This window comes from Streptomyces tropicalis (assembly GCF_029269835.1).
Classification (GTDB): domain Bacteria; phylum Actinomycetota; class Actinomycetes; order Streptomycetales; family Streptomycetaceae; genus Streptomyces; species Streptomyces tropicalis.
In genome coordinates this window covers 226,973-455,018 of record NZ_JARJBB010000002.1, presented here as the reverse complement: position 1 = coordinate 455,018, position 228,046 = coordinate 226,973, and the positions used below count along the sequence as shown (strand labels likewise).

The window sequence follows — 228,046 nt, the reverse complement described above, 5'->3', positions numbered from 1 at the left end:
ATCGCCTCCGCCCACCGCTCGGAGCGCACCAGGAAGAAGACCAGCAGGTGCCGCACGTGCGCCAGCATCGGGTCGTCGGGGCCTGCCGCGTGGACCGCGAAGAGCGCGCCGTGCACCGCCCTGGTCACGACCTCGCTCTGGTAGAAGCCGCTGACCAGGTTGACCTCGGGGAGGTGCTCGAAGACCGCGAACAGGGGCAGCGCCGCCAGCAGCGAGCCCTGCGGGGCACGCGCCGCCGCGGCCGCCGCGAAGGACATCGCCAGCTCGCGCGAGCCGTGCCACTTCTCGCACCAGTAGTGCAGGGCCGCCAGGTGCGCCCCCATGTGGTGCGGTGCGGTGTCCAGGATCCGCAGCCAGAGCTTCTCGAACTCCGGCTGCGAGTACGACAGTCCGCGCGCCACCGCCAGCTCGACGATGTGCGGGACCGGATCGCCGGGGGCGAGCAGCGCGGCCTGTCCGCAGGCGTCCCGGGCCTCCTCCATGATGATCCGGAACTCGTCCGTGCCCGGCGTCGACGTCCGCCACGCCTGCTGCACCAGGAACTCCGCGTGCACCGCCGCGCCGCCCGGGTCCTTGGGAGCCTCGGCCCGCCAGACCCGCAGCCACTGCCCCCCAGGGGTCTCGCTGACCCCGCCCGGCCGCTGCTGGAGCTCCAGGGACGCCGCGCCGGCGAACGCCTGCACGCGCTGCCAGCGGCGCTCACCCTCCGTCTCCGTGCCGGCCAGGAGCTGGGCGGCGGCGCGGTGGTCCTGGGTGCGCTGCACGACGTCCAGGACGTCCAGCAGGTCCTGGTCGGGGCCGGGCATCCGGACGTCCAGCTCCTCCTGGCGCACGAAGCCGTAGTGCGCCGGGTCCGCGGCGTCCGGGTGGCCGGGGGGCACCTGCTCGATGCCGCCGCGCCTGCGGCGCAGGACCGGGAGCAGCACGAAGCCCAGCAGCACCAGCGCCGTCAGGACCCAGAGAATCGTCATGCATCAAGCGAACCAGACCGCGCCGCCACATGGCCAACCCGGTCCGGGATCCTGTGGACGACCGGGCGCGGGTCGCGGCGCGCTGTCCACAGCCGGGTGCCCGCCGTGCCCGGACCCGCCTCCCGCCGAGCAGCCGACCCCCGTCCCCGACCCCCGTCCCCGACCCCCGTCCCCCGACCCCCGTGCCCGCGACCCACGTCCCGCGTCCCCCGTCCTCGGGACCGGCGTCCGGCCGTGCCCGGGATCCACGCCTTGCCGTGCCCGGGACCCGCATCCTCGTGCCCGGGATCCACGCCCCGCCGTGCCCGGGACCCACTCCGGCGCGTGGGAGCATTACCCTCGGCCTCATGAGCGACAGGCATATCAGTCAGCACTTCGAGACCCTCGCGATCCACGCGGGCAACACCGCCGACCCTCTGACCGGCGCAGTCGTCCCGCCGATCTACCAGGTCTCGACCTACAAGCAGGACGGCGTGGGCGGTCTGCGCGGCGGCTACGAGTACAGCCGCAGCGCCAACCCGACCAGGACCGCCCTGGAGGAGAACCTCGCCGCCCTGGAGGGCGGTCGCCGGGGCCTCGCGTTCGCGTCCGGACTGGCGGCCGAGGACTGCCTGTTGCGCACGCTGCTCAGCCCCGGTGACCACGTCGTGATCCCCAACGACGCGTACGGCGGCACCTTCCGCCTCTTCGCGAAGGTCGTCTCCCGCTGGGGCGTGGAGTGGTCCGTCGCGGACACCAGCGACCCGGCCGCGGTCCGGGCCGCACTCACGCCGAAGACCAAGGTCGTGTGGGTGGAGACGCCGTCCAACCCGCTGCTCGGCATCACCGACATCGCCGCCGTCGCCCAGATCGCCCGGGACGCCGGTGCCCGGCTCGTCGTCGACAACACCTTCGCCACGCCGTACCTGCAGCAGCCGCTGTCGCTCGGTGCGGACGTCGTCGTGCACTCGCTGACCAAGTACATGGGCGGGCACTCGGACGTCGTCGGCGGCGCGCTGATCGTCAACGACGAGGCCCTGGGCGACGAACTGGCCTACCACCAGAACGCGATGGGCGCGGTCGCCGGCCCCTTCGACTCGTGGCTGGTGCTGCGCGGCACCAAGACGCTGTCGGTGCGCATGGACCGGCACAGCGAGAACGCCGTCAAGGTCGCCGACATGCTCACCCGGCACGCGCGCGTGACGAGCGTGCTCTACCCGGGTCTGCCCGACCACCCCGGGCACGAGGTCGCCGCCAAGCAGATGAAGGCGTTCGGCGGCATGGTGTCCTTCCGCGTCGAGGGCGGCGAGGAGGCGGCCGTGGAGGTCTGCAACCGCGCCCAGGTCTTCACCCTCGGCGAGTCGCTCGGCGGCGTGGAGTCGCTGATCGAGCACCCCGGGCGGATGACGCACGCCTCGGCGGCCGGTTCCGCCCTGGAGGTCCCCGGCGACCTCGTCCGCCTCTCCGTCGGCATCGAGAACGTCGACGACCTGCTGGCCGATCTGCAGCAGGCCCTCGGCTGACGCCGCTCCCGGCGCTCACCAGCCGGTGACGGGTGGAGTCGTCTGCGAGGGCGGCTCCACCCAGGGGCGGGCCGTCGCCGCCCACACCGCGAAGGCGAGCGCCGCGGCGCACAGCAGCAGCCACAGCGCCCGGCGGGCGGCCGCCCTGCGGCGCAGCATGCGGCCCCCGCGCCGCACGACCTCGCCGTACAGGTCCGGCGGCACCTGGGGCGGTGCCTGCTCCATCAGCAGCCGCACCGCCGCCTCACGCTCCGTCCGGTTCACACCCGTCTCCGTCCGCTCGGTCCGTTCGGTCCGCTCCTTCCACGGGACCGGAGGACGGCCGCCCCGCCCGCCGGGCCGTGCGCACCGCCTCCCGGCCGGTTGCGTGCCGCCCTTCCGGCCGTGCCGGTCAGGAGGAGGCGACCTCCGGGCCGCGCACCGCGGGCGCGGGCCCGCGCGGACGGTGGGTGAGGCGGGTGACCGCCCGGTCGCAGATGGCGCGGACCCGGTCCGCGGGCAGGCCGAGCAGGGCCGCGGCCTGCTCCTCGGCCACCCCCTCGTAGAGCCGGAGCACCACGACCAGCCGCTCCTGGGGCGTGAGCCCGGCGAGCGGGCCCGCCGGCTCCGGGCGCGGGCGCCCCGGCAGGCGGTGTGCGCCGCCGCGCCGGTGCCACGCCTCGCGCGCGAAGCGGGTGGCCAGGTACTGGCGGGCGCGGTCGTACGGGTCGTCGCCGCGCAGCCCGTCCCAGCACGCGTACGTGTGCGCGAGGGCGAGGAGCAGCAGGCGCCGCGCGCGCGGGTTGTCGCCCGGGTCCTCCGCGGTCAGGAGGGTGGCGGCGTGCAGGAGCCGCCCGGCCGCGCCCGCGACGAACGCCTCGCACTCCCGGGCCCGGCGAGCGCCGTGGAACGCCTGCCGTTCTCGCACCGCGCCTCCCGCCGAGGGCCCCTTTCCGGACACGGGACCGTGTCCGTGGGCCCGGTCTCATATGAGGCCAGGCCCGGGTCCCGGGTCAAGAGCCGCGCAGGGGGCGGGTCTCAGGACGCCGCGGGGGTCTCCGGGGCGGGGCCGCCGTGAGCCGACTGGCGGGCGGAGAGGGCGACGTTGAAGCGCGTCAGGAGCGCGCAGAAGGTCTCGCGCTCCTCCGGCGCCCAGTCACGGGTCAGCTCGGCCATGAGCCGGCGCCGCGAGGAGCGCACCTCCTCCAGCCGCGACAGCCCGCGCGGGGACAGCTGCAGCACCACCGCACGGCCGTCCTCGGGGTGCGAGGTGCGCTTGACCAGCCCGGTGTCGACGAGCGGGGCGACCTGCCGGGTGACCGTGGAGGAGTCGATGCCCATGCTCGCGGCGAGCGCCTTGACGCCCATGGGGCCCTCCTTGTCCAGGCGGTTCAGCAGCAGGTAGGCGGCGCGGTCCATGGAGTTGCGCACCTGCCCGACGCCGCCGAGCCGGGTCTGCTCGGCACGGCGGGCGAACACCGCCACCTCGTGCTGCAGCGTGTCGAGAAGACCGGTGTCACCGACGGTCGTCATGTCCATCGACATTTCAGGTGTTGTGGGCATGGCCGGGGGCTCACTTCAGATGAGGGCTGCTGGGTTGGGGGACAGGGTACGCGGCCGGGGGGCGGGTCGTACCGGCGCTGCACAAACCGGTCCCGGAGGTTGGTCACACCGGCGCGCGGCCGGGGTGAGCTGCGAGACTTGAGGCATGCGTGACAGCACGGCCGGATCCTTGCGCAGCGTCACCCTCGACGACGTGCGCGGGGCCCGGAAGATGCTCTCGGGTGTGGCGCGGACGACCGCGATGGAGGGCAGCCGGCACCTGTCCCGTCTGGTGGGCGCGCCGGTGCACCTCAAGTGCGAGAACCTCCAGCGGACGGGTTCGTTCAAGCTGCGCGGCGCCTACGTGCGGATCGCCTGCCTGCTGCCGGAGGAGCGCGCCGCGGGCGTGGTCGCGGCCAGCGCCGGGAACCACGCGCAGGGCGTCGCCCTCGCGTCGTCGCTGCTCGGCGTGCACGCCACCGTGTTCATGCCGAAGACGACGCCGCTGCCGAAGATCAGCGCCACCCGGGACTACGGCGCGGAGGTGCGCCTGTACGGCCAGGTGGTCGACGAGACGCTGGCGGCGGCCGAGGAGTACGCGGCCGCGACGGGCGCGGTGTTCATCCACCCCTTCGACCACCCCGACATCATCGCGGGGCAGGGCACGGTCGGGCTGGAGATCCTGGAGCAGTGCCCGGAGGTGCAAACGATCGTCGTGGGGGTCGGAGGGGGCGGCCTGATCGCGGGCATCGCGGTCGCGGTGAAGGCGCTGCGCCCGGACGTGCGGATCGTCGGCGTGCAGGCGGAGGGGTCGGCGGCCTATCCGCCCTCGCTCGCCGAGGGCCACCCGGTGGCGATCGAGCACCCGGTGACGATGGCCGACGGGATCCGGGTCGGCCGGCCCGGCGACGTGCCGTTCGCGCTGGTACGTGAGTTCGTGGACGAGGTCCGCACGGTGACCGAGGACCAGTTGTCCGCGGCGCTGCTGCTGTGCCTGGAGCGGGCCAAGCTCGTGGTGGAGCCCGCCGGGGCGAGCCCGGTGGCGGCGCTGCTGGCCGACCCGCACGCCTTCGGGGGCCCGGTCGTCGCGGTGCTCTCCGGCGGCAACGTCGACCCGGTCCTTCTCCAGCGGGTCCTGCGGCACGGCATGGCCGCCCAGGGCCGCTACCTGGCCGTCCGGCTGCGTCTGACGGACCGGCCGGGTGCTCTGGCCACGCTTCTCGGGACGTTGTCAGTGGCGGACGCTAACGTCCTCGATGTGAGTCACGTACGGACCGACCCCCGGCTCGGACTCACGGAGGCGGAGGTGGAGTTGCACCTGGAGACCAAGGGGCCGGAGCACTGCGCCGAGGTCGGCCGCGCCCTGCGCGAGGCCGGTTACACGGTCATCGGCTGAGGCCGGAGCGCTCCGCACCGCCGGGTCCGGGGACCCGCGCCTCCGGGTCGGGAAAATCCGTTGAGACACGCGATACATCGCGTTACGGTGTGTCGCGGGCCACCTTCCCCGCGGGGCGGCCGCAGGATTTTGTCACACTTCCCTGTCCATCACCCACGACGTGGAGACACACATGCCAGGCGCCATCTATGCCGAAGGTCTCGTGAAGACCTTCGGCGACGTACGGGCTCTGGACGGCGTCGACCTCGATGTCCCGGAGGGCACGGTCCTGGGACTGCTCGGGCCGAACGGCGCGGGCAAGACGACCACGGTCCGCTGTCTGACGACGCTGCTGCGGCCCGACAGCGGCAGGGCCGTCGTCGCCGGCCTCGACGTCCTCAGGCAGCCCAACGAGGTGCGGCGTTCCATCGGCCTGTCCGGCCAGTTCGCCGCGGTCGACGAGTACCTGACCGGCCGGGAGAACCTCCAGATGGTCGGACAGCTCTACCAGATGCGGGCCAGGGCGGCCAAGGTCCGCGCGGTGGAGCTGCTGGAGCAGTTCAACCTCACCGACGCCGCCGACCGGCCCGCGAAGACCTACTCCGGCGGCATGCGCCGCCGGCTCGACCTGGCGGCCGCGCTCGTCGTCTCCCCGCCGGTGATGTTCATGGACGAGCCGACCACGGGCCTGGACCCGCGCAACCGGCAGATGCTGTGGGAGGTCATCAAGGAGCTGGTCTCCGGCGGCACCACCCTGCTGCTGACCACGCAGTACCTGGAGGAGGCCGACCACCTCGCCCACGAGATAGCGGTGGTCGACCAGGGCCGCGTCATCGCCCGGGGCACCTCCGACGAGCTCAAGGCCCGCACCGGCGGCGAGCGCGTCGAGGTCGTCGTGCACGACCGCGAGCACATCCCGACCGCTTCCGAGGTGCTGCGGGGCTTCGGGAAGGGCGACACCACGGTCGAGGAGCACACCCGCCGGCTCACCGTGCCGGTCTCCGGCGGCGCCAAGCTGCTGGCCGAGGTGATCCGCGAACTGGACGCCCGGGGCATCGAGATCGACGACATCGGGCTCCGCCGCCCCACCCTCGACGACGTGTTCCTGTCCCTGACGGGCCACATGGCCGAGAGCACCGACCCTGACGGCGGACCGGGCGCAGACGCGCGGGGCCGCAAGCCGAAGACGAAGGAGGAGGCCCAGTGAGTGCCGTCACCGACCGGACGCCCACGGCGCTGCCCGGCAACGCGCTCAGCCAGTCCGTCCGCGACTCGCTGGTCGTCGCGAAGCGGAACCTGATCCGCATGTCCCGCATCCCGGAGATGGTCATCTTCGGACTGATCCAGCCGATCATGTTCGTGGTGCTGTTCTCGTACGTCTTCGGCGGCTCCATGCGCGTCGGCGGCAGCGCCGACCCCTCCGTCTACCGGAACTTCCTGATGGCCGGCATCTTCGCGCAGACCGTCACGTTCGCCACCGCCAGCTCCGGCGCGGGCATCGCCGACGACATGCACAAGGGCCTCATCGACCGCTTTCGCTCGCTGCCCATGGCGCGCGGCGCGGTGCTGACCGGGCGCACCTTCGCCGACCTGGTGCAGACGGCGCTCACGGTGCTCGTCCTCGCCGTCGTCGCCCTGCTCGTGGGCTGGCGCGTCGGGTCCAACGGCGACACCAACGCCCTGCGGGTGCTCGCCGCGTTCGGCCTGCTGCTCCTGCTCGGATACGCCTTCACCTGGATCGGCGCGCTGATCGGCCTGAGCGTGCGCACCCCGGAGGCGGCCACGTCCGGCGGTCTGATCTGGCTGTTCCCGGTCACTTTCATCTCCAACGCCTTCGTGGACACCAGCAACATGACGCCGTGGCTGCGCCACATCGCGGAGTGGAACCCCTTCAGTGCCACGGCCCAGGCATGCCGCGTCCTGTTCGCCAACCCGGGCGCGTCCACCTCGAGCGCCTGGCCGATGCAGCACCCGGTCTGGGCCTCCCTGCTCTACTCCGCCCTGATCATCGTGATCTTCCGGACCCTGGCGGTCCGCAAGTACCGGTCGGCGACGGCGTGAGCCGGGACCGCCGGCCTGTCTGACGCGGACACGACGAAGCCCCCGGCGCGCGGTCGGCGCCGGGGGCTTCGCTCCGGAAGTGCGGGATGCCTCAGCCGTTGTAGGGGACGGCCTTGAGGATCTTTACGTTGGCCTTCTTGCCGTTCGGCAGTTCGTACTCCGCGTCTTCGCCGACCTTGTGCCCCATCACGCCGGCGCCCAGCGGCGACTGCGGCGAGTAGGTCTCGATGTCGGCGCTGGCGTACTCGCGGGAGGCCAGCAGGAAGGTAAGGGTGTCGTCCTCGTCGCCGTCGAAGGCGATGGTCACGACCATGCCCGGCGCGACCGCGCCGTCGGCCGAGGCCGGGGCCTCGCCGACCTGGGCGTTCTCCAGGAGCTGGGTGAGCTGGCGGACGCGGAGCTCCTGCTTGCCCTGCTCCTCCTTGGCCGCGTGGTACCCGCCGTTCTCGCGCAGGTCGCCCTCCTCGCGCGCGGCCGCGATCTTGGCGGCGATCTCCGTGCGCGCAGGACCAGTAAGGTGCTCAAGCTCATCCTTGAGCTTGTTGTACGCCTCCTGGGTCAGCCAGGTGACGTTCTCGCTGGTCTGGGTCACAGGTGCTCCTCGTCGGTACTGGGAATACAAAGCATCGCCCTACCCAGAAGAATGTTCCCTCTTGGATGGGCGAAACCACGAGCCTAACAATTCAGCGCCGGAAGGGGGAGGACATAAGCCATCAGAATCACGTCAATGCAGGTCAGCGACCGTGCATCCGCCGTGAGCCGCGAGCGTCACCCCGCGTGGCAGCCGAGCAGCTCGGCGGTCGTGCCCCGGGCCGTCGTGCGGAGCGTGACGACCTTGTCGATCCGGGTGGCCTTCTGGTCGAAGCGGAAGTCGGCGCGGCCGACCTCGTCGCCCGTCGCCGACTGTGAACGCAGGGTGCAGTAGCCGTGGACGCCGGCGTCCTTGCGGACCTCGAGGTGGACCTGCACGGCGTTGTCGCCGGACGCCTGGAAGGTGATCACCTGTCCGCTGATCCTGCTCTCGCCGACGTAGTGGTAGGCGAAGTACCCGATCAGGGCCAGCAGGGCGGCGCCGAGGACGATCGCGGCGATCCTGAGCTTGCCGTCGGCGCGCTCGTCCGGGGAGCGGCCGTAGCGGCCCTCGGGCAGCCGGGTGCTCGCCGTGCTCATGATCGTCCTCTCGGCAGGGGCGGGACGCGGATCCCGCGAGGGGCGTCCGAAGCCGGACCCCGGAATTATTCGCCCCCCGATTCGGTCACTATAGAAGCCCCCGCGCGCCGCCCGGACGGCACCCCGGGCCGGTGTCCCGGCGGGAAGGGGACCCGTTGACTGCCCGCTCACGCCGGGCACCGACTCGACTGAGGATTGAGCCTTGACTGACCAGCTGCGACTGATGGCCGTGCACGCGCACCCCGACGACGAGTCGAGCAAGGGCGCGGCCACCATGGCGAAGTACGTGTCCGAGGGGGTGGACGTGCTGGTGGTCACCTGCACGGGCGGAGAGCGCGGCTCCATTCTCAACCCTAAGCTCCAGGGCGACGCGTACATCGAGGAGCACATCCACGAGGTGCGCAAGAAGGAGATGGACGAGGCGCGGGAGATCCTCGGCGTCAAGCAGGAGTGGCTCGGCTTCGTGGACTCCGGTCTGCCCGAGGGCGACCCGCTGCCGCCGCTGCCGGACGGCTGCTTCGCCCTCGAGGACGTCGACAAGGCGGCCGGCGAGCTGGTGCGGAGGATCCGCGCCTTCCGCCCCCAGGTGATCACCACCTACGACGAGAACGGCGGCTACCCGCACCCCGACCACATCATGACCCACAAGATCTCGATGGTGGCGTTCGAGGGTGCGGCGGACACCGAGAAGTACCCGGAGGCGGAGTTCGGCCCCGCGTACCAGCCGCAGAAGCTGTACTACAACCAGGGCTTCAACCGGCCGCGCACCGAGGCGCTGCACAAGGCGCTGCTGGGTCGCGGGCTGGAGTCCCCCTACGGCGAGTGGCTGGAGCGCTGGGACAAGTCCGGCCACCGGGACCGCACGCTCACCACGCACGTCCCCTGCGCCGACTTCTTCGAGATCCGCGACAAGGCCCTGATCGCGCACGCCACGCAGATCGACCCCGACGGCGGCTGGTTCCGGGTGCCGATGGACGTGCAGAAGGAGGTCTGGCCGACGGAGGAGTACGAGCTCGCGAAGGCCCTCGTGGACACCTCGCTCCCGGAGGACGACCTCTTTGCGGGCATCCGGCGGCCCTGAGGGACAATGCCTGACATGAGCGCAAGCGCGAGCCTCGCAATGACGCATCTCGTCCCCCTCGCCGAGATCGACGAGAACAAGGTCACCCCGGGCGTCCTCGGCTTCATCGTCTTCGCGGTGATGGCCCTGGCCGTGTGGGGCCTGATGAAGTCCATGAGCCGCCACATGGGCAAGGTGGACTTCAAGGAGGCCCCGGACCCGAAGGCGGAGTCCGGGTCCGCCCCGTCCGACCGCCGGGCCCACCAGGGCTGACCCGCCCCGGCCGACCCACCGGGCCGGGGCCGACGCATCGGGCCGGCGCGGGCCCCGACCCGGGCCGCGCCGCGCCTCGCCGGCGACCACGGTCGACCGGCCGGCCGCGTCTGCCCGCCCGGCCCTGCCCGCCCTTCGGCCGTACCGCGGCCGGACGGAAGCGGCCGGGCAGGACCGGCCGGGCGATGGCGCCGCCCGGCGGCGCCCGGCCCGGACCGGGCAGCACCCGTGCCGACCACTCCGGGTCACGGACCGAGGGCGCCCCGTGGCGGACCGGCGCCTCACGGCGCTCCCATCACCTCGCGGGCGTGCCGGTCGGGGATCATGCGCAGACGCCAGGCCTGCCAGCCGGCCTCCAGGTTCACGCCGCGCTCCAGGAGGAGCCGGTAGGCCTCCAGGTAGTCGTCGAGCTTGGCGTCGCGGGCCGGATGGTCGTCGCGGGTCAGGCGGGACAGCTCCTCCTGGGCCACGGCGGTCCCGACCTCCACCCCGCCGGGGGCCGCGTACGGCAGCAGGGTGCAGCGCAGGAAGCGTGCCCAGTCCTCGCCCCGCCGGTCGCCGTAGGAGCCGAAGAGGACCGTCGCCTCGTCGCACAGGGTCAGCGCCTGCCGGGTGCGCGTGTTGCCCGCGTCGACCACCGCCAGCTCCAGGCACGTCCAGGCCTCGCCGTGCGCGACACCGATCCGCTGGAAGTCGGCACGGGCGTCCACCAGCAACTGCCGGGCGAAGCCGGAGTTGCGCAGCGAACCCGTTTGCGCCGCACGCTGGTCGCGGGTCACCCGCGCCGAGTGGTGCCGGGCGCAGGCCAGGCCGTACACGTCGCGCATCCGGGAGAACATCGTGCGGGCCCGCTCCAGTTCGCGCACCGCCTGGTCGAGGGTGCCCGTCTCCTCCAGTGCCTGGCCGAGGTAGTACAGCGTCCACGCCTCACCCCGCGCGTCCTCGTTGTCGCGGTGCCGGGCGGCCGCCTGGCGCAGCCCGTCCACCGCCCGGGACGCCTCCCCGCCCACCAGCAGGGCCCGGGCCAGCTGGGTCAGCGCCCACGCCTCGCCGCGGGCGTCGCGGGTGCGTCCGTAGCGGTCCAGGGCCTCGCGCAGGTCGGCGTCCGCGCGCGCCACGTCGCCGCGCCGCAGCGCCAGCTGGCCCAGATGGAAGTGGGCCCACGCCTCGCCGTGCACCGAGCCGCCCTCCCCGTGCAGCACCAGCGAGCGGGCCAGCAGGTCCCCGGCCTCTGCGAGCCGGCCCCGGTCCCGCTCCACCGCGGCCAGCGCGTGCATCGTCCAGGCGCGGTCGGTCGCCAGCTCCGGCGGCGCCTGGAGGTCCAGGGCCTCCCGGAGCCGGGCCGCCGCCTCGGTCAGGTTGCCCTGGTGGTGCAGCGTGATGCCGAGGGAGTTCAGGGCGCGCGCCGCACCCGCGTCGTGGTGCGCCTGCAGATACAGGTCCACCACGGAGGTCAGGGTGCTGCGCGCCTTGTCCAGCTCGCCGAGCTGCCGGGCCGCGATGCCGGTGCGCCACTGCACGGAGCGGACCAGCAGCCCCTGGTCGACGGCCTGGGTCAGCTCGCTGATCTCACCCAGCCGGTACAGGTCGCCGCGCAGCAGGCAGTAGTCGCACAGGGCACCGAGCAGGTTCAGCACGGCGCCCTGGTCCACGCCCTCGGTGTGCCGCAGGGCCGCGGTGATGAAGCTCGACTCGTCGTCCAGCCAGCGCAGCGCCTCGTCGAGGGAGGTGAACCCGTGCGGGCTGAAACGGTCGGAACGGGTCGACATGTTGCCGTCGACCAGGCGCAGCACGGAGTCGGCGAGTTCGGCGTAGTTCACGATCAGACGCTCCTGCGCCGCGGTCCGCTCGGCGGGGTCCTCCTCGTCGAGCAGCCGCGCCTGGGCGAAGGCGCGCACCAGGTCGTGCAGGCGGTAGCGGTTGCCGCGGACGTGGTCGACCAGGCCCGCCCGGGCAAGGGCGACCAGGTGACGCGTCGCCTCGGCCTCGTCGGCCGCCAGCAGGGACGCCGCCGCGGCGGCGCCGAGGGAGGCGCGCCCGGCCAGCGCGAGCCGGCGCAGCAGGCGCCGGGCCTGTTCCGGCTGGTCGGTGTAGCGCAGCCACAGCGCCCGCTCGACCGGCTCCACCGGCCCGTACGCCGCGAGGTCCGTGGCCAGGGCGCGGGGCGAGCGCGCGCCCAGCGAGGAGCCCGCGACACGCAGCGCCAGCGGCAACCCGCCGCACAACTGCCTGATCCGGTCGGCGGATTCTGCGTCGTACGGTCCCGGATCGTCCTGGGCGGCGCCGTTCAGGAGCTCCTCCGCGCCCGCCGCGTCCAGCGCCTCGACCGGCATCCGGTGGACCCACGCCGGCAGGTCCGCGGGCAGGTCGAGCGGGGTGCGCGCGGTGACCAGGACGAGGCTGTCGGAGCGCTCCGGGACCAGGGCGCGCACCTGCTCGGGGTCCGCGGCGTCGTCGAGCACGATCGTCACCGGAAGCTGTGCGAGATGCTGGTGGTACAGCTCGCTCAGCCGTTTGACCTGCTGGTCGGGGGAGGAGCGCTCGCGGAACAGCAGTTGCTCGCGGGGCGCGCCGAGCCGGTTCAGCAGGTGCAGCAGCGCGTCCCGGACGGGCAGCGGCGGCTCGCCGGAGCCGCCGCCGCGCAGGTCGACGACGACCGCCCCGCGGAACTGGTCCCGCAGCTCGTGCGCCGCGCGGACGGCGAGCGCGGTGCGCCCGGAACCGGGCTCTCCGTGCAGCACCACGACCGTCGGCCGGGTCTGCGTGCTCGCACGGGCCGCCTGCACCCACTGCCCGATCTGCGCGGTCTCCGTCCGTCGGCCCGCGAACGCGGCGGCCGCCTCGGGAAGTTGGCCGAACGACTGCTCCAGGACGCTGCGCCTGCGGGCCGCCGCGCTCTTGTCGGTGCCGCGCAGCCGCGGCGCGGCCTTCTTCGGAGTGGTGGAGGCCGTCAGCACGCGCTGCTGGTCGAGGAAGGGGCGGATCCCGCGCACCTCCAGAGCGGTCAGCCACTGCAACCGCAACTGCTCGGGTCCGCCGGGCTGGCCGGCCGCGCCCGCCCGGTGGTGGGCGGCGGGGACATGGGCCGCGGTCACCTTCAGCACGGTGGCCGCCGCGCCGACGACCCCGGCGGTGACGCCCGCGCCGACGGCGGCACCCGCGCCGGTGCCCAGCACCAGGTCGGCGACGGCGGCACCCAGCGCGGCAACGGCCGCCACCAGCAGAGGTGTTCCCGCCCCCTCGCGGGCCCAGCGCTGCCCGAAGGTGAGCTGCCCGGCCTGCGCCTCGTCCAGGGCGCGGGTGTAGGCGGCGTACTCCTCGGCGGCCGGTTCCGCCAGCGTGTCGAGCGTGCCGCGCGCCCGCGACAGCAGGACGGCACCGTCCACCCGGCCGCCGGACCGGCGGACCTCCTCCTCCACGGCCCGCGTCAGCAGCCGCTCCGCCTCCGCCCGATGGCTGTCCCGCATGTCCCGTCCCCCTCCGGCGGCAACTCCCATGCCTGTCAGTGTCCTTCGCGACACGCACGAGCGCGAGAGGGCGACGATCATTGGCCGGGCCGCCCGGACGCGGCCCGCCCCTGCCGTCTCGCGGCCGGCGGTCACGCCCGCGTCACTCCGGCTGTGCCCGGCCTGTGCGGGCCCGGAGCCCGCCCACCTTGTTCACCAACAGGACGTACACGCCCCCCAGGACGAAGGTGACGACGTACGGGGCCCCCTCCGCGCCGCTGAGTGCCTTGTTCGCTCCGATCAGCACGGCGAGCCGGGCGAGCGTGGCAATGGTCCTGGCCGTCATCGTCGTGCTCCCACGGGTCGTGAGCAGGGTGCCCGCAGCCGGGACGGCGAGGACCTCGGCCCCGCCGACGTGCCACGGCCGCCGCGATGGTTCGGACCGGGGGCGGCGCCGCCCGGTCACGAAACGACCCTACGCACGCGGTCCATCCCGCCAGAAGCGACTTGAGGACCATCTGAGCCTGGCCGTCCGGGGCGCCACCCGGTCGGGCCGAGAAGGCGGCGGGTCGCTCCCCGGCATTCCGCCGAATCGTCGGCGCACCCGGCGGTGGGGGAGAAGGCGACCGGACGCGGCGACTCTGCTGTGCGGCGGACTGTCGTCGGCGCTCATGCACCGGATCGCGCAGGCGGCGCGGAGCGCGTGTGGGTCGGCGGCCCCCTCATCCCTCCGACCCGTTCGCGTGCTGCCCCCGTGGCGCATGGGCGGGCGGGAGACGGGTGCGTAAGGATGGGGGTATGCCCAACCGACTCGCGCAGGCCGCGTCCCCTTACCTCCTTCAGCACGCGGACAACCCCGTCGACTGGTGGCCGTGGGGGACCGACGCCTTCGAGGAAGCGCGGCGGCGCGATGTCCCCGTGTTCCTGAGCGTCGGCTACAGCGCCTGTCACTGGTGTCACGTCATGGCGCACGAGTCCTTCGAGGACGACGGCACCGCTGCGTACCTGAACGAGCACTTCGTGTCCGTCAAGGTGGACCGCGAGGAGCGGCCCGACGTCGACGCCGTCTACATGGAGGCGGTGCAGGCGGCGACCGGGCAGGGCGGGTGGCCCATGTCCGTGTTCATGACGCCGGACGGGGAGCCCTTCTACTTCGGCACCTACTTCCCGCCCGAGCCCCGGCACGGCATGCCCTCCTTCCGGCAGGTCCTGGAGGGTGTCCGGCAGGCGTGGTCCACCCGCCGGGACGAGGTGACGGAGGTCGCCGGGAAGATCGTGCGCGACCTCGCCGAGCGGGAGATCACCCTGGGCGGCGCACACGCCCCCGGCGAACCGGAACTCGCGCAGGCCCTCCTCGGTCTCACCCGCGAGTACGACGAGCAGCGCGGCGGCTTCGGCGGGGCGCCCAAGTTCCCGCCGTCGATGGTCCTGGAGTTCCTGCTGCGCCACCACGCCCGCACCGGTTCCGAGGGCGCCCTGCAGATGGCGCGTGACACCTGCGAGCGGATGGCGCGCGGAGGGCTCTACGATCAGCTGGGCGGCGGCTTCGCCCGCTACTCCGTCGACCGCGACTGGGCGATTCCGCACTTCGAGAAGATGCTCTATGACAACGCACTGCTGTGCCGCGTCTACGCCCACCTGTGGCGTTCCACCGGGTCGGAGTTCGCCCGCCGGGTGGCGCTGGAGACCGCCGACTTCATGGTGCGCGAACTGCGTACGGCCGAAGGCGGGTTCGCCTCCGCGTTGGACGCCGACAGCGACGACGGCAGCGGGCGGCACGTCGAGGGTGCCTACTACGTCTGGTCGCCGGGGCAGTTGCGCGAGGTGCTCGGGGAGGAGGACGCCGAGCCGGCCGCGCGGTACTTCGGGGTGACCGAGGAGGGCACCTTCGAGCAGGGTGCCTCCGTGCTGCAACTTCCCCAGCAGGACACCGTGTTCGACGCCGAGTGGGTTGCGTCGGTCCGGCGCCGGCTGCTGTCCGCGCGGGACGGGCGCCCCGCTCCCGGCCGTGACGACAAGGTGGTCGCGGCCTGGAACGGGCTCGCCGTCGCGGCCCTCGCCGAGACCGGCGCCTACTTCGACCGGCCCGACCTGGTGGAGGCCGCGGTCGGCGCCGCCGACCTCCTGGTCCGCGTCCACCTGGACGAGCACGCCCGGCTGTTCCGGACCAGCAGGGACGGCCGCGCCGGCGCCAACGCGGGCGTGCTGGAGGACTACGCCGACGTCGCCGAGGGCTTCCTCACCCTGGCCTCCGTCACCGGCGAGGGCGTCTGGCTCGACTTCGCCGGCCTGCTCCTCGACCACGTCCTCACCCGGTTCACCGACGGCGCCGGAGCCCTCTACGACACCGCCGCCGACGCCGAGCCGTTGATCCGCCGGCCCCAGGACCCCACCGACAACGCCACCCCCTCCGGCTGGACCGCCGCCGCGGGCGCCCTGCTCGGGTACGCGGCGCACACCGGGTCCGAGGCCCACCGCACCGCCGCGGAGCGGGCGTTGGGCGTCGTCACCGGGCTCGGCCCGCGCGTCCCGCGGTTCGTGGGCTGGGGGCTGTCCGTCGCCGAGGCGCTGCTGGACGGGCCGCGGGAGGTCGCGGTCGTCGGCGCCGCCGTGGACGACCCGCAGGCGCGGACCCTGCACCGTACGGCGCTGCTGGGCACCGCACCCGGTGCGGTCGTCGCCTACGGCGCGCCGGACGGAGAGGAGTTCCCCCTGCTGGCCGGCCGCTCCCTCCAGGACGGCGCGCCGACGGCGTACGTGTGCCGGAACTTCACCTGCGACGCCCCGACGACCGACCCGGACCGCCTCCGCACGGCCCTGGACGGCTGACACCGCACCGAGGCCGTCGGCCTGCGAGGCACCGGTCCGCGAGGCATCCGTCCGAGAGCCGTCGGTCCGCGAGGCGGCTGCCCAGCCCGGGCGGGCCGGGCAGCCGCCTGGGGCCGGACCCCGGGCAGCCCGGTCTCCGCCGCCCGCACCGAACGTGACCGCCCGCATCCCGTCGTGACCGCCCGCACCCGCACCCGCATCGGTCGCACCCGCCCGCACCCAACCGTGACCGCCCGCACCCGCCCGCCCGACCGCGTCCGACGGTCGTCCTCGTCCTCGCCCTCGGCGCCGGCCCGACCGGCTTCGCCGGCCGGTCGAGCGGGCCTGTGTCACCCGCGCTCGGCGGACTCCGACAGCGCGCGCGTCACGATCGCCTCCAGGCGGTCGTGGTGGGCGCCCTTCCAGTAGGCGCGGCCGCAGTCCCGGCACTGGGCGAAGACGTCGTAGCTGCGGTGGGTGCCGCCCTCCAGGCGGTCCGCGACCTGGTCCTTGGCGGCCGGGGCGAGCAGGCCGTTGCAGGCGGTGCAGCGGGTCCACGGGCGCAGCTCGGGGCGGAAGCGGTCCAGGACGTCGCGGAGCTGGTCCTCGGGGCTGGTGCTGTAGACGTACGCGCCCGCCCACAGCTCGCGGCGGCGCAGCAGGCCCCGGTCGCGGCTGAGCAGGACCCGCCGCTCCGTCGCGGACCGGGTGGCGAGTGCGGGGTCGCCGATGTCCTCGGACTCGTAGGCCGCGTCGACGCCGAGCAGCCGCAGGCGGCGGGCGAGGGTGCCGAGGTGCACGTCGAGCAGGAAGCGCAGGGGTGCGCCCGGGACCCGCTGGGGCCGTTCGACGTCCCGGACGAGGACCGTCTCGCCCGCGGTCGGGATGTGCGACGCCGGCACCTCGCGGTCGTCCACGACCAGCGCGCCGACCTCCGTCAGCGGGACGCCGAGGGACTCCACGACGTGGCCGAGCGTCGAGGCGCCGTCGGTGGCGACCGGGGTGGCGCCGCCGCGCCGGGAGTGGGCGACGAAGAGTCGCAGGCCGGGGGCGAACCCGACGTGGATCTCGGGACCGTTCACCCGGTCAGGATGGCACGTCCGGAGGCTCCGGCCTCAGGGATTTCCCGGGGGGAGTCCCTGGTCGAGGACGGTGAGTGCGCGGTCGACCAGCTCGGCGAGGTCCTCCCGGTGGCCGGTCTCGGCCCAGTACAGGGAGGTCTCCATCAGGGCGCCGGCCAGTGACATGGCCAGGACCCGCACCTCCAGGCCGTGCGGGTCGCGGCCGGTGCGCTCGGCGATGGCGGTGCAGAGCGTGCGGCCGGTGCCCGACATGCTCTCGGTCATCCGGGAGCGCACGGCCGGTACCTCGACCATCAGCCGGGCGCGCAGCCGCGCCACCTCGGGGTCGTCGCCGGCGCCCAGGGCGATGGCCCTGCGCAGCACGTGCCGGAGGGAGTCGGTCCAGGGTTCGTCCGCGGGCCGGGCGCGCAGCTCCGCCAGGAGGACCGGGTCGTGGTCGTCGGTGAGGACGATGTCCTCCTTGGCCGGGAAGTACCGCAGGACGGTCGACGGCGAGACCTCGGCCCGCTCGGCTATCTGTTCGATCGTCGTGGCGTCGTACCCCTGCTGCCGTACGAGCGCCCAGGTCGCCGCGCGGATCGCGTCCCGGGTCCTGATCTTCTTGCGCTCGCGCAGGCCCAGCGGGGGGCGCCCGGCGGCGGGCGCGGGGGCGCCGTCCTGTCCGGGCGGGGTCGGGGGCCTGGGGGAGCGTGCGGCCTTCATGGGGTCATTCTCCGCCATGGGGCCCGCCGCGGACCCTCGGCCTGAGGCCGTCACGCCTGGTCGCGGGCGCGCGCAGGCCCATGACGGCGGCCACGGCGGGGAGCCGTGGCCGGGGGAGGTGCACAACGGGGAGTGAGCGCGGGGTCACGCGTGCTGGTACGCCACCAGGGAGATGCCGACGTAGTGGACGACGAAGGCGGCCAGGGTGAAGGAGTGGAACACCTCGTGGAAGCCGAACCAGCGCGGTGAGGGGTTGGGCCGCTTGATGCCGTAGACCACGCCGCCCGCGCTGTAGAGCAGCCCGCCGACGATCACCAGGACCAGGACCGCGATGCCCCCGGTGCGCAGGAAGTCCGGCAGGAAGAAGACGGCCGCCCAGCCCATCGCTATGTAGCACGGGGTGTAGAGCCAGCGGGGGGCGCCGACCCAGAAGACCCGGAAGACGATGCCCGCGGCGGCCGCGGCCCAGATGCCCCACAGCAGCCACTGCCCCTTGGCGCCGGGCAGGAGCAGCATGGTCAGGGGGGTGTAGGTGCCGGCGATGATCAGGAAGATGTTCGCGTGGTCCAGGCGGCGGAGCACCCCGTCCATGCGAGGGCCCCAGTCGCCGCGGTGGTAGAGCGCGCTCACGCCGAAGAGCAGGCAGGCGGTGAGGACGTAGATCCCGCAGGCGACACGCCCCCGGGTGGAGTCGGCCAGGGCCGTGAGCACCAGGCCTGCGACGAGTACGGCCGGGAACATGCCGAGGTGCAGCCAGCCGCGGAGCTTCGGCTTGGCCGGGAGCGGCAGGGCGAGCGCGGCCGGACCCCGGCCGGCGGCCGGCGGTTCCAGAGGCGCGTCGGAGGCGGACGCAGTCATGCGCGCATGGTACCTACGGCACCGTAAGTCACGTGTCAGCACGGCACCGTGACCGCCGTAACGCAAAAAGACTTCCAGCCGAACCCAACGTGGACGCAAAGAATCGCGGTAACCGTGGCGTTCCTCACGTTGCTCACCTGTGAGGCCCTCTGGACAGATGCGCGCGAAGGTCGGATGATCAAATGAGTGTGGTCGGTACCGGATGAGCGGCTACGAAGCGTCCGGGCCGCAGCCCCCACGGGGCGACAAGACAAGAACCCCTCATTTAGGAGCAATCGTGGCGCGCGACATCGCGGCTCCCTCCGGCATCCCCACCCAGCACAAGGAACTGATCTCGTGGGTCAACGAGATCGCCGAACTGACCCAGCCGGACAACGTGGTCTGGTGTGACGGATCCGAGGCCGAGTACGAGCGACTGTGCGAGGAGCTCGTCGCCCAGGGCACCTTCCGCAAGCTCGACCCGATCAAGCGCCCGAACTCCTACTACGCGGCCTCCGACCCGACCGACGTCGCGCGCGTCGAGGACCGCACCTTCATCTGTTCCGAGAAGGAGGCCGACGCCGGCCCCACCAACCACTGGAAGGCGCCCGCCGAGATGCGGGAGGTCTTCCAGGGCTCGGGTGGCACGGGCGGGATCTTCCGCGGCTCGATGAAGGGCCGGACGATGTACGTCGTCCCCTTCTGCATGGGCCCCCTGGGCTCCCCGCTGTCCGCGCCCGGCGTGGAGATCACCGACTCCGCCTACGTCGCCGTGTCGATGCGCACGATGACGCGCATGGGGCAGGCCGTGCTGGACGAGCTCGGCGAGGACGGCTTCTTCGTCAAGGCCGTCCACACCGTGGGCGCCCCGCTGGAGGCCGGCCAGGCGGACGTGCCGTGGCCGTGCAACTCCACCAAGTACATCTCGCACTTCCCGGAGAGCCGCGAGATCTGGTCCTACGGGTCCGGCTACGGCGGCAACGCCCTGCTCGGCAAGAAGTGCTACGCGCTGCGCATCGCCTCCGTCATGGCGCGCGACGAGGGCTGGCTCGCCGAGCACATGCTGATCCTCAAGCTGACCCCGCCGCAGGGCGAGTCGAAGTACGTCGCCGCGGCCTTCCCGAGCGCCTGCGGCAAGACGAACCTCGCCATGCTGGAGCCGACGATCTCCGGCTGGACCGTGGAGACCATCGGCGACGACATCGCCTGGATGCGGTTCGGCGAGGACGGCCGTCTGTACGCGATCAACCCCGAGGCGGGCTTCTTCGGCGTCGCGCCCGGCACCGGTGAGCACACCAACGCCAACGCGATGAAGACCCTGTGGGGCAACTCCGTCTTCACCAACGTCGCGCTCACCGACGACAACGACGTCTGGTGGGAGGGCATGACGGAGGAGATCCCGGCCCACCTCACCGACTGGAAGGGCAACTCCTGGACCCCGGAGTCCGGTACGCCCGCCGCGCACCCCAACGCCCGCTTCACCACGCCCGCCTCGCAGTGCCCGATCATCGCGCCCGAGTGGGAGGACCCCCGGGGCGTGCCGATCTCGGCGATCCTCTTCGGCGGCCGCCGCGCCAGCGCCGTGCCGCTGGTGACCGAGTCCTTCGACTGGAACCACGGCGTCTTCCTCGGTGCGAACGTCGCCTCCGAGAAGACCGCCGCCGCCGAGGGCAAGGTCGGCGAGCTGCGCCGCGACCCGTTCGCCATGCTGCCCTTCTGCGGCTACAACATGGGCGACTACATGGGCCACTGGGTCGACGTCGCCAAGGGCAAGGACCAGGCCAAGCTGCCGAAGATCTACTACGTCAACTGGTTCCGCAAGAACGACGAGGGCTCGTTCGTCTGGCCCGGTTTCGGTGAGAACAGCCGCGTCCTGAAGTGGATCGTGGAGCGCCTCGACGGCCGGGCCGAGGGCGTGCGGACCCCGATCGGCGTGCTGCCCACGAAGGCCGCCCTGGACACCGACGGGCTGGACCTGTCCGAGTCCGACCTCGACTTCCTGCTCACCGTCGACAAGGACGTGTGGCGCGAGGAGGCGGCTCTCGTCCCCGAGCACCTCAACACCTTCGGCGACCACACGCCCAAGGAGCTGTGGGACGAGTACCGCGCGCTGGTCGAGCGCCTGGGCTGATCCCCCGGACACCCCGGGACCCCGCGGGTCCCGGGGCGTCCCTCGAACTCCGCGGCCGGCTCGACTTGCCCTGACCTGCGATCGTCACGGCCGGCCGCGGTGACCGCCGCCGAAGAGGCTGGTCGCGTGCCGTTGCGTGCGACCAGCCTCTTCGGCGTGTGTGCCGCCCCGCGAAGGCTGCGCTCCTGGTGTTCCGCGCCGTCCGGGCTCACGTCCGGCGTCCGAGCGGGCCCCGCTGCCGTCCCATCGCCGTCCGCCGTCCGCCGCCCGCCGGTCGTCCGGGCTCACGTCCGGCGGCGCATCAGCACGTAGCCGTCCCGCTCGGCCACCAGGTCGTACCCGTTGCGAAGGTCGTCGGCCAGGTGCTGCTTCTCCGCCTCGACGCTGAGCGGCTGACCCGGCCACCACCGCTGGTCGGCCGGCACCCAGGTGTCGACCATGACCCACTGCGGATCGGGACGGCCGCCGACGGAGCCGTAGAGGCCGGCGCTCGTCCGGTCGGCGAGCTGCGGAACGAGGTGGTCCGATGTCTGGACCGTGACACCGTCGGGGATCATGGCGATCAGGCGTCGTGCGGTCATCACGCGGGAGTCGGTCCGCCAGGTCTCCGGCTGGACCAGCTGGAACAGCGGGAAGCTCGGGAGGATCATGAGGGTGATCGCGGCGGAGCCGGCGAGGTAGCGGCGCAGGCTGCGTCCACTCGTCCCACGTCGCGCGAGGGCGTCGATGAAGGCCGCGAAGACGACCGGCATCAGGACGAGGGAGTAGTGGAAGCTGGTCCCCCAGTGCAGGCCGTTGCTCGACGCGAAGCGCCACACCAGCGTGGGCAGGGCCACCCACAGAAGCGGCGACCGCATCGCCAGGAACAGGGTGGGAGCCAGCAGGAGGAGGAAGGTCGTCACCTTCGTCTGGGGGGTGACGAGGCCGATGGTGCCCTGATGGAGCAGGTCAAGCAGATGCATACCGCCGCCGGTTCCCCCCTGGCCGCCCGCGGCGGGCCCCTGCACCAGGGACCAATAGGCGAACGAACCACCGGGGTTGAAGGCCGGCAGGATCACGAACAGGGCCAGTACCGACCCGGCGAGGCCGGCCACTGCGGTGAACGTTCCGACCTCGCGGTCGCCTCGCCAGGCGATGACGAGACCGATGACGAGAACCGTGAGTCCGAGGTCCTCCTTCACGAGCAGAAGGGGCAGCGCCCAGCATGTCGCGGTGACCATCCGGCCGTTCCCGAGGGCGGTCAGGGAGAGAGCCAGGAGTGGAGCGGCGAAGGCCACTTCGTGGAAGTCGTAGCCGACGGCACTCGCAATTCCCCACGACAGCCCGTAGCAGGCACCGATCATCGCTGCGGCCGGGGAGCCCAGCGCTCGGCGGGCCCAGAGAGCCAGCGGCACGACGCTCACGGCGATGAGTGCGGCCTGGGCGACGAGAAGCGTCTCCGCTCCTCGCCACACCCGGTAAAAGGGAGCCAGGAGCGCCAGGATGGGGGAGAAGTGATCTCCCAGGACGGGAAAGCCCTGGCCCTTCACCTCGGATACCGGTAGATGCCCTTCCGCGTACGAGCGAACGACCTGCTGGAAGATGCCGAGGTCGTAGCTGCTCGTGAGCATGCGATGGTGCAGTCGTACCGACACCGCCGCGTACATCAAGAACAGCGTTCCCGCCATGGCCCAGATCCACCAGGTGCCGTCGAAGCGGCCCTTGCGCGACGCTTCGGTCACCGCCGACTTCTCGCAAGTCTGCTGTTGAGCAGGGACTGTTGTGCCGTTGGCGAGCGGTGCTTGCATCGAAAGCCCCTTCGGGAAAACGCGACTGGCATTCATCAAGATGCCAGCAACGTGCGGTATCCGGACCGGACCGAACTCCCGTGTGCGGAGAATCCACCGAATGGCCGCTCGCTGCTGCCCGTGCTTTCGCCGTGCACGCGTCCTGCGTGTGTGAACACGGCACCTCGAGGAAGTCCACCTATGGTGCTGTCATGCGCGGAATCCTGTTGGCCGGTGGTACCGGCTCGCGACTGTGGCCCTTGACTCACTCGGTGTCGAAGCAACTGCTGCCGGTCTTCGACAAACCGATGATCTATTACCCGCTCTCCACACTGGTGATGGCCGGAATCCGGGAAGTCCTCGTCATCACCACTCCCCAGGACGGCGCCCAGTTCCGCCGGTTGCTCGGGGACGGCAGCCAACTGGGAATGGACATCGTATATATGACTCAGGAGCGCCCGGAGGGTATTGCCCAGGCCTTTCTTCTGGGGGCCGACTTCATCGGCCAGGAATCCGTGGCGCTGATTCTGGGCGACAACATCTTCCACGGAAGCGGCCTCGGTACGCGGCTCGCCCGCAGCGACGGTCTGCAGGGCGGCAGAGTGTTCGCCTACCAGGTCGCCGACCCCTCGGCCTACGGCGTGGTGGAGTTCGACGAGCGGGGTCGCGCGCTGTCCATCGAGGAGAAACCCGTGCGGCCCAGGTCCCGGTACGCCGTGCCCGGACTGTACTTCTACGACAACCGGGTCGTGGACATCGCCCGCCGCCTGCGCCCCAGCAACCGGGGCGAGTTGGAGATCACCGACCTCAACCGGGTGTACCTGGAAGCCGGGGAACTGCACGTCGTCCGACTCGACAGGGGTACGGCGTGGCTCGACACCGGGACCTTCACCTCCATGGTTCAGGCTTCGGAGTTCGTCCGGGTGATCGAGGAGCGTCAGGGGCTCAAGGTCGGTTGCGTCGAGGAGGCGGCATGGCGGGCCGGCCTGATCGACGACGACCGTCTCCGGGGGCTTGCCCAGCCGCTGCTCAAGAGCGGATACGGCCACTATCTCCTGCGGCTGCTGGAGGATTCCCGCCATGTCGTGCTGCCTCAGAGAGGCGGCGGATCGCGCCAGGGAGTATGCACATGAGACCACTCGGTATCGAAGGGGCCTGGGTGGAAACGCCCAGCGCTTTCACGGACGGCAGGGGCCGGTTCCATGAATGGTTCAAGGGTCAAGGATTTCTTGATGCGACTGGCCAGGAGCTCCGGCTGGCGCAGGCCAATTGCTCCCGCTCCGTTCTGGGAACCCTTCGCGGCATTCACTACGCATCGGTCCCCCCGGGCCAGGCCAAGTACGTCACCTGCGTAGGCGGAGCCGTCCTCGACGTGGTGGTCGACATCCGTACCGGATCTCCGACATTCGGGAAGTGGGAGGCGGTCAGGCTCGACGACTCGACACACTGCTGCGTGTACCTCTCGGAGGGGCTGGGCCATGCCTTCATGGCGCTCGAGGAGAACTCCACCGTCGTCTACCTCTGCTCGGAGGGGTACGCGCCGGAACGGGAGCACGGCATCGACCCGCTGGATCCGGCGCTGGGCATCGCCTGGCCCGAAAACCTCACGCCGCGCCTCTCCCCGAAGGACGCGGCCGCGCCCACGCTGGCGGAGGCCGACCGGAAAGGCCTGCTGCCCTCGTTCCGTGACTGCCTCACGTACCGTGGGAATATGCTGAGGCCGCACGGGTGATCCTGGTGCATGACATGGCGTCAAACCCGCGCCGCCGCACTGCCGTGAGTTTATGAATGGTTGTGTCCGCGGCAAAAGCTGCGCGACACGCAGGCGCATTGTGCGCCACGACTGCGCGCGCATGCGGCTGCTCCCTCCCAGTTCCCGAGGAAGATTCTCTTGAATCGCAGAACTACTCGAAAGTCACGCCTGAGCTCCGCCGGGTTGGTGTCGGCGGGCGCTCTCGCGGTGATGCTCAACGTCGTGCCGAGCACGGTGGCCATCGCCGACGCGATCCACAGGTCGGGCGTCGACAGCGCCGCCCCCTACGCGACGTCCGACTCGTACGGCAACCACGGCAAGGGCGGCAACCGGGGTCCCCAGGGCAAGCCGGGCCATAACGGCCGTAACGGCCATGACGGCCATGACGGCCATGACGGCAAGCCCGGCAAGAGGGGTCCGCAGGGTCCGCAGGGTCCGCGGGGTCCGCAGGGTCCGCAGGGCAACCAGGGTGCTCAGGGTGAGCAGGGTCCTCAGGGCAACCAGGGTGCGCAGGGGAGCCAGGGTCCGCAGGGTCCGCGGGGCCGGCGGGGTCCGCAGGGCTACCAGGGTGCGCAGGGGAGCCAGGGTCCGCAGGGTCCGCAGGGTCCGCGGGGTCCGCAGGGCTACCAGGGTGCGCAGGGTGCTCAGGGTGAGCAGGGTCCGCAGGGCAACCAGGGTGCTCAGGGTGCGCAGGGCAGCCAGGGTGCGCAGGGCAGCCAGGGTGCGCAGGGCAGCCAGGGTGCGCAGGGCAGCCAGGGTGCTCAGGGTGCGCAGGGCAGCCAGGGTGCGCAGGGCAGCCAGGGTGCTCAGGGTGCGAGCGGCGTCCACACGTACTACAAGTCCGTCACCGTCGACTCGAACGTGCACCACGCGGAGGTCTACTGCGACACGGGCGACGTGGCCACCGGCGGCGGATACGAGACCGAGCCGGGTGGTATCCAGATCTCGATCAACAGGCCGCTCCCCTCCGGCCCTGATGGAACCATCCCCAACGGATGGCAGGCGGGGAGCCCGGCCACCGTGGCCGCGCCTCCCGGCGCCTCCACGATCACTGCGTTCGTGGTCTGCAACGCCTCGTGAATCCCGCGCGAGCGGCAGTACCGTTCGGGTCGGCCGCTCCACCTGGGAACTAGTGACGGTGCCCCGAGGCTTCGGCCTCGTGGGCACCGTCCGCTTGTCCCGCTGTGCAGCACAGAGAAAGCTCGGAGAGCCATGCGCATCCTCGTAACCGGTGGGGCCGGATTCATCGGCTCGGAATACGTCCGGCGGCGGCTGGAACCGGATCCGGAGACGCGGATCACCGTCCTCGACAAGCTCACCTACTCGGGAGTCGAGGCCAATCTCGCACCCGTGGAGGATCACCCGGGTTACACCTTCGTCAGGGGCGACATCTGTGACCCGGACGTCGTCGACCAGGTCATGGCCGGCCAGGACGCGGTGGTCCATTTCGCGGCCGAGTCGCACGTGGACCGGTCGATCGACGGTGCCGGTCCCTTCGTCCGCACCAATGTGCTGGGTACCCAGGTACTCCTCGACGCGGCCCACCGGCACCGTGTCGGCCGCTTCGTCCACGTCTCCACCGACGAGGTGTACGGCTCGATCAGCGAGGGCTCCTGGAGCGAGGCGTGGCCACTGGCGCCGAACTCCCCGTACTCCGCATCGAAGGCCGGCTCCGACCTGCTGGCCCTCGCCCACCATCGCACCCACGGTCTGGACGTCGTGGTGACCCGGTGCACCAACAACTACGGGCCCCACCAGTTCCCGGAGAAGGTCATCCCGCTCTTCATCACCAACCTGCTCGACGGGAGGAAGATCCCGCTGTACGGCGACGGCGGCAACGTCCGGGACTGGCTGCACGTCGCCGACCACTGCCGCGGCATCGACCTGGTCCTGCGCGGTGGCCGGGCCGGGGAGGTCTACAACATCGGCGGCGGAACCGAGCTGACCAACCACAAGCTCACCGGCCTGCTCCTGGACGCGCTCGGCGCGGACTGGGGCCGGGTCGAGCACGTCGCCGACCGCAAGGGGCACGACCTTCGCTACTCGCTGGACGACGGAAAGATCCGGGAGGAGCTCGGCTATGCCCCGCAGGTGTCCTTCACGGAAGGACTGGCCGCCACGGTCGCCTGGTACCGCGCGCACCGCTCCTGGTGGGAGCCGCTGAAGGAGAGGGCGGCTCTGCGATGACCACCCGCTGGCTGGTGACAGGGGCGCACGGACTCCTCGGTCAGGACGTACTGGCCGAGCTCGCCGCCGATCCTGACGCCGTCGTGACGGGACCGAGCCGGGAGCAGCTGGACATCACCGAGCCGGCCGCCGTGCGCGCGGCCGTCACCGGCCACCGCGTGGTCGTCAACTGCGCCGCCTGGACCGACGTCGACGGAGCCGAGCGCTCCGAGGCGGCGGCCACCGCCGTGAACGGCACCGGCGTCCGCAACCTTGCCCATGCGTGCGCGGTCAGTGGCGCCCTCCTGCTGCACGTCTCCACCGACTACGTGTTCCCCGGCGACGCCCGTCGTCCGTACCCCGAAGACGCGCCGACGGGGCCCGTCAACGCGTACGGGCGGAGCAAACTGGCAGGGGAGCAGGCAGTCGTCGACGTCCTGCCGCACAGCGGCTACGTCGTACGCACCTCCTGGCTCTACGGCGCACACGGCCCGAACTTCGTGGCCACCATGCTCGAACTCGCCGCCCGGCATGAGACCTTGGACGTGGTGTCCGACCAGCATGGCCAGCCGACCTGGTCCCGGTCCCTCGCCCGACAGCTGGCCGCTCTGGGCCGCGTCGCGCTGACCGGGGGTGCACCGGCCGGCATCTACCACGGCACGGCGGCAGGCCGCACCACATGGTGCGGCCTGGCGCGTGAGACGTTCCGGCTCAGCGGCCTCGACCCCGAGCGGATCCGACCCGTCGGCTCGGACAAGTTCCCTCGCCCGGCCACCCGCCCGGCCTTCAGCGTCCTCGGCCACGGGAACTGGATGCGGGCCGGCCTCGCTCCCCCACCGCCGTGGGACGACCAGCTGACTGCGGCTCTGAGGGTGCCGAAGTTCGCAGCCCTGGCGGCCGCGGCACGCGCGAGCAGCTGACCTACGGAGCGGGGCGCCCGGCGGTACCGGACGGTCCGCCGGACGCTTCGTGTCGTGCGGGGCTCTCGCGGCCCATGTCATCCGCTTGTGCGCGTCCCACCGGTCGTCGAACCGGGCCTGACGGAATCGCGGAATTGCTCGGGAACCTGCGAAAGGAGTCGGTGATCGATCGTGACCGCACGACGGAACGCGGCCTCTGCCTCGCCCTTGCGGCCCTTCTCCATCAGGAGACGGCCCAGTTGCAGCTGGATCGCGGCCGCCTTGGGCTCGGCGGCCGAGGCGCGCTCCAGGAGTTGGATGGCCTGGTCGGGGTCACTCGATTTCAGCATGTACGCCTCACTGTAGAGGGCGGACATGAAGTGCGGATCGATGGCGAGGGCCTTCTCGAAGTCCGCACGGGCATCCGCGGTCCTGCCGTACTGCTGATCGATGAGCCCCAGGCCGTACCAGGCACGTTTGTTCTTGGGGTCCATTTCCAGCACGCGCCGGTAGTCCTGGGTGGCCCCCGACGAATCCTGCCGGAACTGGCGCTGAAGGGCGGACTGCAGAAGTGCGTCTGCCGACTTTCCGTTCCGGGTGACTGACGCCGACTTGGATTCCGACGGCCCGTCGGGCGTGGGCTGAAACGCCCACACGGTCACCCCGGTGGCAACCGTCACTGCCGCGGCGAGCCCTGTCCACAATCTCGTTCGTTTCATGTTGTCACTTTTCGTGGATGGTGGCGGACGGATGGATACGGCCTGTCCCGGAACGTCGGCACCGACGTTACGAGGCCGCCCCGATGGCGCCGTCGTCCGGCAGGCGCTCCGGCCGTTCAGACCACTCGAATGCACGAGTCGTGAGAACGGGTTCGGCCCGCCTCTTTGCGTGGCTTTCGGCGGCTGGATTGGATGGGAGTCGTGAAACCAACGGTCTGTCTGAACATGATCGTCAAGGACGAAGCCCCGGTGATCCGGCGCTGTCTCGAATCCGTACGGCCCTTGATCGACACGTGGGTCATCGTGGACACCGGCTCCACCGACGGCACGCAGGACATCATCCGAGACGTCTACGACGATCTGCCGGGCGAACTGCACGAGCGGCCCTGGAAGGGGTTCGACGGCAGCCGTACCGAGGCGGTCCAACTCGCCCGCCCTGCCGCGGACTACCTGCTCTTCCTGGACGCGGACGACGTGATGGAGGTGCCGCCCGGGGCGCACATGCCGGAGCTGACGCTCGACGCCTACCGGGTCGGCATCCGCAGCGGGGCCTACTCGTACCGGCGCCGCGCCCTGGTCTCGACGCGGCTGCCGTGGCGGTACGTCGGCGTCCTGCACGAGTACCTCGACTGCGGTTCGCAGTACACCCTCGGGACGCTGGAGGGCGCCACCATCGTCGTCGTGGGCGGCGGGGGACGCGGCAGGGGCAGGAGTGCGCGGGAGAAGTACCTGGCAGATGCCGAGATCCTGCAGCAGGGCCTGATCAAGGAGCCCGACAACGACCGCTATGCGTTCTACCTGGCCCAGAGCTTCCGCAGCGCCGGCGAGTTCGAGAAGGCGATCGAGGCCTACGACCGACGGGCGGGCATGGGCGGCTGGGACGAGGAGGTCTTCTGCTCCCGGCTGTTCGCCGCGCAGTTCGCCGAAGAGCTGGGCCGGCCGTCGGCCGAGGTGATGGGCCGCTACCTCGCTGCGCACGAGAGCCGGCCCGGGCGCGCCGAAGCGCTCGGCGGGCTCGCGCGCTGGTGCCGTCTCAACGGGCAGCGGTGGCCGCTCGCCCACCTGTTCGCGCGCAAGGCGGCGTACCTCCCGTATCCGAGCGACGACCATCTGTTCGTCGAGTCCTCCTGGTACGAATGGCGGGCACTCGACGAACTCGCGGTGTCCGCCTACTGGGTCGGGGAGTACGAGGAGTCGGAGACCTGTTCCGAACGCCTCCTGATGAGCGGCAAGTTGCCTCCCGAACATCGTGACCGCACGATCCAGAACCTGGAGCTCTCTCGGCGCCACCTGCGCTCGGGGAAGCTGGTCAGGGCCTGACGCGGTGTGAGTCCGGCCGGCAGGACGGCGAAGGCGCCCGGTGGAACCTCACGGTCCACCGGGCGCCCGCTGTCTCGCGCGACCTAGACCAGGAGCTTTCCGCCGCACCGTGCGGTGCCGTCCTTCATCGCGATGAGGTTGGCGACGACGTACGAGATGTCGTTCTTGGAGTGCCAGTCGCTCGGGAAGTAGGTGACCAGCCGCGACGACTGGAACCGTGCCTCGAGGTCCGGCACGAAGGTGCGGTACTGGTCGTCCGTGTAGTACCAGAACGAGTTCTCGTTGTAGTAGGCGACGTGGGTCGGGTCCTGGTAGGCGCCGCGGCCGTCGGAGCTGGGCGTCATGGTGAGGAGCATGCCTCCGGGTGCCAGCAGCCGGTACAGCTCGTTGATCAGCGGCACCTTCGCGGGCACGTACTCGAGGAAGTCCACGGCCCGCACCAGGCCTACGGAGTCGTCGGGCAGGTCCAGCTTCCCGGGCAGGGTCGCGACGATGTCGACGCCCTCTGCCTCCCGCCGGTCCACGCCGACGTAACCCGGGGGCTTGCGATGGGCCGCTCCGAGGTCCAGGGCGAGCAGTCCGCGCCGGTAGCTCCAGGCGAGGGCGTTGGCCTCGATGTACTTGTCGTACAGGGTGACCGTCTCACGCTGGATGTGCGCGTTGATCTCCGGGTCCCGCTGGGTGTTCTCGCGGTGCACCCGCTGGAGGTAGAGGCAGCGGTTGATGTGGTGGAAGTCGCCGATGTGGAAGAGGCGGCACATCAGGTCCTGGTCGTCCAGGACCGTACGTGAGGCGTCGTACCCGCCGGCCTTCTCGTAGCTCTTCTTGCGGAACGCCCGCACGTGGTTGGGCGCGTACCAGATGTAGGCGACGTTGTGCGGCGTGGGCGCCAGGGAGATGACCTGCTGCAGCTTGCGGCCGTCGACCCGCACATCCGTGTACTGCCAGCCGAACGTCTCGTCGAAACGGCTGTCGTCGCGCTTCCCGTCCTCGGTGATCTGCGCGGTGTTGCTGTAGACGAAGACGGCCTCGGGATGCGCGTCGAACGCCTTGCCGAGCTCCGCCAGGCAGGCCTTGGCCAGCAGGTCGTCGTGGTCGAGCTCCACGAGGATCTCGCCGCGTGCCAGTTCACAGGCCCTGCGCTTCGCCGCTCCGACGCCGGTGACGTCGTCCGCGATCTCCACGCGGACCCTGTCGTCGGGTCGCTCCGGACGCCATCGGGCGCCGTTGTTGAGCAGGACGATCCACTCCCAGTCCGGACAGGTCTGCGCCTGCAGGGTCGCCAGGCACTCGTCGAGGAAACGAGGCCGGTGGCTGGGCGTGAAGACGGAGAACCTCGGTGTCGCGGTCGACGTCATCTGTTGCTCCCTGCTTGGCTGGAGGTCGGTGGGGGGCTTGTGTGATCAGGAGTCACCGGAATTCCTCCGGCACTTGGGGACGCAAGGAGGGATCGGCCGCGACCGCGCGACGGAACTCGTCGGCGGCTTTGGCGGCATGCTTCTCGTGCTGCCAGATCCGTCCGAGGTGGAGATGCGCCGTGGCCGCCTGGGGATCGCGGGCGATGACACGCTTCAGAAGTCCGGCGGCCCGGTCGGGTTCTCTCGGCTCCAGCAGCAGCGCCTCGTTGAAGAGAGCCGACGGGAACACCGGGTCGATCTTCAGCGCCTTGTCGTAGTCCGCCCGGGCGTCGGCCACCCTGCCGTACCCGTGGGCGATGACCCCCAGGTTGTACCAGGCGAACTTGTTCTGCGGGTCCAGCTCCAGCACACGCCGGTAGGTACGGTCCGCCCCATCGAGGTCGTGGTATTTCTGCTGCAGAATGCCTGCCTGCAAAAGAGTGTCGGCATCATCCTGCGGCGCCGGGTTCACCGATGACGGGGCCTTGGAATCGAAGGACGCTGCCGAGTGGGAAATGATCGCCCACGACGTCACTCCGGTGGTGACTGCGCCCACACAGAGGAGCCCTGCCAACAATTGCCTACGTGTCACTTTGTCACATCTCGCGGAATCGTGAGGGACGATGGCATGCCGGAGTTCGAACCACCGTCATTTCCGGCGACGTTACGAGGCCACGGTGATGCAGCCGCCGTTTGGCGGGTACTTGGGCTGCGCAGTCCACCCGAATGTACGCAGGAGAGTTGGCGTTCAGCCTTGATTTTCATATCGGGCGCCGGGCGGGCCGCTCGTCGGTCGCCCCGTGGGCAGGGTGAGCCGCTGCGCCCGCGGCCGGCGGCCCTGACGGATCGGGCAGCCGCACCGTGCTGCCGGTGCTGCCGGTGGCCCTGGTGTTCGCAGTCCCGGCCGTGGTCTCCGGCCGACGCCGGGCCGGGCCGGCCGGAGGTCCGGCCGCCTGCTCAGTCGGACGGTGCGTCCGCCAGCGCTCGCTCCAGCAGCACCGTGTCGATCCAGCGGCCGTGCTTGTACCCGACGGCGCTGAGTCGTCCCGCGTCGGTGAAGCCGAAACGGCGGTGCAGCGCGACCGACGCCTCGCCGCCGGCGTCCGCGACGACCGCGATGACGCGCCGGACACCGGCCCGGGCGCAGGCGTCCATCAGCCGACCCAGCAGCGCGCCCCCGATCCCGCGCCCGGTGGCGCCGGGGTCGAGGTAGACCGTGTCCTCCACGGTGTGGCGATAGGCCGGCTTGGGCCGCCAGGGCCCGGCGTACGCGAAACCCACGATCCTTCCCGCCTCCTCGGCGACGAGGAACGGCAGCCCCCGCGAGGTGAGTTCGTCCAGCTTGGCCTCCCACTCCGCCGACGACCTGGGGGTCTCGTCGAACGTGGCGAGGCTGTGCAGCACGTAGTGCCGGTAGATGCCGGCGACGGCGGCGAGATCCGGACGGCGGGCGGCCCGGACGGTCGCGGTGCAGGTGCTCACGGCGCTTCGCCTCCTCTTTCTGCTCTACCCGCGTGGTGCTGCGGCGCCCGGTCCGCGCGTCGTCGCGAGGGTGCGTGGACCGGGGCCGCACCGGGGTCCTCCGTGCGGAGCCGGAGGGTCAGGCCGTGGCGCCGCTGAGCGGCTGGGGCCCACCCGGCGCGGCAGCGGCGGCGTGCGCGTCCATCCGCTGGGCCGTGAGGATCGCCGCAGCGGTGTCGGCGCGCGACGCGGCGACGACGAGCGCGCGGCCCGCGAGGGTGTGCGCCCGCCGGTGCAGGGCCGACGGCTCCCGCGGTTCGGCCACCGGTGTGCACGCCGGAGCGGTGCGTCCCCGGAGCCGGGCCACCTGCCCGGCCAGGCGCTCCGCCGCGGTGTCCAGGTCGGCGGACGGGGCCACCGCGCGCAGTGCCTCCGTGACGGCGAGCAGCGCCGCGAGGTGCCCCGCGAGCTGGATGTCCAGCTCCTCCTCGCGGGAGCGGTGGGGGAAGTCGGCGGCGCCGGCCATCGTGCGGGGGGCGGGCCTGTGGGAGGGCCCGGTGCGGATCGGCTCGTACATGGGATGGCCTCCTGTGCGCTGGCAGAAGCCATCCTAGCTTAGAACTGGTCTAAAGTTGAGCTGGTTCGCGCAACCGGACCGTAGGGCCACCCAGGGTGAGCGTCAGGTCTGGCCGTAGCCGTCCAGGAAGGTGCCGATCCGCTCGACGGCGTCGCGCAGGTCGTCGACCGCGGGCAGGGTCACCACCCGGAAGTGGTCCGGTTCCGGCCAGTTGAAGCCGGTGCCCTGCACGACCATGATCTTCTCCTGGCGCAGCAGGTCCAGGACCATCTGCCGGTCGTCCTTGATCTTGAAGACCTTGGGGTCCAGGCGCGGGAAGAGGTACAGCGCCCCCTTCGGCCGTACGCAGGTCACGCCGGGGATGGCGGTGAGCAGCTCGTAGGCGACGTCCAGCTGCTCCTTGAGGCGGCCGCCCGGCAGGACCAGGTCGCCGATGGTCTGGCGGCCGCTCAGCGCCGCGACCACGCCGTGCTGGCCCGGCATGTTCGCGCACAGGCGCATGTTGGCCAGGATCGTCAGGCCCTCGATGTAGGAGTCGGCGTGGGCGCGCGGACCGGAGATCGACATCCAGCCGACGCGGTAGCCGGCCACCCGGTAGGCCTTCGACATGCCGTTGAAGGTGAGGGTGAGCAGGTCGGGGGCGATCTTCGCGGTCGGCGTGTGCGTGGCGCCGTCGTAGAGGATCTTGTCGTAGATCTCGTCCGAGCAGACCAGCAGGTTGTGCCGGCGGGCGATGTCGGTGATGCCCTTGAGCATCGCCTCGTCGTAGACGGCGCCGGTCGGGTTGTTCGGGTTGATGACGACGATCGCCTTGGTGCGGTCGGTGACCTTGCGCTCGATGTCGGCGAGGTCGGGCATCCAGTCGGACTGCTCGTCGCAGCGGTAGTGGACGGCGGTGCCGCCGGACAGCGACACGGCCGCGGTCCACAGCGGGTAGTCCGGGGCCGGGACGAGGACCTCGTCGCCGTCGTCCAGCAGGCCCTGCATCGCCATCACGATCAGCTCGGAGACGCCGTTGCCGACGAAGACGTGCTCGACGTCGGTCTCGATGCCCAGGGTCTGGTTGTGCATGACCACCGCGCGGCGGGCCGCCAGCAGGCCCTTCGCGTCGCCGTAGCCGTGGGCCGACGACACGTTGCGGAGGATGTCCTCCAGGATCTCGGGCGGGCACTCGAAGCCGAAGGCCGCCGGGTTGCCCGTGTTCAGCTTGAGGATGCGGTGGCCGGCTGCCTCCAGCCGCATCGCCTCCTCGAGCACCGGGCCCCGGATCTCGTAACAGACGTTGGCGAGCTTCGTCGACTGGATCACCTGCATGCCTGGGAGCTTACGACCGGGTAACGCTTCGCGCGTGGTGTTTTCCGCCACGTGAGACGGACCGGTCCGGGCGGAGGCCGCCGCCGGGGTGCGCGCGGCCCGGCGGACCAGGCGATTTCTGCGGTGCGGCCGTCGTGCGGGGTGTCCGCCGTACCCCTGGCGGGCGTGAGCCGATCGGTGCCGCCGGGCGTGTCACGCGTACCGGCGGGTAAGGGGGGCTGGGGCGCTGCCGGCGGCCGGGCCGGACGGTCAAGTGGCCGTGGTGCGGGCGTGGTTGGCGGGCCGGACGGAACCGGCGAACCGGACGCGGCGCCTTGTGGCCGTCCCCTCCGGGCTTCACAATGCGCATGACAAGACCAGCGATCGGAAGATCTCCGGTCGCTCACGTCCGCAGAGGGGACCCCCCACATGAACAAGCCTCTCCTTGCCGCGCTCGCGACCCTGGTCGTCACCGGGGCGGGCATGGCGCCCGCGGCCGCCGCGACGGCGGCACCCGGCGCCGGGGCGAGCGCGGCGAAGGGCGCGGCGCCCGCGCTCCGGGCCGTCGACTTCGCCGGCACGGTGTCGCTGAGCAACTGCTCGGGCTCCGTCATCCGCTTCCCCGGTTCCGCCGACAGCGACCCGGCGCTCGTGCTGAGCAACGGCCACTGCCTGGAGACCGGATTCCCGGCGCCCGGCCAGGTCATCGTCAACCAGTCCTCAAGCCGCTCCTTCGGCCTGCTGAACTCCGCCGGCTCCCGGGTCGGCACGCTGCGCGCCGCCAAGGTCGCGTACTCGACGATGACCGACACCGACGTCACGATCTACCAGCTGACCTCCACGTACGCGCAGATCAAGAGCTCCTACGGCATCAACGCGCTGACCGTGAGCGACACGCACCCGGTCGCCGGCACCGCCATCAAGGTCGTCTCCGGCTACTGGAAGCGGATCTACAGCTGCAACGCCGACGGGTTCGTCTACCGCCTCAAGGAGGGCGACTGGACCTGGAAGGACTCGCTCCGCTACACCTCCGCCTGCAACACCATCGGCGGCACCTCCGGCTCGCCCGTCGTCGACGTCGCCAGCGGCAAGGTCGTCGCCGTGAACAACACCGGCAACGAGGACGGCGAGCGCTGCACCGAGAACAACCCCTGCGAGGTCGACGAGAGCGGCAACGTCACCGTCCGCCAGGGCATCAACTACGCCGAGGAGACGTACCAGATCCCCGCCTGCTTCGGCGCGGGCAACAAGCTGAACCTGAGCGCGAGCGGCTGCGTCCTGCCCAAGCCGTAGGCCGTGCCGGGCGGGCGGTCACACCGGAGTACGGCGGACCGCCCGCCCCGCCAGGACGTCGGTGCGCCGCCCGTCCTCGATCGCGAACCGCCCGTCCACCAGCACGTACGGAAGGCCCGTGGGCAGGGTCCTGGGCCGCTCGGAGGTCGCGCCGGCGGCGACGGTGTCCGGGTCGAACAGGACCAGGTCGGCCCGGTACCCCTCGCGGACGACACCCCGGTCCGGCAGGCGCAGCCGGGCCGCCGGGCGCCCGGTGAGGTGGGCGACGCACTCCTCCAGCGACAGCACGCCCAGCTCCCGCACGTACCGGCCGAGGTAGTGCGGGAAGGTGCCCCAGGCCCGCGGATGGGGCCTGGCGCCGTGCAGGATGCCGTCGGAGCCGCCGGTGTGGGTGCGGTGGCGCATGACGGCCCGGACGTTCTCCTCGTGGCCCACGTGCTGCAGGACCGTCGTGCCGAGCCGGTCCCCGGTCAGCAGCCGGCGGGCCGCGGCCCACGGGGTCTCGCCGCGCAGGCGGGCCGCCCCGGCCACGGTCAGCCCGACGTGGTCCGCGAACGCGGGGTCGCCCACCCCCGAGATCTCGACCGTGTCCCAGTCGACGGGCACCCCGTGGCAGCCGTCCGAGCCGGTGGTCTCCAGGGCGTGCCGGATCCGCTCGGCCGTCCCCGGGTCGGCCAGCCGCGCCAGGAGCGCCTCCGGGCCGCCCTCTCCCGCCCAGCCCGGCAGCAGCGCCGCGAGCGTCGTGCAGCCGGGCGTGTACGGGTAGGAGTCCAGGCTGACGTCGGCGCCGGCGGCCAGGGCCTCGTCCAGCAGCGTCAGCAGCGAGGGCGCCCGGCCGCGGTTGACGTCGAAGTTCAGCGTGGCGTGGGCGAGATGGAGCGCGCAGCCCGCCTCCCGGGCCAGCGCCAGCATCTCCGCGTACGCCTCCAGCGCCCCGGCGCCGTAGGAGCGGTGGTGCGGGCAGTAGTAGCCGCCGTGGCGGGCCACCACCCGGCACAGCTCGGTCAGTTCGGCGTCCGAGGCGTACATGCCGGGCGTGTAGGTGAGCCCGGAGGACATGCCGACCGCGCCCTGCTCCAGGCCCTCCGCCACGAGCTGCCGCATCCGGTCCAGCTCGGCCGGCGTGGCCGGGCGGTCCTCCCAGCCGACGACGAGCGCGCGCACCGTCCCCTGCGGCACCAGGTAGGCGGCGTTGACCGCGACGCCCCGGTCGAGGCGGTCCAGGTACTCGCCCACCGAGCGCCAGTCGAGGTCCAGGTCGTCGCCGGGCCCGTTCCACCCGGAGACCGCCCGGCGCACCTCCCCGCGCGTGCGGTCGTCCACCGGCGCGTACGACAGCCCGTCCTGGCCGAGCACCTCCAGGGTGACCCCCTGGGCGACCTTCGCGCTGTGGTCCGGGTCGCGCAGCAGGGCGAGGTCGCTGTGGGCGTGCATGTCGACGAAGCCGGGGGAGAGGACCAGGCCCTCGGCGTCCAGCTCCCGGCGGGCCCGCGGCCGCTGGCAGCCGGCCGCCGCGGCCTCCTTGACGATCGAGACGATCCGGCCGCGGTCCACGACCACGTCCGCGCGGTACGAGGGCGCCCCGGTGCCGTCGGCGACGTCCGCGTCCCGGATGACCAGCTCCTCCACGCCCGGCCTCCCTAGAAGAACGTGCGGACGTAGTCGACGACGGTGCCGTCCGCCTCCACCAGCGGGATCAGCTGCCACTTGTCGAAGGACGTGCACGGGTGGGACAACCCGAGGCCCACCCAGTCGCCGACCTCCAGATCCGCCTCCGGCGCGGTGCGCAGCCAGGCGTGCTGGTCCGACAGGGCGGTGACGGTGATGCCGGCCGCGGGGCGCTCGGTGCCGTCCCGGCGCACCACCTGGGCCGTGGGCAGGTCGAGGTCGTGGGCCGCGTCCCGCTTGCCCGCGTTCACGAAGGCCTGCTCGGGCGAGGGGCGCGAGACGACCTGGGTCCACAGCCGGAACGCCGGCTCCAGCGCGCCCTCCTCGGGCACCCGGTTGAAGGGGGTCAGCCGGCGGTAGTGGCCGTCGTCGTGCGAGACGTAGGCGCCCGAGCGCAGCAGCTTCAGCACCGGCCGGGAGAGCTCCGGCATCCGCGCGAACTCCTCGGCCACGACGTCGAACCAGGCGCTGCCGCCCGCACTCACGACGATCTCGTCCAGGTCCGCGAAGCGACCCGCCCCGTCGAGGTCCGCGGCCAGCGCCATCAGCCGGCCGAGCCAGGCCCGCACCCGCTCCGGGTCCGCGCCGGGCACCTCGCCCTCGTACCCGGCGACGCCGACCAGCCGCAGCGTCGGCACGGCGGCCACCGCGTCCGCGACCGCCGCGGCGTCCTTCTCCGTGCGCACACCCGTCCGCGCGCCCTCCCCGGCGGCCAGCTCCACCACGACGTCCACCGGGCGGGCGGAGCCGGAGAGGGCCGCGTCCATCAGCTCCACCCCGCGCACCGAGTCCACGTAGGCGACGAGGCGGAAGGACGGGTCGGCGGCCAGCTCGGCGGCGATCCAGCGCAGGGCGGCCGGGTCGACGACCTGGTTCGCCAGGAAGACCCGCTCGGTCCCGAAGGCCCGCGCCACCCGCACCTGGTGCGGCACCGCCAGCGTGATCCCCCAGGCGCCGTGGTCGATCTGGCGCCGGAAGAGCTGCGGGGCCATGGAGGTCTTGCCGTGCGGGGCGAAGGCGAGGCCGTGCCGGGCGGCGTACGTCTCCATCAGGCGCAGGTTGTGCTCCAGGCGCTCCGCGGACAGGGCGAGCACCGGGGTGGGGAAGCCGCCGGTGAAGAGGTTGCGGCGCTGGGCGGCCAGCTCGCCGACGGTCAGCCCGTCGGCGTCCGGGGGGAGGCCCTTGAAGCGGTGGTCGACGCGTTCCTCGGCCAGGCGGGCGAGCGCCTCGGTGCCCATGAAGCCTCCTGATCAGGTCTGTTGCACTGCGTGCAACATCCATTGCATAGGGCGTTTGCTGCTGTCTAACATCTCGGCCGACGCGGGGTCAACGGGCATCCGGCCCGCCCCCACCCCTTCCGAGGAGTACGACCGTCGTGACCGTCAGCGGACCCGGCAAGGCCCCCGGCGCCGTGGACGTCGTCGCGCTCGGCGAGTCCATGGTCACCTTTCTGCCCACCGGCCCGGGCCGCCTCGCCGACGTGCCCTCCTTCGTCCGCGGCATCGGCGGCGCCGAGTCCAACGTGGCCTGCACGCTCGCCGCCGCCGGGCACTCCGCCCGATGGGTCGGACGGGTCGGCGCCGACGGCTTCGGCGACCACCTCCTCGGCGCGATCGCGGCCTACGGCGTCGACGTGTCCGCCGTGCGCCGCGACCCCGCCCGGCCGACCGGCGTCTACTTCCGCACCGCCGGGGACCGGGGCACCCGCGGACACGAAGTCGCCTACTACCGGGCCGGATCCGCGGCCTCCGCGATGACCGCGGACAACGTCGACCGGGACGCCCTGCGCACCGCCCGGATCCTGCACCTGTCGGGCATCACGCCCGCGCTGTCCCGCGGCTGCCTGGACCTGGTGCGGGAGCTGACGGCCCGCCGGCCCGGCCGCCCCCTCGTCTCCTTCGACGTCAACCACCGGCCCGGACTGTGGCGGGACCCCGGCGGGGCGCGGGTCCTGCTGGACCTGGCCCGGGGCGCGGACCTCGTCCTCGTCGGCGAGGACGAGGCGCGCGAGGCGTGGGGCCTGCACGGCCTGCACGCCCTGCGCGCCGCACTGCCCGAACCGGAGCTGCTGGTCGTCAAGCACGGCGCGGCCGGCGCCACGGCCCACCACCGCACCGACGCGGGCACCGGCACCTTCGTGCCCGCGCCCGCCGTCGAGGTCGTGGCCGCGGTCGGCGCCGGGGACGCCTTCGCCGCCGGGTTCCTCTCCGCCACCCTGCGCGGGCTCCCCCTCCGCGACCGGCTCCGGCACGGGCACCTGACGGCAGCCGCCGCGCTCATCTCCCCCGGCGACCTGCCCGCCCCGCCCCCCGCGCCGGACGCGGGCGGAGCGGCGCACCCCGCCCGGACGGGCCACGCCGACCGACTCGCCGCCCTCGACGACGCGGCGTGGGGGAGACTGCGACTCGGGCCCGGCCGGACACGCACCGCGGAGCGGGCCGAGAAGGAGGCACGTACGCCATGAGCCAGACCGTCGACCGCGCGCTGAGCATCCTGCCGCTGCTCGCCGAGGGGCCCGCCGACCTCGGGCAGGTCGCCGACCGGCTCGGTGTGCACAAGTCCACCGCCCTGCGCCTGCTGCGCACCCTCCACGAACACGGTCTCGTCTACCGCCAGTCCGACCAGCGCTACCGCCTCGGCGCGCGCCTCTTCGCCCTCGCCCAGGAGGCGATGGAGCACCTGGACGTCCGCGAGATCGCCCACCCCCACCTGGTCCGCCTCGGCGGGAGCTGCGGGCACACCGTCCACCTCGCGGTGTACGAGGACGGCGAGGTCCTCTACATCGACAAGGTCGACAGCCGCTACCCGGTGCGCATGTACTCCCGGATCGGCAAGCCGGTCGCGATCACCGTGGCCGCCGTCGCCAAGCTGCTCCTCGCCGACCTCCCCGAGGCGCAGCGCCGCGCGGTCGCGGAGGCGCTCGACTACCCCCTGTACACGGCCCGGTCCACGCCGAACGCCGCCGCGTTCCTGCGCGAGCTGGCGACCGTGCGCGACCAGGGCTGGGCCACCGACCTCGGCGGCCACGAGGAGTCCATCAACTGTGTCGCCGCGCCCGTCCGCGGCGCCGACGGCCGGGTGGTCGCCGCGATGTCGGTGTCCGCGCCGAACGTCGTCGTCACCGCCGACGAACTCCTCGCCCTGCTCCCCCTGGTGCGCCGTACCGCGGACGCCATCAGCGGCGAGTACTCCGGCCGGACCCCCGTGACGACCCCAGACAGGGACACCGTATGACCGAGAAGACCGCGCTCACCCCCACGACCCACACCACCCCGCCCGCGAGGTTCTCGCACGGCGTCCGCAGGGGGAACGTCCTCCAGGTGGCCGGCCAGGTCGGATTCCTGCCCGCCGAGGACGGCCGTCCGCCCACGCCCGCCGGCCCCACCCTGCGCGAGCAGATCCTCCAGACGCTCGCCAACGTCGAGGCGATCCTCCGGGAGGGCGGCGCGACCTGGGACGACGCCATGATGATCCGCGTCTACCTGACCGACGTGGACCACTTCGCCGAGATGAACGACCTCTACAACGCCTACTTCGAGGAGCAGGGCCTCACCCAGCCGCCCGCCGCGCGCACCACGGTCTACGTCGGCCTGCCGCCCGGACTCCTCGTCGAGATCGACGCGCTCGCCGTCCTCGGCTGAGCCGCCGGCCGCCCCGGTCACCTTCCCCGCCGCACGTCCGCACGGTGCGGGCGGTGCGGGCGGCGGCGGTGCCGGGCGGGCTCGTGCGGTGCGGACGGTGGCCGGGGCGACGGGTGCGGAAGGAGGGGCGGTTGTGCCCGGCACAGGATCATCGTCCATACTGCCCGCGTGGAGCAGCGCACAGGTTCGAGCAGCCAGCCCCTGGAAGGCGCCGGAGTCGACCCGGCCTTCGTCCCCGGGCTCTCCTCGCCCGCGTCGGCGGAGCCGGAGGACGCCCGGCCGTCCCGCCCCGCGGACGAGAGCGCGGTGGAGGCCCCGAACGCACCGGCGGGGAAGGACGGGGTCGTACCGCCCCGCCGGCCCGCGGACTCCGCCGGGTCCGGCCCCGGGGAGGAGCCCGGGGAAGACCCCGCCGACGCCCCCGCGGAAGCCGACGCGGAGGGGGCCGACGACGGGACCGACGCGGCGGACGAGGACGTCCCCGACGGGCCCGTCTTCGAGGCCGCCGACCGGCGCGCCAGCATCGTCGCCGACGGCCGCGGGGTGAGACTCGCCCTGGACGACCAGGAGTGCGAGTTCCGCTGGGCCGAGATCGGCGCCGTCGAGACGGCGACCTCCCGCTTCGGCAAGCGGTTCACCGTCACCGTGCACACCCCCGACCGCCGCTGGTACCCCATCGAGATCGAGGCGGCGGCCAGGAGCCGCTTCGCCGAGTGGGAGACCCGGCTGGACGCCGTCCTCGACGCCTACTTCGACGACGGCACGGGCGGCACGGGCGGCACGGGCGGTGCGAAGGACGAGGACGGCACGGACCGTTCGGCCGAGGAGGCGGGGCCCGAGGGCGCCGGCTCCTCCTGAGCGCCCCGGCCGCTACGACCGGTGTGCCGGGGCGGGGGCGCAGTACTGCGCCTCCTTGCCGATCGCCCGGTACACGCAGTCCGCGGTCTCCAGCAGCTGGAGCACCGCGTCGCGGTTGCGCGCGGTCTCCCGCTCGATCACCTCGCCGGGCGGGTAGAACCCGCCGCCCGCGGCGGAGCGGGGGTACATCTCGAAGGTGAAGTCGAAGATCCGCTGGGTGCCCCAGAGGTAGTCGTCGATGGACCCGTCGGAGACGTACAGGTCGCTGGTCTGCTCGGGCGTGTAGCCGTTGCTCGCGGCCATCCTCCGGCCCACCGCACGGAAGGCGGCCGCGTCGTCGGCGGTCATGCCGGCCGCGGTGGCGGAGGTCGTGAACCCGAAGGGCCACATGACCAGTTCGCTGTACGAGTGGAAGTCGATGCCGGCGCGGATCTGCTGCCGGCCGCCGACGACACGGCTGCGCGCGAAGTCCGCGACCGCCTTCACCTCGGGCGCCGACTCGGGTGCGGACCCCCGGTAGGTCTCCGCCGACGGCGACCCCGAGGAGCCCTGGCAGCAGCCCCAGTGGAAGCCCCAGTTGCGGTTGAGGTCCGTACCGGGGTACGGGGAGCCGCTGTTGGGCTGCCGGTTCTTGCGCCAGGACCGGTAGGACCCGGTGGCGATGTCGTACGCGCCGCCGTCCGGGTTCAGGTCGGGCAGGATCCAGATCTCCCGGCTGTCGACGATGCGGGTGATCCGGGGGTCGGTCCCGTAGCCGTCGACCAGTTCGCGCAGCAGGTACAGCGCCATCTCCACGGTGAGGTGCTCGCGGGCGTGCTGATGGAAGGTCAGCAGCACCTCCGGCTCGTTCTCGTCGGTGGCGACGTGGTCGCTGACCTTGAGGGCGACGATGTCGCGGCCCTCGGCGGACTTCCCGATGACCCGCCGGCTCAGGATGCCCGGGTGGGCGGCCAGCCGCCGGGCGATCTCCGCGTTCATCTCCGCGTACGTGTGGTATTTCGCGTCGGCGGCCGGGAAGTCGTGGGGGCGGGCCGCGCGGGTCCCCGCACCGCGGTCCGGGAGCGCGCCGAGCGCGGTGACGTCGTAGCCCCGGGCGCGCAGGGAGCGGATCTGGCCGGGGCGGCCGGAGACGACGACCGACTCCCGGTCCGCCTCGTCGACGGTGACGCCGGTGCGCCGCAGTGCCGCGCGGGTCGCGGGCGTCGCGGTCCGGTGGATCTCGTACCGGCCGATCTCGCCGGCGGCGGGTCCGCCCGGGCGGGCGCCGCCCGCGGCGGCGGGTGCGGTGGCCGTGAGGGGCGCCGCGAGCGTGAGCGCGCCGAGGGCGGCGAGCAGGGTGACGCGCCGGGTGCGGGCGCCGGCTCCGCGCGGGCGAGGCCGCATGAGGTCTCCTCGGGACGGGCGGGTGCCGGGCGTCCGGCCGTGGGCGTGGCTCATGCTGCGTACTCGCTCCGGGCCGGTCAAGGCGCCCCGGCGGGGCGTCGGGCGTCCGGCGCCGGGAACCGCCCGGACGGCCTCACGCGGGGGCGGCCCTACGGCAGGGCGTGCACATGGGGGCCGACCGTGTTCGACCAGGTGTTGCCCGAGGAGGCGTCCCAGTTCGTCGACCAGGTCATCGCGCCCCGCAGGTCCGGGTACGTCCGGGACGGCCTGAAGGTGCCGCAGCCGGTGCCCCGGGTCAGGCAGTCCAGGGCGTTGTCCACCACGGCCGGGGAGACGTAGCCGCTGCCCGCCCCGCTCGGGGAGGCGGGGACGCCGAGGCCGACCTGGGAGGGCGCGAGGCCGCCCTCCAGCTGGATGCAGGCCAGCGCGGTGAGGAAGTCGACCGAGCCCTGCGCGTAGACCTTGCCGTCGCAGCCCAGCATGGAACCGCTGTTGTAGTACTGCATGTTGACGACGGTGAGGATGTCCTTGACGTTCAGCGCGGTCCGGAAGTAGCCGTTCGACGTCGACTGCATGTCGATCGTCTGCGGTGCCATCGTGAGCACGAGCGACGGGCCCGCCTTCGCCGCCAGCGCCCGGAGCGCCTGTGTCATGTACGTGGGGTCGAGGCCGTTCTCCAGGTCGATGTCGACGCCGTCGAAGCCGTACGTCTGCATCAGCGCGTAGGTGGAGTTCGCGAAGTTCGCGGCCGAGGCCGCGTCGTTCACCGACACCGTGCCGTTCTGCCCGCCGATCGAGACGACGACCTTCTTCCCGGCCGCCTGCTTCGCCCTGATGTCCGCCTTGAACCGGTCGACGGAGTAGCCGCCGAGGCCGGCCGAGTCCAGGGTGAAGGAGACCGCGCCGGGCGTGGCCGTCGCGTCGGCGAAGGCGACCGCGACGATGTCGTACGCGGAGGGCACGTCCGCGAGGTGCTGCACCGTGGCGCCGTTGTCGAAGTTCTGCCAGTAGCCGGTGACCGCGTGCCGGGGCAGTGCGCCGCCGCCCCCGCCGCCTCCGGACGCCGTGGTGGTGGCGCCGGCCGCCACCGACCTCGCCGACTCGCCCGCCGCGTTCGTGGCCGTGACCTGGAAGGAGTAGGTGGTGGACGCCGCGAGGCCGGTCACGGTCGCCGAGGTGCCTGCCACCGCCGTGGCCTTCGTGCCGTCGCGGTAGACGGTGTAGCCGGTGGCGCCGGAGACCGGGTTCCAGGACAGCGAGGCCGAGGACGAGGTCGTGCCGGTCACCGTCAGGCCGGCCGGTGCGGCCGGGACCGTCGGGCCCGGGTTCCCGCCGCCCCCGTCCGGACCGAACACCGACACGTCGTCGGCGTAGTAGGCGGCCTGGCCGTACCAGCCGTGCAGGTACACCGTCACCGACGTGGTCGAGGCGCCCGTGGTGAACGTCGTGGAGAGCTGCTTCCAGCCCGTGCTGTCCGGCGTCCAGGTGGAGACGTCCGTGGTGCCGGTGCCGGTGGCGCCCAGATAGGCGTAGCCGCCCTGCACCCACGCGCTCAGTGTGTAGGTGGAGTTCGGCCGCACCGCCACCGGTTGCGTGCACGGGGCGTCGTCCTGGCCGGCCGGGGTCGCCTTCAGCGCGGCCGAGCCGCCGTGCACCGGTGAGGAGACGGTCGTGCCGCTGCCGGCCGAGCACGTCCAGCCGGCGAGGCCCGACTCGAAGCCGGCGTCGGTGAGGTTGTTGACGTCCGCGGCCGACGCCGTGCCGGTGCCCGTGAGGCAGAGGGCGAGCGCGGCGGTGACGGCTCCCGACCACATGCGCAGAGCCCGTCTGCGCCGGGGCATGCCTGATACGCGGTCCACTGGGGCCTCCGAGGGGGAGTGGGGGAGGGGAGGGACGCGGGTGGCCACCGCACGGTTCTACAAGTTGGTCCAGACCAATAAGCTTGTCAAGGCCTCGCGAAGCGGACGGGACGTCAACTGCCGGGCGGACGGCATGCTTTCGGGTCCGCACGGGATGGTCGGCCTGCCCCGGTTTGACGTGTCTTGCGCAAAGACAGTTGCCCACCAGCTACAGAATCGCTGTTCTCCGGTCACAGAGGCGTGGATACAGTGCTGAGGTAGTCACGCAGTGAAGTCATTTCGGCGGGCCGCAGGGAACGGCGGCACGCCGACAGGCATCGAACGGGGAGCTGCGCGTGCCCACTGCCATTGCTGTGACCAGTGCCGACATGGCGCTGCCCGCGCAGGACGAGCGGACCGTCCCGGCCGTCGTCCTGCGGGACCTGGACCGGCAGCCGCTGGAGGAGTCGCTGGCTGCGCTGCAGGCGCTGACCGACCAGCACGGATACGTCGTCGTGGTGTGCTCCCGCGCCGCCGCCCCCGGGGTCGAGCAGCGCCTGCGCACCGTGCGCTCCCTGCTGGAGAGCGACCGCATCGCGCTCTTCCACCCGGATCTGCCACCCCTCGGAATCGCCGTGCTCGCCCGGCAGTTGCGGCAGCTCGCCTCCTGCGACCTCAGCCCCGGCGTGCTCGCCTCCGCGGGCCGGCTGCTCACCCACTACGTCCACGCCGGCGCCGTCCTGAACTCCGTCACCCGGCTCGACCACGTCCCCGTCGGCCTGCGCGCCCACGCCAAGTCCTGGGTGCCCGGGAGCCAGTTCGGCGTGATCGCCCACCCCGAGCCGCAGCTCGTCCGCATCGGACCCGAAGCCACGCTGAAGGGACCGGAGTTCGGGACGTGGATGCTGGTCGCCACGGCACAGCTCGCTGCCGACTGGGTCACCGGCACCCTCGCCCCGGCGTGGAACGTCCTCGGACTGCGCGAGGCCGCGCTGCCCGCCGAGTCCGCGCAGTGGTGGGGTACGGGGAAGCTGGTCGAGTTCTGCACCTACCTGCCCGACCTGTCGGTCCTCTACCAACTGGTCACCTCCGTGCGCCAGGGCGTGTGCCACTGGTGCGGCATCGACGTCATCGGCGACCGGTGCGTCTTCTGCTCCGCCACCCCGCCCGTCCCCGACCACCCGGCACCCCCCGGCTAGCTCCCGGGGCGCGCACCACCGCCCCGGCCCCCGAACGGAAGAGAAACCCGCACCCGTCCGACGAAGCCCGCCCAGCCGGACCGGACCACTCGGCTCCGCCCGACCGACATCCCCAACGAGGTGGAACGGTTCATGAACTCCCGTCAGCGCCGCGGCGTGATACTCCTGCTCCTGTCCGTCCTCTGCGCCCTCGGCGCGTTCGCGGGCGTGCTCTCCGTCATCAGCGACGTCCAGTCCAAGGTCGGCCCCGAGGTCACGGCGTACCGGGTCAAGGGCAACGTGAAGCCCTACACGACGCTGAGCACCGGGCAGTTCGAGAAGATCTCGATGCCCAGGCGGTGGCTGTCGGCCAACGCCGTCACCGACCTCGCCCAGATCCGCGGCAAGATCGCGGTCACCACCCTCCAGGCGGGCTCGCTGCTCCAGACCGACATGATCGTGAACCAGCCGGCCCTCCAGCCCGGGCAGCAGGAGGTCGCCATCATGATCGACGCGGCCACCGGCGTCGCCGGCAAGATCACACCGGGCTCGTCGGTCAACGTCTACGCCACCTTCGGCGGGCAGCGCCAGGGAGACCCCGCCCAGTCCAAGATCATCGTCACCAACGCCAGGGTCCTCGACGTCGGGCAGATCACCGCACTGCAGCCCGACGCGAACAACCGCACCCAGCAACCCACCGACGCGGTCCCGATCACCTTCGCGCTGTCCACCCTCGACGCGCAGCGGATCACCTACGCCGAGTCGTTCGCCCAGCGGGTCCGGCTCGCCCTGGTCGCACCCGGCACCGACACCGGCGTGCCGGCCAAGGACCGGACCTACGAACTCGCGAACGACAAGTGAGAGGCCCGCATGCCCACCAGGATCCTCCCGGCAGTCGGTGACGCGGACGCGGTCCGGTCCCTCACGACACTGCTCAGCCAGCTCCCCGACGCGGAGCCGGTGCCCCCCGTCGCCGACTCCACCCAGCTCGTCGACACCCTCGCGCGCCTGGCCGCCGAGTCCATCGAGGAGCTGCCCGAGATCGTGGTGGTGCACGAGCGCATCGGACCGGTCCCGGCGCTGGAGCTCATCCGCGAAGTGGCCCTGCGCTTCCCGGCCGTCGGCGTCATCCTCGTCACCTCCGACGCGAGCCCCGGCCTGTTCTCCGCCGCCATGGACTCCGGCGCGCGGGGCCTGGTGGCGCTGCCGCTCGGCTACGAGGAACTGGTCAACCGCGTCCAGGCGGTGGCGCAGTGGTCGGTGGGCGTGCGCCGCCATCTCGGGCACGGCGGGGACGTGTTCAGCGGGGTCGGCGGCCGCGTCGTCACGGTCAGCGGCGCCAAGGGCGGCGTGGGCGCCACCCTCGCCGCCATCCAGATCGCCCTCGCCGCCCAGGCCTCCGGGCACAGCACCGCCCTCGTCGACATGGACCTCCAGTCCGGCGACGTCGCCTCCTACCTCGACGTCCAGTTCCGCCGCTCGGTCGTCGACCTGGCCGGCATCGCCGACATCTCTCCGCGCGTCCTCGCCGACGCCGTCTTCCGGCACGACACCGGTGTGGCCCTGCTGCTCGCCCCCGGCGAGGGCGAACGCGGCGAGGAGGTCACCGACCGCGCCACCCGGCAGATCGTCAGCGCCCTGCGCTCCCGCTACGAGGTCGTCGTCCTCGACTGCGGCGCGCAGATGAGCGGCGCCGGGGCCGCGGCCGTCGAGATGGCCGACACCGCCCTGCTGCTGACCACCCCGGACGTGGTCGCCGTCCGGGCCGCCAAGCGCACGGTGCGGATGTGGGACCGGCTCCAGGTCCGCAAGGCCGAGGAGACCACGGTGGTCGTCAACCGGCACACCCGCGGCACCGAGATCCAGCCGCCGCTGATCCAGCGGATCACCGGCACCGCGGTGGCCGGCACCGCGATCCCGGCCCACTTCAAGGAACTCCAGAGCGCGGTGGACGCCGGCCGCATCCACGAGCTCGACCACCGCAGCGTGGTGAAGCAGGCCCTGTGGGCCCTCGCGGCCGAACTGGGCCTCGTCAAGGTGACGGAGGCCGCCCAGAAGGGCGGACGGTTCCGCGGCGACCGCGGCGCGGTGAGCCTGCGGCGCCGCCGGGAGACAGGGGGAGGGGGATGAGGATGAACGCGCTCGGGAGCGTACGGCGTCTGCGTGCGGACGACGGGCAGGTCGCCGTGGAGTTCCTCGGGATGCTGCCGACGATCATCGTCACGCTGGTGGTGCTCTGGCAGTGCGTCCTGGTCGGATACACGTACACCCTGGCGGGCAACGCGGCGGACGAGGCGGTGCGGGCGGGGACGGCGGCGCAGGACCGGAACGGGGCGTGCCGGCAGGCCGCCATGAGCGACCTGCCGGGGGCGTGGCGGAGCGGCGCCGGTGTCGACTGCGGGGCAGGGGGCGGCTACGTGACCGCCGACGTCAGCCTCGAGGTGCCCGTCCTGTTCCCCGGCGCCGTCTCCTTCCCCTTCCAGGTCAAGGGCCACGCGGGAGCCGTGGAGGAGGTGAAGGACTGACATGCCGTTCCGGCGCGCACACCGCGACCGGGGGCAGGCCGCCCTCGAGTACCTCGGCTTCCTCCCGGTCCTCCTGATCGTCGCCCTCGCGGCCGTCCAGCTCGGCCTGGTCGCCTACGCCGCCCAGCAGGCCGGCACCGCCGCCCGCGCCGGGGCCCGCGCCGCCTCGCTCCGGCAGGGCGCCCAGCAGGCCTGCACCGAGGCGGTCGCCGGCTGGCTCGCGCACCGCACCCGGTGCACCCCGGCCCCCGGAGGCGACACCGTCACGGTCACCGCCGAGGTGACCATCCCGTCCGTCGTCCCCGGCTGGGACCCGATCGGCACCGCCCGCAAGACCGCCACCATGCCGCTCGACCACTGACCAGGACCCGAGGAGCACCGGAACGATGAGCCTGCGCGCACGCATCAACGCACCCGACGAGCAGGGCCGTCGGGGCGAGGACGGGCACCTGGTCGCCTCCTACCGCGCCAAGCTGCTGGAGGAGATCGACCTCGCGGAGATGAGCTCGCTCGCCGCCGCCGAGCGCCGGGCCCGGCTGGAGCGGGTGCTCGGGCACATCATCAGCCGCGAGGGCCCGGTCCTGTCGACGGCGGAACGGGCGCAGCTGATCCGCCGGGTGGTCGACGAGGCCCTCGGCCTCGGCATCCTCGAACCCCTCCTGGAGGACGCCTCCATCACGGAGATCATGGTCAACGGCCCGGACGCGATCTTCGTGGAGCGCGGCGGCCGGGTCGAGCAGCTCCCGCTCCGCTTCGCCTCCACCGACCAGCTCATGCAGACCATCGAGCGCATCGTCTCCACCGTCAACCGGCGCGTGGACGAGTCCAACCCGATGGTGGACGCCCGCCTGCCGTCCGGGGAGCGCGTCAACGTCATCATCCCGCCGCTCTCCCTCACCGGCCCCACGCTCACCATCCGCCGCTTCCCGCGCTCCTTCACCCTCCCCGAGCTCATCGGCTTCGGCTCCCTCGACGAGCCCATGCTGTACCTGCTCGCCGCGCTGGTGCAGGCCAAGTTCAACGTCATCGTCTCCGGGGCCACCGGCACCGGGAAGACCACCCTGCTCAACGCGCTGTCCGGACTGATCCCGGACGGCGAGCGCATCATCACCATCGAGGACTCCGCCGAACTCCAGCTCCAGCAGTCCCACGTCATCCGGCTGGAGTCCCGTCCGCCGAACGTCGAGGGCCGCGGTCACATCACCATCCGCGACCTGGTCCGCAACTCGCTGCGCATGCGCCCCGACCGCATCGTCGTCGGCGAGGTCCGCGGCGGAGAGTCGCTCGACATGCTCCAGGCCATGTCGACCGGCCACGACGGCTCCCTCGCCACCGTGCACGCCAACAGTGCCGAGGACGCGCTGATGCGGCTGCAGACCCTGGCCTCCATGTCCGACGTGGAGATCCCCTTCGCCGCCCTGCACGACCAGATCAACAGCGCCGTCGACGTCATCGTCCAGCTCACCCGCTTCGCCGACGGCGCCCGCCGGATCACCGAGATCGCCCTCGTCGACAGCCACGGCGGCGAACCGTACCGGCTGGCCAGCGTCGCCCGCTTCGCCGCCCGCCCGATGGCCGCAGACGGGCGCGTCCACGGCGCCTTCGTGTACCACCCGCTGCCGCGGCGCACCGCCGAACGCCTCTACTTGGCCGGCCAGCCCGTCCCCCCGTCCTTCGGCGTCGCCCAGTCCGCGGAACAGCTCGCCACCCGAGAAGCCAGGTAGGAAGCGTCCCCATGGATCTGCACACCCTCGTCCCCCTCACCACCGGCGTGACCCTGCTGGCCTGCGTCCTCGCCGTCGTCGGCCTGCACGCCTACACCCGGGGCAGGGCGCAGCGGGCGGCCCTCGTCGACCGGCTGTCGCAGACCGGGCAGATCCCGGTGGGCCGCCGGCGGCGCTTCCGCGGCCTCGACCGCAGGCTGCGCCGCACCCGGGCCGGCCGCCGGCTGGAGCTGCGGCTCGCCGCGACCGGCCTGGACATCACCCCGGGCGAGTTCTTCGCCTGCATGCTCGCCACGGTGGCCGCCCTGTGGCTCGTCGGCCAGGCGTCCCTCGCGCCCTTCTTCGGCCCGATCGCCGGCCTGCTCGGCATCGGGGCGGCCCTGCAGTTCCTCAACTGGCAGCGCCAGAAACGCATCGAGAAGTTCATCAACCAGCTCCCCGAGCTGGCCCGCATCCTCGCCAACGCCACCCAGGCCGGACTCGCCCTGCGCACCGCGATCGGCATGGCCGCGGAGGAGCTGGAGGCCCCGGCCGGCGAGGAACTCGGCAAGGTCGCCCACCAACTGGCCCTGGGCGCGTCCATGGACGACGCGCTCGGGGAGCTGGCCGACCGGCTGCCCTCCCGCGAACTCGTCGTCCTGGTCACCACCCTGGTCCTGTCCAACCGGGCCGGCGGGCAGGTGGTCGGCGCCCTGCGCAACCTCACCGAGACCCTGGAGGAACGCAAGGAGACCCGCCGCGAGGTCCGCACCCAGCTCTCCCAGGTCAACATGACCTCGTACGCGGTGCCGGTGCTGGGCATCGGCGCGCTGTTCCTGATGAACGGCGTCAAGGCCGGAGCCCTCGACCGGATGACGGGCTCACCGGTCGGCCAGGCGGCCGTGATCGTCGCCTTCGTCCTCTACGCCGTCGGGTTCGTCCTGATCCGCCGGCTCTCCCGCATCGACGTCTGAGCCACCGGTCACGGAAGGAGGGACACGAGGATGGCACTGCTGCTCGCACTGGTCATGGCCCTCGGGGTGGGGGGCGCCTTCGCCGGCGTCCGCATGTACCGCGCGGACGCCCGGCTCCCCGGCGACCTGGCCCTGGCCCTGGAGGTCGGCGCCACCCGCACCGGCGCCGTGGACTCCGTCGTCGACCGCCTCGGCATGCGCTGGGCACCCGCCGTCCTGCGCCTCATGGGCCCCAAGCGGGTGGCCAGGTACCGCCGGAAGATCGACCTGGCGGGCAACCCCGGCGGCCTCACCATCGACCGGTACGCGGCCCGCCGCGCCGTGTACGGCTTCCTCGGCGGCGTCGGCGGCCTGGTGTTCCTGATGCGGGGCAACCCCTTCGTCGCCCTGCTCCTCCTCGCCTTCGGCGCCTTCTGGACGGAGGTCGGCATCTGGTCGGCGATCCGCATCCGCAAGGACGTCATCGAGCGGACCCTGCCCGACTTCCTGGACGTCCTCGCCGTCGTGGTCAGCGCGGGGCTCGGCTTCCGCCAGGCACTGGACCGGGTCTCCTCCCGCTACGAAGGTCCCTGGGCGGACGAACTCCGCATCACCCTGCGGCAGATGGACCTCGGCATGAGCCGCCGCCAGGCCTTCGCCGAACTGCGCCGGCGCAACGACTCCGAGCAGGTCGCCATGTTCGTGTCGGCCCTCCAGCAGGGCGAGGAACTCGGCGCGCCGATCGTCGACACCCTGGTCGCGCTGGCCAAGGACATGCGCCGCACGGACGCGCAGAACGCCCGCCGCAAGGCGGCCCGCGCGGTCCCCAAGGCCACCATGATGATCACCACCTTCATGGTCCCGGCCACGATGATCCTCCTCGCCGCCGGCCTGCTCCTCGGCTCCGGCGTGGACTTCGGCTCCGTCACGGGCAAGTAGGCAGGGGGCGACGACCGGCATGACATCGACGAAGGAACGCACCGGGCTGCTGCGCCGCCGCCCCAGGGCGCCGGAGATCACCACTCCGCCGGCGGGCACGGTCCTGCCCGCCCACGTCCGCACGGGCGCGCCCGACATCCCCGTCACCTCGGTCACCCCCGCCCTCCCACCCGGCTGGGAACCGGCGAACGCGCCGCCGGGGGTGCCGCGGCAGACGGGAGCGGGTGCCCGGTCCGCCGCCCCGGCGGCACCGTCCGCCCCCGCGGCACCGCCCGCGCCGCCGGCCCCCGCGCCGGGACCGTCGCCGGAGACCGCGGGACCGCCCGTGCCCGGCCTGACGACGGCCGCCGCGGAGCCGTCCCCGGGCCCGGCCGCCGCGCCGCCCGCCGAGAGGACGGCCCTCCAGATCAACGCACTGCAGGCGCTGTGCCGTCAGGTCTTCGGCTTCCGCCTGGCCATGATCGCCCTGGCGACGCCCTCCGCCTTGCTGAACGCGGCCCCCGGCCTGGCCACCCGCCTCGTCGGCGCCGCCGTCGTCGTCACCTTCATGGGCTCCTACGTGCTCTTCCGGGACTGGGAGCGCTTCGGCCCCCTCCTGCTGCGCCACCCCACCCTGCTGGTCGTGGACACCCTGTTCGGCTCGCTGCTGCTGGTCGCCGCGGGCCCCGGCACCACCCTCGCCTACGTCAGCGTGTGCACCCCGCTCCTCGCGGGCCTCGTCTACGGCTGGCGCGGCGCCGCCGCCTTCGCGTCCCTCCAGTCCCTGATCCTCGTCCTCGTCCACACCGCCGCGAAGCACCCGCACGCGGCCCTCGCCGACGCCTCCCTGCTGCCCGGCCTGTGCGTGATCACCGGCGCCGTCGGCTCCGCCCTGCGCAGCCTCATGCTCCGCTTCGGCGAGGCCACCCAGGCCCTCACCACCGTCCAGGCCCGGCTCGCGGTCACCGAGGCCGTCGCCGCCGAACGCGCCCGGCTCGCCCGGGAGATGCACGACTCCGTCGCCAAGACCCTGCACGGCGTCGCCCTGGCCGCCGACGGCCTCGCCGGTTCGGCCGGAGCCGCCCACCCGGACCGGGCGCTGGTCGGGCAGCAGGCGGAACTCGTCGCCCGCTCCGCCCGCCGCGCCGCCGCGGAGGCCCGCGAACTCCTCGCCGACCTGCGCCGCGAGTCGGATCCCGGGCACGGCACCGACGTCCTCGTCGAACTCGCCGCCCGCACGCGGGACTTCAGCAGACGCACCGGGCTGCCCGCCGGATACCGTCCCACCGGCGATCACGCCGTGCCCCCGGTCCCGCCCGCCGTGGCACGCCAGCTCCTCACCATCGCCTCGGAGGCCATGGAGAACGCCCACCGCCACGCGCGGCCGACCCGGGTCGACGTCCGCGCGGGCGTCCACGACGGCCTGCTGCGCATCAGCGTCCAGGACGACGGAGCCGGCCTGCCCGCCGGCACCAGCCTCGAACAGCTCCGCCGCTCCGGCCACTTCGGCCTGGTCGGCATGGTCGAGCGCGCCGCCTCCGTGGGCGCCCGCATCCGCATCGGCCGCGGCGGCCGCCCCCGGGGGACCGAGGTCCGCCTGGAACTGCCGCTCGCGGCCCTCACCACCCCGACCGCCTGACCCACGCCCCGCCCGCCGACCGAGAGGAGGCCGCCGATGCCGGACCACCCGCCCCCGTACCCCGGCCCCCCGCAGACCCCGCCCCCCGACCCCTTCGAGGGCTTCCCGGAGCCGGCTCCCTCGGCGCCCCTGCGCGTCGTCGTGGCCGACGACAACCCGGTGGTCCGGGCCGGGCTGACGGCCCTGCTCTCCGGCCGCGAGGACATCAGTGTGGTCGCGGAGGCCGCCGACGGCCGCGCGGCCTGGGAGGCCGCCCGACGGCACCGGCCCGACGTCGTCCTGCTGGACGTCCGCATGCCCGGCGTGGACGGCATCTCCGCCCTGCCGTACCTCGTCCCGATCGCCCCGGTCGTGATGCTGACCTACAGCCGGGAGTCCGAGATCGTCCAGGAGGCCCTGCGCCGCGGGGCGGGCGGCTACCTGGTCCACGGGGAGTTCACCGCGGACGAACTGGTCGGCGCGGTACGGAACATCAAGGAAGGCCGGGCCCACTTCACCGCCACGGCGGCGGACGCCCTGCTCGCCCAGCTCCGCTCGGGCCCGCATCCGGCGGGCCCGGTGCTGCCCGAGGACCTGGGCGGTGCGACTGCACATACCTCGGACGCTGCTCGGGGTGAGCGTGACTCTGGCAAAAATCCCGCCTACTTGAGGGATTTCGACCCGACGACGCATCCTCCGTCCTATGATTCGGTAGAAAACTTTTCGCAAGTGCAACCGGATGCGAGGCGATCCGCGTCCGTATGGACAGGTGCCCGTCCCGCGGCCGTCGACCGGTCACGGTTCCAGCTCAGTTCGAGGGAGGCGGAGATCATGGACCTCATCGCGTCCGGCATGACGAACCAGCAGATCGCCGCCACCTGCTTCATCAGCGAGAAGACCGTCAAGAACCACATCAACCGCATCTTCGCCAAGCTGCACAGCACCAGCCGCGCGGAGGCCGCCGCCAAGTGGCTCGGCACGGCCCCGGGCTCCGGACGAGGGCAGGGGGACGTGCGATGAGGATGCGGGACGCAGGTACCGGGACCGCCGGCCGGCGGTCCCGCCGCGGCGGCCGGGTCCGGCTTTGGGCCCGGGATTGGGCCCTGGGACCCTCCGCCGGGGCGGTCCTCCCGGCGTACGTTTCCGGAGTCGCGAGCGACACCGAGACCGAACCCGGAGGGGAACACCATGAGCGACCTGATGCTGAAGACCGCCGTCGCGACCAAGGTTCGCGTGAACGGCTGGAAGAACACGACGGTCGAGGCGGTGCAGCGCCGCGCCGGCGACCACGGCCAGACCGCGGTGGAGTACCTGGGCATCATCGCGGTGGTCGTGGCGATCGTGCTGGCGATCACGGGTACCAACATCGGGCAGACCATCCTGAACAAGATCACGGCGCAGATCAACAAGGTCGCGAATTGACGCGACCCCGCGAGAGCGGTGACGCAGGGCAGGCCTTCCCCATCTACATCACGGTGGTGGCGGGCCTGCTCTTCCTTGCGTTCGCATACCTTGCGGTCGGCCAGACCGCTGTGAACAGGAACGGCGCCGAGACAGCAGCCGACGCGGCGGCACTCGCGGCAGCACAGGACACCAGGGACAAGCTTGCGGGCGAGTGGGTACGGGACGTCCTGGATCCCACGAAGTGGCAGGACGTCTTCAGCGGAAAGGGCGCTGTCCTGGACGGATGCTGGCGTGCCTACCAGCTTGCTGCGCAGAACGATGCCCATATGGCGGGGTCGGCTTGCGGGCCGCAGTCCTGGCCCTTGGGCTACAGGGTGGAAGTGGAGACGAACCGACCCGTCGGTGACTCCGTCGTTCCTGCGACGTCGCACACGAGGTCCAGAGCGGAAGCCGTCGCGGTGATCGAGCCGCGCTGCATGTTCGATCTTCCCGTCGGACAGGGCGGCAAAGGCACACTGCCGCAGCTCAACTGCAAGGGAAGAACCTGGCACCTGAATCCTGACGATCTCACCGACCTTCCCGGACCCGAGGATCTCTTCGACGTCCACCTGGCCGCCGACTGACGAGCGAACGACGAGTGAAGAAGGAAGCAGAGATGAGCATTCGGTTCACTGCGAGGGCCCGGAAGGGGCTGGTCGCGTTGACCGTGGCTGCCGGCCTGATCGTTGGAGCGGCCGGCTGCGGCGACAGCGGTGACGCCAAGAAGCCGGAATCCTCGGCATCCGGTTCCCGGGATGGTGGATCAAAGCCGAGTGCTCAGGAAGGACAGTCCGGGGCCCCGCTAGCCGAACTCAGAGGCCCGGACGGCCTGCTGCTCCAGATCGTCTCCGCGCAGCGTGACTCGGGGGGGTTCGTCACCGTCAACGGCACTCTCAAGAACGACGGTGCCAAGTCAGCGGTCATTCCCGCGCAGATGAGTGGGGACGAGACGGAGATCATCAAGCACGGACAGTCCCTGGGCGGGGCCACACTCGTGGACTCGAAGGGCAAGAAGCGCTACTACGTGCTCCGGGACACCGACGGCCGACCGCTGACGACGATCGGCCTGACCACGATCGACTCGGGGCAGACGCTCCCGGTCTTCATGCAGTTCCCGTCACCCCCCTCCGACACCACCGACGTCTCTCTGCAACTCCCCACCTTCTCCAGCGCCACCATCAAGATCTCCGGTTGAGGCGGCCGCGATGACCCTCACCCCCTCCCGCAGGGCGACGTACGGGCCGCGTGCCGCCCTCACCGCGACCGCTACCGCCGTCATGGTGGCCGCCAACCTCCACGGCGCGGTCGTCGCGCGGGCCGACGGCGGCCCCAGCGTGCCCCCCGGCACCGAGGCCTCCGCGTCCGCACCGGTGAAGATCGATCCGAAGGATCCGGACCTGAAGCTGCCCGAGGGCGCCACCCTCGCCGCGCCCAAGGTCCTCGACATCAAGTCCGTCGTGGAGGACCAGGGCGGCGAGGAGCGGCGCTCGGACACCAACACGGACGTGACCTTCGCGCTCCAGGCCGAGGTGCTGTTCGGCAAGGACAGTGCCAAGCTCGGCGACGAGGCGAAGTCCCGGATCGCCGCGATCGCCGCGGAGGTCAAGAAGCAGCACGCCACCCACGTGCGCGTCTTCGGCTTCACGGACAACCTCGGTTCCTCCGAGCACGGCGACGTCCTGTCCAAGCAGCGCGCCAACGCCGTGCAGGACGTCCTCGGCCAGGACCTCAACGACCCGAACGTGACCTTCGAGGTCCGCGGCTACGGCGAGCAGTACCCGATCGCCGACAACTCCACCGAGGCCGGCCGCCGTAAGAACCGCCGTGTCGAGGTCTCCTTCCCGCGGACGGGGAACTGACCGCCGCGGCACGGCCCGACCACCCGGGGCCCGCCCGCACCTCACCGGTGCGGGCGGGCCCCGCCGCGTACCGCAGCCGTCCGCAGCGTCCGGACCGCCCGAGTGCATCTGGGCCCAAGTCGAGGACCGGTCAGGCGATTTGGGCGTGCACTTGGGTCTCCGGGCCCATGCCGGGCGGTCGCCCCCCTTCCTACCCTCGGGCGGAGGAGACGGAGGAGGGGGCACCGCATGGCTTGGGACGGGGGAGCGGCAGGGAGCGTCACCGGCATAGGGACGGCCGGCGGCGGGGGCCGCCGGGACATGCCGGCGCCGGTCGCCACCGCGCTGGTGCTGCTGCACGTGCTGTTCGCCGTCACCGTCGTCGGCGGGGTCGGCCTCCTGCTGACGGCCGCGTCCCACGACGCCGTCGACGGCGGCCTGATCGCCCTCGTCGCCTACGCGGCCGCACCCGGCGCCCTCGGCTGGTGGCTGGCCCGCCGCACCTGGGCGGGCGGGACCCGGGTCCGGTACGCGCTGCTCGCCGTCCAGGCGTGGCTGATCCTCGGTGGACTCGCCAACCTCGCCGCCGGTTCGGCCCGGGGCGGTGTCCAACTCTTCCTGCCCGTCCTCGTCGTGTACTTCCTGCTGCGGCCCGAGAGCCGGATGTGGTACCGCCTGCCGGTGCTCGACCGGGCCGAGCGGCGCCCGTTCTCGCTCGCCCGGATGATCCGGTGGCGTCGGGGGGACGAGGGGCAGACCGCGGTCGAGTACCTCGGCCTGGTCGCCGTCGTCGTCGCCCTCGTCACCGCGCTGGTGGTCAGCGGACTCGGCACCCGGATCTACGGCGGCATCGAGGCGCAGGTCTGCAAGGTCTCCGGCATGGGCTGCCCCGCCCCTGCGGGCGGCGGCACCGGCACCACCGCCGGCCGGGACCCGGGCCGCGACGGCACGTCCACCGGCGACGGGAACTCCCCGCAGAGCGACGGCACCACGACCGACGACGGCCGGAGCGGTGGCGACAGCGGCGGAGCCGACGGCGGCGGGGACCCGAAGGACTCCGGCGGCGGCAGGAAGGACGACGGCGGCAAGAAGGACGACGGCTGCTTCTCCGGCGTGGGCGCCTTCTTCGGCTGTGCCGGGCACCAGATCAAGGAGGTCGGCCAGGGCCTGTTCGTCGACGGCGTCTGGGGCGACGTCAAGGGGATCTGGGGCATCGTCAGCCACCCGCTCGACACTCTCAAGGGCATCGGCGACTACGGCAAGCAGCTCGGCGAGGACTGGTGGAACAACTCCAAGGGCGCCCGTGACAAGTGGGCCGACGGCGACTACTTCGGCGCGATCTGGGACTGGGGCGGGGCCTCCCTGAACACCGGCGGGACGGTCCTGTACGACCTCTTCGTCGGGGACGACGTCGCCGACGCCTGGAACAAGGGGGACAAGACCCGCGCCGTCACCCACGTCCTGTGGAACATCGGCTCCCTCCTCATCCCCGGCTACGACGGCGCCAAGATCGTGGAGAAGGTCGGTGACCTGGGCAGGCTCAGCAAACTCGCCAAGCTGGGCAAGCTCGCCGAGGAGGCGGGCAAGGCGGCCGAGGACGCGCGGAAGGCGGCGAAGGCCGGGGACGTCGAGGGCGCGGAGAAGGCGGCCGAGCGGGCCGACGAGGCCGCGGACGCGGCCGAGCGGAAGGCCCGGCAGTCCGGCTGCACCGTCTCCGCCCCGGCCCGCCCCGTCCCGTACGGCGACGGCCCGCGCCCCGGCGCCCCCGCGGGATCCGCCGGCACCGGCACCACCGTCCTCGCCGCGGCGGAGGGTACCCCGTACGTCGTCCTCGCCGACGACGGCTGCGACGGGAAGGCCAAGAAGGAGGCCGCGGAGGCCCGCAAGCAGGCCGACGAGGCCGACAAGGCCGCGGAGGACGCCCGGAAGAAGGGCCGCAAGGAGTGGCCCGACCCGAAGCCCGGCGACAAGAACGACCCGCGCAACTACAACCCGCCGGACTGGGCGAAGGACCTGAAGGACCCCCGGATCGGCGACGCCGACAAGGGCGACGGCAAGTGGGCCTCCCGGGACCGCAACCCCGAGCCGACCTGGCAGAACGAGGCATGGCTGCGGTACCAGGAGCAGGTCACCGGGGTGAACCGCGGCAAGGAGTACGTCGTGCCGCGCGGAGAGGGCAAGCGCCCGGTGGAGTTCGACGGCTGGGACGGCGACCGGCAGACGTTCCTGGAGGCGAAGCTCGGCTACAAGAGCTACCTCGGCAAGGACGGCGAGCTGACCCGCTCGGGCCGGGAGAAGTTCGTCAAGGAGGCCCGCGGTCAGGTGGAGGCCGCAGGCGGCCGCACGATCGAGTGGCACTTCTCCGACGAGAACGTGGCCGACGCGGCCCGTAAGGCCTTCCGCAGGGAGGGGCTCACCAACGTCAAGGTCGTCTACGACCGGGCCAGGCAGCCCATCTCCGGCCCGATGAAGAAGTGAACGGGCGGCGCGGTGCCTACGATCGGAAGGCCACGGACCGGCACACGGAGGGGTCCGGGGGCCGCGGACCGCAGACCGAGGGGACGACATCTGATGGATCGCCTGGTGAGGGGTTTCTGGGGACCCAGGCCCGAGACGGAGACCGAGGTCGCCGCCCGCTGCGCGGCCTTCCTGACGGCGCTGGCGGACGTCTTCCCGGACGCTCCGGCGGTGTGGCACGGCGTGCGCGACTCCGGCCCGGACGTGGACGTGCCGGCGCGGGCCGACGCGATCGAGTCCCTGCTGCGCGACGGCGCCGCGGGCCGCGACGACACCGACGCGGTCGGCCACCGGATCGCCCTGTACGCCCCGGCCGGCGGGGGCACGACCCTCGACGTGAGCGGAAGCGCCGGCGGAGCCCCCCGGTTCGCCCCCCACGCGATGGTCGTCCAGGTGGACGGACCGGCCGGGGACGACCCGCGCACCCTGCTCGCCACCCTGCGGGCCCTCGCGGACGCGTGGGACGTCGACTGGGGCGACGTGACCGACGACGCCCTCATGGACGAACTGGAGGACGCCGGGCTGGACCTGGGTGCGCCCGTCGCGGGCCTGGCCCTCTACCTCTCGCGGGGGCGCGCCGAACGCCTCGGCGGCACCGCGCTCCCGGTCCCCGCCGAGCCCGGCCCGCACGGGGGCGTGCTGCTGGACCTGCCCGCGCCCGGCTCCTCCGGCACCGCCGTCGGCCTGAACCGGGCCCTGGCGGCCACGGGCGCCCTGGACCCCCTGCCTCGCCCCATGACCGCACCGAAGCTGTGACCCGCCGGGGCGGCGTCCGGCTCGTCCGGGAGTGACGAGGAGACGAGGAAGACGAGGAAGACGAGGAAGGAGGAGACGGGGCATGGGCGACTTCTTCGAACGGATCGTCGACGTGGACGTGACCGAGGAGCAGGCCGGGGCGCTCGCCGCGCGGACGATCTCCTGGCTGGTCGCGGAAGGCGTGATCACCCCCGAGCTGTCGTCCGAGGGCGTGTACAGCCCCGGCGCGGACATGGGGCACCCGCCGGGCCGCAACTGGCGTCGCGCCGTGGCCGACACGCCCGGCGCCCCCTGGACTCCCGGGCCGGTGGCCGTGATGACGGGCCGGAACTCCTACACCGCCGGGCAGGGCGGCGACGAGGCCGACCGGGCCACCTGCCCCCGGTGCGCCCGCACCGTCGTCGTCATCGACCCGCCCGGGCGCCCGGAGCCGGACGAGGCGGCGTGGCGGCCGTTCCGGGAGGCCGTCGCGGTGTGGCGCAGGACCGGCGCGGCGAGCGTCGCCTGCCCCTCCTGCGGGACGGCCGTACCGGTGACGGAGTGGGACTTCGGACCGGGCTTCGCCCTGGGAGCCCTGGCCTTCGACTTCTGGGGCTGGCCGCCGCTCGCGGAGGGCTTCCACGCGGAGTTCCGCCGGTACCTCGGCCACCGGACCCACGTCCACACGGGCAAGTTCTGACCCGGCCCCGCTACCCCTCCGCCGTGCGTGCCGTCCCCGCCGCGCCGGTCGTCGCCACCGCGACCCGCGACCCGACCCGCAGCCCCCATCCCGCCATGGCGCCCGCCTCGGCCTCCAGCACGTGCCGGGAGCGGAGGCGGGGCAGGCCCAGGCGGCCCGGCTCCATGGTGACGACGGCGAGGACGCGCAGGCCGCGGTCGAGGTAGGCGACGTCGATGGGGAAGCGCATCCGGAAGGTGTGCACGCTGTTGGCGGGGGACAGCAGGATCGCCCCGTCCACGCCGTCCCGCCCGAGCAGCCCCCGGGTCCGCGCCCGGTACGAGGCCGCCACCTCCAGCGGGACCACGACCGTGCCCGCCGCGCCTGCGCGCACGGTCAACTCCCCGCACCCGTCCCGCCACCGCCGCCCCATGCCCGCCCCCCACTCGTCGCACCGACGTGTTCCCGCGTACGCCCGGCACCGTACCCACGGGAATCCGGGCCCACATGGGCCCGGGGACCCATTCCCCCCACGAGCCGCCGGGCCACCGCGGGCGCACGACGTGCGGAGAGGCACGGTCCACCGTGGGCGAGGGCGCGGTCCGCCTGTGTGCCGTCGCACCGTGCGCTCCTCCGGCTCGGGTCCCTGCCGGTCCTCGCCCCGGCCGAATGGGCGGGCGGCGAGCGGTTCGCGGCCGGGCCGCTCCGCGGTGGACGGTCCCGCGCGCGCCGGCGAAATGGGGAGGCGGGCGGTGGCCGTGTCCTGCGACCCTGGGCCCATGACCCCGGCCTCCCGCCGCTCTTTCGAGGACCTGCTCGCCGAGGGCGCGGCCGTGCCCACGGACGGGTGGGACTTCTCCTGGTTCGCGGGGCGGGCCGAGGAGGCGCGGCCCTCGTGGGGGTACGCGGTGGCGATGGCCGCGAGGCCGGCGGACGCCACCGCCGTGCTGGACGTGCAGACCGGGGGCGGCGAGGTGCTCGACTTCGCCCTCGGCCGGGCGGCGGCACGGCCCCCGCTCGTCGCCGCGACCGAGGCCTGGCCGCCGAACGTGGCACGGGCAGCCGCCCGGCTCCGCCCGCGCGGTGCGGCGGTGGTCGCCGCCGCCGAGGACGCGCCGCTGCCCTTCGCGGACGGCGCCTTCGACCTCGTCGTCAGCCGCCACCCCGTCCGCCCGCAGTGGACGGAGATCGCCCGTGTGCTGCGCCCGGGTGGCACCTACTTCGCCCAGCACGTCGGGCCGGCCAGTGCCTTCGAGCTCGTCGAGTACTTCCTCGGGCCGCAGTCCGAGGCGGTCCGCACCGGTCGCGACCCTCTCCGCGAACGCGCCGACGCCGAAGCCGAGGGCCTGGAGGTGGCCGGCCTCCGGGCCGAGCGCCTGCGCATGGAGTTCCACGACATCGCCGCCGTGGTCCACTTCCTGCGCAAGGTCGTGTGGATGGTCCCCGGCTTCACCGTCGAGGCGTACGAGCCCCGGCTCCGGGAGCTGCACGAACGGATCGTGGCGCGGGGCCCGTTCGTCGCCCACAGCACTCGGCACCTCCTCGACGCGCGCCGCCCGGACCGTCCCGACCGGCCGCGGTGACCGGACGGCCCACGCTCCGCCCCGGTTTCCACATCGTTGTCACCCGTCACTCGTGTCACCCGTTCGCCGCACGTGGATTCGGGGCGGGTAATGCGCGTGAGCAAAGCTGCGCGGGCGGTATCGCGCCGTGGAGGGGGCTGCGCGGCGCCGCGCCCGCGCCGCGCGGAACGCGCCGGTCCCCCGGACGGCCGAAGCGGAAGGGCGGCGACGTCAAGCGGGCGTTCGCCGCCGGGTCGCCCGTCGGGGGGACCCCGGGCGGCGCGTCGCACGATTCCCCGAGACGGCCCAAAGCCTTCGATTCATACGCCGCCATGGTCACTCTTCCTGTGATTCCGCTGTGAATCGGTTCCGATCACCCTCGGGGCGACCCTGGAACGGCACTCTCCGAATATCCGGGGGCGTTGCCGGACGACTTCGGAGAGTAGTTGTTGGCCGCCGGTGCAGCCGGTTGCCCTCACGAAGGGTTATGGTGGAAACCCCCCCTCGGGCCGGTCCGTATCCCCCCCCACGGACCGGCCCGTTTTTCTGCCCGGCGGGCCCGACGGCGCGTCAGGCGCATCAGGGCGCCGCCAACGGCCCGTTGGGGGCCGCCGGGGGGTCGGGGGTAGGCTTCGCCCCCGGGGACCGCCACAGGACGAGGCCGGCGCACGGGCAGGGATCGCCCCCGGGGCCGCGCCCGTCCGATCCAGACGGAGGGGCTGACGAACACGTGAACCTGCGCGACAAGCTGCGCGGCCTGCTGGTGAGGCTGTACGCACGCCGGGTGGAGGGCCACCTGGACCACGCACAGGTGCCCAAGCACATCGGCGTCATCATGGACGGCAACCGCCGCTGGGCGAAGGCGTCGGGCTCCACCACCGAGCACGGCCACCGGGCCGGCGCCGAGAAGATCGAGGAGTTCCTCGGCTGGTGCTCCGAGACGGACGTCGAGGTCGTCACCCTCTGGCTGCTGTCGACGGACAACTTCGACCGCCCGCAGGAGGAGCTCGTCCCGCTCCTCGGCATCATCGAGGGCGTCGTCCGCGCGCTGGCCGCCGACGGCCGCTGGCGCGTGCACCACGTCGGCACCCCGGACCTGCTGCCCTCCCCGATGCAGAACGCGCTGAAGGAGGCCGAGGAGACCACCGCGCACGTCGACGGGATAGTGGTCAACGTCGCCATCGGCTACGGCGGCCGCCAGGAGATCGCCGACGCGGTCCGCTCCATGATGCTCGACGCCCACGACCGCGGCGTCGCCATGAACGACCTCGCCGAGTCCGTCGACGTCGACATGATCGGCCGGCACCTCTACACCCGCGCCCAGCCCGACCCCGACCTCGTGATCCGCACCAGCGGCGAGCAGCGGCTGTCCGGATTCATGCTCTGGCAGACCGCTCACTCCGAGTACTACTTCTGCGAGGTCTTCTGGCCCGCCTTCCGCAAGGTGGACTTCCTGCGGGCGCTGCGCGACTACGCCGCCCGCCACCGCCGCTACGGCGGCTGACCCGGCGTTACGCCCGCTGACCGGCCCTTTCGTGCGGTCGGCGGCCGGGCGGGGGGGTGCCGGAAGGGCGCGCCGCCGACCCGTGGGCGAAAGGCCCCCGTATACCCCAGCAGGCGCGGAAGTAACGCGGAGTTCATCAGTGCGCCGCGCCCGCATTTGCATGACAGCGCATGTTCGAGGGCATAACCCAGACAGGTCGACACCCGAACCACGGGTGTCGGATCTCAGCGGGCGGCACGGGGCCGTCCGCCCGGGAGGCCCTTTGCACCAGCCCGACCGTGCGGTCAGAGCACGGACGCAGCCGCGGAGGGCCGGTTCTCGGCCCGCCGCACGCGGGGGCCGTCGACCGGTCCAGCTCCATCTCGTCGCTCCCCGACCTCATCCGAGGGGGTACGTCCTTCCGTGGTGACCAGCACGAAGCGCCGCAAGCCCGACCGGCGCACCTATGTTCTCGACACCAGCGTCCTGCTGGCCGACCCCAACGCCGTCAGCCGCTTCGAGGAGCACGAGGTCGTGCTCCCCGTCGTCGTGGTGACGGAGCTGGAGGCCAAGCGGCACCATCCCGAACTCGGCTACTTCGCCCGGCAGGCCCTGCGCCTGCTCGACGACTGCCGCGTTCGCCACGGCCGTCTGGACGCACCCATCCCGATCGGGGACCTCGGCGGGACCCTCAGGGTCGAGCTCAACCACTCGGACCCCAGCGTGCTCCCCACCGGCTACCGCCTGGGGGACAACGACTCCCGCATCCTCGCGGTCGCCCGCAACCTGCAGGCCGAGGGGTTCGACGTCACCGTCGTCTCGAAGGACCTGCCGCTGCGGATCAAGGCGTCCTCGGTCGGCCTGCTGGCCGAGGAGTACCGCGCGGAGCTCGCCATCACGGACGCCTCCGGGTGGACCGGAATGTCCGAACTGGCGCTGCCCGCCGAGCAGGTGGACATCCTCTTCGAGGACGGGCACGTCCACGTGCCCGAGGCCGCCGGCCTCCCGGTGCACACCGGCCTGACGATCCAGTCCGAGCGCGGCAAGGCACTGGGCCGGGTCACCCCCGAGGGCAACGTCCGCCTGGTGCGCGGCGACCGCGAGGCCTTCGGCATCAAGGGCCGCAGCGCCGAGCAGCGCATCGCGCTGGACCTGCTGCTCGACCCGGACGTCGGCATCGTCTCCATGGGCGGCCGGGCCGGCACCGGCAAGTCGGCGCTGGCGCTGTGCGCGGGCCTGGAGGCGGTCCTGGAGCGCCGCCAGCACCAGAAGGTGATGGTGTTCCGCCCGCTGTACGCGGTCGGCGGCCAGGAGCTGGGCTACCTCCCGGGCAACGAGGCCGAGAAGATGAGCCCCTGGGCACAGGCGGTCTTCGACACCCTGTCGGCGGTCACCAGCCGCGAGGTCATCGAGGAGGTCACCGCGCGCGGGATGCTGGAGGTCCTGCCGCTCACCCACATCCGCGGCCGCTCGCTGCACGACGCCTTCGTGATCGTGGACGAGGCGCAGTCCCTGGAACGCAACGTCCTGCTGACGGTGCTGTCCCGGATCGGCGCCAACTCCCGGGTGGTGCTGACCCACGACGTGGCCCAGCGGGACAACCTGCGCGTCGGCCGGTACGACGGTGTCGTCGCCGTCGTCGAGAAACTGAAGGGCCATCCGCTCTTCGCGCACGTGACGCTGACCCGGTCCGAGAGGTCCCAGATCGCGGCCCTTGTGACCGAAATGCTGGAGGAGGGGCACATCTGATCGACTCCGCCCGGTCCGCCCCATCCCGGGTGGATGAGGAGGGTGTTGGCGCCGTTCGGCAAAGGCGAAGAGCCTAGCCGGGCGGCGTCTGCGTGTGTGGGGGTTTCCTGACTTCCTGTGGCCCAAACGAGGTGTGAGCTTTCACACGCAACCGGGAATTGCTTCGTGGTGTCCGGTTGCGGCAGAGTCTCACTCCTGTCAGGCCCCGCATACGACACATCTGTGCCCCCAGCGGTGCAGCACCACATGAGCATCACAGCCAACTCCATAGCATCGTCGTATGCCGCCCGAGCACCATGCGGCACTCCCATGACGGGAGTTGTCCACCGGGCCCGCGCCTCCCGTGACCCCGTTGGGAGGCCAGTGCCGGGGGCACGATTGCGTCCGCCAGGGTCACCGAAGCGGACGATGCTGGAAGGAAACCGTGTGAGCCGGATCTCGGTCCGGGGATTCGCAGTGGCCTCGGCCACCGCGGTCACCGCCGTCGGAAGCGTCGTCGGAGTTGCGTCGGGCAGCACTGCCCAGCCCAACGACGCCGCCGAAGCGACGGCGGCCGACGCCACGCTTCTTGCGGACATCCCCGCGGGCCAGCAGGCCCAGGTCCAGACCGCTTCCCTCGCGCAGCAGGCCGACGCACAGGCCATCGCCGCCGACACGAGCGCGAAGAAGGACGCTGAGGAGGCCGCCCGCAAGGCCGCCGCCCAGAGCGCGATCGCCAAGAAGGCGGCCGCGGAGAAGGCCGAGCAGGAGGCCAAGGACCGCGCCAAGGCCAAGGCGGAGGCCGCCAGCCGCAGCGCGAGCCGCGACTCCTCCAGCTTCCCCGTGCAGGGCTCGTACTCCGTCGCGCAGATCCAGGCGATGGCGCGCCAGATGGTGGCGGGCGACCAGTTCCAGTGCTTCAGCAACATCGTCGACCACGAGTCGAGCTGGAACTACCAGGCGGTCAACGCGGGCTCCGGCGCCTTCGGCCTCTTCCAGGCCCTGCCGGCCGGCAAGTACGCCTCCGCCGGCGCCGACTGGCGGACCAACCCGGCCACCCAGATCAAGTGGGGCCTCAACTACATGGACAGCCGCTACGGCAGCCCGTGCCAGGCCTGGTCCTTCTGGGCGGCCAACCACTGGTACTGAGCCGGAGCGGCCCCCGGCGCCCGCAGCGCTCCACCGGCCCGCGCCACGCAGGACCCCGCACAGCCCCTCCCCCTCCCTGGGGGAGGGGCTGTCGCCCTGTACCGTCGGACGCGACGGCTCCAGGGAGGAGTGGTGGGGACGGACGGGGGAAGAGGTCGCAACATGTCACGAGTGCCTGGGTGGCTCGGCCGGGTCGGTGCGGGTCTGAGCGAGATGGGTGAGCGGCTCGACGAGCGCCGCGCCGAGGTGGAGAAGGAGCACGCCGCCCCCGCACCGGGACCGCAGGCGGACACCGTCCCGTCCGCCTCCCCCGTGAGTCACGCGTCCGCGCGGCCCGACCCCGCGCACGCGGTGCCGTGGGGCGTCCGGGTCGCCGCGGAGGCCGGCTGGCGGCTGCTGATCCTCGCCGGCACCGTCTGGGTGCTGATGCGGGTCATCAGCGCCGTGCAACTGGTGGTGCTGGCCTTCGTGGCCGCGCTGCTCATCACCGCGCTCATGCAGCCCACGGTGGCGCGGCTGCGGCGCTGGGGGCTGCCGCGCGGCCCCGCCACCGCGCTCACCGCGATCCTCGGCTTCGTCGTCATGGGCCTGATCGGGTGGTTCGTGAGCTGGCAGGTCATGGAGAACATCGACAACCTCTCCAGCCAGATCCAGGACGGCATCGACGAACTGCGCAAGTGGCTGCTGAACAGCCCCTTCCACGTCACCGACAAGCAGATCAACCAGATAGCGAAGAACCTGCGGGACGCCGTCGGCGCCAACACCGACCAGATAACGTCGGCCGGGCTCGAGGGCGTGACGGTGGTGGTGGAGGCCATGACCGGCATCCTGCTCACCGTCTTCTCGACGCTGTTCCTGCTCTACGACGGCCGGCGGATCTGGGAGTGGTCGCTGAAACTGGTGCCGGCCGCGGCCCGTCCCGGAGTCGCCGGCGCCGGCCCGCGCGCCTGGGCCACGCTGACCGCCTACGTCCGCGGCACGGTGATCGTGGCCCTGATCGACGCGATCTTCATCGGCCTCGGAATCTACTTCCTCAACGTGCCGATGGCCGTGCCGCTGGCCGTGTTCATCTTCCTGTTCGCCTTCGTGCCGCTCGTCGGCGCGGTCGTCTCGGGCGCGCTCGCGGTGGTGGTCGCGCTGGTCACCCAGGGCGTGTTCACCGCGGTGATGGTGCTCGTGGTGGTGCTGGCGGTGCAGCAGATCGAGGGTCATGTGCTCCAGCCCTTCATCCTGGGCCGAGCCGTGCGGGTCCACCCGCTGGCCGTCGTGCTGTCGGTCGCCGCGGGCGGGATGATCGCCGGCATCGGCGGCGCGGTCGTCGCGGTTCCGCTGGTGGCGGTGACCAACACGGTCGTGGGCTATCTGCGCAGCTACTCCCAGGAGCAGCCCCGACTGCCCGCCGCACCGCCCCCGGCGGACGTGCCGGCGCAGGAGCCGCCCGCCGAGCCCGCGGCCCCCGTCGGCGACCCGGCGGTCTGAGAGACACGCGAACGGGCCCCGTCCACTCCGGTGGACGGGGCCCGCGGCGTCTCGCGGCCGGGACGGCTACTCGGCCAGCGCGGCCTCGGCGTCCAGCGTCGTCGCGACGGCCTGGACGACCGCGGCGATCTTGAAGGCCTCCTGGACGACCTCGCGGTCGACGCCGGCCTTGCGCAGGACCTGCTCGTGCGAGTCCAGGCACATGCCGCAGCCGTTGATGGCGGACACGGCGAAGGACCACAGCTCGAAGTCGACCTTGTCGACACCGGGGTTGCCGATGACGTTCATCCGCAGGCCGGCGCGGAGCGAACCGTACTCGTGGTCCGACAGCAGGTGCCGGGTGCGGTAGAAGACGTTGTTCATCGCCATGACGGCGGCCGCGGACTTCGCCGCGGTGTACGCCTCCGGCGACAGGTTCGCCTTCGCCTCCGGCTCCAGCTCGCGCAGGACGATCGGCGAACGCGCCGCCATCGCCGTCGCGAGCACCGTGCCCCACAGCTGCTGCGCGGGCAGGTCGGAGTTGCCGATGACCGAGCCCAGGTTGAGCTTCAGGTCCTTGGCGTAGTCAGGGACGGCTGCCTTGAGGGAGTCGAGCGACATGCTCACTCACCGGCCAGCAGCTTGACCGGGTCCAGGGTCTCGTCGCCCTTGGACCAGTTGCACGGGCAGAGCTCGTCGGTCTGGAGGGCGTCGAGGACCCGCAGGACCTCCTTGGGGTTACGGCCGACGGAGCCCGCGGTCACCATGGTGAACTGGATCTCGCGGTTGGGGTCGACGATGAAGACGGCGCGCTGCGCGAAGCCGTCCTCGCCCTCGATGCCCAGGTCGCGCATCAGCTCGTGCTTGGAGTCCGCGAGCATCGGGAAGGGCAGGTCGGTCAGGTCCGGGTGGTCCTTGCGCCATGCGTGGTGCACGAACTCGGAGTCACCGGAGAAGCCGAGGATCTGCGCGTCGCGGTCGGCGAACTCGTCGTTCAGCTTCCCGAAGGCGGCGATCTCGGTCGGGCAGACGAACGTGAAGTCCTTCGGCCATGCAAAGACCACCAGCCACTTGCCCTCGTAGGACTTGTGGTGGATCTGCTCGAACTCCGCGCCCTTCTCCAGCGAGACGCAGGCGGTCAGTTCGAACTCGGGGAACTTGTCACCGACAGTGAGCACACGCTCTCCTTGCAGCGAGGAAGCGCCGGGATCGCCGGCGATTCCCATGGGTTGGACGAGGGTGATCGTGGCACAGGGTGCATTGATTGCGGAAATAGCTACACTCGGTCGAGTTGATCGAAGGTGGTTATGAGTGACTGTGGGTAACAAGCGCAGGCAGCCGAGCCTGGCCCAGCTCCGCGCGTTCGCGGCGGTGGCGGAACATCTGCACTTCCGGGACGCCGCGGCGGCGACCGGGACGAGCCAGCCGGCCCTCTCCGGGGCCGTCTCGGCGCTGGAGGAGACACTGGGTGTCACCCTCCTGGAGCGTACGACGCGCAAGGTGCTGCTCTCCCCGGCGGGGGAACGGCTCGCGGTCCGGGCCCAGGCCGTGCTCGCCGAGGTCGGGGCGCTGATGGAGGAGGCCGAGGCGGTCCGGGCGCCCTTCACCGGCGCGCTGCGCCTCGGCGTCATCCCGACCGTCGCGCCGTACCTGCTGCCCGCGGTCCTGCGGCTCGCCCACGACCGCTACCCCGACCTCGATCTCCAGGTGCACGAGGAGCAGACGGCCAGCCTGCTGGACGGGCTGGCCGGCGGCCGGCTGGACCTGCTGCTCCTCGCCGTGCCGCTCGGCGTCCCCGGCGTCGTCGAACTCCCCCTCTTCGACGAGGACTTCGTCCTGGCCACCCCGGCGGACCACCCGCTCGGCGGCCGCACGGGCGTCCCGCGCGAGGCGCTGCGGGAGCTGAACCTGCTGCTGCTCGACGAGGGGCACTGCCTGCGGGACCAGGCCCTGGACGTCTGCCGGGAGGCCGGACGCGCCAACGCCCCGGTCAGCACGACCGCCGCCGGGCTGTCCACCCTCGTCCAGCTGGTGGCCGGCGGGCTCGGCTGCACGCTGCTGCCGCGCACCGCGCAGGAGGTGGAGACCTCGCGCGGCAGCCGGCTGCGCACCGCCCGCTTCGCGGAGCCCGCCCCGTCCCGCCGCGTCGCGCTCGTCATGCGGGCCGGCGCGGCCCGCGGCGCCGAGTACCGGGAGCTGGCGGCGGCACTGCGTGAGGAACTCCGTCCGCTGCCCGTACGGGTACTCGACCCCGGCGACTGAAAGCGGTACCCGATCGGTCAAATGAGGGCCGAACAGAACCCTTCGGGTCACTCCCCGATGCGCATTCCGTCAGGTGCAGGCAGGTGGGAAGACCCGGACCGGCCCGTGCCCGGGCGCTGATACACATACCCCCTCGGTGCGACGCGTCAGGCGTATGTGCGACACGGCCAAGGGGAGCGATGGGCGATTTCGGGGAGTCCCTCGGCCGCGTCGGCTACGCCGAACTGGGTCCCGTGCTGAGCGCCTGCGGGCGCGAGGGGTTCACCGGACGGCTGCTGGTCTCGGGGACGCCCGGCGGCGTCTTCCACCTGCGCGACGGCCTCGTCGTCGCCGCCGAGAGCCCCGGGGCGCCCGGTGCCGTCGCCCTGCTGCTGCGCTCCGGACGGCTCACCGGCGAGCAGTGGGCCGAGCTGGTCCGCGAGGCGGGCGGCGCGCCCTGGCCCGCCGCCGCGCTGACGGCCCACGGCCACGCGGGCGCGGCCCAGCTCCGGGTGATCTGCGTGATGGCGCTGCACGACGCGGCCTTCGCCGTCGCCGCGGGCCCGGTGGAGGACTGCGAGCGCGCCCCCGCCGGTGAGCCGCTCGCCCCGGTACCGGTCGGCGAGCCGCCCACCCGGATGCTCCAGGACGCGGCCCGCAAGCTCACCGCCCTGGCGGCCCTGCCCCACCCCGTGCGCCCCGACCGCGAACGCCCGGTGCCCGCCGACGGCCCGCCCGTCCCGGTCACCGGGCTCCAGCGGGAGCTGCTCGGCCGTGCCGACGGCCGCCGCACCGCCCGTGACCTCGCCTTCCTGACCGGCCGTGGCGTCTACGCGGTCACCGTCGAGGTGGCCCGGATGCTCGGCGACGGACTCCTGTGCTGCCCGGGGACGCCCGCGCCGATCCCGGTGCGTGTCCCCGAGCGGGTGCCCGGGGTGAGCCGGCGCCGGTCCGCGGCGCGCCCCGCGCCGCCGCCCGGCCCGATCACCGTGCCGGACTCGCTGCCCCGCCGCACGCCCGGCGCCAGCGGCATCACCGAAGCCCTCACCCCGGAACGCCACGGGGCGAGCTGGAAGGGGTTCTTCCGCCTGCGGAACGGATCCGCCCGATGAAACAGACGCAACCGAGGGGGGACACACCCGTGCGACCTGTCATGAAGGGGAGTTGACCACGTGGACCACGAAGCCCTGGCGCTGGAGATGCGCGGGCTGCGCGAACAGGTACCGGGCATCACCGACACCGCGGTCGCGGCCGCCGACGGACTGCTCATCGCGGCCGACACCGCCGACTCGATCGACCCCGAGTCGCTCGCCGCCCTCGCGGCGGCCGGCCTCGGGCTGGCACGACGCACCGCGGACGCGACCGCCCGGGGTGTGCTGCGGCAGACGGTGACGTACGGCAGCCACGGCTGCGCGGCCTTCTACGCCGTCGGCGACACGGCGCTGATGGTGGTGCTCGGCGACGAGGGGATGGACGTCGACCGGCTGCACCGGGCGACCCAGCCCGCGTTGCGGCGCATCGACTCGATCCTGACCGAGAAGGCCCCCGAGGGAGTGTGAAGGGATGGCGACGAAGCGTATGACTCCCGGTTTCTCCGACCAGGTGATAGGCCTGGTCAAGGCCCTGCGGAACGACGCGCCCGAGTGCGTGGCGTCCGGTGTGGTCGACATGGCCACCGGCATGCTGCTGGCCTACGAGACGGTGGACAACCATCCGCCGGAGGTGCTCGACCTGCTGGCCGGCGCGACGCTGGACCTGTTCCAGGGCCGTACGGTCGTGATGATCGAGGACGTGTTCAAGGAGCGTCGCGGCATCACCGGCGACAACCACTTCTTCCAGGAGATCCTGGTCAACAGCGACAACCTGACGCACCTGTTCGTGCGGATGACCGAGCAGCAGGACGTGGTCGCCGTGGTGGTGTGCCGCAAAGCCGTCAACGTCGGCATGCTCTTCGCCCAGACCCGGCGCGTGGTGAAGGAGTACGGCCTCTGAGCGCCGTCGCCCCGGCACCCGCGTGAGAAGGGCCCCTCCCCTCGGGGGAGGGGCCCTTCACGGCCGCCGGGCCGCGTGCCCCGTCACTCGGTGCGCAGCCCGTCCGGGCGCATCAGCCGCAGCAGCGGCGGCAGGCTGAGCAGCGTGACCACGAGGACGACCGCCCCGCCGATGCCGGTCATCGTCAGCACGCTCGCCCAGTCCACCCGCACCGTGGCGCCCGTCATGCGCAGCAGCACCGCGCCCAGCGCCAGTCCCACCACGGACGCCAGCAGCAGCCCGAGCGCGACCGGGACGGCGGTCTGCCACAGCACCGACAGGCCCAGCGTGCGCCGCCGGGTGCCGACGGCGACCAGCGACGACAGCAGCTTCCTGCGCTCGCGCAACTGCTCCAGCTGCGACACCAGCAGGCTCGCGCCGATCAGTGCCAGCACGCAGGCGGCGCCCACGAACAGGCCGGTGCGGATGGACGTGAACTTCCGGGAGTGCTCGGTGGCCGCCCACTGCATCGGGTTCGCCATGGGCGACAACCCCGCCGCGGTGTTGCGCACCCGCTCCGTCACGTCCGGCACCGACGGGTCCAGCGAGAGGTACACCGCGCCGTGGACCGTCGTCCGGGCCCCGGCCGGCAGGGCACGCGGCGTCATCAGCACGCCGCTGCGCAGCATCCCGGTCGGGTCCTTGACCGGGCGGGCCGGCTGCACGCCCCGCGGCACCGTCCAGACGGCCTCCCGCGCGTGCCGGCCGCCGGGCGACGGATCGACGTACAGCGTCCGGCCGGGCAGGACCGCCCGGGCCGTGCCGTCGTCGGAGGCGTCGCCGCCGGCCAGGGCGAAGACGTCGCCGTCCCGGCAGGACGGCAGCGCCGCCAGCTCCCGCAGGGAGGCGCAGCCGCCGACGGTCAGCTCGACGGCGATGTCCTGGTCCCCGCGCCAGGAGCGGGTGCCGAGGGAGCCCGAGGACAGGGCCGTCACCCTGCGCACGCCCGGGGTGCGGGCGAAGTGGGCGGCGGCGTCCGGGACCGGCACGGTGGGCGGCAGGTTCACCTGCATCTGCGCCCGGGTGAGGTCGTGGTGCGTGGGCCGGGAGTAGTCGCTCTCCACTCCGGCGAAGAGCATCTGCAGGGCGATGGCCCCGGCCACCGCGACCGCGATGCCGTTGACCATGCGGGCCGCCGTGCCGCTGCTCAGCTGGAGCCGCCGGACCGCCAGTTGCCAGGCCACCCCGCCCGGGGCCAGGCGGGCGACGACGGTCTCCACCACCCAGGGCAGCAGCGCGGTCACCCCGACGAGCAGCAGCATGACGCCGCCGGTCACCAGGTACTGGTTGAAGTTCCCCTCGTCGTGGCCCTGGCCGATCATCGGGTAGAGCATCGCGAGGCCGGCGGGCGGCAGCAGGAGCCGCCACCACAGCCGGCGGCGCGCGGGCCTGCCCGTGCGGACCACCCCGAGCGGCTCGATGACCACCCCGCGCAGCGCGAACAGGGTGACCAGCACCGCGGCCGCCGGGACCGCGACGGCCACCAGCAGGACGAGCGGCGGCGCGGGGGTGAGATAGCCGGGGAACACGCTGACGCCCAGGACCTCGGCGGAGCCCGCGGCCTGACGGCCCGCCAGGAAGAAACCGGCGCCGAGGACCAGGCCGAGCACGGCGCCCGCGAGTGCCTCGCCCGCCGCGATCCGCCGTGTCATGCGGCTGTCGGCGCCGACCAGGCGCAGTGCGGCCAGGCGCCGGTCCCGGCGCTCGCCGCCGAACCGCACGGCCGCGGCGATGAACACGGCGACCGGCATGAGCAGCACCACGAAGACGACCAGTACCAGCAGCACGAGCACCGGGTCCGTGTGCTCGGACGTCGGGTGCGGGTCGCCGAACGAACTGATCCGGGCGACCGTGGAGCCGTCGATCAGCGGCTCGAGGTGCCGTGCGCCGGCGTAGTAGGACAGCTCGTGCGAGCCGATCAGGCCGCTCTCGCCGATCGTCCCCACCACGCGGTAGGGCAGCCGCTCCCGGAGCAGCGTCCCCTCGTCCGAGGCGAGCAGCGCCTTCAGCGCCGGGGAGACGAGCATGCCGCCGGCGGCGGGATAGGCCCTCACCCCGGGCGGCAGCGGTGCCCGGGGCCCCTCGGGCTCCACCAGCCGGCCGCGCACGTCCTTGCCCCGGTACTGCGTGTCGACGTCCGCGATCATCAGGGTGTTCGCGGCCTTCGGGGGGACCGTCCGCCCGTAGGTGTAGTCCTGGCGCGCCTGCTCCCGGTCGTGCCGGGCCGCCAGCGCGCTCGGTATCGCGGCGGTCAGCAGCAGCAGGGCCACGCCGAGGCCGACGCCGACGGCGGTCAGCAGCACCCGGATCCAGCCCTCGCGCCCCCCGGTGACCGCGAACCGTGCCCCCATGCCGAGGTCGCGCACCCACCCCGGGGCGCGCGGCTCCGCCCGTGCAGGGAGGTGCCCCCGTCGGGCGCTCATACGAGCCGCTCCATGTCGCGGGAGCGGCCGTCCCGCACGACGACCTCGCGGTCCGAGTACGCCGCCACCCGGGCCTCGTGCGTGACGAGGACGACGGCGGCGCCCGCGGACCGGGCCGCCTCGGTGAGGAGCTCCATCACCCGCTCCCCGTTGAGGGAGTCGAGCGCGCCGGTCGGCTCGTCGGCGAACAGCACGCGCGGCCGGGTGGCCAGCGCCCGCGCGACGGCGATCCGCTGGCCCTGTCCGCCGGACACCTCGCCGGGCCGCTTGCGGCCCAGGTCGGCCACCTCCAGCCGCTCCATCCAGGAGAGCGCGGCCCGCTCGGCCTCCCTGCGGGAGGTGCCGTTCAGCCGCAGCGGCAGGGCGACGTTCTCCACACAGGTGAGTTCGGGCACGAGCCGGCCGAACTGGAAGACGAAGCCGAACTCCGAGCGGCGCAGCGCGCTGCGCCCGGCGTCGGTCATGGCCGACAGCTCCCGCCCGTCGTAGGTGACGGTGCCGGAGTCGGGGGTGACGATCCCGGCGAGGCAGTGCAGCAGGGTGGACTTGCCGGAACCGGAGGGGCCCATGACGGCGACGATCTCGCCGGGGTGGAGGGAGAACGCGGCGCCGTCGAGTGCGGTGGTGGGGCCGTAGACCTTGCGCAGGTCCGCGGCGGCGAGCAGGGAGCCGGGCGGCGGTGCGGTGGCGGTCATGCGGTCACCGCCTCGCGGAGCCGGTCCAGGCGGGCGGCGGTCAGCTCCAGCCAGCGCAGGTCGGCCTCGAGGTGGAACAGCGCGTGGTCGCAGATGAGCTGGTCCGCGAGGTCGCCGCGGCGCTTGCGGTCGGTGAGGATGCGCATGCTGCGCAGGTGCTCGGCGCGCTGGATGTCGAGGATGTCGGCGGCGTCCCGGTGGGTGAGCAGCGCCAGGACGACCTTGGTGTAGAGGGCCGACTGGAGGTACGGCTCGGGCTTCTCCGGGGTGGCCAGCCACTGCGCCACGTCGGTGATCCCGGCCTCGGTGATCGCGTACCGCTTGCGCTCGGGGCCGTCCCCGGCCTCGATGCCGTCGACCTCGACGAGCCCGTGCTTCAGCAGCCGGGACATCGTCGAGTAGACCTGGCCGTAGTGCAGCGGCCGGTCGTGACCGAACTTCTCGTCGAAGGCGCGCTTGAGGTCGTAGCCGTGGCGCGGCCCGGACTCCAGGAGCCCCAGAAGGGTGTGACCGATGGACATGACCTCACTCTACACACGGTGTATACGCTGTGTGTATACGTGGGTGCACAGCTCGCCGCGGGGAGCGCGGCGGCGCAGGTCGCGGACGGTTGTCACGGTTTCGCCACGGCGGCCGGGCCGGTGCCGGCGCTACTGGGGCCGGGGCGGGCTTCCCGGGGGGCGGCCGCGGCGGGGCAGCGGTCCCGCCTCGCCGGGCAGCCGGCCCGCCTCCGCGAGCGCGCGCCGCAGCAGGAACTCGATCTGCGCGTTCGCCGACCGCAGTTCGTCCGACGCCCAGCGAGCCAGGGCGTCGTGGACCGACGGGTCCAGCCGCAGCAGCACCTGCTTGCGCTGCTGCGGCCGGCGCTTGGGCGCGGCACCCTCGCCGGAGTCCGTCACTGGTAGAGCGTCCCGGTGTTCAGGACGGGCTGCGGGGCGCGGTCCCCGCACAGCACGACCATCAGGTTGGACACCATCGCCGCCTTCCGTTCCTCGTCCAGCTCCACGATCTCCCGCTCGGAGATGCGGGCGAGCGCCGCCTCGACCATGCCGACCGCTCCCTCGACGATCTCCCGCCGGGCGGCGACGACCGCGCCGGCCTGCTGGCGCTGGAGCATCGCCGAGGCGATCTCGGGAGCGTACGCGAGATGCGTGAAGCGCGACTCGATGATCCGCACCCCGGCCGCGTCCACGCGCGCGTGCAGTTCGGCGGCGAGCTTCTCGGTGATCTCCTCGGCGTTGCCGCGCAGCGACAGCCCGTCCTCGTCGTGGGCGTCGTAGGGGTACTCGATGGCGATGTGCCGCACGGCGGCCTCGGTCTGGGTGGAGACGAACTCCAGGAAGTCGTCCACCTCGAAGGTGGCCTGCGCGGTGTCCTGCACCTTCCACACCACGACCGCGGCCAGCTCGATGGGGTTGCCGTAGGCGTCGTTGACCTTGAGCACGGCGGTCTCGTGGTTGCGGACGCGGGTGGAGATCCGGTGCCGGGAGGTGAAGGGGTTCACCCAGCGCAGGCCGTCCTCGCGGATCGTGCCGCGGTACCGCCCGAAGAGCTGCACCACGCGGGCCTCGCCCGGCGCCACCATGTTCAGTCCGCACATGGCGAGGAAGGCGGCGATGCCGATCAGGACGCCCAGGACGATCAGCGCGGCCTCGGGTCCGCCCGCGGTGACCGTCGTCGCCCCCGCCACCAGGGCGGCGGCGAGCAGCAGCCCGGCCAGGCCCAGCAGCAGGGCGAGTCCGCCGCCGATGCTGCGGGCCGGTACTTCCCGGACGCGCGGTGCGGGCATCTCGGGCAGGTCCGCGGCGGCCGCGGAGTGATGCGTGGACATGGAGGTCCCCCGTTTCGTCCGTGCGGTGCGATCGTCGGTCCGATGGCACCGTTCTATCTAAGTGATAGCACTTTTTGGGGTCACGGCAACCCTTCGGGCCCCTGGGGCGTCGGTTCCGTTGGCACGGGTGCTGATTGTCACGTCCGTAAAAGAGCGGATCCCGGGCCCTTTGTCCGAGTGGGCGGTGTTAGCTTTCTGAGCTGACCTGACCCACGTACCCCAGAGACACCCGAGACGGAGCGGAGCGGACGGACCCATGGGACGAGCGGAAGAAAGACGAGCGCGGCAGCGCAGCGCCCGCCGCGCGGCGCCCGGACGCCGCACGTCGAGCGCGGCCGTCGGCACCGGGAGCAGCGGCATACGCAGGCTCTTCACCTGGAAGAAGATCCTCGGCACGTTCCTCGGGCTGTGCCTGCTCGGCATCGGCGGCTTCGTCGTGCTGTACCTGGTCGTCGACGTGCCCCAGGGCAACGCGGCGGCGCGGCAGGAGAGCAACGTCTACAAGTACAGCAACGGCTCCGTCATGGCCCGCGTCGGCGAGGTCAACCGCGAGAGCGTCGACCTGTCCAAGGTGCCCAAGCCGGTCCAGCGCACTTTCGTCGCGGCCGAGAACAAGACCTTCTACCACGACTCCGGCATCGACCTGAAGGGCACCCTCCGCGGTGTGGTCAACACCCTCACCGGCAAGGGCACGCAGGGCGGCTCCACGATCACCCAGCAGTACGTCAAGAACTACTACCTGAACCAGGACCAGACGGTCACCCGCAAGCTCAAGGAGATGGTCATCTCCCTGAAGGTGGACCGCCAGATGTCCAAGGACGCCATCCTCGCGGGCTACATCAACACCAGCTACTACGGCCGCAACGCCTACGGCATCCAGGCCGCCGCGCAGGCCTACTACCGCAAGGACGCCGACCGGCTCACGGTCGGGGAGGGCGCCTACCTCGCCGCGCTGCTCCAGGCGCCGAGCCAGTACGACTGGGCCGCGGCCGGTCCGGTCGGCAAGAAGCTGGTCCAGGCCCGCTGGAACTACGTCCTGGACAACATGGTCAAGCAGGGCTGGCTGGGCGCCTCCGAACGCCAGGGCATGAAGTTCCCCGTCCCGAAGGACCCCAAGGGCACGCCCGGCGAGGAGGGCCAGAAGGGCTACCTCGTCCGGCTCGCCAACCAGCAGCTGGAGAAGCGGCTGATGGACGAGCAGGGCATGACCGCCACCCAGGCGGAGAGCGCGGTCGTCGACCGGGGCTGGACCATCACGCTCAACATCGACCCCCGGAAGCAGAAGGTGCTGGAGCGGTCGGTCAAGGCGCAGCTCACCAGCAGGCTCGACCCGAAGCAGCGGTCGGTCGACGCCGACGTCCAGGCGGGCGCCGCCTCCGTGGACCCGAAGACCGGGAAGGTCGTCGCCCTCTACGGCGGGCAGGACTACTTCAAGCACTACGTGAACAACGCCACCCGCCGCGACTACCAGCCCGCGTCGACCTTCAAGCCGCTGATCTTCGCCTCCGCCCTGGAGGGGAGCGCGCAGACCCAGGACGGCCGTCCGATCAACGCCAACACCGTCTACGACGGCACGAGCGGCCGCCAGGTCCTGGACCACGGCGCCCCGGTCGGCTTCCACCCGCCCAACGAGGACCAGCACGACTACGGCCACATCACCGTCCAGCAGGCGATGAACCAGTCCGTGAACTCCGTCTTCGCGCAGATGGGCGTGGACGTGGGCATGGACCGGGTGATGAGCACCGCCGGCAGGCTCGGCATGGACACCAAGGGCATGCAGGCCGTTCCCGCGCAGACCCTGGGGTCCATGGGCGCGAGCCCGCTGGAGATGGCCGGCATCTACGCGACGCTCGACAACCACGGCAGGAAGGTCACGCCCGGCGTGGTCGCCAAGGCCGTGCTGAAGAACCGCGTGGTCACCATGCCCGACCCGATCGGCGGCCAGGTGATCAGCCGCAACACCGCCGACACGGTCACCTCGGTGCTGACCGGCGTGGTCGATGACGGCACCGCCAGGGACTCGGTGGCCCGAAACCCCGCGCGCAACGGCCAGGAGGTCGCGGGCAAGACGGGAACCTCCGACGAGGACCGCTCCGCATGGTTCACCGGCTACACGCCCGACCTGGTCACCTCGGTCGGCCTGTTCGGCGAGGGCGCCAAGCCGCCGCACGCACAGGTGTCGCTGCGCGGGACCGCCGGCGGCGGCCGCGTCAACGGCGGCACCTTCCCGGCGGAGGTCTGGGCGGCCTACACCTTCGGTGTCACGGACCAGGCCGCGTTCGACCTCCAGACCACGCAGGGCGCCGCCGTCCAGCCGACCCCGACGCCGACCCCGACCCCGTCCGCGACGCCGTCCACGTCGCCGTCCCCGTCGCCCAGCGACAGCGGGCCGACGACCTCGCCGTCGCCGAGCGGGACGCCCTCCGGGACACCGAGCGGCACCCCGTCCGAGACACTGTCGCCGACCCCGACCCGGTCACTGCCGACCCGGCGGCCCACCGGCGGCGTCTCCGACAACCCGCTGAACCCGCAGGACCAGGGCCAGCCCTGACCGGACCGCACCCCGGTGCGCCCCGCCCCCGATCAGGGGGTGGGGCGCACCGCCGTCTCCGGGGGCGGGTCAGCCCCGGTCCGTCCTCGCCGCGATCCGGTCGCCCAGGTCCTTGTCGATGGAGCGCCAGTACTGCAGCGCCCGCTCCAGGACGGGCCGGGACACGTCCTGGGCGAGGTGCCCGCTGACGTTGGACACCAGCCGGTCCCGCGCCGCGTCGTCCAGCACCTGGCGCACCAGCGTGCCCGCCTGGCCGAAGTCGTCGTCCTCGCGGTGCGGCCGGTACGCCTCCCGCACCAGCTCCCCGGCGGTGTGCCAGCTCGCCGGCTCGCCGAAGCGGGCGAAGTCCGCCGCCGGGCCGCCGTAGGAGTTCGGCGCGTACGGCATCGCCGTGCGCGCCGGCTCGTAGCGCATCGGCCCGTCCTTGGCGTAGGAGTTCACCGGCGCGTGCGGGCGGTTCGGCGGGAGCTGGGCGTAGTTCGGGCCGATCCGGTACCGGTGGGTGTCCGGGTAGGAGAACAGCCGGCCCAGCAGCATCTTGTCCGGGGACGGGCCGATCCCGGGCACCATGTTCGACGGCTCGAAGGCGGCCTGCTCGATGTGGACGAAGTAGTCCTCGGGGTTGCGGTCGAGGACCATCCGGCCGACGTCGATGAGCGGGTAGTCGCCGTGCGGCCACACCTTCGTCAGGTCGAACGGGTTGAACCGGTAGTCCGCCGCGTCCTCGAACGGCATGATCTGGACCTTCAGGCTCCAGCTCGGCGCGTTCCCCGACTCGATCGCCCGGAACAGGTCGCGTCGGTGCAGGTCGGCGTCGGAACCGGCCAGCTCGTCGGCGTCCGCCTGGGTCAGGAACTCGATGCCCTGGTCCGTCTTGAAGTGGTACTTCACCCAGAACCGCTCGCCGCCGCCGTTGATCCACATGTACGTGTGCGAGGAGTACCCGTTCATGTGGCGGTAGGTCCGCGGGATGCCCCGGTCGCCCATCAGCCAGGCGACCTGGTGCGCCGACTCCGGGGACAGCGTCCAGAAGTCCCACTGCATGTCGTTGCTGCGCAGGCCCGTGACCGGGTGGCGCTTCTGCGAGCGGATGAAGTCCTGGAACTTGATCGTGTCACGGACGAAGAAGACCGGGGTGTTGTTCCCCACCATGTCGTAATTGCCGTGCCCGGTGTAGAACTTCAGCGCGAACCCGCGAGGGTCGCGCCAGGTGTCGGGCGACCCCTGCTCGCCCGCCACGGTCGAGAAGCGCGCCAGCATCGGGGTGCGCCGGCCGGGCTGGAAGAGGTCCGCCCGGGTGAACTGGCTGACGTCGTTGGTCACCTCGAAGAACCCGTACGCGCCGCTGCCCTTGGCGTGCACGACCCGCTCCGGGACCCGCTCCCGGTTGAACTGGGCCATCTTCTCGATGAGGTAGTGGTCCTGCAGCAGAATCGGCCCGTCGGCGCCCACGGTCAGCGAGTGCTCGTCGCTCTCCACCGGGATGCCGACGTTGTCCGTGGTGTACGGGGCCTTCTGGGATTCCTGCGTCACGAGCGTCCTCCCGCGGGGAGTGAGTCGTCGGGTCGCTGCACCCCACCCCGGAGGCCGGCCGGACCGGCTCCGCACCGGCAACGGCGGAACCGGTCCGCGACGCGGCCCGGCCCGGGGCGGTCCCGGCCGGGTACCCGTCAGCCGCGGTTCAACTCGAACCACACCACTTTTCCGGTGCTCAGCCTGGTCGCGCCCCACCGGCGGGCCAGCCGGTTCACCAGGTACAGCCCGCGGCCGCCCTCGTCCGTGGCCCGCGCCTGCCGCAGCCGCGGCAGCTGGGGCACGTCGTCGCCCACCTCGCAGCGCAATACGTCGGTCCGCAGCAGACGCAGCGTGACCGGCCGCGACGCATAGCGCACGGCATTGGTGACGACCTCGCTGACCAGCAGTTCCACCGCGTCGGTGAGGTCCTCCAGACCCCACCGGGCCAGTGCCCTCCGGGCCAGCCGGCGCGCCCGCCCCGGGGCGGCGTCCTCCGGCTCCAGGGACCAGTACGCCACGTCACTGGGCGCGATGCCGTCGAAGCGGGCGGCGAGCAGCGCGATGTCGTCGTCCCGGTCGCCCGGGCCGAGCATGTCGAGCACCTCGTCGCACAGCGCCTCCAGCGGCGGCGGGTGGTCCGGGCCGGTGAGCTGCGCGGTCGCGGCGAGCTTCTCGCGCAGCTGCTCTATGCCGGTCCACACGTCCCGCAGCCGCGACTCCACCAGCCCGTCGGTGTACAGCAGCAGCGTCGCGCCCGCCGGCGCGTCCAACTCCACCGCCTCGAAGTCGACGCCGCCCACACCGATCGGCGCGCCCGGCGGCACCCGCAGGACCTCCGCCCGGCCGCCCAGGTGCAGCAGGACGGGCGGCGGATGGCCGGCGTTGGCGATCGTGATCCGGTGCGAGACCGGGTCGTAGACCGCGTACAGGCAGGTCGCCATGCGGTCCGTGCCCAGGCGCTGCGCCTGCTCGTCGAGGTGGTGCAGCACCTCCTGCGGGGGCAGGTCGAGCCCGGCGAGGGTCTGCGCGGTGGTGCGCAGCTGGCCCATGATCGCCGCCGAGGTCATGGAGTGGCCCATCACGTCGCCGACGACCAGCGCGACCCGGCTGCCGGGCAGCGGGATCGCGTCGTACCAGTCGCCGCCCACGCGTGCGGTCTCCGCGGCGGGCAGGTAGCGGGAGGCCAGCCGGACGCCCGTCGGGCGCGGCAGCGTCTCCGGCAGCATGGTGCGCTGCAGCTCGTCGGCGATGTACGCCTCGCGCCCGTACAGCACCGCCTTGTCGATGCCGAGCGCGCTGTGCGTGGCGAGCTGTGCGGCCACCAGCAGGTCGTCCGCCTCGAAGGCGGGCCGCTCGGGGCGGCGCAGGAAGAGCGCCGCGCCGATGACGCGCCGCCGCCCGCGCAGCGGCGCCAGCACGGCACGCCGCCCGTCGGGCAGCGGCAGCGCGGCGTCCTCGCCGAGCAGCTCGTTCAGCGCGGCACGGGCGGAGGGCGCGTCGGTGAACACCGGGCGCACCCCGCGGAGCACCTCGCCGAGCGCACTGCCGGGCCGCACCTCGCACAGCTCGTTGGTCACCACCGACAGCTCCGACGGCTGCTCCGGCACCGGGGCGGGCATGAAGCCGTTCTCCGTGTCGCGCTCGGCCGGGATCCGGTCGGAGCGGCGCAGCCGCAGCACCAGCGGGCCGACCGGCCGCTCGTCGCCCACCGGGAGCGGCTCGCGCAGATAGACCAGGATCGCGTCGGAGAACGTCGGCACGGTCGCCCGGCACAGCCCCATGACGATCTCGTCCAGGTCCATGCCGCGGGCGATGCGCCGGGTGGCCGCGCCCACGAACCGCAGCCGGTCGCCGTCGCGCCGCATCGGCAGCGGCCCGCCGGCCGGCAGCCGCTGCCCGGTGCGCCGCTCGACCGGCCGCTCCTGGGTGCCCCTGCCCTGCTCCGGCACCGCCGCGGCGGTCTCCGGCGCGGGCCGCGGCCGGTGCGTGTCCGGTTCGGCCGCGGAGGGCTGGGCGTGCTCGGGCCCGCCGCCCGCGGGCAGGGACGCCCCAGCGCCCGCGGGAGCCGCCCCGGAGGGCGCGGTGTCCTGGCCGGGGCCCGGCGGCGGGCCCGGGCGGGGCCCCGACGGCGGTTCGCCGGTCCGGGCCTGTACCGGTAAGGCGGCGGCACCCGGGGAGCGCGGCGGCGTCGAGGCACGCAGGAGCGCCCCGCGGCCGTCCGCGGGGTCGGCGCCCGACTGGGCGCGGTCGAAGGAGGTCGGCTGCTCCGTCACGCGTGTCGCATCCATCCGTCCGGGGCTGCGCGCCGCGCGCGCAGATGGTCCCGCCGAAGACCCGATACCCGCAATACGTGCCCCGGGAACGGATTTCCGGCGTGGTCAGAGGCCGTGCCTGTGCCACCGGCGGACCCTCTGCGGCCCGCACGGGTGTTGCCGTGGTACCCCTCGCTCACGTCCTGCCGCCCCTCGGTGACGTTCGGTCAGACTCGGCACACGCTCCCGGAGTTGCTTCCGTGCGCCCTTGCGGAGGACGATCCTACGTTTCGTGCCCGGGGGCGCATCAAGGGTCTCATGAGGACACGTGCGCGGTCGTACGGTCCCAGTCCTCCGGCAGCGACGGTACCGGCCAGGCCGGATCCGGGCGCCAGTCCTGCCACCCCTCCGAGAACGGCGGCCCCCAGGCGGTGATCACCTCCACCGCCGCTCGGCCGGCCGCGCGCACCCGCTCGGCCTGCGCGGGGGCCATCAGCCCGTCGCGCTGCGCCTGGGCGAACTCGTCCTCGTCGCGCCAGTGCCAACTGCGGTCCGGGTGCACGGAGATGTCCAGAAAGTGGTCCTCGGAGTCGACCCCGCCCGCCCAGCGGGCCAGCGGCTCCTCCAGGTTCACGTACCAGTCCCGGAACTGCCAGCCCGGGTCCCAGAAGAGCCATGTCGACCACGGCTCGCCCGGCCGCGCCAGCTTCAGCACCCCGGTGCCCCACCAGCGGTCGCGCAGCACCGTCCGCGGCTTGGTGTACCGCGAGGCGAGCGGCTCCCGGTGGACGGGCGTGCCGTCGGCGAGGACCGGCTTGACGCACTCGGTGCCCGGCGCCATCCACACCGCCAGCAGCTCCGCGTCGTCCCGGACGACCGTCACGGGGCGGGCGATGTGGAAACCCGTGCCGCCGTTCTCCCGGTAGCGCCACAGGATCCGGCTCCCCGGGGCCCAGCGGGCGCCCGCCCCAACCCCCGCCTCGCGTCTCACCGCTCCGTCGTCTGCCATGAACAGATATTAGGTGCAGGGCACAGCCGGCGCTGCGGTGCACGGCACAGTCGCCGGCGGCGGGCGGGACCCGACCGCCGCCCCGGGCACGGCACGGGGTGCGCGCCCGCGGCGCCGGGCCGGAGCGGGGGTGCGCCGGCCGTGGTGGACCGGATCGGGAGCCGGCCGGCCACGGCGCCCGGCGGGGGCGGGGGCGCGTCGGCCCGGCGCCGGGGCCCGGTCACGGATGCGTCATCCGCAGGACGTCCAGTGCCTCGTCCAGTTGCTCCAGTGTCAGCTCGCCCCGCTCGACGTACCCGCCGTCCAGCACCGCCTGACGGATCGTCGTCCGCTCGGCCAGCGCCCGCTTGGCGACCTTCGCGGCCTCCTCGTAGCCGAGGTAGCGGTTCAGCGGCGTGACCACCGAGGGCGAGGACTCGGCGTACTCCCGGGCCCGGTCCCGGTGCGCGGTGATCCCGTCGACGGTCCGGTCGGCGAGCAGCCGGGCGGCGCGGGCGAGCAGCCGGACCGACTCCAGCACGTTCCGGGCGATGACCGGGAGCATCACGTTGAGCTCGAAGTTGCCCGCGGCGCCGGCGAAGGCCACGGCGGCGTCGTTGCCGATCACCTGGGCGCAGACCATGAGCACCGCCTCGGGCACCACCGGGTTGACCTTGCCGGGCATGATCGAGGAACCGGGCTGCAGGTCGGGCAGGGAGATCTCGGCGAGCCCGGTGCGCGGCCCGGACGCCATCCACCGCAGATCGTTGGCGATCTTCGTGAGGCCCACCGCGACGGTCCGCAGCTGCCCGCTGGTCTCGACGATGCCGTCCCGCGCGCCCTGCGCCTCGAAGTGGTCGCGGGCCTCGGTGAGCGGCAGCCCGGTGGCGGCGGCGACCTCCTCGATCACCGCGGCGGAGAAGCCGGGCGGGGTGTTGATGCCGGTGCCGACCGCGGTGCCGCCCAGCGGCAGCTCGGCCAGCCGGGGCAGGCTGGCGTGCAGCCGCTCGACGCCGTAGCGGACCTGGGCGGCGTACCCGCCGAACTCCTGGCCCAGCGTCACGGGCGTGGCGTCCATCAGATGCGTGCGTCCGGACTTCACCACGTCGGCGAACTCCGCCGCCTTGCGGGACAGGGCCGCGGCGAGGTGCTCCAGCGCCGGCACGAGGTCGCGGGTGACGGCGGCGGTGGCGGCGACGTGCAGCGACGAGGGGAAGACGTCGTTGGACGACTGGGAGGCGTTGACGTGGTCGTTGGGGTGCACGTCCCGGCCGAGGCGCTCGCTCGCGAGGGTGGCGATCACCTCGTTGGCGTTCATGTGGGACGACGTGCCCGAGCCGGTCTGGAAGACGTCGACGGGGAAGTGCGCGTCCCAGCGGCCCTCGGCGACCTCCCGCGCCGCCTCCTCGATGGCCCGGGCGACGTCCTCGTCCAGCACGCCCAGCCGGGCGTTCACCTTCGCCGCGGCGCCCTTGATGCGGGCGAGGGCCTCGATGTGCGCGCGCTCCAGGCGCTGCCCGGAGAGGGGGAAGTTCTCCACGGCGCGCTGGGTCTGGGCCCGCCACTTGGCGTCGGCGGGGACCCGGACCTCGCCCATGGAATCGTGCTCGATGCGGTGGTGCCCGCCCTCGGGGGCGCCCTCAGTGGTCGTCATCGTCGTACCTCCGCAAGGTCGAAGCGCGGTCCGCCGGTGCGGTATTCCCTCCCACCGGCCGCTCCAGCATCGCCCGCCGCGCACCGCGGACCGCCTTGCGGCGGCGCGGCGGACGGGTGGCGCGGACATGCGGCGGGCGGCCCCCCCCGCACCCCGGTGGGAGCCGCCCGTACGACGCCGTGCGGGCCGGCCGCAGCGGCCGGCCCGTGCTGCCCTACGCCAGGCCGGGCCCGCGCACCGGGATGGTGGTGAACGTCGGCTCGGGGGCCGGGTTCTGGAAGAAGTCGTTGCCCTTGTCGTCGACGACGACGAACGCCGGGAAGTCCTCGACCTCGATCTTCCAGACGGCCTCCATGCCGAGCTCCTCGTACTCCAGGACCTCGACCTTCTTGATGCAGTCCTGGGCCAGGCGCGCGGCGGGGCCGCCGATGGAGCCCAGGTAGAAGCCGCCGTGCGCGGCGCACGCGTCCGTGACCTGCTTGCTGCGGTTGCCCTTGGCGAGCATGACCTTCGAGCCGCCCGCGGCCTGGAACTGCTCCACGTAGGAGTCCATCCGGCCGGCCGTCGTCGGGCCGAAGGAGCCCGACGCGTAGCCCTCGGGGGTCTTGGCGGGGCCGGCGTAGTAGACCGGGTGGTCCTTGAGGTACTGCGGCATCTCCTCGCCCGCGTCCAGGCGTTCCTTGATCTTGGCGTGCGCGATGTCGCGGGCCACGACCAGCGGGCCGGTCAGCGACAGCCGGGTCTTCACCGGGTACCGGGTCAGTTCGGCGAGGATCGTGTCCATCGGCTGGTTGAGGTCGATGCGGACCACGTCCGAGGAGTCGTCCAGGTGCTCGTCCGTCGTCTCCGGCAGGAAGCGGGCCGGGTCGGTCTCCAGCTGCTCCAGGAAGACGCCCTCGGCGGTGATCTTCGCGACGGCCTGGCGGTCCGCGGAGCAGGACACCGCGATGGCGACCGGGCAGGACGCGCCGTGCCGCGGCAGGCGGACCACGCGCACGTCGTGGCAGAAGTACTTGCCGCCGAACTGCGCGCCGATGCCGATCTTCTGCGTCAGCTCGAAGACCTTCTCCTCCAGCTCCTTGTCGCGGAAGCCGTGGCCGAGCGCCGAGCCCTCGGCGGGGATCTCGTCCAGGTAGTGCGCGGAGGCGTACTTCGCGGTCTTCAGCGCATACTCGGCGGAGGTGCCGCCGACCACGATGGCCAGGTGGTAGGGCGGGCAGGCGGCCGTGCCGAGCGAACGGATCTTCTCCTCCAGGAACTTCATCATGGAGGACTCGTTCAGGACGGCCTTCGTCTCCTGGTACAGGAAGGACTTGTTGGCGCTGCCGCCGCCCTTCGCCATGAACAGGAACTTGTAGGCGCCGCCGTCCGCCGCGTACAGCTCGATCTGCGCCGGGAGGTTGGAGCCGGTGTTCTTCTCCTCCCACATCGTCAGCGGGGCCATCTGCGAGTAGCGCAGGTTCAGCCGCGTGTAGGCGTCGTAGATGCCGCGGGACAGGGCGGCCTCGTCGCCGCCCTCGGTCAGCACGTTCTGGCCGCGCTTGCCCATGACGATCGCCGTGCCGGTGTCCTGGCACATGGGCAGGACGCCGGCCGCCGCGATGTTCGCGTTCTTCAGCAGGTCGAGCGCGACGAACTTGTCGTTCGCCGACGCCTCGGGGTCGTCGACGATGCGGCGGAGCTGCGCCAGGTGGGCCGGGCGCAGGTAGTGCTGGATGTCGTGGATCGCCTCCTCGGCGAGCCTGCGCAGCGCCTCCGGCTCCACCTGCAGGAACGTCCGCCCGTCCGGCCCCTCGACGGTGGACACGCCCTCCGAGGTCACCAGCCGGTACGGGGTGGTGTCCTCGCCCTGGGGAAGCAGATCGGTGTACGCGAACTCAGGCATCTCAGCCCATTCCTCACTCGGCAGACGGCGCCCGCCTCCCTTGGCGGGCGCTCACCAGCGTAGAACCTGCCGCCGGCGGGGGAGCTGTGAGGTCGGGCTCAGTTCCGGCCGGCGTGCGGACCGCACCGATTCCCACGGACGGCGGACGCGGGGTAGTCGCGATCTATCGCGTTTCGGTACGCTGCTGCCGTGGACCTTCAGAAGCAGACCGCACCGCGGGTCGCCGCCGCCGAACTGCGCGCCTCGGACGCCGACCGCGACCGCATCGCCGACATCCTGCGCGAGGCGCTGGCCGAGGGTCGGCTGACCGCGGACGAGCACGCCGAGCGCGTCGAGGGGGTGCTGAACGCCAGGACGGCCGGCGAGCTCGAGGTCTTCGTCCGGGACCTGCCCGCCGCCCGGCACGTGTCCGCCGCGCCGTACACCTCCGCGCCGTCCCGCCCGACCCCCGGCGCCGTGCCCGACGAGGCCGACGCCGGCATCGTCGCCGTCCTCAGTGCCGCCGTGCGCCGCGGCCGCTGGCGCGCGGGGCGGCGGCTGCACGCGTACTCGGTCTTCGGCAGCGTGGAGATCGACCTCAGCGAGGCGATCTTCGAGTACCAGCAGGTCGTGATCAGGGCGGTGTCGGTCTTCGGCGACATCCAGATCCGCGTCCCGGAGAACGTGTCGCTGCGCGGCACCGGCGGCGGCGTCCTCGGCAACTTCGAGGTGGCCACGCTGGATTCGGCCGAGGCGGACGCCCCCGTGGTGTACGTCGACGGCTGGGCGGTCCTGGGCAACGTGGAGGCCCGGCCCCGGCGGGGCAGGATCGTCGCGGACATCCTGGACCGGGTGCAGCGCAAGGCCGACAAGGGCGTGCGCAAGCACCTGTGACGCCGGTGGCCGCGCATCCGGCGGCCGGCACGGGTGTCCGGCTGCCCGGCGGAGGGCGTCCGGCGTCCGGCGGTGGCCGAGGCGGGGCGTGTGCGAGGGTCCGCGAGCCTGGCGGGTGGGAACTCAGTGCATAGGCGCGCGCACAGCGGGTAGGGCTTGCTGCATCGTCTCTCGCTCGCGAAGCCGTCGTCAGGAGAAGACCGTGCTGCAACCGCCGCATTCGTCCCTGCAGGTAGCCGCCGTTCCGGCCCAGCGGGGGCCGGCGCGGGACCGGGATCAGGAGGCGCCCTGGCACACCGAGGCGGTGTGCCGGCGCGACGAGGCGGGCCTGTTCTTCGCCCCCTCCAAGGAACCCACCGCCGCGCGGCTGTCGCGCGAGGAGGCGGCCAAGCGGGTGTGCGCGCGCTGCCCGGTGATGGTCGAGTGCCGTGAGCACGCCCTGCTCCAGCCCGAGCCCTACGGCGTGTGGGGCGGCCTCACCGCCGCCGAGCGCCGTGTCGTCCTGGCTCGGCGCCGACGCCGCGACCTGGAGCTGAAGAACACGGCCCGGCCGGCCGGCCGCATAGCCGCGGCCGGCTGACCTCGCGTCGGGGACGGGGCGCCCTCCGCACACCCGGGGGCGTCCCGCCGGACGACTGCTCACGGCCGGGCCGCACGACGAACGGCTCGGCCGTGCCCGCTACTTGGCGCGGTCGAAGTCGATCGCGCTGTAGGCGCGCAGCTTGCTCAGCCGGTGCTCGGAGTCGATCCGGCGGACCGTGCCCGACTTGGAGCGCATCACGATCGAGTCGGTCGTCGCGGTCTCCGCGCGGTAGCGCACCCCGCGCATCAGCTCGCCGTCGGTGATGCCGGTGGCGACGAAGAAGACGTTCTCTCCGGCGACCAGGTCGTCCGTGGTCAGCACGCGGTCGAGGTCGTGCCCGGCGTCGATCGCCCGCTGCCGCTCCTCGTCGTCCTTCGGCCACAGCTTGCCCTGGATCGTGCCGCCGAGGCACTTCACGGCACAGGCCGAGATGATGCCCTCGGGCGTACCGCCGACGCCGAGCAGCAGGTCGATGCCGGTGCCGTCGCGCAGCGCCAGGATCGAGCCCGCGACGTCGCCGTCGGAGATCAGCTTGATGCGGGCGCCGGTGTCCCGCACCTCCTTGATGAGCCCCTCGTGCCGCGGCCGGTCCAGGATGACCACCGTGACGTCCTCGGGCGTGGAGTTCTTGGCCCGGGCGACCCGCTTGATGTTCACGGACACCGGGGCGTTGATGTCGACGAAGTCGGCCGCCTCCGGGCCGGTGACCAGCTTGTCCATGTAGAACACCGCGGACGGGTCGAACATCGCGCCGCGCTCGGTGGCCGCGAGGACGGCGATCGCGTTCGGCATGCCCTTCGCGGTGAGGGTGGTGCCGTCGATCGGGTCGACGGCGATGTCGACCTCGGCCCCGGTCCCGTCGCCGACGCGCTCGCCGTTGAAGAGCATCGGCGCCTCGTCCTTCTCGCCCTCGCCGATGACGACCACGCCGTTCATCGACACGGTGGAGACGAGGGTGCGCATGGCGCGCACCGCGGCACCGTCGGCACCGTTCTTGTCGCCGCGGCCGACCCAGCGGCCGGCGGCCATGGCCGCGGCTTCGGTCACCCGGACGAGCTCCAGGGCGAGGTTGCGGTCGGGAGCCTCGGAGGGGACATCGAGCTCGGACGGCAAGTGATGGTGCTCGGTCATCGGAGCGCACCTTTCTGATACGACGACGGCCGGAAGAGGGGCTTGGCCATGACTCTATCGCCGGGCAGACAAAATGAGCAGGGGACCCCACGGATGAGCGCTCCGGACACCTGCGACGATAGAGGGCGTGGCAGGTTCGAACGGCAAGCAGAAGACGGTCCGGGACATGATCCTCTCCCTGGGCCTCATCGGGATCGCGGCGGCGGTCATGTACTTCTTCATCCCGCACAACGACCACGCGCCCGACCTCAAGCGGGTCGACTACGGCGTCGAACTGCTCACGGCCCGGCGTGCGGCGTCCTACCCGGTGGCCGCGCCCAGCGGCCTGCCCGGCACCTGGAAGGCGACCTCCGTCCGCTTCCAGGGCGACCAGCACGACGCCTGGCACCTCGGCTTCCAGGACCCCGACGGCCAGTACGTGGCGATCGAGCAGTCCGCCCAGAAGCGTTCGGAGTTCCTCGACGCGGCAAGCCAGGGCGGCCACGCCACGAAGGCCACCGAGCGGATCGCCGGCCGCACCTGGACGCGGTACGACGGCGGCCGCTACCGCACCCTCGTCCTGGAGGGCACCAGGGGCTCCACGACCGCGGTGACGGGCACGGCGTCCTACGCGCGCCTGGCGGTGATGGCCGAGGCCCTGCGGACGTCCTGACCGCTCCCGCGCGCGCGTCGCGCGTCCGGCGGGCCCCCGCAGCCCGCACGCCACGAGGCCCCCGCGTCCAGGACGCGGGGGCCTCGTGGCGTGGCGAAGGCGCTGCCGTCTGCCAAGGCCGTGCCGTCCGCGCGGGCCCTGCCCTCTGCGCGGGCCCGGCGGTCCTCGGCGGCCGGGCTCAGACGGTGGTGACGACCTCGGTGTAGTCCAGGCGCGGGGAGCGGGGGTGGAAGGCGTCGCCGGCCGGCGCGCCGATGTTCACGATCATCACCGGGGTGTGGTCGTCGTCCAGGAACTCCTTGCGGACGCCCTCCGCGTCGAACCCGGTCATCGGGCCCGCGGCCAGACCCGCGGCACGGATGCCCACCAGGAAGTACGCGGCCTGCAGGGCGGTGTTCAGCGCGGCGGCGTCCTCGCGGGCCGGGCGCTGGGCGAAGAAGACGTCCTTGGCCTGCGGGAAGTGCGGGAAGAGCCGGGGCAGCTCCTCGTGGAACTCGTTGTCCGCGGAGAGCACGGCGACCAGGGGGGCCGCGGCGGTCTTGGCGCGGTTGCCCTCGGCCAGGTGCTGGACCAGGCGCTCCCGGGCCTCGGGGGAGCGGACCAGGGTGATGCGCAGCGGGCTCTGGTTGAAGGCGGTGGGGCCGAACTTGACCAGGTCGTAGATCGCCTGCACCTGCTCGTCGGTCACCGGCTCGTCGGTGAAGGCGTTCGCGGTGTGGGCCTCGCGGAAGAGCAGGTCCTGGGCGGCGGGGTCAAGAACGAGAGACATGCGTCGACTTTCTCGGGCAGGTGTCGGATCCGGGCGGAGCGCGTCCGCGCGGACCGGGCTGACGGGACGACCGTACGCCAGAGAAGTTCAATCTTCAATTAATGAGGGGCGGGGGTGGCTCGGTTCACACCCGTCCGTGTGTCATCCGGCGGACCCGGACCCGGACGCGGACCCGGACCCGTCGTCCGGCTCCTCGGCGAGCGCGGCGTCCAGGCGGGCCCGAGCCCCCTCCAGCCAGCGCCGGCACACCCTGGCCAGCTCCTCGCCCCGCTCCCACAGCGCGAGGGACTCCTCGAGGCTGGTCCCGCCCGCCTCGAGCCGCCGGACGACCTCGATCAGCTCGTCCCGCGCCTGCTCGTAGCCGAGCGCCTCGCCCGCCGGGGCCGTCCCGCTCACGTCGCTGGTCATGCGCACCACCCTATGCGCCGACGGAGTCGCCGGACTCCGTGGAACCGCCCGCCACCGCGGGCCCCTCAACGCCCTCGCCGACCGCCGCGGACCCGTGGGCCTCCCCGGACGCGCCCGCGGGCTCCACCCGTACGGAGAACGCGCCCTCGGCGACCCGGGCCCGCAGCATCTCGTCCGGCGCCACCTCGGCCGGGTCCCGCACCACGTGACCGTCGGACCGCTGCAGCACCGCGTACCCCCGGGCGAGCGTCGCGGCGGGGGACAGGGCCACCACACGCGCGTGCGTGTGCGTCAGCTCCGAGTCGGCGCGGTCCAGCAGGTGCCGCAGGGTGCGCCGGCCGCGGTCCAGCAGCGACGCCACGTGGTCGGCCCGCTCGTCGACCATCCGGTGCGGGTCCTCCATCACCGGCCGGGCCAGCGCATGGGCCAGACCGCGCTCCTCCCGCTCCACGAACGCCCCCACGCAGCGGCGCGCCCGGTCCCGCAGCTGCCGCACCCGCTCGGCCTCCTCGCCGACGTCCGGGACGACCTTCTTGGCGGCGTCCGTCGGCGTCGAGGCGCGCAGGTCGGCGACGTAGTCGAGCAGCGGGGTGTCGGGTTCGTGGCCGATCGCGGACACCACCGGCGTGCGGCACGCGGCGACCGCGCGGACCAGCTGCTCGTCGGAGAACGGCAGCAGGTCCTCCACGCTGCCGCCGCCGCGGGCCACGACGATCACGTCCACGTCGTCCCGGGCGTCCAGTTCCTTCACGGCCTGCACGACCTGCGGGACCGCGTGCACCCCCTGGACCGCGACGTTGCGCACGGCGAAGCGGACGGCGGGCCAGCGGTGCCGGGCGTTCTCCAGGACGTCCCGCTCGGCCGCGGAGGCACGCCCGCACACCAGGCCGATCATCTGGGGCAGGAAGGGCAGCGGGCGCTTGCGCTCCCGCGCGAAGAGGCCCTCCCCGGCCAGCGTCTTCTTCAGCTGCTCCAGCCGGGCCAGCAGCTCGCCCACGCCTACCGGCCGGATCTCGGCGGCCCGCAGCGACAGCTGCCCGCGCGGGGCGTACCACTCCGGCTTCGCGTGCACCACGACGCGGGCACCCTCGCCGACGACGTCGGCGATCGTGTCGAACACCTGGCGGTAGCAGGTCACGCCGACGGAGATGTCGTGCGACGGGTCGCGCAGCGTCAGGAACACCACGCCCGCGCCCGGCCGTCGCGACAGCTGGGTGATCTGGCCCTCGACCCACACCGCGCCGAGCCGGTCGATCCAGCGCCCGATCAGCCGCGACACCTCGCCGACGGGCAGGGGGGTTTCGGGGGTCGTGGAGAGAGCCATGTCCGCGAGGGTAGCCCGCACCGCCGACAACCCCCAGTGTCCCGGCGTCCCCCCGGAACGCGCCCCGCCGATGCGGCCCCCACGCGCCCGGGCCGTCCCACCGGTGGGGCCCCGCCCGGCACGTCTCCGCGTCCCGTGCGCCCGTGCCCTCCGCGCCGTCACGTGTCGGCCGTGTGCCCCGTACGCGAGGGCGGTGCCCCGCCCCGGCACGCCCCGGTGTCCGGGGCCCGGGCCGCGCCGCCGCGCGCCGCGCCCCCCTTCCGCGGTGCGCGCCGTCGTCCGGGTGCGGGCCGTCGCCTCCCTCCAGGTGCCGCCGCGGTGCTCCCACCCGGGCCCCTCGGCCCTCCTCCGCGGGCAGGGGTACGCGATCTTCGGCCCCCCGATCGCGGCCTTACGATGGGTGCCATGACTGCTTCGCCTGGCCGCCGTGTCCTGCTCGCCGCCCCCCGTGGCTACTGCGCGGGTGTGGACCGCGCCGTGATCGCCGTCGAGAAAGCCCTGGAGCAGTACGGCGCTCCGATCTACGTCCGGCACGAGATCGTCCACAACAAGTACGTCGTCCAGACCCTGGAGAAGAAGGGCGCGATCTTCGTCGAGCGGACGGAGGAGGTGCCCCCGGGCAGCATCGTGATGTTCTCCGCGCACGGCGTGGCGCCCGTCGTCCACGAGGAGGCCGAGCGCGGCCGCCTCGCCACCATCGACGCGACGTGCCCCCTGGTGACCAAGGTCCACAAGGAGGCCGTCCGCTTCGCCGGCGACGACTACGACATCCTCCTCATCGGGCACGAGGGCCACGAGGAGGTCATCGGCACCACCGGCGAGGCCCCCGCGCACATCCAGCTCGTGGACGGTCCCGGCGACGTCGCCGGTGTCGAGGTGCGCGACCCGTCCAAGGTCGTCTGGCTGTCCCAGACCACGCTCTCGGTCGACGAGACCATGGAGACCGTGGACGCCCTCAAGGAGAAGTTCCCGCAGCTCATCTCCCCGCCCAGCGACGACATCTGCTACGCCACGCAGAACCGGCAGCTCGCCGTCAAGCAGATGGGCGAGCAGGCGGACCTGGTCGTCGTGGTCGGCTCCCGCAACTCCTCCAACTCCAAGCGCCTGGTCGAGGTCGCCAAGCTGGCCGGTGCGCGGGCGTCGTACCTGGTCGACTTCGCCGACGAGATCGACGAGGCCTGGCTGGAGGGCGTCTCGACGGTGGGCGTCACCTCGGGCGCGTCGGTGCCGGAGGTCCTCGTCGAGCAGGTGCTCGCCTGGCTCGCCGCGCGCGGCTTCGAGGACGTCGAGCTGGTCAGGGCGGCCGAGGAGTCCATCACCTTCTCGCTGCCGAAGGAGCTGCGCCGGGACCTGCGCGAGGAGGCGGCCGCCCTGGTCGCCGAGCGCGGCGGCTCCGGCACCCCGCAGGCCTGACCGCCTCCCGGATCCCGCCCGCCCCCTCCCCGGCGTGACTGTCCGTCGTACGCCGTAACGTGGAGCCATGCAGATCTTCGGCGTGGACATCGGCGGATCCGGGATCAAGGGCGCTCCCGTGGACCTGGACAAGGGCGACCTGGCCCAGGAGCGCTGCAAGGTGCTCACCCCGCACCCGGCGACGCCGGGCGCGGTGGCCGACGGCGTCCGCGAGGTCGTCGAGCACTTCGGCTGGACGGGCCCGGTCGGGCTGACCTTCCCCGGCGTGGTCACCGGCGGTGCCACCATCCGCACGGCGGCCAACGTCGACAAGGGCTGGGTCGACACCGACGCGCGCGCCCTGTTCGCCGACCGCCTCGGCGGCCTCCCGGTCACCGTGGTCAACGACGCGGACGCGGCCGGCGTCGCCGAGATGAGCTTCGGCGCCGGCCGGGGCCGCCGCGGCACGGTCGTGCTGCTCACCTTCGGCACGGGCATCGGCAGCGCCCTGTTCACCGACGGCGCCCTCGTCCCCAACACGGAGCTGGGCCACCTCGAGCTCGGCGGGCACGACGCGGAGAAGCGGGCCTCCAGCAAGGCCAAGGAGGACCACGACCTGACGTGGGAGCACTGGGCGCGCCGCGTCCGGAAGTACCTCGCCCACGTCGAGATGCTGTTCTCGCCGGAGCTGTTCATCATCGGCGGCGGCGTCAGCCGCAAGGCGGAGAAGTTCCTGCCCCTGATCGAGGGCATCAAGGCGGAGATCGTCCCCGCCCAGCTCCAGAACGACGCGGGCATCGTGGGCGCGGCGATGCACGCGGCGAAGTCCTAGCGGGGTCGGGCGGGCCGTACGGGGTGGGTGAACCGGGCGGGCCGGACGCCCGCCCGCCACGGGCCCGGCCCCTTCGGGGCTGCGTGCGAGCGCAGCCCCGAAGGCGCCGGGCCGTGTGCGGAGGACGCCCCGGGCTCACACGTGGAGCCGGCGGCTCCGCACCAGGAGGACCCGGCGTACCAGGGCGATCGTCCCGGCGAGCAGCGTGCCGCCGTACAGCCAGCCCGCCTGGGTGGCGAGGGCGGTGACCAGTGCCATCAGTCGGCCGCCGAGCCCGCTGCCGCCGTCCGCGACCGGGACCAGCCCCACGGCGAAGCCGATCGGCACCACGACGGGCGAGGTCAGCAGGTCGCCCCGGCGCATCCACACCGCCGTCAGCACGCACACCGGCAGGAACAGCACCCCGTACACGATCGGTGATCCGCCCAGGAGCAGCGCGTCCAGGGAACCCAGGGCGAGCATCAGCACCACGCAGAACAGCCCCCCGCCCAGCCCGGTCAGCCGGGGGTCGGGCAGGCGTCCGCTCTGCCGCAGGGCCGGGCCGCCGCCCGCCGGGCCCCGCGCGGGCCGACGTCCCGCCGTGCCGCCGCCGGGCCGTGCCGGGGACCGGGGGCCGGGCCGGGGCATGCTCCGGCCACCGCCCCCGCGCTCCGGGTGCCCCCCGCCGCCACCTCCCCCCTGGGAGGGCAGAGGCGGCCTGCCGCGTCGCGGTCCGTGCTGCTGAGGTCGCGTCCTGTGGTGCTCCATTGGACCAACCTAGGTCTGCTTATGTGCCGATTAGCCCATTGGACACGCCGTCGGGCCCACCTTGGCCCAGGGTTCGCCCGTCGTGGGGGACGTCCCGGCCACGCCGTAGACTGGTGGATCGGCCCGTGCACCGCTGTGGAGGACCCGGGCCCCAGCCCAGCTCCTCACCCCTCATCCTCACGTACGGGAAGTCGCAACGTGTCGCTCACGATCGGAATCGTCGGTCTGCCGAACGTCGGCAAGTCGACCCTGTTCAACGCCCTGACCAAGAACGACGTGCTCGCGGCCAACTACCCGTTCGCCACGATCGAGCCCAACGTCGGTGTCGTGGGCGTTCCGGACGGACGGCTCGCCCAGCTCGCCTCGATCTTCAAGTCGGAGCGGATCCTGCCGGCCACCGTCGACTTCGTCGACATCGCCGGCATCGTGCGCGGCGCCAGCGAGGGCGAGGGACTCGGCAACAAGTTCCTCGCCAACATCCGCGAGTCCGACGCCATCTGCCAGGTCATCCGTGCCTTCAAGGACGAGAACGTCGTCCACGTCGACGGCAAGGTCTCCCCGAAGAACGACATCGAGACCATCAACACCGAGCTGATCCTCGCCGACCTCCAGACCATCGAGAAGGTCCTGCCGCGCCTCCAGAAGGAATCGCGGATCAAGAAGGACATCGCCCCGAAGGTGAAGGCCGTCGAGGAGGCCAAGGAGATCCTGGAGAAGGGCGACACGCTGTTCTCCGCGGGCATCGTCCAGGGCTCCGGCAACGAGGAGCTGCTGCACGACCTGCACCTGCTCACCACCAAGCCGTTCCTCTACGTCTTCAACGTCGACGAGGACGAGCTGACGGACGAGGACTTCAAGAACGAGCAGCGCGCCCTGGTCGCCCCCGCCGAGGCGATCTTCCTCAACGCCAAGCTGGAGGCGGACCTCGCCGAGTTGGACGAGGACGAGGCCCTGGAGCTGCTCCAGTCCGTCGGCCAGGAGGAGCCGGGCCTCGCCACCCTCGCCCGCGTCGGCTTCGACACCCTGGGCCTGCAGACCTACCTGACGGCCGGCCCCAAGGAGTCCCGGGCCTGGACGATCAGGAAGGGCGCCACCGCCCCCGAGGCCGCCGGTGTCATCCACACCGACTTCCAGAAGGGCTTCATCAAGGCCGAGGTCATCTCCTTCACCGACCTGGTCGACACCGGCTCCGTCGCCGAGGCCCGCTCCAAGGGCAAGGCCCGCATGGAGGGCAAGGACTACGTCATGCAGGACGGGGACGTGGTGGAGTTCCGCTTCAACGTGTAGGGCGTGGCACACCATCACGTCGCCGACCTGGTACACCTGCAGGTCGGAAGGGGTCCGGCTCTTCGGGGTCGGGCCCTTGGCCCTTCCTCCGCAGGGAGAGTGCGGGGAGCCCTGCCCCCTCGTCCCCCGTCATCACTCCCTCGTCCCCGCTGCGCCGGGATCGCGCCGGCGCGGGACATCCACTAACGTCAATGTTAGTAACATCGTCGTTAGTGTCATGGGTGGAGGTCGGCAGACGTGGTCGATTTCGTGGGCCGCCGCCAGGAGCTGGCGACGCTGGAGCGAGAGCTGCAGAAGGTGGCGGCAGGGGTCGGCGGGGAGCGGCCCGGCCGGTGCGTGATGTTGCGCGGGCGGCGCCGGGTAGGCAAGTCGCGACTGGTCGAACGGTTCGCGGAGCGCTCCGGAGCCCCGTTCTTGTTCTACGCGGCGACCGGTTCGTCACCGGGGGACGATCTGACCCGGCTGGCCCGGGACGCCCAGGCGTCGACGCTGCCGATGGCGCGGCTGGTGGCCGCCGCGCGGCCGGAGAGCTGGGATGCCGCGTTCGACGTGCTGGCTGCGGCGCTGCCCGCCGACCGGGCGAGCGTGCTGGTCATCGACGAGGTGCCGTACCTGATGGATGCCGAGGGCGCCTTCGAGGGGATGCTGCAACGGGCCTGGGACCGGGTGCTGGAGACCAAGCCGGTGCTGCTGGTCCTCATCGGCTCCGATCTGTCGATGATGGAGGCTCTGAACAGCTACGGACGGCCCTTCCACCAGCGCGGCCGGGAGATGGTGCTGGGACCGCTGAACCCCGCAGAGGTCGGGCGGATGCTCGGGCTGGATCCGGCGGAGGCCTTCGACGCCGCGCTGGTCACCGGCGGGCTGCCGCTGATCTGCGCGGAGTGGCCGCGGGGTGGCGGGCTGTGGGACTTCCTCGGCGAGGCGCTGAGCGACCCGGTCTCGGCCCTGCTGGTGTCGGCCGAGCGCTCGCTGGCTGCCGAATTCCCGCCGCAGGCTCAGGCGCGTACGGTGCTGGCGGCCATCGGCAGTGGCGAGCGGACCTTCACCAACATCGCCCGTGCAGCCGGCGGAATCGGGGCCACGCCGCTGCAGCGAGCGCTGGAGCTGCTCACGGACAAGCGGATCGTCGCCGCGGAGCTGCCCGTGTCGCTGCGTCCGTCGAAGGATCGCCGCTACCGGGTGACCGATCCCTACCTGCGGTTCTGGCTGCACCTGCTCGGCCCGTCCATGGAGGAGATCGAGCGGGGGCGGGGCGATCTGACCCTGGCGCGGATCCGGGAGAGCTGGACCAGCTGGCGCGGCCGGGCGATCGAGCCGCTCGTCCGCGAGGCGCTCGCCCGGACCCTGCCCGACGACCGGCTCCCCGCGGCCCCCGCAGTGGGCGGCTACTGGACCCGCACCAACGACGTCGAGATCGACATCGTCGGGGCGGACCGGGCTCCCGTCGCCAAGGAGCTGCTGTTCGTCGGCTCCGTCAAGTGGCTGGAGCAGTCGCCCTTCGACCGGCACGACCTGGCAGCTCTCCACCGGCACCGCGCCGCCCTCACCGATGAGCCCGTTCCGGTGGTGGCGGTCTCGCGCAGCGGAGTCGACTGCCCGGGGCTCGATGCCGTCTACGGTCCCGGCGATCTGCTGACCGCCTGGCGGCTGTGAGCGGCGCACTGCAGGCGCGGCGACGTGTATGACCCCGTATTTCCACAGGCCGCACGGGCAGCCTTTGGCGCGGCGGACGCGTCCCGTCGGGCGGTGCGGTCATGGTGCGACCGTGGCCACTCGGCGTCGCTCGGGCCGCGAGACCGACAGCGGGCGGCCGCGTTCACCGGCCGTCCGGAGGGCAAGATCCGGTGCCGGTGCCCATTCCGGGCCGACCGGGTCTACGGGGTGGTCGCCCGTCCGTTTTCACCGACGGCCCCCAGCGCGCTCTCGGCCGCTGCCGTGACGATGCCGGTCTGGAGTTGCACCTGGTGGTCCACGGGCACCCGGCGCAACCGGAGGGCCTTCTCGAAGTCCGTGCACCAGGCGGTGAAGAGGGCGTCCAGCTCCTGGTGCAGTGCCGGGGCGGCGGCGTCGTCCGACGCCCTCAGCAGGCGCAGCAGGAGGCCCGCCGCGCGCAGCGGTTGCCGGCGGGCCACGATGTCCAGGGCGGTGACCTGAGCCGTCGTCGGCCGGCGGGGGTCGTCCTCGCCCGAGGCCGCGGCCGCCTGCCGGGCGAGCGGTTCCCAGGAGTCGGCGACCAGGTCGTAGAGGCCGTCGGCCATCCACTCGACCACGCGTCTGAGGGGGTCCTCCTGCGGCGGCGGCAGGAATCCGCGTGCCCTGTCCAGGACGGCGGTCACCTGCCGTCCGCCGTCCCGGACCAGTCCGGCCAGGTCGCGCAGGGTGCGGTGGGCGTCCGGGTGCGGGGACAGGTCGTCGGCCAGGTCGGTCGCCCACATGGGCACTTCGACGATGGCCGTGACGCCGCCGTAGCGCTGAGGTGCGCACCAGGTGGACCGCCCTATGTTCTCCGATCCGGCCGCCAGGCGGGCGGTGCTGTCCGGCGGCGGCAGGACGTGGACCGCGGGGCTGGGGTTCTCCCAGTACAGGGCGTCGTACGTGCCGCGCTGGAGGGGAATGCCGAGTGCGTCGGCGGACGCCCGGAACGGCTCGGCCAGTCCGGGGAGGTCGCTGGTCAACTGGATCCAGCTGCCGCCCACGTCGGTGCTGTGCAGGGAGCACTGGAGCACCGGCCGCAGTTCGTCGATCACGCGGAACAGCATCCGGCTCTCCGGGAGCGCCTGCCCCTCGATCGGTGCCCACTCCGGCTGCTCCGCCGCGACCGGGCGGTACGCGGAGCGGTAGTAGCCCTGCAGGGTGTGGCCGGGCGTGGTCGCCGCCCCGTCGTGTCCGGCCTCGCTCACCGCGGCGCCGTCCGGATCGAGGCACAGGACGATGTCCCAGGTGACGAGGGCGGGGCCGGTCGCCGCGGACGGGCCCGCGCCGCGCGCCACGTGCTCCGCCAGCGCGAGCGCGGTCGCGCCGCCGACCGGCTCGTCGGGGTGCGGCCCGGCGACCACCAGGACGTGGCGCGGGCCGTGCCCCACGGACAGCATCAGAATCGGGCGGCCCCCGCGGGACGTCCCGATGCGGCGCAGCCGGCCGGCTCCGGGGAACCGGTCGACCAGGCGCCGCGCCCCGTCGGTGACGTCCGCGACGGTGGGGTAGCGGTCCATCGCCTCCGTCCGATCAGGAGCCGCCGTTGCCGCCGCTGTCGCCGGTGGTCTCCTTCTTGTCCAGCGGACGAATCTCGATCCTGTTGCCCATGCCCTGTCCTTCCCCGTGCTGACTGCGGTGCAGAGAAATGACGTGCTCTTGCCAGAGTTCGGGCCTGCCGTGACGGTTGTCAATGACTGGTGCTGCCGGAGGAGCCGGTGCTGACGAGATTGGCGTGAAGATGACGCAAGCGATGCGAAGGCCCCGGATCAAGCCGGAACACCGGGCCTACCGGACGGTGGACGGCCACATCAGGATCGGGAGCGTCGTCCACGGCATAGGTTCCGAGGTCGAGGACCCGGACGGCTGGGTCTGGACGCTGGTCGAGGCCATGGACGGCACGAGGAACGCCGCGGACATCGTCGCAGAGGTGTCCCGTCGCCATCCGGGACTGCGGTTACCGGCGGTGGACATCGTCCAGGCGATGGCGGACCTCACCGCGGCCGGGTTCGTGGAGGACGCCGGTGCCGCGCCACCGGCGGAGCTGTCCGTGCGGGAACGTGAGCGGTACGGCAGGGGCATGACGCTGCTGCGCTGGATGGATCTCCGGCCGCGGGAGAGCGCCTGGGAGCCGCAGGTGCGCCTGCGTCGTGCCCGGGTCCTGCTGGTCGGCGTCGGCGGTACCGGTGGAGCCGCCGCGCGGGACCTGGTGGCCTCCGGAGTGGGGTGGTTGCACTGTGTCGACCCCGATGTCGTGGAGCTCTCCAACCTCAACCGGCAGACGCTCTACCGCGAGTCCGACCTCGGTACGCCCAAGGTCGACGCGGCACTGACGGCCCTGCGGGCCCTGAACGCGGGGACGACGGTCACCGGCGAGCGCCGGGAGGTGCGTGCGGCCGCCGACCTCGAAGCGCTGCTGACCGGCGGCGAAGAGGGCTATGACGTACTGCTGCTGGCCGCCGACCGCCCCGCCGTGATCCGCAGATGGGCCAACCAGGTCTGCCTGGCCTCCGGCACGCCGTGGGCCGAAGCCGGCTACCGCGGCCCGCTGGTGAGCGTCGGGGTCTTCGCGCCCCGCCGCGGTGCGTGCTGGGAGTGCCTGCGCATCGCCGAGGCCGAGCGGCGCGACCTGCGGCTCGCCCCCGGTCAGGACGAGGACGTCGCCTCGCCGCGCATGCCGTGGAACCCGGTCAACGCCGTGACCGCGGGCCTGTCCGGCAGTCTGCTGGCCCATGCCGCCATCGCGCTGATCTGCGGCGTCCCGCCGGTCGACCCCGGATACCGGTTCGGCCTCAACCTCATGGTGCCCGGCGACCCGATCATGGAGCGCTCGGGCCCGCGCCCCGACTGCCCCGCCTGCCGGGAGGAACCGGCCATGACGGGTACGGCCGTGACGGGCCCCGGAGACCTCGCGTGACCGGCACCGCGGCGCACGGACTTCCCCGGATCGAGCCGTCGACCCGCGTCCTGCTGCACGACCTGGCCGTGCGGCGCGACCGCGCCGAATGGATCGTGGGCCGGATGGCCACCCGGACCTTCGTCGCCGTGCCGGAGGCCGGGGCGCGGGCGGTGAGACTTCTGGGCCGGGGGACGAGCGTGGTCCGCACGGCGGCGATACTGCACGACGAGACCGGAGAGGACTTCGACATCCCGGAGTTCGTCCGCGACCTGGCCGCCCTGGGGTTCGTGGCGCGCATCGGGGACCGCGCGATCCCGGACGGCGAACCGCCACGGGCATCACTGCCACGGCTCCGTCCGCACCACGTCCGGTTCGCCCTGCACCCGGCGCTTCCCGCGGCCGCCGGAGCGCTGCTGGCGGCCGCCGTCGTCGTCCTGGTACGCCGTCCCGGCCTGCTGCCGGGCTACCGCGCCCTGCTGTGGAGTCCGCACGGCAGCCTGGTCCTGCTCACCGGGGCGGCAGCCGGATGGGTGCTGCTGCTGGCCCACGAGCTGGCGCACCTGATCACCGCTCGCGCCGCAGGCGTGCCGGGGAGGATGCGACTGGGCACCCGGCTGCAGTTCCTCGTCATGCAGACCGACATCAGCGGTATCGAACTCGCGCCGCGTCGGCACCGCCTGACGGCCTATCTGGCCGGTGTCGCCCTCAACCTGTCCGTGGCGTCCTCCCTGGTCCTGATCCTCTCCCTGCCCGGCACCGGGACGACGGCCCACCGGATGCTGTCCGCGGCCCTGCTGCTGACCCTGATGCCGCTGCCCTTCCAGCTGATGGTGTTCACCCGTACCGACCTGTACTTCGTGCTCCAGGACCTCACCGGTTGCCGGGACCTGTACGGCGACGGCCTCGCTCACGCCCGCCACGTATGCCGGCGGGCGGTGTTCCGCCTCCTCCCCGGCCGGAGCGTCGGCGCCGGTGACGACCCGAGCGCCCGGCTGCCCCCGCACGAGCGCCGGGCCGTCCGCCTCTACAGCGTCGTCCTCGTCGTCGGCACCGCGGCCTGTCTGACGTTCATGGCCGCCGTCACGCTTCCCGCCGACGCCACCCTGCTGGTCCGCGCGGTGCGGGGGCTGGGGCCGGGACACGGCCTTCCGCGCCGGGCCGATGCGGCGGCCGTGCTGATCACCCTGGGCGGAGTGAACATCCTGTGGGCGGTCACCCGGTGGCGCAATCGCCGATCACGCAGAACCGCGGGGGCGGCCTGACAGCGGTCCTCCCCGGCACGCGCGGTGCGCGCGGCGCCGCCGGGGCGACTCGATCGAGCGCGGGTCGGATCGTGGCCGACCGACCGCGCCGCCTCCCGGCCGGCACGGGGCCGACGGGCGCGACCGCGGGCTCCCCGCGTCTCCGGGGTCCGGGGTCCGGGGTCCGCCCAGGTACCCCTGCCCCGGTCCGGCCTACGCCCGGGCCAGTCCCGACTTCAGACCCGCGCCGCACAGCGGGACCACCGCCGACTTCGTGCCGAGGGCGCCCTCGCGGACGGCCGCCCAGCTCGCCGCCGCGGTGGACTCCACGTAGAGGCCGCGGGAGGCCAGGTCCAGCTGGGCGTGGCGGATCTGGTCCTCGGTGACGGTGAGGAAGGTGCCGCCCGATCCCCGGACCGCGCGCAGGATCTGACGGGCCCGCGGCGGGCGGGGGACGGCGATGCCCTCCGCGTACGTGGGGGCCACCGGCGTCGACCGGGGCAGCTCCTCCGCCCCGTCCGCCCAGGCCCGGGCCAGCGGGGCGACCGCGGCCGCCTGGACCGCCCACAGCGCCGGACGCCGGTCCAGCAGCCCGGCCCCGTACAGCTCGGCCACCGCCAGCGCGGCGCCGAGCAGCAGCGTGCCGTTGCCGACCGGCAGCACGAGGACCTCGGGCAGGCGCCCGCCGAGGTCCTCCCACAGCTCGTGGACGTACGTCTTGGTGCCGTGCAGGAAGTACGGGTTGTAGACGTGGGAGGCGTAGAAGGTGTCCGGCGCGTCGGCCGCCTCCCGGGCCGCGGCGCCCGCCGCCTCGCGGTCGCCGTCCACCACCACGGCGCGGGCGCCGTGCGCCTCGATCTGCTCCAGCTTCTTCGCGGACGTGCCCTCGGGGACGTAGACCGTGCAGGGCAGCCGTCCGCGGGCGCAGTACGCCGCGACCGAGGTGCCCGCGTTGCCGCTGCTGTCCGCCACCACCCGGCGCGGCTCCGCGCGCAGTGCCAGCTCGGTCAGCAGCACCGCTCCGCGGTCCTTGAACGACAGCGTCGGCATCAGGTAGTCCAGCTTCGCCGAGACGCCCTCGGTGAGCGGGACGAGCGGGGTGCGGCCCTCGCCGAGGGAGACCGAGGGCGCCGACAGCGGCAGCGTCTCCGCGTACCGCCACAGCGAGTTCACCCGCCCCGTCAGCGCCTTCAGGGGCGCGGGGGTCGGGGCGAAGTCCAGGTCGAGGGGGCCGTGGCAGGAGGGGCAGCACCAGGCGAGGGAGGCGCTCGGGATGCGGACGCCGTCGATCGGGCAGTATCGGTCCGGCAGAGGTGTCATGAGCGCAGGTTAGAGCGGCGCCGTGGCGTGGCCCGTGACCCGGCGCGGCCGGGTCACCCGGCCCGGCACGATACGGCTCGTGCCCCCGGGCGGACGGTGCACCCCGCCCGGCGCGGGATGCGGCACCCGGCCGGGCGGACGGGCAGCCCGTCCGGTGTGAAGACGCCCGCGGCGACCGGGTCGGCCGGCTCGCCCGGGCCGCGCGACGCGCCCCGTGCCCCGTGCCCTGTGCCCTGTGCCCTGTGCGGACGGTGCACCCGGGGCCCCTACGGTCAGCCGGCGCCGGCCGCCGGCCAGGCGCCGGCGCCGAAGCCTCCGGGCTGGGTGGCGGCGCCGAAGCCTCCGGGCTGGGTGGCGGCGCCGAAGCCTCCGGGCTGGGTGGCGGCGCCGAAGCCTCCGGGCTGGGTGGCGGCGCCGAAGCCTCCGGGCTCGGTGGCGGGGGCCGGGTCGGCGACCCAGCCGGCCAGCAGCACCAACCGGGTCTGCCGGTGCACCGCCAGGAAGCCGAAGGGCCGGTCGAGGACCGCCCGGACGACGGTGCTCGTGCACCGCGGCACGGGAGGCGCGCTGCCCGCTCGGGCGGCGACCGCCGTCACCGCCCCGGCCCGGAAGCCGAGCGCGCCGAACCGGGCCACCACCGACTGTCCCGCGGCCCCGACGGCCAGCGGCGCCCCGCTGATCCCGGGGAAGTGGCCGCGGCGGGCGTCCCGGGCCGCCGCCAGCCCGAACAGCCGCTCCAGCGCGAGCAGGTCGTGGTCCGCCCGTACCTCGTACGCCACGGTCGTGACATCGAGCGCCGGCGGCTGCGGCGTGGGGCAGGGCACCTCCTCGACGCTCAGTCCGGGGCCGGCGGGGCCGAGTGGCAGCGCCGCGCCGGACGTCAGCAGGTGCGGCCGGCCCAGGAGCGCGACCCCGGCCTCCAGCACCTGTCCCGGGGCCAGGTGCTCCGCGCCGAGCAGCAGGTGCACGTCGATGCCGTTGTCCCCGGGCACCGTGAGCCGGGTGACCGGTCCTGCGGGCGTGTCCGCCACGCCGGCCCGGTCCGTCCGCACGGTCCTGCGGTGCAGCCCCCGCAGGCTCCGCCCGCGCCACGGTCCGGCGTCAGGCCGCAGCCGGATCTCCTCGAAGGGGCGCTGCCACTCCGTGCGCAGCGAGAAGGCGCTCGCCAGGACCAGTTCCGCGTCGCCGGTCAGGGCGACCGGCATCCGCTCGACCAGGCCGCCGGTCCGGTGCGCGGCCCACGCGTCGAGGGTCTCCCGGTCCGCGTCGGGGTTGCCGGTCAGCACGCCGAGCGACGGGGCGGGCACCGCCGCGCGCCACTCCTCGCGCAGTTGGAGGGTGCGCCTCGTCCACAGTCCGAGGGCCGCGTCCAGTCCGTCCGCGGCCTCCGCCGCCGCGAGCAACTCCCGTGCCGCCCCGGCCGCCTGATCCGCCGGCAGGCCCAGCGCGGCGGACAGCTCCGCGCGTGTGGTGCCCGACGCGCCGTCGGCCAGGAACGCCAGAAGGGGCCAGACGCCGAACGCGGAGAACGCGGTGCCGCCGGTCGCTGCGTGCGCCCAGCGGGCCGTCAGGGCGTTCACGGCATGCACGGCCGCGTCGGCCCCACCGGCCCCGGGGGCCGTGACCGCTCCGTGAGCCGCACCGGTCTCGTGGGCCGCAGCGGCCCCGTGAGCCGCGCCGACCCCGTGCGCATCGGGCCCGTGAGTTCCGTGAGCCCCACCGGCCCCATGGGCCGGGGCGCCCGCGTGCGGAACCGCGGCCGGATGCGGGCCGGACGACGGACGCGGGGCGGGATGCCCCGTGCCCGGCCGGACGCCGTGTCCCGCGTGCCCCCCCGGTCCCTGGGGATGTGGGTGTCCCCCCGTTCGTCGGGGGTCGGGGTGTTCCCCAGGTACCCGGGGGTCCGCAGGGGCCGGTCCGCCCGGGTGGCCTCCCGGGCCCGGGCCGTGTGCGGCCCCCGTCGCTCCCCACGCGCCGCCGGCCGTGCCGTCGCCCGTCCTCATCCCGCCCCCAGGTGCTGTCGCTGAAACCCCAGGTGAAGGCTACCGCCGGACGAGGCGCCGACGGCGCGCCCGCCTTCCTGTGCCCCGTTTCGTGATCCGTGCGCCGTGCACGCCCGCCGCCCTCACGCCGTGCGAGGCGCCGACGCGGGCCGGGCACCGGACCCGGCTCGCGAGCCGGGTCCGGTGCCCCCGGGTGAGGTGGCCCCGGCGGTGGAGCGGCCCCGGACGGGGTGGCCCCGGCGGAGAGGTGTGGCGGCGCCCATAACGGGGAGAAACTGCCTGCGTAAAGCCCTCCGGGGGCACAAGTAATCACATCGAGTGATTCTCTGGCCTTCGCTTGCACCGCACAACCCACGGTTGCCACGCTGTAGCTGTCTGTACAACCTGATGGGAGCGGCCAGTGACTTTCGGTGAGCAGCCGGCGTATCTGCGCGTCGCGGGTGATCTCCGCCAGAAGATCGTCGAGGGTCTGCTGCCACCGCACACCCGCCTGCCCTCCCAGGCCAGGATCCGCCAGGAGTACGGCGTCTCGGACACGGTCGCCCTGGAGGCGCGGAAGGTCCTCATGGCCGAGGGTCTGGTCGAGGGCCGCTCCGGTTCGGGCACCTACGTGCGCGAGCGCCCCGTGCCGCGCCGCGTGGCCCGCTCCGGCTTCCGTCCCTCCACGGGCGCCACGCCGTTCCGGCAGGAGCAGACGGATGCCGAGGCCCGCGGCACCTGGGAGTCGAGCAGCGCGCAGGGCGAGGCGAACGCCGTCGTCGCCGATCGGCTCGGCATTCAGTCCGGCGACCGCGTGATGTGCACCAAGTACGTCTTCCGGGACGCGGGGGAGGCGATGATGCTGTCCACCTCCTGGGAGCCGCTCGCCGTCACCGGCCGGACCCCCGTCATGCTCCCCGAGGAGGGCCCGCTCGGCGGCATGGGCGTCGTGGAGCGCATGCGCGCCATCGACGTCATCGTGGACAACGTCGTCGAGGAGGTCGGCGCCCGCCCCGGCCTCGCCGAGGAGTTGCTCGCCCTCGGCGGCGTGCCCGGCCATGTCGTCGTGGTCGTCCAGCGCACCTTCTACGCCTCCGGCCGGCCCGTCGAGACGGCGGACGTCGTCGTCCCCGCCGACCGCTACCGCGTGGCCTACCACCTGCCCGTGAAGTGACCGTCGGAGCCGCCGGGCCGTAGCGCGTCCGGCGGGGTGGTGCGCGCCCCTGCGGCGACTCCCTCCGCGCGCCCGTGCCCGCCGTCCCGCGTCCCGGGCCGCGCCGGCGCCCGGATCCGGCCGTTCCCGCAGGTCGCCCCCGCGCCCCCCGGACCCTCCTGACCGGATGCAGTGATGCCCGCCGACGGCGCGTTCGTCATCGTGCGCCCCCTCCGTACTGGCTGGTTGCGTACCTCTTTGTGAAAAGCCGGATTCGCTCCGTGAAGGTGAGGCGTAGGCTCGGGCATATGCGGAGTGCGGTTTCCTGGGCGGGCGGAGCACGGCGCGGACCGGAAGCGAGAGGCGGAGGGGTGCGATGAGCGACGGCGCGGCCACTCTTCCCTGGCTCGTCATCCGGCAGGACGACAACGGCAATCGCTACCGCGTGGGCCGCTACGCCACCCGGGCCGAGGCCCAGCAGATCGCGGACAGCCTCGACGGCCGCGGCCACAAGCAGCTCTACTGGGTGGAGCGCATCGGGCCTGGTGGCGGGGGAGCCGGCGGCTGACCCCCATCCGCCGGGGCCGCGGTGCTCCCGTAGGCTCCGGCGCATGACCCGACGGATCGTGGTGGTCGGTGCCGCCCTGCTCGACGGCGGCCGCCTGCTCGCCGCCCGCCGCAGCGCGCCCGAGGAGCTGGCCGGGCGCTGGGAGCTGCCCGGCGGCAAGGTGGAGCCGGGCGAGGCGCCCGAGGCCGCCCTCGTGCGCGAACTGCGCGAGGAGCTCGGCGTCGAGACCGAGGCCGTCGCGCGCGTCCCCGGCAGCTGGCCCCTGCGGCCGCCGTACGAACTGCACGTGTGGACCGCCCGTCTGCTCCCCGGCTCCGCGGACCCCGCCCCCCTCCAGGACCACGACGCGCTGCGCTGGCTCGCCCCCGCCGACGTGTGGGAGGTGCCCTGGCTGGACCAGGACGTCCCCGCGGTCCGTGCGGCCCTCTCCCTGCTCGGCGACGGTTTCCGCAGCGCCCCCGGTGGATGAGGTGCCGCGGGCGGACCACCGCATCCGGCCGGACCCCGTACCCCGTTCGTGCCACTGTGCGCCGTCAGGGGCGGTACCGAGCCGTGGTACCGGGTATGTGCCCATTAACCCCATGAAAGCGGACGACAGTGGGCTTGCTGGCCTGGGAAGTGATCGGCGTGATCGACACCGACGGCGACTGCGCCGCGTGGACCTTTCCCGCCGACCCGGGGGCCGTGCGCACCGCACGTGCCGCCGTGCGCGGCCAGTTGCGCACCTGGGACCTCGACCGCGTCGGCGACACGGTCACGCTCCTGGTGAGCGAACTGGTCACCAACTCCCTGCGGCACGCAACCGGTCCCATCGGCGTACGGCTGGTACGCCCCGCCGGCCTGTCGGAGGTCCTCCTGGTCGAGGTCTCCGACACCCTCCCCGCGCCGCCGCGCGAACGCCCCGCCCACCCCGACGACGAGAGCGGTCGCGGTCTGCAGCTGCTGGCCGCCTCCGCCAGCCGCTGGGGCACGCGCCCGGACGACCGGGGCAAGACGGTCTGGTTCGAACTGGCGGTCCCCGGCGCCGCCCGCGTGTACACGTCCCCCGGTGGTGTCGAGCGACCGGATCGGACCGGTCACGGTTGACCGTCGGTGTGATTCGACGGGCCGTCGCCTGGTTAGAAGACTGGTTGTGTTGTCGCAGGCCGGACCGAAAAGCATCGGGATGGTGCTGTGATCGTGAACACCGTGTTGTGCGGCACCGTAGTGCTGGATACTGCGGGCAGCCGCCCCCGGTGACCGGTGCCGGACGCGGTGAGCTGGAGGGGACGGTTCGCGTGAGCGAGATACCAGCGAAGGCCACGGAGTCCGAGGACCCGTCGGACGGCGCGAGGGCGAGGGCCGCGGGCTCGACCGCGGCCGGTGAGGTGCCGCCGTCGGACGCCATGTGGCAGAGCAGCCCGCCCGGCTCCATGTACGACTACATCAAGGTGGCCTCCTTCTCCATCGGCCCGGACGGACTCGTCGACCAGTGGAGCCTGCGCGCCGAGCACCTCTTCGGCATCCCCGCGTCCCGCGCCGTGGGCATGGACCCCATCGAGGCCTTCGTCGATCCCTCGCTGCGCGAGCGCGGGCAGCGCAAGATGGCCGAGATCCTCGACGGGCGGGAGTGGACCGGTGTGGTCCCCTTCCGGATGCCGGACCCCGTGGACGGCGGACGCGGCGGGGAGGCGCTCGCCGAGGTCTACGTGATGCCGACGCGGACCGCCGAGGGCGACAAGGCCGCCGTGTGCATCGTCGTCGACGTCCGCACGCTGCGCCGGATCGAGACCGATCTCGCCGCTTCACAGGCGATATTCGGACAATCTCCCTTCGGGTTTCTGCTCATCGACGCCGACCTGCGGGTCCGCCGGGCCAACCAGCGCTTCGCCTCCGTCTTCGGCGGTACCCCGGACGAACACCGCGGCAAGGGCGTCCACGACTACCTGCCGCGCGGCGAGGCCGAACGCGTCGGCGCCACCCTGCGCCGCGTCCTGGAGTCCGGCGAGTCCATCACGGACATGCACGTCACGGGCTTCGTCCCGGGCTCCGAGGAGCGCCGGCACTGGTCCGTCAACCTCTACCGGGTGCACAGCGGAAGCGGCCGCCCCATCGGGATCGCCTGGGTCGGCACCGACATCACCGCCCGCCGCGCCGCCGCCCGCGAGGCCGCCGCCGCCCGGCGCAACCTCGCCCTGCTCAATGACGCCGGCGCCCGCATCGGCAACTCGCTGGACCTGGAGACCACTGCCCGCGAACTGCTCGACGTCGTCGTCCCGGGCTTCTGCGACCTCGCCACCGTCGACCTCCACCAGGGCCTGCTGGCCGGCGACGAGACACCCCCCGGACTGGCCGACGGAAGCGCCGAACTGCGCCGCGTCGCCTTCGCCAGCGCCGTCTCCGACGCGCCGTTCACCGGCACCGGCCCGCCCGTCGCCCTCGGGGCCGTCCACCACTACCCCTTCAACTCGCCCTGCGCGGACGCCCTGCGCACCGCCCGCCCGCAGTCCGTCCCCGGCGAGGACGGCGGCCTGGTGCAGTCCACGCTGATCGTCCCGATGGTCGCCCACGACACCGTCGTGGGACTCGCTCAGTTCGCCCGCACCAAGGGCAGCGAGCCCTTCGGCGACCGCGACCGCGACCTCGCCGTGGAGCTCGCGGCGCGCGCCGCCGTCTGCATCGACAACGCCCGGCTGTACCGGCGCGAGCACGAACGCGCCCTGATTCTGCAGCGGTCCCTGCTCCCGCCCGGCGACCCCGAGGCGTCCGGCCTCGACATCGCCTGCCGCTACCTGCCCGGAATCGCGGCCACCGGACGGCCCAGCGAGGTCGGCGGCGACTGGTTCGACGTCATCGAGCTGCCCGGCCACCGCACCGCGCTCGTCGTCGGCGACGTGATGGGCCGCGGACTGCGCGCCGCCGTCGCCATGGGCGAACTCCGCACCGCCGTGCGGACCCTGGCCCTGCTGGACCTGGAACCGGCCGAGGTGCTCTCCCAGCTGGACGAGATCGCCCGGGGCCTCGGCGCGCCCGGCGGGGTCCAGCAGGCCACCCGGGCGGCCCGCCGCCCCCGCGAGGCCGACCTGTCCGAGGTGTACCTCGCCACCTGCATCTACGCCGTCTACGACTCCGTCACCCGGCGGTGCACCTTCGCCAACGCCGGGCACCTGCCGCCGGTCCTGGTCGAACCGGGCGAGGACGCCCTGATGCTGGACGTCCCGCCGGGCATGCCGCTCGGCGTCGGCGGGGAGCCCTTCGAGGAGGTGGAGGTCGAACTGCCCGAGGGCGCCCTCCTGGCCCTCTACACGGACGGCCTGGTGGAGTCCCGCGACCACCCGCTGGACGAGGGGCTGCAGGCGTTCGTCGGCGCGCTCACCGATCCGGCGCGGCCGCTGGAGGACGTCTGCGACCACGTCCTCAACACCCTCGACACCCACCACGGCGAGGACGACATCGCGTTGCTCATGGCGCGCGTCCAGGGGCTGCCCGCCGACTCCGTCGGCGACTGGACCCTGCCGCGCGAGCCGCGCAGCGTCGGCCGCGCCCGCGAGTACGCCCGCACCCAGCTGGTCGCCTGGGACCTGGAACCCCTGGTCGACACCACCGAGTTGCTCGTCAGCGAGCTGGTGACCAACGCACTGCGGTACGGCGAGGGGGAGATCAGACTCCGGCTGCTGCTCGACCGCACCCTGGTGTGCGAGGTGTGGGACTCGGGGCTGGTGCAGCCACGGCGCCGGCGCGCCCGCGACACCGACGAGGGCGGCCGCGGACTCCAGCTCGTCGGCCTGCTCAGCGCGGCCTGGGGGTCCCGCAGGACCCCGCGCGGCAAGACCGTGTGGTTCGAACTGCCCCTGCCCGACGGTGAGAACGTCCTGACCGACCCGGCGGAGGCACTGCTGAGCCTCTTCTGAGGCTCCCCGGCGGATGGCGGGAGCCCCGTCTCGGCCCGGCCCGCCCTCCTGCGTACCCAGGAGCCCGGGCGTCCGGTCCTAGCCGGCCGGCCGGGGCAGGACCGGTGGGCCGCCGAACCCCGCGGGCGGGCCGCCGTCCGCGTCCAGGCCCAGCAGCGTCCCGCCGAGCACGGCCACCGGGCTGCCGGGCGGCGTACCGGCCGCCGTCGCGCGGGGGTTGCCGTGCAGCCGCACGTCCTGCTCGGCGCGTTCGCGGGCCCTGCGGGCCTCGGCGTCGGCGGCCACCGGGTCCGCGGGCAGCAGCAGGTGCGCCCGGGCGAGCAGGGCCCGGGCGGGGGCGCCCACGGCTCCCCGGTGCGCGGTCACGAAGCCGTCGGCGCCCAGCACGGCGCTGCGCGCGACCAGTTCCGCCGCCGCCGGCAGCACACCGGCCCGCCCCGCCCCGGCGGGCGCGGTCGCCACCACGATCCGCCGCAGCGCCTCCAGCGGGTCGTACCGGCCGGACGTCAGCTCCGCGCGCACCGCGGCCAGGACGTGGTCGGCGTGCGTGACCCGGGCCCGCACCCCGACGACCGGCGCGCCCTCGGGGCCGAACCCGGCGGAGCCCGCCGCGGCCGGTCTCCCGGCGATCGGCCCGTCCGCCGGTCCGCCCGCCGGGACGGGGCGTCCGCCGTACACTTCGCCCGCCGCGGCCGCGCTGCCTCCGAACGGCTCCCCGGCCGGGAGCGGACGTCCTCCGTACGGTGCGCCCGCCGCGTCCCGCCGGGCCTGTGCGAGATCGCTCTCCGCGCCGGTGAGCGCGGTCGGGACCAGCCGGGCCGCGGCCGCCAGCTCCGCCGCGTACCGGTGGACGCCGTCCGCCAGTCCGCCGGCCTGGGCGAGGGCGACGCCTGCCGTGACCACCAGGGCCGCGGCCGCGGCGTCCCCGCCCGCGTCCGCCTCCCGGCGCGCCTCGTCGAGCCGGGAGGCCGCCAACTCCATGCGCTCCGCGGACAGTTCGAGATGTCCCAGTACCGGTGCCGCGGCCGCGGAGCCGTACCGTCCGGTGATCAGGTCCCGGGCCGCCTCCGCCGCCGCGATCCGCGCCGCCGGCTCCGCGCACCACGCCCGCGTGAACTCCAGCGCGCCGTCCGTGGCTCCGCCCGGGCCACGCAGCCGCGCGACGGCGTCCGCCTGCGCGTCCAGCAGGCGCCCCGCCTCCTCGCACCGCCCGGTGACGGCGGCCAGCGCCTCCCGCCGGGCCGCCGCGTCCCGCGGGACGCCGTTCCCGTCCTGCTGCCACAGCCGGAAGGCGGCCGCCAGCCCGGCACCCGCGTCCCGCACCGCGCGGGCCTGCGGGGCGACGGTCTCGGTGCCGAACCGGGCGGTGAGAAGGGCGAGTTCCTCCCGCGCCGCACGCACACGGTCGTCGGCGAGGACCAGTGCCCCGCGCGCCCACTCCTCCGGGTCCGGCGACGGCTGCCCCGTGGACGACGGCCTGCCTCCGCCCGGGGTGGTGCGCGTCCTCGCCCGCCGGGTGCGCCGGACGTAGGCGTATCCGGCCAGCGCGCCCGCCGTGCCCGCCGCCACCAGCGGCAGCACGAGGTCCGCGGTCGACGTCCCGTCCTGCGGCGCGGCGGCCGGTGCGGCGGACGGGACCCGTGGGGACGCAACCGCGGCCTCGCCGCCGGTCGTCATTGCAGGCAGCGCCAGCCACACGACCCCGGCCGCGCCGCCCAGCACGGCCCGCGCCGCCCGCACGAACCGCCGCGGGGCCGCGCGCCGCGGCCGGGCCGCCCGGAGCGGGGATGACGTCACCTTTCGGAGCGTAGGACCGCCCGGACAGGTGCGCGACCGGGCCGTGCCGGCGGTGCGACGGGCGGGACGGGGCGGCACACGAGGGGGCACGGGGATGGACCACGGCACCGGCACGACACCGGACGGCATACCCGACGGAGGTCCCGGTCGCGGCCCCGGATCCGGCACGGGGTCGGACTCCGGCACGGGCCCCGGCCCCGAGTCCGCCCCGCACACGGAACCCGCCCCCGGCGCGGGATCCGCCTCCGGCACGGAACCCGTCGCCGCGCCCCCCGGCGGACCCGGCACCCGTGACGTCCCCGACACCCCTCCCTCCCCTCGTGCCCGCCGGCTCCGCCTGGTCCGGCGGGTGTGCCTCGTGCTCGTGCTCGTGGTGCTGCTGCCCCTGCTCGCCGCCGGGACCGCGCTGCGGCTGAACTACGCGGGCGACCCCGGCGACGGCACGTACACGCGGGGCCGGGACGCCCTCTGGCTCGGGCACGCCTGGGTGGACGGGCGCAAGAAGGACGCGGACGTGGCGGCGCTGGCGCGGCGGCTGCGCGGGACCGGGATCCGCGACCTGTACGTGCACGCCGGTCCGCTGGAGCACGACGGCACGCTGCCCGCGTCCGCCCATGCGCGGGCCCCCTGGCTGGTCGCAGCGGTGCACCGTGCGCTGCCCGGCGTACGGGTGCAGGCGTGGCTCGGCGACAAGCTGGCCACCGAGAGCCCGGACGGACTGCACCTGGAACGGCCGGCCACCCGCGCGGCCGTGGTGCGCGCGGTCCGGCAGGTCCTCGCCGCCGGTTTCGACGGTGCCCACGTCGACCTGGAGCCGCTCCACTCCGGCGACCGCGACTACCTGGGCCTGCTCGACGCGCTGCACGCCGTGACCCGCGCTCGCGGTGTGCCCCTGTCCGTCGCCGCGCACCAGATCGACCCGCTGCCGGGGTTCCACTCCGTGTGGGGCACGCTGGTCCATCACCCCAAGTGGTGGTCGCAGGCGTACTTCGGCGAGGTCGCCCGCCGCGTCGACCAGATCGCGGTCATGTCGTACGACACCATGCAGCCGCTGGAGAGTCTGTACGGCGGCTACGTCGCCGAGCAGACCTCGCTCGCCCTGGAGGTCACCCCGCCCACCACCCGGCTGCTGATGGGCCTGCCCTTCTACCACGAGAACCGCTTCGGGCACCGCGGGGCGGCCGAGACCGTCCCGGCGGCCGTCCGCGGCGTCCGCCTCGGGCTGAGCCGCACCGACCCGGGCCGCCGTGCCTTCGGCGTCGCCCTCTACGTCGACTTCGCCGCCACCGAGGCGGACTGGGCGGCCTACCGCCGGGGCTGGACCGCCCAGGACTGACGCGCGGCCCCGTGCGGCCGGGCGCCCGGTCCGTACCCCCTGAGCCTCCCGGGTCCTACGACGGCCGGCGGCGGATCTTCGAGCCCAGCCACACCAGCGGGTCGTACGTCCGGTCCACCACCCGCTCCTTCATCGGGATCAGCGCGTTGTCGGTGATGCGGATGCCTTCGGGGCAGACCTCCGTGCAGCACTTGGTGATGTTGCAGTAGCCCAGGCCGTGCTCGTCCTGGGCCGTGCGCCTGCGGTCCAGGCCGGCCTCCTCGGCCGCGTCCAGCGGGTGCATGTCCAGCTCCGCCACCCGCATCAGGAAGCGCGGCCCGGCGAACGCGGTCTTGTTCTCCTCGTGGTCGCGCACGACGTGGCAGGTGTCCTGGCACAGGAAGCACTCGATGCACTTGCGGAACTCCTGCGAGCGGTCCACGTCCTCCTGGAGCATGCGGTACTCGCCGGGCGCCACGCCGGACGGCGGCACGAAGGCCGGGATCTCCCTCGCCTTCGTGTAGTTGAAGCCGACGTCCGTCACCAGGTCGCGGACCACCGGGAAGGCGCGCAGCGGTGTGACGGTGATCGTCTCCGTGCGGTCGAAGACCGACATGCGCGTCATGCACAGCAGCCGCGGCCGCCCGTTGATCTCGGCGGAGCACGAACCGCACTTGCCCGCCTTGCAGTTCCAGCGCACGGCCAGGTCCGGCGCCTGGGTGGCCTGGATGCGGTGGACGATGTCCAGCACCACCTCGCCGTCGTGGACCTCGACGGCGAAGTCCGCCAGGCCGCCGCCCTGCGCGTCACCCCGCCACACCTGGAAGCGGGCCTCGTAGCTGCTCACTCGTACAGCTCCTCTTCGGCGAGGTACTTGACCAGCTCCTCCTTCTCGAAGAGGGCGAGCAGGTCGGGGCGGACGGGGTCGGTGTTCTCCCGGGAGAGCGCGATGCGACCGCGCTCCGGGTCGGTCGCGGCCGGGTCGCCCGCCGGGTCGGCGAGCCAGCACAGCAGGTTGATGCGGCGCCATGCGCGGTCCATGGCCGGATGGTCCTCGCGGGTGTGCCCGCCGCGGGACTCGGTGCGCTCCAGCGCGGCCCGCGCCACGCACTCGCTGACCAGCAGCATGTTCCGCAGGTCCAGGGCGAGGTGCCAGCCGGGGTTGAACTGGCGGTGCCCCTCCACGCCGGCCCGCCGGGCCCGCGCCCGCAGCGCCGCCAGCCGCTCCAGCGCCTGCTCCATCTCCGCCTCCCGGCGGATGATGCCGACCAGGTCGTTCATGGTCTGCTGGAGCTCCTGGTGCAGGGTGTACGGGTTCTCCGGCGGGCCGCCGGCCGGTTCCCCGGCCTCCGCGGAGAACGGCCGCAGCGCCTCCGCGGCCGCCGCGTCGACCTGGACGTCGTCCACGGCCGGCCGGTCCGCGGAGGGCCCCGCCGCGTACGCGGCCGCGTGCCGGCCCGCCCGCCGCCCGAAGACCAGCAGGTCGGACAGCGAGTTGCCGCCGAGCCGGTTGGAGCCGTGCATGCCGCCGGCGACCTCGCCGGCCGCGAAGAGCCCCGGCACCCCGCGCGCCGCCGCCGTGTCCGAGTCGACCGCCACGCCGCCCATCACGTAGTGGCAGGTGGGACCGACCTCCATCGCCTCGGCGGTGATGTCGACGTCGGCCAGCTCCTTGAACTGGTGGTACATCGACGGCAGCCGCCGCCGGACCACCTCGGCCGGCATCCGCGTGGACACGTCGAGGAAGACCCCGCCGTGCGGGGAGCCGCGGCCCGCCTTCACCTCGGCGTTGATGGCGCGGGCCACCTCGTCGCGGGGGAGCAGCTCGGGCGGGCGCCGGTTGCGGTCCGGGTCGTCGTACCAGCGGTCGGCCTCCTCCTCCGTGGGGGCGTACTTCTCCCGGAACACGTCGGGGATGTAGTCGAACATGAAGCGGCGGCCCTCGGAGTTGCGCAGCACCCCGCCGTCGCCGCGCACCGACTCGGTGACGAGGATGCCCTTCACCGACGGCGGCCAGACCATGCCGGTCGGATGGAACTGCACGAACTCCATGTTCAGCAGCGGCGCCCCGGCGAGCAGGGCGAGCGCGTGACCGTCGCCGGTGTACTCCCAGGAGTTGGAGGTCACCTTGAACGACTTGCCGATCCCGCCGGTGGCGAGGACCACCGAGGGCGCCTGCAGGACGAAGAAGCGGCCGGACTCCCGCTCGTAGGCGAAGACCCCGCCGACCCGGCCCGCGCCGCCGGGGAAGGGCGGGTCCTGCAGGATCCGGGTGACCGTGCACTCCTGGAAGACCTTCAGCCGGGACTCGTGGTCGCCGGTCTCGCGGTGGTCCTCCTGCTGGAGCGAGACGATCTTCTGCTGGAGGGTCCGGATCAGCTCCAGGCCGGTGCGGTCGCCGACGTGCGCCAGGCGCGGGTACTCGTGCCCGCCGAAGTTGCGCTGCGCGATCCGGCCGTCGGCGGTGCGGTCGAAGAGGGCGCCCCAGGTCTCCAGCTCCCAGACCCGCTCCGGCGCCTCCTGCGCGTGCAGCTCGGCCATCCGCCACTGGTTGAGGAACTTGCCGCCGCGCAGCGTGTCGCGGAAGTGGACCTGCCAGCCGTCGTGCTCGTTGGCGTTGGCCATCGCCGCCGCGATGCCGCCCTCCGCCATCACCGTGTGCGCCTTGCCGAACAGGGACTTGCAGATCACCGCCGTGCGCGCCCCCCGCTCGCGCGCCTCGATCGCGGCACGCAGCCCGGCGCCGCCCGCGCCCACCACGACGACGTCCCACTCCTGCCGATCCACCACGGACATCAGAAGGCCTCACTCACCGGGAACTCACCAGAACTCGTCAGAAGAAGCGGGGTCAGAAGAAGCGGGGATCGTCGAGGACGCCGGACGCGAGCAGGTACACGTAGAAGTCGGCGAGCGCCACACTCACCAGGGACGCCCAGGCCAGCAGCATGTGGTGGGCGTTCATCCGGCCGATGAACTGCCACATCCGGTAGCGCACCGGATGCCGGGAGAAGTGCCGCAGCCGGCCGCCGACGATGTGCCGGCAGGAGTGGCAGGAGAGGGTGTACGACCAGATCAGCACGATGTTGACCAGGAAGACCACCGTGCCGAGCCCCATGTGGCCCCACGCGTGGTGCTCGTCGCGGAAGGACAGCACGGTGTCGTAGGTGAGCACGCCCGCGACCAGCAGCGCCGCGTAGAAGAAGTAGCGGTGCACGTTCTGCAGGATCAGCGGGAGGCGCGACTCTCCCGTGTACGTGCGGTGCGGCTCGGCGACCGCGCAGGCCGGCGGGGAGGCCCAGAAGCTGCGGTAGTAGGCCTTGCGGTAGTAGTAGCAGGTGAGCCGGAAGCCCAGCGGGAAGATCAGGATGATGATCGCCGGGGAGATCGCCCACCAGCTGCCGAAGAGGTCGGCGTTCGGGCCGCCCTGCATGGTCCGGCAGTTCTCCGCCAGGCAGGGCGAGTAGAACGGCGACACGTAGGGCGCCGCGTAGTAGTCCGCGTTCGCGAAGGCCCGCCAGGTCGAGTACGCGACGAAGGCGAGCAGGCCCGCCGCGGTGACGGCCGGGGCGAGCCACCAGCGGTCGGTGCGCAGGTGCCGGGCGGCGATCGCCGCGCGCCCGGGGGAGCGGACGCCGCCGCCCGGGGGACGGGGGTCGGTGTCGGGGGGTTCCGTACCAGTGGCCAAGGTCAGGACTCCGGTCGGGTCAGGGGGCGTGGCGGTCGCGGGCGCCGAGTCCCTCGTCGTCCGAGTCCGTCCACAGGGAGATGTCGTAGGGGTCGTCGGAGATGGTGACGAGCGCGGGCTGCTGCGTCCCGGCGGGCTTGTCGGACACCTCGCGCAGCAGGGCGACGCTCTCACGCAGATGATCGGCGTCGGTGCGCACCCGGCGCACCTCCAGGCCGCCACCGAGCTGCTGCTCGATCCGGCCCACCGAGCGCAGCAGGTCGTCCAGGCTGTGCTGGACCGATGCCAGGTCGTCGTGCACGGACATGACGTGACCTCACTTCCCACGGGCCACCGGGGCCCACGTGGCAACGTTCATGCGCCAGCGAGTGTTGCGCGTCACACCGGTCGGTGGGAAGGCGTGTGCAGCGATTGGCGGATTGCACACCCCGTGCGCGCGCCCGCATGCGCTCCGTAAGCGCCTCGGGCGCATTGCGCCGCACGGGTGGCCTTGCGCGCCCCCGCCGCCGTGTCGCCCGCGGCAGGCGAACCCTTTCCTCTTCAGTGGATCCGTAGATCTGATCAGCACCAAAATACTGCCAAACGTGATCAGAACCCACCCTTGTCCACCGGCGGGAGCGGCTCCCCGGAGGTAGCAGAGATGTCCCACGACGGTGTCGGACCTCGCGCGGTCAAGCGCTCGGTCGCCTTCCTGACCGCGGGCGCCCTCGCGGTGCCCCTCCTCGCCGGCTGCAGCTCCGACGAGGAGGTCAGCAAACCGCTGGCCGGGCCGGACGTCGCGCCGGCCGCCCGTAACCTGGTCGCGGACGGCGGGACCCTGCGGTGGGCCGTCGACGCGATGCCCGAGACCCTGAACACCTTCCAGGCGGACGCCGACGCCGGCACCACCCGGATCGCGCAGGCGGTGCTCCCGTCCATGTTCCGGCTGGACGCGAACGGCCGCCCGCAGCGCGACGCCGACTACCTCGAGACCGCCCGTGTCGTGCAGACCGAGCCCAAGCAGGTCGTGGTCTACCGCCTCAACCAGCGGGCCGTCTGGAGCGACGGCCGCGAGATCGGCGCCGCCGACTTCGCCGCCCAGTGGCGCGCCCTGTCCGGCAAGGACGCCGCCTACTGGACCGCCCGCAACGCCGGCTACGACCGCATCGAGAAGGTCGAACGGGGGGCGAACGACCTGGAGGTCCGGGTCACGTTCGGCCGCCCGTACGCCGACTGGAGGTCGCTCTTCTCGCCGCTGTACCCGAAGGACGTCACCGGCACCCCGGACACCTTCAACGACGGAGCCCGCAAGAAGCTCGCGGTCACCGCCGGCCCCTTCGCCGTGCAGAAGATCGACACCGCGGCCAAGGACGTCGTCCTCGCCCGCAACCCGCGCTGGTGGGGCCACCGCGCGAAGCTGTCCCAGATCGTGCTGCACACCGTGCCGCGCGACCAGCGCGCCACCGCCCTCGCCGCCGGCACCGTCGACGTCGCCGACGTCGACCCGGCGGAGGCCGACCGCATCACGTCCGCCGCCGCCCGGGGCGGATCCGCCTTCGGCGGCGCGGCCCGCGGCCGCACCGCGGCCAAGGCGCCGCGCTCCTGGGCGCTGGTGCACGGCACCGACGAGAAGGCCGCCCGGCGCGAACGCACCTCGCTCACCACCTACCTCCGCGAGCAGGAGCAGCTGCGCGACGTGCAGCTGCGCAAGTCGCTGGACCCCGCCTACACCCAGCTCGCCCTCAACGGCGCCGACGGCCCCCTCGCCGACGAGCGGGTGCGGCACGCGGTGGCCCGGGCCCTGGACCGCGGCGAGCTCGCCGCGCTGGCCCTCAAGCCCCTCGGCCTGCCCACGACCCCCGTCGGCAGCCACCTGGCGCTGTCCGGCCAGGACGCCTATGCCGACGGCAGCGGCGCGCTCGGCGGCCAGGACACCGAGCAGGCGCGGGCGCTGCTCGCGGACGCCGGCTGGGTGCCCGGCCCCGTCAAGGCGGAGAAGAAGGGCGACAAGGCGGCCGGCCCCACCGGCCACGCCGCCCACGACGCGTCCCCGGGCGGCAACGACGGCACGTACATCGTCGGCCGCGACGACAACGTCGAGGACAACAAGGTCGACGACAACAAGCCGCCGGCGCGTACCACCGGACTGGAGGGCGCGGACCGCGAGGCGAAGCCGGGCCGCCAGGAGGGCGCGGACGGTCACGCCGGGCAGGGCGGGGCGCAGCAGCTCGCCCAGGACGGCCGGCGGTACGCGCGGCAGCACCTCACGCAGGGCGGCGCCCCGGGCGCCTACGCCCCCAAGGGCACCGCCGCCCCGGCCGGGGCCGCCGGCCCGCTCGCCAAGGACGGCAAGCCGCTCACGCTCCGCTTCGTGCTCCCCTCCGGCCCCGGCTCGGAGACGCTGCGCAAGGTCGCCGACCGCATCTCCGCGATGCTGGGCAAGGTCGGCATCAGCACGGACATCACCAAGGTCCCCGACGCCGGCTACTTCAAGGACCACATCGCCGCCGGCCAGTACGACCTGGCGCTGTACTCGTGGCCGGCGTCCGCCTTCCCCGCGACCGACGCCCGGCCCATCTACGCCAAGCCGGTCCCGGCGGCCGACGGCTCGCTGAACGTCCAGCAGAACTACACCCGGGTCGGCACCGACCAGGTCGACCAGCTCTTCGACCAGGCGATCGCCACCCTGGACGAGGGCGAGATGCGCGGCCTGGTCCGCAAGGCCGACTCCCGGATCTGGGCGGAGGCCGGATCCATCCCCCTCTACCAGCGGCCGCAGCTCGTCGCGGTCCGCAAGAACCTCGCCAACGTCGGCGCCTTCGGCTTCCGGACGCCGGTGTACGAGGACATGGGCTTCCTCCGCAAGGGCGCGAAGCCGTCGCCCAGCCCCTCGGCCAGCCCGTCCTCCTGATCCGGACCGGACCGGCCCGGCCCCGCCGCCCCCGCCCGGCGTCCCGCGCGAGCACGTCACCGACGCGCCCCGGACGCCGGGCGGCGTCGTGTGCGCGCGGGACACCGGGCCTCTCCGGAGGGGCCCGACCGGGCCGCGGGGGCCGCCTCCGGCCGGGCCCCGTACCATGGGGTGAGGCCGTGGCACGTTCCGCCCGGCAGGGCCCGCGTATCACCGACGACGCGCCGGTCATCCTCACACTCCGGGAGTACGCCGCAATATGGCCGCGTCCACTACGCGTCACGACATCCGCAACGTCGCCATCGTCGCCCACGTCGACCACGGCAAGACCACCATCGTCGACGGCATGCTGAAGCAGGCCGGCGCCTTCGCCGCCCACCAGCTCGAGCAGGTCGACGACCGGGTCATGGACTCGAACGACCTGGAGCGTGAGAAGGGCATCACGATCCTCGCCAAGAACACGGCGGTGAAGTACCACCCCAAGGACGGCGAGGGCCCCATCACGATCAACATCATCGACACCCCCGGCCACGCCGACTTCGGCGGCGAGGTCGAGCGCGGTCTGTCGATGGTCGACGGAGTCGTGCTGCTCGTGGACGCCTCCGAGGGCCCGCTTCCGCAGACCCGCTTCGTGCTGCGCAAGGCGCTCCAGCAGCGCCTGCCCGTCATCCTGTGCATCAACAAGACGGACCGCCCGGACTCCCGCATCGACGAGGTCGTCAACGAGACGTACGACCTCTTCCTCGACCTGGACGCCGACGAGGAGCAGATCGAGTTCCCGATCGTCTACGCCTGCGGCCGCGACGGCATCGCCTCGCTGACCAAGCCGGACAACGGCACGGTGCCGGGCGACTCCACCAGCCTGGAGCCGTTCTTCTCCACGATCCTGGAGCACATCCCGGCCCCGACCTACGACGCCGAGGCCCCGCTGCAGGCCCACGTCACCAACCTGGACGCCGACAACTTCCTCGGCCGCATCGCGCTGCTCCGCGTGGAGCAGGGCGAGCTGCGCAAGGGCCAGACGGTCGCCTGGATCAAGCGCGACGGCACCATCGCCAACGTCCGCATCTCCGAGCTGATGATGACCGAGGCGCTCACCCGCAAGCCGGCCGAGAAGGCCGGCCCCGGTGACATCTGCGCCGTCGCGGGCATCCCGGACATCATGATCGGCGAGACCCTCGCCGACCCGGAGAACCCGGTCGCGCTGCCCCTGATCACGGTCGACGAGCCCGCGATCTCCATGACCATCGGCACCAACACCTCGCCGCTCGTCGGCCGCGGCGGCACCGGCAAGGGCGCCGACGCGAAGGCCGCGGTCAAGGACCGCAAGGTCACCGCCCGCCAGGTCAAGGACCGCCTCGACCGCGAGCTGATCGGCAACGTCTCGCTCCGCGTCCTGGAGACCGAGCGCCCCGACGCGTGGGAGGTGCAGGGCCGCGGTGAGCTGGCGCTGGCCATCCTCGTCGAGACCATGCGCCGGGAGGGCTACGAGCTCACCGTCGGAAAGCCCCAGGTGGTCACCAAGGAGGTCGACGGCAAGGTCTACGAGCCCGTCGAGCGGATGACCGTCGACGTGCCCGAGGAGCACATGGGCGCCGTCACGCAGCTCATGGGCGTCCGCAAGGGCCGGATGGACAACATGTCCAACCACGGCTCCGGCTGGGTCCGCATGGAGTTCGTCGTGCCCTCCCGCGGTCTCATCGGCTTCCGGACGGAGTTCCTGACCCAGACCCGCGGCACGGGTATCGGCCACTCCATCCACGAGGGCTTCGAGCCCTGGTTCGGCAACCTCCAGACCCGCAACAACGGCTCCCTGGTCGCCGACCGCTCCGGCGCCGTCACCGCCTTCGCGATGACGAACCTCCAGGAGCGCGGCGTCCTCTTCACGGATCCGGGCACCGAGGTGTACGAGGGCATGATCGTCGGTGAGAACTCCCGCTCCGACGACATGGACGTCAACATCACCAAGGAGAAGAAGCTCACCAACATGCGGTCGTCGTCGGCCGACTCGTTCGAGGCGATCGTCCCGCCGCGCAAGCTCTCCCTGGAGCAGTCCCTGGAGTTCTGCCGTGACGACGAGTGCGTCGAGGTGACCCCGGAGGCCGTCCGCATCCGCAAGGTCGTCCTCGACCAGCGTGACCGCGCCCGGACCGCGAGCCGCGCCAAGCACGGCTGACGTCCGGGGGCCGCGCCCCCGCCGCCCGCACGGGCCCGACCCGCAGGAATCCTGCCGGTCGGGCCCGTACGCATTTCGGGCGCATTCTCCGTAGAGGGTTTTCCCTAGAAACCGGTGACAGGTCGGTCTCGCCCGTCTTCAGGGCCGCAAACCGGCACTACAGTGACCGGATCTGCGGCTTTTCCAGCCCTCGCGCCGGTCTGTGTCACCCGTGTTCCCGCGGTATGACCATGCAGGCCCACTCGCGCAACTGGTTTTCCGAACCAGCTGTCCGCTATGCGGACACCCCTGCCCGATAGTTGTGTAACACGTCCGTTTCGCAGGGATCTTTCACCAAACCGTTTGTCCGGATTTTGGAAGAAGTAGGCGTCAGGTGTGATCGAACCGAGACCTTGAAGGTGTGGTTCGGTGCGCGGCCCATGGCAGATAGTTAGGCGCGTAGAGCTCGGAAGAACGGGTCACGCGCTGCAGGCGGCGCCGACTCACGAGCGTGGGGGCACCTGACCATTTCAGGCACCGGTGACGGTGATGTGTCCTGTGCCCCCGCATGTGGTGAACCATTGGACTCATGAGGAGGAGCCCCATGCGTGGTGCCAAGAGCGCCAAGTGGGTTGCGATAGCTGCGGTTGTGGCGCTGGGCGCGACGGCTTGTGGTGGTGGCGGGGACAGCGGCTCGGGCAGCGGCAAGGGCGGCAACGGCATCGTCTCGGTGGAGATCGGCGAGCCGCAGAACGGCCTGGTTCCCACCAACACGTACGAGACCGAGGGCGGCCAGGTCATCAACGCCCTCTTCACGGGTCTGACCAAGCTTGACGCCAACAACAAGGTCGTCAACGCCATGGCCCAGTCGATCGAGACCAAGGACAACAAGGTCTGGACGATCAAGCTGAAGCCGGGCTACACCTTCCACAACGGCGAGAAGGTCACGGCCCAGTCGTTCATCGACGCCTGGAACTACGGCGCGAACCAGACGAACGCCCAGCAGACCAACCCGCTGTTCAGCCACATCGCCGGCTACAGCGACCTGAACCCGGGCGAGGGCAAGAAGCCGAAGACCGACAAGCTCTCGGGTCTGAAGGCCGTCGACGACAACACCCTCCAGGTCACGCTGACCAACCCGTTCGCGGCCTTCCCGTCGCAGCTGTCCTTCACGGCGTTCGTGCCGGTGCCGAAGGTCTTCTTCAAGGACCCGAAGGGCTTCGGCGAGGCCCCCATCGGCAACGGCCCGTTCGAGATGAAGGGCAAGTTCAAGCACAACGAGGAAATCAGCACCACCAAGTACGCCAAGTACCCGGACGCTTCGAAGATCGAGGCCAAGGGCGTCGACTTCAAGATCTACTCGAACGTCGACACGGCGTACAAGGACCTCGTCGCCGGCAACCTGGACGTCCTGCTGACGATCCCGAACTCGGGTCTGCCGACGTACCACAAGGACCTGCCGGGCCACACGATCGACGAGGCCGACTCGGCCGTCGGCTACATCGGCTTCCCGATCAAGTACAACAAGGCCTTCCAGAACGCGGACCTCCGCAAGGCCATCTCCATGTCGATCGACCGGAAGACGATCGCGGAGAAGGTCTTCCTCGGCGCCCGCACGCCGGCCGACGACTACATCAGCCCCATCATCGACGGCTACCGCAAGGGCGCCTGCGGTGATGCCTGCACCCTGAACGTCGCCAAGGCCAAGGACCTCTACAAGAAGAGCGGCGGCCTGCCCGGCAACAAGCTGGAGATCGGCTACAACGCGGACGGCGGCCACAAGGAGTGGGTCGAGGCGGTCGCGAACCAGATCCAGCAGAACCTGGGTGTCAAGGTCACGGCCAAGCCGTTCGAGCAGTTCCAGACCATCCTGAACGACCTGGACGCCAAGAAGTACCAGGGCTCGTTCCGTATGGCCTGGAGCATGGACTACCCGGACATGGAGGACTACCTCCGCCCGGTGTTCTCGAAGGACGCCATCACCAACGGCTCGAACTACTCGGGCTACGTGAACGAGAACTTCGAGAAGCTGCTCGCGCAGGGCGACAAGGCCCCGACGCACGAGGCGGCCGTCAAGACCTACCAGCAGGCCGACGACGTCCTCCTCAAGGACCTGCCGTACATCCCGGTGTACTTCTACACGCTGAACGCCGGGTTCAGTGACAAGGTGAAGTCGATGAAGGTCGCCGGTCACCAGATCCTGTGGGACACGGTCAAGGTCAGCTGACCCCGGTCTGAGCAGTCCCGGCACAGCAGACAGGGTGAGTAGGGGGAGGAGCTCGCAGCCTTCCCCTGCTCACCCCTTCTGCCGTCCTCCGTCCGACAGTGCTGCCGCCCCGGTTGCGGGCGTGTCGAGCACCCCCCTCTGGAGTACCCATGGGCCGATACGTCGTGCGCCGCCTCCTGCAGGTGATCCCTGTCATGATTGGCGTCACGTTCATCATCTTCTGCCTGGTCTTCGCGCTGCCCGGCGACCCGATCCAGGCACTGGCCGGCGACAAGCGCGCCGACCCCAACATCGCGGCGATCCTCCGCGCGCACTACCACCTCAACGAACCGCTGTACATGCAGTACTGGCACTACATCAGCGGCGTCTTCCGCGGCGACCTCGGGGAGACGTACAACGGGCGTGCCATCTCCGACATCGTCTCGCAGCGGTTCCCGGTCACGCTGAAGCTCGGCCTGACCTCCTTCGCGATGGAGGCCGTCATCGGCATCCTCGCGGGCATGCTCTCCGCCCTGAAGCGGGGCAAGTTCCTCGACAACGTCGTGCTGGTCGCCACCCTCCTGCTGATCTCGATCCCGGTGTTCGTGCTCGGCAGCGTGCTCCAGCTCGAGTTCGGCATGAACCTCAAGATCACCCCGATCTCCGGCATCGACAAGGGCTGGCCGCAGAGCTACATCCTCCCGGCCATCGTGCTCGCCTCGACCTCCATGGCGTACATCGCGCGACTGGTGCGGTCGAGCATGACCGAGTCCATCCGCGCGGACTACGTGCGCACCGCGATCGCCAAGGGCCTTCCGCGGCGCCGGGTCATCGGCCTGCACGCCCTGCGCAACTCGCTCATCCCGGTCGTCACCTTCCTGGGCTTCGACCTCGGTGCCCTCATGGGCGGCGCCATCATCACCGAGCGCGTGTTCAACATGCCCGGTCTCGGCGGCCAGCTGGCCCAGTCCGTCTACCTGCGCGAAAGTCCGGTCGTGGTCGGCCTGGTGACCCTCCTGGTGCTCATCTACCTGGCGGCCAACCTGCTCGTGGACCTGATGTACGCCGTGCTCGACCCGAGGATCCGCTATGAGTGAGAAGACGATCGAGAAGCCCCCGACCGACGCGCTGACCGCGGAGCGGGAGGCCGAGGCGGAGGAGAAGGCGGCGGCGCGGCAGGCCAGCCTCCTCAAGGACGGCTGGGCGGACCTGCGCAAGCGGCCCATGTTCCTCATCACCGCCTTCGTGATCCTGTGCCTGCTGGTACTGGCGATCGTGCCCGGACTGTTCACCGCGCGCTCTCCGTTCTCGGACGGCTTCTGCCAGCTGCAGAACTCCATGAACGGGCCGTCCTCCGGCCACCTGTTCGGCTTCGACGTGCAGGGCTGCGACATCTACACGCGGACCGTCTACGGCACCCGCAACTCGATCGTCGTCGGCGTGGTGACCACCATCGCCACCACCCTGATCGGCGGCCTGCTGGGCATGCTGGCGGGTCTGGTCGGCGGCTGGGTCGACGCGCTGCTGTCCCGCATCACCGAGGTCTTCTCGGCGCTGCCGCTCATCGTCGGCGGTCTGCTGATCATGTCGATCTGGCGCTCCGGCGACGTGTGGTCGGTGTCCTTCATCATGGCGATCCTCGGCTGGCCGCAGGTCTTCCGGATCATGCGCGGCGAGGTCATCTCCAACAAGTACAACGACTACGTGATGGCCGCCCGGGCGCTGGGTGCGGGCTCCTCGCGGATCGCGTTCCGGCACATCCTGCCGAACACGCTCGCCCCGGTCATCGTCATCACCACGATGAACCTCGGCGTCTACATCGCCGCCGAGGCCGCCCTGTCCTACCTGGGCATCGGCATCCAGTACCCGAACATCTCCTGGGGCCTGATGATCAGTGACGCCCAGGACCGGTTCCTGACCTCGCCGCACGCGCTGCTCTTCCCGGCAGGCGCCCTGAGCATCACCGTGCTGGCGTTCATCATGCTCGGCGACGTGGTCCGCGACGCCTTCGACCCCAAGATGCGCTGAGGGAGGCGTACGTGACCATCATCGACCCGACGGACGCCGTCCCGGCTCCGAGGTCCGGCGACGACCAGAAGACCGGCCCGCTGCTCGAAGTGCGCGACCTGCACGTCGAGTTCCAGACCCGTGAGGGTGTGGTCCGGGCTGTCAACGGCGTGAACTACTCGGTGAACTCCGGCGAGACCCTCGCCGTGCTCGGCGAGTCCGGCTCCGGCAAGTCCGTGACCGCGCAGGCGATCATGGGAATCCTCGACATGCCGCCGGCCCGCATCCCCCAGGGGGAGATCCGCTTCTACGGACAGGACATGCTCACCATGTCCGCCGATGAGCGGCGCAAGCTGCGCGGCGCGCGGATCGCGATGATCTTCCAGGACGCGCTGTCCGCCCTGAACCCCGTGCTCAGCGTGGGCTTCCAGCTGGGCGAGATGTTCCGCGTCCACCAGGGCCTGTCCCGCAAGGAGGCCAAGGCCAAGGCCATCGAGCTGATGGACCGGGTGAAGATCCCCGCGGCGGCGGCCCGGGTGAACGACTACCCGCACCAGTTCTCCGGCGGTATGCGCCAGCGCATCATGATCGCCATGGCGCTGGCCCTGGAGCCGGACCTGATCATCGCCGACGAGCCGACCACGGCCCTCGACGTGACCGTCCAGGCGCAGGTCATGGACCTGCTCGCGGAACTCCAGCGCGAGTACCGCATGGGCCTGATCCTCATCACCCACGACCTCGGTGTGGTGGCGGACGTCGCCGACAAGATCGCGGTGATGTACGCGGGCCGCATCGTGGAGACGGCGCCGGTGCACGAGCTGTACAAGCGCCCGGCCCACCCCTACACGCGCGGTCTGCTCGACTCGATCCCGCGTCTGGACCAGAAGGGCCAGGACCTCTACGCGATCAAGGGCCTGCCGCCCAACCTGCTGAAGGTGCCGAGCGGTTGCGCCTTCAACCCGCGCTGCGAGAAGGCGCAGGACATCTGCCGTACCGAGCTTCCGCCGCTGGTCCCGGTGACCGAGCGGGACGGAGCCGAACTGCCCGGCCGCGCCAGCGCGTGCCACTTCTGGAAGGAGACGATCCATGGCTGACCCGACCGGGGCCGCCGAGCCGACCGACGCGACGCCGAACGTCTCCCAGGTGGAGGTCGCCGACGTGCACTCCGAGGCGGAGGCGGTCGCGGCCCTCGACGCCAAGGTCGACCGGGGCGAGCCCATCCTCCAGGTGCGCGACCTCACCAAGCACTTCCCGCTGACGCAGGGCGTCCTCTTCAAGCGTCAGGTCGGTGCGGTGAAGGCCGTCGACGGCATCTCCTTCGACCTGTACCAGGGCGAGACCCTGGGCATCGTGGGCGAGTCCGGCTGCGGCAAGTCGACGGTGGCCAAGCTCCTGATGAACCTGGAGCGGGCCACGGCCGGCGAGATCTTCTACAAGGGCCAGGACATCTCCAAGCTGTCCGGCAAGGCCCTGAAGGCGGTCCGCCGCAACATCCAGATGATCTTCCAGGACCCGTACACGTCGCTCAACCCCCGTATGACGGTGGGCGACATCATCGGCGAGCCCTTCGACATCCACCCCGAGGTGGCGCCGAAGGGCGACCGCCGGCGCCGGGTGAAGGAACTGCTGGACGTCGTCGGCCTGAACCCGGAGTACATCAACCGGTACCCGCACCAGTTCTCCGGCGGTCAGCGCCAGCGCATCGGCATCGCCCGCGGCCTCGCGCTCAACCCCGAGGTCATCATCTGCGACGAGCCGGTGTCCGCGCTGGACGTGTCCGTGCAGGCCCAGGTCATCAACCTGATGGAGGGGCTGCAGAACGAGTTCAACCTGTCGTACCTCTTCATCGCGCACGACCTGTCCATCGTCCGGCACATCTCGGACCGCGTGGGCGTGATGTACCTCGGCAAGATGGCCGAGATCGGCTCCGACGAGCAGATCTACGAGCACCCGACGCACCCCTACACCCAGGCGCTGCTGTCGGCGGTCCCGGTGCCGGACCCGGAGGCCCGCGAGCACCGCGAGCGGATCATCCTCACCGGTGACGTGCCCTCCCCGGCCAACCCGCCCTCGGGCTGCCGCTTCCGCACCCGGTGCTGGAAGGCCCAGGACAAGTGCGCCGAGGAACTGCCGCTGCTGGCGATCCCCGAGCGTTTCAAGGACTCGGACACCCCGGCGGCGCACGAGTCGGCGTGCCACTTCGCCGAGGAGAAGGACGTCGTCAACGCGGCCTGACCCGTACAGCGGTACCCCGCCCGGTTCCCGGCACCTGCTCCAGGTGCCGGGAACCGGCGTTCTTGGGGCCGTCCGCCGGGCGCGCGGGGTGCGTCCGTCCGCCGGACCGTGCGGGGGAGGGGCGGCGCCGCCACCCGGGTGCCTCCGTTCGGCTGGTGCGGCCGCCGGGCCGGTGGGGCGCCGAGGCGGGATGTCGTTCATGTGCTGATGTGAGTGCCACGCATCCGTGGCGCGGCGCCGGCGGCACCGCGCACTCCGAGGAGGCACCCCATGCGTCGAGCCGGACGGGCCCGGTGGGCCGTGTGCGCGGCGGCGGTGCTCACGGCCACGGCGTGCGGCAGCGGGGCCGGCGCCCCGGGCGGGGCCGGGGTGCTCACCGCCTCCTGGGGCGACCCGCAGAACCCGCTGGAGCCGGCCAACACCAACGAGGTCCAGGGCGGCAAGGTCCTCGACATGATCTTCCGCGGGCTCAAGCGGTACGACCCGAGGACCGGCAAGGCCGAGAACATGCTCGCCGAGCGGATCGACACCGCGGACTCGCAGAACTTCACCGTCACCGTCAAGGACGGCTGGAGGTTCAGCAACGGCGAGAAGATCACCGCCAAGTCCTTCGTGGACGCCTGGAACTACGGCGCGAGCCTGCGCAACAACCAGAAGAACGCTTACTTCTTCGGCTACATCGACGGGTACGACAAGGTCCACCCGGACACCGGCACCCAGAGCGCCGACACCCTCTCCGGCCTCAAGGCCACCGGCCCGCGCACCTTCACCGTCCGGCTCAGCCAGAAGTTCTCCACCTTCCCCGACACCCTCGGCTACCCGGCCTTCGCGCCGCTGCCCACCGCGTTCTTCACCCACCACGCGGCCTGGCTGAGCAAGCCGGTCGGCAACGGCCCCTACGCCATCCAGTCGTACACCAAGGGCTCCGCGATGGACCTGCGCAGGTGGAACGCCTACCCCGGCCCCGACAAGGCGCGCAACGACGGGGTGACGCTGCTGGTCTACACGGACAGCAACACCGCCTACACCGACGTGCTGGCCGGGAACCTCGACCTCGTCGACGACGTGCCCGCCACCCAGCTCAAGAACGTCAGGACCGACCTCGACGGCCGCTACATCAACACACCGGCCGGCATCATCCAGACGCTGGCCTTCCCGTACTACGACGCGAAGTGGAACACCGCCGGCGCCCGCAAGGTCCGCACCGGCCTGTCCATGGCCATCAACCGCGCGCAGATCACCGAGACCATCTTCCGCCGCACCCGCACCCCGGCCACCGACTGGACGTCCCCGGTCCTCGGCACCGCCGGCGGCTTCCAGGCGGGCCTGTGCGGCGCCGCCTGCACCTACGACCCGGCCACGGCCAGGAAGCTGGTCCAGGAGGGCGGTGGCATCCCCGGCGGCCAGGTGAAGATCACGTACAACGCGGACACCGGCTCGCACAAGCAGTGGGTGGACGCCGTGTGCAACTCCATCAACAACGCCCTGGGCAACGACACCGCGTGCGTCGGCAACCCGATCGGCACCTTCGCCGACTTCCGCAACCAGATCTCCCAGCACCGGATGCAGGGGCCCTTCCGGGCCGGCTGGCAGATGGACTACCCGCTCATCCAGAACTTCCTGCAACCGCTCTACTACACGAACGCCTCGTCCAACGACGGCACGTGGTCGAACCCGCAGTTCGACCGGCTCGTCGACCGGGCCAACGCCGAGACCGACCAGCCCGCGGCCGTCCGGCTCTTCCAGCAGGCCGAGGGCGTGGTGAGGGACAACATGGCCGCCATTCCGTTGTGGTATCAGAACGGCAGCGCGGGCTACTCCGCGCGGCTCTCGCACGTGACGCTGAACCCCTTCAGCGTCCCCGTCTACGACGAGATCAAGGTCGGCTGAGCCGCCGTGGGACGCTATGTGCTCCGGCGCCTGCTCCAGATGATCCCGGTGTTCGTCGGGGCGACGCTGCTGATCTTCCTGATGGTCAACGTGATGGGCGACCCGATCGCGGGACTGTGCGGGGAGCGGCAGTGCGACCCCGCGACGGCGGCGCAGCTGCGCCGGGACTTCGGGCTCGACCAGCCGGTCTGGCAGCAGTACCTGACCTACATGGGGAACGTCTTCACCGGCGACTTCGGCACCGCCTTCAACGGCCAGCCGGTCACCGAGCTGATGGCGACCGCGTTCCCCGTCACCATCCGTCTCACCGTCGTGGCGATCCTCTTCGAGATCGTCATCGGCATCACCCTGGGCGTCCTCACCGGGCTGCGGCGCGGCCGGCCCGTCGACACCACGGTCCTGATCCTCACCCTCGTCGTCATCTCCGTCCCCACCTTCGTCACCGGCCTGCTGCTGCAACTGCTGCTCGGCGTCGAATGGGGGTGGATCAAACCGTCGGTCTCCCCGGCGGCGGACTTCGGGGAGCTGATCGTGCCGGGCCTGGTCCTCGCCTCCGTCTCCCTCGCCTACGTCACCCGCCTGACCCGCACCACCCTCGCGGAGAACCGCCGGTCCGACTACGTGCGCACCGCGATCGCGAAGGGGCTGCCCCGGCGCCGGGTGGTGGGCCGGCACCTGCTGCGCAACTCCCTCATCCCGGTGGTCACCTTCATCGGCGCCGACATCGGGGCGCTCATGGGCGGCGCCATCGTGACCGAGCGCATCTTCAACATCCACGGTGTCGGCTACCAGCTCTACCAGGGCATCCTGCGCCAGAACACCCAGACCGTGGTCGGCTTCGTCACCGTCCTCGTGCTGGTCTTCCTGGTCGCCAACCTCCTGGTGGACCTGCTGTACGCCGTCCTCGACCCGAGGATCCGCTATGCCTGAGCAGCCGCAGCAGCCCGAGGGTGCCATCGCGGGGACCGGGGCGGGCGGCGCCATGGACCTCGCGGCGAGCGAGGCCACGGCCCTGGAGCGCGGCCCGGGAGGGTACGGAGGCCGGGGAGGGCAGGACAAGCCGCGCAGCCTGTGGTCCGACGCCTGGCGCGACCTGCGCCGCAGCCCCGTCTTCCTCGCCTCCTCCGTGGTGATCCTCTTCCTGGTGGTCATCTCCGTCTGGCCGTCCCTGATCACCTCCGGGAACCCGCTCCAGTGCGACCTCGCCAAGGCCCAGGACGGCTCGCAGCCCGGACACCCCTTCGGCTTCGACGGCCAGGGCTGCGACGTGTACACCCGCACCGTCTACGGCGCCCGCGCCTCCGTCACGGTGGGCGTCTGCGCCACGCTCGGCGTCGCGCTGCTGGGGTCGGTCCTCGGCGGCCTCGCCGGCTTCTTCGGCGGCGCCTGGGACGGCTTCCTGTCCCGGATGACCGACATCTTCTTCGCGATCCCGGTCGTCCTCGGCGGTCTGGTGCTGCTGTCGGTGGTCACCAGCAACACGGTCTGGCCCGTCATCGGCTTCATGGTGCTGCTGGGCTGGCCGCAGATCGCCCGGATCGCGCGCGGCTCGGTCATCACCGCCCGGCAGAACGACTACGTCCAGGCCGCCCGGTCCCTCGGCGCCTCGCCCGCCCGCATCCTGCTGCGGCACATCGCGCCCAACGCGGTGGCCCCGGTGATCGTGGTGGCGACCATCGCGCTCGGCACGTACATCGCGCTGGAGGCGACCCTGTCCTACCTGGGCGTCGGCCTGAAGCCGCCCAGCGTGTCCTGGGGCATCGACATCTCCGCCGCCTCGCCCTACGTCCGCAACGCCCCGCACGCGCTGCTGTGGCCCTCCGGCGCGCTGGCGATCACCGTGCTCGCGTTCATCATGCTCGGCGACGCGGTGCGCGACGCCCTCGACCCGAAGCTGAGGTGAGCCGCCGTGCTGCTCGAAGTGCACGACCTGCACGTGGAGTTCGGCACCCGGGACGGCGTCGCCCATGCCGTCAACGGCGTCTCCTACCGGGTGGACGCGGGAGAGACGCTCGCCGTGCTCGGGGAGTCCGGCTCGGGCAAGTCGGTGACCGCGCAGGCCGTCATGGGCATCCTGGACACGCCGCCCGGCCGGATCACCGGCGGCCGGGTCCTGTTCCAGGGCCGCGACCTGCTCCGCCTCAAGGAGGAGGAGCGGCGCCGGGTCCGGGGCGCGGAGATGGCGATGATCTTCCAGGACTCGCTGTCCGCCCTCAACCCGGTGCTGACCGTGGGCGACCAGCTCGGCGAGATGTTCACCGTGCACCGCGGCATGTCCCGCCGGGACGCACGGCTGCGGGCGGTGGAGCTGATGGACCGGGTGCGCATCCCCGCCGCCGCCCAGCGGGTGGGCGACTACCCGCACCAGTTCTCCGGGGGCATGCGCCAGCGCATCATGATCGCCATGGCGCTGGCCCTGGAGCCGGCGCTCGTCATCGCCGACGAGCCGACCACCGCCCTCGACGTGACCGTGCAGGCCCAGGTGATGGACCTGCTGGCCGAGCTGCAGCGCGAGTACCGCATGGGCCTGGTCCTCATCACCCACGACCTGGGCGTGGTCGCCGACGTCGCCGACCGGATCGCGGTGATGTACGCGGGCCGGATCGTGGAGACGGCGCCCGTGCACGACCTGTACAAGGCGCCCGCGCACCCCTACACCCGCGGCCTGCTGGACTCCATCCCGCGCCTGGACCTCAAGGGCCGCGAGCTGTACGCCATCCAGGGCATGCCGCCCAGCCTCACCCGGGTGCCGCCCGGCTGCGCGTTCCACCCGCGCTGCCCGTTGGCCCGGGACGTGTGCCGCACCGACGTGCCGCCGCTGCAGGCCGTCCAGGGGCCGGGAGCCGAGGAGGGGGAGCGGGCGAGCGCCTGCCACTTCTGGAGGGAGTGCCTCCATGGCTGAGCCGATTCTCGAGGTCAGCGGGCTCGTCAAGCACTATCCGCTCACCCGGGGCGTGCTGTTCAAGAAGCAGGTCGGATCGGTCCGTGCGGTGGACGGCGTGGACTTCGTGCTGGCCGCGGGGGAGACCCTCGGCATCGTCGGCGAGTCCGGGTGCGGCAAGTCCACCGTCGCGCGGATGCTGTGCCACCTGGAGCGGCCGACCGCCGGAGCGATCCGCTTCAAGGGCCAGGACATCACCCAGCTGTCCGGCAAGGCCCTGAAGGCGGTCCGCCGCAACATCCAGATGGTGTTCCAGGACCCCTACACCTCGCTCAACCCCCGGATGACGGTGGGCGACATCGTCCAGGAGCCCTTCGAGATCCATCCCGAGGCCGCGCCGAAGAGCGACCGGCGGCGCCGGGTGCAGGAGCTCCTGGAGGTCGTCGGCCTCAACCCCGAGCACGTCAACCGGTACCCGCACCAGTTCTCGGGCGGCCAGCGCCAGCGCATCGGCATCGCCCGCGGCCTGGCGCTGCGCCCCGAGGTCATCGTCGCCGACGAGCCGGTGTCCGCGCTGGACGTGTCGGTGCAGGCGCAGGTCGTCAACCTGATGGAACGGCTGCAGGACGAGTTCGGCCTCTCCTACGTCTTCATCGCGCACGACCTGTCCATCGTCCGGCACATCTCGGACCGGGTGGCCGTGATGTACCTGGGCCGGATCGTGGAGACCGGGAGCGACGCGGGGATCTACGACCATCCCACGCACCCCTACACCCAGGCCCTGCTGTCCGCCGTGCCCGTGCCCGACCCGGCGGCCCGGGAGCACCGGGAGCGGATCATCCTGACCGGCGACGTGCCCTCCCCGGCCGACATCCCCTCCGGCTGCCGCTTCCGCACCCGCTGCTGGAAGGCGCAGGAGCGGTGCACGCGGGAGGTGCCGCTGCTCGCGGTGCCCGAGCGGTTCCGGGACGCCGCCGGGCCCGTGGCGCACGACTCGGCCTGCCACTTCGCCGAGGAGCGGCGGGTGCTGCCGCCGGACGAACCGCCGGGCCCGCACGGCCTGGTGACCGCGTGAGCGGCAGCGGCCCGGGCCAACCTCATTAACACGCAGGCAACTTGACCGACGCGGTCCCGATATGTGGACACGCCACGCTGGTGGACGTACGGCCGTGCGGGTGCCGTGGACGGGCCGGGGCGCACCACGCGGCCCCGGCCCGTCGCCGTCCCGGAGGGGGTCCGCGGGCGCTGCCCGTCACACCCCGGGCGCCGACCGCCGGTGCCGGTACAGCAGCACGGCCACCGACCCCGCGCCGGGGGCGGCCACGACGGGCACCACCCACCACGGCAGGCCCGGCCACAGCGCGAGGAACCCCGTGCCGAAGCAGACCGCGACGGCGGTGAGGCCCGACGGCCTGCCGAGCAGCGCCCAGGGGATGGGCTCGCTGCGGCGCGGCCGCACCAGGCGCACGGCACCGAAGACGGCGGTGAGGGCCGCGAGGAGCCCGGACGCCGTGCCGACCGCGGCGGTCATCTGCGCTTCGTCGCGCGGCTCCTCGGAGGTGGCCTGCCGGACGCCGCCGCGCGCGATGCGGACGACGCCGCCCCGCCAGAGGGTGCCGGTCACCCGGTCCCCGGGGCTCAGTTCCTCCCGCAGGGGACCCGGCTCGCCGAACCCGCGCGCCGGCAACGGCGGCGACGGGCAACGGGAGCGGACCCGTCCCTGCCGGACCCCGGCAGGGACGGGCGGACACGACCTAGACCAGCCCCAGCGACCGCTTCAGGAAGTCCACCTGGAGCAGCAGCAGGTTCTCCGCGACCTGCTCCTGGGGCGTCATGTGGGTGACCCCGGAGAGGGGGAGGACCTCGTGCGGGCGGCCCGCGGCGAGCAGGGCGGAGGACAGCCGCAGGGCGTGCGCGACCACCACGTTGTCGTCGGCCAGGCCGTGCACGACCATCAGCGGCCGGTGCGGCTCGGCCGGGGCGGACAGGCCGTCGTCGGTGACCAGGGAGCTGTGCGCGTACGCCTCCGGGGAGCGGGCCGGGTCGCCGAGGTAGCGCTCCGTGTAGTGGGTGTCGTACAGCCGCCAGTCGGTGACCGGTGCGCCGGCGATGCCCGCGTGGAAGACGTCGGGGCGGCGCAGGACGGCCAGGCCCGCCAGGTAGCCGCCGTAGGACCAGCCGCGGATCGCCACCCGGGACAGGTCCAGCGGGTGGCGCGTGGCGAGGTCCTGCAGGGCCTCGATCTGGTCGTCGAGGCTGACCGTGAAGTCGTGGTGGACCGCCTTCTCCCAGGCGGGGGAGCGGCCCGGGGTGCCGCGGCCGTCGGCGACGACCACCGCGAAGCCCTGGTCGGCGAACCACTGGGAGGTCAGGTGGGCGTTGTGCGCGGCGACCACCCGGGGGCCGTGCGGGCCGCCGTAGGGGTCCATGAGGACCGGCAGGGGAGTGTCACCGGGGTAGTCCGTAGGCATAAGCACGGCGCACGGGATTCGACGTGCGCCCCCCTGTGTGAGCGTCACGCGCGGGGACAAAACGGGATCTTCCGCATGGGAGGCGATGGTGGCGACCTCCTTGCCGCCCTGCAGCACCCGCACCCGGGCACCCGGCCGGTCGAGGTCTGCGGACACCAGTACGGTCACGCTTCCGGCGCGCACCGCCGAGTGCACGCCGGGCTCCTGCGATACGCGCTCCAGGCCGAGCTCGCTGACCCGGTAGACGTGCACCTCGCCGATTTCCGGCACGGCCGCCTCCTCGCCCGCCGAGGCGGCGACCAGCACGTCGTCGTCCGACACGTCCAGCACCGCGCGGACGTGCAACTGCGCTCCGGTCAAAGGGCGTTCGCCGACCGCCAGCACGCGCGCGCCCCCCTCGTCGGCGATGCGCACGAGCCGCCCGGACGGGGTCCAGCAGGGCACCCCAGGGAAAAGATCAAGCCATGTTGGATCTTCGTCCGCGTGCACCATCCGCGTCGCGCCCGACGCCGGGTCCACCGCCAGGTAGAGCTGGCTGAGCTGGTCCCGCGCCTGTACGAGCAGCAGCGGAGCACCCGCCTCCGACCAGTGCACATGCGCCAGATACGGGTACCGCTCCCGGTCCCAGGCCACCTCCGTGCGGGTCCCGTCCAGGCCGACCACGAACAGCCGCACGTCCGCGTTGGGGGTGCCCGCCGCCGGATAGGCGACCCGCTGCGGCTCGCGCCCGGGATGCGCCGGATCGGAGATCCACCACCGCTGCACCGGCGCGCCGTCCACCCGCGCCACCAGCAGCCGGTCCGACTCCGGGGCCCACCAGAAGCCCCGCGACCGGCCCATCTCCTCGGCCGCGATGAACTCGGCCAGCCCGTAGGAGACTTCGTCCGACTCCGGCTCGGCGAGCGCGCGGTCGCCGTCGCCCTCGGCGCCCACCACCCGCAGGGCGCCGCCGCAGACGTAGGCCACGTGCCTCCCGTCCGGCGCCGGACGCGGGTCGATCACCGGCCCGGGGACGGGCAGTTCACGCGCCGTGCCGGCCCGCAGCTCGGCCGTGAACAGCCGCCCGGACAGGGCGAACGCGGCCAGTTCCACGGCCGCGTCGGTGGCGTACCCGACGATGCCGGCGCCCCCCTCACGGCTGCGCTCGCGACGCGCCCGCTCCTCGGCGGGCAGGTCCTCCGCGGCGCCGCCGAGGAGGGCGCGCGGGTCGGCGGCCACGCGCTCCCCACCGCCCGCCGGATCCAGGACCCACAGGGAATTGGCCCGGTCCGTGCCGGAGTTCGAGCGCAGGAACGCGACCCGGGACGCGTCCGGGGACACGGTGAACGCACGCGGGGCACCGAGCGTGAACCGCTGGGTCCGCGCGTGGCGCCGGGGGAAGGAGACAGGCTCGGTCGTCATGCCCCGACCATATTGGCCATGCGCCCCCTTGTGCGGCCGTGCGCCGACCGATGCGCACGTACGGATAGTTATGATCGTTAGCGCATAGTGGGTATGAACCTGCTGCGCGCTGAATGGATTTATCTGCCCCCATCGTCCGACCCCCCGTGTCCTGGGATCTTTGGAGGTGAGCCGCCGTGGCACTCTCGATTTCGGCGGTGGTGCTGCTGGCGATCATCGTCTTCCTGCTGATCAAGAAGTCGGGATTGAAGGCCGGCCACGCCATCGTGTGCATGCTCCTCGGGTTCTATCTCGCGTCCTCCACGGTCGCGCCCACGATCCACGAGCTGACCACCAACATCGCGGGGATGATCGGCAGCCTCAAGTTCTGACCCTGCGCGTCCGGGGCGCCGCCGCCTCGTAGGGTGGGGACCATGACGGAACTGCCCGCCCGGCGTCTGCTCCTGGTGCACGCGCACCCGGACGACGAGTCGATCAACAACGGCGCGACCATGGCCCGCTACGCGGCCGAGGGGGCCCGGGTGACCCTGGTCACGTGCACCCTCGGCGAGCGCGGCGAGGTCATCCCGCCCGAGCTCGGGCACCTGGCCGGCGCGGCGCTCGGCGCCCACCGCCACCGGGAGCTCGCCGACGCCGCCCGCGAGCTGGGCGTCGACGACGTCCGCCTGCTCGGCGGCGCCGGCCGCTACCAGGACTCCGGGATGACGGGCCTCGCCGACAACGACGACCCGGGCTGCCTCTGGCAGGCCGACGTCGACGCGGCGGCCGCCCACCTGGTCGAGGTCGTCCGCGAGGTGCGCCCCCAGGTCCTCGTCACCTACGACGACCACGGCGGCTACGGCCACCCCGACCACATCCAGGCCCACCGCATCGCGATGCGCGCCGCCGACCTGGCCGCCGACCCGGCGTTCGGGCCCGGCCTGGGCGCTCCCTGGCGGATCGCCCGGGTCTACTGGAACCGCGTGCCGCGCGACGTCGCCGAGGCCGCCTTCGCCCTGCTGGAGGGCGAGCTGCCCGGCCTGCCCTTCGACAAGGCGGCCTCCGTCGGCGACGTGCCCGGCGTGGTGCCGGCCGAGCGCATCACCACCGCCGTCGACGGCACCGCGTACGCCGCCGCCAAGGCCGCCGCGATGCGTGCACACGCCACCCAGATCGAGGTCGCCGCCCCGTACTTCGCGCTCTCCAACCGGCTGGCGCAGCCGCTGTTCACCACCGAGTACTACGAGCTGGTGCGCGGGGAGGGCGCGGACGGGCACGGGAGCGACCTGTTCGCCGGCCTCGGGGAGGCGTCGTGAGCGGAGCGGACCGCGGACCCCTGGTGGCCCAGCCGCTGCGGCCGCCGTCACCCGGCCGCGCCGCCGCCTACCTGGGGCTCTTCGTGCTCGGCGCGGCGGTCGGACTGGCCGGCGCGCTGGTGCAGGCCGCCTGGTTCCCCGGCGGGCTGCTGCTCGCCCTCGCCGGTGCCGCCGGTCTCTTCCTCGGCGGAGCCCGGGCCGCCGGCGGCCGCGCCGGAGCCGCGGCGTCCGCCGTCGGCTGGATGGTCGCCGTCGTCCTGCTCACCGCCAGCCGCCCCGAGGGCGACTTCCTCTTCGCCGCGGGCGGCGGCTCGTACCTGTTCCTGCTGGGCGGCATGGCACTTGCTGTGATCTGCGCCACTCTGGGCCGGGGGCGCCCGACGGACGGCGGCGGCGCCCGACTTGGCAAGTGACGTACCACTTCTCACCACGGTGCCCGTGCGGGTCCGGTGTGGGTTTCCCCGGTGGTCGCGGGATACGGGCCAGAAGTGGCCAGTATGGTGGTGCGCGCCGCCGAGCCGCCCGCAGCTGAGGTCGCGCGGGGCGGTGGAGCCAACCGGGAGAACCTGCCTTGAGCCGTGAAACTGACACTCCGTCCTCCGGGCCCAACGGGCGCGGTGGCGCCGCGTACCCCTCGGGGACCCCGCCGTACGGCACGCCCGCCGTCTCCGACGGCGGCGCGGACGCGGGCCGTTCGGCCGCGCAGCCGGAGGAACGCAAGACCGAGACCACGCTGACCACCCGGATCCGGATCAACATCCCCGGGTCGCGGCCCATCCCGCCGGTCGTCGTGCGCAAGACCGTCGCGGAGCCGGAGGACGGGACGGGCGGCGCGCGCGAAACCGGCGCCGCCACCCCGTCCGGTCTCACCGTCCCGGCCGCCGCCCCGGTGGACGAGCCGCCCGCCGAACCGGACGCCCCGGCCGAGGACAAGCCGACCAGCGACTGGTTCGCGCCCCGCAAGTCCGGGCCCGCCAAGGCCGCTCCGGGCGGCGGCTCCACCAACGGCGCCGGTCTGCCCGGCGCTTCGGGCGCTCCCGCGTCCGGATCCTCGCCGGCCGGCTCCGGCTCCGGCATCCCCGGACCGAGCGCTCCGGGCGGCCGCCCGGGCGGTGTGGTCGGTTCGATGAACGCGCCGGGCGGTGCCCGGCCCGGCGGTGCGAACGGCGCCCGCCCCGGGTCCACCACCGGCGCCGGTCTGCCCGGTGCCACCGGCGGCCCCGTCGCCCCGGGCCACGGCGGCGGCACGGGCTCCTTCGACATGACCGAGGCGCTGTCCTCCGGCCCGCTGGGCGGCGGCTCCCGGTCCGGCGGCGAAGCGCGCCGCGACGACCTGCCGTACTTCGCGGAGAACGAACGCGGCGACGGCACGGCCGGCCGGGCCCGCCCGAACGGCCCGTCCCGCCCCGGTGGCGCGTCCCCCTTCGGCAGCCAGGACGGCCCCGCCGGCTTCGGCGGGCAGGGCCCGTCCGGACCGACCGGCGGTCCGGTCACCGGCACCGGCCCGATGGCCCCGCCCCCCGGCGGCGGCCGCACGGCCGGCACCGGCGGCACTCCCGGGCACCCGGGCGCCGGGATGAGCGACGACACCGCGATCCTCACCCCGCAGAAGCCCGCCCCCGAGGGCACCCCGGGCTACGGCCCCCGCCCGGACAACGTCTCCGGGCACACCGTGACCAGCGGGATCCCCGTGGTGCCGGGTGGCGCCGGCACGCCGTTCGCCCCCGGCACCGAGGGCGCCGCCGGGCAGAAGCCCCCGAAGCGGTCCGGGCCGAGCGCCTCGGCGCCCAGGAAGAAGGGCCGCGGCAAGCTGCCCCTGATCGGCGGCGCCGTGGTCGTCCTCGCCGGCCTCGCCTACGGCGCCGGGCTGCTGATGAACCACTCCGACGTGCCCAAGGGCACCACCGTGCTCGGCGTGGACATCGGCGGCGGCACCCGCGACGACGCCGTGAAGAAGCTCGACGACGCCTTCGGCAAGCGGGTGAACGACCCGCTGAAGCTGTCCGTCGAGGGCCGGACCGTCACCCTGCGGCCGGACCGGGCCGGTCTCCAGTTCGACACCCAGGCCACGGCCAGCGCGGCCGCGCAGAGCGACTACAACCCCGTCTCCGTGATCGGGTCGCTGTTCGGCAACCAGCGCGCGGTCGAGCCGGTCATGCCGGTCGACGAGGAGAAGCTCCAGGCCGCCCTGCAGAGCGTGTCCGGCGGCGCCGGGTCCTCCGTCGAGGGCACCGTCAAGTTCGAGCCCGGCCGGGCCGTCCCGGTCTACGGCAAGGCGGGCAAGGGCATCGACGCCGCCGCCTCCGTCCGCGCGGTCGAGCAGGCGTACCGGACCGAGGTGGAGACGGGCGCCCCCGGTGCCGTGTCGCTGCCCACCACGACCCGGCAGCCGACGGTCCCGAACGCCGAGGTCGACCGGATGATGAAGGTCTTCGCGCAGCCCGCGATGTCCGGGAAGGTCATGGTGAAGTCCGCCGACGGCCTGCACACGGTCGCCTTCAGCCCGCAGAAGTCGCTGTGGAAGTTCCTCGGCGTCAAGGCGGTCGACGGCAAGCTCGTCGAGTACTACGACACGAACGCGCTGAAGCAGCTGTACGGCAGCACCTTCGACGGCGTGCTGATCACCCGGGGCACCGGCGCGAAGACCGCCGTCACCCCCCAGGACGTCATCGGCGCCCTGCGCCCGGCCCTGCTGAGCTCGACCAACCGGGTCGGCGTCATCGGCGCCAACCCGAACTAGGGCCTGCCGGGGCGCCGGCCCCCACCGCCTGCGAGGGCACCCCGGTCCGCCGAGGACCGGGGTGCCCTCGCGTCGTACCCGCCCCGTGCGCATGACATTTGTCATCCGGCGGTCAGGACCGCCGACACTGCCGCCCGTCCGCCCGCCGCGGCCACCATGGACGGCATGACGACGACAGCTCAGACCGCCGCCGCGACCACGGTGGTGGGGTTCGACCAGGTGACCAAGACCTACGGGGCCGTACGGGCCGTGGACGGGCTGACGCTCACCCTGCACCCCGGGGAGACCGTGGCGCTGCTCGGCCCGAACGGCGCCGGCAAGTCCACCGCCCTCGACCTGCTGCTCGGCCTCAAGCAGGCCGACAGCGGCACCGTCAGCGTCTTCGGCACCGGTCCCCGCGAGGCGATCGTCACCGGGCGGGTGGGGGCCATGCTGCAGAGCGGGGGCCTGATGGAGGACGTCACCGTCGCCGAGCTGGTGCGGCTCGCCTGCGCCCTGCACCCCAGGCGCTACCCGGCCGGCGACGTGATGGCCCGCGCCGGCATCTCCGAGATCGCCGACCGCAAGGTCAACAAGCTCTCCGGCGGCCAGGCCCAGCGCGTCCGCTTCGCCCTGGCCACCGCCGGCGACAGCGACCTGATCGTCCTGGACGAGCCGACCACCGGCATGGACGTGTCCGCCCGCCAGGCCTTCTGGGCCACCATGCGCGAACAGGCCGACCAGGGCCGCACGGTGCTCTTCGCCACGCACTACCTGGAGGAGGCCGACGCCATCGCCGACCGCGTCCTGGTGCTGCACCGGGGGCGGCTGCTGGCCGACGGCACCGCCGCCGAGATCAAGGCGAAGGCCGGCGCCCGCCGTGTCTCCTTCGACCTCCAGGGCCCGATCGACGAGCCGGCACTGCGCGCGCTGCCCTTCCTGACCTCGATCGACGTGTCCGGCCAGACCGTCCGCATCCAGTCCGCCGACGCCGACGCGACCGTCCACGCCCTGTACGGACTCGGCGTCCGCCCCCACAACCTCGAAGTCGCCGGGCTCGGTCTCGAGCAGGCTTTCGTCGCCATCACCGAGGCCGAGGAGGCCAAGCAGTCGTGAACAGCCTGATCAAGCTGGAACTCGCCCGCGCCCTGCGCAACCGCAAGTTCCTCTTCTTCTCGGTGCTCTATCCCGCGATCCTGTTCCTGATCATCGCGGGCAAGGCCGACAGCGTCACCAAGGTCGACGGCAGCGGCCTGACCGTCCCGACGTACATGATGGTCTCCATGGCCTCCTTCGGCGCCCTGACCGCCGTGCTCATGGGCAACAGCGAGCGCATCGCCAAGGAGCGGGAGAGCGGCTGGGTGCGCCAGCTCCGGCTGACCTCGCTGCCCGGCCGCGGATACGTGCTCGCCAAGACCGCCAGCGCGGCCGTGGTCAGCCTGCCGTCCATCGTGGTCGTCTTCGCCGTCGCCGCGGTCGTCAAGGACGTCCGCCTGGACCCCTGGCAGTGGCTCGCGCTGACCGGCGCCATCTGGGCCGGCAGCCTCGTCTTCGCCGCGCTCGGGGTCGCCCTCGGCTACCTCGCCACCGGCGACGCGGTCCGCCCGATCACCATGATCGTCTACTTCGGCCTGTCGATCCTCGGCGGCCTGTGGATGCCGTCCACGACCTTCCCGCAGTGGCTCCAGGACGTCGCCAGGTGGCTGCCCACCCACGCGTACGCTGCACTGGGGCAGGCCATCGAGCAGAGCCAGGCCCCGCACACCAAGGACATCGCCCTGCTCGTCGCCTTCTTCGTCCTGTTCGCGGGCGGCGCGGCGTGGCTGTACCGGAAGGACACGCTGAAGGCGTGAGCACCGTGACCGAGGACCGCCAGGACGACGTCAAGCGCCTGCTCGGCATGGGCCGGCCGCCCGGCGACCGCCGGGAGCTGATGCGCAAGCTCGTCTGGATCGGCGTGTGGCTGGTGTTCCTGAGCTCCCCGATCGAGGACCTGGTCGCCGGCCGCCACACCCCCCGGGGCACCGCGGCCGGCTGGCTGGGCCTGGTGGCCTTCGTCGGCGTCTACCTGTCGCTGCTCTTCAGGAACATGGGCCGGCCCTACCCGCGGCGGCTGGTGGCCGGGCTGATCGCCGCGATGGCCGCGCTGGCCTCCGTGCTGTGCCTCACGCTCGGCGCGGCCTGGCTCGGCCTCTTCTGCTACGTCTCCGTCGCCTGCGGGGCGGCCCTCCCGGTCCGGGCCGCGTACTGGGGGGTGCCGGCGACGGGCGTCCTGATGCTGCTCGTCGGCCTGCGCACCGACATGGAGGAGGCGCGGAACCTGATCCTGCTGGTGCTGCTGATCGGCTTCGCCATGATCGGCGTGGGCCAGCTGATCCGCACCACCATCGAGCTGCGCCAGGCCCGCGCCACCGTCGCGCAGCTCGCCGCCAACGAGGAGCGCCTCCGCCTCGCCCGCGACCTGCACGACCTGCTCGGCCACTCCCTCTCCCTGATCACGCTGAAGAGCGAGCTGGCCGGCCGGATGCTGCCCGACCACCCCGACAAGGCCGGCCGGCAGGTCGCCGACATCGAGCAGGTCAGCCGCCAGGCCCTGATCGACGTCCGGGAGGCCGTCACCGGCTACCGGCGCCCCCGGCTGTCCGCCGAACTGGCCGGGGCACGGGTGGCGCTGACCGCCGCCGGGGTCGACGCCGTCCTGCCGGAGGGGCCGGACCTCGCGGGCGTCCCCGAGGAGAAGGAGTCCGCGCTCGCCTGGGCGCTGCGGGAGGCGGTCACCAACGTCGTCCGGCACAGCGGCGCCCGTCGGTGCGTGGTGGAGGTGGTGCGCCGCCAGACGCTGGACGGCCCGCGCCTCGAACTGTCCGTGACGGACGACGGGTCGGGCGGTTCGGGCAACGGCCCCGGCAACGGCCTGGCCGGCCTGGGCGAACGCCTGCAGAAGGCCGGCGGGACGCTGGAGGCGGGCCGGGTCCGGCACGGCTTCCGGCTCGTCGCCCGCGTACCCGCGGCGGAGGCCGCGGACGTAGGATCCCCCGCATGAGCAGCACGATCAAGGTCCTCCTCGCCGAGGACCAGTCGATGGTCCGCGAGGCCCTGGCCGCCCTGCTCGGCCTGGAGGACGACATCGAGGTCGTGGCCCAGGTGGCGCGCGGCGACGAGGTCCTCGCGGCGGTCCGCGCGCACGACGTCGACGTGGCCCTGCTGGACATCGAGATGCCCGGCTGCACGGGCATCGAGGCGGCCGCCCGGGTCCACCGGGAGCTGCCCTCCGTCAAGCTGGTCGTGCTCACCACCTTCGGCCGCCCCGGCTATCTGCGCAGCGCCATGGAGGCCGGGGCGGACGCCTTCCTGGTGAAGGACGCCCCGGCCGCCCAACTGGCCGAAGCGGTGCGGAAGGTGCTGGCCGGCGAGCGGGTGATCGACCCCACCCTCGCCGCCGCGGCGCTGGCCGAGGGCGCCAACCCGCTCACCGACCGGGAGCGCGAGGTGCTGCGCGCGGCCGCCGACGGCTCCACCAACGCCGAACTGGCCGCCGCCCTGCACCTGTCCCAGGGCACGGTCCGCAACTACCTCTCCACCGCCATCCAGAAGCTCGCCGTCCGCAACCGCGCGGAGGCGGTGCGCATCGCACGGGAGAAGGGCTGGCTGTAGCGGCCCGAACCGCTTCCGGGGATAGGTCAGTTGAGGCGGGAGCGCGCCGCCTGCGCCTGCCCCCGCATCCGCTCCGCCGCCTCCGGGTCCACCGCGGCCACCACCTCGGCGTACGCCTCCAGCTCCGTGGCCCCGCCCGTGAAGTTGCCCCGCTGCACCAGCACCTGCGCCCGCTCGTAGCGCAGCCGAGCCGGGTGCGAGGGCAGCAGCAGCGACAGCTCCACCGCCCACAGCGCCACCTCCGAGTGCTCCGGCCGTGCGGCGGCCCAGGCCCGGATGTTGTTCAGGATCCGCAGCACCAGGTCCAGCGGGGCCGCGGGCACCAGCATCGCCCGGTCCAGCGGCGCCCCCGTCGCCCCGGTCACCAGGAGTTCCGCGTCCGCCCCGGTGAGCACCCGCCCGCCGTCGAAGGGATCGGCGAGCACCTGCTCAGGCTCCGGACCGAAGCCGACCACGAAGTGCCCGGGCAGGGCGACTCCGTACACCGGGGCCCCCGCCCGGCGGGCGACCTCCATCCACACCACCGACAGCAGGATGGGCAGCCCGCGCCGCCGCCGCAGCACCGCGTGCAGCAGCGACGACTCCAGCCGCTGGTAGTCGGCGACGGAGCCGTGGAAGCCGTGGCGGCCGCCGAGCAGCTCGCACAGGGCCAGCGCCCAGGCCCGCGGCCCGCCGGGCCGGTACGGCAGCAGCCCCGCGAGCCGGTCCAGCTCCATCTGGGCCGCGTCCAGGCCCGCCTCGTCCAGCGCCCCGTCCGCCGCCGCGCCCACCAGCAGGCAGAGCAGCGACAGGTCGGGCCGCTCGGACCGCGCCTCCTCGGCGAACCTGCGCCGCACCTCGGCGGAGCGCTCGGGAGAGGGAGGGCTGGGGGGACTGGGGGGACGCATGGCCGGCTCGCGCCCCCTCACGACGGTTCCGCGGCCGCCGCCCCGGCCGGGGCCGGCGCGCGGTAGTGGTGGTAGGCGTGGTGGGCGGTGAAGCCCATCCCGGTGTACAGCGCCTGCGCGGCGGCGTTGCCGGACTCGACCTGGAGCAGGGCGGCCGACGCCCCCTCGTCCAGGGCCTGCCGGGCCAGTGCGGCCATCACCGCGGAGGCCAGCCCCTGCCGGCGGCGCGCCGGGTCCACCTCGACGGCGGCGAAGGACGCCCACCGGCCGTCGACCACGCACCGCCCGATCGCGGCGGGCGCCTCGCCGGGCGCGCCGGGCACGCTCGCGAACCACACCGAGGGTCCGCGGCCCAGCACCTTCAGGGCCACCTCGCTCACCCCCTTGCGCCGGTGGTAGCGCGCAAGCCACGTCGCGTCGGCCGTGCGGGACAGCACGACCCCGGAGTCCCCGGCCCGGTCGGCGACCGGTGCCAGTGCCCCGATCCACAGTTCGGCGGTCACCTCGCGCACCCACCCGCGCCGCTCCAGCTCGGCGCACAGCAGCTCGTGCGTGCCGTCGGCGCCGGTCGCGGTCTGGAGGTACGCGGGAAGCCCGCGTACGTCATACCAGCGTCGTACGGCGGCGAGTGCCGCGTCGAGCGGAACGCCCGGGTCGCCGAGCGGCAGCACCGCATTGGCGCGCCGGGTGAAGCCCGTCCCGTCCTCCGCCGCCGCCCGCAGCTCCCAGCCCCCGAGCCGCTCGGTCTCCAGCGGCGGCCAGGCCCGGGCGGCGGCCCGCGCCAGCTCCTCGAAGGACGCCGCCGGGCCCCGGCGCCGGGCCGGGGCGGGCGGCACCACCTTCCCGGCCACCAGGGACGTGTCCGGTATCCGGACGGCCTCGCCGTCCCTGCGTGTGATCACGAGCACACCGTCGTCCCATGATGTGAGAACACCGATCGTGTCGGTGAACCGCGCACCCGGCGCACCAGGTTCGCCCGAGCGACGTACGGAGACCCGTCTTCCCACGTCAGTAGGGGTGATACGGACCTCGAGTCGTCCGGTCGCCGAGATTTCCACGGGTCGGTTCACCCCTCCTGTTCGGATCATGCCCAAGAACGGAGATACTAGGGGCGGGCATCGACGACGCCGCGCTCCCGCGCGCCAGGCGGCGGAGCCTGTGGAGGCCCGCCAGCGCCCTATCGAGGAGGAACGACAGCGTGACCTACGTCATCGCGCAGCCTTGTGTCGACGTCAAGGACAAGGCGTGCATCGAGGAGTGCCCGGTCGACTGCATCTACGAGGGCCAGCGGTCCTTGTACATCCACCCGGACGAATGCGTCGACTGCGGAGCCTGTGAGCCGGTCTGCCCGGTCGAGGCGATCTTCTACGAGGACGACACTCCGGAGGAGTGGAAGGACTACTACAAGGCCAACGTCGAGTTCTTCGACGAGCTCGGCTCTCCCGGCGGCGCCAGCAAGCTGGGGCTGATCGAGCGCGACCACCCCGTCGTCGCCGCGCTGCCGCCGCAGGGCGAGTAGCCCTCAGCGGCCCGCACACCGCGCCGCCTCGGTCCCGTGCGGCCCGATCCGCCCCGCGCGGTCGGACCGCCGCACGGGACCGAGGCGTTTGCCGTCACCGAAAGTGAGCCAGATTCCGTGTCCGCAGCCCCCGACCCCGCTCCCGCCGCCCGCCGGCCCCTCGCCGACCGGCTGCCGACGTTTCCCTGGGACAAGCTGGAGCCGTACAAGAAGACGGCCGCGGCCCATCCGGACGGCATCGTCGACCTCTCGGTCGGCACGCCGGTGGACCCGGTCCCCGAGCTGATCCAGAAGGCGCTGGTCGCCGCGGCCGACTCGCCGGGCTACCCGACGGTCTGGGGCACCCCCGAGCTGCGCGACGCGATCACCGGATGGGTGGAGCGCCGTCTCGGCGCCCGGGGGGTCACCCACCGCCATGTGCTGCCGATCGTCGGCTCCAAGGAACTGGTGGCCTGGCTCCCCACCCAGCTGGGCCTCGGTCCCGGCGACCGGGTGGCCCTGCCGCGGCTGGCCTACCCCACCTACGAGGTCGGCGCCCGCCTGGCCGGCGCGGACCACGAGGTCTACGACGACCCGACCCGGCTCGACCCCGCGGGCCTGCGGCTGCTGTGGCTGAACTCCCCGTCCAACCCGACCGGCAAGGTGCTGTCCAAGGAGGAGCTCACCCGGATCGTGGCGTGGGCCCGTGAGCACGGCGTGCTGCTCTTCTCCGACGAGTGCTACCTGGAGCTGGGCTGGGAGGCGGACCCGGTCTCGGTCCTGCACCCCGACGTGAACGGCGGCTCCTACGAGGGCATCGTCGCCGTCCACTCCCTCTCCAAGCGCTCCAACCTGGCCGGCTACCGTGCCGCCTTCCTGGCCGGTGACCCGGACGTCCTGCGCCCGCTGCTGGAGATCCGCAAGCACGGCGGCATGATGACCTCCGCGCCCACCCAGGCGGCGGTCGTGGCGGCCCTCGGCGACGACACCCACGTCCGCGAGCAGCGCGAGCGGTACGCGGCCCGGCGCACGGTGCTGCGCGAGGCGCTGCTGGCCCACGGGTTCCGCATCGAGCACAGCGAGGCGAGCCTGTACCTGTGGGCGACCCGGGACGAGCCGTGCTGGGACACCGTGGCCCACCTCGCCGGACGCGGCATCCTGGTCGCCCCCGGCGACTTCTACGGCCCGGACGGCGACCGGTTCGTCCGGGTGGCCCTGACGGCCACGGACGAGCGGGTCCGGGCGGCGGTCCGGCGTCTGGCCGAGTAGCCTCCCGCCGCCACGGCCGGCACCATGCCGGAGGGGCCCAGGACGTGACACACGTCCTGGGCCCCTCCGGCATGGTGCGGCGGGCTCAGCCGCCCAGCGGCAGGCCCTGCGTCGGCAGCCCCTGGGTGGGCAGGCCCTGCGTCGGCAGGCCGTGCGTGGGCAGGCCGCCCTTGGCCACCGAGCCGGTCGGCAGTCCGCCCTTCGTCGCGGTCCTCGCCGTGTCGCCGAGGAGGCCGCCGGCCGCCCCGGCCGCGCCGCCGGCGGCCTTCTGCGCCACCGGGGCGGCCTGCTTCACGGCCTTGCCGCCGGTCCGCCCGGCCGCCGGAACCGCCTGCTCGACCGCCTTGCCGCCGGTCTCGCCCACCATCCCGGTGACGTGCTGCGCGGCGCCGTCGGCGGTGCTGCCGGCGTTCGCCCCGTCCAGGGCGGTCAGCCCGCCGAGGTCCGGCGTGGCCGGCAGGCCGGCGGGGGCCGCACTCGCGGAGCCGGCCGCACCGACTCCGGCGGCCGCTCCCGCAGCGACGAGCAGCGCGGCACGGGCGATCCGGCGGGTCAGGGGGAGGGACATGATGCTCCTTCGACGAGAGAACGGTGAACTGTCCTGGTGGGCCCGGAAGTTCCCCGGACTCGCCTCGGACGCAGTGACTACCGCTCGAAGTCCGCGAAGGTTGCGGCGCGCCGATGCAAAGAGTTGGCAATGCGTCGCATTATCGGCTGCGGATAAAAACGGGCAAAGGGTGTCCGGTGCGAAAGTCTGCGGAATCCTTACGGCCCTGTGTTTCCAAGGGGATCGCACCCCGAGCGGGTGAGCGCGCGAAAACCTGCCCGCGCCACCGCCGCGGGGCACCCGGCGTAACCCCGGAGAGTGAAGATCCGCACTACTGCGCAGTGAGGATCCGGACCGCGCCCGCGTCCTGCTCGGCGCCGGCGGCTCCCTGCGCGGGCAGCGGACGCCACTGCCCGTCGGTGGTCCCGGCGGTCCACACCCGCCCGGCGAACGCGATCCGCTGGATGTGCAGCGCGGAGGCGTTGGCCACCGCCCAGTGCGCCAGCTGCCAGCCGCGCTCCCGCGCGCTGTGCCCCCGGGCCGAGCCGCCGTCGGTGGCGGACACGGGCAGCGTCACCGCCCGGTCGCCGACGTCCGGCGTGCCGCTCGGTCGGGGCGCCGGCGACGCGTCGCCGCCCACCTCCGCGCCGGCCTCCTGCACCACGTCCCGCCCGAAGTCGCGCATCAGCGCGGCCCGGACCGCGTCCGGTCCCGCAGCCCGGGTGGCACCCGGCCGCCCGGTGCAGGTCAGCGTGGCCGCGGCCCGTCCGGTCAGCGCCGCGGCGAGCAGGGTGGCGTCCGGCTCGTGCTTGGCGTACGCCTGCGGGAAGCCGCTGCGCTGCACCCGCTGCGCGGCCACGGTCAGCGGCAGCCGGGTGTAGCCGGGCACCTTGGACAGGTGCTCGTAGAAGACCCCGGCCGCGTACGTCGGGTCCATGATCTCCCGCGACGAGCCCCAGCCCTGCGACGGACGCTGCTGGAACAGGCCGAGCGAGTCCCGGTCGCCGTGCTGGATGTTGCGCAGCCCCGACTCCTGCAGCGCGGTCGCCAGCGCGATGGTCACGGCCCGCTCCGGCATCCCGCGCCCGGTGCCGACGGCGGAGATCGTCGCCGCGTTCACCGCCTGCTCCGGGGAGAGCTCGTACGCCGCGCCGTCGCCCTTGCCGGAGACGACCTTGCAGCCCGGGGCGCCGGTGCCGCCCGTGAGGTACTGCACCGAGAGGTAGCCCGCGAGCGCGAGCAGGACCACGACGGCCGCCCCGATCCGGACGAGGCGGCCGCGGCGCTGGGAGGTGGGGGACGGCTCTGGCACGCCTACAAGGTACTGGAGGCCGCCGGGGCGGCTGATTCCGGTGGGGCCGCAATGCGCGGCGGTGTCCCCGGCGTTCGGCGGGTTAGGGTCGAAGCCATGGCCGACACCACGCTTGACCTCACGCTGGACGCCGCGCGGCTGACCGCGCAACTCGTCGACTTCCCCTCGGAGAGCGGCACGGAGAAGCCGCTGGCCGACGCGGTCGAGGCCGCGCTGCGCGCCCTGCCGCACCTCACGGTCGACCGCCTCGGCAACAACGTCGTCGCCCGCACGGACCTCGGCCGTCCCGAGCGGGTGATCCTCGCGGGCCACATCGACACCGTGCCCATCGCGGACAACGTGCCCTCGCGGCTGGACGAGGACGGCGTGCTCTGGGGCTGCGGCACCTGCGACATGAAGTCCGGCGTGGCGGTGCAGCTGCGCATCGCGGCCACCGTCCCGGCCCCCAACCGCGACCTGACCTTCGTCTTCTACGACAACGAGGAGGTCGCCGCCGAGCTGAACGGCCTGAGGCACGTCGCGGCGGCCCACCCCGCATGGCTCCGGGGCGACTTCGCCGTCCTGCTGGAGCCCTCCGACGGCCAGGTCGAGGGCGGCTGCCAGGGCACCCTGCGGGTCCTGCTGAGGACCCGGGGCGAGCGGGCCCACTCGGCGCGCGGCTGGATGGGGTCCAACGCGATCCACGCCGCCGCGCCGATCCTGCGGCGGCTGGCGGAGTACACGCCGCGGTACCCCGTGATCGACGGCCTGGAGTACCGCGAGGGCCTCAACGCGGTCGGCGTGTCCGGGGGGGTCGCCGGCAACGTGATCCCCGACGAGTGCGTGGTCACCGTCAACTTCCGCTACGCCCCCGACCGCACGGAGGAGGAGGCCGTCGCGCACGTCCGCGAGGTGTTCGCCGACTGCGGGGTGGCGGAGTTCGTGGTGGACGACCACAGCCCCGGCGCGCTCCCCGGACTCGGCCACCCGGCCGCCGCGGCGTTCATCGAGGCGGTCGGCGGCACCCCGCAGCCCAAGTACGGCTGGACGGACGTCTCCCGGTTCTCCGCGCTGGGCGTCCCCGCGGTGAACTACGGCCCCGGCAACCCGCACTTGGCGCACAAGCGGGACGAGCGGGTGGAGACGGCGAAGATCCTGGCCGGCGAGGAGCGCCTGCGGGCCTGGCTGACCGCCTGATCCTGCCGCCTGCCACCTGCGGCCAGTCACCGTGCGCCCGGCACGTCGTCCCGCCTGCCTCCCGCCTTCCGTCCGGCGGACACGCCGAGATCCCCCGCGTGTAACCCGGGTGGATCTACGCTGAGGTGGAAACACCGTCCCGGGCTCCCGGCGCCCCGTGACCCGGCGCTCCGCCGGGCCGGGGAGCCGGGAGCGGGAGGGCCACGATCGTGGAGGGAGCGCACATGGCTACCGGCAACCCCGAGGGCAAGAAGCGGCCACCGGAGGAGCAGCGGCTGGGACCGGTGCTGAGGCGGCGGGGACAGGTCCAGGCCAGCACCACCGACCAGCGGCTGCTGGACGAGCGCGCCCCCACCGACTGGGTGCACACCGACCCCTGGCGTGTCCTGCGCATCCAGTCCGAGTTCATCGAGGGTTTCGGCACGCTCGCCGAACTCCCGCCCGCGATCAGCGTGTTCGGCTCGGCGCGCACCCCGGTCGACTCACGGGAGTACGAGGCGGGGGTGCGCCTGGGCCGCGGCCTGGTCCAGGCGGGCTTCGCCGTCATCACCGGCGGCGGCCCGGGTGCCATGGAGGCGGCGAACAAGGGCGCCTGCGAGGCCGGCGGCACCTCGGTGGGCCTCGGCATCGAGCTCCCCTTCGAGCAGGGGCTGAACCCCTACGTCGACATCGGGCTGAACTTCCGCTACTTCTTCGTCCGCAAGATGATGTTCGTGAAGTACGCGCAGGGGTTCGTCGTGCTGCCGGGCGGGCTCGGCACCCTGGACGAGCTGTTCGAGGCCCTCACGCTCGTCCAGACGCAGAAGGTCACGCGCTTCCCCATCGTCCTCTTCGGCAGCGCCTACTGGGGCGGCCTCGTCGACTGGCTCGAGAACACCCTGATCGCCGAGGGCAAGGCCGCCCAGGCCGACCTCACCCTCTTCCACGTCACGGACGACGTGGACGAGGCGGTGGCCCTGGTCTCCAAGGAGGCGGGCCGCTGACGGCGGACCGCCCCCGGCCCGCCGGGGGCCGGCGCACCCGCCGGCCCCACCGGGCCCCGCACACCCCGCACACCCCGCGCGCCCGCCGGGCCGCGGCGGTGTGCGCCTACGCCAGTCCGCGCCGGGCCACGGCCGGCGGCCGGTGCCCCGCGATGGACGCGACCATGTCCAGCACCTGCCGGGTCTCGGCCACCTCGTGCACCCGGTACACCTGCGCCCCCAGCCACGCCGACACCGCGGTCGTCGCCAGCGTCCCGAGCACCCGCTCCTTCACCGGCCGGTCCAGCGTCTCCCCGACGAAGTCCTTGTTCGACAGGGACACCAGCACCGGCCACCCGGTCTCCACCATCTCCCCGAGCCGGCGCGTCGCCTCCAGGCTGTGCCGGGTGTTCTTCCCGAAGTCGTGCCCCGGGTCGATCAGCACCGACTCGCGGGGCACGCCCAGGGCCACCGCCCGCTCCGCCAGCCCCACGGTCACCTCCAGGATGTCGGCCATGACGTCGTCGTACGTCACCCGGTGCGGCCGGGTCCGCGGCTGCGCGCCGCCCGCGTGCGTGCACACCAGCCCCGCCCCGTACCGCGCGGCGACCTCGGCGAGTGCCGGATCCACCCCGCCCCAGGCGTCGTTGAGCACGTCCGCGCCCACCGCGCACACCGCCTCCCCGACCTCGGCCCGCCAGGTGTCGACGCTGATGACCACGTCGGGGAAGCGCCGGCGCACCTCCGCGACGAACCCGACCGTGCGCCGCGCCTCCTCCTGCGCGGTCACCTCCTCGCCCGGGCCGGCCTTGACCCCGCCGATGTCGACGATCGCGGCGCCCTCGGCCACCGCCTGCTCCACGCGCGCGAGGGCCGGCTCGTCGCGGAACGTCGCCCCCTGGTCGTAGAAGGAGTCGGGGGTCCGGTTCACGATCGCCATGACCACCGGCTCGTGCGGGTCGAATTCCCGCCTGCCCAGCCTGAGCATCCCCTGTGACCTCTCTCCGTACGTCCTGGTCCCGACCGTCCGCGACCCTAACCGTCAGCCTCGCATGGCACGATCGGACCCTGACACATTCGGCTTCGACATCCGCGCCGGCGCCCGTCGCGCCGGCACCGACCCTGGGGACCCGCGATGGTTATGTTCTTCTTCCTGGTCGTCGCCCTCGCCGTCGTGGTCGCCGCGGTGACCCTCGCGGTGCTGGGCGGCGGCGAGGGCACCGGCCCGCTGCCGGAGGCGGCGCCCGAGCGGCTCCAGGACCCGCTGCCCCCGGACCGGCCGGTGCGGCGGGCCGACGTGGAGGAGATCCGCTTCCCGCTCGCCGCCCGCGGCTACCGCATGGCCGAGGTGGACGACGCCCTCAACCGCCTCGGCGCCGAGCTGGCCGAACGCGACGCGCGCATCGCCGACCTGGAGTCGGCCCTGGCCGGCGCGCAGGCCGCGGCCGCCCACGTCCACCTCGACAAGCCCGCGCGGGAGGAGCAGCAGTGACCGCCGGTGCCGCCGTCGCCGGCCCGGACGGAGCCCTGCGCTGCCCCTGGGCCCTGTCCGCCCCCGAGTACGTGGCGTACCACGACGAGGAGTGGGGCCGCCCGGTCCGCGGCGACGACGCCCTCTACGAGCGCCTCAGCCTGGAGGCCTTCCAGTCCGGCCTGTCCTGGATCACGATCCTGCGCCGCCGCCCCGGATTCCGGTCCGCCTTCGCCGGCTTCAGCATCGACGCGGTCGCGGCCTTCACGGACGCCGACCGCGAGCGGCTCCTCGCCGACACCGGCATCATCCGCAACCGGGCCAAGGTCGACGCGACCCTCTCCAACGCGCGCGTGCTCGCCGCGTGGGCGCCCGGCGACCTCGACGCCCTGATCTGGTCCCATGCCCCCGACCCGGCCGGCCGGGCCGTGCCGGGCACGCTCGCCGACGTCCCGGCGGTCACCCCGGAGTCCACCGCGCTGTCGAAGGCCCTGAAGAAGCGGGGCCTGCGCTTCGTCGGCCCCACGACGGCGTACGCCCTGATGCAGGCGTGCGGGCTGGTCGACGACCACCTGCGGGAGTGCGTGGCCCGGGCCGGCGGGCCGGGCGGCGCCTGACCGGGGTCCGCCGGACGGCGACCGGACCGGGGCCGCCCCGGCGCCGCAGCGGCCCCCGTCCACTCAGCGGCCGAGGTACTTCGGCCGCTCCTTGTTCACGAACGCCTGCACCGCGATGGCGTGGTCCTCGGACGACCCCGCCCGGGTCTGCAGCTCGTCCTCCTTCTCCAGGGTCTCCTCCAGGGAGTGGGTGAGGCCGTAGGCGACGGCCTCCTTGAGCGCCGCGTACGCCACCGTCGGGCCCTCCGCCAGCGCCCGCGCCACCTTCTCCGCCTCGGCCCGCAGGTCCGCGGCCGGGACGACCCGGTTGGCGATGCCCAGGTCGTGGGCGTCCTGCGCGGTGATGGTGCGGGGGAAGAGCAGCAGGTCGGTGGCCCGGCCGGGACCGACGACCCGGGGCAGGGTCCAGGAGATGCCGGAGTCCGCGGTCAGCGCGACCCCCGCGAAGGACGTGTTGAAGGCCGCCGTGTCGGCGACGATCCGGTAGTCCGCGGCCAGCGCGAAACCGAGGCCCGCCCCCGCGGCCACGCCGTTCACCGCGGCCACCACGGGCTTGGGCGCGTCCGCCAGCGCCCGCACGATCGGGTTGTAGTGCTCGCGCACGGTGCTCATCGTCTGCCCCGACCCGGACTCCCGGTCGGCGGCCAGCAGCCCGATGTGCTCCTTCAGGTCCTGGCCCACGCAGAAGGCGCGGTCCCCGGCGGCGGTCAGCAGCACCGCCCGCACCGCCCCGTCGCCGGCGGCGGAGCGCACCGCGTCCCGGAGGGCGACCTTGGTCGCGACGTTCAGCGCGTTCATCGCCTCGGGCCGGTTCAGCGTGATCGTCGCAAGCCCGTCGCTCACCTCGTAGAGCACGGTGTCGGCCATGGAACATCCCCTCCGGTGTCGCGGGTGGGACGTACCGCGCGGTACGTCCCGGGTCTGAAGGACAGCATGGCGGAGATCACCCGCACCGGACCGCACCGGAGGTGTGACCTGCGTCAAAGAATGTCGGCCGGTTTCCGGTCGGCGGAAGTCCGCGGGGGCGCGCAGTATCGCAGTCACATCCCCGAATTGAGTGGTTTTGCTCGCGCGCGTTGCCCAAGCGATGCCTACTGATGTTGGTCATCGGGTCCTGCAATGCGGGATAATGGCCAGGAAGCAATGTGTTCGATGCCGGTGTCGCGTGTCCCTCAGGACCGCCCTGCCCTCGATGGGCCGTCGGCTGACGGTGAGCGGGTTTCAGGAAGGGGAACGAGCATGGCGGCCATGAAGCCGCGGACGGGCGATGGCCCGCTCGAGGTGACCAAGGAGGGGCGGGGCATTGTCATGCGCGTTCCGCTCGAAGGCGGCGGGCGGCTCGTCGTCGAGCTGACCCCTGACGAGGCCGACGCGCTGGGCGACGCCCTCAAGAAGGTCGTCGGCTGACGCAAGCGCGACCATACCCCTTCGTCTGCCCCGGTGCCGCACGCGGTGCCGGGGCAGTGTCGTGCCGGTGCCCGGGCCCCGCTCGTGGCGCCGCGGGACGCGTCAGTGCTTGACCGCGCAGAGCAGCCCGTCGCCCACCGGCAGCAGCGACGGCACCAGGTCCGGGCTCTCGCGCACCGTGCGCAGCAGCTCCCGCAGCCGGAGCACCTCTGTGGGCTGCGGCCCCGAGTCCACGGTCCGCCCGTGCGCGAAGACGCCCTCGAAGACCACGAGCCCTCCAGGGCGCAGCAGGCGCAACGATTCAGCGAGATAGTCGGGGAACTCCAGCCGGTCGCCGTCGCAGAAGACCAGGTCGTAGCCTGCGTCGGCCAGGCGGGGCAGCACGTCCAGGGCGCGGCCCGGGATGAAGCGGGCGCGGTTGCTGGCGAAGCCGGCCGTCCGGAACGCCTGCCGGGCGAACTGCTGGTGCTCGGGCTCCGGGTCCACCGTGGTGAGGACGCCGTCCGGCCGCATGCCGTGCAGCAGGTGGATCCCGGAGACACCGGTCCCGGTGCCGATCTCGGCCACCGCCTTGGCGTCCACGGTGGCGGCGAGCAATCCCAGCGCGGCGCCCGTGCCGGGCGACACCGGGCGCAGCCCTGCCTCCCGGGCCCGCTCGCGGGCCCAGTGCAGCGCGTCGTCCTCGGCGACATAGGCGTCGGCGAACGCCCAGCTCGTCTGCCGGTTGCCGGTAATGGCCCTCTCCTGTCCCCATGGTTGCCTGGGCGTGACTGTATCCGTTGGCGTCGGGAACCCGCAGATGGGACCGGTCGTTTGAAGGGGGGAGTGAGAGGTGCGCGACCGACGGGGGGCAGGGCATGGATCGGAGCGGCGGAAAACCGCCGACGCGGACGTACGTGCCGCGCCCGCGCGCATCAAATTCTCGCAAAACCGCTTATCCGGAGCTAACGGGCGAGGTGGCTATGGTAGGGGCTCCACTGGACACCACCAGAGCCGACAGGGGAGGTGCGGCCGCGCCCGTGGACCGGGGAGGAGCGCTGAGGCGCCTTCTCGGGTCGGCGAGCAGGCCGAAATCCGTGAACGACACCGCTGCCGACCCCGGCCACGCCGCCGGCCACGACCGGACCGCGACCTTCTCCACCGACGCGGACGGGCAGGCGTGGACTCCGCCCACCTGGGAGGAGATCGTCAGCACCCACAGTGGCCGCGTCTACCGCCTGGCCTACCGCCTCACGGGCAACCAGCACGACGCCGAGGACCTCACGCAGGAGGTCTTCGTCCGGGTCTTCCGCTCCCTGTCGACCTACACCCCGGGCACCTTCGAGGGCTGGCTGCACCGCATCACCACGAACCTCTTCCTGGACATGGTCCGCCGCAAGCAGCGCATCCGGTTCGACGCGCTCGGCGAGGACGCGGCGGAGCGGCTGGCCAGCAAGGAGCCCACCCCGCAGCAGCTCTTCAACGACGCGCACTTCGACGCGGACGTGCAGCAGGCCCTGGACACCCTGGCTCCGGAGTTCCGCGCCGCGGTCGTCCTGTGCGACATCGAGGGACTGTCGTACGAGGAGATCGCCGCCACCCTGGGCGTCAAGCTCGGCACGGTCCGCTCCCGGATCCACCGGGGGCGGTCCCAGTTGCGCAAGGCCCTCGCCCACCGCTCTCCGGAGGCCCGTGCCACGCGCCGCAGCTTCGTGCCGCGCGTGCCCGCTCTGGGAGGAGGGGGCGCGACCGCGTGAGTGGATCACGAGTGAACGCCGCCGCGAGGCAGCTCGCGGAACAGCATCTGGGAGACCGGCTCTCCGCCCTGGTCGACGGGGAGCTCGGCCACGACACGCGTGAGCGCGTCCTCGCCCATGTCGCCACCTGCGCGAAGTGCAGGTCCGAGGTCGACGCGCAGCGCCGCCTGAAGAACGTGTTCGCCGAGGCCGCACCGCCGCCCCCCTCCGCAAGCCTCCTGGCCCGGCTCCAGGGACTCCCCGGGGGAGGCGACGGGCTGCCGGGCGGCTCCCCGCTGGACGCGGGCGCGCTGTCCGGCCGGGACGGCGTCTTCGGCGTGCAGCGGGACGAGCCGTTCGCCCTCCGCTACGTCCCCGCCGTACCGCACACCCCCCGGACCGGCCACGACCGCGGCTTCCGCATCCACCCCGTCGGCCGGCCCGACGCCGAGCGGGGCTCCTCGCGCGGGCTGCGCTTCGCGTTCGCCGCCGCCGGCGCGGTCTCGCTCGCGGCCGTCGCCCTGGGCGGTGTGACCACCGGCCTGCCCGGCGACGTGGCCGCGGAGGCCCGCAGCGGCTCCGGAGCGGGCAGCAATGCGACCCCGGCCCGCACCGCGGGCGGCCCGGCCGCCTCGGCGCCCGGGAGCCAGCGCCGCCGCTCCTCGGGCAGCCCCGTCGCGCCGCGGGGACAGCGGACCCCGGGCACCCCGGTGGTGCCGACCACGCTGTCCGCGCCGCTGCTGCCGGGGGTGCCGCCGGACACGGGGCGCACGCTGGACGCGCTGCCCGCGCTGACGGCCCCCGTGGTCGCCGGCGCCGCCGTGATGTCCCCGCTGATACGCCCGCTCACAGCGAACCCGCCGATCACCCTGACCGGATGGACGAGGGATCCGGAGTTCCGGACCCCGGGTCTGCTGGCCGCCCCCCTCTCCGGCCAGGTGTCCGCGCCGTCCTCCTCGGCCTCTCCCCACCGGGTCCCCTGACAGGCTCTGCGCACCGGCCCGCGAACCTGGTTGAATCCAGGTGGTCGCGCCCACGACCCCGGTCGGGGCGCGCAGTCGACGATGCGCGGCCACCGCCCACGAGCCGCGCCGCGGCCAGTTGCGGGGAGAGCATGAACGACGGGAAGCCCACGAAGTCCGCCCGTGCCAAGTGGTGGAAGCGGCCCGGGCCCCACGCCGCGGAGGAGGCGCGGGGGACCGCACCGCAGCCGGGCGGCGAGACCCCCGACGGCGACTTCGAACTGGCCCGCCCGGCCCCGGCCCACCCGAGCGAGGACGCCCCGGCGACCACCGGACCGACGGCGCCCACGGGGCCGGTGAGTGCCGTGAGTCCCGTGGGCGACCCGGCCGCCGGTCCGGCTCCCGACGCCGGACCCACCGACGGCGGTCACGACGGTGATTTCGAGCTGGCCCGTCCCTCGACGACACCGGCGCGGCCCTCCGCGGAGCCCCCGGCCCAGGCCGGCACGGCTCCGGCGCCCGAGCCCGCGGGATCGGGCGGCCCCTCCGCCCCGTCCGGCCCCTCCGCCCCGTCCGGGCCCTCCGCCCCGTCCGGGCCCTCCGCCCCGTCCAGGCCCTCCGCCCCGTGCGGCTCTTCGGCCGGGGTGGGCGCGCCTCCGGCCGAGGGTCCGGGCGGGAGGCCCGCGGAACCCTTGGGCGGCGAGCAGCGCAGTCCGCTGCACGAGCCCGACCCCTACCCCACGCCTCCGTACGGCGAACCCGGTCCATGGGCGCCCGCTCCGCCGGTGCAGCACCCGTCGATGCGTCAGGCGCCGCCCGCCCCACCGCCGGTGGACCGGCCGTCGCCGGACCGGCCGCCGACGGATCGGCCGCCGACGGATCGGCCGTCGCCGGACCGGCCGCCCGTGGACGCGCCGCCCCTCGACCGGCCGCCCCTGGCGTCCGGCCACGACGCGCTGCCCGCGGCACCCCCGGCCTCCTCCGGCCCCGTGCCTCCGCCGCGCGCCACCCCGGACGCCGGGGCCCCCGCCGGGCCGCTCCCCGGCCCGCCGGATGAGGCCGTGGGTGCGATCGGCGACCCGCGCCGCAACAGCGCCCCGGCGGCGGCCGACGCCCCTGACGCCGCTCCGCAGCCGCGTGCCGAGGCCGCCTCCCACGGCGGGGCCGCCGGGTCGGGTCCGGGCCTGCAGGACCCTTCCGCGGGGCTGCAGGACACCACGCCGCCCGACGCCCCCGACGCCGTACCGCAGTCGCGTGCCGGGGCCGACCCGCACGGTGCGGCCGCCCCGGCGGACGCGGGCCCGCAGGACGCGCCCGAAGGGCCGCCGCCCGCCGCACCGCCGGGCCCGGCCGCCGATGCCGCCTCGGTACCGCCGCCGGCCGACGCCTGGCGCCGCTACGACCCCTGGGCCGCCCCGGCGGCAGGGCCGCTGCAGGCCGACGGTGCCGGGCTGGACGGCCCCGCGCTGCGGCGCAGGCGGGTGCGGCGCGCGCTGGTCGGCGGGGCCGTGGCGCTGGCCCTGGCGTCCGGGGCGCTCGGCGGGCTCGCCGGGGCCTACATCGAACGCAACGGCGGCGTGGGGGCCGTACAGCTGCCGCAGGCGGGCAGGGAGCCCGCCGGGCGCGCCCCCGACAGCGTCGCGGGGATCGCCGCCCGCGCGCTGCCCAGCGTGGTCACGCTCCACGTCACCGGCTCCGACGAGCAGGGCACCGGCACCGGCTTCGTCCTCGACTCGCTCGGCCACATCCTCACCAACAACCACGTCGTGGAGTCCGCGGCCTCCGGCGGCGCCATATCGGTGACGTTCAGCGGCGGCCAGACCGCGAAGGCCGAGATCGTCGGCCGCGACTCCGGCTACGACCTCGCCGTCGTGCAGGTCCACGGGGTGCGCGGCCTGACCCCGATCCCGCTGGGCAACTCGGACAACGTGCAGGTGGGCGATCCGGTCGTCGCCATCGGCGCCCCCTTCGACCTCGCCAACACCGTCACCTCCGGCATCATCAGCGCCAAGGAGCGGCCCATCACGGCCGGCGGGGAGAAGGGCGACGGCAGTGACCTGTCCTACGTGGACGCCCTCCAGACGGACGCGCCGATCAACCCCGGCAACTCCGGCGGACCGCTCCTGGACTCCCGGGCCCGGGTCGTCGGCATCAACTCCGCGATCCGCTCCGCCGACAGCGGGTCCGACCTCCGGACCGGCCAGTCCGGCTCCATCGGCCTCGGCTTCGCCATCCCGGTCAACCAGGCCAGGCGGGTCGCCGAGGAGCTCATCAACACCGGTCACGCCACCCACCCGGTGATCGGCGTGACCCTGGACATGAACTACACGGGCGACGGCGCCCGGGTCGGCGCCAAGGGCCGCGACGGCGGGCCGGCCATCACCGCCGGGGGCCCGGGCGCCCGGGCCGGCCTGAAGGCCGGGGACGTGATCAGCGAGGTCGAAGGGGCGCGGGTGCACTCCGGCGACGAGCTGATCGTCAGGATCCGCGCCCACCGCCCCGGCGACCACCTCCGGCTGACCGTCGTCCGGGACGGGCGCAGGCGCGCGGTCACCCTCGTCCTCGGCTCCGCCCACGGCACCTGACCTCCCGGGGCGGCCGCGCGGACCGGGACGGACCGCCGTCCCGGCGGTGCGCCCGCGGGCCTCGGTGGCCGGAATCCGACCTGCGTCGCGCGGCTCGGAACGCCGTGTGCCGCCCCGTAAGGCAAACAACCCGAAAAACCCGTCGTGTACATGCGGCCGCAGCCCCTGGGACGGTACCGGTCGGACATCCCGGCCGGGTACCGTGGACGCGGCCCGGACCACGGACGACCGCACCATCGGCCCCGAGGGCCGAGGACCGCGGACACGCGCAAGGAGCTTCAGGTGTTCAATGACGTAGGACCGCTCGAGCTGGTGACGCTCGCCGTCCTGGCCGTCCTCGTGTTCGGTCCGGACAAGCTCCCCAAGGCCATCCAGGACGTCATGCGGACGATCCGCAAGATCCGCGAGTTCTCCGAGAGCGCCAAGCACGACATTCGCAGCGAACTGGGACCGGAGTTCAAGGACTTCGAGTTCGAGGACCTCAACCCGAAGACGTTCCTCCGCAAGCAGCTCGACAACGAGGACCTCGGGCTGAAGGAGATCCGCAACGGCTTCGACCTCAAGAAGGAGATGGCCGAGGTCACGGACGCGGTGCACAGCCGCGACACCGACTCCCGGTCCCGGAACGGCGGCGGCCGCGTCGACATGACCAAGCGGCCCGAGGACATCGGCCGTGACGAGCGCCCGCCCTTCGACGCCGACGCCACCTGACACCCGACCGGCCCCCGTCGGCGTGACGCGTTTCATACCGCGCACGCGCCCCGTACAGCCCGATCACGCCGTCGGCGCGACCCACGCGCCGGTCGCCTTCCCGACGCTCACGGGCGGGGTGGTTATGCTGCCGAGTTGTTGTGCGGACCGGACGAGTACGCCCGTAGGGGGGCGGGCCGCCCCGGTCCGACGAGAGCGAGGAGGCGTCACATGGAGACGACGAGCAGGACGGTCGCGCACGCACCGGCCGGGGACGGCGGACCGCAGTCCGCCTCCGTCCGGCGCCCGGTCGACGGCTACCTGCTGGCGCCCTTCCCCTGGTACGGCCTCGACGAGGCGTTCACGGGCCCGCGCTGGCTGATGCAGGTGGGGACCTCGGCCGACGGCGCCGTGGAGCACGGCTCGATCGGCCACGGCGACGAGCCCTCGGTGCGCAACGAGTTCGTGTCCGGCTCGGTGGACGAGACCAAGGAGAAGTTCGCGGTCGTGGTCACCGTCGCCGCCAGCCCGGTGCGCCGCAGCGCGGACGGCACGGGCCTGCTGGAGGCCACCTCGGTGTCGTCCGCGGCCTGGCTCGCCGGAGTGGGGCTGCTGTCCTTCACCTGGCCCGGCCAGATGGACCACAGTCTGCGCGACGACTGGCTGGAGCAGCAGACGGAGACGGCCTGGGTGCTGGCCGACGACCTGTCCGGCCCGGACTGGTCGACGCTCTCCCTGCCCGTGGACGGCGTCCCGGCCTCCTTCCACTACCGGGAGTCCGAGTTCGGCTGGGTGCTCGCCGGATCCACCCGGCAGGGCGTCCACGTGGGCGCGTACGGCCGCGGCATGAGCGCCTACGGCCTCGGCTTCGCCACGGTCGAGGACATCGCGGCCTACGCCTAGTCCCCCCGGTCGGCGCCCGGGCGCCGCGACGCACGACGAGGGGCGCCGTCCGGTCGGGACGGCGCCCCTCGTCGTGTGCGTCGGGGACGCTCAGAACGTGTTCCTCAGGTGAAGCAGGCTGTGACGGTCGGTTCCACGGCTCGAGGCAGCCGCTTCGGGGCGAGCCTCTGAAGTGATGGCCGCAGCGTCGTGCTCTACCGGGCATATCCACGGACTGCGCCGCACTGCGGCGGCTCGGGGCGCGGGAGCGCTCCGCGGCGCGTGGCTGCGGGGCGCCCTGTCGGGTTCAGTCGACCCGCTGCCCGTCGTGCATGCCGCCCTTGCAGTAGTTGCCCGCCTCATTGATCGCGGGCGTTCCGCCGCCCTGCCTGCACTCGGAAGGGGTGACGTAGGAGGGGGCGCCCTGTGCGGTGGCGGTGGCGGCGCCTGTGAGGCCGAGTCCGGCGAGGGCTGCCGTGGCGATCACGGCGGCGAGGATTCGTCGAGTGCCCATGTGGTTCCCCTTTCACGGATTGCCTCGGTGGGGCACTAGTCAGTTTGATCTTCACCCATGTGGGTGGCACGTCATGTTGCGCCATTCGGGTGACAGTGCCGTCGGGTGCGGGGCCGGTGACGCGACCCGTCGGGCAGGCCGAGGACGAGACGGCCACGAGTGGAGCCCCTGTGCCGTCCGTGGGCCGTCGAAGCGTGCTCAACGACGACCGGTGCTGACGAACGTCGACGGCTCCGCCGCTGGTCAGAAGGTTGACCCATGACGGAGCCGCAGATCGCCGGCGTGCGGTCTCAGAACTTGTTCCTCGGGGTGATGCCCAGGGACAGGCCGGACAGGCCGCGCTGCCGGCCACCGAGCTTCTCGGCGATCGAGCGCAGCGCCGAGCCGGCCGGGGAGTCCGGATCGGTCAGCACCACCGGCTTGCCCTCGTCGCCGCCCTCGCGCAGGCGCACGTCGATCGGGATGGAGCCGAGGACCGGCACCGTGGTGCCCGTGGTGCGGGTGAGGCCGTCCGCCACGAGCGCGCCGCCGCCGGTGCCGAACACGTCGACCATCTCGCCGCAGTGCGGGCAGGGCAGCCCGGACATGTTCTCGACCACGCCGACGATCTTCTGGTGGGTCTGGACCGCGATGGCGCCCGCCCGCTCGGCCACCTCGGCCGCCGCCTGCTGGGGCGTGGTGACGACCAGGATCTCCGCGTTCGGCACGAGCTGCGCCACCGAGATCGCGATGTCGCCGGTGCCCGGCGGCAGGTCGAGGAGCAGCACGTCCAGGTCGCCCCAGTACACGTCCGCGAGGAACTGCTGGAGGGCGCGGTGCAGCATCGGGCCGCGCCAGACGACCGGCGCGTTGCCCGGGGTGAACATGCCGATGGAGATGACCTTCACGCCGTTCGCCGACGGCGGCATGATCATGTTCTCGACCTGGGTGGGACGGCCCTCGGCACCCAGCATGCGGGGCACGCTGTGGCCGTAGATGTCGGCGTCCACGACGCCGACCTTCAGGCCGTCGGCCGCCATCGCCGCCGCGAGGTTGACCGTCACGGACGACTTGCCGACACCGCCCTTGCCGGAGGCGACGGCGTAGACCCGGGTCAGGCTGCCCGGCTTGGCGAAGGGGACCTCGCGCTCGGTCTGGCCGCCGCGCAGGGCGGACGCCAGCTCGCGGCGCTGCTCGTCGCTCATGACGTCGAGCGTGACGTCGACGCGGGTGACGCCCTCGACCCGCGCGACCGCGTCGGTCACGCGCTGGGTGATCGTGTCGCGCATCGGGCATCCGGAGACCGTCAGGTACACGGTGACCGCGACCGCCCCGTCCGCGCCGATCTCCACCGATTTGACCATGCCGAGTTCGGTGATGGGTCGGTTGATCTCGGGGTCGTTCACCGTCGCCAGTGCTTCGCGCACCGCGTCTTCCGTAGCCATAAGGACGATGGTACGGCGCTCCGCGGCGGCCCAGGGACCCCCGTCAGCGGTCGTCCATGTCACGTCCGCCCGGGTGTTCCGCCGGGAATACACCGGCCTCGCGGTGGCCGTCGACCTGCAGCTCCTCCAGGTCCTTGACCATGTCCTGCAGTTCCGAGCGGATCCAGTCGCGGGTGGCGACCTCGCCGAGGCCCATGCGCAGCGCGGCGATCTCGCGGGTCAGGTACTCGGTGTCGGCGATCGACCGCTCGTTCTGCTTGCGGTCCTGCTCCAGGTTGACCCGGTCCCGGTCGTCCTGGCGGTTCTGCGCCAGGAGGATCAGCGGGGCGGCGTAGGAGGCCTGCAGCGACAGCACCAGCGTCAGGAAGATGAACGGGTACGGGTCGAAGCGCAGATGACCGGGCGCGGCCACGTTCCAGGCCACCCAGGCGATGATCACCACCGTCATCCAGACGATGAACCGCCCGGTGCCGAGGAAGCGCGCGATGCGCTCGGACAGCCGCCCGAAAGCCTCCGGGTCGTACTCGGGCAGCAGCCTGCGCCGGGGCGGACCCGGCTGGTCCAGCCGCGTCGTCCGCGGCCGGGTGGCGGCGGTGGCCCCGATCGGGACCCGCTCGCGGCCGGTGTCGCGCTCAGGAGCCATGGGCGGGCGTCCCCTCGTCCAGGTGGAACTCCGTCTCGCGCCAGTCCTCCGGCAGCATGTGGTCCAGGACGTCGTCCACCGTCACCGCGCCCAGCAGCGACCCCGACTCGTCGACGACGGGTGCCGCCACCATGTCGTACGTCGCGAAGAACCCGGCGACGACCGGCAGCGCGGCGTCCGGGGACAGCGGCTGGAGGTCCTGGTCGGCCAGCGACGACACCAGCGTGTAGGGAGGGTCGCGCAGCAGCCGCTGGAAGTGCACGGTGCCCAGGTACTTCCCGGTCGGGGTCTCGTCGGGCGGGCGGCAGACGTAGACCTGGGCGGCGAGCGCGGGGGAGAGGTCGGGGTTGCGCACCCGGGCCAGGGCGTCGGCGACGGTGGCGTCCGGGCGCAGCACGATCGGCTCCGTCGTCATCAGGCCGCCGGCCGTGTGCTCCTCGTACGACATCAGCCGGCGCATGTCGGCCGCGTCGGAGGGCTCCATCAGGTTCAGCAGCCGCTCCTTGTCCTCCTCCGGCAGCTCGCCGAGCAGGTCCGCCGCGTCGTCGGGGTCCATCGCCTCCAGGACGTCGGCGGCGCGCTCCTCCTGGAGCTTGCCGAGGATCTCGATCTGGTCGTCCTCCGGCAGCTCCTCCAGGACGTCGGCGAGGCGGTCGTCGTCGAGGGCGGCGGCCACCTCGGCCCGCCGTTTGGCGGAGAGGTGGTGCAGCACGTTGGCGAGGTCGGCGGGGCGCAGCTGCTCGAAGGTGGCGAGCAGGTTCTCCGCGCCCTGGCCGTGCTCCTCCAGCGAGAAACCGGTGACCGCGGACCACTCGACCGTCAGCGTCTCGCCCCGGGCGCGGCGGAAGGCGCCGGTGCGGCGGCCCTTGCGTACGAAGACGCGGTCGATCTCCCAGTCGCGGCGGGCCGGCAGCTGCTGCACCGACACGTCCAGGACCGTGACCTCCTCGTCCGTACCGGCGAGGCGCACCCGTCGGTCGAAGAGCTCCCCGAACACGAGCCGCTCGGTGGGCCGCTGCTCGAAGCGCCGCACGTTGAGCACGCCGGTGGTGATGACCTGGCCGGACTCCACGCTCGTCACGCGGGTCATGGGCAGGAAGATGCGGCGCCGGGTGGCCAGTTCGACGACCAGTCCGAGCAGGCGGGGCGGCTTGCGGCCGACGCGCAGCATGACGACCAGGTCGCGGACCCGTCCCACCTGGTCGCCCGCCGGGTCGAAGACGGCGACGTCGGAGAGGTGCGAGACGAAGATCCGGGGGGCGCCCGCTGCCATGGCGCGCCTCCTTTGCGTGGTGCGTGGTGCCTGGTGCGACTACTGGTGAGGGGTGGGTCCCTTTTCCCCGATTGCCCGCTCGGGTGGGCTTCAGGCTAGCCCGTCCCGTTCGGATACGCCCTGGTGAGGGGTCCGGACGGACTGGCTCCGACGGTGCCCCGCGACCCCGGTACGCTGCGTGTGCCGCTCCGGACATCCGCCAGAAAGGCAGCCCCGCCTGTGACTGCGATCCCCCAGGGCCGACCCGGCCGGGCCGTCCTGCCGAGCGCGCTGTGCGCACTGGCCGTCCTGGCAGCGGCCGCCACGGGCTGCGCCGCGGACGACCCGGACGCGGGCACCAACGGCGTGGGGAAGCTGCCTCCGCAGCAGATCCAGTCCCGCACCCGTGCGGCCGCGGACTCCGCGGACACCGTGCACCTGTCCGGAAACGTCGTCAGCAACGGGCGGGCCTACCGCCTCGACATGCGGCTGAAGTCCGACGGCGGCACCGGTTCGGTCACCTCGCAGGGCGTCACCTTCGGTCTGCTGCGCATCGGCAGCCAGCTGTACCTGAAGGCGAACGCGGCCTTCTGGAACCACGCCGACGGCGACGGCAAGGACTCCGCGACCGCGGACAAGCTGGACGGCAAGTACGTGAAGGTGCCGCAGGGCGACCCCGCGTACAAGCGGTTCAGCGGCTTCACGGACAAGAGGCTCCTCCTCGACGGCCTGCTGACCCTGCACGGCACGCTCGCCACGGACGGCCACCACGAGCAGTCCGGGGTACGCACCGTCCGCGTCACCGGCGACAAGGGCTCCGGCGGCACCCTGGACGTCTCCCTGACCGGACGGCCCTACCCGGTCCGCCTGGTGCGCGCGGGCGGCGCCGGCACCCTCGGGTTCACCGACTGGGGCAAGGGGTTCGCCCTGTCCGAGCCGGACCAGGGCGAGACGGTCGACTACGGCCACCAGCTCCCGGGGGCCTGACACCCGGCCGCGCCGGGACGCCCGGACCGCCGGCCGCGCCGATGCCGGAGCCTCGTGCCGGGGACCCTGCGGACCTGCGAACGCGGCGCACCGTGCGGCCGCGGGGACACCATGCCCTGGTGCTGTGGCCGAGAAGGTTCACCGGCTCGCGACGCCCGGCACGGCACCTCACCGCGTCGTCGCCTCACTCGAGTACCTCCCCGTACGCGGGCGAGGCTCCGCCGTGCGACGCTCCCCCCAGCACAGGACGCGCGGGAGGTGCCCCCAGCACCGGACGCCGCGGGCTTCCCGGCACACCTTTCCGGCCACAGCACTAGCCGCGCCGGCGCCTGCGGAACAGCAGCCGGGGGAGTCCCGCGGGGACCGGCCTGCGGGTCGTCGCCGGCGTCGGCAGCGGGGCCTCGGACAGCGGGCCGTCCGGCAGCGGGGCGGTCGTCCCCGTCGGCTCGAGCCGCAGCACCCGGCACTCGCGCGCCCACCGCTCGGGCACGGCCTCCGCGTCGGACGCGTTGAGCCGCTTGCCCTTCAGCTCGGCCACGGTCTCCTCCCACGCCGGGGTGCCGGGCGCCAGCTCCTCGACCCGCGCCGTCCAGGCGACCAGCCGGCCGCCCTTGTCCTTGCTGCGCACGGTCACCTCGGCCGTGGCCCCGTCGGCGAGCCCCGGCAGCGGCTGCTCGCCGGGTCCGTCGCCGACCAGGCAGGCCGCGCCCCCGTGCCAGACGTGCCACAGGGCACGGGCGGGGGATCCGGGGCCCTGCACCCAGATGAGGCCGGACTTCCTGGTGGCCTCCTCGACGAGGGCCTGGTCGAGCAGCTCGCTGGTCATGCGGGTAAGCCTAGCGAGGCCGCCCTACAGCCAGCCGTTCCGCTTCAGCGTGCGGTGGATGCCGAGGCAGATGACGACCGTGATGCCCATGATCACCGGGTAGCCGTACTTCCAGTGCAGTTCGGGCATGTGGCGGAAGTTCATGCCGTAGACCCCGCAGACCATCGTCGGCACGGCGATGATGGCGGCCCAGGACGTGATCTTGCGCATGTCCTCGTTCTGCGCGACCGACGCCTGCGCCAGGTTGGCCTGGAGGATCGAGTTCAGCAGCTCGTCGAAGCCGACGACCTGCTCCTGCACCCGTGCCAGGTGGTCGGCGACGTCGCGGAAGTACTTCTGGATGTCGGGGTCGACCAGCCGCATCGGACGCTCGCTCAGCAGCTGCATGGGGCGCAGCAGCGGCGCCACCGCACGCTTGAACTCCAGGATCTCGCGCTTGAGTTGGTAGATGCTTCCGGCGTCGGTGCCGCGCGGGGAACCCTTGCGGCCCGGCGAGAACACCTCCGTCTCCACCTCGTCGATGTCGTCCTGGAGGGCGTCGGCGACCGCGATGTAGCCGTCCACGACGTGGTCGGCGATGGCGTGCAGCACCGCCGACGGGCCCTTGGCCAGCAGTTCCGGCTCGTCCTGGAGGCGGTGCCGCAGCGCTCGCAGCGAGCCCTGGCCGCCGTGCCGCACGGTGATGAAGAAGTCCCGTCCGGTGAAGCACATCACCTCGCCGGTCTCGACGACCTCGCTGTTCGCGGTGAGCTGGTCGTGGTCGACGTAGTGGATCGTCTTGAAGACGGTGAACAGGGAGTCGTCGTAGCGCTCCAGCTTGGGCCGCTGGTGGGCCTGGACCGCGTCCTCCACGGCCAGCGGGTGCAGGCCGAACTCGGCCGCGATGCCCGCGAATTCGCTCTCCGTCGGCTCGTGCAGCCCGATCCAGACGAAGCCGCCGTCGCGCCGCACCAGGCGCATCGCCTCCTGCGGGCCGAGCGGCCTGCCGGTCTCGACGCGCGCGCCGTCGCGGTAGACGGCGCAGTCGACGACGGCGGAGGGCGTGGCCGGGTCGCGCGTGGTGTCGTAGGTGCCGGTGTCCTTGCCGCGCGGCGCGGGGCGGGACGGTCGGACCGCGGCGCGCAGGTCACGGATCATCGACATGGCAGGGCTCCTTCGCAACGGGCAGCAGGCGACGAAAGGGCCGCTACGACGGGTGGAACTGCCCGGAATGGGGACGTCCTGAGCACGGATGGGTGTCCGGCACGTCCGCAAAGCGGGGAGCACCGCACCGTCGCGGTGGCGCGTTCCGTCGCCGGATCGGCTGCCGAAAGGGATCGGACAGATCAGGCACAACGAAACGAAGCGCTCTTCCGCGATGACACGGGATGCGGGAGACGACCGCCGGCGGGAAACCGGGTCGGATGCATCAGCGGCCGGAAGAGCGGGTGGTACTGCACGGTCGACTTCGATCCATGACAGCCCCACCTCCTCCGGCCGGTCCCTCGTGAGGGACGATCCACGCCCTTGTTGAAAAGGGTGCCCCCGAAGGGGAAATCCAACGGTGCCGGGACTGGATGGGCGACGCTTCTGCGTGCTGCCCCGACCACCGGCCCAGAGTATCAGTCGGCCGACGTGTCAAGGCGCCGCTTTGCCCGGCACTGACGAGTTCTATGCTCGCCGCATGGCTGATGTACTTCCTCTGGTCGAGGCCCGGTTGCGGTCCGCGCTGGGCGGGCCGGACGCGCGGGCCGCGGTCACCTTCCTCGGCACGGACCGCATCGAGGTGCTGCGCTTCCGGGACGACGGCCGGGAGGGCGCCCTCGTCCGGTACGCCACGCTCGGCATGTCCGCCCACCCCATGACGGACCCGACGGCGCCGGTCGCCGACCCCGTCAAGGGCCCGCGCGCCGAGCTGGTCCTCACGGTCCGGGCCGGCCTTGCCGACACGGACAAGGTGCTCCGCGCGCTCGCGGTGCTCGCCGCCTCCCCGCAGGTCGAGGGTGTCGTCGTGGCGCCGGGCGCCTCGCTCGACGTCGGCGGCCCGCTGTGGCCGGGCGCCCCCTTCACCTCGGTCCTGGTGGCCGAACCGGGCGGCCTGGTGGAGGACCTGGAGCTGGACGCCCCGCTGGACCCGGTGCACTTCCTGCCGCTACTGCCGATGACGCCGAACGAGGCCGCGTGGAAGCGGGTGCACGGCGCGCAGGCCCTCCAGGAGCGCTGGCTGACGCACGGCACGGACCTGCGGGACCCGGCCCGCGCCGAGGTCCCGCTGTCCTGAACCGAGCCCGCCGTGCGCCGGGTCGGCCGGCGGGCACGGAGACGCCGTCCTCGGCGGCGCGCTGCGGCCGGAGCTCCTCCGCCTCGTGGGCGAGCCGCCGCCCGTCCCGGCGCCGAGGGGGTTCCGCAGGTGCTCCGGTGCGCACGGGAGGGGGTGGCGTATGCACACAGTAAGTGAGCGTTGCTCATCAGTGTGGTGCTCATCTGCAGGGGGCCCGTGGAGCGGACGACCGGTTCGGTCCGGACGGGTGATCGTCCTTGACGTGGAGCGGTCCGGGTAGGACCGTGGAGCCCTATGAGGGGCGAACCCAGTTGCCCGAAGTGCGGTGGCCGGGTCAGGGCTCCCGGACTCTTCAGTGATTCCTGGCAGTGCGATGTCCACGGGACGGTGCATCCGCTGCAGCCCGTGATCCCGCCCAGCGTCGAGGCCCTCAGTGTCGTGGTGCATCGCACGCAGGTCCCCGTGTGGATGCCGTGGCCGCTCCCGGTCGGCTGGCTGTTCACCGGCATCGCCTGCGCCGGGGACGACCGCAGCGGCGGCCGCGCCACCGCCGTGGCCTGTACCGGCCCGGGGCCGCTCGGCGGCATGGGGGAGCTGATCCTGGTCGCCGAGGAGCTCGGCGTCGGCCTCGGCGCACGCTACGCGGGTGTCGAGGGACCGGACCCCGGCCCCTATCTCAATGTCGAGAAGCCCCCCGACGCCAAGGTCCTCGCCGGCGGCCGCCCGACCCCGCTGTGGCACCTGTCCGGCACCCCGACCGACCGCGCGGTCTTCGCGGGCGAGGCGCGGGGTCTCTGGCTGTGGGCGGTGGTGTGGCCCGAGCAGTCCGGGCTCCTCATGTACGACGAGCTGGTGCTGGCCGACCTGCGGGACGCGGGGGCCGAGCTCGAACTGCTCCCGTGCGGCGCGCTGTCGCCGCGGCTGCTCCAGGTGTAGCGGCCGCGGGACGCGCCGGATCCGCGGCGGCCACGCGTGCCGCTCGGGGCGGCGGTGGTCTGTAGGGGGCGCATCCCGGGCGCGGGTGTGACAGGGCATGCCCCTTCCCCCGCTATCCTTGGGTGTCCCCTTCCGTCCCGTCACCGCCTGGAGTCCGCGTCGTGCGCATCGACCTGCACACCCACTCCACGGCCTCCGACGGCACGGACACCCCGGCCGAGCTGGTGCGTCACGCCGCCGCGGCCGGTCTGGACGTCGTGGCGCTGACCGACCACGACACCACCCGCGGGCACGCCGAGGCGGTCGCCGCGCTGCCCGAGGGGCTCACCCTCGTCACCGGTGCCGAGCTCTCCTGCCGGGTCGGCGGGGTCAGCATGCACCTGCTGGCCTACCTCTTCGACCCCGAGGAGCCGGCCCTGCTCGCCGAACGCGAGCTGGTCCGGGACGACCGCGTCCCGCGCGCCCGCGGCATGGTCGCCCGGCTCAACGATCTGGGCGTGCCGGTCACCTGGGAGCAGGTCGCACGGATCGCCGGCGACGGCTCGGTCGGCCGGCCGCACGTGGCCTCCGCGCTCGTGGAGCTGGGCGTCGTCCCGACCGTGGACGACGCCTTCACCCCGCAGTGGCTCGCCGACGGCGGCCGGGCGTGGGTGGCCAAGCACGAGACCGACCCCTTCGAGGCGATCCGCCTGGTCAAGGGGGCCGGAGGGGTGTGCGTGTTCGCGCATCCGGCGGCCGCCAGGCGGGGCCGTACGGTGCCCGAGCCGGTGATCGAGGAGATGGCCGCCGCCGGGCTCGACGGCCTCGAGGTCGACCACATGGACCACGACCCCGACACCCGGGCGCGTCTGCGCGGGCTGGCGAAGGAGCTGGGGCTCCTCGCGACCGGGTCCAGCGACTACCACGGCAGCCGGAAGACCGTGGAACTCGGGGCGTTCACCACCGACCCCGAGGTGTACGGGGAGATCACCCGGCGGGCCACCGGGGCGTTCCCGGTGCCCGGGGCCGGCGGAGCCTGACGCCCTCCCCGCTCCACCCTCACGTACCTCTTCCTGCGCAAGGCCGTTCCACACTCATGTTCGATGTCGCCGTCTTCGGCTCCCTCTTCCTGACCCTCTTCGTCATCATGGATCCCCCCGGGATCACCCCGATCTTCCTGGCCCTGACCGCGGGCCGCCCCGCCAAGGTGCAGAAGCGCATGGCGTTCCAGGCCGTCTGCGTGGCCGGCGGTGTCATCACCGTGTTCGGCCTGCTGGGCCACCAGATCCTCGACTACCTGCACGTGTCCGTGCCGGCACTGATGATCGCCGGTGGGCTGCTGCTCCTGCTCATCGCGCTCGACCTGCTCACCGGCAAGACGGACGAGCCGCAGCAGACCAAGGACGTCAACGTCGCGCTCGTCCCGCTGGGCATGCCGCTCCTGGCCGGGCCCGGCGCGATCGTCTCCGTCATCCTGGCGGTGCAGAAGGCCGGCAGCGTGGCCACGCAGGTCTCCGTGTGGTCGGCGATCCTCGCCATCCACGTCGTGCTCTGGCTGGTCATGCGCTACTCGCTGCTGATCATCCGGGTCATCAAGGACGGCGGCGTCGTCCTCGTCACGCGACTGGCGGGCATGATGCTCTCCGCCATCGCCGTGCAGCAGATCATCAACGGCGTGCTCCAGGTCGTCCACGGTTCCTGACCTCCCCGCACACGCACGGGCCCCGTACGGCGTCGTACCGTACGGGGCCCGTGAAGTGTGAAGGTGCGGGCGCCGCTTTCCGTGCGCGGGGTCCGCGTCCTACGAGGCCGAGGCCTCGGCCGGGCGGATCCACAGGCGCTGGCCGATCGCGGCGGCCTGTTGCACGATCCGGTTGACGGAGGCGGCTTCCACGACGGTGCTGTCCACGGTGGAGCCGTCGACCTCGTCGAGGCGCATGATCTCGAAGCGCATGGCTTCTCCCTTCGTCTGGTCATCCTCCAGCGGAGAATTGCTGAGTGCTGGGCGCACGGGGCGGCAGTGCCCCCTGTTCCCTCCGTATTCAACGGGCTGCGTGTTACAAACATTCCCTACGCTAAAGAAAATTTTCGAACGCCTAACTACTGCCCGGTAGTGGCCGGGTCCCGTTCCGGCGGGACCGGCCGGGACCGGTTGTGTTCGCAGCGTGACCGCCGGGACAATGGACCTGATGAACGACGACCCCACGGCCCTGGCCGGCCGCATCGCGCGCACCAACGAGTTGCTGGAGCGCATGCTCGCCGAGGTGGCGAAGACGCCCTCCACCCACGCGATCTTCGTCGACGCCGGGTACCTGTACGCGGCCGCGGGCCGCCTGGTGGCCGGTACCGAGGACCGCCGTGCCTTCGACCTGGACGCCGAGGGCCTGATCGACGCGCTGATCGACCGGGCCCGCACGGTCTTCGCCGACAGCCGCCTGCTCCGCGTCTACTGGTACGACGGCGCCCGGCGCCGCATCCACACCGCCGAGCAGCAGACCATCGCCGAGCTGCCGGACGTGAAGGTCCGCCTCGGCAACCTGAACGCCAACAACCAGCAGAAGGGCGTCGACTCCCTCATCCGTTCGGACCTGGAGTCACTCGCCCGGCACCGCGCCATCAGCGACGCGGCCCTGCTCGGCGGCGACGAGGACCTGGTGTCCGCGGTCGAGGCGGCCCAGGGCTACGGCGCCCGGGTACACCTGTGGGGCATCGAGGCCCCCGAGGGCCGCAACCAGGCCGAACCCCTGCTGTGGGAGGTCGACAGCCAGCGCACCCTCGACCTCGACTTCTTCAAGCCCTACGTCTCCCGGCGCACCGCCGCCACCTTCGAGCCCTCGGGAGCGGAGCGCCCCACCCGTGAGAACGTCCGCTTCGTGGGCGCCCAGATCGCGGCCAAGTGGCTGGCCTCCCGCGGCCGCGAGGCGCTCGCCGAGCTGCTGCCCGGCCATCCGTATCTGCCCGGCTCCGTCGACCAGGACCTGCTGGTGGAGGCCGAGGGCATCCTCCAGTACTCCCTGCGCGGCCAGGCGGACCTGCGCCGCGCCCTGCGGGACGGCTTCTGGGAGCACCTCCAGGCGCAGTACTGATGGCTTCCGGGAGCACCTCCAGGCGCAGCGCCGGCAGTGCCGGGTGTACTCGACTCGGCCCGGGGCCGCGGCCGGTGCGCGGGAGTGTGCCCAGTGCTGTGGCCGGAAAGGTTTGCCGGGCGTCGCGAGCCGGTGAACCTCTCCGGCCACAGCACTAGGCGGGCAGCCGGACCCGGTCCGCGTCCGGCGGGACGTCGTCCCAGAAGCCGGCGAGCGCGTGGGCGGTCGGCAGGGGCTGCTCGCAGTTGGGCGAGTGCTCGGCGCCCTCGACCACCGTGCGCCGGGCGCGCAGCCGCTCCGCCATCCGGTCCATCAGGGTCACCGGCCAGGCGTCGTCCCGGGCCCCGGACAGTACGTGGAACGGGAGCGGGACGGCCGCGAGTTCCGTGACACGGTCCGGCTCGACGCACAACTGCCGACCGGTGGAGATGAGTTGGGCGGGCTTGTTCGACAGCCAGCGGCGCCGCAGGTCCTCGCGGTCCTCGGTGCCCGCGTCGAGCTCGGCCCCGCTGTCGGTGTCCTCCGGCTCCATCTGCTCCATCGCCCGGATGGCCTCCCACACCTCGGCCATCGGCATCACGCCGAGCGCGTCCCGCAGGAGCTTCAGGCGCTGCTGCTGGGGAGCGGAGACCTGAGCCGGGCCCGAGGCCATCAGGGTGAGCGAGACGAAGGGTGAGTGGTCCAGGAGCACGGCCGCGCGGGCGATCAGACCGCCGAGCGAGTGCCCGACCAGGTGCAGGGGCGTGCCCAGCGTCCCGGCCTGGGCGAGCGCGTCCCGGGCCAGTTCCTCCAGCGCGTAGGCCGCCTCGTCCGCGGGGCCGTCCGACTCGAACTGGCCCCGCCCGTCCACGGCCACGGTCCGGTAGCCGCGCGCCGCGAGCGGTACGTGCAGCGGGTTGAAGTCCTCCTTGCTGCCGGTGAACCCCGGCAGCAGCAGGGCGGTGCCCCGCGGCTCCGTCCCTGGGGCGGCGGGCGCGTCGACCACCGCGAAGTCACCCCGTTCGGTGTGCAGTCGGTAGGAGCGTGCACCGGGCGGGGGGACGAAGGTGGGAGGCCGGCTCATGTGCCGAGATTATCGGGCCCCGGGGCGAGCGGCCTTCCCGGGTGGGTCCTGAGCAGGCGGGAGTTGGGGGGCGCAGCGCCGCCGGTGGGCGGACGGCCGAGCGGCCCGGCCCCAGGGTGGGGGTCGGGCCGCTCGGGTCGTACGGGTGCCGCGTGGGGCGTCGGTCAGGCCTCGGTCTCCACCGCGGCCGCCGCTTTCCGGGACCGGCGCGCCGGGGCCTTCGCCTCAGCCGGCTCCCCGGCCGCGGCCTCGGCCGCCTTGCGGGTCCGGCGGCGCGGTGCGGCCTCGGGCTCGGCGCTGGACTGCGCCGGGATGTCGGCCGTGGCCGCCTCGGCGGTCGCCGCGGTCTTGCGGGTGCGGCGGCGCGGTGCGGCCTCGGTGGTCGGGCCGGCCTCGGCGTCCGGCGCCTCGGCGGCGACGGCCTTCTTGCGGGTGCGGCGCGGCGTGGCCTCGGCGGCCTCGGCCGTGTCCAGCGCGGCCTCGGCGGTCGCCGTGGCCTTGCGGGTGCGGCGGCGCGGTGCGGCCTCGGTGGTCGGGCCGGCCTCGGCGTCCGGCGCCTCGGCGGCGACGGCCTTCTTGCGGGTGCGGCGCGGCTTGGCCTCGGCGGCCTCGGCCGTGTCCAGCGCGGCCTCGGCGGTCGCCGCGGTCTTGCGGGAGCGGCGGCGCGGTGCGGCCTCGGCCTGCTCGGCGGTTTCCGGTGCCTCCGCGGCGGGCGCGGCGACGGCCTTCTTGCGGGTGCGGCGCGGCGTGGACTCCGCCGTGGCCTCGGCGCCCTCGGCGGTGGCCACCGCGGCCTCGGCCGCCGGGGCGTCGCCGGCGGGCTCCGCAGCCGTGCGGGTGCGGCGGCGGGCCCGCGGAGCGGTCGGTTCCGCGGCCTCCGCCGACAGGGTGTCGGCGGTCTCCACCGGCTCCGCGGCCTTCCGGCTGCGGCGGCGCGGCCTCGCCGCGGGCTCCGGGGTGTCGAGCGCCGGGCCCTCCGCCGTGGCGACGGCCGCCTGTGCGGTGGGCGCGGGCTCCACGGCCGCGGCGACCGCGACCGTCTCGCCGGCGGCCGCCCCGGTCTCCGGGGAGGTCACCTGCGCGGCCGCTCCGCCGCGGGTGCGCCGGCGGCGGCGCGGGGTGCGCGGCGCGGAGGACTCGTCCGCCGCGTCGGGGCCGCCGGGCGTCTGCGGGGCGACGTCCACCGGCGCCGTCGCGGACACCGGAGCGCCGTTGCGGGTGCGGCGACGGCGACGCGGGGTGCGCTCGGACCGCTCGGAGCGCTCACCCTCGCGCTCGGCCGGCCGGGAGTCGCCCCGGCCGCCCCGGCCGCCGCGACCGCGCTCACCGCGGCCGCCGGTCTCGCCGAGGTCCTCGACCTCCTCCGCGTCCAGTCCGGCACGGGTGCGCTCCGAACGCGGCAGGACGCCCTTGGTGCCCTCGGGGATGCCGAGGTCGGTGAAGAGGTGCGGCGAGGTGGAGTACGTCTCCGGCGGGTCGCTGAACTCCAGCTCCAGCGCCTTGTTGATGAGCTGCCAGCGCGGGATGTCGTCCCAGTCGACGAGGGTGATCGCCGTGCCCTTGGCGCCCGCGCGGCCGGTCCGGCCGATGCGGTGCAGGTACGTCTTCTCGTCCTCGGGCGACTGGTAGTTGACGACGTGGGTGACACCCTCGACGTCGATGCCGCGGGCGGCGACGTCGGTGCAGACGAGGACGTCGACCTTGCCGTTGCGGAAGGCGCGCAGCGCCTGCTCGCGGGCGCCCTGGCCGAGGTCGCCGTGGACCGCACCCGAGGCGAAGCCGCGCCGCTGGAGCTGCTCGGCGATGTCGGCCGCCGTGCGCTTGGTGCGGCAGAAGATCATCGCCAGGCCCCGGCCGTCGGCCTGGAGCATGCGGGCGACCATCTCCGGCTTGTCCATGGAGTGCGCGCGGTAGACGAACTGCTTGATGTTGGCCACGGTCGCGCCCTGGTCGTCCGGCGCGGTGGCGCGGATGTGCGTGGGCTGCGACATGTAGCGGCGGGCGAGGCCGATGACCGCACCCGGCATGGTGGCCGAGAACAGCATGGTCTGCCGCCTCGCCGGAAGCATGGCGACGATCTTCTCGACGTCGGGCAGGAAGCCCAGGTCGAGCATCTCGTCGGCCTCGTCGAGGACCAGGCACTTGACGTGCTTCAGGTTCAGCTTCTTCTGGCCGGCGAGGTCCAGCAGGCGGCCCGGGGTGCCGACGACCACGTCGACGCCCTTCTTCAGGGTCTCGACCTGGGGCTCGTAGGCCCGGCCGCCGTAGATGGCGGTGACCCGGACGTTGCGCACCTTGCCGGCGGTCAGCAGGTCGTTGGTGACCTGGACGCACAGCTCGCGGGTGGGGACGACGACGAGCGCCTGCGGCGCGTCGGTGAGGTCCTCGGGACGGGCACGGCCGGACTCGACGTCGGCGGGGACGGTCACGCGCTCCAGGAGCGGGAGGCCGAATCCGAGGGTCTTGCCGGTGCCGGTCTTGGCCTGGCCGATGACGTCCGAGCCCGAGAGGGCGACGGGGAGGGTCATCTCCTGGATGGGGAAGGGAGTGGTGATGCCGACGGCGTCGAGGGCCTCGGCGGTCTCGGGGAGGATCCCGAGCTCTCGGAACGTAGTCAGGGTGCTGCCTCTTCTGTGTGCGCGGAGCGAGGCGAGCGCGGGGGTCGTGTCCTGACCGTGCCGGGGACGCCGGCCGCCTTGCGGGCGGGCCGAACGGCACGGGACCACAGCCGACGCTCTAGCGCTCGAACCGCTTGGAGGTCCCTCCGGTCGTCGCACGCGCGGGGCGCACGGCCAGGGAGGGCTGTCGGGTCGGAGCCGATCGGGCCACCGACCGGGCATCCTCATGCGTCGGCCTGTCGAAGTGCATCGAGCTACGTCGACGTACTCGGCAGGCGCCTTACCACCATACCCCGGAATCCCGCACACGCGATGGCCGAATTGGTCACGTAGTCGTCGTCACACTGCATGACCAGGTCCTTCGACGGCGCGGTGAGCGGGCTATTGTGCGCTTCATGACGAGCTCTGACAAGCCTGACCACGTCTCCGACGCACCCGCCGGCCCCAAGGGGATCGCCGCCCAGGACTGGGCGACGGCCGCCGCCGACCCGCAGTACCGTGCCGCCGTCGTGGACCTGCTCGGCGCGCTCGCGTACGGCGAGCTGGCGGCGTTCGAGCGGCTCGCGGAGGACGCCAAGCTGGCGCCCACCCTGGCGGACAAGGCCGAGCTGGCGAAGATGGCGTCGGCCGAGTTCCACCACTTCGAGCGGCTGCGGGACCGGCTCGCCGGGATCGGCGCCGAGCCGACCCTCGCCATGGAGCCCTTCGTCGCCGCGCTCGACGGCTTCCACAAGCAGACCGCGCCCTCGGACTGGCTGGAGGGACTGGTCAAGGCCTACGTGGGCGACTCGATCGCCAGCGACTTCTACCGCGAGGTCGCCGCCCGCCTCGACTCCGACACGCGCGAGCTGGTCCTGGCCGTCCTCGACGACACCGGGCACGCGGGCTTCGCCGTCGAGAAGGTGCGCGCGGCGATCGACGCGGACCCGCGGGTGGGCGGCCGGCTCGCGCTGTGGGCGCGCCGTCTGATGGGCGAGGCCCTGTCGCAGTCCCAGCGGGTCGTGGCGGACCGCGACGCGCTGTCCACGATGCTGGTCGGCGGTGTCGCCGACGGCTTCGACCTCGCCGAGGTGGGCCGGATGTTCACCCGGATCACGGAGGCGCACACCAAGCGGATGTCGGCCCTGGGCCTGGCCGCGTAGGAGGCGGGCGAAGGCCCGGACACCGCCGGACACCGGCCGGCCCTCCCGGGGACCCCGCTGCGCGGGTCCCGGGGGCCTACCGGTCGGCGGGCGGCCGGGGCGGGGAAGCCGCCCCGCGGCGGCGCCGGCGGCGGCGACGGATCAGGCCGGCGCCGATCGCCGGCGCAGTCTTCCCGCGGGGCGCAGCAGCAGCGAGAGGGACGCCGCAGAGACGACCGCCGCGCCGAGGACGCCCGGCAGGGCGCTGTCGCCGCCGAGCGCGCTGTGCGTGACGAAGTCCCCGAAGAGCGCGCCCGCGACGCCGGTCGAGAGCACCAGGAGGCGGGACGGCAGGCGGTGCGACAGCCGCTGGAGCGCTGCCCAGCCGAGCAGCAGGCCGAGCACGGCCGAGCCGAGCGCTTCCAAGATCATGACGGGTCCCTCCCAAGCAAGTCGGCCGGTGCCTCACGGTCGTAGCCCGTCATACCCCTGGCCTGCGGAGGGCAACCCTCGTCCGAGGGCCGATCGGGTGGTTTCCGCGGCGGCCCGCGGAAACGGGGAGGGGGCCCGCCGGGACGCGCCCGCCGGACCCCCTCCTCCGCTCCTCGAGCGGCCTGCCGCCCGCGCCTACAGCGCGCCGAAGCCCACCTTGCGCGGGGCCGGCTCGCCGAGCTCCACGTATGCGAGGCGCTCTGCGGGGACCAGCACCTTGCGGCCGTGCTCGTCCACGAGGGTCAGCAGCTGCGACTTCCCGGCGAGCGCGTCGGCCACCGCCCGCTCGACCTCCTCGGCGCTCTGACCGCTCTCCAGAACGATCTCGCGGGGCGCGTGCTGCACGCCGATCTTGACCTCCACGGCTATGTCCCTCCGACGGTCGGTGAAGTGCGCGACCTTCCGCGCCGTACCCCGACACATTAGCCCGGTGAGGGGATGTACATGCGGCGCCGGACCACGCCAGGAGCGAACACCCGGCGCGGCGGTGCCTGCGGGCACCGTCCCGCAGGGCCGGCTCAGTGCTGCTGGTCGGAGCCGTGCAGCGGGAAGCCCGCGATGCCCCGCCAGGCCAGCGAGGTCAGCAGCTGGACCGCCTGGTCGCGCGGCACGCTGCGGTCGCTGTGCAGCCAGGAGCGCGCCACCACCTGCGCGAGCCCGCCGAGACCGGAGGCGAGCAGCATCGACTCCGCCCGCGAGAGGCCGGTGTCCTCGGCGATGACCTCGCAGATCGCCTCCGCGCACTCGGTCGTGACCTTGTCGACCCGGGCGCGCACGGCGGGCTCGTTCGTCAGGTCCGACTCGAAGACCAGGCGGAAGGCCCCGCCGTCGTCCTCGACGTAGGCGAAGTAGGCGTCCATCGTGGCCCGCACGCGCTGCTTGTTGTCGCTCGTCGACGCCAGCGCGCCGCGTACGGCCTGGATGAGCGACTCGCAGTGCTGGTCCAGCAGCGCGAGGTAGAGGTCGAGCTTGCCCGGGAAGTGCTGGTAGAGCACCGGCTTGCTGACGCCCGCGCGCTCGGCGATGTCGTCCATGGCCGCGGCGTGGTAGCCCTGGGCCACGAAGACCTCCTGGGCGGCGCCCAGCAGCTGGTTGCGCCGGGCACGGCGGGGCAGGCGCGTACCCCGCGGGCGTGCCGCCTCTGTCTGCTCGATGGCTGTCACGCCGCCTCCCAAAGTCGTCCACATGCGGTGTGACCCGCGCCGCCATCGTACTTTTCGGTAACCCCGCTGTGCGCGGTACGGACGGAGAATTTCACGTACCGGATGGTGAGGAAAGCGCCACAGAAGCTCCGCATCGGGTGCGGAACGGGCGAAGACGCCCTGCGCTCCAGCTCAGCGGCGGTGTGGGTGACACGCCGGCCGGGAACCCACCCCCCGGGCCGCCGCCCGGCTCCTCACCGGTAGTCGTCCTCGTCGAGGGAGACGACGCGGGCCTGCTCCACGAGGTCGGCCTCGTTCGCCTGGTCCCGGTCCTCCTCCTTGAGGGGCTCGTCGCGCTCCGGCGCGACGTCCGCCTGCTGCTCCGCGGTGTCGCCCTCCGGTGCCTCCACGTCGATCTCCGCGGCGCCCTCGCCCTCGAACGTCTCGGGATCGGTGGGGTCGATTGCCATGCTGGGCTCCCTTCCTACGAGCGTCCCCGAAGGTACGGGGGTCACATACGGGTGCCCTCTGTACGAGCGTAGGAGACACCCGATCCGGACGCCATGCGATCTGCGCCGCCGGGCCCGTGCGGCGGCCGCCGATCGCACGGTGCGCGGGTGGAGCGTGCGGAGTGCGCGGCGGGCGGGAGCGTGCGCCAGGCGCGCGCGGCCCGCGCCTGTGACGGCGAACACATGAGCCCATGCGTGATCGTCTCGTAACATTGCCGCATGTCCTCGACGGAGCTGCCCCCCGTGCCGGCCGCCAACGTGCTTCCCCGGGTGGCTCCCGTCAGGGCCGGGGAAGGGGAGCGGCTCCGCTCGGTCGCGCTGCCCGGGGTCACGCTGACCGTGCGGTCCCGGCCGCCCGCGCGCAGCGGTCTGCCGCCCGCCCTGTACGTCCACGGGCTCGGCGGCTCCTCGCAGAACTGGTCCGCGCTGATGGCGCGGCTCGACGGGGTCGTGGACGGCGAGGCGCTCGACCTGCCCGGCTTCGGCGACTCCCCGCCGCCGGACGACGGCGACTACTCCGTCACGGGGCACGCGCGTGCGGTCATCCGCCACCTGGACGCCTCCGGGCGCGGGCCCGTCCATCTGTTCGGCAATTCGCTCGGCGGAGCGGTGTCCACGCGCGTAGCGGCCCTGCGGCCCGACCTGGTCCGCACCCTCACGCTCGTCTCGCCCGCCCTGCCCGAGCTGCGCGTCCAGCGCACCGCCGTGCCGACCGCCCTCCTCGGGGTGCCCGGGGTGGCCGCCCTGTTCACCCGCCTGACCAGCCAGTGGACGGCGGAGCAGCGGGTGCACGGCGTCATGGCGCTCTGCTACGGCGACCCCGGACAGGTCTCGCCGGAAGGTTTCCGTGACGCGGTGGAGGAGATGGAGCGCAGACTTCGGCTTCCCTACGTCTGGGACGCGATGACGCGTTCCGCGCGTGGGATCGTGAACGCGTACACACTCGGCGGTCAGCACGGGCTGTGGCGCCAGGCCGAACGCGTCCTCGCGCCGACCCTGCTGATCTACGGCGGCCGGGACCGGCTCGTCGGGTTCCGCATGGCCCAGAAGGCGGCGCGTTCCTTCCGCGACTCCCGTCTGCTCACCCTGCCGGACGCGGGGCACGTGGCCATGATGGAGTACCCGGATACGGTCGCGGTCGCGTTCAGGGAACTGCTGGTGGAGATGCGTGAGTTGAACAGCGGGACAGCACAGGGCGGGGAGTCCGGCAGCCGGGCCGCCGAGGCGGCGGCCGGACCCGGCGCCGACGGCGGAGCCACCGGCACGGGTACGGGGGGCTGAGGGGCCAGGTGGGACGCCACAGCCGCCGCGGACCCGTCGCCAAGGGCGACTCCGCGGAGACAGCAGCAGCACAGGCCGCCCAGGAGGGCCGGCAGCAGCCGGATCCGGCTCCGGAAGCCCGGCAGGCGCAGGGCGCCGTCCCGCCGGGGCAGCGCCGCTCCCCGGCCGGAGCCGGACCGGCGCCGACGCTCCGGCGGGCGGAGGGCGCACCGCCGCGCGGGGCGTCCCGCCCGGCGGACGCCACGCCCGCACACGGCGTGCCGCGCCTTCCCGACGGCACCCCCGCGCGGGGTGTCCCGCGGGCCCGCGGCGGCCACCCCGAGCAGCGTGAGCCCGGAGGCGGCTGGGGCGAGCTGGGGGCGCGGCCGGACGGACCCCGCGTGGCCGGTCCCGGGGTGACGCTGCCCCGCCAGCGGCAGGCGTCCCCCGCGGGCCCCCGGCAGGACTACGTCGAGGCCTTCGACGAGGACGACGTCTTCACCCCCCGCACCCGCGGACCCGAGCGCTCCGCCCCCGAGCGGCCCGCCGGCCCGGGCACCGGCGGGGACGGCCCCGGGGGCGGGAGCGGTGCCGCCGCGCCCGCCGACCTCCCGGAGCAGGCCAGGGGCGCCAAGGGGCGTACGTTCACGGGTATAGCGGCGGCGGCCGTCACCACGGTGCTCGCCGTGGTCGTCGCCGGGCAGGTCGCCGACGGCCGCAGCGGTGCGGGCACGCAGGCGCAGGCCGCCACCGACCAGCCCGCCTCCGCGGGTCCCGGCGTCCCGGCGAGAGCCTCCGGGGCGCCCGGCGTGGCGGTGATGACGTACGACCAGAAGATGGCCGTGACGTACCCCCTGAGCGCCACCCTCAAGGGGTCCGGGCGGTTCGAGACGGTGCCCGGATCCGCCGCGGCGCCCGGGCGGGGCCACCGGTTCACCTACCGGGTGGACGTGGAGCAGGGGCTCGGCCTGGACGGGCAGCTCTTCGCTCAGGCCGTGCAGAAGACCCTCAACGACGACCGCAGCTGGGCCCACGGCGGAGCGCGCACCTTCGCGCGTGTCTCGACCGGCAGGCCGGACTTCGTCATCACCCTCGCCAGCCCCGGGACCACCGCCGCCTGGTGCGCCAAGTCCGGCCTCGACACCACGGAGGACAACGTCTCGTGCGACTCGGCCGCGACCGAGCGCGTGATGATCAACGCCTACCGGTGGGCGCAGGGCTCGAAGACCTACGGCGACGCCATCCATGCGTACCGGCAGATGCTGATCAATCACGAGGTGGGGCACCGGCTCGGTCACGGCCACGTCACCTGCGAGAAGAACGGCGAGCTCGCACCGGTCATGCAGCAGCAGACGAAGTTCCTCGACCACGACGGAATCCACTGCCTGCCCAACCCCTGGCCCTACCCCCGGAGCTGACGGACGGGACCGCGGGCGAGGTCGTGCTGGCCGCCACCGGGCTGCGGCGCGACTTCGGGCGCGGCAGGCGGGCGTTCACGGCCGTGGACGACGTGTCGGTGACCGTCCGCCGCGGCGAGACCCTCGGCATCGTGGGCGAGAGCGGCAGCGGCGAGACCACCCTCGGCCGGATGCTGGTCGGGCTGCTGGAGCCGACCGGCGGCGAGGTCCGCTTCGACGGGCACGTCACCACCGGCCCCGCTCCGGCCGTGCAGATGGTCTTCCAGGACCCCGTCTCGTCCCTCAACCCCCGCCGGACCGTGGGGGAGTCCGTCGCCGGCCCGCTGCGGGCCCGCGGGACGGGGGTCCCCCCGCTCGAGCGAAGCCGAGAGCGGGGGAGGGACGAGGAGCGCATCCGCAGCCGGGTGCGGGAACTGCTGGAACGGGTGGGACTCGAGCCGGCGCACCACGACCGCTACCCGCACGAGTTCAGCCACGGGCAGCGCCAACGCATCGGCATCGCACGGGCGCTCGCGGCCGACCCGCGTCATCGTCTGCGACGAGCCGGTCTCCGCCCTCGACGCCACCACCCAGGCGCAGGTCGTCGCCCTGCTCGGGGAACTCCAGCGCGAACCGGGGCTCGCCCTGGTCTTCGTGGCGCACGACCTCGCCGTGGTGCGCCAGGTCAGCGACCGGGTCGCGGTCATGCGGCACGGCCGGATCGTCGAGGAGGGGCCGGCCGAGGCGGTGTTCGCGTCCCCGCGCGAGCCCTACCCCCGGCAGCTGCCGGCCGCCGTCCCCGCGCTGGACCCCGCGGTCGCGGCCCGACGCCGGTCCGAGCGGCGGGAGTTGGCCGTGACGTGACCTCACGTCGCCGGGTGGACCCGCGGCGCTCCGTCCGGTCACGGCACTAGCGCGGCGGAACGTCAACCGTACGGGAAAGTTACGACCGTTCACCCCTTTTGGTGGCGCGATGGACAACCGTCCGTCGCGCCACCGGCATGTCCGCATACGTTCTTCCCGCTGCGGGCCGCCGACAGGACGGCGGCTCACCCACACGGAGGGATCGGGGGTGGACGCGTGCGCATCGCACTGGTGACGGAGAGTGGTTATCCGTACGTGGGCGGTGACGCCGGACCCTGGTGCGAGCGGCTCGTCCGCGGGCTCGGTCAGCACGAGTTCGACGTCCACGCGCTCAGCCGCGGCCGCGAACAGGAGGCCGGGGGGCTCCTGCCGCTGCCGCCCCAGGTCGTCCGGGTCCGCACGGCGCCCCTGTGGACGGCCCTGGACGACGGGGTGGTGCACGGGCGGCGGGCCCGCCGGCGCTTCGCCGACTGCTACGCCGAACTGGCGGCGGTCCTGGCCGCCACGGGCACCGCCGATCCCGGCGGTGCCGCGGGGCACGGAGGCTCCGATCATCTGGCGGACCGTTTCGGCAGTGCCGTCCTCGGCCTCGCCGAACTCGCCCGCGACGAGGGCGGCGCCGCGGCCGCCCTCCGCTCCGAGACCGCCCTGCGCGCGCTGGAGGGCGCCTGCCGCGCGCCCGGCGCCCAGCATGCGGCGCGTGCGGCGCGCGTACCCGATCTGCTCGCGGTCGCCGCGCACCTGGAGTGCGCCCTGCGCCCCCTCTCGCTCGACTGGTACGCCGGGGACGGCCTCGCCGGGGCCGACGTCTGCCACGCCGCGGCGGGCGGCCCGGCGGCCCTGGCCGGACTGCTCGCCCACCACTTCTCCGGCGTCCCGCTGCTGGTCACCGAGTACGGCGTCCCGCTGCGCGCGCACCACCTGGCCCGGCACGCCGACGGCACCGCACCCGCCGTCCGGGCGCTGCTCGCCGCCTTCCACGGCCGGCTCGCCGCCGAGGTCTACCGCCGGGCCGCGCTCGTCACCCACGGCAACGTGCACGCCCGCCGCTGGCAGGAGCGCTGCGGCGCCGAACGGGACCGCCTGCGCACGGTCCACCCCGGCATGGACGCCGCCCCCTTCGCCGAGGTCGGCGAGGCGCCGGAGGGCGCCGACCCGCGGACCCTGGTGTGGGCCGCCGGCGACATCGACCCCGCCAAGGACCTGGTCTCCCTGCTGCACGCCTTCGCCGAGGTCCGCGCGGCTGAGCCCGGGGCGCGGCTGCGGATCGTGGGCGCGGCCGCCGGCCCCGGGGGCGAGGCGTACCTCGGTCACTGCCGGGCCCTCGCCGCCCAGCTCTTCCCCGACGAGGCCGACGGTCCGCACGCCGTCGGTGACAACCCGGTCTCCTTCGAGGAGTTCGGCGGTCCGCAGACCCCCTCCCCGGCGCAGGTGTACGCCTCGGGCGCGGTGGCCGTGCTGTCCAGCGTGGTCGAGGGCTTCCCGGTCGGGCTGGTCGAGGCCATGTTCTGCGGCCGGGCGACGGTCTCCACGGACGTCGGCGCGGTCGTCGAGGCCGTCGGCGGCACGGGACTCGTGGTGCCCCCGCGCAATCCGCGGGCGCTCGCCGACGCGTGCGTCACGCTGCTGCGCGACCCCGAGCGCCGGGCCCGTCTCGGCGCCGCGGCCCGCGCCCGTGCGCTCGAACTCTTCACCGTCGAGCAGAACATCGAGGCATTTCACGGCATTTACCTGGAGATCGTGTCGCACAGCCCGGCCCGGCACGTCGCCCTCGACGACACCGGTGCGCCCCGGCCCTTCGCCGCGCCGGCCGAGTCCCGGGTGCCCGGGCCGTGGACCGGGACCGCGGTCCCGGCGGCCCGGCGGGCGCCGGAGTGGGCGGCCGCGGCGGCCGCACCGGGCGCGGGTGCGCGGTCCGGCCCCGTGCCCGGCGCGGGCCCTGTGCCGGCCCCGGCGCGGGCCCGATGAGCGCCGCCGCCGACCGCGACCGGCCCGGCGCGCCCACCAGCCCCGGGGCGTGGGACCGCCGGTCACAGGAGTGGCTCGCCGCACCGGAGGCGGGCTCCGGCCCGGACGCGACTGCCGGGTCGTCCGCCGCCTCCCGCCGGGGCGCCGACTCCGCCCGGTCCGCCGCCTCCGCCCCGTCCGCCGCCTCCGGCTCGGCCGGTGCTTCCGCTCGGTCCGCCCCTTCCGGCTCGGGGGCTCCTTACGGCCTGGGTGCCGCTTTCGGTTCGGCGGCCGCCTCCGGCTCGGCCGCCGGCTCCGGCTCGGCCGGTGCTTCCGCCCCGTCCGCTGCCTCCGGTTCGGCCGGTGCTTCCGCTCGGTCCGTCCCTTCCGGCTCGGCCGCCGCTTCCGGCTCGGCCGCTTCCTTCGACGCGACCGTCCCCTTCGACTCGGCGGTCACTTCCCATGCGGCTGCCGCCTCCGGCTCGGGCGCCCCTTCCGACCGATCCACCCCCTCCGGGACGACCTCCGCCCCGTCCACCGGCTCCGGCCGGGGCCGCATCCCCGGGCCGGCCGTGCCGTCCGGCACCCCCGCGGGCGCCGGAGCGGTCCCGCGAACCGCCCCCGAGCGGGACGCGGCACCCGCGCGGCGCGCCGCCGGAGATCCCGTCAAGACGCTGATGCACCGTCACCACGACCTGTGCGAGCGGGCCGTGGACCCCCTGGAGATCGCGGCCGGCCTGGAGGCGCACGGCGTCACCGACCGCACCGCCGCCCGCTTCCGCCACCGCGACGTCTTCTCCCTCGCCGAGGAGATGTACGCGCGCGTGCCTCGCGACGGAGCGGGGCCCGAGGACCCCGGACCCGCCGCGCCGCCCCCGACGGACCCGCGCCGGGCGCTGCTCGCGCTGCTCCCCGGCCTGCTGTGCGCGGCTGCCGTGGCGGGGCTGCACCTGACGGAGGGCCGGCTCCGGCTCGCGGTCGCCGCGGCCGGCGTCCTCGCCGTCGCACTCGCCCTGCGCGCGGTGCTCGCCCGCGGCCCGCTGAGCACCGCGCGCCGCCCCGCCGGAGCGCCGGCCCCGGGCCTGCGCACCGCGACCTGCTGGCTCCTGGGCTACGCCCTCCTCGGGGACGGTCTGCTCGGGGCCGTCGTGACCGGCGGCCCCGACGGGCTGCCCGACGGCACCACCACAGGCCCCTGGCCCCTGACGGCCGCCCCCGTGACCGCCCTCGCGTTCGCCGTCGCGCCCGCCGCCTGGACCGCCGGCCTCTTCGCCGCGGGCGCGCGGCGACGGCTCGCGTCCGGCCGGGGCCTCGCGGAATTCAGCGCCTCCGTACGGCCGCTGCTCCTCGGCACGACCGGCCTGTTCCTCGGTGTCCTCGCGGCCCTGCTCGCCGCGAGCGGCGCGGTCCTGGGCGAGCCGTCCGGCGCCGCGCAGGCCCTCGCCCTGGGGCTCCTGCTGCTGCTCGCCCGCCTGCTGGCCGTGCACGGCGTCCCGCGCGCCGCGGCCACCGCGCTCACCGCCGCGGCCGTCGCCGAGGCCCTGGCCACGGCCACCGTCCTCGCCGGTCGCCTCCCCGGCTGCCACGCCCTCGCCGTCCCCGTCGACGTGCTCGTGGCGGCACGTGGGCCCGGCGGCGTCCCCGCGCTCGTGTGCGGCCTGGCGGCCCTCGCCCTCCTCGTCCACGCGACCCGCTCGCTGACCCGGGCCTCGGCCCACGCGGGAGCGGAGGACCGGCCATGACGGGCACATGTCCGGCCCACCGCACCCGCCGCCCCACCCCCGAGCGGGCCCCGGGCGGCACCCGTCGGCCCCGGTCCGTGCCGCGGGCGGCAGCCGGTCCCGTACCGGCGACGGGCACCGGCCCCACCGCCGGAGCGCACCGCATCACCCCCCTGAAGGAGAAGACGAGATGACCACCTCCCGATCCGGAGCATCCGGAGCCACCGGAGCGCACGCCCCGGGAGCCGCCCGATGAGGGTTCTGCTGATCGGAGCCAACGGATACCTCGGCCGCTTCGTCGCCGACCGCCTGCTCGCCGACCCCGCGGTCCAGCTCACCGCGCTCGGCCGCGGCGACGACGCCGACGTCCGCTTCGACCTCGCGACCGGCAGCCCCGGCGCGCTCACCCGCTTCCTCGACGCGGTTCACCCCGGGGTCGTCGTCAACTGCGCGGGCGCCACCCGGGGCGGAGCCCGCGAGCTGACCCGGCACAACACCGTCGCCGTCGCCACCGTCTGCGAGGCCCTGCGCCGCAGCGGCTGCGGCGCCCGCCTGGTCCAGATCGGCTGCAGCGCCGAGTACGGCCCGAGCCAGCCCGGCTCCTCCACGGCCGAGGACGCCGTGCCCCGCCCCGGCGGCCCGTACGGGGTCAGCAAGCTCGCCGCCACCGAACTGGTCCTCGGCTCCGGCCTGGACGCCGTCGTGCTGCGCGTCTTCTCGCCGGCCGGACCGGGCACCCCTGCCGGTTCGCCGCTCGGCCGCCTCGCCGAGGCCATGCGCCGGGCCATGCAGTCCGGCGACGGGGAGCTCAAGCTCGGCGGGCTGGGCGTCCAGCGCGACTTCGTCGACGTGCGCGACGTGGCCCGGGCCGTCCACGCCGCGTCGCTCTCCGCCGCCCAGGGCGTCATCAACATCGGCTCCGGCCGCGCCGTCCGCCTTCGCGACGCCGCCGCCGTCCTCGCCCGGGTCGCCGGGTACGGCGGCGCCCTGCACGAGCTGGACGGACCGCCCGGAGCCCACCTCAGGCCCACCATCGGTCACCCGCGTTCGGATCCCGACCACCCGGCCCCGCTCGCGCACCCCTACCCCGACGGCTGCGGCAGCTGGCAGCAGGCCGACGTGCGCACCGCGCGCGACCGCCTCGGCTGGCGGCCCCGCATCAACCTCGAGGAGTCCCTCGCCGACATCTGGATGGAGGCGGCATGCCGCATCTGACCAGCGTGCCGACCGGGGCCGCGAGCACCGGCGTGCGCACCGGCCTCGGCGTCCCCGGCTGCGCGCACCCCCTGCTCGCCCCTGCCGAGTGGCAGGCCCTCACCCGCCCCGGCGCACCGCTGCACTGGGTCGTCCTCGACGTCGCCGACGGCCCGGGCGCCCGCCCCGACCCGCACTGCCTGGAGGCAGCCGGGCGTCTGCGCAACGGCGGCGTCCGCGTGCTCGGGCACCTCGACACCGCGCGCGGCACCCGCTCCTGCTCCGAGCTGATCGCCGAGGCCCACCGCTACCGGGAGTGGTACCGGGTCGACGGCTTCCTGCTCGACCGCGCCCCGACCGACCGCGGGTGCCTGCCGGAGACGCGGCGCACGGTGGCCGCGCTCCGCACCCTCGGGGAGGCCCCGCACATCGTGCTCGGCCACGGCACCCACCCCCACCCCGGTTACGCGGAGAACGCCGACCAGTTGGTCACCTTCTCCGGCCCGTGGAGCGACTACCGCTGGTCCCAGGTCGCCGAGTGGACCGCGGACTATCCCCCCGAGCGCTTCTGCCACCTGGTGCACGGAGTCCCGCACGGGCACCTCGAGGAGGCGCTGCGCATCGCCCGCTGGCAGGGCGCGTCGACGATCTGGTTCACCGACAGCACGGACCGCGGGGGCCGCGCCGACCCCTGGGAGGCCATGCCCGGCTACTGGGACGACATCGTCTCGCGTGTCGGGACGGGTGTCTCGGAATGAAAAAGGCCGTGGCAGTGTTACGGGGAGAACAACCGTAGTGATCGACCGACCAACGGAGTCCCCGTGTCGCTGCCACCCCTGGTCGAGCCGGCCCCCGAGCTCACCGTAGACGAGGTCCGCCGGTACTCCCGCCACCTGATCATCCCCGACGTGGGGATGGACGGGCAGAAGCGGCTGAAGAACGCGAAGGTGCTCTGCGTGGGCGCCGGCGGCCTGGGCTCGCCGGCGCTGATGTACCTGGCCGCCGCAGGTGTCGGCACCCTCGGCATCGTGGAGTTCGACGAGGTCGACGAGTCGAACCTGCAGCGCCAGATCATCCACAGCCAGTCCGACATCGGCCGCTCCAAGGCCGAGTCCGCCCGTGACTCGGTCAAGGGCATCAACCCGTACGTCAACGTGGTCCTTCACGAGGAGCGGCTCGAGGCCGACAACGTGATGGACATCTTCGGCCAGTACGACCTGATCGTCGACGGCACGGACAACTTCGCGACCCGCTACCTGGTCAACGACGCCTGCGTGCTGCTGAACAAGCCGTACGTGTGGGGTTCGATCTACCGCTTCGACGGCCAGGCGTCCGTCTTCTGGTCCGAGCACGGCCCCTGCTACCGCTGCCTCTACCCGGAGCCCCCGCCCCCGGGCATGGTCCCGTCGTGCGCCGAGGGCGGTGTCCTCGGCGTGCTGTGCGCGTCCATCGGCTCCATCCAGGTGAACGAGGCGATCAAGCTCCTCGCGGGCATCGGCGAACCCCTGGTGGGCCGCCTGATGATCTACGACGCCCTGGAGATGCAGTACCGCCAGGTCAAGGTCCGCAAGGACCCCGACTGCGCGGTCTGCGGCGAGAACGCCACCGTCACCGAGCTCATCGACTACGAGGCCTTCTGCGGCGTCGTCTCCGAGGAGGCCCAGGCGGCGGCCGCCGACTCGACGATCACTCCCAAGCAGCTCAAGGAGTGGATCGACGACGGCGAGAACATCGAGATCATCGACGTCCGCGAGCCGAACGAGTACGAGATCGTCTCCATCCCGGGCGCCACGCTGATCCCGAAGAACGAGTTCCTCATGGGCACCGCCCTGCAGAGCCTCCCGCAGGACAAGAAGATCGTCCTGCACTGCAAGACGGGTGTCCGCAGTGCGGAGGTCCTGGCGGTCCTGAAGTCCGCCGGCTTCTCCGACGCCGTCCACGTCGGCGGCGGCGTGATCGGCTGGGTCAACCAGATCGAGCCGGACAAGCCCGTCTACTAGGCACCGTTCACCGCGTGCGTACGCGACGGGCCCGCGGCCGTCCGAACCGATCGGAGCCGCGGGCCCGTCGCATGCCGTCCGCCGCCGGCGCGGAGCGGGCGGTGGGGAGCGGGGTCAGGAGCAGACCGTGCCGGACGCGGGCACCTTCCCCTCGAGGAGGTAGCCGTTCACCGCGGCCTGCACGCACTTGTTCTTGCTGTCGTAGGCTCCGTGCCCCTGGCCCTTGTAGGTCAGCTCGACGGCGACGCCCCGGCCCAGGGCGTCCGCCATCTTCTTCGCGCCCTCGTACGGGGTGGCCGGGTCGCCGGTGTTGCCCACGACGAGGATGGGTGCGGAGCCGGGTGCGCTCACGTCGGGATGGTCGGCCGCACCCGGCACCGCCCAGTCGGTGCAGCTGAGCATGCCCCAGGCGAGGAACCTCCCGAACAGCGGCGAGGCGGCCTGGAACTCGGGCAGCTTCTGCTGGACGTACTCCGGGGTGTACCGCGGTTTCTGGTCGGCGCAGTTGATGGCGACGTTCGCGGGGATGATGTTGCTGTACTCGCCGTTCTCGCTGCGGCCGTTCATCGCGTCGGACAGCAGCATGATGATCCGGCCGTCGCCCGCGTAGGCCTGCTGCAGCCCCTCCGTGAGCGGCGCCCACAGCTCCTTGGAGTACAGGGCCTGGGCGATGCCGTTGGTCGCGGCGGTCTGGGTCAGCCGGCGCGGCGGGATGCCCGGGATCGGCTTGGCGTCGAGCTGTGCGAGCAGCCGGGCGATGCGCTTCTCCACGTCCTGCGCGCTGGTGCCGATCGGGCAGGGGGTGCTCTTCGAGACGCAGTCGCGGGCGAAGTTGTCCATGGCGAGCTGGAAGCCCTTGGCCTGGCCGAGCGAACCCTGCTCCGGGGTCTGCGTGGGGTCGACGACTCCGTCGAGCACCGCGCGTCCCACGTGCTGCGGGAACAAGTGGGCGTAGACCCCGCCGAGTTCGGTGCCGTAGGAGATGCCGAAGTAGTGGAGCTTGTCGTCGCCGAGGACCTGGCGCATCAGGTCCATGTCGCGGGCCGCGTCGGTGGTGCGCAGGTGCGGCAGGATCCGCGCGGAGTTCTTCTCGCAGGCCGCGTTGAACTGCCGGGTGTTCTTCTCGTACGTGCGCCGCTCGGCGGCGTTGTCGGGCATCGCGTCCTGCTGGAAGAACCGGTCCAGCTGGGCGTCGCTCTCGCACCGCACGCCCGTGCTGCGGCCGACCCCGCGCGGGTCGAAGCTCACCAGGTCGTAGCGGGTGCGCAGGGTGGCGTAGTCCGGGCCGAACGAGGGGAGCGTGCCGACACCGGAGCCGCCCGGCCCGCCGAAGTTGAAGATCAGCGAACCCAGCCGCGGGCCGGGTCCGTCGGCCCGGGCGCGGATCAGCGCGATGCCGATCGTGTCGCCGTGCGGCCTGTTCCAGTCCAGGGGCGCCTGCATGGTGGCGCACTCCCAGGTGCCGCCGTTCGGCAGCGGCGAGGGCGTGGAGCCGCCGCCCTCCGACTCGGACGGGGCGGGGCAGTCCTTCCAGTCCAGTTCCTGGGTGGTCAGGTCCCCGCCGCCCCCGCCGCCCCCGATGCCCACGATGCCGCCGCAGCCCGCCAGGACGCAGGACGAGAGCAGGACGGCGGTAGCGGTCGATGCAGCGGCGCGCAGCCCGCGGAGGTTCGGCATGCCCCCATCCTCACGCCGCGCGCGCCCGGCCGCGCGGGGCGCGGGCCGTCCGGGGTACACGGCGGCCGGCACCCCGCCGGGCGCGGCGACCGGGCCCGGCCCGCACGCCCGCGCGGGACGCCGGCGACAGGGCCTACAGGGCGCCCTTGCGGGAGAGGTGGTTGAAGGCCAGCCAGCCGGGAAGCACCGGCAGCCACAGGGTCAGCAGCCGGAACAGCAGCACGGCGGGGGCGGCGACCTCCTTGGGCAGGCCCACCGCGATCAGGCCGACCGTCAGGGTCGCCTCCACGGCGCCCACACCGCCCGGGGTGGGAGCGGCGGAACCGAGCGCGTTGCCCGCGAGGAAGACCACGGCGACGCTGGCGATGCTGACCGAGGTGGAGGTGTCGCCGAACGCCCGGATCGACGCGTCCAGGCACATCACGAAGCAGAACGTCAGCAGCAGCATGCCGCCGATGCCGGTGACCAGCTTCTGCGGTCGCTGCAGCACGTCCAGCATGCGCGGCACGACCCCGGCGAACAGGGACCGCACCCGGGTCACGACGAACTTCCGCAGGAACGGCACCGACGTCACCACCAGCACCAGGACCGCGACCGTCAGCAGGCCCGCGATGACCGTGCGGGACGGCGACAGCGACGGCGTCTTCTCGGTGCCGGTCAGGTAGCCGAAGGACAGCAGCATCAGGATGTGGCAGCCGAGTCCGAACAGCTGCGACGCGCCGACGCTCGCCACGGCCAGTCCCGGCCGCACGCCCGCCCGCTGGAGGAAGCGCGTGTTGAGCGCGACGCCGCCGACCGCGGCCGGCGCCACGATCTTCACGAACGACCCCGCGACCTGGGCCCCCGCGGTGCGCACGAACGGCACCCGTTCCGGCACGAACCCCAGCAGGGCCATGGCCGCTGCCACGTAGCTGAGCGCCGAGAACAGCACCGCGGCCACCACCCAGCCCCACTGTGCGTGGCTGAACAGCGTGCCGAACTGGATGTGCGTGAGCTGCGTCAGCAGGTAGTACGCGCCGATGGCGCCGGCGATGAAACTGATCAGCGTGCGCGGCCGCACCCGCTCCAGCCGGGCCGGCTCGACCGGCGCCTGCGGCCGGATCCGCAGCACCTGGTGGCGGATCTGGGTGAGCAGGTCCTCCTCGCGGGCCTCGTCGAGCGCCTCGTCGATGGCCCGCTTCTCCGCCCGCGCCTCGGCCCGGACGGTCTTCTTGTCCGGCTTCTCCGGGACCGCCGTCCCGGCTGCCTCGGACGCCTGCTCCAGCCTGGCCTGCGTCGCCTGCCGGGACCCCTCCAGGACCGCCTGGCGTTCCCGGTGCGCCCGCTCCCGGGCCAGCCGGCGCAGGGTCGCGCGGGTGGCCCGGGTCAGCGCGATGGGCTGCAGCATGGGCAGGCAGTCGGCGATCGCGTCGGGGCCCATCACCTCGACCGCGCAGGCCACGGCCCGCTCCGCGCCCACCCGCAGGCCCAGCGTCGTCAGCAGTTGGGCGATGTCCATGCGCAGCAGCAGGTCGCCGGCCGCGATCTCGCCGCCCCGCAGGTCGGTCAGGATCACCCGGCCGGAACGATCCACCACGATCGCGTCGCCCGCGAGCCTGCGGTGCGCGATGCGCCGCGACTGCAGGGCGTGCACCTGGTTCCAGGCGTTGCGCAGCAGCCCGTCGGTGATCTCCTCGTCCTCCAGCGCGTCCAGGGTGCGCCCGTCGGTGTGCTCGTAGACGAGCATCACGGCGTCGGGCCCCAGCTCGGAGGTGGCGATCAGCTTGGGTGCGTTGGCGCCGGCCGCGATGGCCGCGTAGGCGAGCAGGGCCTCCTGCTCCAGGGCCTGGCGCAGTGACTGCAGGCTGCTGCGGGTGGCGAAGCCGCGCAGCGTGAGGTTGCGCCAGACGCGGTAGAAGAAGCCCTGGGCCTGCTGCTCGCGGTCGACCACCGTGACGTCCAGCGGCGGCCCGTCCTCCAGGGTGACGAAGTAGCGGCGGCCGCGGTCGCCGTTCTCCGCGGTCTCCGCCGCCTCCTCGCGGGCGGCGGACACCGGGTGGAAGCCGACGGTGCGCAGCCCCGCGACCAGGGTGCGGCCCGTGGGGCGGACGTTCGGCGATCCCACGGCGTACAGCGTGCCGTAGGCGACGGTCCAGCCGATGAGCACCGTCAGGATGATCGAGAAGGGCGTCGTGTAGCCGGTGACGAGCATCGAGAACGCGTCGAGCAGCAGCACGATCCACAGCACCGCGCGCCACCGCGGTCTGCGGGACATGCCCACCGCCGTCATGTACGCGATGACCGGGGCGAGATAGCCGTGCACCGGGTCGGTCAGTGCGTGGATGTCGCCGGGATAGGGCTGGGTGAGGGCGTCCTGGATCGAGCCCGGGGCGCCCTTGGCCACCCAGAGGTCGGTGGCGAGGGTGACCCCGTGTGCGAGGACGGCCGCGAGGACGCCGTCGGCGATCCGCAGTCCGTCCCGTTTGATCAGCCGCTCGATCGCGAAGGCGACCGGCACCAGCAGGATCGCGATGCTGGACGCCAGGCCGGCGAACTTGATCAGCAGGTCGGGGGCCTGCCCGGTGCCCTTGTTGATGTCCTGTTCCAGGCCCGAGGTGGTGCCGTGCGCGAACGCGGCGACCGCCAGCAGGACGACGATGCCGAGCAGGCCCACCAGGAGCCGCATCAGGTCCGAGGGGCGGTGCACGCGCGCGGGGAGCAGCGGTTCGTCGCCCTCCAGCTCGTCGACGTGCGTCACGTCGGGGTCCCTGCGGGTCCGGCGCGAGGAGCGCGCACCGGTCGCCCCGGCGGGCGGCCGGACGGGCTCCTCCCCGCCGTCGGCCGGTCCGCCCGCTCCGGGCTTCGGGGCCGCGCCGCGCGGCTGCGCGCCGGGCCGTGGAGCCGTGGTGCCGTCCCCGGACTCCGGGAGCTCATCCGGTGCGCCGCCGGGACGGCCGCCCGCCCCGGCCTGCTGCGGGCGCCGTCCGGACCGGTCCGGGTCCGCCGTCTCCGGCCTCGGGTCGTCGGACCCGCGGTCCGCCGTCCCGCCCGCCGCGATGCCGGTGTCCGGGCGCGACGAGACCCCAGAGGCGCCCTCCGCGTCCTCGGCGTGCACACCCTGCTGCTTCATGGTCTCTTCTTGGTCTCGTATCACCGGTCACCGCCCGCACGATGGTGGCATGCTCCACCGACACACAGGGGCATCAGGGTGCAAATGCGGGAGCGGACAGTCTGCCCGAAGCGCCGCCCGGGGGCGAGGGCCACGCACGGTCGGCGGCCCGTCACGGTGTCGGCGGCGTACGGCAGGATGGGGCGGATGAGCGAAGAGAGCCATGCCGGTGACGGCCCCCCGGAGCCGGCCGACGCGCTGCCCGACTACGCCGAGCGGGTCCTCGAGGTCGCCGACGTCATCCCGCCGGGCCGCGTCATGACCTACGGGGACGTGGCCGAGTGGCTCCAGGAGGGCGGACCGCGCCAGGTCGGGCGGGTGATGGCCCTCTACGGCGGGCCCGTCCCCTGGTGGCGCGTGGTCCGTGCCGACGGGGTCCTCCTGCCCGGCCACGAACTGCAGGCGCTGGACCACTACCGCGCGGAGGGCACGCCGCTGCGCGAGGCGGGCCGGGCGGCCGAGGGCCGTCTGCCGCGCCTCGACATGCGGCGCGCCCGCTGGGACGGCGGCGTCGAACGTGCGCAGGGTCACACCTGACAGCTTCCGGCATCCGCCCCGGCCGCGGGGAGCCCGCGGCCGGGGCGGAGGAATCGGGGCACGTCCGCGGCATGCCGTACGTTCGTGCGGAGAGGGACGCACGTGACGGGTGCGCCGGAAGGGAAGAAGGGGAAGCCCTGCTTCCGGGCCGGGGTGCCGCGTAGCGTCGGCCGCACGCAACGCCCTCATGCCGCGGCCACCTCCCGCGGCCCGCGGCGTCCCGCCCCCTCGGCGGCGCCCCGCACCGGCCGTGACAGACCCCCGCACACCTACCAGGACCGGCGAACCACGTGAGCTCCTCCTCCACCACCAGGCACCAGCCGCACCCCCAGGTGCGGCAGGGGACCCGTGGCGCCTACCGGCTGGTGCGGACCCCGCCCGCGCGCCCGGCCCCCCCTCGTCCGGACGCCGCCCAGCGCGCCGTGGTTGAGCACACCTCGGGCTCCCTGCTCGTCCTCGCCGGCCCCGGCACCGGAAAGACCACCACCCTGGTGGAGTCCGTCGCCGCGCGCGTGGCCCGCGGAGGCGATCCCGCGCGGATCCTCGTCCTGACCTTCAGTCGCAAGGCCGCCGTGGAACTGCGCGACCGCATGGCCCTGCGCGTCGGCGCGGCCCGCGCTCCCCGGGCGACCACCTTCCACTCGTTCTGCTACGCCCTCGTCCGCGCCCACCAGGACACCGACCTGTTCGCGGAGCCCCTGCGGCTGCTGTCCGGCCCCGAGCAGGACGTCACCGTGCGCGGCCTGCTCGCCGGGCAGATCGACCTGGAGCGGCTGGGCCTCGCCCATGTGCGCTGGCCCGACGAGCTGCGCGCCTGCCTGACCACCCGCGGCTTCGCCGACGAGGTCCGCGCCGTGCTGGCCCGCAGCCGCGAACTGGGCCTCGGACCCGGCGCCCTGGCCGCCTTCGCCCGGCGCATCGGCCGCCCCGACTGGGGGGCCGCCGCGACCTTCCTCGCCGAGTACCTCGACGTCCTCGACCTGCAGGGCGTCCTCGACTACGCCGAGCTCGTGCATCGCGCGGTGCTCCTCGCCCGCCGCCCCGAGGCCGCCGCCCGGCTCGCCGCGCAGTACGACGCCGTCTACGTCGACGAGTACCAGGACACCGACCCGGCCCAGGTGCGGCTGCTGCACGCGCTGGCCGGCGGAGGGCGCACCCTGGTCGCCTTCGGCGACCCCGACCAGTCGATCTACACGTTCCGCGGCGCCGACGTGAACGGCATCCTGGACTTCCCCGAGGCGTTCCCCCGCGCGGACGGCCGCCCCGCGCCCGTCGAGGTGCTGCGCACCGCCCGTCGCTCCGGCGCCGAGCTGCTCGCCGCGACCCGTGAGCTGACCCGCCGCATGCCGCTCACCCGGCTTCCGGCCGACCGGGTGCGGGCGCACCGGGAACCGGCCGCCGAGCACGGCGGCGGACGCGTCGAGGTCCACACGTACCCGACGCCGGGCACGGAGCTGGACAACGTCGCCGACATCCTGCGCCGGGCCCACCTGGAGGACGGCGTGCCGTGGGGCGAGATGGCCGTGCTGGTGCGCGCCGGCGGCCGCAGCATCCCGGCGGTCCGGCGCGCGCTCACGGCCGCGGGCGTCCCCCTGGACGTCGACGGCGACGACCTGCCCCTGCGTCACGAACCGGCCGTGGCACCGCTGCTGACCGCCCTGCGCGCGGTGGCCACGGCGGCCTCGGCCGCGCGACCGGAGCGGGAGGCGCCCTCCGGCGAGCCGGACGGCCCGGACCCCGGGGACCGGACCGCGGTCCCGGAGGACGGGGGCACGCCCGCGGACGGCGGCGGCATGTCCGCGGAGGACGGCGGCGGCACGCCGGCGCAGGAGGGGGGCGCCGCCCTCGGCGAGCAGGGCCGGGCCGTCGGCGAGTGGCTCGGAACCGAGACCGCACTCGACCTCCTGGCGTCCCCGCTGGCCGGCATGGACGCCGCCGACCTGCGCCGCCTCGGCCGCGCGCTGCGCGAGGAGGAGCGGGCCGGGGGCAACCCGGTACCGCCTCCCTCCGACGAACTGCTCGCCCGCGCACTCGCGGAACCCGAGCGCCTGGTCGCGCACGACCCCACCTATGCGCGGGGCGCCCAGCGCCTCGGCGCGCTGCTCGCGCGGGCCGTGCGGCGGCTCGTGGACGGCGGCACGGCCGAGGAGGCGCTGTGGGACCTGTGGGACGGCACCCCGTGGCCCGCCCGCCTGGAGCGCGCCGCCCGGCGCGGCGGCGCCGCGGGGCGGAACGCGGACCGGGACCTGGACGCCGTGTGCGCCCTGTTCGCCACGGCCGCGCGCGCCGAGGAGCGCACCGGCGGCCGCGGCGCGCTGAACTTCCTGGAGGAGATCGAGGCCCAGGACATCGCCGCCGACACGCTCACCCGGCGCGCCGTCCGCCCCGACGCCGTCCACCTGATGACCGCGCACCGCTCGAAGGGGCTCCAGTGGCGGCTGGTCGTCGTCGCCGGGGTCCAGGAGGGCCTGTGGCCGGACCTGAGGCGCCGCGGCTCCCTGCTGGAGGCCGACCGCATCGGCCGCGACGGACTCGCCGAACCGCTCACCCCGGGAGCCCTCCTCGCCGAGGAGCGCCGCCTGTTCTACGTCGCCGCCACGCGCGCGCGAGAACGCCTCGTGGTCACCGCGGTCAAGGCCCCCGCCGACGACGGCGACCAGCCCTCCCGCTTCCTCACCGAACTCGGTGTCGAGCCCCGGGACGTCACCGGCCGCCCGCGCCGCCCGCTCTCCGTGGCCGCCCTGGTCGCCGAGCTGCGGGCCACCACGGTCGACCCACGGGCGTCCGACGACCTCCGGGAGGCCGCCGCACACCGCCTGGCCCGCCTCGCGGCCCTGTCCGACGAGGACGGGCGGCCGCTCGTGCCCGCCGCCCACCCCGACCGCTGGTGGGGCGTGGACGAGCCGACCGAGAGCAGGGTCCCGCTGCGCGACCGCGACCAGCCCGTGGTGCTCTCCGGCAGCTCCCTGGACCAGCTCGCCCGCACCTGCTCCCTGCAGTGGTTCCTCGGCCGCGAGGTGAAGGCGGACGCCCCGGCCACCGCCGCCCAGGGCTTCGGCAACGTCGTCCACGTCCTCGCCGACGAGGTCGCCTCCGGGCGCACCCCCGCGGACCTCGCCGTGCTCATGGAGCGCCTGGACTCGGTGTGGAACGCCCTCGCCTTCGACGCGCCGTGGAAGTCCGCGCAGGAGAAGGAGCACGCGCGCGTGGCGCTCGAACGCTTCCTGCAGTGGCACGTCCTGGAGCGCGCCGCCGGCCGGACGCCGGTGGCCAGCGAGCACGACTTCGACGTCACCCTGGAGTCGGGGGGGCACCGGGTGCGCATCCGCGGCTCCATGGACCGCGTGGAGGCGGACGGCGCCGGGCGCGCCTACGTCGTCGACTTCAAGACCGGCAAGCAGGCGCCCACCGCCGCGGAGGTGGCCCGCCACCCGCAGCTGGCGGTCTACCAGCTCGCCGTGCGCGAGGGCGCCGTCGACGAGGTCTTCGGGGGGACGCGGCCCGAGCCGGGCGGCGCCGAACTGGTCCAGCTGCGCCAGGGCGCCGCGAAGCGGGACGGCGGCGACGCCCTGCCCAAGGTGCAGGCCCAGCAGCCGCTGGAGGGGGAGTGGATCGGCGAGCTGCTGGCCACCGCCGCGGGCAAGGTCCTCGACGAGCGCTTCACACCGACGGCCGGACAGCACTGCACGCACTGCGCCTTCCGCGCCTCGTGCAGCGCGCGGCCGGAGGGGCGCCACGTGGTGGAGTGAGCCGCGCGCTCGTGCCGTGGGCCCGCACCCGCCCCGAGCCCTCGTCCGCCCCTGGACCCGCACCCGGCCGGCAGCCGCACGCGCCCGCGCACCCGCCCCTGTGACCGACCCCACCACCCTCGCCGACCTGCGCCTCCCCGGCCCCGGAGCGGCGGCCGGTCACCCGCTGTCGGTGGGCGCCGATAGCCTCTGTGACGTGCCAGCCCGTATCACCGATCCCGAGCAGCTCAAGGAGCTCCTCGGGATCCCGTTCACCCCGGAGCAGACGGCCTGCATCACCGCGCCGACCGCCCCGCAGGTGATCGTGGCCGGCGCCGGCTCCGGCAAGACCACCGTCATGGCGGCCCGCGTCGTGTGGCTCGTCGGCACCGGACAGGTCGCCCCCGAGCAGGTCCTCGGCCTGACCTTCACCAACAAGGCCGCCGGGGAGCTCGCCGAGCGCGTCCGCAGGGCGCTGGTCAAGGCGGGCGTCACCGACCCCGACGCCGCCGGTCCGGACGTCCCCGGGGGCGAGCCGGTGATCTCCACCTACCATGCCTTCGCCGGCCGGCTGCTGACCGACCACGGCCTGCGCATCGGCCTGGAACCCACCACCCGGCTGCTCGCCGACGCCACCCGCTACCAGCTCGCCGCGCGCGTCCTCCGCGAGGCCCCGGGCCCCTACCCGGAGCTCACCCGTTCCTTCCCCGACCTGGTCGGCGACCTCCTCGCCCTCGACGGCGAACTCGCCGAGCACCTCGTCACCCCCCAGGACCTGCGCGCCTGGGACGCCGAACTGCTCGACACCCTCACCGGCGCCCGGCTGACCAACGCCGACCTGCGCAAGGTCCCCGAGACCGCCGCCGCCCGGCGCGCCCTCGCCGTCCTCGTGGTGCGCTACCGCGCCGCCAAACGGGAGCGCGACCTGCTCGACTTCGGCGACCAGATCGCCCTGGCCGCGCGGCTCGCCCGGCTCCCCGAGGTCGGCCGGCTGCTGCGTGAGGAGTTCCGCGTGGTCCTGCTCGACGAGTACCAGGACACCTCCGTCGCCCAGCGCATCCTGCTCGCGGGCCTCTTCGGCGGCGGCACCGGCCATCCCGTGACCGCCGTCGGCGACCCCTGCCAGGCGATCTACGGCTGGCGCGGCGCCTCCGTCGCCAACCTCGACGACTTCCCCGAGCACTTCACCCACGCCGACGGGCGGCCCGCCGTCCGCCGCGCACTCAGCGAGAACCGCCGCAGCGGCGGCCGCCTCCTCGACCTCGCCAACGGCCTGGCCGAGCCGCTGCGCGCGATGCACGCGGGCGTCGAGGCACTGCGTCCCGCCCCCGGCGCCGAGCGCGACGGGGTGGTGCGCTGCGCCCTGCTGCGCACCCACGCCGAGGAGATCGACTGGATCGCCGACTCCGTCGCCCACCTCGTGCGTACCGGCACGGCGCCCGGCGAGATCGCGGTGCTGTGCCGGACCGCCGGCGACTTCGCCGAGATCCAGGGCGCCCTCGTCGCCCGCGACGTGCCGGTCGAGGTGGTCGGCCTGTCCGGGCTGCTGCACCTGCCGGAGGTCGCCGACCTCGTCGCCGTCTGCGAGGTGCTCCAGGACCCGGGGGCCAACGCCTCCCTCGTCCGGCTGCTGACCGGCCCGCGCTGGCGCATCGGACCCCGCGACCTGGCCCTCCTGGGGCGCCGGGCGCGGCGGCTGGTCGCCCACGCGCGCGCGGACGCCGGTGACGACCCGGACCGCCGGCTCGCCGAGGCGGTGGAGGGCACCGACCCGGCCGAGGTGGTCTCGCTCGCCGACGCCCTCGACACCTTCCTGGAGACCCCGCTGCAGGGCGGCGGGGACGACGACGGGCTGCCGTTCTCGCCCCAGGCGCGGGTGCGCTTCGCCCGGCTCGCCGCCGAGCTGCGCGACCTGCGCCGCTCCCTGTCCGATCCGCTGATGGACGTCCTGCACCGCGTTCTCGCCGTCACCGGCCTGGAGGTGGAGCTGTCGGCGTCCCCGCACGCCCTGGCCGCCCGCCGCCGCGAGACGCTGTCCAACTTCCTCGACGTCGCCGCGTCCTTCGCCGCCCACGAGAGCGCGGCGTCCCTGCTGGCCTTCCTCGCCTTCCTGCGCACCGCCGCCCGGTACGAGAAGGGCCTCGACAACGCGCTGCCCGGCGGCGAGAACACCGTCAAGGTGCTGACCGCGCACAAGTCCAAGGGCCTGGAGTGGGACGTCGTCGCCGTGCCGGGCCTCGTCGGCGGGGTCTTCCCCAGCGGGCAGGGCCGCGAGAAGTGGACCGCGCAGGGCAGGGTCCTGCCGCACGCGCTGCGCGGCGACGCCGACACCCTGCCCGACGTGGACGGCTGGGACTCCCGCGGCCTGAAGGCCTTCCAGGAGGCCATGAAGGAGCACCAGCACACCGAGGAGCTCCGCCTCGGCTACGTCACCTTCACGCGTCCCCGTTCCCTGCTCCTCGGCTCCGGGCACTGGTGGGGGCCCAGCCAGAAGCGGCCGCGCGGCCCGTCCCCGTTCCTCCTGTCCCTGCACGACCACTGCGCCGCCGGGCACGGCGAGATCGAGGTCTGGGCGGACGAGCCCGCGGAGGACGAGGAGAACCCGGCCCTGCTCCGGGAGGCGGCCGACCAGGTCTGGCCCCTGCCCCTGGACGCGGCCGCGCTCGCCCGCCGCCGCAGGGCCGCCGAGACCGTCCTCGCCCACCTGGAGGACCTCGCCTCCGCCGGCGGCGGCCGTCCGCCCGCGTACCCGCCGGGCCACGCCGACCCGGACTGGCCGCCCCCGCCGGAGGACGAGGAGCCGCCCCCGGACGGCTCTCCCTACGACGCGCCCCCCTACGACGCGCCTCCCTACGACGAGGAGGACCCCTTCGCGGGCGGCGACCCGTTCACCGGCGGCGCCCCCTTCCCGGACGACGACCCGCTCGCCGGGGAGAAGGCGTCCGTCGGCGACGCCCCACCGGCCGGCTCCGGCGACGAGCACCCCTTCACCGGTGAGCACCCCTTCGCCGCCGAGGATCCGCTCCCGGGCGGGGAATCCCGCGCGGGGGAGGTCCCGTACGCCCGCGGCGGCCGTCCCACGGTCCCGCACCAGGCCGCGCCTCCGGAGCAGCACCGCACACCGGAGGCGCACCCCGCACCGCCCGCGTCCGACGGCCCCCGGCCGCCGGCGCCCGCCGGGCCGCTCACGCCCGAGGACGCCCGCACGCTCGCCTCCTGGGACCGCGACCTCGACGCCCTCACCGAGGAGCTCCGGCGCACCCGCGGCGGCGTCCTGGACGTCCCGCTGCCCGCCACGCTGACCACCTCGCAGATGCTGCACCTGGCCGCCGACCCGGACGGGTTCGCACGGGAGCTCGCGCGCCCCATGCCGCGCCCCCCGCAACCCGCCGCACGCCGAGGCACCCGGTTCCACGCGTGGGTGGAGACCCGCTTCGAGGAACTGGCGCTGCCCCTGCTGGAGCCGGACGAGCTGCCCGGCGGCGACGCAGAGATCGCCGACGAGCACGACCTCGACGTCCTCAAGGAGGCCTTCGGGCGCACCCCCTACGCCCACCGCACCCCCCACCGCGTCGAGGCCCCCTTCCAGCTGGCGCTCGCCGGCCGCGTCGTCCGGGGCCGGATCGACGCCGTCTACCGCGAGGGGGAGGGCGCCACGGCGACGTACGAGATCGTCGACTGGAAGACCGGGCACGGCACCACCGCCGACCCGCTCCAGCTCGCGGTGTACCGCCTGGCCTGGGCCGAGCAGCAGGGCGTCCCCCTGGACCGGGTGACCGCCGCCTTCGTGCACGTGCGCGACGGACGGGTCGTCCGCCCCCGCCACCTGCCGGACCGGGCCGCCCTGGAACGCCTGCTCGGGGCGGAGCCGCAGTGTGACGAACCGCCCGATCGGGAAGCCACCCGGGGCCGATAGGCTCGGGAGCATGAGCCAGACCCCGGACAGCGCCGTCCGCACGTACATCGAGCAGCACCGCGCCGCCTTCCTCGACGACCTCACCGCATGGCTGCGCATCCCCTCCGTGTCGGCGCAGCCCGACCATGCGCCCGACGTGCGGCGCAGCGCCGACTGGCTCGTCACCAAGCTCCGGGAGACCGGCTTCCCGACCGCCGAGGTCTGGCCCACGGCGGGCGCCCCCGCCGTCTTCGCCGAGTGGCCCTCCGACGACCCCGACGCCCCCACGGTCCTGGTCTACGGGCACCACGACGTCCAGCCCGCCGCCCGCGAGGACGGCTGGGACAGCGACCCCTTCGAGCCCGTCGTCCGCGGGGACCGCCTCTACGCGCGCGGGGCGGCCGACGACAAGGGCCAGGTCTTCTTCCACACCCTCGGAGTCCGTGCCCACCTCGCCGCCACCGGGCGCACCACCCCGGCGGTGCACCTGAAGCTGCTGGTCGAGGGCGAGGAGGAGTCCGGGTCGCCGCACTTCAGGGCGCTCGTCGAGGAGCGCGCGGACCGGCTCACCGCGGACGCCGTGATCGTCTCCGACACCGGCATGTGGTCGGAGGACACCCCCACGGTGTGCACCGGCATGCGCGGCCTGGCCGAGTGCGAGATCCGCCTGCACGGCCCCGACCAGGACATCCACTCCGGATCCTTCGGCGGCGCCGTGCCCAACCCGGCGACCGCAGCCGCCCGTCTGGTCGCCGCGCTCCACGACGAGCACGCGCGCGTGGCGATCCCCGGCTTCTACGACGGTGTCGTCGAGCTCACGGACCGGGAGCGCGAGCTCTTCGGCGAGCTGCCCTTCGACGAGGCGCAGTGGCTGCGCACCGCCAAGTCGCGCGCCGCCCACGGCGAGGCCGGGCACACCACCCTGGAGCGCATCTGGGCCCGCCCCACCGCCGAGGTCAACGGCATCGGCGGCGGCTACCAGGGGCCCGGCAGCAAGACGATCATCCCGTCCTCGGCCATGGTCAAGCTGTCGTTCCGGCTGGTCGCCGGGCAGGAGCCCGCACAGCTCGAGAAGGCCGTCCGCGCCTGGGCCGCCGAGCAGGTGCCCGACGGCATCCGCCACGAGATCGCGTTCGGCTCGGCCACCCGCCCCTGCCTGACGCCCCTGGACCACCCGGCGCTCCAGTCCGTGGCACGCGCCATGGGCCGGGCCTTCGAGGGGCCGGTCCGCTTCACCCGCGAGGGCGGCTCGGGCCCCGCCGCGGACCTCCAGGAGGTCCTCGGCGCCCCGGTGCTCTTCCTCGGCATCTCCGTCCCGTCCGACGGCTGGCACGCGCCGAACGAGAAGGTGGAGCTGGGCCTGCTGCTCAAGGGCGTCGAGACCAGCGCGTACCTCTGGGGCGACCTCGCGGAGCACTGGCGCGGGACGCCCTGACCGGCGGCGGCCGACCGGGCCCGCGTCCCGCGCGGGGCACACTGGAGGGGCCGACCGGAGCCTCCGGAGCCCGCCGGCCGCGGCCGCCTCCCACGTCCGTCCCGCCGAACAGCCGACCAATCAACCGTTCCACCGGGGGAGTTGGAAGCACACGTGACCACCTGGACCGACCGACACGCCGACCGACCCATCTCGCTCACCGCGCCCAGCGGCATCGACCGGGCCGCCCACCACCGCCTCGACGAGGCGTGGCTGGCCGCGGCGTGGAGCCACCCCACGACCCGCAGCTTCGTGGTCTCCGGCGGTCAGGTCCTCGTCGACGAGACGCCCGACGGGCGCACCGAACTCGTCATGACGCCCTCCTTCGAGGCCCCGCTCACCGAGGCCCACCGCTACTTCCTCGGCACCGACCCGGACGGCGTCAGCTACTTCGCGCTGCAGAAGGACTCCCTCCCGGGCCGCATCGACCAGTCGGCCCGCCCGGCCGGGCTGCGCGAGGCCGGGCTGCTGCTGTCGCCCCGCGACGCCGGACTCATGGTGCACGCCGTCGCCCTGGAGAACTGGCAGCGCCTGCACCGCTTCTGCTCCCGCTGCGGCGAGCGCACCGTGATCGCGGCGGCCGGCCACATCCGGCGCTGCCCCGCCTGCGGCGCCGAGCACTACCCCCGCACCGACCCCGCCGTGATCATGGCGGTCACCGACGACGAGGACCGCGTCCTCCTCGGCCGCCAGGTGCACTGGCCCGAGGGCCGCTTCTCCACCCTCGCCGGCTTCGTGGAGCCCGGAGAGTCCATCGAGCAGGCGGTGCGCCGCGAGGTGCACGAGGAGGTCGGCATCGCCGTCGGCGAGGTGGAGTACGTCGCCAGCCAGCCGTGGCCCTTCCCGTCCAGCCTCATGCTCGGCTTCCTGGCCCGCGCCACGTCCACCGACATCGAGGTCGACGGCGACGAGATCCACGAGGCCCGCTGGTTCTCCCGGGACGAGCTGGACGCGGCCTTCGAGTCCGGCGAGGTCCTGCCGCCGTACGGCATCTCCATCGCGGCCCGCCTGATCGAGATGTGGTACGGCAAGCCCCTGCCCACCCGGAGCGTCTGACCGGCCGCGCGGAGCGGGGCCGCCCCCTCCGCCGGCGGACCCCGGACACACGCGACCCCCGGCGGCCACGGAGGCCGCCGGGGGTCGTGCGGAAGCGGTGGATCAGGCGGCGAGGGCCTGCTTCACCTGCGCGAGGCTCGGGTTCGTCATGACGACCTCGCCGCCCCCGGCGGCGGGCGCCACCCGCACCGTGGGAACCGTCTGGTTCCCGCCGTTGGCCTGCTCCACGAAGGCCGCGGACTCCGGGTCGTGCTCGATGTTGATCTCGGTGTACGCGATGCCCTCGCGGTCGAGCTGGCTCTTGAGCCGGCGGCAGTAGCCGCACCACGTGGTGCTGTACATCGTCACAGTGCCCGGCATGTGTTCGCGCTCCTTCGGCGGTCGGTGATGCGATGGTCGCAGGGAGGGAACGTACGCGACCGCGCCCGTCATTCCCACCGGCGGTATCGGCGGCACGTGACACTTGCCGCACCGGACCACTACGTGCGGTATGCCGATACGACCGCGAGCGCCCGCCTGTGGACAACCGGCGCACCCGTCTCCGCCGACCTGGCAGCATGGCCGTGTGACAGCAGCACCGCACTCCTCCCTCTTCCCGCAGGCACCGGACTCGGCCGACGCGGTGCTCGAAGGGCTCGACCCCGAGCAGCGCGAGGTCGCCACGGCCCTGCGCGGCCCGGTGTGCGTGCTGGCGGGAGCCGGCACAGGCAAGACCCGCGCCATCACCCACCGCATCGCCTACGGCGTGCGCGCCGGGATCCTCCCGCCCTCCAGCGTGCTCGCCGTCACCTTCACCAACCGCGCCGCCGGCGAGATGCGCGGCCGGCTGCGGCAGCTCGGCGCGCAGGGCGTGCAGGCCCGCACCTTCCACTCGGCCGCCCTGCGCCAGCTGCAGTACTTCTGGCCGAAAGCCGTCGGCGGCAGCATGCCCCGGCTCGTCGACCGTAAGATCCAGCTCGTCGCGGACGCGGCCGCCGCCTGCCGCATCCGCCTGGACCGGGGCGAGCTGCGGGACGCGACGGCGGAGATCGAGTGGTCCAAGGTCACCCAGACCGTCCCCGCCGACTATGCGCTCGCAGCCGCGAAGGCCGGCCGCGAGACCCCCCGCGACCCGGCCGAGATCGCCCAGCTCTACGCCGCCTACGAGGACCTCAAGCGCCACCGCTCCGTCATCGACTTCGAGGACGTCCTGCTCCTCACCGTCGCCGTCCTCCAGGACCGTCACGACATCGCCGACCAGGTCCGGTCCCAGTACCAGCACTTCGTGGTCGACGAGTACCAGGACGTCAGCCCCCTCCAGCAGCGCCTGCTGGAGCTGTGGCTGGGCGACCGGGAGGACCTGTGCGTCGTCGGCGACGCCAGCCAGACGATCTACTCGTTCACGGGCGCAACGCCGGACCACCTCCTCGACTTCCGCGCCCGCCACCCCGGTGCCACCGTCGTCAAACTGGTCCGGGACTACCGCTCCACCCCGCAGGTCGTCCGCCTGGCCAACGGACTGCTCGCCCAGGCCCGCGGCCGCGCCGCCGACCACCGGCTGGAACTGGTCTCCCAGCGCCCGCCGGGTCCCGAGCCCGAATTCACCGACCACCCCGACGAGCCGGCCGAGGCGGAGAGCACGGCCCGCCGCATCCACGACCTCATCGCCGCCGGCGTCCCCGCCGCCGGGATCGCGGTCCTCTTCCGCACGAACTCCCAGTCCGAGACCTACGAGCAGGCCCTCGCCGACGTCGGCGTCCCCTACCAGCTGCGCGGCGCCGAGCGCTTCTTCGACCGGCCCGAGGTGCGCAAGGCGGGCGTCGCCCTGCGCGGCGCCGCTCGCTTCGGGGTCAACGACTCCCTCCTCGACGACGCCGTCGACCTGCCCTCGCAGGTGCGTGCGGTGCTGTCCGGCGAGGGCTGGACGCCGCAGCCGCCGGCCGGCTCCGGAGCCGTCAGGGAGCGCTGGGAGTCCCTCGCCGCGCTGGTGAACCTCGCACAGGACTTCGCCGCCGCCCGGCCCGGCGCCACCCTCGGCGACCTCGTCGCCGAGCTCGACGAGCGGGCCGGCGCCCAGCACGCCCCGACCGTCCAGGGCGTCACCCTCGCCTCCCTGCACTCCGCCAAGGGCCTGGAGTGGGACGTCGTCTTCCTGGTCGGCGTGGCCGAGGGCATGATCCCGATCACCTACGCCCGGACCGACGAGCAGATCGAGGAGGAGCGCCGCCTCCTCTACGTCGGCGTCACCCGCGCGCGCGAGCGGCTGCACATCTCCTGGGCGCTGTCCCGCTCACCCGGGGGCCGGGCGAGCCGCCGTCCCAGCCGGTTCCTCGACGGGCTGCGCCCCGGCTCGGGGGCCGGCGGCGCCGGCCGGGCCACCGCGGGCGGCGCGGGCGGCGTCGAGCGCGGCCTCACCGCCCGGCGCAGCGGCCCGGAGCCCCTCCCGCGGCGCGCCCAGCGCACCCCGGCCCGTTGCCGGGTCTGCGGCCGCACGCTCACCGAGGCGGGCGAGATGAAGCTGATGCGCTGCGAGGACTGCCCCTCCGACATGGACGAGGGGCTCTACGAGCGGCTGCGGGAGTGGCGCGCGGACCAGGCGCAGCGCAGCGGGCAGCCGGCCTTCTGCGTCTTCACCGACAAGACGCTGATGGCGATCGCCGAGTCCGTCCCCGACGACGACCGGGAGCTGGCCCGCATCCCCGGCGTCGGCCTGCGCAAGCTGCGCCGCTACGGGGCCGACGTCCTCGCTCTGTGCGCAGGTCGTGAGCCCGCCGGAGGGGCGGACGACGACTGAGGGGAACTCGTCGAAAAAATAGTTTGCGCATGCCCCGGGAATCCCCATAGGTTCTTGGTCACGGAGACAGCGGCCTTCCTGAGGCCCTGGTTCCGTGCTGTACTTGCATATCCATACGGGCCGGTTCTGCCGGCCCTTGAGACGCCGAGAGGAGGCGAGCCCAGTGATCAGCATCAAGAGCAGCTCCATCTGCACCGCCAAAATGACCGATCCCTCGGTCGCCTCCCTGTGCATGCTCGGCTCCTCTCACCAGGGCACCGGTCTGTCCGGCATTCGTGCCGCGCGTCCGGCGTCCCTCTCCCTCTCGGGTCTTCCCACCCGTGAGCGCAATGAGCGACCGACCAAGGCACTGGAAGCAGTAGCGGCACAGGCACAGGCCTATGCCTTTACGGCGGCTGGTGCCGGCAACCGGGAGCAGACGCAGCACCACCTGATGTGGGCCTTCCGTGGGCCAGAACCCTGGAGTGATCCAGCCTGATCGCCGATCAGGCCGGCGCCTTCAGGGCCGCGGAACCCCACCCGGGATCCGCGGCCCTTCTGTTTTCCCCGAACGGGGACGACGAGGTGAAGGGGCCTCGGGACAAGAGAAAACCCGGTACCAGCCGACACCCGGCACCACCGCCGGACCCGAACAGACGAGGAAGACGACCGTGCAACTCGAAGCGCACGCACCGTCCGTACCGCCTTCCGACACGATCTCCCCGCCCGGCCCCACGGAGGACCAAGCCTTGATCCCGCTCACCGCGCTCACCGCGCTCGACGACGCCATCGAGAACCTCGGCGTACCCGTCCCCTGCCGTTCCTACGACCCCGAGGTCTTCTTCGCCGAGTCGCCGGCCGACGTCGAGTACGCCAAGTCCCTCTGCCGCACCTGCCCGCTGATGGAGGCCTGCCTCGCCGGCGCCAAGGAGCGGCGTGAGCCCTGGGGTGTCTGGGGTGGCGAGCTGTTCGTCCAGGGCGTCGTCGTCGCCAGGAAGCGGCCGCGTGGCCGCCCGCGCAAGAACCCGGTCACGGCATGAACACCGCAGGAACGATCGACCGCCCCCTCACGCACGACCCCCAGAAGCAGGCCCCGATGAAGCCGTCCGTCAGCGAGCCCGCAGGCTCCGCACTCGAAGACGTCACCACCACCGGCGCGACCGACTCGCGTCAGAACAGGACCCGAGAGATGCAACTCATCCCCGAAGCCCTGGCCCGTGCGCATATGCACGAGCGACTGCACGAGGCGGAGCGTGAACGCCAGGCCGTGCGCCTGGCGGCCGCCCGCCGCATGCAGCGCCGTGCCGAGCGCGCCTCGCGGCGCGCCCGGCGGGCGCTGGCCATGGCGGTCATGCAGTAACCGATCACACCCGTCGAGCGGTGGTCTCCCCCGAAGGGAGGCGAAGCTCTCCCCGCGGGGGCCGGACCGGCCGAACGGTCCGGCCCCCGCGGTGCGTTGCGCCCGCCGTCACGCTGCCCGGCGGTATCGTCGGCCCGTGACGAGTCCATCCGGAGACAGGGACCGCGGCGCCGTCACCGCGGACGACCCCGCGCTCGCGTGCGCGCGCTGCGGCGCGCCGTCCGACGGTCCGTTCTCCACGTGGACCTGCTCCGTGGAAGGCGGCGTGCGCCGCTACTTCTGCGAGACCTGCGCCCGCGCGCACCTCAGAGCCATCGAGGGGCGCATCGACTCGGCGTGGTGGTGAGGGAGGCTCACGCCTCGGCGGCCTCCTCCTCGTCCGCCGTGTCCTCCTCGTCCGTGGCGTCCTCGTCACCGCCGTCCGCCGCCACGGCGACGAAGCCCGGCAGCCACTCCTCCAGCTCGTCGCGCAGCCGCACCGTCGCGCCCAGCTGGCACAGCACGCCGATGGTGCTGAGCGTCACCCGGTGGATCAGCAGGTACGCCGGAGGCAGGTTGAGCCGCTTGCCCAGCTGGTAGGCGGGGGAGCGGGGGTCGGCGATGCGGGCCGCCTGGCTGCGCATCCAGCCCCGGGTGAAGGTGAAGGCGTCCACCCGCGCCGGCTCGATGATCGGCAGCAGGTAGTCCAGGACCGCCTCGGGTTCCAGCTCCATCGACTCCTTGACGAAGCCCTCCGCGCACAGCAGCTCGTAGACCGCGTCCGCCTCATCGTCGAGCGTCATGCGCAGCGACGTGCCGATCGGTGCCGGCAGGCCGCCGGGGAGCCGGTCGACCGTGCCGAAGTCCAGCACGCCGAGCCGCCAGTCCTCCTCGCCGTCCGGACCGCCCGGCAGCAGTCGGAAATTGCCCGGGTGCGGGTCGGCGTGGAGCAGCCCGGTGCGGGCCGGACCCGAGAACAGGAAGTGGGCCAGGAGCTGGCCGGCGCGGTCGCGCTGCTCCCGGGTGCCGTCCGCGATCACCTCGGACAGCGGGACGCCGTCGATCCACTCGGTGATCAGGACCTGCTCGCGCTGGTGCACCACGGCCGGCACCACGATGTCCGGATCCCCGGTGAACTCCTCCGCGTGGGCGTCCTGCGCCTCGGCCTCCAGCCCGTAGTCCAGCTCCTCGGAGACCCGGTCCTTCAGCTCGGCGATCAGCGGCTTGATGTCCATGCCGGGGATCAGCGGGCCCAGCAGCCGGGCGAAGCGGCTCAGCTGGCCCAGGTCGGACAGCAGGGCCTCGCCCGCGCCCGGATACTGCACCTTGACGGCCACCTCGCGCCCGTCGTGCCACACCGCGCGGTGCACCTGGCCGATCGAGGCCGCCGCGGCCGGCTTGTCCTCGAACTCCTCGAAGTACTCGCGCCAGTCGGCGCCCATCCGCTGCTCGAGCACCGCGTGCACGGTACGGGTCGGCATCGGCGGCGCCGCCTCCTGGAGCTTGGTCAGCGCGACCCGGTAGGGGCCCGCGACCTCCTCCGGCAGCGCCGACTCGAAGACGGACAGGGCCTGCCCGAACTTCATCGCCCCGCCCTTGAGCTCGCCGAGCACCTTGAACAGCTGCTCGGCGGTGCGCTGCTGCAGCTCGCGGCCGACGAGCTCCGCGGACTCGCCCACGATTCTCTTGCCGAGTCCCCAGGTCGCCCGCCCGGCGAAGCCGAGCGGAAGCGCGGCGAGCTTGGCGGTCCGGGTGACCGCCTTCCGGGGAAGATCAGACATGCGCCCTCCAAGTCCGAGCAGGCCGCGCCGTGCCCCCCTGACGACAAGGCTTCGACGACGGCCCTTGCTCCGCCATTGTCGCGCGTCGGCCCGCGTCCTTTGAGGCCCGTTCCCCACCGATGTCGACCGCGGCCGCGCACGGGCAGCCAGGATGCGGTCGCACCGCCCGGACACGCCAGGTCAGGTGGGGTGCGGACACCTCCCAGCGGGAATCCGCGGCGCAGGGGACCGCGCCGTCGAGAAAGGCGAGGGCGTGCGCGGCGGCCAGTCCCGCGACCGTGGTGGCGAGCGCCAGGTCGCACGCGGGCGCCGTCCGGCGCGCTCTGCCGGAACGCCACTGCGCCACCAGGCGCGGCCACGCCGCGTCCCGGTCCGTGCGCTCCCGGTGCAGGCACTCGGCACAGGCGCTCTCCCCCGGCAGCACGAGCGGACCGACCACGCCCGTGCCCTCCACGACACCCGCGTACAGATGAGGCGTCCCCGACGCCATCAGGGCCCCCGCGGACGACGGATCGGGCGCGTGCACCGCGACGTCGTCCCGTGGGGCGAGGATCACCAGGGAGTGCCCCGGATCGTCCGGGGCGGACGCAGCCCCGGCCGTCCGCCGCACCGCACGGTCCGGGGCGGCGCCGCGCACGGCCCGGCGCGCGGCGCTCTCCCGGCGTTCGCCGACGGCGTCCGCGGGCAGACCGCCCGGCGCGACGTCCCACGGTTCGACGCAGCCGCCGTCGCGCACGTCGACCTCGCCGACGCCCGCCCCGGACAGCACCGCGGCGAGCAGCGCGCCCACCCGGCCGGCACCCCGCACCTGCACGCGCAGCCCCCGCCGGGCGGCAAGGCGCCGCACCGCCCCGCCCGGCGCACGGGCCGTCAGCGACAGCGCGGCCAGGTCCGGACGCAGCCGGTCCATGACCTCCTTCCTCCCGCGCAGTGCGTCGGCCGCCTCCCCGCCGCCCCGTCCGTCGTCGAGGAGCCCGGACCGCTCCAACCGGTCCACGACCCCGTCCACGTGGTCCTCGGGGAGGTCCATGCGCCGCCCCTCCTGCCGCAGCAGGGGCAGGCCCCGCGTGCCGTCGAGCAGGTCGAGGAAGCTGCCGGTGGCGGTGTCCACCGGGCCCAGGGTCACCGCGTGCGCCGGGGTCATCCCGAACTGCACCGTGTTCAGATCGCGCCAGCCGCGCCGGAGCGCGGGCTTCACCACCGGATGCATGCGGACCCCCGTAGATCGCAGACCACCCGGAGCGTCCCCGTCCCTCTCCGGGCCGGGTGATCGCTCCGCCGACGAGTGCCAGCATGCCCGCTCCCGCCGGCCGGCACCGGCGGCCGTCCACAGGCACCGGGTATTCGTCGTACGAATCGGACGCCGGGTGCGGATCGCCGCGGACCCGACCCGCACCGGCGACGCGCCCCGGCCGCACCGGGTAACGTCGGGGCGTGTCCGCCGACCCACTGCACCGCGCCGGAACGCCGCAGCGCGGCAGCGAGACGAGCCCGCCCCCGAACGGCGCCCGGACGAGCGCGATCGAGGTCCGCAGGAGCACCCGCCGTCGCCGGACGGTCTCCGCGTACCGCGAGGGCGACCGCACCGTCGTGCTCATCCCCGCCCGGATGTCCGAGGCGGAGGAGCGGCGCTGGGTGACCGTCATGCTCGACAAACTGGCCGCCCAGGAGAGCCGGCGGTCGCTCGGCGACACCGAGTTGGCCGCGCGCGCCGAGCGGCTGTCCGGCCAGTACTTCGGCGGCCGGGCCCGGCCGCGGTCGGTGCGCTGGGTCACCAACCAGAACACCCGGTGGGGCTCGTGCACCCCGGCCGAGGGCAGCATCCGCCTGTCCCACCGGCTGCAGGGGATGCCGGAGTACGTCGTCGACTACGTCCTGCTGCACGAGCTTGCGCACCTGCTCGTCCCCGGGCACGGCCCCGACTTCTGGCGGCTGTTGGAGGCGTATCCGCGCACCGAGCGGGCCCGCGGCTATCTGGAGGGCGTGGCCGCGGCCCACCGGTTGCCGCATCCGCCGGAGGCCCGCGGGGCGTGACGTCCGTCCCCGTGGGACCACCCGTCACCGCCGGTCGGGGATTCTGTACCGGGGCCGTACCGACTTCGTCCGATGTCCGGGTTTGCCGTTAGCCTGGCGCGACGCACTCGCTTCGGGATGGGGGACGGTCGTTACGCATGCCCAGGGAATTCCAACGCGGCCACAAGGCCAGGATCAGTGACCTCACCGCGGGCACGGATCTGTACGTAGGCGTGCAGATCTCGGCCCCCGGGCTGACCTTCGACATCAGCTGCTTCGGCCTGGACGCCGACGAACGCCTCTCGGACGACCGGTACTTCATCTTCTTCAACCAGCCGAAGTCCCCCGAGGAGTCCGTCCAGCTGCTGGGCGCGCAGGCGGGTGACACCGAGTCCTTCCGCGTCACGCTGGACCGGATCCCCGCGCAGATCCGGAAGCTGTCCTTCACCGCCACGGTCGACGGCGCCGGGCAGATGTCGCAGATCGGCTCCGGCTACCTGCGCGTCGTCGCGGGCGGCGAGGAGGTGGCCCGGTACGCCTTCGACGGCTCGGAGTTCACCACCGAGCGGGCCGTGATGCTCGGCGACTTCTACCTCAAGGACGTGTGGCGGTTCGCCGCCGTCGGCCAGGGCTTCGACGGCGGCCTCGACGCGCTGCTGAAGAACTTCGGCGGCGAGGTCCTGGAGGAGGAGGCGCCCGCCCCGCAGCAGCCGCAGGCACCGCAGACCGGCGGAGCCCCCGGCTTCGCGCCGCCCGTGTTCGGCGCACCGTCCGGACCGGCCGCCCCGGCCCCGGCGCCCACTCAGGCCCCGCCCCAGCCGGCCCCGGGCCACACCCCGCCCCCGGCGCCGTCCCCGTCGGTGCACGCCGCGCCGACGATCGTGGCGCCGCTGACCCCGCCCGGGGGCACCGTCCCGCCGCCGGCCCCGGCGCCCGCGCCCTACGGCCAGCAGCCCCCCTACGGGCAGGCCCCCGGCCACGCCCCGGCGCCGCCGCCCGGGTACGGGCAGCCGCCGCACGCCCCGGCGCCGCCGCCCGGCTACGGGCAGCCCCCGGCCCCGCCCGGATACGGGCAGGTGCCGGGCCAGGCGGCCTCGTACGGGGCGGTCCCGCAGGGTGCCCCGCAGGCCGCGGGGGTGACCGCGGCGCTCAGCGCGTTCAAGGAGACGCCGACCGGCCAGCGCTGGACCCTGCAGAACAGCAAGCTCATCCGCGCCGACCTCGGCACGGACGGCCGGCCGGTGCTCGCCCGCCAGGGCAGCATGGTGCTTTACCAGGGCAAGGTCGACTTCGGCTACAAGGGCGCCGGTTTCGCCGGCCGGATCGTCGGCAACGCCACCGGCCAGGAGATGCAGCTGATGCGCTGCACCGGCCACGGCCAGGTCTTCTTCGCCGAGAGCGCCACCCACCTGCACCCCGTCGAGCTCCAGGGCGACGCGATCTGCGTCTCCGCGGAGAACGTGCTCGCCTTCGACGAGAGCCTCCAGTACGAGGTCCGCCGCATCGAGGGGCACGGCATCCCGGGCGGGGCGCTGTTCACGATGCAGTTCCAGGGCACCGGCACGATCGTCGTCAAGACGCACGGCACCCCGGTGGTGCTGCCCGTGACGCCCACGACCTTCGTCGACTCCAACGCCGTCGTCGCCTGGTCCGCGGCCGCCCAGGTGATCGTCTCCAGCCAGGTGCGCATGCGGCGCAACGCCTACCCGGGCCACACCGGCGAGGGCGTCAACCTGCAGTTCCGGGCCGCGCCCGGCAATTTCGTCGTCGTCCAGCCCTACGAGGTCTGAGGGAGCCCGTCATGAACCAGCCGCTCGCGGGCTACGCCCCCGCACCCGTCACCGCCCGCATGGAGAAGCACGGCAGCCACATGCTGAAGGTCGCCATGCAGACCGGCAGCGACCTCCTCGCGCGCGTGGGCTCGATGGTGGCCTACGAGGGTTTCGTGCAGTACGAGCCCAACCCGCCCGCCGTCCGCCAGATCGCCCGCGACTGGATCACCGGCGAGGGCGCCCCCCTGATGAAGTGCTCCGGCGACGGCCTGCTCTACCTCGCCGACTACGGCGCCAACGTCGTCGTCATCAACCTCAACGGCGACGCGATCTCCGTCAACGCCACCAACCTGCTGGCCTTCGACGCCCATCTGACGTGGGGCGTGGAGCGGGTCAAGGGGCTGGCGAAGTTCGCCGGACAGGGCCTGTGGAACACCAGGATCTCCGGCCAGGGATGGATCGCGCTGACCTCCCGGGGCGAGCCGATCGTCGTCGACTGCGGCGGCGGCGAGGACGAGACGTACGTCGACCCCGACGCGCTCGTCGCCTGGTCCCCGAACCTGAAGGTCAAGGGCAAACGCAGCTTCAAGGCGCAGTCGCTGATCGGCCGGGGCAGCGGCGAGGCGTACCAGATGGCCTTCTCCGGCCAGGGCATCGTCGTCGTCCAGCCCAGCGAGGACAGCACCGACCGCCTCCGGGTCCGGGGCTGAGGGGGAGTCACCACCATGCAGAGCCCGCTTTTCGCCTTCAACGACGCCCAGACCCAGGACCGCTGGAGCCTGCAGAACAAGCAGATGCTGCGCGTCACCCTGGAGGGCCACGACGACATCCTCGCCCGCAAGGGCACCATGGTCGCCTACCAGGGCCTCGTCGAGTTCGACGCCGAGTACCGCAGCCGGCAGCAGGCGCACGCGCGTGCGTACACCGGTGAGGGCCTGGACCTGATGCGCTGCCACGGACAGGGCACCGTCTACCTCGCCAACCTCGCCCAGTACGTGCACGTCATGGACGTCGAGCAGGACGGCCTGACGGTCGACAGCAGCTACGTGCTGGCGATGGACTCCTCGCTGCACCACGAGGTCGTCGCCGTCGACAGCATGTACGGCATCTCCGGCTCCGGGAAGTACCAGCTCAACATCACCGGACGCGGCAAGGTCGCCCTGATGACCTCCGGCGCCCCGCTGATGATGCCGGTCACCCCGGACAAGTACGTCAACTGCGACGCCGACGCGATCGTCGCCTGGTCCACCGGGCTGCGGGTCCAGATGCAGGCCCAGACGCACTCCTCCGGAGTGTGGCGGCGCCGCGGCAGCACCGGCGAGGGCTGGGAGCTGAGCTTCATGGGCAGCGGCTTCGCCCTCGTCCAGCCCAGCGAGCTGCTGCCGCCGCAGAACGCGGTGATCGGGCAGGGCCTCGCCGCGCAGTTCGGCATGGGCCAGCACGGCGCGCGCGGACAGAACCAGGGCAACGTCTGGAGCTGACCGCACGGGCGCGTCCGTGCGCGGGGCAGAGCGTGAGGGGCGGCCGCACCGCGGCCGCCCCTCACGCGTGGGCCGCGGTCACAGCCGGGCCCGGGTCGCCTCCAGCAGCCGCACGACGGACTCGTCCGCCACCCCGGCCACCTCGTCGTAGGGGAACCAGCGCAGGTCCAGCGACTCGTCGCTGATCGTCTCGACGGCCCCGGCGGGCGCCGTCGCCGCGTACTGCACGTCGAGGTGCCAGGCGCACGGCGTGTGGTGGCGGTCCAGGCGCACCGGCCCGCCGGGGAGCAGGGTCAGCCCCGCGATGCCGGACTCCTCGGTCGCCTCCCGCAGCGCGGCCGCCGCGAGCGTGGGGTCGCCCGGCTCGCAGTGCCCGCCCATCTGCAGCCACATGCGCAGCTTCCCGTGCAGGGTCAGCAGGACCCGCTCCCGCACCGGGTCGATCACCAGCGCGCTGGCCGTGACGTGGCCGTCCGTGCAGGACTTCCACATGCCGTCCGGGTGGGTCTCCAGATGCGTCAGGTAGGCCTGGCGCAGCTCCTCCTGGCTCTCGTACCCCTTCAGGACGAGGGCCGCGTCGTCGTGGAGGCTCACTCGGCGTCGTCGTCCTTCGCCTCGGGGTCCCCGTCCTTCGGCGCGCTGCCGCCGGTCCCGCCGTCGCCCTTCGTGAGGTCGGGGCCGCCGGTGCGGTGCCCGCCGGAGGTGCCGGCGGCCTCGCCGAGGATCCGGTCCAGTTCCGAGAAGTCCATCTGCTCGCGGTGCACGAAGCCGTCCGGGTCGTCCAGGTCGCCGGCCGTCGGCAGCATGTCCGGGTGGGACCACAGGGCGTCCCGGCCGTCCACCCCGCGCGCGTCGGTGAGCGAGGCCCACAGCCGGGAGGCGTCCCGCAGCCGGCGCGGTCGCAGCTCCAGGCCGATCAGCGTGGCGAAGGTCTGCTCGGCGGGACCGCCCGAGGCGCGGCGGCGGCGCAGGGTCTCGCGCAGCGCGTCGGCGGACGACAGACGGGGCTTCGCGGCGGCGTGCACCACCGCGTCGACCCAGCCCTCGACGAGCGCCAGAGCGGTCTCCAGGCGGGCCAGGGCGGACTTCTGCTCCGGGGTGTCCTCCGGCTGGAACATGCCCTGCTGGAGGGCGTCCTGCAGCTGCTCCGGATTCTGCGGGTCGAACTGGCCGACCACGTCCTCCAGCTTCTCGGTGTCGACCTTGATCCCGCGCGCATAGCCGTCGACGGCGCCGTACAGGTGGGCGCGCAGCCACGGCACGTGGGCGAAGAGGCGCTGGTGGGCGGCCTCGCGCAGGGCGAGGTACAGCCGCACCTCCTCCTGCGGCACGCCGAGGTCCTTGCCGAACGCCTCGATGTTCGCCGGGAGCAGGGCGGCCTTCCCGGCCGGGCCCAGCGGGAGGCCGATGTCGGTGGAGCCGACGACCTCACCGGCGAGCACGCCGACGGCCTGCCCGATCTGGGTGCCGAACATCGCGCCGCCCATGGAGCGCATCATGCCGATCAGCGGGCCCGCCATGGCCTGCATCTCCTCGGGCAGGACGTCGCCCATGGCGGTGCCGACCCGCTCGGCGACCGGGTCGACGAGCTCCTTCCACGCGGGCAGGGTCGCCTCGACCCACTCCGCGCGGCTCCAGGCGACCGCGGAGGCGGCGCCGGACGGCAGCGAGGTCGCGTCGTCCAGCCACAGGTCGGCCAGGCGGACGGCCTCCTGGACCGCGGAGTGCTCGGCGGGGCCGACGCTCGCGTCCTTGGTGCCGTCCGGGGTGCCCTGGGAGACCGTCTGGCGGGCGATCTGCTTGGCCATGTCCCAGTTCACCGGGCCGCCCTCGTAGGAGAGCATCTGGCCGAGCTGCTGGAACGCGGCGCCCAGGTCGGTGGGGTTCAGCGACCCGAACATGGCTGCGAGCGGATTGTCGGCGCCGGGCCCGCCAGGGCCTCCGGCTCCGGGTGTCCCGAAGCCGAACGGGTTGGCCGGTCCCTGCCCACCACCGCTCTGCTGGTCCTTCTTCTTGCCCTCGTCGCCGTTCTCCGGCTCCTCCGGCGGAAGGCCGAATCCGAATGGGGTGTCACTCACGGGGTTCCTCGGCTGGTAAGGCCACCGGTTCTTTCCGGCGGCGCGGCTGCCCGACAACACCACCCAGCCTAGACACCGCGGGCGGATCGGGCCTCGGTGCTCCGCCGACACGGCGCCTGGGGCAGGATGGGTGCCACCTGGTACGTACGCGTCATTCGCGCCCGTATGGAAGACAACCGCTGGAGACGCCCGGTGAGTTCCCCAGATCCACAGGTTCGCGCAGCGCGAAACCTCGAAAGCAGCCCCGCCGTGCGCGGCCCCGTCGTCGCGGTCACCGGCGCGGCGGGCGGTGTCGGCGCCCTGCTCACCGAGCGGCTGGCCGCCAACGAGGAGATCAAGCAGGTCATCGCCATCGACGAGCGGCGCGGGGAGTGCGCAGCGGCGCAGTGGCACATCCTCGACGTCCGCGATCCGGTCATCGCGGACAAATTGCGCGGGGCGGACGTCGTGGTGCATCTCGCGCTCGACCTGGACCTGGAGACCGACGCGGCGGCCCGCACGGCCTACAACGTCCGCGGCACGCAGACCGTGCTGACCGCCGCCGCGGCGGCGGGGGTGCACCGCGTGGTGCTGTGCACGTCCGCGATGGTCTACGGCGCGCTGCCGGACAACGAGCTGCCGCTGTCCGAGGACGCCGAGCTGCGGGCCACGGCCGAGGCGACCGGGGTCGGCGACCTGCTGGAGATCGAGCGCCTCGCGCGGCGCGCTCCCCGGGCGCATCCCGGGCTCAATGTCACCGTCGTCCGGCCCGCCGTCCTGGTCGGCGGCACGGACACGGCGCTGACCAGGTACTTCGAGTCGCCGCGCCTGCTCGTCGTGGCCGGCTCCCGGCCCGCGTGGCAGTTCTGCCACGTCGAGGACTTGTGCGGGGCGCTCGAGTACGCCGTGCTGGAGAAGGTCGACGGGGAGCTCGCCGTCGGCTGCGACGGCTGGCTGGAGCAGGAGGAGGTCGAGGAGCTCAGCGGGATCCGCCGCATGGAGCTGCCGTCGGCGGTGGCGCTGGGGGCGGCGGCGCGGCTGCACCGGATCGGCCTCACCCCCTCCCCGGCCGGCGACCTCGCCTACACCATGTACCCGTGGGTGGTCAGCGGCAGCCGGCTGCACGACGCCGGCTGGCGGCCCGGATGGACCAACGAGGAGGTCCTCGCGGAGCTGCTGGACGAGGTCTCCGGACGGCACACGGTCGCCGGCCGCCGGCTGGGGCGCAAGGACGCGACGGCCGCGGGCGCGGCGGGCGCGACGGTGGCGCTGCTGGGCGCGGCCGCGGTGGTGCGCCGGGCCCGGAAGGCCCGCCGCCGGATCTGACCCGCCGGTCTCGTGCCCGGATCTGACCCGCCGGTCTCGTGCAGCGGGGCGGCCGGGCGCACCTGCAGGAGGCTCCAGGACCGCACGCGCGCGTGCCGGGTGAAAACGGGTGTTCCCCGCGGTCGCGCGCGTGCGGCACGATGGGGGGCATGGCATCCACCAACGACCACCCCGGGGAGCGGGCCGCCGAGGACCCGATCAGGCTGATCGCGGTCCGGGAGACCCCCCTGTCCCTGGACGAGGTCTTCCGGGCGGTCGGGGACGACGCCGCCGGCGGGATCGCCCTCTTCGTGGGCACCGTGCGCAACCACGACGGAGGCGCCGACGTCGCCGCCCTCGGCTACTCCTGCCACCCGAGTGCCGGGGACGAGATGCGGCGGGTCGCCGAGAAGGTCGCCGCGGAGTACCCGGTGCGGGCGCTGGCGGCCGTACACCGGGTGGGGGACCTCGGGGTCGGGGACCTCGCCGTCGTGGTGGCGGTGTCCTGCCCGCACCGGGCCGAGGCGTTCGAGGCCTGCCGGAAGCTGATCGACGACCTCAAGCACGAGGTGCCGATCTGGAAGCACCAGTCGTTCTCCGACGGCACCGAGGAGTGGGTGGGCGCCTGCTGATCGCGCCCCCCGCGTGCCGTTCCGCGCCGCCCCACTCCTCCGCTCCGCCCCGGCTTGCGTAACCGCACCCCTGCCGTGAGCGTTGTCAGTGCAGATGGTTAATCTGCTGATCAGTCAGTCGCGGTCGCTCATGGGGTTGGGAGGTCGGCATGGCGGCGCTCATCTGGTTGCTGATTCCGCTGATGGCGGCGATAGGCGCCGGTCTGTGGGGCAGTTGGGCGAACCGGACCCGCAAGGTCCGCGGCGACGGCCCCGAACTCGACGGGTATGCCCGCTTCCGTGAAGCCATGGAGCGCTCCCGCCCCAGTACGTGACCGAGGTGGCGGCCCTGACGGTGCGCTGACAGGTCCGTCCCGTACTGTCGAGGCATGCCACGCCGCACCGCGACGATGCTCGCCTCCACCCTCATGCTGATCGCGCTCCTGTGCGCGGGCGTCTTCCTGCCCGTGCCGTACGCGGAGATGAGCCCGGGACCGACGGTCAACACCCTCGGGGAGCACGAGGGCGAGCCGGTGCTGCAGATCGCGGGCCGCAAGACGTACCCGACGGACGGCCACCTGAACATGACCACCGTCCGGGTCACCAGCGCCGACTACCGGATGAACCTGGTGGAGGCCGTCTACGGCTGGCTGTCCCACGACAACAAGGTCGTCCCGCACGACACGCTCTACCCGGACGGCAAGACCGAGGAGCAGTCCACCCAGGAGAACGCCGAGGAGTTCAGCCAGTCCCAGGAGAGCGCCAAGGTCGCCGCCCTGAAGGAGCTGGGCGTCCCGGTGACGTCCTGGGTGATCGTCTCCACCGTCGTCAAGGACACCCCCGCGCAGGGCAGGCTGCACGCCGGCGACGTGATCAAGGCCGTGGACGGCACCCCGGTCAAGCAGCCGTCGGACGTCGCCAAGCTGGTCACCCGGCACAAGGCCGGCCAGGACGTGGTCTTCACGATCGTGCCGGCCGCCGAGCAGGCCGCCGCCGAGAAGGCGCACACGAAGACCACCACGACCAAGAAGGTCACGATCACCACGGAGCAGTCCGCCGACGCCGGCGCCAAGCGCGCCATCGTCGGCATCTCCGCGGGCACCGACCACACGTTCCCGTTCACGATCGACATCAAGCTCGCCGACGTCGGCGGTCCCAGCGCCGGCCTGATGTTCTCCCTCGGCATCTACGACAAGCTCACGCCCGGAAGCCTGACCGGCGGGAAGTTCGTCGCCGGCACCGGCACGATCGACGACGACGGCAAGGTCGGGCCGATCGGCGGCATCGACATGAAGACGGTCGGCGCGCGCGACAAGGGCGCCCAGTACTTCCTGACGCCCGCGGACAACTGCGCCGCCGCCGCCAAGGACACCCCCGCCGGCCTCACCCTGGTCAAGGTGGGCACCATCGGCGACGCGCTCGGCGCCCTGAAGGACATCCGCACCGGAAGGACGGCCGACCTGCCGAAGTGCACGGCCAAGGGCTGAGCGGAACAGGCCGAGGGCGTCCCCGCCGCGGCGGGGACGCCCTCGGTGCGTGCAGGGACGGTCCGGCTCAGTCCTCGAAGGTCGCCCGGAGGGCGTCCGCCAGCCCCGGCACCAGGTCGGGGCCCGTCAGCACCTCGGTGGGGGAGTCCTTCTCCCTCAGCCGCACGGCGGACTCCCGCGCTCCGTCGCGCAGCACCGCGACGGTCATCCGGACCTCCTGGCGCTCGGGGTGCTCGGCCACCCAACGGGCCAGCTTCGGGCCGTCCAGGCCCTGCGGGACCTGTGCCTCGGCGGACGGAGGCAGCATCAGGCGCTCCACGGTCAGGGCGCACCCGGCCACCGCGTCGGGCCAGGCGATCGTGCCGAGGAACTCGTCGAGCGGCCGGCCCGCCGGGATCTCGTCCTGCTCGACGGGGGTGAGACCGGAGGTCTCCTGCTCGTCCCCGAGGCCGAGCTGCTTGGCGAGGGCGGGTTCCTGGACCCGCAGCCGGGCGGTGTCTACGAGGGCGAAGAGGCGGGCGGGCTGGTCCCAGCCGAGGCCGGAGGCGTACTCGTCGATCTCGAGCACGGCCCGGGTGAGGGGGCTCGCTGCCATGGGAGTGTTGGACATGGTCACAATCCTGCCTCGTTACCGGCCGGAATCGGGAACCGAGTAAACCGTGAGTAAGTTGCATAGGTGTGGGCCCGCGATCACGGGGGCCCACCGGACGGTCCACGGCGACGGGGGCCCGACGCAACGACAGTGATTCGAGACCGACTTTCGAGGTGCGCACCTTGGCTTTCCAGATGCCCGACCGCGGCGGGGGCCCGACGGGACCGCGGATCAGAGTGGGCCGCCCGTCCCGGC

The 228,046-nt window shown here is 73.4% G+C and carries 204 protein-coding genes and 1 pseudogene (2 of these 205 cut by a window edge); 127 read left to right on the top strand and 78 right to left on the bottom strand.

Annotation, left to right across the window (positions count from 1 at the left end; genetic code table 11):
* On the bottom strand, window positions 1–971 hold the 5' portion of the coding sequence (locus P3H78_RS06005) for a hypothetical protein (RefSeq protein ID WP_276107723.1). Its footprint begins 148 nt before the window's first position; the window shows 971 of its 1,119 coding nt (coding positions 1–971); the start codon lies at window positions 969–971; its stop codon lies off the left edge, out of view.
* A gap of 347 nt (window positions 972–1,318) precedes the next feature.
* Here P3H78_RS06005 and P3H78_RS06000 point away from each other — a divergent pair, with 347 nt between their 5' ends.
* Window positions 1,319–2,473 carry a cystathionine gamma-synthase gene (locus P3H78_RS06000; protein WP_276107722.1) on the top strand — a complete coding sequence of 385 codons (1,155 nt, stop codon included), beginning with the start codon at window positions 1,319–1,321 and terminating at the stop codon, window positions 2,471–2,473.
* 15 nt (window positions 2,474–2,488) lie between these two features.
* Here P3H78_RS06000 and P3H78_RS05995 read toward each other — a convergent pair whose 3' ends face one another.
* From P3H78_RS05995 to P3H78_RS05985, 3 genes are all read right to left on the bottom strand, one after another.
* On the bottom strand, window positions 2,489–2,737 hold the full coding sequence (locus P3H78_RS05995) for a hypothetical protein (protein ID WP_276107721.1): 249 nt from the start codon (window positions 2,735–2,737) through the stop codon (window positions 2,489–2,491).
* Window positions 2,738–2,864: 127 nt separating this feature from the next.
* Window positions 2,865–3,380 (bottom strand): sigma factor-like helix-turn-helix DNA-binding protein, encoded by a 516-nt coding sequence (locus P3H78_RS05990; protein ID WP_276107720.1) that lies wholly within the window; start codon window positions 3,378–3,380, stop codon window positions 2,865–2,867.
* A gap of 110 nt (window positions 3,381–3,490) precedes the next feature.
* Entirely contained in the window at window positions 3,491–3,997 is a 507-nt protein-coding gene (locus P3H78_RS05985; RefSeq protein WP_276107857.1) for a MarR family winged helix-turn-helix transcriptional regulator, read from the bottom strand.
* A 163-nt stretch (window positions 3,998–4,160) separates the two neighbouring features.
* Between P3H78_RS05985 and ilvA the strand changes: the two genes are divergently transcribed.
* From ilvA to P3H78_RS05970, 3 genes are all read left to right on the top strand, one after another.
* Window positions 4,161–5,390 (top strand): threonine ammonia-lyase, encoded by a 1,230-nt coding sequence (gene ilvA, locus P3H78_RS05980; RefSeq protein ID WP_276107719.1) that lies wholly within the window; start codon window positions 4,161–4,163, stop codon window positions 5,388–5,390.
* Between the two features lie 172 nt (window positions 5,391–5,562).
* On the top strand, window positions 5,563–6,576 hold the full coding sequence (locus tag P3H78_RS05975; RefSeq protein WP_276107718.1) for an ATP-binding cassette domain-containing protein: 1,014 nt from the start codon (window positions 5,563–5,565) through the stop codon (window positions 6,574–6,576).
* Window positions 6,573–7,430, top strand: a complete 858-nt coding sequence (locus P3H78_RS05970; protein ID WP_276107717.1) for an ABC transporter permease — start codon at window positions 6,573–6,575, stop codon at window positions 7,428–7,430. The genes P3H78_RS05975 and P3H78_RS05970 overlap by 4 nt, the downstream gene beginning before the upstream one ends.
* A gap of 91 nt (window positions 7,431–7,521) precedes the next feature.
* Here P3H78_RS05970 and greA read toward each other — a convergent pair whose 3' ends face one another.
* Both greA and P3H78_RS05960 read right to left on the bottom strand, forming a co-directional pair.
* A complete protein-coding gene (gene greA / locus P3H78_RS05965; RefSeq protein ID WP_276107716.1) occupies window positions 7,522–8,022 on the bottom strand; it encodes a transcription elongation factor GreA in 501 nt (166 codons plus the stop codon).
* Window positions 8,023–8,198: 176 nt separating this feature from the next.
* Entirely contained in the window at window positions 8,199–8,600 is a 402-nt protein-coding gene (locus tag P3H78_RS05960; protein WP_276107715.1) for a DUF4307 domain-containing protein, read from the bottom strand.
* Window positions 8,601–8,802: 202 nt separating this feature from the next.
* Between P3H78_RS05960 and mca the strand changes: the two genes are divergently transcribed.
* Window positions 8,803–9,681, top strand: coding sequence for a mycothiol conjugate amidase Mca (mca, locus tag P3H78_RS05955; RefSeq protein ID WP_276107714.1), 879 nt, complete (start codon window positions 8,803–8,805; stop codon window positions 9,679–9,681).
* Between the two features lie 6 nt (window positions 9,682–9,687).
* The gene (locus tag P3H78_RS05950; protein WP_276107713.1) at window positions 9,688–9,933 is read left to right on the top strand and encodes a hypothetical protein; all 246 of its coding nucleotides are present in this window, start codon (window positions 9,688–9,690) and stop codon (window positions 9,931–9,933) included.
* Window positions 9,934–10,214: 281 nt separating this feature from the next.
* Here the strand turns inward: P3H78_RS05950 and P3H78_RS05945 are convergent, their stop codons facing one another.
* A complete protein-coding gene (locus P3H78_RS05945; protein ID WP_276107712.1) occupies window positions 10,215–13,400 on the bottom strand; it encodes a tetratricopeptide repeat protein in 3,186 nt (1,061 codons plus the stop codon).
* Between the two features lie 142 nt (window positions 13,401–13,542).
* Entirely contained in the window at window positions 13,543–13,725 is a 183-nt protein-coding gene (locus P3H78_RS05940; RefSeq protein ID WP_276107711.1) for a hypothetical protein, read from the bottom strand.
* 452 nt (window positions 13,726–14,177) lie between these two features.
* Here P3H78_RS05940 and P3H78_RS05935 point away from each other — a divergent pair, with 452 nt between their 5' ends.
* Window positions 14,178–16,208: a thioredoxin domain-containing protein gene (locus P3H78_RS05935; protein ID WP_276107710.1), complete on the top strand. Its 2,031-nt coding sequence runs from the start codon at window positions 14,178–14,180 to the stop codon at window positions 16,206–16,208.
* A gap of 329 nt (window positions 16,209–16,537) precedes the next feature.
* Here P3H78_RS05935 and P3H78_RS05930 read toward each other — a convergent pair whose 3' ends face one another.
* The 3 genes from P3H78_RS05930 to trhA all read right to left on the bottom strand — a co-directional run bounded on the left by P3H78_RS05930 (window position 16,538) and on the right by trhA (window position 18,829).
* Complete coding sequence (locus P3H78_RS05930; protein ID WP_276107709.1) at window positions 16,538–17,269, bottom strand: Mut7-C RNAse domain-containing protein; 732 nt, start codon at window positions 17,267–17,269, stop codon at window positions 16,538–16,540.
* A 33-nt stretch (window positions 17,270–17,302) separates the two neighbouring features.
* On the bottom strand, window positions 17,303–17,971 hold the full coding sequence (locus P3H78_RS05925; protein ID WP_276107708.1) for a TetR/AcrR family transcriptional regulator: 669 nt from the start codon (window positions 17,969–17,971) through the stop codon (window positions 17,303–17,305).
* A 144-nt stretch (window positions 17,972–18,115) separates the two neighbouring features.
* The gene (gene trhA, locus P3H78_RS05920) at window positions 18,116–18,829 is read right to left on the bottom strand and encodes a PAQR family membrane homeostasis protein TrhA (RefSeq protein WP_276107707.1); all 714 of its coding nucleotides are present in this window, start codon (window positions 18,827–18,829) and stop codon (window positions 18,116–18,118) included.
* 277 nt (window positions 18,830–19,106) lie between these two features.
* Between trhA and P3H78_RS05915 the strand changes: the two genes are divergently transcribed.
* Window positions 19,107–20,939, top strand: coding sequence for a phosphoenolpyruvate carboxykinase (GTP) (locus P3H78_RS05915; protein ID WP_276107706.1), 1,833 nt, complete (start codon window positions 19,107–19,109; stop codon window positions 20,937–20,939).
* Window positions 20,940–21,223: 284 nt separating this feature from the next.
* Here P3H78_RS05915 and P3H78_RS05910 read toward each other — a convergent pair whose 3' ends face one another.
* The gene (locus tag P3H78_RS05910; protein WP_276107705.1) at window positions 21,224–22,660 is read right to left on the bottom strand and encodes a DUF2079 domain-containing protein; all 1,437 of its coding nucleotides are present in this window, start codon (window positions 22,658–22,660) and stop codon (window positions 21,224–21,226) included.
* A 257-nt stretch (window positions 22,661–22,917) separates the two neighbouring features.
* Here P3H78_RS05910 and rfbA point away from each other — a divergent pair, with 257 nt between their 5' ends.
* The 5 genes from rfbA to rfbD all read left to right on the top strand — a co-directional run bounded on the left by rfbA (window position 22,918) and on the right by rfbD (window position 27,544).
* Window positions 22,918–23,838, top strand: coding sequence for a glucose-1-phosphate thymidylyltransferase RfbA (gene rfbA, locus P3H78_RS05905; RefSeq protein ID WP_276107704.1), 921 nt, complete (start codon window positions 22,918–22,920; stop codon window positions 23,836–23,838).
* A complete protein-coding gene (locus tag P3H78_RS05900; protein WP_276107703.1) occupies window positions 23,835–24,437 on the top strand; it encodes a dTDP-4-dehydrorhamnose 3,5-epimerase family protein in 603 nt (200 codons plus the stop codon). Before rfbA ends, P3H78_RS05900 begins: the two co-directional genes overlap by 4 nt.
* Window positions 24,438–24,680: 243 nt before the next feature.
* Window positions 24,681–25,538 carry a collagen-like domain-containing protein gene (locus P3H78_RS05895; RefSeq protein ID WP_276107702.1) on the top strand — a complete coding sequence of 286 codons (858 nt, stop codon included), beginning with the start codon at window positions 24,681–24,683 and terminating at the stop codon, window positions 25,536–25,538.
* A gap of 132 nt (window positions 25,539–25,670) precedes the next feature.
* Window positions 25,671–26,645 carry a dTDP-glucose 4,6-dehydratase gene (gene rfbB / locus P3H78_RS05890; protein WP_276107701.1) on the top strand — a complete coding sequence of 325 codons (975 nt, stop codon included), beginning with the start codon at window positions 25,671–25,673 and terminating at the stop codon, window positions 26,643–26,645.
* The gene (gene rfbD / locus P3H78_RS05885; protein WP_276107700.1) at window positions 26,642–27,544 is read left to right on the top strand and encodes a dTDP-4-dehydrorhamnose reductase; all 903 of its coding nucleotides are present in this window, start codon (window positions 26,642–26,644) and stop codon (window positions 27,542–27,544) included. Before rfbB ends, rfbD begins: the two co-directional genes overlap by 4 nt.
* A gap of 77 nt (window positions 27,545–27,621) precedes the next feature.
* Here the strand turns inward: rfbD and P3H78_RS05880 are convergent, their stop codons facing one another.
* Window positions 27,622–28,242 carry a tetratricopeptide repeat protein gene (locus P3H78_RS05880; RefSeq protein WP_276107699.1) on the bottom strand — a complete coding sequence of 207 codons (621 nt, stop codon included), beginning with the start codon at window positions 28,240–28,242 and terminating at the stop codon, window positions 27,622–27,624.
* A 201-nt stretch (window positions 28,243–28,443) separates the two neighbouring features.
* Here P3H78_RS05880 and P3H78_RS05875 point away from each other — a divergent pair, with 201 nt between their 5' ends.
* Window positions 28,444–29,562 (top strand): glycosyltransferase, encoded by a 1,119-nt coding sequence (locus P3H78_RS05875; RefSeq protein WP_276107698.1) that lies wholly within the window; start codon window positions 28,444–28,446, stop codon window positions 29,560–29,562.
* A gap of 83 nt (window positions 29,563–29,645) precedes the next feature.
* Here P3H78_RS05875 and P3H78_RS05870 read toward each other — a convergent pair whose 3' ends face one another.
* From P3H78_RS05870 to P3H78_RS05850, 5 genes are all read right to left on the bottom strand, one after another.
* Entirely contained in the window at window positions 29,646–30,920 is a 1,275-nt protein-coding gene (locus P3H78_RS05870) for a glycosyltransferase (protein ID WP_276107697.1), read from the bottom strand.
* Between the two features lie 52 nt (window positions 30,921–30,972).
* The gene (locus P3H78_RS05865; RefSeq protein ID WP_276107696.1) at window positions 30,973–31,515 is read right to left on the bottom strand and encodes a tetratricopeptide repeat protein; all 543 of its coding nucleotides are present in this window, start codon (window positions 31,513–31,515) and stop codon (window positions 30,973–30,975) included.
* A gap of 401 nt (window positions 31,516–31,916) precedes the next feature.
* The gene (locus P3H78_RS05860) at window positions 31,917–32,441 is read right to left on the bottom strand and encodes a GNAT family N-acetyltransferase (RefSeq protein ID WP_276107695.1); all 525 of its coding nucleotides are present in this window, start codon (window positions 32,439–32,441) and stop codon (window positions 31,917–31,919) included.
* A gap of 118 nt (window positions 32,442–32,559) precedes the next feature.
* Complete coding sequence (locus P3H78_RS05855; protein ID WP_276107694.1) at window positions 32,560–32,997, bottom strand: SCO4983 family protein; 438 nt, start codon at window positions 32,995–32,997, stop codon at window positions 32,560–32,562.
* Window positions 32,998–33,099: 102 nt separating this feature from the next.
* Window positions 33,100–34,311: a pyridoxal phosphate-dependent aminotransferase gene (locus tag P3H78_RS05850; protein WP_276107693.1), complete on the bottom strand. Its 1,212-nt coding sequence runs from the start codon at window positions 34,309–34,311 to the stop codon at window positions 33,100–33,102.
* Between the two features lie 408 nt (window positions 34,312–34,719).
* Between P3H78_RS05850 and P3H78_RS05845 the strand changes: the two genes are divergently transcribed.
* Window positions 34,720–35,583, top strand: a complete 864-nt coding sequence (locus P3H78_RS05845) for a S1 family peptidase (protein WP_276107692.1) — start codon at window positions 34,720–34,722, stop codon at window positions 35,581–35,583.
* An 18-nt stretch (window positions 35,584–35,601) separates the two neighbouring features.
* Here the strand turns inward: P3H78_RS05845 and P3H78_RS05840 are convergent, their stop codons facing one another.
* Together P3H78_RS05840 and P3H78_RS05835 are read right to left on the bottom strand one after the other, a co-directional pair.
* Complete coding sequence (locus tag P3H78_RS05840) at window positions 35,602–37,212, bottom strand: N-acyl-D-amino-acid deacylase family protein (protein WP_276107691.1); 1,611 nt, start codon at window positions 37,210–37,212, stop codon at window positions 35,602–35,604.
* Between the two features lie 11 nt (window positions 37,213–37,223).
* Window positions 37,224–38,489: an amino acid deaminase gene (locus P3H78_RS05835; protein ID WP_276107690.1), complete on the bottom strand. Its 1,266-nt coding sequence runs from the start codon at window positions 38,487–38,489 to the stop codon at window positions 37,224–37,226.
* Between the two features lie 137 nt (window positions 38,490–38,626).
* Between P3H78_RS05835 and P3H78_RS05830 the strand changes: the two genes are divergently transcribed.
* The 4 genes from P3H78_RS05830 to P3H78_RS05815 all read left to right on the top strand — a co-directional run bounded on the left by P3H78_RS05830 (window position 38,627) and on the right by P3H78_RS05815 (window position 41,750).
* Window positions 38,627–39,715 carry a sugar kinase gene (locus P3H78_RS05830; RefSeq protein WP_276107689.1) on the top strand — a complete coding sequence of 363 codons (1,089 nt, stop codon included), beginning with the start codon at window positions 38,627–38,629 and terminating at the stop codon, window positions 39,713–39,715.
* Complete coding sequence (locus P3H78_RS05825; RefSeq protein WP_276107688.1) at window positions 39,712–40,485, top strand: IclR family transcriptional regulator; 774 nt, start codon at window positions 39,712–39,714, stop codon at window positions 40,483–40,485. Before P3H78_RS05830 ends, P3H78_RS05825 begins: the two co-directional genes overlap by 4 nt.
* Window positions 40,482–40,892: a RidA family protein gene (locus P3H78_RS05820; RefSeq protein ID WP_276107687.1), complete on the top strand. Its 411-nt coding sequence runs from the start codon at window positions 40,482–40,484 to the stop codon at window positions 40,890–40,892. The genes P3H78_RS05825 and P3H78_RS05820 overlap by 4 nt, the downstream gene beginning before the upstream one ends.
* 168 nt (window positions 40,893–41,060) lie before the next feature.
* Window positions 41,061–41,750 carry a hypothetical protein gene (locus P3H78_RS05815; RefSeq protein WP_276107686.1) on the top strand — a complete coding sequence of 230 codons (690 nt, stop codon included), beginning with the start codon at window positions 41,061–41,063 and terminating at the stop codon, window positions 41,748–41,750.
* A gap of 12 nt (window positions 41,751–41,762) precedes the next feature.
* On the opposite strand, the gene P3H78_RS05810 is transcribed toward P3H78_RS05815, so the two are convergent.
* Both P3H78_RS05810 and P3H78_RS05805 read right to left on the bottom strand, forming a co-directional pair.
* On the bottom strand, window positions 41,763–43,133 hold the full coding sequence (locus P3H78_RS05810) for a M14 family metallopeptidase (RefSeq protein WP_276107685.1): 1,371 nt from the start codon (window positions 43,131–43,133) through the stop codon (window positions 41,763–41,765).
* 149 nt (window positions 43,134–43,282) lie between these two features.
* Window positions 43,283–44,974, bottom strand: coding sequence for a chitinase (locus tag P3H78_RS05805; protein ID WP_276107684.1), 1,692 nt, complete (start codon window positions 44,972–44,974; stop codon window positions 43,283–43,285).
* A gap of 353 nt (window positions 44,975–45,327) precedes the next feature.
* Here P3H78_RS05805 and P3H78_RS05800 point away from each other — a divergent pair, with 353 nt between their 5' ends.
* The 17 genes from P3H78_RS05800 to P3H78_RS05720 all read left to right on the top strand — a co-directional run bounded on the left by P3H78_RS05800 (window position 45,328) and on the right by P3H78_RS05720 (window position 61,099).
* On the top strand, window positions 45,328–46,170 hold the full coding sequence (locus tag P3H78_RS05800; protein ID WP_276107683.1) for a hypothetical protein: 843 nt from the start codon (window positions 45,328–45,330) through the stop codon (window positions 46,168–46,170).
* Between the two features lie 132 nt (window positions 46,171–46,302).
* Entirely contained in the window at window positions 46,303–47,010 is a 708-nt protein-coding gene (cpaB, locus tag P3H78_RS05795; RefSeq protein WP_276107682.1) for a Flp pilus assembly protein CpaB, read from the top strand.
* A gap of 9 nt (window positions 47,011–47,019) precedes the next feature.
* A complete protein-coding gene (locus P3H78_RS05790) occupies window positions 47,020–48,279 on the top strand; it encodes a CpaE/TadZ family protein (RefSeq protein WP_276107681.1) in 1,260 nt (419 codons plus the stop codon).
* Window positions 48,280–48,281: 2 nt separating this feature from the next.
* Window positions 48,282–48,674 carry a TadE/TadG family type IV pilus assembly protein gene (locus P3H78_RS05785; protein ID WP_276107680.1) on the top strand — a complete coding sequence of 131 codons (393 nt, stop codon included), beginning with the start codon at window positions 48,282–48,284 and terminating at the stop codon, window positions 48,672–48,674.
* A 1-nt stretch (window position 48,675) separates the two neighbouring features.
* Window positions 48,676–49,035, top strand: a complete 360-nt coding sequence (locus P3H78_RS05780) for a TadE/TadG family type IV pilus assembly protein (protein ID WP_276107679.1) — start codon at window positions 48,676–48,678, stop codon at window positions 49,033–49,035.
* 25 nt (window positions 49,036–49,060) lie between these two features.
* On the top strand, window positions 49,061–50,398 hold the full coding sequence (locus P3H78_RS05775; protein WP_276107678.1) for a TadA family conjugal transfer-associated ATPase: 1,338 nt from the start codon (window positions 49,061–49,063) through the stop codon (window positions 50,396–50,398).
* An 11-nt stretch (window positions 50,399–50,409) separates the two neighbouring features.
* Window positions 50,410–51,351, top strand: coding sequence for a type II secretion system F family protein (locus P3H78_RS05770; RefSeq protein WP_276107677.1), 942 nt, complete (start codon window positions 50,410–50,412; stop codon window positions 51,349–51,351).
* A gap of 30 nt (window positions 51,352–51,381) precedes the next feature.
* On the top strand, window positions 51,382–52,269 hold the full coding sequence (locus P3H78_RS05765; protein WP_276107676.1) for a DUF5936 domain-containing protein: 888 nt from the start codon (window positions 51,382–51,384) through the stop codon (window positions 52,267–52,269).
* Between the two features lie 19 nt (window positions 52,270–52,288).
* Window positions 52,289–53,887 carry a sensor histidine kinase gene (locus P3H78_RS05760; RefSeq protein ID WP_276107675.1) on the top strand — a complete coding sequence of 533 codons (1,599 nt, stop codon included), beginning with the start codon at window positions 52,289–52,291 and terminating at the stop codon, window positions 53,885–53,887.
* A 36-nt stretch (window positions 53,888–53,923) separates the two neighbouring features.
* A complete protein-coding gene (locus tag P3H78_RS05755; protein ID WP_276107674.1) occupies window positions 53,924–54,886 on the top strand; it encodes a response regulator transcription factor in 963 nt (320 codons plus the stop codon).
* A gap of 168 nt (window positions 54,887–55,054) precedes the next feature.
* The gene (locus P3H78_RS05750) at window positions 55,055–55,288 is read left to right on the top strand and encodes a Flp family type IVb pilin (RefSeq protein ID WP_276107673.1); all 234 of its coding nucleotides are present in this window, start codon (window positions 55,055–55,057) and stop codon (window positions 55,286–55,288) included.
* On the top strand, window positions 55,285–55,893 hold the full coding sequence (locus P3H78_RS05745) for a pilus assembly protein TadG-related protein (protein WP_276107672.1): 609 nt from the start codon (window positions 55,285–55,287) through the stop codon (window positions 55,891–55,893). Before P3H78_RS05750 ends, P3H78_RS05745 begins: the two co-directional genes overlap by 4 nt.
* A 32-nt stretch (window positions 55,894–55,925) precedes the next feature.
* Window positions 55,926–56,504, top strand: coding sequence for a hypothetical protein (locus P3H78_RS05740; RefSeq protein ID WP_276107671.1), 579 nt, complete (start codon window positions 55,926–55,928; stop codon window positions 56,502–56,504).
* Window positions 56,505–56,514: 10 nt separating this feature from the next.
* Window positions 56,515–57,168, top strand: coding sequence for an OmpA family protein (locus tag P3H78_RS05735; RefSeq protein WP_276107670.1), 654 nt, complete (start codon window positions 56,515–56,517; stop codon window positions 57,166–57,168).
* Window positions 57,169–57,396: 228 nt separating this feature from the next.
* Window positions 57,397–59,625 (top strand): Tox-REase-5 domain-containing protein, encoded by a 2,229-nt coding sequence (locus P3H78_RS05730; protein WP_276107669.1) that lies wholly within the window; start codon window positions 57,397–57,399, stop codon window positions 59,623–59,625.
* A gap of 93 nt (window positions 59,626–59,718) precedes the next feature.
* On the top strand, window positions 59,719–60,420 hold the full coding sequence (locus P3H78_RS05725) for an Imm52 family immunity protein (protein WP_276107668.1): 702 nt from the start codon (window positions 59,719–59,721) through the stop codon (window positions 60,418–60,420).
* 82 nt (window positions 60,421–60,502) lie between these two features.
* Entirely contained in the window at window positions 60,503–61,099 is a 597-nt protein-coding gene (locus P3H78_RS05720; protein ID WP_276107667.1) for a hypothetical protein, read from the top strand.
* A gap of 10 nt (window positions 61,100–61,109) precedes the next feature.
* Here P3H78_RS05720 and P3H78_RS05715 read toward each other — a convergent pair whose 3' ends face one another.
* Complete coding sequence (locus P3H78_RS05715; protein WP_276107666.1) at window positions 61,110–61,511, bottom strand: DUF192 domain-containing protein; 402 nt, start codon at window positions 61,509–61,511, stop codon at window positions 61,110–61,112.
* A gap of 346 nt (window positions 61,512–61,857) precedes the next feature.
* Here P3H78_RS05715 and P3H78_RS05710 point away from each other — a divergent pair, with 346 nt between their 5' ends.
* From P3H78_RS05710 to P3H78_RS05690, 5 genes are all read left to right on the top strand, one after another.
* Window positions 61,858–62,661, top strand: a complete 804-nt coding sequence (locus P3H78_RS05710; protein WP_276107665.1) for a methyltransferase domain-containing protein — start codon at window positions 61,858–61,860, stop codon at window positions 62,659–62,661.
* 709 nt (window positions 62,662–63,370) lie between these two features.
* On the top strand, window positions 63,371–64,144 hold the full coding sequence (locus tag P3H78_RS05705; protein ID WP_276107664.1) for an isoprenyl transferase: 774 nt from the start codon (window positions 63,371–63,373) through the stop codon (window positions 64,142–64,144).
* Between the two features lie 402 nt (window positions 64,145–64,546).
* Window positions 64,547–65,872: an RNA 5'-3' helicase PhoH2 gene (gene phoH2, locus P3H78_RS05700; protein WP_276107663.1), complete on the top strand. Its 1,326-nt coding sequence runs from the start codon at window positions 64,547–64,549 to the stop codon at window positions 65,870–65,872.
* 426 nt (window positions 65,873–66,298) lie between these two features.
* Window positions 66,299–67,000, top strand: a complete 702-nt coding sequence (locus P3H78_RS05695; RefSeq protein WP_498073042.1) for an aggregation-promoting factor C-terminal-like domain-containing protein — start codon at window positions 66,299–66,301, stop codon at window positions 66,998–67,000.
* Window positions 67,001–67,162: 162 nt separating this feature from the next.
* Window positions 67,163–68,479 (top strand): AI-2E family transporter, encoded by a 1,317-nt coding sequence (locus P3H78_RS05690; protein WP_276107661.1) that lies wholly within the window; start codon window positions 67,163–67,165, stop codon window positions 68,477–68,479.
* 66 nt (window positions 68,480–68,545) lie between these two features.
* Here P3H78_RS05690 and P3H78_RS05685 read toward each other — a convergent pair whose 3' ends face one another.
* Both P3H78_RS05685 and P3H78_RS05680 read right to left on the bottom strand, forming a co-directional pair.
* Window positions 68,546–69,079, bottom strand: a complete 534-nt coding sequence (locus tag P3H78_RS05685) for an alkyl hydroperoxide reductase (protein ID WP_276107660.1) — start codon at window positions 69,077–69,079, stop codon at window positions 68,546–68,548.
* Window positions 69,080–69,081: 2 nt separating this feature from the next.
* On the bottom strand, window positions 69,082–69,636 hold the full coding sequence (locus P3H78_RS05680) for a peroxiredoxin (RefSeq protein WP_276107659.1): 555 nt from the start codon (window positions 69,634–69,636) through the stop codon (window positions 69,082–69,084).
* A 133-nt stretch (window positions 69,637–69,769) separates the two neighbouring features.
* Here P3H78_RS05680 and P3H78_RS05675 point away from each other — a divergent pair, with 133 nt between their 5' ends.
* The 4 genes from P3H78_RS05675 to P3H78_RS05660 all read left to right on the top strand — a co-directional run bounded on the left by P3H78_RS05675 (window position 69,770) and on the right by P3H78_RS05660 (window position 72,691).
* Window positions 69,770–70,720: a LysR substrate-binding domain-containing protein gene (locus P3H78_RS05675; protein WP_276107658.1), complete on the top strand. Its 951-nt coding sequence runs from the start codon at window positions 69,770–69,772 to the stop codon at window positions 70,718–70,720.
* 179 nt (window positions 70,721–70,899) lie between these two features.
* The gene (locus P3H78_RS05670) at window positions 70,900–71,811 is read left to right on the top strand and encodes a MarR family transcriptional regulator (RefSeq protein WP_276107657.1); all 912 of its coding nucleotides are present in this window, start codon (window positions 70,900–70,902) and stop codon (window positions 71,809–71,811) included.
* An 87-nt stretch (window positions 71,812–71,898) separates the two neighbouring features.
* Entirely contained in the window at window positions 71,899–72,258 is a 360-nt protein-coding gene (locus tag P3H78_RS05665; RefSeq protein ID WP_276107856.1) for a roadblock/LC7 domain-containing protein, read from the top strand.
* Window positions 72,259–72,262: 4 nt separating this feature from the next.
* Complete coding sequence (locus P3H78_RS05660; RefSeq protein ID WP_276107656.1) at window positions 72,263–72,691, top strand: hypothetical protein; 429 nt, start codon at window positions 72,263–72,265, stop codon at window positions 72,689–72,691.
* Window positions 72,692–72,774: 83 nt separating this feature from the next.
* Here P3H78_RS05660 and P3H78_RS05655 read toward each other — a convergent pair whose 3' ends face one another.
* From P3H78_RS05655 to P3H78_RS05635, 5 genes are all read right to left on the bottom strand, one after another.
* A complete protein-coding gene (locus P3H78_RS05655; protein ID WP_438827908.1) occupies window positions 72,775–75,153 on the bottom strand; it encodes an FtsX-like permease family protein in 2,379 nt (792 codons plus the stop codon).
* Window positions 75,150–75,848: an ABC transporter ATP-binding protein gene (locus P3H78_RS05650; RefSeq protein ID WP_276107655.1), complete on the bottom strand. Its 699-nt coding sequence runs from the start codon at window positions 75,846–75,848 to the stop codon at window positions 75,150–75,152. The genes P3H78_RS05655 and P3H78_RS05650 overlap by 4 nt, the downstream gene beginning before the upstream one ends.
* Entirely contained in the window at window positions 75,845–76,369 is a 525-nt protein-coding gene (locus P3H78_RS05645; protein WP_276107654.1) for a PadR family transcriptional regulator, read from the bottom strand. Before P3H78_RS05645 ends, P3H78_RS05650 begins: the two co-directional genes overlap by 4 nt.
* Before the next feature lie 129 nt (window positions 76,370–76,498).
* Window positions 76,499–76,747, bottom strand: coding sequence for a type II toxin-antitoxin system antitoxin (locus P3H78_RS05640; RefSeq protein WP_276107653.1), 249 nt, complete (start codon window positions 76,745–76,747; stop codon window positions 76,499–76,501).
* Window positions 76,744–77,679, bottom strand: coding sequence for an SPFH domain-containing protein (locus tag P3H78_RS05635; RefSeq protein ID WP_276107652.1), 936 nt, complete (start codon window positions 77,677–77,679; stop codon window positions 76,744–76,746). Before P3H78_RS05635 ends, P3H78_RS05640 begins: the two co-directional genes overlap by 4 nt.
* A 256-nt stretch (window positions 77,680–77,935) precedes the next feature.
* Between P3H78_RS05635 and P3H78_RS05630 the strand changes: the two genes are divergently transcribed.
* Complete coding sequence (locus tag P3H78_RS05630) at window positions 77,936–80,230, top strand: transglycosylase domain-containing protein (RefSeq protein WP_276107651.1); 2,295 nt, start codon at window positions 77,936–77,938, stop codon at window positions 80,228–80,230.
* A gap of 69 nt (window positions 80,231–80,299) precedes the next feature.
* Here the strand turns inward: P3H78_RS05630 and P3H78_RS05625 are convergent, their stop codons facing one another.
* From P3H78_RS05625 to P3H78_RS05605, 5 genes are all read right to left on the bottom strand, one after another.
* Window positions 80,300–81,763, bottom strand: a complete 1,464-nt coding sequence (locus tag P3H78_RS05625) for a catalase (protein ID WP_276107650.1) — start codon at window positions 81,761–81,763, stop codon at window positions 80,300–80,302.
* A gap of 137 nt (window positions 81,764–81,900) precedes the next feature.
* On the bottom strand, window positions 81,901–84,033 hold the full coding sequence (locus P3H78_RS05620; protein WP_276107649.1) for a SpoIIE family protein phosphatase: 2,133 nt from the start codon (window positions 84,031–84,033) through the stop codon (window positions 81,901–81,903).
* Between the two features lie 280 nt (window positions 84,034–84,313).
* Entirely contained in the window at window positions 84,314–85,006 is a 693-nt protein-coding gene (gene fomD / locus P3H78_RS05615) for a cytidylyl-2-hydroxypropylphosphonate hydrolase (protein WP_276107648.1), read from the bottom strand.
* A gap of 220 nt (window positions 85,007–85,226) precedes the next feature.
* Complete coding sequence (locus P3H78_RS05610; RefSeq protein ID WP_276107647.1) at window positions 85,227–86,639, bottom strand: class II fumarate hydratase; 1,413 nt, start codon at window positions 86,637–86,639, stop codon at window positions 85,227–85,229.
* Window positions 86,640–86,853: 214 nt separating this feature from the next.
* Window positions 86,854–88,524, bottom strand: coding sequence for a fumarate hydratase (locus tag P3H78_RS05605; protein WP_276107646.1), 1,671 nt, complete (start codon window positions 88,522–88,524; stop codon window positions 86,854–86,856).
* Between the two features lie 189 nt (window positions 88,525–88,713).
* Between P3H78_RS05605 and P3H78_RS05600 the strand changes: the two genes are divergently transcribed.
* Together P3H78_RS05600 and P3H78_RS05595 are read left to right on the top strand one after the other, a co-directional pair.
* Complete coding sequence (locus P3H78_RS05600) at window positions 88,714–89,397, top strand: DUF1707 SHOCT-like domain-containing protein (protein ID WP_276107645.1); 684 nt, start codon at window positions 88,714–88,716, stop codon at window positions 89,395–89,397.
* 202 nt (window positions 89,398–89,599) lie between these two features.
* Window positions 89,600–89,977: a WhiB family transcriptional regulator gene (locus P3H78_RS05595; protein WP_276107644.1), complete on the top strand. Its 378-nt coding sequence runs from the start codon at window positions 89,600–89,602 to the stop codon at window positions 89,975–89,977.
* A gap of 99 nt (window positions 89,978–90,076) precedes the next feature.
* Here the strand turns inward: P3H78_RS05595 and glpX are convergent, their stop codons facing one another.
* A complete protein-coding gene (gene glpX, locus P3H78_RS05590) occupies window positions 90,077–91,111 on the bottom strand; it encodes a class II fructose-bisphosphatase (RefSeq protein WP_276107643.1) in 1,035 nt (344 codons plus the stop codon).
* Between the two features lie 127 nt (window positions 91,112–91,238).
* On the opposite strand from glpX, the gene P3H78_RS05585 reads away from it, so the two are divergent.
* Complete coding sequence (locus P3H78_RS05585) at window positions 91,239–91,763, top strand: DUF4245 domain-containing protein (RefSeq protein ID WP_276107642.1); 525 nt, start codon at window positions 91,239–91,241, stop codon at window positions 91,761–91,763.
* 178 nt (window positions 91,764–91,941) lie between these two features.
* On the opposite strand, the gene P3H78_RS05580 is transcribed toward P3H78_RS05585, so the two are convergent.
* From P3H78_RS05580 to xseA, 3 genes are all read right to left on the bottom strand, one after another.
* Window positions 91,942–92,532 (bottom strand): malonic semialdehyde reductase, encoded by a 591-nt coding sequence (locus P3H78_RS05580; RefSeq protein WP_276107641.1) that lies wholly within the window; start codon window positions 92,530–92,532, stop codon window positions 91,942–91,944.
* Between the two features lie 141 nt (window positions 92,533–92,673).
* Window positions 92,674–92,940, bottom strand: coding sequence for an exodeoxyribonuclease VII small subunit (locus P3H78_RS05575; RefSeq protein ID WP_276107640.1), 267 nt, complete (start codon window positions 92,938–92,940; stop codon window positions 92,674–92,676).
* Window positions 92,941–92,950: 10 nt separating this feature from the next.
* Window positions 92,951–94,264 (bottom strand): exodeoxyribonuclease VII large subunit, encoded by a 1,314-nt coding sequence (gene xseA / locus P3H78_RS05570; RefSeq protein WP_276107639.1) that lies wholly within the window; start codon window positions 94,262–94,264, stop codon window positions 92,951–92,953.
* A 396-nt stretch (window positions 94,265–94,660) separates the two neighbouring features.
* Between xseA and P3H78_RS05565 the strand changes: the two genes are divergently transcribed.
* Both P3H78_RS05565 and ppgK read left to right on the top strand, forming a co-directional pair.
* The gene (locus P3H78_RS05565; protein ID WP_276107638.1) at window positions 94,661–95,677 is read left to right on the top strand and encodes a 4-hydroxy-3-methylbut-2-enyl diphosphate reductase; all 1,017 of its coding nucleotides are present in this window, start codon (window positions 94,661–94,663) and stop codon (window positions 95,675–95,677) included.
* A gap of 67 nt (window positions 95,678–95,744) precedes the next feature.
* On the top strand, window positions 95,745–96,488 hold the full coding sequence (gene ppgK / locus P3H78_RS05560) for a polyphosphate--glucose phosphotransferase (RefSeq protein WP_276107637.1): 744 nt from the start codon (window positions 95,745–95,747) through the stop codon (window positions 96,486–96,488).
* 135 nt (window positions 96,489–96,623) lie between these two features.
* On the opposite strand, the gene P3H78_RS05555 is transcribed toward ppgK, so the two are convergent.
* Window positions 96,624–97,115 carry a DUF6542 domain-containing protein gene (locus tag P3H78_RS05555; RefSeq protein WP_438827907.1) on the bottom strand — a complete coding sequence of 164 codons (492 nt, stop codon included), beginning with the start codon at window positions 97,113–97,115 and terminating at the stop codon, window positions 96,624–96,626.
* 318 nt (window positions 97,116–97,433) lie between these two features.
* Between P3H78_RS05555 and ychF the strand changes: the two genes are divergently transcribed.
* Together ychF and P3H78_RS05545 are read left to right on the top strand one after the other, a co-directional pair.
* Entirely contained in the window at window positions 97,434–98,522 is a 1,089-nt protein-coding gene (gene ychF / locus P3H78_RS05550; protein WP_276107635.1) for a redox-regulated ATPase YchF, read from the top strand.
* A gap of 237 nt (window positions 98,523–98,759) precedes the next feature.
* Entirely contained in the window at window positions 98,760–100,178 is a 1,419-nt protein-coding gene (locus tag P3H78_RS05545; protein WP_276107634.1) for an ATP-binding protein, read from the top strand.
* A 221-nt stretch (window positions 100,179–100,399) separates the two neighbouring features.
* Here P3H78_RS05545 and P3H78_RS05540 read toward each other — a convergent pair whose 3' ends face one another.
* On the bottom strand, window positions 100,400–101,737 hold the full coding sequence (locus P3H78_RS05540) for a M14 family zinc carboxypeptidase (RefSeq protein ID WP_276107633.1): 1,338 nt from the start codon (window positions 101,735–101,737) through the stop codon (window positions 100,400–100,402).
* 221 nt (window positions 101,738–101,958) lie between these two features.
* On the opposite strand from P3H78_RS05540, the gene P3H78_RS05535 reads away from it, so the two are divergent.
* Both P3H78_RS05535 and P3H78_RS05530 read left to right on the top strand, forming a co-directional pair.
* Window positions 101,959–103,134 carry a ThiF family adenylyltransferase gene (locus P3H78_RS05535; RefSeq protein ID WP_276107854.1) on the top strand — a complete coding sequence of 392 codons (1,176 nt, stop codon included), beginning with the start codon at window positions 101,959–101,961 and terminating at the stop codon, window positions 103,132–103,134.
* The gene (locus P3H78_RS05530; protein ID WP_276107632.1) at window positions 103,131–104,378 is read left to right on the top strand and encodes a hypothetical protein; all 1,248 of its coding nucleotides are present in this window, start codon (window positions 103,131–103,133) and stop codon (window positions 104,376–104,378) included. The genes P3H78_RS05535 and P3H78_RS05530 overlap by 4 nt, the downstream gene beginning before the upstream one ends.
* 192 nt (window positions 104,379–104,570) lie before the next feature.
* On the opposite strand, the gene P3H78_RS05525 is transcribed toward P3H78_RS05530, so the two are convergent.
* Window positions 104,571–105,677, bottom strand: a complete 1,107-nt coding sequence (locus P3H78_RS05525) for a pyridoxal-phosphate dependent enzyme (RefSeq protein ID WP_276107631.1) — start codon at window positions 105,675–105,677, stop codon at window positions 104,571–104,573.
* Between the two features lie 272 nt (window positions 105,678–105,949).
* Window positions 105,950–107,257: a serpin family protein gene (locus P3H78_RS05520; protein ID WP_276107630.1), complete on the bottom strand. Its 1,308-nt coding sequence runs from the start codon at window positions 107,255–107,257 to the stop codon at window positions 105,950–105,952.
* An 823-nt stretch (window positions 107,258–108,080) separates the two neighbouring features.
* Here P3H78_RS05520 and P3H78_RS05515 point away from each other — a divergent pair.
* From P3H78_RS05515 to P3H78_RS05495, 5 genes are all read left to right on the top strand, one after another.
* Window positions 108,081–108,833, top strand: coding sequence for a GntR family transcriptional regulator (locus P3H78_RS05515; protein WP_276107629.1), 753 nt, complete (start codon window positions 108,081–108,083; stop codon window positions 108,831–108,833).
* A gap of 355 nt (window positions 108,834–109,188) precedes the next feature.
* Complete coding sequence (locus tag P3H78_RS05510) at window positions 109,189–109,380, top strand: SPOR domain-containing protein (protein WP_276107628.1); 192 nt, start codon at window positions 109,189–109,191, stop codon at window positions 109,378–109,380.
* Window positions 109,381–109,423: 43 nt separating this feature from the next.
* The gene (locus P3H78_RS05505) at window positions 109,424–109,849 is read left to right on the top strand and encodes a (deoxy)nucleoside triphosphate pyrophosphohydrolase (RefSeq protein WP_276107627.1); all 426 of its coding nucleotides are present in this window, start codon (window positions 109,424–109,426) and stop codon (window positions 109,847–109,849) included.
* Between the two features lie 128 nt (window positions 109,850–109,977).
* Window positions 109,978–110,466, top strand: a complete 489-nt coding sequence (locus tag P3H78_RS05500) for an ATP-binding protein (protein ID WP_276107626.1) — start codon at window positions 109,978–109,980, stop codon at window positions 110,464–110,466.
* Between the two features lie 191 nt (window positions 110,467–110,657).
* A complete protein-coding gene (locus P3H78_RS05495) occupies window positions 110,658–113,270 on the top strand; it encodes a SpoIIE family protein phosphatase (protein ID WP_276107625.1) in 2,613 nt (870 codons plus the stop codon).
* A 78-nt stretch (window positions 113,271–113,348) separates the two neighbouring features.
* On the opposite strand, the gene P3H78_RS05490 is transcribed toward P3H78_RS05495, so the two are convergent.
* A complete protein-coding gene (locus tag P3H78_RS05490; RefSeq protein ID WP_276107624.1) occupies window positions 113,349–115,067 on the bottom strand; it encodes a hypothetical protein in 1,719 nt (572 codons plus the stop codon).
* Window positions 115,068–115,161: 94 nt separating this feature from the next.
* On the opposite strand from P3H78_RS05490, the gene P3H78_RS05485 reads away from it, so the two are divergent.
* Window positions 115,162–116,403 carry a glycoside hydrolase family 18 protein gene (locus P3H78_RS05485; RefSeq protein ID WP_276107623.1) on the top strand — a complete coding sequence of 414 codons (1,242 nt, stop codon included), beginning with the start codon at window positions 115,162–115,164 and terminating at the stop codon, window positions 116,401–116,403.
* A gap of 55 nt (window positions 116,404–116,458) precedes the next feature.
* Here the strand turns inward: P3H78_RS05485 and P3H78_RS05480 are convergent, their stop codons facing one another.
* From P3H78_RS05480 to P3H78_RS05465, 4 genes are read right to left on the bottom strand one after another with little or no spacing between them, the layout of a single operon-like run.
* Entirely contained in the window at window positions 116,459–117,229 is a 771-nt protein-coding gene (locus P3H78_RS05480; RefSeq protein ID WP_276107622.1) for a succinate dehydrogenase/fumarate reductase iron-sulfur subunit, read from the bottom strand.
* Entirely contained in the window at window positions 117,226–119,178 is a 1,953-nt protein-coding gene (locus P3H78_RS05475) for a fumarate reductase/succinate dehydrogenase flavoprotein subunit (protein WP_276107621.1), read from the bottom strand. The genes P3H78_RS05480 and P3H78_RS05475 overlap by 4 nt, the downstream gene beginning before the upstream one ends.
* Window positions 119,179–119,230: 52 nt before the next feature.
* Complete coding sequence (gene sdhC / locus P3H78_RS05470; protein ID WP_276107620.1) at window positions 119,231–120,067, bottom strand: succinate dehydrogenase subunit SdhC; 837 nt, start codon at window positions 120,065–120,067, stop codon at window positions 119,231–119,233.
* Window positions 120,068–120,086: 19 nt separating this feature from the next.
* The gene (locus P3H78_RS05465; protein ID WP_276107619.1) at window positions 120,087–120,374 is read right to left on the bottom strand and encodes an Rv0250c family protein; all 288 of its coding nucleotides are present in this window, start codon (window positions 120,372–120,374) and stop codon (window positions 120,087–120,089) included.
* Between the two features lie 333 nt (window positions 120,375–120,707).
* Here P3H78_RS05465 and P3H78_RS05460 point away from each other — a divergent pair, with 333 nt between their 5' ends.
* The 12 genes from P3H78_RS05460 to P3H78_RS05405 all read left to right on the top strand — a co-directional run bounded on the left by P3H78_RS05460 (window position 120,708) and on the right by P3H78_RS05405 (window position 137,406).
* A complete protein-coding gene (locus P3H78_RS05460) occupies window positions 120,708–122,957 on the top strand; it encodes an ABC transporter family substrate-binding protein (protein WP_276107618.1) in 2,250 nt (749 codons plus the stop codon).
* A gap of 259 nt (window positions 122,958–123,216) precedes the next feature.
* A complete protein-coding gene (typA, locus tag P3H78_RS05455; RefSeq protein ID WP_276107617.1) occupies window positions 123,217–125,133 on the top strand; it encodes a translational GTPase TypA in 1,917 nt (638 codons plus the stop codon).
* 583 nt (window positions 125,134–125,716) lie between these two features.
* Complete coding sequence (locus P3H78_RS05450; RefSeq protein WP_276107616.1) at window positions 125,717–127,339, top strand: peptide ABC transporter substrate-binding protein; 1,623 nt, start codon at window positions 125,717–125,719, stop codon at window positions 127,337–127,339.
* 149 nt (window positions 127,340–127,488) lie between these two features.
* The gene (locus P3H78_RS05445; RefSeq protein ID WP_276107615.1) at window positions 127,489–128,415 is read left to right on the top strand and encodes an ABC transporter permease; all 927 of its coding nucleotides are present in this window, start codon (window positions 127,489–127,491) and stop codon (window positions 128,413–128,415) included.
* The gene (locus tag P3H78_RS05440; RefSeq protein ID WP_276107614.1) at window positions 128,408–129,346 is read left to right on the top strand and encodes an ABC transporter permease; all 939 of its coding nucleotides are present in this window, start codon (window positions 128,408–128,410) and stop codon (window positions 129,344–129,346) included. Before P3H78_RS05445 ends, P3H78_RS05440 begins: the two co-directional genes overlap by 8 nt.
* 11 nt (window positions 129,347–129,357) lie before the next feature.
* Complete coding sequence (locus P3H78_RS05435) at window positions 129,358–130,419, top strand: ABC transporter ATP-binding protein (RefSeq protein WP_276107613.1); 1,062 nt, start codon at window positions 129,358–129,360, stop codon at window positions 130,417–130,419.
* Window positions 130,412–131,560 carry an ABC transporter ATP-binding protein gene (locus P3H78_RS05430; protein ID WP_276107612.1) on the top strand — a complete coding sequence of 383 codons (1,149 nt, stop codon included), beginning with the start codon at window positions 130,412–130,414 and terminating at the stop codon, window positions 131,558–131,560. The genes P3H78_RS05435 and P3H78_RS05430 overlap by 8 nt, the downstream gene beginning before the upstream one ends.
* A 270-nt stretch (window positions 131,561–131,830) precedes the next feature.
* A complete protein-coding gene (locus P3H78_RS05425; protein WP_276107611.1) occupies window positions 131,831–133,450 on the top strand; it encodes a peptide ABC transporter substrate-binding protein in 1,620 nt (539 codons plus the stop codon).
* Window positions 133,451–133,456: 6 nt separating this feature from the next.
* Window positions 133,457–134,380 (top strand): ABC transporter permease, encoded by a 924-nt coding sequence (locus P3H78_RS05420; protein WP_276107610.1) that lies wholly within the window; start codon window positions 133,457–133,459, stop codon window positions 134,378–134,380.
* A complete protein-coding gene (locus P3H78_RS05415; protein ID WP_276107609.1) occupies window positions 134,373–135,353 on the top strand; it encodes an ABC transporter permease in 981 nt (326 codons plus the stop codon). Before P3H78_RS05420 ends, P3H78_RS05415 begins: the two co-directional genes overlap by 8 nt.
* A 6-nt stretch (window positions 135,354–135,359) precedes the next feature.
* Complete coding sequence (locus P3H78_RS05410; RefSeq protein WP_276107608.1) at window positions 135,360–136,352, top strand: ABC transporter ATP-binding protein; 993 nt, start codon at window positions 135,360–135,362, stop codon at window positions 136,350–136,352.
* Entirely contained in the window at window positions 136,345–137,406 is a 1,062-nt protein-coding gene (locus tag P3H78_RS05405) for an ABC transporter ATP-binding protein (RefSeq protein WP_276107607.1), read from the top strand. The genes P3H78_RS05410 and P3H78_RS05405 overlap by 8 nt, the downstream gene beginning before the upstream one ends.
* A 177-nt stretch (window positions 137,407–137,583) precedes the next feature.
* Here P3H78_RS05405 and P3H78_RS05400 read toward each other — a convergent pair whose 3' ends face one another.
* The gene (locus tag P3H78_RS05400; protein WP_276107606.1) at window positions 137,584–137,955 is read right to left on the bottom strand and encodes a hypothetical protein; all 372 of its coding nucleotides are present in this window, start codon (window positions 137,953–137,955) and stop codon (window positions 137,584–137,586) included.
* Window positions 137,956–138,085: 130 nt separating this feature from the next.
* On the bottom strand, window positions 138,086–140,203 hold the full coding sequence (locus P3H78_RS05395; RefSeq protein ID WP_276107605.1) for a S9 family peptidase: 2,118 nt from the start codon (window positions 140,201–140,203) through the stop codon (window positions 138,086–138,088).
* A gap of 176 nt (window positions 140,204–140,379) precedes the next feature.
* Here P3H78_RS05395 and P3H78_RS05390 point away from each other — a divergent pair, with 176 nt between their 5' ends.
* From P3H78_RS05390 to P3H78_RS05355, 8 genes are all read left to right on the top strand, one after another.
* Window positions 140,380–140,574 carry a hypothetical protein gene (locus P3H78_RS05390; protein WP_276107604.1) on the top strand — a complete coding sequence of 65 codons (195 nt, stop codon included), beginning with the start codon at window positions 140,380–140,382 and terminating at the stop codon, window positions 140,572–140,574.
* A gap of 42 nt (window positions 140,575–140,616) precedes the next feature.
* On the top strand, window positions 140,617–141,498 hold the full coding sequence (mshB, locus tag P3H78_RS05385) for an N-acetyl-1-D-myo-inositol-2-amino-2-deoxy-alpha-D-glucopyranoside deacetylase (protein WP_276107603.1): 882 nt from the start codon (window positions 140,617–140,619) through the stop codon (window positions 141,496–141,498).
* Window positions 141,495–141,911 (top strand): DUF6113 family protein, encoded by a 417-nt coding sequence (locus P3H78_RS05380; RefSeq protein WP_276107602.1) that lies wholly within the window; start codon window positions 141,495–141,497, stop codon window positions 141,909–141,911. Before mshB ends, P3H78_RS05380 begins: the two co-directional genes overlap by 4 nt.
* Before the next feature lie 158 nt (window positions 141,912–142,069).
* Complete coding sequence (locus P3H78_RS05375; protein ID WP_276107601.1) at window positions 142,070–144,238, top strand: hypothetical protein; 2,169 nt, start codon at window positions 142,070–142,072, stop codon at window positions 144,236–144,238.
* Between the two features lie 165 nt (window positions 144,239–144,403).
* Window positions 144,404–145,333: an ABC transporter ATP-binding protein gene (locus P3H78_RS05370; RefSeq protein ID WP_276107600.1), complete on the top strand. Its 930-nt coding sequence runs from the start codon at window positions 144,404–144,406 to the stop codon at window positions 145,331–145,333.
* Entirely contained in the window at window positions 145,330–146,070 is a 741-nt protein-coding gene (locus tag P3H78_RS05365) for an ABC transporter permease (protein WP_276107599.1), read from the top strand. The genes P3H78_RS05370 and P3H78_RS05365 overlap by 4 nt, the downstream gene beginning before the upstream one ends.
* Entirely contained in the window at window positions 146,067–147,260 is a 1,194-nt protein-coding gene (locus tag P3H78_RS05360) for a sensor histidine kinase (RefSeq protein ID WP_438827906.1), read from the top strand. The genes P3H78_RS05365 and P3H78_RS05360 overlap by 4 nt, the downstream gene beginning before the upstream one ends.
* Complete coding sequence (locus tag P3H78_RS05355) at window positions 147,257–147,871, top strand: response regulator transcription factor (protein WP_276107598.1); 615 nt, start codon at window positions 147,257–147,259, stop codon at window positions 147,869–147,871. The genes P3H78_RS05360 and P3H78_RS05355 overlap by 4 nt, the downstream gene beginning before the upstream one ends.
* Window positions 147,872–147,897: 26 nt before the next feature.
* On the opposite strand, the gene P3H78_RS05350 is transcribed toward P3H78_RS05355, so the two are convergent.
* Both P3H78_RS05350 and P3H78_RS05345 read right to left on the bottom strand, forming a co-directional pair.
* Window positions 147,898–148,758, bottom strand: coding sequence for a transglutaminase family protein (locus P3H78_RS05350; RefSeq protein WP_276107597.1), 861 nt, complete (start codon window positions 148,756–148,758; stop codon window positions 147,898–147,900).
* 17 nt (window positions 148,759–148,775) lie between these two features.
* Entirely contained in the window at window positions 148,776–149,816 is a 1,041-nt protein-coding gene (locus P3H78_RS05345) for a GNAT family N-acetyltransferase (protein ID WP_276107852.1), read from the bottom strand.
* Between the two features lie 140 nt (window positions 149,817–149,956).
* On the opposite strand from P3H78_RS05345, the gene fdxA reads away from it, so the two are divergent.
* Entirely contained in the window at window positions 149,957–150,277 is a 321-nt protein-coding gene (fdxA, locus tag P3H78_RS05340) for a ferredoxin (RefSeq protein WP_276107596.1), read from the top strand.
* A 117-nt stretch (window positions 150,278–150,394) separates the two neighbouring features.
* Window positions 150,395–151,525: a bifunctional succinyldiaminopimelate transaminase/glutamate-prephenate aminotransferase gene (locus tag P3H78_RS05335; RefSeq protein WP_276107595.1), complete on the top strand. Its 1,131-nt coding sequence runs from the start codon at window positions 150,395–150,397 to the stop codon at window positions 151,523–151,525.
* A gap of 85 nt (window positions 151,526–151,610) precedes the next feature.
* Here P3H78_RS05335 and P3H78_RS05330 read toward each other — a convergent pair whose 3' ends face one another.
* Both P3H78_RS05330 and P3H78_RS05325 read right to left on the bottom strand, forming a co-directional pair.
* Complete coding sequence (locus P3H78_RS05330; RefSeq protein WP_276107594.1) at window positions 151,611–152,093, bottom strand: ATP-binding protein; 483 nt, start codon at window positions 152,091–152,093, stop codon at window positions 151,611–151,613.
* A gap of 310 nt (window positions 152,094–152,403) precedes the next feature.
* Window positions 152,404–153,384 (bottom strand): VldE C-terminal domain-containing protein, encoded by a 981-nt coding sequence (locus tag P3H78_RS05325; protein WP_276107593.1) that lies wholly within the window; start codon window positions 153,382–153,384, stop codon window positions 152,404–152,406.
* Window positions 153,385–153,480: 96 nt separating this feature from the next.
* On the opposite strand from P3H78_RS05325, the gene dapE reads away from it, so the two are divergent.
* Both dapE and P3H78_RS05315 read left to right on the top strand, forming a co-directional pair.
* Window positions 153,481–154,560: a succinyl-diaminopimelate desuccinylase gene (gene dapE / locus P3H78_RS05320; RefSeq protein WP_276107592.1), complete on the top strand. Its 1,080-nt coding sequence runs from the start codon at window positions 153,481–153,483 to the stop codon at window positions 154,558–154,560.
* A gap of 224 nt (window positions 154,561–154,784) precedes the next feature.
* Window positions 154,785–155,543, top strand: coding sequence for an LOG family protein (locus tag P3H78_RS05315; RefSeq protein ID WP_276107591.1), 759 nt, complete (start codon window positions 154,785–154,787; stop codon window positions 155,541–155,543).
* A gap of 106 nt (window positions 155,544–155,649) precedes the next feature.
* Here the strand turns inward: P3H78_RS05315 and folP are convergent, their stop codons facing one another.
* Window positions 155,650–156,510, bottom strand: a complete 861-nt coding sequence (folP, locus tag P3H78_RS05310; protein WP_276107590.1) for a dihydropteroate synthase — start codon at window positions 156,508–156,510, stop codon at window positions 155,650–155,652.
* 147 nt (window positions 156,511–156,657) lie between these two features.
* Here folP and P3H78_RS05305 point away from each other — a divergent pair, with 147 nt between their 5' ends.
* A complete protein-coding gene (locus P3H78_RS05305; RefSeq protein WP_276107589.1) occupies window positions 156,658–157,014 on the top strand; it encodes a DivIVA domain-containing protein in 357 nt (118 codons plus the stop codon).
* A complete protein-coding gene (locus P3H78_RS05300) occupies window positions 157,011–157,610 on the top strand; it encodes a DNA-3-methyladenine glycosylase I (RefSeq protein WP_276107588.1) in 600 nt (199 codons plus the stop codon). The genes P3H78_RS05305 and P3H78_RS05300 overlap by 4 nt, the downstream gene beginning before the upstream one ends.
* Before the next feature lie 63 nt (window positions 157,611–157,673).
* Here the strand turns inward: P3H78_RS05300 and chcB are convergent, their stop codons facing one another.
* On the bottom strand, window positions 157,674–158,477 hold the full coding sequence (gene chcB, locus P3H78_RS05295) for a 2-cyclohexenylcarbonyl CoA isomerase (protein WP_276107587.1): 804 nt from the start codon (window positions 158,475–158,477) through the stop codon (window positions 157,674–157,676).
* A gap of 372 nt (window positions 158,478–158,849) precedes the next feature.
* Between chcB and P3H78_RS05290 the strand changes: the two genes are divergently transcribed.
* Window positions 158,850–159,017: a DUF3117 domain-containing protein gene (locus P3H78_RS05290; protein ID WP_003966491.1), complete on the top strand. Its 168-nt coding sequence runs from the start codon at window positions 158,850–158,852 to the stop codon at window positions 159,015–159,017.
* Window positions 159,018–159,119: 102 nt separating this feature from the next.
* On the opposite strand, the gene P3H78_RS05285 is transcribed toward P3H78_RS05290, so the two are convergent.
* Entirely contained in the window at window positions 159,120–159,818 is a 699-nt protein-coding gene (locus P3H78_RS05285) for an O-methyltransferase (protein WP_276107851.1), read from the bottom strand.
* Window positions 159,819–159,979: 161 nt separating this feature from the next.
* Here P3H78_RS05285 and sigE point away from each other — a divergent pair, with 161 nt between their 5' ends.
* From sigE to P3H78_RS05260, 5 genes are all read left to right on the top strand, one after another.
* Entirely contained in the window at window positions 159,980–160,753 is a 774-nt protein-coding gene (gene sigE, locus P3H78_RS05280) for an RNA polymerase sigma factor SigE (RefSeq protein ID WP_276107586.1), read from the top strand.
* Window positions 160,750–161,715, top strand: a complete 966-nt coding sequence (locus P3H78_RS05275) for a zf-HC2 domain-containing protein (RefSeq protein ID WP_276107585.1) — start codon at window positions 160,750–160,752, stop codon at window positions 161,713–161,715. Before sigE ends, P3H78_RS05275 begins: the two co-directional genes overlap by 4 nt.
* Before the next feature lie 779 nt (window positions 161,716–162,494).
* Window positions 162,495–164,279, top strand: coding sequence for a S1C family serine protease (locus P3H78_RS05270; RefSeq protein WP_438827912.1), 1,785 nt, complete (start codon window positions 162,495–162,497; stop codon window positions 164,277–164,279).
* A 282-nt stretch (window positions 164,280–164,561) separates the two neighbouring features.
* A complete protein-coding gene (locus P3H78_RS05265) occupies window positions 164,562–164,990 on the top strand; it encodes a sec-independent translocase (protein ID WP_276107584.1) in 429 nt (142 codons plus the stop codon).
* Window positions 164,991–165,200: 210 nt separating this feature from the next.
* On the top strand, window positions 165,201–165,872 hold the full coding sequence (locus tag P3H78_RS05260; protein ID WP_276107583.1) for a hypothetical protein: 672 nt from the start codon (window positions 165,201–165,203) through the stop codon (window positions 165,870–165,872).
* A 286-nt stretch (window positions 165,873–166,158) separates the two neighbouring features.
* On the opposite strand, the gene P3H78_RS05255 is transcribed toward P3H78_RS05260, so the two are convergent.
* From P3H78_RS05255 to P3H78_RS05240, 4 genes are all read right to left on the bottom strand, one after another.
* The gene (locus P3H78_RS05255) at window positions 166,159–166,365 is read right to left on the bottom strand and encodes a hypothetical protein (protein WP_276107582.1); all 207 of its coding nucleotides are present in this window, start codon (window positions 166,363–166,365) and stop codon (window positions 166,159–166,161) included.
* Between the two features lie 290 nt (window positions 166,366–166,655).
* A complete protein-coding gene (locus tag P3H78_RS05250) occupies window positions 166,656–167,789 on the bottom strand; it encodes an Mrp/NBP35 family ATP-binding protein (RefSeq protein ID WP_276107581.1) in 1,134 nt (377 codons plus the stop codon).
* 43 nt (window positions 167,790–167,832) lie between these two features.
* Window positions 167,833–168,432: a DUF1003 domain-containing protein gene (locus tag P3H78_RS05245; RefSeq protein WP_276107580.1), complete on the bottom strand. Its 600-nt coding sequence runs from the start codon at window positions 168,430–168,432 to the stop codon at window positions 167,833–167,835.
* Window positions 168,422–169,705, bottom strand: a complete 1,284-nt coding sequence (locus P3H78_RS05240; protein WP_276107579.1) for a magnesium transporter MgtE N-terminal domain-containing protein — start codon at window positions 169,703–169,705, stop codon at window positions 168,422–168,424. The genes P3H78_RS05245 and P3H78_RS05240 overlap by 11 nt, the downstream gene beginning before the upstream one ends.
* A 219-nt stretch (window positions 169,706–169,924) precedes the next feature.
* On the opposite strand from P3H78_RS05240, the gene P3H78_RS05235 reads away from it, so the two are divergent.
* Window positions 169,925–170,671: a hypothetical protein gene (locus tag P3H78_RS05235; RefSeq protein WP_276107578.1), complete on the top strand. Its 747-nt coding sequence runs from the start codon at window positions 169,925–169,927 to the stop codon at window positions 170,669–170,671.
* Window positions 170,672–170,984: 313 nt separating this feature from the next.
* Here the strand turns inward: P3H78_RS05235 and P3H78_RS05230 are convergent, their stop codons facing one another.
* Window positions 170,985–171,497 carry a hypothetical protein gene (locus P3H78_RS05230; protein ID WP_276107577.1) on the bottom strand — a complete coding sequence of 171 codons (513 nt, stop codon included), beginning with the start codon at window positions 171,495–171,497 and terminating at the stop codon, window positions 170,985–170,987.
* Window positions 171,498–171,521: 24 nt separating this feature from the next.
* Entirely contained in the window at window positions 171,522–172,640 is a 1,119-nt protein-coding gene (locus P3H78_RS05225; protein ID WP_276107576.1) for a magnesium and cobalt transport protein CorA, read from the bottom strand.
* Window positions 172,641–173,160: 520 nt separating this feature from the next.
* Between P3H78_RS05225 and P3H78_RS05220 the strand changes: the two genes are divergently transcribed.
* The 4 genes from P3H78_RS05220 to P3H78_RS05205 all read left to right on the top strand — a co-directional run bounded on the left by P3H78_RS05220 (window position 173,161) and on the right by P3H78_RS05205 (window position 176,374).
* Window positions 173,161–173,757, top strand: a complete 597-nt coding sequence (locus tag P3H78_RS05220; RefSeq protein ID WP_276107575.1) for a suppressor of fused domain protein — start codon at window positions 173,161–173,163, stop codon at window positions 173,755–173,757.
* Between the two features lie 294 nt (window positions 173,758–174,051).
* A complete protein-coding gene (locus P3H78_RS05215; RefSeq protein ID WP_276107574.1) occupies window positions 174,052–174,693 on the top strand; it encodes a DUF6758 family protein in 642 nt (213 codons plus the stop codon).
* A 161-nt stretch (window positions 174,694–174,854) separates the two neighbouring features.
* Window positions 174,855–175,712, top strand: a complete 858-nt coding sequence (locus tag P3H78_RS05210; protein WP_276107573.1) for a PHP domain-containing protein — start codon at window positions 174,855–174,857, stop codon at window positions 175,710–175,712.
* Window positions 175,713–175,768: 56 nt separating this feature from the next.
* Window positions 175,769–176,374, top strand: a complete 606-nt coding sequence (locus P3H78_RS05205) for a MarC family protein (RefSeq protein WP_276107572.1) — start codon at window positions 175,769–175,771, stop codon at window positions 176,372–176,374.
* Window positions 176,375–176,473: 99 nt separating this feature from the next.
* On the opposite strand, the gene P3H78_RS05200 is transcribed toward P3H78_RS05205, so the two are convergent.
* The gene (locus P3H78_RS05200; protein WP_276107571.1) at window positions 176,474–176,626 is read right to left on the bottom strand and encodes a DUF8834 family protein; all 153 of its coding nucleotides are present in this window, start codon (window positions 176,624–176,626) and stop codon (window positions 176,474–176,476) included.
* Window positions 176,627–176,861: 235 nt separating this feature from the next.
* On the opposite strand from P3H78_RS05200, the gene P3H78_RS05195 reads away from it, so the two are divergent.
* Window positions 176,862–177,758 carry an NYN domain-containing protein gene (locus P3H78_RS05195; protein WP_276107570.1) on the top strand — a complete coding sequence of 299 codons (897 nt, stop codon included), beginning with the start codon at window positions 176,862–176,864 and terminating at the stop codon, window positions 177,756–177,758.
* A gap of 154 nt (window positions 177,759–177,912) precedes the next feature.
* Here P3H78_RS05195 and P3H78_RS05190 read toward each other — a convergent pair whose 3' ends face one another.
* Together P3H78_RS05190 and P3H78_RS05185 are read right to left on the bottom strand one after the other, a co-directional pair.
* On the bottom strand, window positions 177,913–178,821 hold the full coding sequence (locus P3H78_RS05190; RefSeq protein WP_276107569.1) for an alpha/beta fold hydrolase: 909 nt from the start codon (window positions 178,819–178,821) through the stop codon (window positions 177,913–177,915).
* Between the two features lie 164 nt (window positions 178,822–178,985).
* Window positions 178,986–181,349, bottom strand: coding sequence for a DEAD/DEAH box helicase (locus P3H78_RS05185; protein ID WP_276107568.1), 2,364 nt, complete (start codon window positions 181,347–181,349; stop codon window positions 178,986–178,988).
* Between the two features lie 485 nt (window positions 181,350–181,834).
* On the opposite strand from P3H78_RS05185, the gene P3H78_RS05180 reads away from it, so the two are divergent.
* Window positions 181,835–182,581 (top strand): ferritin-like domain-containing protein, encoded by a 747-nt coding sequence (locus P3H78_RS05180; protein ID WP_276107567.1) that lies wholly within the window; start codon window positions 181,835–181,837, stop codon window positions 182,579–182,581.
* A gap of 141 nt (window positions 182,582–182,722) precedes the next feature.
* On the opposite strand, the gene P3H78_RS05175 is transcribed toward P3H78_RS05180, so the two are convergent.
* The 4 genes from P3H78_RS05175 to P3H78_RS05160 form a co-directional block, all read right to left on the bottom strand.
* A complete protein-coding gene (locus tag P3H78_RS05175; protein WP_276107566.1) occupies window positions 182,723–182,992 on the bottom strand; it encodes a hypothetical protein in 270 nt (89 codons plus the stop codon).
* Between the two features lie 195 nt (window positions 182,993–183,187).
* The gene (locus tag P3H78_RS05170) at window positions 183,188–183,415 is read right to left on the bottom strand and encodes a DUF3107 domain-containing protein (RefSeq protein ID WP_276107565.1); all 228 of its coding nucleotides are present in this window, start codon (window positions 183,413–183,415) and stop codon (window positions 183,188–183,190) included.
* A 155-nt stretch (window positions 183,416–183,570) separates the two neighbouring features.
* Window positions 183,571–184,215: a TetR/AcrR family transcriptional regulator gene (locus P3H78_RS05165; protein ID WP_276107564.1), complete on the bottom strand. Its 645-nt coding sequence runs from the start codon at window positions 184,213–184,215 to the stop codon at window positions 183,571–183,573.
* A 233-nt stretch (window positions 184,216–184,448) separates the two neighbouring features.
* Entirely contained in the window at window positions 184,449–184,664 is a 216-nt protein-coding gene (locus P3H78_RS05160) for an Rv3202a family protein (RefSeq protein WP_276107563.1), read from the bottom strand.
* A gap of 258 nt (window positions 184,665–184,922) precedes the next feature.
* Here P3H78_RS05160 and P3H78_RS05155 point away from each other — a divergent pair, with 258 nt between their 5' ends.
* The 8 genes and pseudogenes from P3H78_RS05155 to moeZ all read left to right on the top strand — a co-directional run bounded on the left by P3H78_RS05155 (window position 184,923) and on the right by moeZ (window position 195,086).
* Window positions 184,923–185,984: an alpha/beta fold hydrolase gene (locus tag P3H78_RS05155; protein ID WP_276107562.1), complete on the top strand. Its 1,062-nt coding sequence runs from the start codon at window positions 184,923–184,925 to the stop codon at window positions 185,982–185,984.
* An 8-nt stretch (window positions 185,985–185,992) separates the two neighbouring features.
* A complete protein-coding gene (locus P3H78_RS05150; protein ID WP_276107561.1) occupies window positions 185,993–187,381 on the top strand; it encodes a DUF3152 domain-containing protein in 1,389 nt (462 codons plus the stop codon).
* Window positions 187,381–188,224 (top strand): annotated as a pseudogene (locus P3H78_RS05145) (ATP-binding cassette domain-containing protein); the annotation flags it as partial. The gene P3H78_RS05150 and the pseudogene P3H78_RS05145, both read left to right, overlap by 1 nt.
* A gap of 216 nt (window positions 188,225–188,440) precedes the next feature.
* Window positions 188,441–190,192: a DUF3492 domain-containing protein gene (locus P3H78_RS05140; RefSeq protein ID WP_276107560.1), complete on the top strand. Its 1,752-nt coding sequence runs from the start codon at window positions 188,441–188,443 to the stop codon at window positions 190,190–190,192.
* Between the two features lie 656 nt (window positions 190,193–190,848).
* The gene (locus tag P3H78_RS05135; RefSeq protein ID WP_313884383.1) at window positions 190,849–191,913 is read left to right on the top strand and encodes a hypothetical protein; all 1,065 of its coding nucleotides are present in this window, start codon (window positions 190,849–190,851) and stop codon (window positions 191,911–191,913) included.
* A gap of 231 nt (window positions 191,914–192,144) precedes the next feature.
* Complete coding sequence (locus P3H78_RS05130; RefSeq protein ID WP_276107559.1) at window positions 192,145–193,107, top strand: NAD-dependent epimerase/dehydratase family protein; 963 nt, start codon at window positions 192,145–192,147, stop codon at window positions 193,105–193,107.
* Window positions 193,095–193,844, top strand: a complete 750-nt coding sequence (locus P3H78_RS05125) for a spherulation-specific family 4 protein (RefSeq protein ID WP_276107558.1) — start codon at window positions 193,095–193,097, stop codon at window positions 193,842–193,844. The genes P3H78_RS05130 and P3H78_RS05125 overlap by 13 nt, the downstream gene beginning before the upstream one ends.
* A gap of 63 nt (window positions 193,845–193,907) precedes the next feature.
* Entirely contained in the window at window positions 193,908–195,086 is a 1,179-nt protein-coding gene (gene moeZ / locus P3H78_RS05120; protein WP_276107557.1) for an adenylyltransferase/sulfurtransferase MoeZ, read from the top strand.
* A 114-nt stretch (window positions 195,087–195,200) separates the two neighbouring features.
* Here the strand turns inward: moeZ and P3H78_RS05115 are convergent, their stop codons facing one another.
* Together P3H78_RS05115 and P3H78_RS05110 are read right to left on the bottom strand one after the other, a co-directional pair.
* Window positions 195,201–196,763, bottom strand: a complete 1,563-nt coding sequence (locus tag P3H78_RS05115; protein WP_276107556.1) for an alpha/beta hydrolase — start codon at window positions 196,761–196,763, stop codon at window positions 195,201–195,203.
* A gap of 133 nt (window positions 196,764–196,896) precedes the next feature.
* Window positions 196,897–199,872, bottom strand: coding sequence for a lysylphosphatidylglycerol synthase domain-containing protein (locus P3H78_RS05110; RefSeq protein WP_276107555.1), 2,976 nt, complete (start codon window positions 199,870–199,872; stop codon window positions 196,897–196,899).
* Between the two features lie 186 nt (window positions 199,873–200,058).
* On the opposite strand from P3H78_RS05110, the gene P3H78_RS05105 reads away from it, so the two are divergent.
* The 5 genes from P3H78_RS05105 (at window position 200,059) to nudC (ending at window position 210,601) form a co-directional block, all read left to right on the top strand.
* Window positions 200,059–200,448 carry an MGMT family protein gene (locus P3H78_RS05105; protein WP_276107554.1) on the top strand — a complete coding sequence of 130 codons (390 nt, stop codon included), beginning with the start codon at window positions 200,059–200,061 and terminating at the stop codon, window positions 200,446–200,448.
* Between the two features lie 290 nt (window positions 200,449–200,738).
* Window positions 200,739–204,197, top strand: a complete 3,459-nt coding sequence (locus P3H78_RS05100) for an ATP-dependent helicase (RefSeq protein WP_276107553.1) — start codon at window positions 200,739–200,741, stop codon at window positions 204,195–204,197.
* 196 nt (window positions 204,198–204,393) lie between these two features.
* Window positions 204,394–208,092 carry a UvrD-helicase domain-containing protein gene (locus P3H78_RS05095; protein ID WP_276107552.1) on the top strand — a complete coding sequence of 1,233 codons (3,699 nt, stop codon included), beginning with the start codon at window positions 204,394–204,396 and terminating at the stop codon, window positions 208,090–208,092.
* Window positions 208,093–208,102: 10 nt separating this feature from the next.
* A complete protein-coding gene (locus P3H78_RS05090) occupies window positions 208,103–209,506 on the top strand; it encodes a dipeptidase (RefSeq protein ID WP_276107551.1) in 1,404 nt (467 codons plus the stop codon).
* A 153-nt stretch (window positions 209,507–209,659) separates the two neighbouring features.
* On the top strand, window positions 209,660–210,601 hold the full coding sequence (nudC, locus tag P3H78_RS05085) for an NAD(+) diphosphatase (RefSeq protein WP_276107550.1): 942 nt from the start codon (window positions 209,660–209,662) through the stop codon (window positions 210,599–210,601).
* A gap of 102 nt (window positions 210,602–210,703) precedes the next feature.
* Here the strand turns inward: nudC and P3H78_RS05080 are convergent, their stop codons facing one another.
* Window positions 210,704–210,961, bottom strand: coding sequence for a mycoredoxin (locus P3H78_RS05080; RefSeq protein WP_276107549.1), 258 nt, complete (start codon window positions 210,959–210,961; stop codon window positions 210,704–210,706).
* Between the two features lie 205 nt (window positions 210,962–211,166).
* Between P3H78_RS05080 and P3H78_RS05075 the strand changes: the two genes are divergently transcribed.
* The 5 genes from P3H78_RS05075 to P3H78_RS05055 all read left to right on the top strand — a co-directional run bounded on the left by P3H78_RS05075 (window position 211,167) and on the right by P3H78_RS05055 (window position 215,059).
* Window positions 211,167–213,374, top strand: a complete 2,208-nt coding sequence (locus tag P3H78_RS05075) for an ATP-dependent DNA helicase UvrD2 (RefSeq protein WP_438827905.1) — start codon at window positions 211,167–211,169, stop codon at window positions 213,372–213,374.
* Window positions 213,375–213,537: 163 nt separating this feature from the next.
* Window positions 213,538–213,852, top strand: coding sequence for a hypothetical protein (locus P3H78_RS05070; protein ID WP_276107547.1), 315 nt, complete (start codon window positions 213,538–213,540; stop codon window positions 213,850–213,852).
* A 172-nt stretch (window positions 213,853–214,024) separates the two neighbouring features.
* The gene (locus tag P3H78_RS05065) at window positions 214,025–214,393 is read left to right on the top strand and encodes a WhiB family transcriptional regulator (RefSeq protein ID WP_276107546.1); all 369 of its coding nucleotides are present in this window, start codon (window positions 214,025–214,027) and stop codon (window positions 214,391–214,393) included.
* A complete protein-coding gene (locus tag P3H78_RS05060) occupies window positions 214,390–214,713 on the top strand; it encodes a putative WhiB-interacting protein (protein WP_276107545.1) in 324 nt (107 codons plus the stop codon). Before P3H78_RS05065 ends, P3H78_RS05060 begins: the two co-directional genes overlap by 4 nt.
* A gap of 136 nt (window positions 214,714–214,849) precedes the next feature.
* On the top strand, window positions 214,850–215,059 hold the full coding sequence (locus P3H78_RS05055) for a hypothetical protein (protein WP_276107544.1): 210 nt from the start codon (window positions 214,850–214,852) through the stop codon (window positions 215,057–215,059).
* A gap of 7 nt (window positions 215,060–215,066) precedes the next feature.
* Here P3H78_RS05055 and P3H78_RS05050 read toward each other — a convergent pair whose 3' ends face one another.
* Both P3H78_RS05050 and P3H78_RS05045 read right to left on the bottom strand, forming a co-directional pair.
* Window positions 215,067–216,473: an ABC1 kinase family protein gene (locus tag P3H78_RS05050; protein WP_276107543.1), complete on the bottom strand. Its 1,407-nt coding sequence runs from the start codon at window positions 216,471–216,473 to the stop codon at window positions 215,067–215,069.
* Window positions 216,466–217,683: a TOMM precursor leader peptide-binding protein gene (locus P3H78_RS05045; RefSeq protein WP_276107542.1), complete on the bottom strand. Its 1,218-nt coding sequence runs from the start codon at window positions 217,681–217,683 to the stop codon at window positions 216,466–216,468. The genes P3H78_RS05050 and P3H78_RS05045 overlap by 8 nt, the downstream gene beginning before the upstream one ends.
* Before the next feature lie 224 nt (window positions 217,684–217,907).
* Here P3H78_RS05045 and P3H78_RS05040 point away from each other — a divergent pair, with 224 nt between their 5' ends.
* From P3H78_RS05040 to P3H78_RS05025, 4 genes are all read left to right on the top strand, one after another.
* Complete coding sequence (locus P3H78_RS05040; protein ID WP_276107541.1) at window positions 217,908–218,507, top strand: M48 metallopeptidase family protein; 600 nt, start codon at window positions 217,908–217,910, stop codon at window positions 218,505–218,507.
* Window positions 218,508–218,644: 137 nt separating this feature from the next.
* A complete protein-coding gene (locus tag P3H78_RS05035; RefSeq protein WP_276107540.1) occupies window positions 218,645–220,276 on the top strand; it encodes a TerD family protein in 1,632 nt (543 codons plus the stop codon).
* 11 nt (window positions 220,277–220,287) lie between these two features.
* Window positions 220,288–220,968, top strand: a complete 681-nt coding sequence (locus tag P3H78_RS05030; RefSeq protein WP_276107539.1) for an AIM24 family protein — start codon at window positions 220,288–220,290, stop codon at window positions 220,966–220,968.
* Between the two features lie 15 nt (window positions 220,969–220,983).
* Window positions 220,984–221,739 (top strand): AIM24 family protein, encoded by a 756-nt coding sequence (locus P3H78_RS05025; RefSeq protein ID WP_276107538.1) that lies wholly within the window; start codon window positions 220,984–220,986, stop codon window positions 221,737–221,739.
* 78 nt (window positions 221,740–221,817) lie between these two features.
* Here the strand turns inward: P3H78_RS05025 and P3H78_RS05020 are convergent, their stop codons facing one another.
* Together P3H78_RS05020 and P3H78_RS05015 are read right to left on the bottom strand one after the other, a co-directional pair.
* On the bottom strand, window positions 221,818–222,333 hold the full coding sequence (locus P3H78_RS05020; RefSeq protein ID WP_276107537.1) for an NUDIX hydrolase: 516 nt from the start codon (window positions 222,331–222,333) through the stop codon (window positions 221,818–221,820).
* Window positions 222,330–223,817, bottom strand: coding sequence for a zinc-dependent metalloprotease (locus P3H78_RS05015; RefSeq protein ID WP_276107536.1), 1,488 nt, complete (start codon window positions 223,815–223,817; stop codon window positions 222,330–222,332). Before P3H78_RS05015 ends, P3H78_RS05020 begins: the two co-directional genes overlap by 4 nt.
* Window positions 223,818–224,009: 192 nt before the next feature.
* On the opposite strand from P3H78_RS05015, the gene P3H78_RS05010 reads away from it, so the two are divergent.
* The 4 genes from P3H78_RS05010 to P3H78_RS04995 all read left to right on the top strand — a co-directional run bounded on the left by P3H78_RS05010 (window position 224,010) and on the right by P3H78_RS04995 (window position 227,199).
* Window positions 224,010–225,122, top strand: coding sequence for an SDR family oxidoreductase (locus P3H78_RS05010; RefSeq protein WP_276107535.1), 1,113 nt, complete (start codon window positions 224,010–224,012; stop codon window positions 225,120–225,122).
* A 149-nt stretch (window positions 225,123–225,271) separates the two neighbouring features.
* Window positions 225,272–225,733: a molybdenum cofactor biosynthesis protein MoaE gene (locus P3H78_RS05005; RefSeq protein WP_276107534.1), complete on the top strand. Its 462-nt coding sequence runs from the start codon at window positions 225,272–225,274 to the stop codon at window positions 225,731–225,733.
* A gap of 149 nt (window positions 225,734–225,882) precedes the next feature.
* Window positions 225,883–226,047, top strand: a complete 165-nt coding sequence (locus tag P3H78_RS05000; RefSeq protein WP_276107533.1) for a hypothetical protein — start codon at window positions 225,883–225,885, stop codon at window positions 226,045–226,047.
* Between the two features lie 54 nt (window positions 226,048–226,101).
* Window positions 226,102–227,199: a YlbL family protein gene (locus P3H78_RS04995; RefSeq protein ID WP_276107532.1), complete on the top strand. Its 1,098-nt coding sequence runs from the start codon at window positions 226,102–226,104 to the stop codon at window positions 227,197–227,199.
* A 67-nt stretch (window positions 227,200–227,266) separates the two neighbouring features.
* On the opposite strand, the gene P3H78_RS04990 is transcribed toward P3H78_RS04995, so the two are convergent.
* Window positions 227,267–227,809 (bottom strand): PPA1309 family protein, encoded by a 543-nt coding sequence (locus P3H78_RS04990; protein ID WP_276107531.1) that lies wholly within the window; start codon window positions 227,807–227,809, stop codon window positions 227,267–227,269.
* A gap of 155 nt (window positions 227,810–227,964) precedes the next feature.
* Between P3H78_RS04990 and P3H78_RS04985 the strand changes: the two genes are divergently transcribed.
* Window positions 227,965–228,046 carry the 5' portion of a UPF0182 family membrane protein gene (locus P3H78_RS04985; RefSeq protein ID WP_276107530.1) on the top strand. 2,894 nt of this gene lie beyond the right edge of the window, so 82 of the gene's 2,976 nt are visible here — the first part of the coding sequence; the start codon lies at window positions 227,965–227,967; its stop codon lies beyond the right edge, outside the window.

Bases quoted from the DNA above. Each gene is read 5' to 3' on its own strand.
- P3H78_RS06000 (WP_276107722.1), top strand. From the start codon at position 1,319: ATGAGCGACAGGCATATCAGTCAGCACTTCGAGACCCTCGCGATCCAC.
- P3H78_RS05985 (WP_276107857.1), bottom strand. From the start codon at position 3,997: ATGTCGATGGACATGACGACCGTCGGTGACACCGGTCTTCTCGACACG.
- ilvA (WP_276107719.1), top strand. From the start codon at position 4,161: ATGCGTGACAGCACGGCCGGATCCTTGCGCAGCGTCACCCTCGACGAC.
- P3H78_RS05975 (WP_276107718.1), top strand. From the start codon at position 5,563: ATGCCAGGCGCCATCTATGCCGAAGGTCTCGTGAAGACCTTCGGCGAC.
- P3H78_RS05960 (WP_276107715.1), bottom strand. From the start codon at position 8,600: ATGAGCACGGCGAGCACCCGGCTGCCCGAGGGCCGCTACGGCCGCTCC.
- P3H78_RS05950 (WP_276107713.1), top strand. From the start codon at position 9,688: ATGCCTGACATGAGCGCAAGCGCGAGCCTCGCAATGACGCATCTCGTC.
- P3H78_RS05945 (WP_276107712.1), bottom strand. From the start codon at position 13,400: ATGCGGGACAGCCATCGGGCGGAGGCGGAGCGGCTGCTGACGCGGGCC.
- P3H78_RS05940 (WP_276107711.1), bottom strand. From the start codon at position 13,725: ATGACGGCCAGGACCATTGCCACGCTCGCCCGGCTCGCCGTGCTGATC.
- P3H78_RS05935 (WP_276107710.1), top strand. From the start codon at position 14,178: ATGCCCAACCGACTCGCGCAGGCCGCGTCCCCTTACCTCCTTCAGCAC.
- P3H78_RS05925 (WP_276107708.1), bottom strand. From the start codon at position 17,971: ATGAAGGCCGCACGCTCCCCCAGGCCCCCGACCCCGCCCGGACAGGAC.
- trhA (WP_276107707.1), bottom strand. From the start codon at position 18,829: ATGACTGCGTCCGCCTCCGACGCGCCTCTGGAACCGCCGGCCGCCGGC.
- rfbA (WP_276107704.1), top strand. From the start codon at position 22,918: ATGCGCGGAATCCTGTTGGCCGGTGGTACCGGCTCGCGACTGTGGCCC.
- P3H78_RS05900 (WP_276107703.1), top strand. From the start codon at position 23,835: ATGAGACCACTCGGTATCGAAGGGGCCTGGGTGGAAACGCCCAGCGCT.
- rfbB (WP_276107701.1), top strand. From the start codon at position 25,671: ATGCGCATCCTCGTAACCGGTGGGGCCGGATTCATCGGCTCGGAATAC.
- rfbD (WP_276107700.1), top strand. From the start codon at position 26,642: ATGACCACCCGCTGGCTGGTGACAGGGGCGCACGGACTCCTCGGTCAG.
- P3H78_RS05880 (WP_276107699.1), bottom strand. From the start codon at position 28,242: ATGAAACGAACGAGATTGTGGACAGGGCTCGCCGCGGCAGTGACGGTT.
- P3H78_RS05870 (WP_276107697.1), bottom strand. From the start codon at position 30,920: ATGACGTCGACCGCGACACCGAGGTTCTCCGTCTTCACGCCCAGCCAC.
- P3H78_RS05855 (WP_276107694.1), bottom strand. From the start codon at position 32,997: ATGTACGAGCCGATCCGCACCGGGCCCTCCCACAGGCCCGCCCCCCGC.
- P3H78_RS05850 (WP_276107693.1), bottom strand. From the start codon at position 34,311: ATGCAGGTGATCCAGTCGACGAAGCTCGCCAACGTCTGTTACGAGATC.
- P3H78_RS05845 (WP_276107692.1), top strand. From the start codon at position 34,720: ATGAACAAGCCTCTCCTTGCCGCGCTCGCGACCCTGGTCGTCACCGGG.
- P3H78_RS05835 (WP_276107690.1), bottom strand. From the start codon at position 38,489: ATGGGCACCGAGGCGCTCGCCCGCCTGGCCGAGGAACGCGTCGACCAC.
- P3H78_RS05825 (WP_276107688.1), top strand. From the start codon at position 39,712: ATGAGCCAGACCGTCGACCGCGCGCTGAGCATCCTGCCGCTGCTCGCC.
- P3H78_RS05820 (WP_276107687.1), top strand. From the start codon at position 40,482: ATGACCGAGAAGACCGCGCTCACCCCCACGACCCACACCACCCCGCCC.
- P3H78_RS05810 (WP_276107685.1), bottom strand. From the start codon at position 43,133: ATGCGGCCTCGCCCGCGCGGAGCCGGCGCCCGCACCCGGCGCGTCACC.
- P3H78_RS05805 (WP_276107684.1), bottom strand. From the start codon at position 44,974: ATGCCCCGGCGCAGACGGGCTCTGCGCATGTGGTCGGGAGCCGTCACC.
- cpaB (WP_276107682.1), top strand. From the start codon at position 46,303: ATGAACTCCCGTCAGCGCCGCGGCGTGATACTCCTGCTCCTGTCCGTC.
- P3H78_RS05790 (WP_276107681.1), top strand. From the start codon at position 47,020: ATGCCCACCAGGATCCTCCCGGCAGTCGGTGACGCGGACGCGGTCCGG.
- P3H78_RS05785 (WP_276107680.1), top strand. From the start codon at position 48,282: ATGAACGCGCTCGGGAGCGTACGGCGTCTGCGTGCGGACGACGGGCAG.
- P3H78_RS05780 (WP_276107679.1), top strand. From the start codon at position 48,676: ATGCCGTTCCGGCGCGCACACCGCGACCGGGGGCAGGCCGCCCTCGAG.
- P3H78_RS05775 (WP_276107678.1), top strand. From the start codon at position 49,061: ATGAGCCTGCGCGCACGCATCAACGCACCCGACGAGCAGGGCCGTCGG.
- P3H78_RS05770 (WP_276107677.1), top strand. From the start codon at position 50,410: ATGGATCTGCACACCCTCGTCCCCCTCACCACCGGCGTGACCCTGCTG.
- P3H78_RS05765 (WP_276107676.1), top strand. From the start codon at position 51,382: ATGGCACTGCTGCTCGCACTGGTCATGGCCCTCGGGGTGGGGGGCGCC.
- P3H78_RS05760 (WP_276107675.1), top strand. From the start codon at position 52,289: ATGACATCGACGAAGGAACGCACCGGGCTGCTGCGCCGCCGCCCCAGG.
- P3H78_RS05755 (WP_276107674.1), top strand. From the start codon at position 53,924: ATGCCGGACCACCCGCCCCCGTACCCCGGCCCCCCGCAGACCCCGCCC.
- P3H78_RS05750 (WP_276107673.1), top strand. From the start codon at position 55,055: ATGAGCGACCTGATGCTGAAGACCGCCGTCGCGACCAAGGTTCGCGTG.
- P3H78_RS05740 (WP_276107671.1), top strand. From the start codon at position 55,926: ATGAGCATTCGGTTCACTGCGAGGGCCCGGAAGGGGCTGGTCGCGTTG.
- P3H78_RS05735 (WP_276107670.1), top strand. From the start codon at position 56,515: ATGACCCTCACCCCCTCCCGCAGGGCGACGTACGGGCCGCGTGCCGCC.
- P3H78_RS05730 (WP_276107669.1), top strand. From the start codon at position 57,397: ATGGCTTGGGACGGGGGAGCGGCAGGGAGCGTCACCGGCATAGGGACG.
- P3H78_RS05725 (WP_276107668.1), top strand. From the start codon at position 59,719: ATGGATCGCCTGGTGAGGGGTTTCTGGGGACCCAGGCCCGAGACGGAG.
- P3H78_RS05720 (WP_276107667.1), top strand. From the start codon at position 60,503: ATGGGCGACTTCTTCGAACGGATCGTCGACGTGGACGTGACCGAGGAG.
- P3H78_RS05715 (WP_276107666.1), bottom strand. From the start codon at position 61,511: ATGGGGCGGCGGTGGCGGGACGGGTGCGGGGAGTTGACCGTGCGCGCA.
- P3H78_RS05710 (WP_276107665.1), top strand. From the start codon at position 61,858: ATGACCCCGGCCTCCCGCCGCTCTTTCGAGGACCTGCTCGCCGAGGGC.
- P3H78_RS05690 (WP_276107661.1), top strand. From the start codon at position 67,163: ATGTCACGAGTGCCTGGGTGGCTCGGCCGGGTCGGTGCGGGTCTGAGC.
- P3H78_RS05685 (WP_276107660.1), bottom strand. From the start codon at position 69,079: ATGTCGCTCGACTCCCTCAAGGCAGCCGTCCCTGACTACGCCAAGGAC.
- P3H78_RS05670 (WP_276107657.1), top strand. From the start codon at position 70,900: ATGGGCGATTTCGGGGAGTCCCTCGGCCGCGTCGGCTACGCCGAACTG.
- P3H78_RS05665 (WP_276107856.1), top strand. From the start codon at position 71,899: ATGCGCGGGCTGCGCGAACAGGTACCGGGCATCACCGACACCGCGGTC.
- P3H78_RS05660 (WP_276107656.1), top strand. From the start codon at position 72,263: ATGGCGACGAAGCGTATGACTCCCGGTTTCTCCGACCAGGTGATAGGC.
- P3H78_RS05655 (WP_438827908.1), bottom strand. From the start codon at position 75,153: ATGAGCGCCCGACGGGGGCACCTCCCTGCACGGGCGGAGCCGCGCGCC.
- P3H78_RS05650 (WP_276107655.1), bottom strand. From the start codon at position 75,848: ATGACCGCCACCGCACCGCCGCCCGGCTCCCTGCTCGCCGCCGCGGAC.
- P3H78_RS05645 (WP_276107654.1), bottom strand. From the start codon at position 76,369: ATGTCCATCGGTCACACCCTTCTGGGGCTCCTGGAGTCCGGGCCGCGC.
- P3H78_RS05635 (WP_276107652.1), bottom strand. From the start codon at position 77,679: ATGTCCACGCATCACTCCGCGGCCGCCGCGGACCTGCCCGAGATGCCC.
- P3H78_RS05630 (WP_276107651.1), top strand. From the start codon at position 77,936: ATGGGACGAGCGGAAGAAAGACGAGCGCGGCAGCGCAGCGCCCGCCGC.
- P3H78_RS05620 (WP_276107649.1), bottom strand. From the start codon at position 84,033: ATGGATGCGACACGCGTGACGGAGCAGCCGACCTCCTTCGACCGCGCC.
- fomD (WP_276107648.1), bottom strand. From the start codon at position 85,006: ATGGCAGACGACGGAGCGGTGAGACGCGAGGCGGGGGTTGGGGCGGGC.
- P3H78_RS05610 (WP_276107647.1), bottom strand. From the start codon at position 86,639: ATGACGACCACTGAGGGCGCCCCCGAGGGCGGGCACCACCGCATCGAG.
- P3H78_RS05605 (WP_276107646.1), bottom strand. From the start codon at position 88,524: ATGCCTGAGTTCGCGTACACCGATCTGCTTCCCCAGGGCGAGGACACC.
- glpX (WP_276107643.1), bottom strand. From the start codon at position 91,111: ATGACCGAGCACCATCACTTGCCGTCCGAGCTCGATGTCCCCTCCGAG.
- P3H78_RS05580 (WP_276107641.1), bottom strand. From the start codon at position 92,532: ATGTCTCTCGTTCTTGACCCCGCCGCCCAGGACCTGCTCTTCCGCGAG.
- P3H78_RS05575 (WP_276107640.1), bottom strand. From the start codon at position 92,940: ATGACCAGCGACGTGAGCGGGACGGCCCCGGCGGGCGAGGCGCTCGGC.
- xseA (WP_276107639.1), bottom strand. From the start codon at position 94,264: ATGGCTCTCTCCACGACCCCCGAAACCCCCCTGCCCGTCGGCGAGGTG.
- P3H78_RS05565 (WP_276107638.1), top strand. From the start codon at position 94,661: ATGGGTGCCATGACTGCTTCGCCTGGCCGCCGTGTCCTGCTCGCCGCC.
- ppgK (WP_276107637.1), top strand. From the start codon at position 95,745: ATGCAGATCTTCGGCGTGGACATCGGCGGATCCGGGATCAAGGGCGCT.
- P3H78_RS05555 (WP_438827907.1), bottom strand. From the start codon at position 97,115: ATGCCCCGGCCCGGCCCCCGGTCCCCGGCACGGCCCGGCGGCGGCACG.
- P3H78_RS05540 (WP_276107633.1), bottom strand. From the start codon at position 101,737: ATGGACCGCTACCCCACCGTCGCGGACGTCACCGACGGGGCGCGGCGC.
- P3H78_RS05535 (WP_276107854.1), top strand. From the start codon at position 101,959: ATGACGCAAGCGATGCGAAGGCCCCGGATCAAGCCGGAACACCGGGCC.
- P3H78_RS05525 (WP_276107631.1), bottom strand. From the start codon at position 105,677: ATGACACCTCTGCCGGACCGATACTGCCCGATCGACGGCGTCCGCATC.
- P3H78_RS05510 (WP_276107628.1), top strand. From the start codon at position 109,189: ATGAGCGACGGCGCGGCCACTCTTCCCTGGCTCGTCATCCGGCAGGAC.
- P3H78_RS05505 (WP_276107627.1), top strand. From the start codon at position 109,424: ATGACCCGACGGATCGTGGTGGTCGGTGCCGCCCTGCTCGACGGCGGC.
- P3H78_RS05485 (WP_276107623.1), top strand. From the start codon at position 115,162: ATGGACCACGGCACCGGCACGACACCGGACGGCATACCCGACGGAGGT.
- P3H78_RS05475 (WP_276107621.1), bottom strand. From the start codon at position 119,178: ATGTCCGTGGTGGATCGGCAGGAGTGGGACGTCGTCGTGGTGGGCGCG.
- P3H78_RS05465 (WP_276107619.1), bottom strand. From the start codon at position 120,374: ATGTCCGTGCACGACGACCTGGCATCGGTCCAGCACAGCCTGGACGAC.
- P3H78_RS05460 (WP_276107618.1), top strand. From the start codon at position 120,708: ATGTCCCACGACGGTGTCGGACCTCGCGCGGTCAAGCGCTCGGTCGCC.
- typA (WP_276107617.1), top strand. From the start codon at position 123,217: ATGGCCGCGTCCACTACGCGTCACGACATCCGCAACGTCGCCATCGTC.
- P3H78_RS05450 (WP_276107616.1), top strand. From the start codon at position 125,717: ATGCGTGGTGCCAAGAGCGCCAAGTGGGTTGCGATAGCTGCGGTTGTG.
- P3H78_RS05445 (WP_276107615.1), top strand. From the start codon at position 127,489: ATGGGCCGATACGTCGTGCGCCGCCTCCTGCAGGTGATCCCTGTCATG.
- P3H78_RS05440 (WP_276107614.1), top strand. From the start codon at position 128,408: ATGAGTGAGAAGACGATCGAGAAGCCCCCGACCGACGCGCTGACCGCG.
- P3H78_RS05430 (WP_276107612.1), top strand. From the start codon at position 130,412: ATGGCTGACCCGACCGGGGCCGCCGAGCCGACCGACGCGACGCCGAAC.
- P3H78_RS05425 (WP_276107611.1), top strand. From the start codon at position 131,831: ATGCGTCGAGCCGGACGGGCCCGGTGGGCCGTGTGCGCGGCGGCGGTG.
- P3H78_RS05415 (WP_276107609.1), top strand. From the start codon at position 134,373: ATGCCTGAGCAGCCGCAGCAGCCCGAGGGTGCCATCGCGGGGACCGGG.
- P3H78_RS05405 (WP_276107607.1), top strand. From the start codon at position 136,345: ATGGCTGAGCCGATTCTCGAGGTCAGCGGGCTCGTCAAGCACTATCCG.
- P3H78_RS05395 (WP_276107605.1), bottom strand. From the start codon at position 140,203: ATGACGACCGAGCCTGTCTCCTTCCCCCGGCGCCACGCGCGGACCCAG.
- mshB (WP_276107603.1), top strand. From the start codon at position 140,617: ATGACGGAACTGCCCGCCCGGCGTCTGCTCCTGGTGCACGCGCACCCG.
- P3H78_RS05370 (WP_276107600.1), top strand. From the start codon at position 144,404: ATGACGACGACAGCTCAGACCGCCGCCGCGACCACGGTGGTGGGGTTC.
- P3H78_RS05355 (WP_276107598.1), top strand. From the start codon at position 147,257: ATGAGCAGCACGATCAAGGTCCTCCTCGCCGAGGACCAGTCGATGGTC.
- P3H78_RS05350 (WP_276107597.1), bottom strand. From the start codon at position 148,758: ATGCGTCCCCCCAGTCCCCCCAGCCCTCCCTCTCCCGAGCGCTCCGCC.
- P3H78_RS05330 (WP_276107594.1), bottom strand. From the start codon at position 152,093: ATGTCCCTCCCCCTGACCCGCCGGATCGCCCGTGCCGCGCTGCTCGTC.
- dapE (WP_276107592.1), top strand. From the start codon at position 153,481: ATGGCCGACACCACGCTTGACCTCACGCTGGACGCCGCGCGGCTGACC.
- P3H78_RS05315 (WP_276107591.1), top strand. From the start codon at position 154,785: ATGGCTACCGGCAACCCCGAGGGCAAGAAGCGGCCACCGGAGGAGCAG.
- folP (WP_276107590.1), bottom strand. From the start codon at position 156,510: ATGCTCAGGCTGGGCAGGCGGGAATTCGACCCGCACGAGCCGGTGGTC.
- P3H78_RS05305 (WP_276107589.1), top strand. From the start codon at position 156,658: ATGGTTATGTTCTTCTTCCTGGTCGTCGCCCTCGCCGTCGTGGTCGCC.
- chcB (WP_276107587.1), bottom strand. From the start codon at position 158,477: ATGGCCGACACCGTGCTCTACGAGGTGAGCGACGGGCTTGCGACGATC.
- P3H78_RS05290 (WP_003966491.1), top strand. From the start codon at position 158,850: ATGGCGGCCATGAAGCCGCGGACGGGCGATGGCCCGCTCGAGGTGACC.
- sigE (WP_276107586.1), top strand. From the start codon at position 159,980: ATGGTAGGGGCTCCACTGGACACCACCAGAGCCGACAGGGGAGGTGCG.
- P3H78_RS05270 (WP_438827912.1), top strand. From the start codon at position 162,495: ATGCGTCAGGCGCCGCCCGCCCCACCGCCGGTGGACCGGCCGTCGCCG.
- P3H78_RS05260 (WP_276107583.1), top strand. From the start codon at position 165,201: ATGGAGACGACGAGCAGGACGGTCGCGCACGCACCGGCCGGGGACGGC.
- P3H78_RS05255 (WP_276107582.1), bottom strand. From the start codon at position 166,365: ATGGGCACTCGACGAATCCTCGCCGCCGTGATCGCCACGGCAGCCCTC.
- P3H78_RS05250 (WP_276107581.1), bottom strand. From the start codon at position 167,789: ATGGCTACGGAAGACGCGGTGCGCGAAGCACTGGCGACGGTGAACGAC.
- P3H78_RS05245 (WP_276107580.1), bottom strand. From the start codon at position 168,432: ATGGCTCCTGAGCGCGACACCGGCCGCGAGCGGGTCCCGATCGGGGCC.
- P3H78_RS05240 (WP_276107579.1), bottom strand. From the start codon at position 169,705: ATGGCAGCGGGCGCCCCCCGGATCTTCGTCTCGCACCTCTCCGACGTC.
- P3H78_RS05230 (WP_276107577.1), bottom strand. From the start codon at position 171,497: ATGACCAGCGAGCTGCTCGACCAGGCCCTCGTCGAGGAGGCCACCAGG.
- P3H78_RS05225 (WP_276107576.1), bottom strand. From the start codon at position 172,640: ATGTCGATGATCCGTGACCTGCGCGCCGCGGTCCGACCGTCCCGCCCC.
- P3H78_RS05220 (WP_276107575.1), top strand. From the start codon at position 173,161: ATGGCTGATGTACTTCCTCTGGTCGAGGCCCGGTTGCGGTCCGCGCTG.
- P3H78_RS05215 (WP_276107574.1), top strand. From the start codon at position 174,052: ATGAGGGGCGAACCCAGTTGCCCGAAGTGCGGTGGCCGGGTCAGGGCT.
- P3H78_RS05205 (WP_276107572.1), top strand. From the start codon at position 175,769: ATGTTCGATGTCGCCGTCTTCGGCTCCCTCTTCCTGACCCTCTTCGTC.
- P3H78_RS05200 (WP_276107571.1), bottom strand. From the start codon at position 176,626: ATGCGCTTCGAGATCATGCGCCTCGACGAGGTCGACGGCTCCACCGTG.
- P3H78_RS05195 (WP_276107570.1), top strand. From the start codon at position 176,862: ATGAACGACGACCCCACGGCCCTGGCCGGCCGCATCGCGCGCACCAAC.
- P3H78_RS05190 (WP_276107569.1), bottom strand. From the start codon at position 178,821: ATGAGCCGGCCTCCCACCTTCGTCCCCCCGCCCGGTGCACGCTCCTAC.
- P3H78_RS05185 (WP_276107568.1), bottom strand. From the start codon at position 181,349: ATGACCCTCCCCGTCGCCCTCTCGGGCTCGGACGTCATCGGCCAGGCC.
- P3H78_RS05180 (WP_276107567.1), top strand. From the start codon at position 181,835: ATGACGAGCTCTGACAAGCCTGACCACGTCTCCGACGCACCCGCCGGC.
- P3H78_RS05175 (WP_276107566.1), bottom strand. From the start codon at position 182,992: ATGATCTTGGAAGCGCTCGGCTCGGCCGTGCTCGGCCTGCTGCTCGGC.
- P3H78_RS05160 (WP_276107563.1), bottom strand. From the start codon at position 184,664: ATGGCAATCGACCCCACCGATCCCGAGACGTTCGAGGGCGAGGGCGCC.
- P3H78_RS05155 (WP_276107562.1), top strand. From the start codon at position 184,923: ATGTCCTCGACGGAGCTGCCCCCCGTGCCGGCCGCCAACGTGCTTCCC.
- P3H78_RS05135 (WP_313884383.1), top strand. From the start codon at position 190,849: ATGCACCGTCACCACGACCTGTGCGAGCGGGCCGTGGACCCCCTGGAG.
- P3H78_RS05130 (WP_276107559.1), top strand. From the start codon at position 192,145: ATGAGGGTTCTGCTGATCGGAGCCAACGGATACCTCGGCCGCTTCGTC.
- P3H78_RS05125 (WP_276107558.1), top strand. From the start codon at position 193,095: ATGCCGCATCTGACCAGCGTGCCGACCGGGGCCGCGAGCACCGGCGTG.
- P3H78_RS05115 (WP_276107556.1), bottom strand. From the start codon at position 196,763: ATGCCGAACCTCCGCGGGCTGCGCGCCGCTGCATCGACCGCTACCGCC.
- P3H78_RS05110 (WP_276107555.1), bottom strand. From the start codon at position 199,872: ATGAAGCAGCAGGGTGTGCACGCCGAGGACGCGGAGGGCGCCTCTGGG.
- P3H78_RS05105 (WP_276107554.1), top strand. From the start codon at position 200,059: ATGAGCGAAGAGAGCCATGCCGGTGACGGCCCCCCGGAGCCGGCCGAC.
- P3H78_RS05090 (WP_276107551.1), top strand. From the start codon at position 208,103: ATGAGCCAGACCCCGGACAGCGCCGTCCGCACGTACATCGAGCAGCAC.
- P3H78_RS05080 (WP_276107549.1), bottom strand. From the start codon at position 210,961: ATGCCGGGCACTGTGACGATGTACAGCACCACGTGGTGCGGCTACTGC.
- P3H78_RS05060 (WP_276107545.1), top strand. From the start codon at position 214,390: ATGAACACCGCAGGAACGATCGACCGCCCCCTCACGCACGACCCCCAG.
- P3H78_RS05050 (WP_276107543.1), bottom strand. From the start codon at position 216,473: ATGTCTGATCTTCCCCGGAAGGCGGTCACCCGGACCGCCAAGCTCGCC.
- P3H78_RS05045 (WP_276107542.1), bottom strand. From the start codon at position 217,683: ATGCATCCGGTGGTGAAGCCCGCGCTCCGGCGCGGCTGGCGCGATCTG.
- P3H78_RS05035 (WP_276107540.1), top strand. From the start codon at position 218,645: ATGCCCAGGGAATTCCAACGCGGCCACAAGGCCAGGATCAGTGACCTC.
- P3H78_RS05030 (WP_276107539.1), top strand. From the start codon at position 220,288: ATGAACCAGCCGCTCGCGGGCTACGCCCCCGCACCCGTCACCGCCCGC.
- P3H78_RS05025 (WP_276107538.1), top strand. From the start codon at position 220,984: ATGCAGAGCCCGCTTTTCGCCTTCAACGACGCCCAGACCCAGGACCGC.
- P3H78_RS05005 (WP_276107534.1), top strand. From the start codon at position 225,272: ATGGCATCCACCAACGACCACCCCGGGGAGCGGGCCGCCGAGGACCCG.
- P3H78_RS05000 (WP_276107533.1), top strand. From the start codon at position 225,883: ATGGCGGCGCTCATCTGGTTGCTGATTCCGCTGATGGCGGCGATAGGC.
- P3H78_RS04995 (WP_276107532.1), top strand. From the start codon at position 226,102: ATGCCACGCCGCACCGCGACGATGCTCGCCTCCACCCTCATGCTGATC.
- P3H78_RS04990 (WP_276107531.1), bottom strand. From the start codon at position 227,809: ATGTCCAACACTCCCATGGCAGCGAGCCCCCTCACCCGGGCCGTGCTC.